The following is a 226,299-nucleotide window of genomic DNA, read 5'->3' as shown; positions in this document are numbered from 1 at the left end:
GTCCGCGCGCAGGCCCGCCCCGTCATCCACGCCGCCCAGCCGCCCAGAACGCAGGTGACGAACAGGAACTGCCAGATCGAGCCCTCTTCATGCAGAATGCCTTGCATCGATATGATCCCCAATCAGTGATGACCGCCTTCGAGATAGGCGGCGCGCACTTCCGGATTTGCGAGAAGCTCCTTGCCGGTGCCGCTCATGGTGACGTTGCCGTTGACCATGACATAGCCTCGGTTGGCGAGCTTCAGGGCGCCGAAGGCGTTCTGCTCGACCAGGAACACGGTGAGGCCCTGCGTGCGGTTCAACTCGCGGATGGCATCGAAGATCTGCTTCACGATCAGCGGGGCCAGGCCGAGCGACGGTTCGTCCAGCAACAGCAGCTTCGGACGCGCCATCAGCGCGCGCCCGATCGACAGCATCTGCTGCTCGCCGCCCGAAAGCGTGCCGCCGCGCTGGGCGATGCGCTCCTTGAGGCGCGGAAACAGAGTGAACACCTTTTCGACGTCCTCGTTGTAATATTTGAGGTTGTCGAGGCTGGCTCCCATCTGCAGGTTTTCCATCACCGTCATGCGCGGGAAGATGCGACGCCCCTCCGGCGATTGCGCGATGCGCAGCCGCGCGATCTCATGCGTGGGCAGGCCGGTGATCTCGGTGCCCGCAAAGGTTATGGACCCCGAGCGCGCCCTCGGCGCCCCGAAGATGGTCATCATCAGCGTCGATTTGCCGGCGCCGTTCGCCCCGATCAGGGCGACGATCTCACCTTCGTTGACATTGACGTTGACGCCGTTCAGCGCGCGGATATTGCCGTAATAGGTATGGACGCCCTTGATATCGAGCAGCGTGGAGCCGGCCATTACTTGTCACCTCCGCGCTTGCCTGCCGCCGGCCTGCCCGCAGCCGATGTTCGCTTGGGCGAGGACGACGCCCTGGGCGCCGCCGCCTTCTTCGGCGCTGCCGGCACCTGTCCGGCCGCCACCTTGCCGGCGCCGCCGCGGCGCGGGGATTCCGTGTCCTTGCCCTTGGCGAGCAGCTTGGCCTGCTTGATCCATTCCTCGCGCGCGATGCGGCCGTCGAAGGCGAGGTAGGTTTCAGCCGCAACCACGTCGGCCTTCTTCCATTCGGCGATCTGATCGAAATGGAAGATGCCGTGCTCGTTGAGCTTTTTCTCGTTCACCGGCCCGATGCCCTTGATGCGGGTGAGATCGTCGGAACGGCCGCCGCGCGGCGCCGGGAGGCGATTGGAAATGCCCGCCGGCTTCTTCGCCGGCGCCTGCGTTACAGGCGAAGCCTTCGGCGCCGGTTTCGATGCCGAAACTGAAGAAGCCGTTGCGGCCGGCTTGGCGGCTTCCTTGGCGAGGGATGACTTGGAAGGGGCCGGCTTGGCTGACTTGGTTGCGGAAGGCTTGGCAGCCGAAGAAGCCGCCGCCTTCCTGGCCGGCGCTTTTTTGGGAGAAGCCTCAGCAGGCGCCTGCACGGGGGCAGCCGGAGCGGCGGGTGCGCTGCGCTTGGCACGCGCATCGACCTGCGCCGCCTTCGACGCGCCCCTCTCGACCGTGACCCCCTCGTCGTCGCGATGGGTGACCGTATTCTCCAGGGGCCCGGCCAGCATGGAGGCGCTGTCCTCAGGACCATGCTCCCGGTCCGGACCGACGTCGAGCTGCTCGATGACCTCTTCGTCGCCGACCGCCGTCAGCACTTCCGTGACTTCCTCGTCGTCGACGCCGAGATAGGCGGCAATGACACGCGGGTCGGTGCGCACGGCTTCGGGGGTGCCGTCGGAGATCTTGCGGCCGTATTCCAGCACCACGATATGGTCGGAAATCTGCATGACCACCGACATGTCGTGCTCGATCAGCAGGATCGAGGTGTTGGTGTTGTTCCTGATGTCCATCAGGAGCGTGTTGAGCGCCAGCGACTCCTTCGGATTGAGACCGGCGGCGGGCTCGTCCAGGCAGAGCAATTCGGGGCCCGTGCACATGGCGCGGGCGATCTCCAGCCGGCGCTGCGCGCCATAGGGAAGGTCGCCGGCGGGGTCGTCGGCGCGCTCGACAAGATCGGCCTTCTCCAGCCAGTGCTTGGCGAGATCGATGGATTCGGCGGACGCCTTGCGATAGCCGCCGATGCCCAGCAGGCCCAGGATGGTGTAGCCGGACGCCTTCATCAGCTTGTTGTGCTGGGCGACCAGAAGGTTCTCCAGCACCGTCATGCCGGAAAACAGCCGGATGTTCTGGAAGGTGCGCGCCACCTTGGCTTTTGCCGTGATCTGGAAATCCGGCATGCGTTCAAGCAGGAACTCGCTCCCTTCCTTGCCGGTGAAACGGATCATGCCTTCGGTCGGCTTGTAGAAACCGGTGATGCAGTTGAACACCGTGGTCTTGCCGGCTCCGTTGGGGCCGATCAGCGCGGTGATCTCGCCGCGCCGGGCCTCGAAGGACAGATCGCCGATGGCCACCAGACCGCCGAATTTCATCGACAGGTGCTCGACCTGAAGCAATGCGTTGTTCATGGAGGAATTCGCGTCCATCAGCCGTGCCCTTCCTTGGTGAAGGAGCCTGCGACGGCTTTTCGTTCTTTCAGGAAGGCTGTCGGTTCACGGCTGCTGACGAAGCCGCGCGGTTTCCACACCATGACGATGACCATGGCCATGCCGAACAGCAGCATGCGGTAGAGTTCCGGGGTGAAGTCGGGCCCGAACACGACCTTCAGGAAATCCAGTTCGCGCAGGATCTCGGTGCCGCCGATCATGACCACCGCCGCGATCGCGATGCCGCCCAGCGAACCCATGCCGCCGAGCACGACGATGGCCAGGATGATGGCCGATTCCAGGAACACGAAGGATTCCGGCGAGACGAAGCCCTGGCGGGCGGCGAAGAACGAGCCGGCGAAACCGCCGAACATGGCGCCCGTGGCGAAAGCCGTCAGCTTGGTCGTGGTGGTGTTGATGCCGAGCGAGCGGCAGGCGATCTCGTCCTCGCGCAGCGCCTCCCACGCCCGCCCGACAGGCATGCGGCGCAGCCTGATGGTCACGAAGGCCGTGAGCAGGCACAACAGCACCGCCAGGTAATAGAGGAAGATCTTGTAGTAGGCGCCCGACTGGGCGATGCCGAGCACCTTGGAGATGTAGTTCGGGTCCGACACGTTGAACGAGATCAGCCCGAAGAGGCTCACCTTGGGGATGCCCGAGACGCCGGCCGAACCGTTGGTGACCTCGCGCCAGTTGATGAGCACGAGCCGGATGATCTCGCCGAAGGCCAGCGTGACGATCGCCAGATAGTCGCCGCGCAGGCGCAGCACCGGGAAGCCCAGCATGACGCCCCAGAAGGCCGCCATGAGCCCGGCCGCGGGAAGCAATATCCAGAAGGACAGTCCGAAATGCGTGCCGAGCAACGCATAGGCATAGGCGCCCACGGCATAGAAGGCGACATAGCCGAGGTCGAGCAGCCCGGCGAGGCCGACGACGATGTTGAGCCCCCAGGCCAGCATCACGTAGATCAGGATCTGGATGCCGAAATTGTCGACCCATTTCAGCGACCCCTGGAAGCCGAACAGGGACACCATGACGACGGGATAAAGGAACAGGATCGCGATGCCGATCTTGTTGGCGTTGCGGCGGATGAGGCCGGGCTCGGCCACGGCAACCGGAGCGGCGGCCTTCGCGGCCCGCGAACGCTCCACCGCCGGCTGCACGAAACCGACATAGGCGAAACGGCCCGCCATGGTGATCGCCACCACGATGGCGAGCAGGCCCCAGCGCTGCGCCAGGACCAGTTCGTTGTGGATGTTCTGGTCGGTCTTGAGGCCGATGAACAGCACGAACAGGCCGAACGAAATCACGCCGGCATAGAGGGCCTCGCGAAACGCGCGAGCGAGCGGGCTCGCCGCGACCGCGGTGCCTTGTGCGGATACGGTGACGGCCATGATGTCAGACCTTTTCGACTTCGGGCCGGCCGAGGATGCCGGATGGCAGGAAGATCAGCACGATGGCCAGGATGGAGAAGGCGGCGACATCCTTGTAGTCGATCGAGAAATAGGCCGACCACATCGATTCGATGAAGCCGATCATCAGCCCGCCGAGCACGGCGCCGGGGATGGAGCCGATGCCGCCGAGCACCGCGGCCGTGAAGGCCTTCACGCCGGGCACGAAGCCGTCGGAGAACACGACGACGCCGTAATACATGAGGAACAGCGTGCCGGCGACGGCAGCGAGCGCGGCGCCCATGATGAAGGTGATGGAGATGGTGCGGTCCACGTCGATGCCGAGCAGCGCCGCCATCTTGCGGTCCTGCTCGCACGCCCGTTGCGCGCGGCCGAGCGAGGTCTTGTTGACGAGATACCAGAACATGGTGAGTAGCACGACCGTGACCAGCACGATGACGATCTGCTTCAGCGAGACGCTGATGCCGTAGACGCTGTAGACTTGGCTGACCATGGGCGGGATCGGCTTGTTGCGCGGGCCCTGGGTGACCTGCACGAAATTGGAGAGCGCGATGGACATGCCGATGGCCGTGATGAGCGGCGCCAGCCGGAAGGAGCCGCGCAGCGGCCGGTAAGCCACCTTCTCGATCACCCAATTGTAGAGGCCGGTGAGCAGCATGGCCACGATCATCATGATGAGCAGCGCCACCACCACCGGCACCGAATAGAACAGCGCGCCGAGGATCAGGAAGACGATCAGGGCGGTGAAGGCGCCGACCATGAAGATGTCGCCATGGGCGAAATTGATCATGCCGATGATGCCGTAGACCATCGTGTAGCCGATCGCGATCAGGCCGTAGATCGATCCCAGCGTCAGCCCGTTGATCATCTGCTGAACGAAATATTGCATATCTGCAAGGCTCCCCAGAAGCGTCGCCCGGGGACGCGCTCCTTCTTCGTATTTTTCCTAGTCCTACGGCTTCAAGCCCGGATTGCAATGCGCATTTTGTATGAGGCGGTGCGTTTTCCGCATCGGCCCATTGCCTTCCGTACCCCCGAACCCGGCCCATGGATCATGGCGGACCCTATCATTGGCACAACGCAATGTCTTTGACGATTGCGGCCGATATTGCCCCGGCCTTCGAATAATCCATCGTCAAAAGAATTTGATACGACGGATCGTTGCGCATTTCTGTGCGTGCAAACCTTGCCTGCCCGGCTGCTTCGCGCCCTTCCCCTTTCGCCTACTTGACGACGAATCCGTGCGCGAACGGATCGCGGTCGTCGATGAAGATGGTGTTCAGTCCGGTCATGCGCGCCCAGCCGCCGATCGAAGGCACGATGGCCGGCTTGCCTGCCAGCGTCGTCTCCTTCTCGACGCGTCCCTTGAACAGAGAGCCGATGATCGATTCATGCACGAAGCTGTCTCCGGCCTTCAGCCTTCCCTTGGCATGAAGCTGCGCCATGCGCGCGGACGTGCCGGTGCCGCAGGGGCTGCGGTCGATCGCCTTGTCGCCGTAGAAGACGGCGTTGCGCGCGTCCGCTTCCGGGTTCGTCGAGGCACCGGTCCACAGCATATGCGACAGCCGGTTGATCGCCGGATTCTCCGGATGCACGAAGGAGTATTTCTCATTGAGCCGCCGGCGCACCACCGGGCTCCAGGCGATCAGTTCGCCGGCCGAATAATCGGCCATGTCGCGGTAGTTCTCCTGCGGCTCGACGATGGCGTAGAAATTGCCGCCATAGGCGACGTCCACCTTGATCTCGCCGAGGACCGGGCACTCCACCGTCAGCCCTTCCGCATGGAGGAAGGACGGCACGTTGGTGATGCGGACGTCCTCGACATACTCGCCGACCTGGCGATATTCCGCGACCACCAGCCCCGCCGGCGTGTCGAGCCGCAGCATGCCGGGCGTCTTCGGCTTCACCAGCCCTTGTTCGATCGCCATGGTGACCGTGCCGATGGTGCCGTGACCGCACATGGGCAGGCAGCCGGAAGTCTCGATGAACAGGATCGCGACGTCGCAGTCGGGCCGGGTCGGCGGATACAGGATCGAGCCGGACATCATGTCGTGCCCGCGGGGCTCGAACATCAGGCCGGTGCGGATCCAGTCATATTCGGCCAGGAAATGCGCGCGCCGCTCCATCATGGTTGCGCCTTCGAGCTGCGGGCCGCCGCCGGCCACCAGCCGCACCGGATTGCCGCAGGTATGGCCGTCGATGCAGAAAAAGGATTTCTTGGCCATGGCGTCCTCCTAGAAACGCTGCGGGCTGAACGGAGAAAGATCGATCCTCGGAGCCTGCCCCAGAACCAGATCCCGGATCAAGCAGCCGGTGGCCGCCGCCTGCGTCAGGCCGAGATGGCCGTGGCCGAAGGCATAGAAGACATGGTCGCTGCCGCGCGCCCGGCCGATGGCCGGCACCGAATCCGGCAATGACGGACGGAAACCCATCCACTCGCGCCCGTCCTCCGTTTTGAGGCCCGGCAGGAATTGTTCCGCTTTCGTCAGCATCGCTTTGGAGCGGGCGTAGTTGGGCGGCCGGTCCAGTCCGGCCAGTTCCACCGCACCGCCGACGCGCAGCCCGGTCGACAGCGGCGTGACGACGAAGCCATGGGCCGAGAAGATGAGCTGCCGTTTCACGTCGAAGGCGGAGACGGGCAAGGTGGTGTTGTAGCCGCGCTCGGTTTCGAGCGGGATATGGTCGCCGAACGGGCGGGCCAGAAGATGCGACCATGCGCCGGCGGCGATCAGCAGTTTCTTCGCGCGTCGAATGCCGCCGCCGGACAGGTGCAGCGTCGCCCCGTCTCCATCCGCCTCCGCACGTGCGACGGTCACCCGCTCGAACCGGGCGCCCTTGCCCTCCGCATAGGCCCATATTGCCTTTCCCAGCAGCCTGGGATTGGCGACGGTCTTCCACTGCGGAACGAAGGTGCCCTTGACGAAGCGCGGCGACAGGCCGGGCTGCAGGGCGGCCAGTTCGTCGCTCTCGACATGGCGATAGCCGATGCCGAAGCGATCGCGCGCGGCCCAGCCCGGCAGCGACGCCCGGAATTCCGCCTCGCTTTCATAGAGTTCCAGCGAGCCGTCCTCGCGGAGCATCGTTCCGGCTCCGGAACGATGCATCAGGCCGGCCCATTCCGCTTCGGCCAGTTTCATCATCGCGGCCTGTGCCGCGAGCGCGGTTTCGTATTGGCTTGCGGCGCTGGCCCGCCAGAAACGCCAGAGCCAGGGAAGCAGCTTCGGCAGATAGGCCGGCGGAATGGCCAGCGGGCCCAGCGGGTCCGCCAGCCATTTCGGCAGGTTGCGCATCATGCCCTTCTGCGCCAGCGGAAGCACATCGGAGAAGGCGAACGCGGCGGCATTGCCGGAACTTGTCTCCTCGCAGATGCCCGTCCGGTCGAAGACCGTGACGCTCCGCCCCGCCTCGGCCAGGTAGGCGGCGGCGCAAATGCCGATGATGCCGCCGCCGACTATGGCGATATCGGGAACGGAAGCAGGCTGGCTCAACGCGGACGACCTGATCGCGCGGTTCAGAACCGGGGCAGCTCCGGCCGTTTGGCCAGCGCGTCCCTGACGACCTTCTCCACCGCGGCGCGGCGCTCGCCCGCCAGCGGCTGGCGCGGCATGCGCACACGGTCGTTCGTGCCGATGGCATGGACTTCCGCCAGCTTGATGTTCTGCACCAGATAGGTGGAGACATCGAGGTCGAGCAGCGGGCGGAACCAGCGGTAGATCGCCAGCGCCTCTTCGCGCCGTCCCTGCTTCATCAGTTGATAGATGGCGACCGTCTCGCGCGGGAAGGCGACGACCAGTCCGGCCACCCAGCCGATGGCCCCGACGGACAGCGCCTCGAAGGCAAGATTGTCCACGCCGGTGAACAGGTCGAAGCGGTTGCCGAACCGGTTGATGATCTCGGTGGAGCGACGGATGTCGTCGGACGATTCCTTGATGGCGACGAAGCGCTGATCCTTCGCCAACTCCTCCATGTCGTCGACGCTCACATCGACGCGGTAGGCGATGCGGTTGGAATAGATCATCACCGGCAGGTCGCCGGCGGCTGCCACCGCCTTCAGCGCATCCACCGTTTCCTTCGGATTGGTGTGGTAGATCGGGCTCGGCACGATCATCAGCCCGTCCGCGCCTTCCCTAGCGGCACGTTTGGCCAGCGCCGCGCCTTCGCGGGTGCCGGCCTCATTGATGGTCACCAGAACCGGCTTTTTTCCGGCCACCTTGCGGGCCGTGCGGAAGACCTCGATCTTCTCGTCATGCGACAGCATCGGCCCCTCGCCCAGCGATCCGGCAACGATGAGACCGTCGCACCCGGCCTCCATCTGCAGGCCGAAGCAGCGCTCCATCTCGGCGTGGTCGAGCCCGTCGGCTTCGGTGAACTTGGTGGTGACGGCGGGGAAAACTCCAGCCCACATGGCGGCCTCCTGATCTGATATATCAGTGATATATCTCATTGGATTTCAGTCTGTCAATCGGCTTTCGGCTTTGATATATCAAAATTCCTACGAATCGGAGACCGGCGTTTGGGCATGGAGCGGATCGACAACGCCAGCGTGGAAACGGCGGAGCCGGTCAGCGCGCGCGCCTATCACGCGCTGGAGAAGATGATCGTCATGCTCGAGCTGGCGCCGGGCAGCGTCACCACCGAGCGGGTCCTGATCGAGAAATTGTCGCTTGGCCGTACCCCGGTGCGCGAGGCCATCCAGCGCCTCGCCTGGGAAGGGCTGCTGTCGGTGCGGCCGCGTGCCGGCCTGGAAATCGCGCCGCTGCACGCAGGCGACTGGTTGCGCGTGCTCGACGCCCGTCGCGGCGTCGAGGTGGTGCTGGCCCGCTCGGCCGCCCGCTTCCTGACGCCGGAAACGGCCGCGCTGTTCCAGGCGACTGCCGTGGCCATGCACCAGGCCGTGCTGACCGGCGACATCGCCGGCTTTCTCGAGGCCGACAAGGCGCTGGACGAGGCGCTGGCCCGGGCTGCCGACAATGACTACGCCGCGCGCGTGGCCGCCCCCCTGCAGACGCACAGCCGTCGCTTCTGGTATCGTTTCCAGAGCGGAACGGGCCTGGCCGAATCCGCCGGCAATCACGTGGCGCTGATCCAGGCGATCCTGGAGCGCGACGAGGAACGCGCCGGCCAGGAAGCCGACCGGCTGATGTCGCTGCTGCGCCTGCACGCACAGGCAGCGGCGATGCGGTAATTCTTGAAACCTGTCCGTTAAACGAAAAGAGCGCGGACAAGCCGCGCCCCATCCTTGATGCCGGCCCGCGCGCCCGCAGCCGTAGGCGAGGACGCGCAGATGAAAAAACCGTCGCTCAGTTCATCGTCGGGATCACGAACTCCGACCCGTCCTTGATGCCGGCCCGCGCGCCCGCAGCCGAAGGCGAGGACGCGCAGATGAAAAAACGGTCGCTCAGTTCATCGTCGGGATCACGAACTCCGCCCCGTCCTTGATGCCGGCCCGCGCGCCCGCAGCCGAAGGCGAGGACGCGCAGATGAAAAAACCGTCGCTCAGTTCATCGTCGGGACCACGAACTCCGCTCCGTCCTTGATACCGGCCCGCGCGCCCGCAGCCGAAGGCGAGGACGCACAGGTGAAAAGACCGTCCGGTCAGTTCATCGTCGGGATCACGAACTCCGCCCGTCCTTGATGCCGGCCCGCGCGCCCGCAGCCGAAGGCGAGGACGCGCAGGTGAAAAGACCGTCCGGTCAGTTCATCGTTGGGATCACGAACTCCGCCCCGTCCTTGATGCCGGACGGCCAGCGCGAGGTGACGGTCTTCGTCTTGGTGTAGAAGCGGAACGCGTCCCCTCCGTGCTGGTTGAGGTCGCCGAAGCCCGAAGCCTTCCAGCCGCCGAAGGTGTAATAGGCGATCGGCACCGGGATCGGCACGTTGATGCCGACCATGCCGACCTGCACGCGGCTGGCGAAATCGCGCGCGGCGTCGCCGTCGCGGGTGAAGATGGCGACGCCGTTGCCATATTCATGGTCGTTGGGCAGCGCCAGCGCTTCCTCGTAGTTCTTCGCACGCACCACCGACAGCACCGGGCCGAAGATCTCTTCCTTGTAGATGCGCATGTCGGCCGTGACGTTGTCGAACAGGCAGCCGCCCATATAGAAGCCGTCCTCATAGCCCTGCATCTTGAAGCCGCGGCCGTCGACGGCAAGCGTGGCGCCTTCCTTGACGCCGAGATCGACATAGCCCTTCACGCGTTCCAGCGCTTCCTTCGTCACCAGCGGGCCGAAATCGGCCGAGGCGTCGGTGGATGGTCCGACCTTCAGGCTTTCCACGCGCGGGATCAGCTTTTCCATCAGGCGGTCGGCCGTCTCGTGCCCGACCGGAACGGCGACCGAGATCGCCATGCAGCGCTCGCCGGCCGACCCGTAGCCGGCGCCGATCAGGGCATCGACGGTCTGGTCCATGTCGGCGTCGGGCATGATGATCATGTGGTTCTTGGCGCCGCCGAAGCACTGCACCCGCTTTCCGGCGGCACAGCCGCGCGCATAGATGTACTGCGCGATCGGCGTCGAGCCGACGAAGCCCACCGCCTTGATGTCCTGGTCGTCGAGGATGGCGTCCACCACTTCCTTGTCGCCGTTGACGACGTTGAGCACGCCCGCCGGCAGGCCGGCCTCGATGAACAGCTCGGCGATGCGCAGCGGCACGCCCGGATCGCGCTCGGACGGCTTGAGGATGAAGGCGTTGCCGGCGGCGAGCGCCGGGCCGATCTTCCACAGCGGGATCATGGCGGGGAAGTTGAACGGGGTGATGCCGGCCACCACGCCGAGCGGCTGGCGCATGGAATAGGTGTCGATGCCGCTGCCGGCATTGTCGGTGAACTCGCCCTTCATCATGTGCGGGGCGCCGATCGACACTTCCACCACTTCCAGGCCGCGCTGGATGTCGCCGCGCGCGTCGCCGATGGTCTTGCCGTGCTCTCGCGCCAGTATGTCCGCCAGCTCTTCATAGTCGCGCTGCACCAATTCCAGGAACTTCATTAGCACGCGCACGCGCCGCTGCGGGTTCATGGCCGCCCAGGCCGGCTGTGCCGCCTTTGCATTCTCGACCGCCGCCCGCAATTCCTGCGTGGAAGCCAGCGCCACGGTGCCGCGAACCGTGCCGTCCATCGGCTGCATCACGTTCTGCTTGCGCCCGCTGGTTCCGGCGACGCGCTTGCCGCCGATGAAATGGCCATATTCGATCATGGTGTGCTCCCTTCAGATCCGATGCGGCATTGTCCGCCTTTGCCGGTTGGAAGGCAACGCGAGCACGAACGCAGCCGTTGTGCAAAAATTGACCAGCCAGTATCCTGAGCGCATGATTTATCGCAAATGTGGACCGTAGCGAGGACTGCATGAACTGGGACGACGTGCGCATCTTTCTCGCCGTGGCGCGGGCCGGCCAGATCCTCGGCGCGGCCAGGCGGCTGGAACTGAACCACGCCACGGTTTCACGCCGCGTTGCCGCGCTCGAGGACGCGCTCAGGACAAAACTGTTCCGGCGGCTCACCACCGGCAGCGAACTGACGCCGGCCGGCGAACGTTTCCTCGAAATCGCAGAGCGGATGGAGGCCGACATGATCGCCGCCCGTGCGGCGGTGTCGGGCGAAGGCGACGACATATCCGGCACGGTGCGCATCGGCGCACCGGACGGCTTCGGCGTCGCCTTCCTGGCCAAGCGGCTCGGCGAACTGACCGCTCAGCACCGGGAACTGGATATCCAGCTCGTGCCGGTGCCCCGCTCGTTCTCTCTGTCGCGCCGGGAGGCCGACATTGCCATCACCGTGGAGCGGCCGACCGAGGGACGGCTGGTGGCCGGCAAGCTGGTGGACTACACGCTCGGTCTTTTCGCCTCGCGCGCCTATGTCGACAGGCATGGCCTGCCGACCACGCCGGCCGGGCTGTCCGCGCACACGCTGATCGGCTACGTGCCGGACCTCATCGTCAGCCCGTCGCTCGACTATGCCACGGAATTCAGCCCGCTATGGCACTCCAGCTTCGCCATTTCTTCGGCCCTCGGGCAGGCCGAGGCGGTGCGGGCGGGTGCCGGCATCGGCATCCTGCACACCTTCGTCGCGCGCGCCATGCCCGATCTGGTGCCGGTCGAAATCGTGACGCCGATCCGCCGCGCCTATTGGCTTGTCTATCACGAATCGGTGCGCCCGCTGCGCCGCATCCAGACCGTGACGAGCTTCATCACCCGGGCCGTGGAGCGCGAGCGGGCGCTGTTCAGCTAGTTCTTGTAGCGGTCCGGGCTGAGGTCGCGCGGGTCGATGTCCGGCTTGCGGCCCGAAACGATGTCGGCCAGCACCCGCGCCGAGCCGCATGCCATGGTCCAGCCCAGCGTGCCGTGGCCGGTGTTGAAGTAGAGATTGGCGAATTTCGAATTGCCCACCAGCGGCGGGCCGTCCGGCATCATCGGCCTGAGCCCGCACCAGAAGCTGGCCGCACCGATATCGCCCGCGCCGGGGAACAGATCGCCGACCGAATATTCCAGCGTCTCGCGGCGCGAATCGCGCAGCGTCAGGTCATAGCCCGAGATTTCCGCCGTGCCGCCGACGCGGATGCGGTCGCCCAGCCGCGTGATGGCGACCTTGTAGCTCTCGTCCATGACCGTCGATTCCGGCGCCCGGCTTGCGTCCACGATCGGCACGGTGATCGAGTAGCCCTTGACCGGATAGAGCGGGATCGGCTGGCCGATCCGCCTCATCCAGACCGGCGAATAGCTGCCCATGGCCATGACATAGGCATCGGCCGTCCTGGTGCCGGCGCTGGTCTCGCAGCCCGCGATGCGCCCGCCCTCGACGCGGATGGCCTTCAGCGTCGTGCCATATTCGAATTTCACCCCGCGCGCCGCGCACATTTCGGCCAGCCGCTCGGTGAACATCTTGCAATCGCCGGTCTCGTCGCCCGGCAGCCTCAGGCCGCCGACGAACTTCTCCCGCACGGCGGCCAGGCCCGGTTCCACGCCGATGCAGCCGGCCGGGTCGAGGACCTCGTAGGGCACGCCATACTGTTTCAGCACCTCGATGTCGCCGCCGACGCCGTCGAGCTGCTTCTGCTTGCGGAAGAGCTGGAGCGTGCCCTGCATGCGCTCGTCATAGGTGATGCCGGTGGAGGCGCGCAGAGCCTTCAGCACATCGCGGCTGTATTCGGCGATCGGCACCATGCGCGCCTTGTTCACCGCGTAGCGGGCCGAGGTGCAGTTGGCCAGCATCTTGAACATCCAGCCCCACATATGCGGATCGAGCACCGGCAGGATCTTCAGCGGGCCGTGCTTCATCAGCAGCCACTTGATCGCCTTCACCGGCACACCCGGCCCCGCCCAGGGCGAGGAATAACCGGGCGACACCTCGCCGGCATTGCCGAAGCTGGTTTCCAGCGCCGGGCCCGGCTGGCGGTCGATCACCGTCACTTCGTGGCCGGCTTCGGTCAGGAACCAGGCGCTGGTGACGCCGATCACGCCGCTGCCCAGAATGAGAATTTTCATGATCTGCTCCCTCGGCGCCCGTCAGGCGCACCCCAATCTGGCGGACGGTTCGTCGTCCGCGATATTCGTGAAATTCAAGCCGTCATCCCAGATAGCGGCGGTGGAACCTGCAGCCGAGGCTGGTCAGCACTTCGTAGCCGATCGTGCCGGTGAGCATCGCCACGTCGTCCACGGTCTGCGACGGCCCGATCACCTCGACCAGGTCGCCCTCCTTCAACCGGCTTTCGGGCAATGCCGAAACGTCGATGATGATGGAATCCATCGACACCCGGCCGATGAAGGGCAGGCGAACGCCGTCCAGGAATGCGGCGGCCGCACCGCGCCGGTGCCATCCGTCGGCATAGCCAAGCGAAATGGTGGCGGCCCGCAGCCTGCCGGCCACGCGGAACGTGTGGCCGTAGCCGACGCTCGCGCCCTCCTCGAGCGTGCGTGTCTGGATCACTTTCGCTTCCAGCCGCACCACCGGCAGCATGGGGTTTTCGAGGCCGGGCGTCGGATTGATGCCGTAGAGCGCCGCGCCCGGCCGCGCCAGATCGTAGCGATAGGGCTCGCCGAGAAAGATGCCGGAGGAATTGTCGAGCGCGGCCGGAACCGCCGGCAAACTGGCGCGCAACGCCTCGAAGGCCAGGCGCTGGGCTTCGTTGGCCTGGTGCCCGGGCTCGTCGGCGCAGGCGAGATGGCTCATCACCAGCCTGAGGTCGATGCCGTCGAACGCCTGCGGATCGGCCGCGACCGCCTCGACCTCCGAGGGAGCCATGCCGAGACGCGACATGCCGCTGTCGACCTGCACCGCAGCCGGCAGCTTCATGGCGAGGTTCCGCGCCATGGAGCGCCAGGCGGCCAGTTGTCCGATGCTGTTGAGCACCGGCGTCAGCTCGGCCGCGGCGGCCTCCGGTTCGGCACCGGGCGGCAGGCCGTTGAGGATGTAGATGGCCGGGCTTTTCCCGAGCGCGGCGCGCAACGACACGCCCTCGCAGACATGGGCGACGAAGAACGTGTCGCAGCCCTCGGCCATCAGCGCCTGCGCGACCCTGGCCGCTCCCAGTCCGTAGCCGTCGGCCTTGACCACGCCGGCCACCCGCGCGCTGCCGAAGCGGGCCTGCAGGCGCCGGTAGTTCTCGCGTATGGCGCCGAGATCGATGGTCAGAACGGCGCCGGCCGCGGCAAGGCTCGGCTCGACCATTTCGCTCGGCACTTCAAAATTGCGGCCCATGACGCCCAAATCCTACATCCTTTCGCATGTCCGCGTCAAAACGACGTAACCATGCTTGTAGCATGTGTTTCACGCATGTTCCTTCGAAAGATTGGCTCTGGATTCGCGGATCGTGCCGTTACAGCCGTCCCAGCCGTGCAAAATCGCACGGAAGCACCGCCGCCCGGAAACGGCTGTTCCGGCATGACTGGTCACAGTCCCGAAAGACGCGATGGAGTCAGGGAGCGAGGTGCCTGAAGGCCGCGATCACCTGGTCGTAGACCTTGCGCTTGAACGGCACGATCAGGCCGGGCAGGTCTTGCATGGGCCGCCACGCCCATTGGTCGAATTCGGCCGTGTGGCCGCCGGGCGGCGGGTTGACGCGGATTTCGCGCTCTTCGCCGCGGAAGCGGAAGGCGAACCATTTCTGCGTCTGGCCGCGATATTTGCCTTTGAGCGCGATCCCGACCAGTTCTGGCGGCAGATCGTAGTTGATCCAACCCGGCGCCTCGGCGAGCAGGTCGAGGCTTTCCATGCCCGTCTCCTCGAACAACTCGCGCCGTGCCGCCGCCAAAGGCTCTTCTTCCTTGTCGATCCCGCCCTGCGGCATCTGCCACAGCATTGTCGTTCGGGAGAATTCGCTATCCGGCTCCGCGATGCGGCGGCCGACCCAGGCCAGCCCTGCGGCGTTGAGCACCATCACGCCGACGCAGGGGCGATAGGGCAGGCTTTCGGGATCGATGGGCTTTCCGGTCCTGGACATGGTCTTCACCGCTTTTCGGGGTCGTTCGCTACTGCCGAGACCGGCACGATCTCTATGCCGCGCCTTTTGGCTTCGGCGACCCAGGCGGCGACGGTGTCCACCGTCACGCCGAAGGCCGAGCCGATGCCGAGCGCGGACCCCTTGGCGCGCGCCGTGGCCTCCAGTTCGTCCAGCCTCTTCAATATGGCGCCGCGATCCTGCACGGCGTCGATGGCCGTATCGCCGGTCGCAAGCGGCACGCCGTCCTTCAGCGCCAGGTCCGGCGCCACGGACCGGGCGGACGAGCCGTCGTCGAGATAGCCGACGCCGCGCCGCCCAAGCTCCGCCATGACCGGCTCGAAGGCCGCGGAATCGGCGGAGAACCGCGCGCCCATATAGTTCATCACCATGGTGTAGTTGGTGGTGCGCGACAGCGCCCAGCGCAGGTTCTTCAGGTTCTCGTCCGGCGTGGCAGCCACGGTCAGCGTGTTGCGTCCCGGATTGACCTTGGGATAGTCGAACGGCTCCAGCGGCAATTGCATGACGATCTCATGGCCGCGCCGCCGCGCTTCCTGCATCCAGCGGCCGATCGAATTGCCCTGCGAGGCGAAGCCCAGCGTCACCTCCGCCGGCAGCCTGGCTATGGCCTCCTGCGTGCCGGTCTGGGAAACGGCCAGCCCGCCGATGACGATGGCCACGCGCGCGCCGCGTGCGCCCGACCAGGGCCGCGCGTAGACGTCGAACGGGCGCCGCCCGTCTGCGGCGCGGATCGGCAGCGGGCCGGTCTCGCTCTCCTCGATCAGCGCCTTGTCCGGCAGGTGCGCGACGGACAGGTTCTGGCCGATGGCGGAAGGGTCCTGGATGACGATGCCGGCCTGCCCGCCGGTCTCCACCGGTTGCACATGGATGATCTGGGGACCCTCCGCCCTCGCCGCAGGCTTGCGGACCGGGTCGGCCGGCTGGACGGGCGCCGCCGCCGGGGGGGCTGCTGGCTCGACAGGTTTGGCCGCCATGGCAACGACCTCCGGCGCGACCTTGCGGAACGGCTTGTCGCGCAGGGCGATGACGCCCGACACGGCGACGACGGCAAAAGCCGCCAGCGTGCCGGCGATCGCACGGGCGCCGATGCGCCGGCGCGAGGCGGGGCGAGGCATCCCCCTGCCCTGACCGAGCGGACGGTCGATCTCCCTGACGGCGTCAGCCAAGCCGCATCCCCTGATGCATCCCCCGAATCAAACTGCCGGAACCTCGACGGTTCCGGCAGCATGGCATTGCGCAGACTCGGCGGCCAGTCCCATTCGCCAGTCCCATTCGAACGGCCAGCCGACGCGCGTGAAGCGCGGCGCCGACAGCCCATGCCGTCGGCGCTCTGCTCCTTACTGGTTGTTCATCACCGCTTTTTCGGGATTGGGCGGGAAGGACGGATCGGTCTTCTGGCCGCGCAGCAGCTCCTCGGCGTAGATGAGCTGGAGGTCGTTCTTCGGATCCGGCGGCACGTAGGCGGCGGAACCCGAACCCTTGTCGTTCTCGTCCACGCCCTTGATATGGCCCTTCAGGTCGGATTCGCCGCGCGTGACGTCGCGACCCTGCAGGTCCGGCGGAAGCGGCTGGTCGACCTTGATGTCGGGAGTGATGCCGGTTCCCTGGATCGACTTGCCGGAAGGCGTGTAATAGAGCGCCGTCGTCAGCCGGAGCGCGCCGTTCTCGCCGAGCGGGATGATGGTCTGCACCGAGCCCTTGCCGAAGGACTGCGTGCCCACCACGGTGGCGCGCTTCATATCCTGCAGCGCGCCCGCGACGATCTCGGAGGCGCTGGCCGAGCCGCCGTTGATCAGCACCACCAGCGGCTTGCCGTCGATGTCGTCCTTGTTCTTCGGCTTGGCATCGAAGCGGGTCACGTCCTTCGGATCGCGGCCGCGCGTCGAGACGATCTCGCCGTGCTTGAGGAACGAGTCGGACACGCTGACCGCCTGGTCGAGCAGGCCGCCCGGATTCAGCCGCAGGTCGAGGACATAGCCCTTGAGCTTGTCGTTCGGCACCTGCTTCTTGATCTGCTGGATCGCGTTCTCCAGGTCGTCATAGGTCTTTTCGGTGAAGGAGGTGATCTTCATGTAGCCGATGTCGTTCTCGACGCGGAACTTCACCGCCTTGACCTTGATGATGTCGCGCACCACCGACAGCTCGATCGGCTTGTCGGCGCCCTGGCGCAGGATGGTCAGCTTGATCGGCGTGTTGACCGGTCCGCGCATCTTGTCGACCGCATCGTTCAGGGTCATGCCGCGCACTTCGGTGCCGTCGATCTTGGTGATGTAGTCGCCCGCCAGCACGCCCGCCTTGGCCGCCGGCGTGTCGTCGATTGGCGTGATGACCTTCACCAGGTCGTTCTCCATCGTGACTTCGATGCCGAGGCCGCCGAACTCGCCCTTGGTCTGGACGCGCATGTCCTGCGCCTCTTCGGCGTTCATATAGGACGAATGCGGATCGAGCGAGGTGAGCATGCCGTTGATGGCGTTCTCCACCAGCGCCTTGTCGTCGGGTGGCGTCACATATTGCGCCCTCACCCGCTCGAAGATGTCGCCGAAGATCGCCAACTGCTTGTATGTATCGGAACTCGCCGCATTTGCCGCCAACCCGGGCGCGCCATAGACAAGGCTCATGGCCGAAGCGCCCATCAACGCGCCGGCAAGCAAGAGCGAGAATTTCCGCATATTTTACGTCCTTCCAGAAGATCGGTCCGCCCACCACGGGGCCGGATCGACGGGTTTTCCATCCTTGCGGAACTCCACATAGAGCTCCGGCTGGGTATTCATGTCCGGCGCCGCCGCGGTGCTCGCCACCCTTGCTTCGCCCATTGCGCCTATCGGTTCCCCGGCAAGTACGGCCTGGCCGGACGCGACGCTCAATTTGCTCATCCCCGCCAATACGACATGATAGCCGTCGCCGGCATTCAGGATCAAGAGTTGACCATACGAGCGGAACGGCCCCGCATACAGCACATTCCCGTCCGCCGGCGCGGTAACGATGGCGCCCGATTGTGTCGCAAGCATGTCGCCCTGCATCAAGCCGCCGTTACCGTCGCCGGCGCCGAAACGGCGCCGGAACTTGCCCGTGACCGGCAAGGCGACCTGCCCTTGCAGCGACCGGAACGGCGGCGACGCCAGCAACTGGTTGGCTTCCGGGACGGGCGCGGCCGGCGCCTCGGTATCGGCCCTTGCCTCGGTGGCCGCCTTTTCCGCTGCCTTCTGTTTCCTGTCCGCCTCGGCGTCGAGCGAGGCAATCAGGTCCTTGAGGCTGGAAGCCCGCGCGGCAAGCTCCTGCGACTTCTTCTGCTCGTCCGCCAGCGCCGTCTCGGTTTCGGCCTGGAGCTTGCGCTTGGCCTCGAGCAGCAGCGTGAGCCGCTGCTTTTCCGCCGTCTGCTCGGTCATCGCCACCAACAGCCGCGCCCGCTCCGCCTCGATCGAAGCCTTCACGCGCGTCAGTTCCTTGAGATCGGCCATGAGCTTTTCGGTTTCCTGGCGCATCTCGGGCACCACGGCACCCAGCAGAATGGCGCTGCGCACGGACGACAGCGCATCTTCCGGCTTGACCAGGATGGCGGGCGGCGGATTGAGACCCATGCGCTCCAGCGCGCCCAGCACCTCGGCGAGCACGTCGCTGCGGCGCGCAAGCGAAGCCCGCACCGTCTTTTCCTGGCCCTTGAAACCGTCGAGGCGCCCGCCGATGTCCTCGATGTCCTCGCCGAGCTTCTGCTCGGTCTTGGCGGACTGGATCAGCGCCGCGGTGATAGCGGCATGGTCCTTCTTCACCGTCGCCACATCGGCCGCGAGCTTGGCCAGCCGCTCGGACGACAGGCTGATTTCCCGGGAGACGCGTTCGTATTCGGCGCGGCTGTCATCCGTGCCGGAAGCCGGCGCATCCTGCGCATGCACCATGCCGGCCACGGAAAACAGGCAAGCCGCGACTGCGGCGACAACGCCGCCGCAACGCATTCCCGCCCTCGTCCTTCGCCTGTCCTGCATGGAACCGATCCTAGCCGCAGCTTCGTTAACGAACCATCAACCATATTGGAAGACGGCCCGGCGGACGCGGCTCAGGCGCGATGATAGGGATGGCCGGCAAGGATGGTCGCGGCGCGGTAGAGCTGCTCGCCCAGCATGATCCTGACGAGCTGATGCGGCCATGTCATGGCTCCCAGCGACAGCACCAGGTCGGCCTGGTCGCGCAGGGACTGGTCGTGCCCGTCGGCGCCGCCGATCGCGATGATCATCGCCCGGCGGCCCTCGTCGCGGAACAGACCGAGGCGACCGGCGAAATCTTCCGAGCCGAGGTCGCGCCCGCGTTCGTCGAGGAGCACCAGCGCGCTGCCGATCTGCCGCTGCGCCTGCAAGGCCCGGCCTTCCTCGCGCCGCCGTTCGGTGGCGGTCTGCGCGCGGCTTTCCACGGTTTCGACGACGCCGGTGAATTCGAGCCCGATGGCCGGACCGCTTCTGGCGAAGCGCTCGAAATAACGCTCAGCCAATTCCCTTTCGGGGCCGGCTTTCATCCGGCCCACGGCATGTACCGTGACTTTCATTCCCTGCCTCGACTAGCCGGCTCGCGGCCGGGACATGATCCCGAAAACTGGAAACCGGCTTTCCGACGAGAATATGTCCTGCCTGCTGCTTCGGCCGCATCTGCCACGCAAGGCGGATCCGCCTTGCTGCAAATGCTTTAATGGAGGGTCTCCTCCTCGAGATCCGGCGCCTGCCACATCTTTTCCAGATTGTAGAAGTCGCGAACCTCGGGCCGGAACACATGGACGATAATGTCGCCTGAATCGACCAGCACCCAGTCGGCGCTCGACAGCCCCTCGACGCGCGCATTGCCGAAGCCGGCATCCTTGAGCGCCGTGAGGAGATGGTCGGCTACCGCCGAGACATGCCGGTGGGAACGGCCCGAAGCGATGACCATGTGATCGCCGAGAGTCGATTTTCCCTGGATGTCGATGGAGACGATGTTTTCGGCCTTGGAGTCTTCCAGACTGGCAAGGACTGTTTCGAGGGCGCGGGACGACGCGTCGCTGACGCTTATCCCGGCCGGCGAAGGCACGAGATCGGCCTTCTTCCGCAGTGCTGTTCTCAGTGTCTTTCCTTTCGCAGCAAGAACAACCAGCCGCCCAACCAACTCGAGCGACAGTACTTAGATAGGCAGAGTCGCATTGCAGTTTCAAGACATGCTCTGGACAGCATCGACATGCTTGCATCCTGGATGGAAAGGTCGGAACATGCCGGCCGGCCGGGGATTATCGCTGCTCGACGAACGGACCCTGCCCATGAACCTTGATCCGCAGAACGCTTTCCTCTCCGCCCAGACGGGTCTCGCGCAACTCAGCACCCTGATCGTTTCCTATTCCTTCTCCGCCGTCGGCGCGGTCATCCTGCTCATCGCCGGATATCTGTTCGCCGGCCTCGCCGAGCGGTCGGTCAATGCCGGCCTCGGCCGTCTCCACGGCTTCGACCAGACGCTGAGGCAGTTTTTCTCCAAGATCACGCGCTATGCCATCCTGATCCTGGTGGTCATCATGGTGCTCGGCCAGTTCGGGGTGCAGACGGCCTCCATCATCGCCGCGATCGGCGCCATCGGCCTGGCGATCGGCCTTGCCCTGCAAGGCACGCTGCAGAACATCGCCGCCGGCATCATGCTGCTGGCGCTGCGGCCTTTCCGCATCGGCGAATATGTCGAAGTCGGAACCGTGGCCGGCACCGTCGAGGAAATCGGCCTGTTCGCCACCCGGCTGCACACCGTCGACGGCATCTATGTGCTCGCACCGAACTCGACCCTTTGGAACCAGCCGGTTCGCAATTTCAACCGCAACAAGACGCGCCGCAACGACATCACGGTCGAGATCGGCCGCGACGACGACATCGACCGCGCGCAGACCGAACTGCTGCGGCTGGCCGCACAGGACAAGCGCGTGAAGAAGGAGCCGAAGCCGACCGCCTTCATCGGCGCGCTGGCGGGGAGCGTCGTCGGCGTGACGCTGCGCTACTGGACGTCCGACACCGACTTCCTTTCGTCCAAACTCGACCTTACCAAACAAGCCAAGGAAGCCCTCGACGCCAAGAGCATCTCCGCTCCCTAGACTCGGCCTGCACCGGGCGAGCGGCACCTCAATCAAGCTGCACTGCAAGGGTGATGCCGATTTCTGGTCGAACGACCTGAACAGGCCTCGCACCAGCGACTGACAGCAGCGGACGCCCGCGATGCCCTGCATCGTACGTATTTCGACAACTTATCGGTGAATACAGATGATGGCGGAGAAGGAGGGATTCGAACCCCCGATACCCTTGCGAGTATGCCGCATTTCGAGTGCGGTGCATTCAACCACTCTGCCACTTCTCCGCAAATGTGGTTGGCCGTTGCCGGCGCGGCGCACTAGATAACGGCTGCGCGGGCCGGAGACAAGGCCAAATCTGCCGCAGATCTGTCGCTTTGGAGCCGCATATTGCCGGCCGCCGTCCTTCTCCCAGCCTCATGGGCACGGAAAGCGGCGCCGGTCGGTTTAGGACAGACCCAAAACCTTGACTCCCGCGCGCCCTTCGGCTAGGGACGGCGCGCAATCGGCGTGGGGCGAAACTCCGCGCCGCTTGTTTTTTGAACCCGCAGACTGACAAAAAGACGGCCGGACCGCTTTTTTCCGGAAGAAATTCCGCGGAAACGTGACGGACTAGGCCGACCGAACAGCGAAAGGCTAAAAATGTTCGCAGTCATCAAAACGGGCGGCAAGCAGTATCGCGTGGCCGCCAACGACGTGCTGAAGATCGAGAAGGTTTCCGGCGAGGTCGGCGACATCGTGGAGATCGGCCATGTGCTGGCCCATGGCGAAGGCGAAAACGTCACCATCGGCGCCCCCTTCGTGGACGGCGCGCTGGTCACGGCGGAAGTGGTCGCCCAGGGCAAGGCCAAGACCGTCATCGCCTTCAAGAAGCGCCGCCGCCAGAATTCGCGCCGCAAGATCGGCCATCGTCAGCTTCTGACCACGGTGCGCATCTCCGAGATCCTGACCGGTGGCGCGAAGCCGTCGAAGAAGGCCGCCGCCAAGGCGGAAGCCCCGAAGGCTGAAGCCAAAGCCGAGACGGCCGCCGCGCCGCTGTTCAAGGCGCCGAAGGGCAAGGGCGACGACCTCACCGTCATCAAGGGCATCGGCCCGGTCGCCGCCAAGGACCTGAACGAGCAGGGCATCACCACCTTCGCGCAGATCGCCGGGCTCACCGACGCCGAGATCGAGAAGATCGACGCGGCCATGCCGTTCAGCGCCGACCAGATCAAGGACTGGCGCGAGCAGGCCAAGGAACTGGCGAAGTAAGCAGCGCCGTCGGGACTTGAAACGGAACGCGAACGCGTTCATAGAGATTGCAGGCGCCCGGAGCGGCGCAAAGGAGCAGTAACATGGCACACAAGAAAGCTGGCGGTTCGTCGCGCAACGGTCGCGATTCGGAATCCAAGCGCCTTGGCGTGAAGAAGTTCGGCGGCGAGGCCGTGCTGGCCGGCAACATCATCATCCGTCAACGCGGCACCAAGTGGCATCCCGGCACCAATGTCGGCATGGGCAAGGACCATACCCTTTTCGCCCTCGAGGAAGGTGCCGTGTCGTTTGCGAAGAAAGCCAACGGCCGAACCTACGTGTCGGTAAACCCGATGCCGAAAGCCGCGGAGTAGCCGGTTCCGCACCAAGAACACCGGCGCCCCATCTCGGGAACCGGTGTCTGGCCCAGGCCAGAAAAGGATCAGGGGAGATGGGTCGCCATCTCCCCTTTCTTTTTTCCATTTGCCTGGAGGACATCGACATGGTTGCCGAAGCAGAAGACACCGAAGACGAAAGTTTCGCGATAGACTGCACCGAGATCGTCACCGAGCGGCTGACGCTGCGCGCCCCGCGGGAGGACGACATCCCGGGCCTGGTCGAGCTCGCCGACAACCACCACGTGGCGCAGATGCTGGCGCGCATGCCGCATCCCTATGGCGAGGCCGAAGCCCGCACTTTTCTCGCCATGGCCCGCGCACAGCGGGCCGGCGCAATCTATGCGCTCACCCTGACGGCGACCGGCGCCTTTGTCGGCTGTGCCGGGCTGAACGCTACCGATCGTGGGCTGGAACTCGGCTACTGGATCGGTGAGCCGCACTGGAAGAAGGGCTACGCCACGGAAGCCGCGCACGCGCTGGTCGATCTCGCCTTCGCGCGCACCGGCATCCAGGTGCTGCATGCGTCGTGCCGGGTTATCAACCCGGCCTCGCGCAGGGTCATCCACAAATGCGGCTTCCAGTACGCCGGCCAGGGCATGCTGCACTCGCTGGTTGCAGGGCAGGTGCCGGTCGAGCGCTACCGGCTTGACCGGCGCACATGGACGAGCCTGAGGTCGTGGGCGCGTTTCTGAGACGAAGAACCGGTCGCCGCTCAGGCAATCTCGATCCAGACAGGCAGGTGGTCCGAGCCGACCGCCTGCCTGTCGACCCACAGGCGTTTCAGTCGGCCCGCCAGCGAGGCGCTGGCGAAGACATAGTCGATGCGCTTGAAGCGGCTGGCGTCCTGCGGTCGCTTGGGATCGACCCAGGTGACGAGGTCGCCGCCGGAAAGGCCGAGCTGGACGGCGGCATCGACGGCGCGGTCGGACCGTATCGCCAGGCCGAACTCGTGGTCGGGAATTCCGGCCATCTCGACATATTCGGGCGAGCCGGCCAGCATGTTGAAGTCGCCCATGACGATGTAATCCTCGGGATAGGGCGGCTCCGGCATGCCGACCTCGGCGAGGCCGGAGAGCCCGCCGCCCTCGACGGCGTAATTGAGGACGCGCTCGCGCAGGAAACGGATCTGCTCGATGCGCCCCAGCGGACTGCGATGGTCGAGATGGGTAGAATAGACGCGCAGGAAGCCGTGCGGTCCCTCGACCAGGGCCTCCAGCGCCCCGCGCTGGAAATTGAGCACGTCGTAGCTGCGGTTTCGCGGCAGAAGCAGGTTGCGCGACATGTGGATCGGCGTCCTGGACAGCACCATGTTGCCGAACTGGAAGGTGACGGTGTGGGCGCGCCCGTCTTTCAGGTGCGAGCCGATATTGGCTTCGAAATTGGAACCGTAGACGGCGAAATAATCGGGCAGCGCCTCTTCCAGCTCGGCGACCATGTCCCGCCCGCCATTGTTGGGGTTGTTGCGCGACACCTCCTGCAACGCGATGACATCCGCGCCGCGCACGGCGTCCGCGATGCGGCCTGCATCGTAGCGCCCGTCCAGCCCGACGCCGTATTGGATGTTGTAGGTGACCAGCCGCATCGCGACATCTCCATGGCTCGGCCCGAAAATGGGCCTTGTCCGCTCTCGCGCTTGCCCGCACCATAGGATAGGGAAGACGCGTTCGTGAAACCCAATAGCAGCCGGAACGGCACAGGCGCATGAAATTCCTCGATCAGGCCAAGGTCTATATCCGCTCCGGAGACGGTGGCGCGGGCTCCGTCTCGTTCCGGCGAGAGAAGTTCATCGAGTTCGGCGGCCCGGACGGCGGCGACGGCGGTCGTGGCGGCGACGTCTGGGTGGAGGCGGTCGACGGGCTGAACACGCTGATCGACTACCGCTACCAGCAGCATTTCAAGGCCAAGACCGGCGTGCACGGCATGGGCCGCAACCGCACCGGCGCCAAGGGCGCCGACGTGACGCTGAAGGTGCCGGTGGGCACGCAGGTCTACGCCGAGGACAACGAGACGCTGATCTGCGACCTCACCGAGGTCGGCCAGCGCTTCCTGCTGGCCAAGGGCGGCAATGGCGGCTTCGGCAACCAGCATTTCAAGACCTCGACCAACCAGGCGCCGCGCCGCGCCAATCCCGGCCTGCCGGGCGAGGAGATGACGGTCTGGCTCAGGCTGAAGCTGATCGCCGATGCCGGGCTGGTCGGGCTGCCCAATGCCGGCAAATCCACCTTCCTGGCGGCGGTGACGGCGGCGAAGCCGAAGATCGCCGACTATCCGTTCACCACGCTGCATCCGGGCCTCGGCGTGGCGCGCATCGACGGGCGCGAATTCGTCATCGCCGACATTCCGGGCCTGATCGAAGGCGCGCATGAGGGCATTGGCATCGGCGACCGCTTCCTCGGCCATGTCGAACGCACGCGCGTGCTTCTGCACCTCGTCTCCGCGCTGGAGGAAAGCCCCGCCAAGGCTTACCGGACAGTACGCGGCGAGTTGGAAGCCTATGCCCACGGCCTGGCCGAAAAGCCGGAAATCGTCGCGCTCAGCCAGATCGACACGCTGGACGCCGACGAGCGCAAGAAAAAGGCGGCAGCCTTGAAAAAGGCCTGCGGCCGCGCGCCTTTCCTGCTGTCGGCCGTAACCGGCGAAGGCGTCGAGGCCGTGCTGCGCGCCCTTATCGCAGTTGTGGAAGAGGCACGGCAGGCCGTGCCGGCACCCACCGAAACGCGGTGGGGAAGCTGAACCATGTCTGCCCTTTCGCTGAAGAAATACCGCCGCATCGCGGTGAAGATCGGCTCTGCGCTGCTGGTGGACCGCACCGCCGGCCTGAAGCGCGAATGGCTGCAATCCATGGCCGACGATATCGGACGGCTCGCCCATGACGGCGCCGAAGTCCTGGTCGTGTCGTCCGGCGCCATCGCGCTCGGCCGCACCATTCTCGGCCTCGGCAGGAAGGCGCTGAAGCTGGAGGAAAGCCAGGCGGCTGCGGCCGTGGGCCAGATCGCGCTCGCCGGCGCCTGGTCCGAGGCGCTCGGCCGGCACGAGCTGAAATCCGGGCAGATCCTGCTCACCCTCGGCGATACCGAGGAGCGCCGCCGCTACCTCAACGCCCGCGCCACCATCTCGACCCTGCTCAAGATGCAGGCCGTTCCCGTCATCAACGAGAACGACACGGTCGCCACCACGGAAATCCGTTACGGCGACAACGACCGGCTGGCCGCGCGCGTCGCCACCATGATGGGCGCCGACCTGCTGGTGCTGCTTTCGGATATCGACGGGCTCTACACCGCCCCGCCGGCGCGTGACCCGAACGCCGAGTTCATCCCGATGGTCGATCGCATCACGCCCGAGATCGAAGCCATGGCCGGAGCCGCGGCCTCGGAGCTTTCGCGCGGGGGCATGCGCACCAAGCTCGATGCCGGCAAGATCGCGACCGCCGCCGGCACGGCCATGATCATCACCGCCGGCACGCGGCTTTCGCCGTTGGGCGCCATCGAGCGCGGTGAGCGCTTCACCCTGTTCAAGCCGAGCCCGCACCCGGTGAAAGGCTACAAGACCTGGATCGCCGGCCAGTTGGAACCGGCCGGACGCCTCACCGTGGATACCGGCGCGGTGAAGGCGCTGATGTCCGGCAAGTCGCTGTTACCGGCCGGCGTGAAAGCCGTCGCCGGCAATTTCGCGCGCGGCGACACGGTGGCGATCCTGTCGCCCGAGGGTTTCGAGATCGCTCGCGGGCTGGTTGCGTATGATGCCGCCGATGCCGTAAGGATTGCCGGCCGCAAGACGGTCGAGATCGAAACGGTGCTGGGCTACGAGGCGCGCTCGGCCATGATCCACCGAGACGATCTCGTGGTGAGCCATGCCGGGGCATTCGGAGATTGAGCCATGCTGACATCGCATGAGAAAGCCCGGGACGACACCGCCGCGCTGATGGCCGGCCTGGGTCGTCGCGCCCGCGCCGCCGCCCGTCCGCTGGCCGTCGCCACGACGGAAGCCAAGAATTCCGCGCTGAACGCCATGGCGGACGCCATCGTCGCGAGCCAGCGAGCCATCCTCGATGCCAACGCAATCGATCTCGCCAACGGCACCGAGGCCGGTCTGTCGCCGGCCATGATGGACCGGCTGAAGCTGGACCCGTCCCGCATCCGCGCCATGGCCGACGGCATACGGGCGATTGCCGGGCTGAAGGATCCCGTCGGCGACGTGATCGCCGAATGGGATCGCCCGAACGGCCTGCATATCGAGCGCGTGCGCACGCCGCTCGGTGTCGTCGGCGTCATCTACGAAAGCCGTCCGAACGTGACGGCGGATGCAGGCGCTCTTTGCCTCAAGGCCGGCAACCCGGTGATCCTGCGCGGCGGCTCGGACTCGCTGAATTCTTCGGCGGCGATCCATGCCTGCATGGTCGAAGGATTGAAGGCGGCCGGCCTGCCGCAGGACGCGCTCCAGCTCGTTCCCACGCCGGATCGCGCCGCCGTCGGCGAGATGCTGAAGGGCCTGGGCGGCAACCTCGACGTCATCGTGCCGCGCGGTGGCCGCAGTCTGGTCGAGCGCGTCCAGAACGAGGCGCGCGTGCCGGTCTTCGCCCATCTCGAAGGCATCTGCCATCTCTATATCGACCGCTCCGCGAATCTGGACATGGCCAGGAAGATCGCCGTCAACGCCAAGATGCGGCGTACCGGCATCTGCGGCGCAGCCGAGACGTTGCTGGTCGACCGCGCCGTCGCCCAGACCCATCTGGTGCCTGTGCTGGAGGCGCTGAAGGCCGCCGGCTGCGAAATTCGCGCCGACGCCGAGGCGCGGGAGGCCTTCCCCGACGCAAAGCCGGCGACCGATGCCGACTGGACGACCGAATATCTCGACGCCGTCATTTCGGTGAAGCTCGTGGACGGCGTTGCCGGCGCCATCGATCACATCGAGACGTTTTCCTCGCATCACACCGAGACGATCGTCGCCGATGACGCGGCGGCGGTCGGAAGATTCTTCAACGAGATCGACTCTGCGATCCTGCTGCACAACGCCTCCACCCAGTTCGCCGACGGCGGCGAGTTCGGCATGGGCGCGGAGATTGGCATCGCCACCGGCAAGATGCATGCGCGCGGACCGGTCGGCGTCGAGCAGCTCACCTCGTTCAAATATCGCGTGCGCGGCAACGGGCAGGTGCGGCCTTGAGCCTTCTCGAAAGCATTTGAGCGCGGCCGGCGGGTCAGAGGGGATGCCTGACACCATGCTCGCCAGGGAGCCCAGGGTCGCGCAACATTATCTGCGCATGCCGCATGCCATGAAGGGCATGCAGGTCGGCCTGTTCGGCGGTTCGTTCAACCCGCCGCATGCCGGCCACGCGCTGGTGGCCGAGATCGCGCTGCGCCGGCTGGCGCTCGACCAGCTCTGGTGGATGGTGACGCCCGGCAATCCGCTCAAGAGCACGCGGGAGCTGGCGTCCTTGGCCGAACGCATCCGGCTTTCCGAGAAGATTGCGACTAATCCGAGGATCAAGGTCACGGCCTTCGAGGCGGCCCACCACGTGCGCTATACGGCCGACGCACTGGCATTGGTCAAGGCCAGGAACCCGGGCGTCGACTTCGTCTGGATCATGGGTGCGGATTCGCTGCGCGACTTCCATCGCTGGCAGCGCTGGCGCCAGATCATGCTGACTTTCCCCATCGCCGTGATCGACAGGCCGGGCGCCACCCTGTCCTTTCTGTCCTCGGTTGCTGCCAAGACGTTCGACTATGCTCGCGTCGATGAGCGCGACGCGCCCAGCCTCGCCCATATGCGCGCGCCGGCCTGGACCTTCATCCACGGGCCGCGCTCCTCGCTGTCCTCCACCGCGATCCGCCAGGCCGGCACCTGAGCCGGCCGATTAAGCGTTACCGCGCCATGGCATGGTATTCGGGATTCGGCCGCATATCGATGGCTGCCGCCAGCCTGTTCGACATGTTGAAGAAGGCGGCCGTCGAGGCGATATCCCAGACGTCGCGGTCGGAGAAGCCGGCATCGCGCAGCGTCGTGCGATCCGCCTCGACCATCTTGTCGGGCTGCTCGGTCAGCTTGACGGCAAATTCCAGCATCGCCCGCTGCTTCCCGGACAGTTCGGCGGCACGCCAGTTCATCACCATCATCTCGCCCAGCGCGGGATCGCCCGAAAGCTGGCGCACAGCCGCGCCATGCGCGGTCAGGCAGTAATAACAATGGTTGATCGAGGACACGGCAACCGCGATCATCTCGCGTTCCAGCTTTGAAAGACCGGATTCGCCCAGCATCAGGTCGTTGTACATGTCGGTGAAGGCACGCAGCTTCTTCTCGTCGAAGGCGTAGGCCTTGAGCACGTTCGGCACCAGGCCGAGCTTTTCCTCGCATTTGGCGAAATAGGCCCTGGTGCCGTCGCTCAGTTCGGCCGGCTCCAGGTCGAGGGCGGTGATCCGTTCGGGCATGATTTTCTCCTTCGGTCGCCTGCAAAAGCTTGCGGTGCCGATCGTTCTTTTTCTTTACCGGCCGTCAAACCTTTGTCGCCAAAAACCGGTCATCTGCTACGATAGCTGCAAAACCAAACGACGGGAGGAAATTCGCGTCATGGCCAGCCTGAAATCCGCAGCCAAGCCCAGCAAGACGAGTGTCCGGAAGGGAGGTGCGGAAAAGCTGGCGGATAAAAAGCCCGTGCAACTGGCCGACTACCTGCTGGCCCGGACGCCGCAGGAAGACCTGGCGGATTACAGCGCGGCCGATCTGGCACGCGCCGCCGAACTTGCCGAAGCCGCGGTGGCCCGGCACCGGCACGGCGAGAGCGTCATCGCAGTGGAGGCCGATGCCCGCGTCTCGTCACAGGGCCGGCCGCTCGCCGTCATAACCGTCGTCAACGACAACATGCCCTTCCTGTTCGATTCCATCCTGGGCGAGGTGACCGAAAGCGCCGGCGAGCCGACGCTGGTCGCTCACCCGGTGATAACGGTCAGGCGCGACAGGACCGGCGCAGTCGCCGAAATCCTGGGCGACGGCGGCCATCCGCGCGAGGACGCCGCCCATGAACGGCTGAGCGTCGTGCAGATCCATACCGGCCGGATGCGCGAACAGCAGGCCCGGGAGCTGGCCGCGCGGCTCGCGAAGGTGCTGACACAGGTGCACGCGGCCGTTGCCGACTGGAAGCCGATGCTAGCCCGCCTCGACCAGGCGATCTCCGATTTCCGCTATGCGCCGATCCCGCTCGACAAGAAGAACGTGGCCGAAGCGATCGCCTTCCTGGAATGGCTGCGCGACGACAATTTCACGTTCCTCGGCATGCGCGAATTCAAATATGTCGGCGGCGAGAAGAGCGGCACGCTGGAGCTGGCGGACAAGCCCGGCCTCGGCATCCTGACCGACCCCGACGTGCTGGTGCTGAGGCGCGGCACCGAAGCGGTGACGACGACGCCCGAGATCCGGGCCTTTCTGCACGGCCCGGAACCTCTGATCGTCACCAAGGCCAATGCCAAATCCTCCGTCCACCGGCGTGCCTATCTCGACTATGTCGGGGTCAAGACCTACGACCAGAAGGGAAAGCTGGCGGGCGAACTGCGCATCGTCGGCCTGTTCACCTCCACCGCCTACACGCGCTCGGTCGCCAAGATTCCCTACCTGCGTTCCAAGGCCGAGGCGGTGATCGCCAAGTCGGGCTTCAGTCCCAACGACCATTCCGGCAAGGCGCTGATCAACGTCCTGGAAAGCTACCCCCGCGACGAGCTGTTCCAGGTGCCGGTTCCCATTCTCAGGAAGCATGCCGAGGCGATCCTCGGCCTGATCGAGCGGCCGCGCGTGCGTGCGCTGGTCCGCGCCGACCAGTTCGACCGTTTCGTCTCCGTGCTCGTCTTCATCCCCCGCGACCGTTACGACAGCGTGGTGCGCGAGAAGGTGGGCGCCTATCTCAAGACCGTGTTCCAGGGCCGCCTGTCCGCCTACTACCCCGCCTTCCCGGAAGGCGGCCTGGCCCGCGTCCATTTCATCATCGGCCGTTCCGGCGGCAAGACCCCCAGGATCGAGCCGGCCGCCATCGAGGCGGCGATCCGCGACATCGTACGCACCTGGGAGGATGCGCTGGCTGAGGCGGTGGAGGTTTCCGGCAGCGACCCGGCCTTGAAGCGCATCGCCGCGCGCTTTCCTGAAAGCTATCGCGACAGCTTCTCGCCGGCGGTCGCACTGGTCGATGCAGGTCGCGTGGGGGCGTTGAGCGCGGCCAGTCCCATCCTCATCGATTATTATCGCGACGCCGGCCAGACGCCCGAGCAGGCGTCGCTGAAGATCTACCATCACGGCAGCCCGGTGGCGCTGTCGCGGCGGGTGCCGGTGCTGGAAAACATGGGCTTCCGCGTCATCAGCGAGCGCACCTTCGAGATCGACGGCGAGGACGGCGGCAAGGTGTTCATCCACGACATGGAGCTGGAGAACGCCTACGGCCGCCCGGTGGACCTTTCCGACGGCGGCGCCCTGTTCAACGACGCCTTCATGGCCGTCTGGCGCGGCGACAGCGACAATGACGGCTACAACGCGCTGGCGCAGACGGCAGGCCTGTGGTCGCACGAGATTCTGATCCTGCGTGCCTATGGCCGCTATCTGCAGCAGGCCGGCATCCCGCAGAGCCAGGACTTCATCGCCGCCGTGCTCAACCGCTACCCCGAGATCGCGCGCGGTCTCTACAACCTGTTCGTCGCGCGTCTTGGGCCGGACGGGCATGGCGAAGGCGTGGCGGCGGCCCGGCATATCAAGGCCAAGGTCAAGGATGCGCTGGAAGACGTCCCCAACATCGACGACGACACCATCATCCGCCGCTACCTCAACCTGATCGAGGCGTCGCTGCGTACCAATCATTTCGTGGACGGCAAGCGGGAACGGGGCGAGTCGCTGGCGATCAAGCTGGACTCGCGCGCCATAGACGGCCTGCCCGAACCGCGTCCCTGGCGCGAGATCTTCGTCTACGGCGCGGAAGTCGAGGGCGTCCACCTGCGCTTCGGCCCGGTGGCGCGCGGCGGCCTGCGCTGGTCGGATCGGGCGCAGGACTACCGCACCGAGGTGCTGGGACTGGTCAAGGCGCAACAGGTGAAGAACGCCGTCATCGTGCCGGTCGGCGCCAAGGGCGGCTTCTACCCCAAGCGCCTGCCGACCGGCGGCAGCCGCGACGCCGTGTTCGAGGCCGGACGCGCCGCCTACATCAATTTCGTCTCCAGCCTGCTGTCGATCACCGACAATATCGGCACCGACCACATCATTCCGCCGGAAGGCGTGACGCGGCAGGACGGCGACGATCCCTATTTCGTCGTCGCCGCCGACAAGGGTACGGCCACCTTCTCCGACACCGCCAACGCGATTTCGGAAAAGCATCATTTCTGGCTGGACGACGCCTTCGCCTCGGGCGGCTCCGCCGGCTACGACCACAAGGGCATGGGCATCACCGCCAAGGGCGCGTGGGAGGCGGTGAAGCGGCATTTCCGCGAGATGAACCGCGATATCCAGGCCACGCCCTTCACCTGCGTCGGCGTCGGCGACATGTCCGGCGACGTGTTCGGCAACGGCATGCTGCTGTCCGACCAGACGCGGCTGATCGCAGCCTTCGACCATCGCGACATTTTCATCGATCCCGATCCGGACCCGGCTGCTTCCATGGCCGAGCGCAGGCGGCTGTTCGCATTGCCGCGCTCGAGCTGGCAGGATTACGACAAGACCGTGCTGTCGAAGGGCGGCATGATCATTTCGCGCAGCCAGAAATCGGTGACGCTGACGCCTGAAACGGCGGTCGCCATCGGCCTGGGCAAGACCGTGGCCACGCCGGTCGAGATCATCCGCGCCGTTCTTTCGGCCCCGGTCGACCTCTTGTGGTTCGGCGGCATCGGCACCTATCTGCGCGCTTCCGGCGAGACCAACCAGGAGGTCGGCGACCGCGCCAACGACGCGGTGCGCATCACCGCGGCGGAGGTGCGCGCGAAGGTCATCGGCGAGGGCGCCAATCTGGGCGTGACGCAGCGCGCCCGCATCGAATACGGCCTGCGCGGCGGACGCAACAACTCCGACGCCATCGACAATTCCGGCGGCGTCAACTGCTCCGACGTCGAGGTCAACATCAAGATCGCGCTGGCCTCCGCCATGCGAAAGGGCGCCTTGACGCGGCCGGCCCGCAACAAGCTGCTGGCCGACATGACCGGCGAGGTCTCCCGTCTCGTGCTCGCCAACAATTACGAGCAGACTCTCGCCCTTTCGCTGGCGCGCAAGCGCGGCCTGGCCGATATCGCCCATCAGGGCCGTTTCATGACGGCGCTGGAGCATCGCGGCCTGCTCGACCGGGCCGTGGAGACGCTGCCCTCGCCGGCCGAGCTTGCCGAACGCGAGGCGCGCGGCGAGCCGCTCACGCGCGCCGAGCTCGGCGTGCTTCTGGCCTATGCCAAGATCGTGCTCTTCTCCGACATCGTCGCTTCCGACGTGCCGGACGACGCGCATTTCGACCGCGACCTGATGGACTATTTCCCGGAGCGCATGGCGAAGAAGTTCGCCGACGACATTCACACCCACCGGCTGCGGCGCGAGATCATCGCGCGTGTGATCGCCAACGATCTGGTCAACCGCGGCGGACCTTCCTTCACGAACCGGCTGGTGGAATCCACCGGCCGAAGCGCCGCCGACGTGGTGCGCGTCTTCGCCCTCATTCGCGACGGCTTCGCGTTGCCGGCGCTCTATGCCGAGATCGACGCGCTGGACAACGCCATCGACGGACAGGTCCAGCTCGATCTCTACCAGACGGTGAGCCGGCTGATCTTCGTGACCAGCGGCTGGTATCTGAAGAACGATGCCGGCGGTGCCCCTCTCAGCCAGCGCATCGGCGAGCTTCAGGAAGCGCGCAAGGCGCTGGAATCGAGGCTGCCGTCGCTCTTGCCGGCCTATACGCGCGAGAATATCGCTCAAAAGCGCGACGTGCTGGTCACGGCCGGCGCACCGGAGAAGCTTGCCGACCGGCTGGCCTTCACCGACATCGCCTCGCTCATTCCCGATATCGCGCTGACCGCCCGTCAGGCCGGAGCGGACATCGTGGCCGCCGCGAAAGCCTTCTTCGCGGTCAGCGAGGCCTTCCGCATTCCGCGCATTGAGGAGGCCATGCAATCGATCTCGCCTTCCGACTACTACGACCAGCTTGCCCTCTCTCGCGCGGGCGACACCATAGGCGCAGCCCGGCGTGGCATCGCGGTTGCGGCGCTTACCGGTCACGGCACCGCCGCAGATCCCGTGGCGGCCTGGCTGGAAGCCGGCGGTGGGCGCACCGCCGGCATTCGCGAACGCCTGCAGGCGTTGACCGAAGGCGGCGAGCTGACCGTTTCGCGGCTTTCGGTCGCTTCCGGCCTGATGAGCGACCTGACAGGATCGTGAGCAGCTGGAGCTATCCCGACCGCAGGCAGGAACGGTTCTCGCAACCGCTCCTGCCGCTGCCCGCAAATCCCTGCTGGTTTTTCAGTCGGCGGCAGGAACCGGGCAGCTCGGATCGCCCTCCTGGCAATGCAGATAGGCCTTGAAGCTCGCAATGCGCTTTTGTGTTACGCCGTCAAGACATCCCGCCAGCGTCATGGGATACATGCTGCCTTGCGCCACGCCGCTGCTCGCGAAATTGCATTCGGCGTCACGATAGGCGACCCACGCCTTCTGGGCGGACACGAGCATTTTGGCAGTGTCCTTGTCGTCCTTCAGTCGCGCCTTGATCTGCCGATACAGGTCGTTGAGCTTGGCGTCCGATGCGCGGTAGGCCTTGTCGGCGCACTGGTTCATGGCGGATTGGTTGCTGGCATTCGCGCAGCTTTCGGCGGCAAAAGCCGCACTCGTAAGACCTCCGGCGACGATCGATGCGAAGGATATCAAAACACAAAGTCGCATGCGTTCCCTCCATTGATGGCAAATCACGCTAGTACATGTTCCGCCCAAATTGAAATCTCGAGGTGGATCAGGATGAAGGAACTGTTTCGCCTCGCAGTGCGGACTTTGCACGGTCCCGAAAATCATGCAGACATGGCGATCGCGAACCGGGCGAAACGTTTGGAAGTGCAGGTGGCCGAAATGACAGTGCAGCGCGCCACCGGACGCGGCATCTGGGGATGGATGTTCTTCGACTGGGCCGCCCAGCCCTTCTTCACGGTCGTGACCACCTTCATCTTCGGCCCCTATTTCGTCTCGCGCATGGCGAGCGATCCGGCGACCGGACAGGCCGCCTGGGGCTACGGCATCGCGGCGGCCGGCTTCGCCATCGCGATCCTGTCGCCGGTGCTCGGATCGATCGCCGACCAGACAGGTCCGCGCAAGCCGTGGATCGCCTTCTTCGCCGCGATCAAGATTTGCAGCCTGTGCCTGCTCTGGTTCGCCGCTCCCGGTTCCAGCCTGTTCGTGGCGGTGCTGCTCTTCTCGCTGGCCTCCGTGGCGGCGGAATTCTCGACCGTCTTCAACGATTCCATGATGCCGCGTCTGGTGCCCAAGGCGGAGATCGGCAGGATCTCCAATGTCGCCTGGGGGCTCGGCTATCTCGGCGGAATGATCGCTCTGATCTTCGTCGTCGCCTTGCTGGCCGGTTCGCCCGACACCGGCAAGACGATCATCGGCGCCGATCCGCTCTTCGGCCTCGACCCGAAGCTCGGCCAGGATGCCCGCGCCACCGGGCCGTTGTCGGCGCTGTGGTATTTCGTCTTCATCCTGCCGATGTTTTTCTTCACGCCCGACGCGGCCAAGGGCATTCCCGTCGGACCGGCCGTGCACAGGGGGCTGAAGGAACTGAAGGCGACGCTCGGCGAGGTGCGCCGGCGCCCGGGCATCTTCCGGTTCCTGGTCGCACGCATGACCTATCAGGACGGCGTCAACGCGCTTCTGGCGCTTGGCGGCACCTTTGCGGCCGCCATGTTCCACTGGTCGATCACCGAGATCGGTGCGTTCGGCATCATCCTCAACGTCGTCGCCATCTTCGGCTGCTGGATCGCCGCGCGCCTCGACACCGCGCTCGGCTCGAAAGTCGTGGTGACGATCGCGCTGGTGATGCTCTCGGTCGCTACCGTCGGCATTGTTTCGACCGGTCCGGGCTATACGCTGTTCGGCATCCTGCCGCTGTCGGCCACCGACACCGGCGGTCTCTTCGCCACGGCGGCGGAAAAGGCCTATATCGCCTACGGCCTGCTGATCGGCCTCGCCTTCGGTCCGGTGCAGGCCTCGTCGCGCTCCTATATGGCGCGCAGCGTGACGGCCGAGGAATCCGGCCGCTATTTCGGCATCTACGCGCTGGCCGGGCGCGCCACGAGTTTCGCCGCGCCCTTCCTCGTCGCGACGGTCACCGCCGCCACCGGCTCGGCGCGGCTGGGCATGGCGGTCATCATCCTGTTCCTGGCCGGCGGCATGTGGCTGCTGGCCGGCACTCCCTATCCGGCGGACAAGCCGGCGAGGTGAAAGCCTGCGCGCTCAGTGCCGGAAATGCCGGACGCCGGTGAACACCATGGCAATGCCGTTGGCGTCGGCGGCGGCGATCACATCCTCGTCGCGCATCGAGCCGCCGGGCTGTATCACCGCAGTCGCGCCGGCTTCCACCGCCGCCATGAGCCCGTCGGCAAACGGGAAGAAGGCGTCCGAAGCCACGACAGACCCCTTGGTCAGCGGCTCGGTGCGGCCGGCAGCCTCGGCGGCGTCCAGCGCCTTGCGCGCCGCGATGCGCGAGGAATCCACCCGGCTCATCTGCCCGGCGCCGATGCCCACCGTCGCGCCGTCCTTGGCATAGACGATGGCATTCGACTTCACATGCTTGGCCACGCGGAAGGCGAATTTCAGGTCGGCCATTTCGGCCGCGCTCGGCGCACGCTTCGTCACCACCTTGAGGTCGAGATCGTCGACCACGACATTGTCGCGCGACTGCACCAAAAGACCGCCGGCCACCGACTTCACCAGCATGCCGGCCGCGCGCGGATCGGGCAGGCCGCCGGTGACCAGCAGGCGCAAATTCTTCTTGGCCGCGATCACGGCCTGCGCCGCCTCGCTCGCTTCGGGCGCGATGATGACCTCCGTGAAGGTCTTCACGATCTCCTCGGCCGCCTCGGCATCGAGCAGACGGTTGAGCGCAACGATGCCGCCGAAGGCCGAGACCGGATCGCAGGCCAGCGCCTTGAGATAGGCGTCCTTCAGCATCGCCCCTTCGGCCACGCCGCAGGGATTGGCATGCTTGATGATGGCGACCGCCGCCGTGCGCGCCGGATCGAACTCGCCGACCAGTTCGAAAGCCGCGTCGGTGTCGTTGATGTTGTTGTAGGAGAGCTGCTTGCCCTGCGCCTGCTTCGCCGTGGCGACGCCCGGCCGGCGCTCGCCGGTGACGTAGAAGCCGGCCTGCTGGTGCGGGTTCTCGCCATAGCGCATGACGTTTTCCAGTTGGCCGCCGAAAGCCCGCCAGGTGGGATGCTCGATGGCGAGAGTATCGGCGAACCAGCCCGAGATCGCGGCGTCGTAGGCGGCGGTGCGCGCGAAGGCCTTGGCCGCCAGCTTCTTGCGAAAGTCCAAAGAGAGCGAACCGAAATTCATCTCCAGCGCGTTGAGCACCGGCGCATAGTCTTCCGGATCGGTGACGATGGCGACATAGGCGTGGTTCTTGGCCGAAGCGCGCACCATGGCAGGACCGCCGATGTCGATGTTCTCCACGACGGCCGCATAGTCGCCGCCCGCCGCGCGCACGTCCTCGAACGGGTAGAGGTTCACCACCACCAGATCGATGGGCTCGATATTGTGGGTCCGCATCGCTTCGGCATGCTCGGCATCGTCGCGTATGGCGAGCAGCCCGCCATGGACCGCCGGATGCAGCGTCTTCACCCGCCCGTCCATGATCTCGGGAAAGCCGGTAAGCTCGGAAACGTCGCGCACGGCAATGCCTGCCGCCGCGATCGCCTTGGCCGTGCCGCCGGTCGAGACCAGCTCGATACCGGCCTTGGACAGCGCCCGCGCGAAATCCACCAGGCCGGTCTTGTCGGAAACCGAGAGCAACGCGCGCCTGACGGGCAGGAGATCGGGAGCCGGGATGTTCTTGGAGGCGACAGCCATGTCGACGGCCCTTTCTCGAGCTTGCAAGCGGGAAACCGGGAGCCGGCCGGGCGTATCACATATGCGCCGGAAATCAACCGACCGGTGCCGCCTCAGCGCCCCTGATAGTAATTGGAAAGGCCGCTGCGCATGAACAGCCAGCGCACTTCCGGCACCTCCGAAGCCCTGAAGGCAAGCACGATCTGCCGGCTGCGGCGCGGCCCGCCAAGTCCGGCGAAATAGATCGATTCCTCCACGTCCGGCATCACCTCGGCGCAGGTGAAGCTCCACCGCTCCGCACCCGGTGCCGTCAGCACGAAGCGGCCGTGGTCGTCGCGGAAGAGCGCGATGTCGGGATGCAGGTGGAACCGCACCGTCACAAAGTCGCGGTCGTTGTCGCGCAGCGCCCCGCCGGCGGAATTCAGGAAACGGTCGCGACCGGTCAGCACATCGCCGTTGCCGGACAGGATCAGCTCACGCTCGTGCACGATGCCGAAGCGCTGTGCGTAGCCGTCATGGCGCGCGACGAAGCCCTGGCGGCCGGCATCGTCGATGCGCTGGCAGGAGACATGACGCGGGCCGCCGACAAGCGGCGTGCCGGAAAACTCGCCCAGCCGCAGCGAGTGGCTGATGCGGGCGCAAGACGAATCGTTCAACGTGGCCGTCGAATGCGCCGCCGTCGCCCGCGACAGCGGTCGAAATTCCGATGCGCCGTAGGTATCCACGCCGGCATTGACGACATAGTGCTGGCGTCCGCACGACATCTCGAAGGACAGGCAGCCGGCATGCGCGTCCTCGGAAACCTCGACGGGCGGCGGTGCGCCGGTATCGGCGATCACGGTCACGCCGCCCATGGTCAGCCGCTCGTAGCCCGAATGCGGCGCGTGCAGCAGCGGCGCGCCTGCGGTGTCGTCATGGTGCAGGATCGCCGCGATACGATCGTGGATGGTGGCGCCCATGCCGTTGAAACGCGCCAGCGCACCGTCCTGGTGACGGAAGAAGCGCAGTGCCGGCAGCATGCGGTCGATGGCGCCCATCAACGCCGCAGGTGGCGACTCCGCCTGGTTGGCATAGGTCTGCCGTAAAGGCAGGAGGTCCGCCAGTATTTCCAGAACGGCGAGCGGATTGCGCGAAACATGGCCGCCATCCGGCAGGATCTGGTGGTCCAGTTCCTCTGCGAGGTTGCGGGTCGCCGCCCGCAGCGCCGAAGCCGGCGCCGGCAGCGACAAGGCTGCGAAGGCAAGCGCGATGCGCGCGCGCAGGCGCTGCTTGCCGTCCGGCATCTCGCGCGTCACCGAGCGCAGGTAGCGGATCTGCACCGCCAGCGATTTCAGGAATGCGCGATAGAAGGGAAATTCCGCGCCCTGCAGCACCACCGAGGAATGCTGGAGCCAGGCGATGACGCGCTTGGCCGTAATTCCGGGTTCCCAGGCCACCCCGGAGATGCGGCTGCCATGCGCAGCGATCCAGTCGCCGACCAGCGCGCGCGCATTGGCGGCCGCCAGGTCGGTGCCGGCGGCGCGCATATGCCTCAGCCAGCGAAAGCCGTGGAGGGATTTTTGCCAGCCGCGATGGGCCACCTCGATCTGGAACGGCGACTGCCCGCCCGTCTCGACCATGTGGCCGGACAGCGGAAAGCGACCGTAGTAGATTTCAAGCGCGATCTGGGGATCGGCCAGCCTCAGGTCCGGCGGCGCGATCAGCACCCGCTCGGGCGTGCGGCCGGAATAACGCCAGCGGTAAGTCGGTCCCGCACGCAGGCGGCGACGCGCCTTGCGCCAATATTCCTTCGCGACCAAAACCCACACACGCGCCGTATTGTCGGCAACGATCGCCATGACCCTCCTGGAGAGCGAGCGCCCACGCAAGACGTTCCGCTGCCCTGCCCTCGACCGGGCTCGGATTCTTCCGAAGCCATTTCCTGTTTCCCGGTCCGGCACCGGGAGCCACATCTCTCACAAGAGTATATGATTCAAGGGCTTATGCGAAGGCGATTTTCACCGCCTGTACCTGTTTCGATCACAGCTTGCGGAATCGGGCGGCGAAGAAGCCGTCGAGGCCGGAAAGTCCGGGCACGCCCATGTCGAATCCGGCCGGCGTCGTGCGCAACGTGCCCTGCTGCGTCAGGAACCCATCGGCACCCGGAATCTCGCCTGGCCGCACCGGATCGGCGACGACGCCCGGCGTCGCGGCAAGGAAGTCGCGACAGAGGTCCTCGCCTTCCAGCGGGTCGAGCGAGCAATTGGAAAAGACGATCCGTCCGCCGGGACGTACCTGCTTGACGGCATGATCGAGCAGCCGGCGCTGGAGGGCGGCAAGCTTTTCGATATCGGCCGGCGACTTCGTCCACGGCACGTCGGGATGGCGGCGCACAGTTCCCGTCGAAGAGCACGGCGCATCGAGCAACACGGCGTCGAACGGTTCCTTCGGCTCGAAGTCGAGCAGGTCGGAAAGCACCGTGTCCGTCGCGGCCAGTTTCAGGCGGTCGAGATTCTGCTGCAACCGGGCCATCCTGTTCTTAGACGCATCGACGGCGGCAACCCGCGCTCCGGCGAGGATCAGTTGCGCCGTCTTGCCGCCGGGGGCGGCGCAGAGATCGGCCACGCGCAGGCCTGCCACATCGCCGAGCAGGCGCGCCGGCAGCGCCGCAGCCGCGTCCTGCACCCACCATTCGCCCTCGGCGAAACCGGGCAGCTCGATGACCGGCGCCGGAAGCTTTTCCACCCGCACCGTGCCGGTGGGCAGCACGATGCCACTTAACCGTTCGGCCCAAAGGCCGGGATCGCCCTTCACGGTGAAATCGACCGGCGCCTCCAGCCGGTGCGCGGCAAGGATCTGTTTCGCCGTTTCCTGCTCGTAGGCAGCGGCGAGACGCTGCGAAAACCACGCAGGCGCATCGTCCGTCGCGGCGAGCACCGGCCCGAGTTCGCTCGCCTTGGAGCGCGCCAGCGAACGCAGCACGCCGTTGACGAGACCGGCGAAGCGCGCCGTGCGCGGGTCGGACTTGGCGTGGGTGACGGCGAGATCGACGGCGGCGCTGTCGGGCACGTCGAGGAACAGCATCTGAGCCGCGGCGACATGGAGAATATGCGCCAGCACGGTGGCATTGGCCGGCAGCGGCCGTTCCAGCCTGCGCGCCAGAAGGGCGGAAATCGTCATCCGATGGCGCAGCGCCGTCGCCAGTATCGCGCGCACCAGAGCCCGGTCGCGCGCGTCCAGCGCACTGTATTGCGGATGCCCGTGCTCATTGTCGGTGAGGCCGTCGAGGGGCGTGCGCGCATCGATCACGGCCGCCAGCAAGCGTGCGGCGGCCTTGCGCGCGGCAAGGCCCGGCGCCGATGCGGCGCCGGGCCTGTTCGACTGCGAAGAAGGCGATCTGCGGGCCGGTCCGCCGGCGCGCCTCACGACCACGGGCCCTTGGGGCCGGTAGGATTCCGGCTCCAGGGATTGGAACGGGGTTCCGCTTCCGCCGACTGCTGCGGGCGCGCGGGCCGGTCCCAGGGCCCGGTGGAACGCGGGTCCTCGCGGCCAGGCGCAGCCTGCGGACGATAGTCGCCCGCGCCCCCCATGTTCGTGGCCATGGCCTGCAGGGCCGCGATGCGGTTTTCGGTGGCCGGGTGGGTGGAGAAAAGACTGTCCATGCGCTGGCCCGACAGCGGATTGATGATGAACATATGCGCCATCGCCGGATTGCGCTCGGCATCCTCGTTAGGAATGCGCTGCGTTGCGCTGGCGATCTTGCCGAGCGCGGAGGCGAGCCAAAGCGGATGACCGCAGATTTCCGCGCCACCCTTGTCGGCCTCGTATTCGCGGGTCCGGCTCACCGCCATCTGCACGATCATCGCCGCGAATGGCGCCACGATCATCGCCACCAGCACGCCGATGAAGCCGGCCGAGTTGTTGTTGTTGCGATTGCCGCCGAGAAAGAAGGCGAAATTGCCGAGCATCGAGATCGCGCCGGCCAACGTGGCCACGATGGTCATGGTCAGCGTGTCGCGATGCTTCACATGCGCCAGCTCATGCGCCATGACGCCCGCCACCTCCTCGCGCGAAAGGCGCTGCAACAGCCCTGTCGAGGCGGCGACCGCCGCGTTCTGCGGGTTGCGGCCGGTAGCGAAGGCGTTGGGCTGATCGGCTTCGATCAGATAGACCTTCGGCATCGGCAGGCCGGCGCGCTGGGCGAGGTCGCGCACGATGCCGTAATATTCAGGCGCGCTGCGCTCATCGACCTCGACGGCATGGTTCATCGCCAGCACCATCTTGTCGGCGTTCCAATAGCTGAAGAAGTTCATGCCGGCAGCCATGAGGAAGGCGATCATCATGCCGCCGCTGCCGCCCAGCAGATAGCCGACGCCCATGAACAGCGCCGTCATGGCGGCCAGAAGCATGGCGGTGCGAAGGGTATTCATCGTCTGCTCCGTTTCCGACGCGTTCCGTCAGGACATCCATTCCGCTCCGCAAAGGGTCGATCCCGCACGGAGGTTAAGCTATATGATGGGAAACCCTTACCACCGTTTCAATCCGCTGGAAGGTTCGCAGATGACCGATATTGATCCGAACGCCGAGCCCGAAACGGACGCCGAGGCGACGAAAGACCTGCCGCCGGCCGCACGGCGCGCGCTCGCCGAGGCCGAGGCGCGGCGTCGCGACTATCTGCGCCGGGAAGAGACCCTGCCGAAGGAGATCGGCGGGCGCGGCGGCAAGGAGCCCGGGCGCTATGGCGACTGGGAGGTGAAGGGACTGGCGACCGACTTCTGAGCGCCGGGCAGGTCCGGCGTCCCGCTTCGGGACGCACGGCTGTGTCTCATCAGGACGAAAACGGTGTTTCTGGCGCGGCAGATCCTGCCGCGCGTCATCTCTTTGTAAACCCTGTCCGCATTCAGCCGCCCGGGTTTTACCTTGCCTTCACCCTGTGCTGCGAAGGAAGCAAGCGAAAACAGGGGGTTGGCGATGCGCCGGTCGCCCGGCCATGCAGTTCGCCCGGTCACGGCTCCGATCCTGCAAGGCCGGCACCAGGCAAACCGGTGGCGCAAACCGCAGGGCGGAGGGCAGAATGCAGCGTTTCAGGGGCTTGGGTCGCGCGGCGAAGGGGTTCGCCGCCGACAGCCGAGGCAATTTCGCGATCGTTTTCGGGCTGGCCGCGGCGGCACTGGTGCTCGGCGTCGGCTACGCGGTCGATACCGCACAGCTCGTCAACGCCAAGTCAGCGCTGCGCGAGGCGGTGGACGCGGCGGTGACCTCGACGGCACGGGACCTCACCACAGGCACAGCCACCGAGGACGAGGCGAAGAAGATCGTCGAGGCTTTCCTGTCAGCCAACAGCACCGGAGGCGCCTTGGCATATAACGGCATCAAGCTCGACGGACTGGCGATAAACCGCACGGCCAAGACGCTGGAAGCGACCGCCCATGTCGACGTGCCGCTTTATTTCCCGCTGTTCGGCCGGGGCAATGTCGAACGCGTTTCGGAAACCAGCACCGCCCTCTATTCGAACAAGAGGATCGAAGTGGCGTTGATGCTGGATCTTACCGGTTCCATGAAGGGGCAGAAGATCAAGGATCTGAGAACGGCTGCCGGCAACGCGGTCGAAGCCATGCTCGGGAGCCAGAAGCCCGGCATCGACCGCGTGCGTGTCGCACTCGTTCCCTATGCCGAAGCCGTCAATACCGGCGGCCTCGCCGATTCGGTCTTCGTAGAAGTGAATGGCGGCCCGACACTGCCGCCTTCCATCGACGACCCGATTCCTGCGTCTGCGGGCGCGGGCAGCCGCCCGGACAGATGCAGCACCGAACGCCGGGACAAGGACGGCGAACCGGATTTTTCCGATGACGGGCCCGAGACGATACGCTGGAACAACCAGGGCAAGCGCTACCTGGCCAAAGTCAATCGCGACCGGCGCATGACCAAGTGCCCCTCGGCGGCTCTGATCCCGTTGACCGCCGACAGGCAGAAACTGCTTAACACCATCAGCACCTTCAGCGCCGACGGGGTGACGGCCGGCGGCATCGCGGCTCAATGGGGCTACTACATGCTGTCGCCCAGATGGCGCAACACGGTGCGGGCGGCAGGGCTTGGCGACGGACCGGCCGATTACGCCCCGGACAAGGTTTCGAAAGTCGCCATCCTGATGACCGACGGGGCGTTCAACACAGCCTTTGCCGGTGTCAGCGGCACTCCTCAAAACGTGCAGCAAACCAAATCGAGTGCCAACGCCCAGGCGATATGCGCCAATATGAAGGCCGGCGGTATCGAGGTCTACACCATCGGTTTCGATCTCGGCAGTAACAAGAGCAGTGAAAAGGTTGCAGCGCTGGCCGTGCTGAAGAACTGTGCCTCGCCCGACACGAACAGAACCCGGCATTTTTTCGACGCTTCCACCGGGCCGGAACTGGACGCCGCGTTCAAGGAGATCGCCGGCAACATCGAAAAGCTCGTGCTGACCAGATAGGCCCGCCCGAAAACGGAAAGGCCGCCGCTCCCTGGGGAGACGGCGGCCTCCGTGTTTCCGTCCAGCGCGCGGGCCGTGGACTGATCCGTTCGGATCGCGCCCGCGCGGCTCGTCGCTTCAGCGGAGAGACTGCTCTCCGTGAAGGCGATCCGCCGGGACCACGCTCTGGCAAACGAAATCACTCGACATCGGACCACCTCCTTTCGATTGGTTGAACACAAACCTATGATGGGGTCCCAAGCCGGCGAATACAAGATGCCGGTTTGTCGTCAAAGGAACCGCATCGCATCCCCGACTTCGACCCGGCCGGGCCGGTCGACCCGGCAGTAGACGCCGAGATTGTGCCGGTTGTGCCGCACCAGGCTGCGCAATATGCCCGCATCGCTTTCGACGTCCTGCTGCGCGATGATGGTGAAACCGCAGCGGCGGCAGGGTTCCACGATCGTCAGTTCCAGCCCGCCGATCGCCAGCCTGCGCCCGATCCATTCCGTTTCCGGAAACGATCCGTCCACCGGCGGCACGTCCACCAGCATGGTCGGCCTGAAGCGGCGCCGGTCAGGGTTGCCCTCGGGATAAAGCGCTTTCAGCCGCGCGAGCGAGGCGGTGGTCAGCAGATGCACCGCTGCCTTGTCGTAGCGCGGCGTACTCAAAGGGCCGTCATAACCGGCAGGCAATCCCGCCTCGAACGGCCGTATCGCCACCCCGAAGCCGAGATAGCCGGAAAGCGCCCGGTCGGTGGCCGGGTCCGGCGCGGGCAGCCATCCACCGCCCGGCATGGCGACCTCCAGCCGGCGATCCGCGCCGAGCCTGCCCCGGATATGCGGCGCGCCATGCCATTTCGGATTGCGGTCGGGCGAGGCGATCTCGCCGCTCGCCGCATCGACGAGCCCATAGATCCTGTCGCCGTCGGCCCCGCCGTGCCCAATCGGGAGAGACGGCACGGACTCGCCGCCCAGCGAACTGACGGGATAGCGCCAGAGTTCGATCACCCGTCCGAGATCGGCCATGCTCTCTCCGGCGCTCCGGTTTTCGGCGGGCGTCAGGCGCGCTTGTTCTGGCGGTTGGCGACGAGATCGTCCACGACCGCCGGGTCGGCCAGGGTCGAGATGTCGCCCAGCGCCCCGAATTCGTCCTCGGCGATCTTGCGCAGGATGCGGCGCATGATCTTGCCCGAGCGCGTCTTCGGCAGGCCAGGCGCGAACTGGATCTTGTCCGGTGCCGCGATGGCGCCGATTTCCTTGCGCACATGCTGGACCAGTTCCTTGCGCAGGTCCTCGGAAGGTTCGACCCCCGCCATCAGGGTCACGTAGCTGTAGATGCCCTGGCCCTTGATGTCGTGCGGGTAGCCGACGACCGCTGCCTCCGAAACCTTGTCGTGCGCGACAAGCGCCGACTCCACCTCGGCCGTGCCCATGCGGTGGCCCGACACGTTGATGACATCGTCGACGCGGCCGGTGATCCAGTAATAGCCGTCCTCGTCGCGGCGGCAGCCGTCGCCGGTGAAATATTTGCCCTTGTAGGTGGAGAAATAGGTCTGGATGAAGCGCTCGTGGTCGCCATAGACCGTGCGCATCATGCCCGGCCACGGTTCGGCGATGCACAGGTTGCCCGAACCGGGCCCTTCGACGACATTGCCGTCATTGTCCACGATCTGCGGCACCACGCCGAAGAACGGACGCGTCGCCGAGCCGGCCTTGAGGTCGGTGGCGCCCGGCAGCGGCGCGATCAGGATGCCGCCGTTTTCCGTCTGCCACCAGGTATCGACGATCGGGCATTTCTTGTCGCCGACCACGTTGAAATACCATTCCCAGGCTTCCGGATTGATCGGCTCGCCGACCGAGCCCAGCACGCGCAGGCTCTTGCGCGAAGCCTTCTTCACAAACTGGTCGCCGGCGCCCATCAGCGCGCGGATGGCGGTGGGCGCGGTGTAGAAGATGTTGACCTTGTGCTTGTCCACCACCTCCCAGAAGCGCGAGGCGTTCGGATAGTTGGGCACGCCTTCGAACATCAGCGTGGTCGCCCCGTTGGCCAGAGGCCCGTAGAGGATGTAGCTGTGGCCGGTGACCCAGCCGACATCGGCCGTGCACCAGTAGATCTCGCCGTCGTGATAGTCGAAGATGTACTGGTGCGTCATCGACACATGCACCAGATAGCCGCCGGTCGTGTGCAGCACGCCCTTCGGCTTGCCGGTCGAGCCGGAAGTGTAGAGGATGAACAGCGGATCCTCGGCTTTCATGCTTTCGGGCTTGCAATCGGGCTTCACCGACGCCGTTTCCTCGTGCAGCCAATGGTCGCGGCCCTCGGTCCAGCCGATCTTTCCGCCGGTGCGGCGCACCACCAGAACGGTCTTGACCTTGGTGCCGGCCTTTTCGGCGATATCGATCGCCCTGTCGGTGTTCTCCTTCAGCGGAATGGTGCGCCCGCCGCGCAGCCCCTCGTCGGCGGTGATGACGACATTCGACTTGCAGTCGTCGATGCGGCCGGCCAGGGAATCCGGTGAGAAGCCGCCGAACACCACGGAGTGAACCGCGCCGATGCGCGTGCAGGCGAACATCGCATAGGCGGCCTCCGGGATCATCGGCATATAGATCGTCACCCGGTCGCCCTTCTTGACGCCGTGCTTCTTCAGCACGTTGGCGTAGCGGCAGACATGCTCGTGCAGCTCGCGATAGGTGATCTTGCGGTCGTCATAAGGGTTGTCGCCTTCCCAGATTATGGCGACCTGGTCTCCGCGCTTCTTCAGATGGCGGTCGATGCAATTGTAGGAAACGTTGAGCTGGCCGTCTTCGAACCACTTGATCGAGACCTTGCCGGCGAAGGAGGCGTTCTTGACCTTGGTGTAGGGCTTGAACCAGTCCAGTCGCTTGCCGTGCTTGCCCCAGAACTTGTCCGGATTCTTCACCGAGTCCGCGTACCACTTCAGGTAGGTTTCATTGTCGATCAGCGCATTCTTCTTCCACGCCGCCTGCACGCGGTGGACATGAACGTCGGACATTTCCTGCATTCCTCCCGAAACTGGTGCCGCAGCCGCGGCAAGGGCATCGCGGCCGGGGAGGCCGCACGTTCGGCGCCATTATTAACAGTTCGGCGGCGGCGGCAATATTAGACGTTCGGTTGTCCGGCGCCCATTCGGATCGGTGACGAATAAATGACCGGTTGCCGGCGCGGCATCGCAACCGGTGCCGCTTCTGGCGCGTTTCAATGGAGGGTTAATAAAGGGCGCGCACCATCTGTCCGGGAGGACAGGCACGGACGCTTGCGAGGGCAGCCATGTACGATTTCACAGGGCACGATCATCGCCAGATGCAGTTGATGCTGGAAGGCTACGGGCTGACAACGGCACGCATTCTTTATCACTTCCCGGATCACCCCGGCTTGCTCCAGGCCTATATCTGGCAGGATTACGATCTGGCGCCGAAATTCCCGGTGCTGGCCGGCTTTCTCGAATTCTGGAGGACGAAGCTCGACGGCCCGCTCCATTCGGTCTGCTTCACCCATAATCGCCTGATCGCCCCCAACGAATGGCGAAAGGTCGACGGAGAGCTGCGGCTGCACTGATCACTCAACCATGGCGGGCAGCGGCTGGTCGTTCCTGCTGGTCCAAGCCAAACGAGCCGGTGGCAGTTCGGCTTGATTGCCAACGCGGCACCAAACGGCTATGGCCAAGTTTTCCGCCGGCCAGGAGGGCCGGCCGCTTGAGGAGTGAAACCCATGAAGACGAAGCTGCTTGCCGGCGTCGCCATCGCCGCAACCATTGCGTTTGCACCCGCCGCCTGGGCGGACATCACCATCGGCCTTGTCGCGCCGCTGACCGGCCCGGTCGCGGCCTATGGCGACCAGGTCAAGAACGGCGCCGAAGCCGCCGTCGACGTCATCAACAAGAATGGCGGCATTCTGGGCGAGAAGGTCGTTCTGAAGCTGGCCGACGATGCCGGCGACCCCAAGCAGGGCGTCTCCGCCGCGAACAACCTGGTCGGCGACGGCATTCACTATGCGGTCGGCCCGGTCACGTCCGGCGTCGCCATGGCCGTTTCGGACGTCTTCGCCGAGAACGGTGTGCTGATGGTCACGCCCACCGCGACCGCTCCGGACCTCACCAATCGCGGCCTGACCAACGTGCTGCGCACCTGCGGCCGCGACGACCAGCAGGCCGAGGTCGCCGCCAAATACGTCCTCGACCATCTGAAAGACAAGAAGGTCGCCATCATCCACGACAAGGGCACCTACGGCATGGGCCTGGCCAATGCGTTCAAGGCCGTTCTGAACAAGGGCGGCGTGAACGAAGTCCTGTATGAAGGCATAACCCCCGGCGAGAAGGACTATTCCGCGATCGTCGGCCGGCTGAAGAAGGACGGCGCCGAAGTGGTCTATTTCGGAGGCTATCACCCCGAGGGCGGCCTGCTCGCCCGTCAGCTCGCCGACGTCGGCGTGAAGGCGCAGATCATCGGCGGCGAGGGCCTGTCCAACACCGAATACTGGGCCATCGGCAACCAGGCTGCGGCCGGCACGCTGTTCACCAACGCCTCGGACGCGCTGAAGAACCCGGACTCGGCTGAAGCCGTCAAGGTGCTGAAGGACAAGGGCATTCCGGCGGAAGCTTTCACGCTCAACGCCTATGCCGCCGTGCAGGTGCTGAAGGCCGGCATCGAGAAGGCCGGCAAGGCCGACGACACGGCGGCCGTGGCCACCGCGCTCAAGGACGGTCAGCCGATCCAGACGGCCATCGGCAAGCTGACCTACGGCGAGAACGGCGACCTCTCCTCGCCGAGCTTCTCGCTGTTCAAGTGGGAAAACGGCAAGATCGTCGCGGCCGAATAAGCGCTCTCGACCGATCGAAGCAGGGGCCGGGGCAAAGCTCCGGCCTTTTTGCTAGGCAGGCTCCTCTACCGGCCGCCGAAGATCGCCGAACCGACCCTTACGCTGGTGGCGCCGAAGGCGATCGCGGTTTCGTAGTCGCCCGACATGCCCATGGACAATTTCCGCACGCCCGCCTGCCGGGCCAGCTTTTCGAGCAGGGCAAAATGCGGGCCGGGATTCTCGTCGGCCGGCGGAATGCACATCAGGCCTTCGATGTCGAGGCCGTGCACCTGCCTGCACCGCCCGACGAAGGCGACCGCGTCGCGCGGCTCGATGCCGGCCTTCTGCGGCTCGGAACCGGTGTTGACCTGCACGTAGAGCCTTGGCGCGCGGCCTTGCCTCGCGATCTCCTTCGCAAGTTCGGCGGCGATCTTTTCGCGGTCCACCGTCTCGATCACGTCGAACAACGCCACGGCCTCCTTCGCCTTGTTCGACTGCAACGGGCCGATCAGGTGCAGCTCGATATCCGGAAAGTCCTGCCGTAGCGCCGGCCATTTGCCTTGGGCTTCCTGCACCCGGTTCTCGCCGAAGACACGCTGGCCAGCCTCGATGACGGGGCGGATGATTTCGGCGCCGAAGGTCTTGGAGACGGCGACGAGCACAACCGCGTCGCTGTCGCGGCCGGCGTCCCGTTCGGCGGCTACGATCCTCGCCCTGACCTGCGCTAGTCCCGCCACAGCCTCGTTCATGTCCTGATCCTGCTGTTTTTACCCGGCTTCACGCCCATATGGTTGACGGGTTCCCCAAAGCATGGTGAAGACCCGGACCATGTTCCCGGCCGCCGGCTGCCGCCGACGGCTTTCCGCACGCTTTGTAAGTGAAAAACCGGCCATGGCAACCGAACGATACAATCCCCGCGCCGTAGAGCCCAAATGGCAGAAGGCCTGGGACGCCCGCAAGCTCTTCGAGACGAAGAACGACGACCCGCGCCCGAAATACTACGTGCTGGAGATGTTCCCCTACCCGTCGGGACGCATCCATATCGGCCACACCCGCAACTACACGATGGGCGACGTGGTGGCCCGCTACAAGCGCGCCAAGGGCTTCAACGTGCTGCACCCCATGGGCTGGGACGCCTTCGGCATGCCGGCCGAAAACGCCGCCATGCAGAACAAGGTCCATCCCAAGGACTGGACCTACCAGAACATCGCCACCATGCGCGAACAGCTCAAGATGATGGGCCTGTCGCTGGACTGGTCGCGCGAGTTCGCCACTTGCGACGTGGATTACTATCACCGCCAGCAGATGCTGTTCCTCGACATGTTCGAGAAGGGGCTGGTCACCCGCAAGGTCTCCAAGGTCAATTGGGACCCCGTCGACATGACGGTGCTCGCCAACGAGCAGGTCATCGACGGCCGCGGCTGGCGCTCGGGCGCCCTGGTGGAGCAGCGCGAGCTGACGCAGTGGTTCTTCAAGATCACCGACTACGCGCAGGATCTTTCCGACGCGCTGGACGGGCTGGAGGAATGGCCGGAGAAGGTCAAGCTGATGCAGCGCAACTGGATCGGCCGGTCCGAGGGCCTGCTGATCCGCTGGGCCATCGCCGAAGGCACCGCGCCGGACGGCGAAAAGGAACTCGAAGTCTATACGACGCGGCCGGACACCATCTTCGGCGCTTCCTTCATGGCCATCTCCGCCGACCATCCGCTGGCCAGGAAGGCGGCCCGGAACAATCCCGCACTCGCCGCCTTCATCGAAGACGTGCACCACATGGGCACTTCGGTGGCTGCGCTGGAGACCGCGGAGAAGAAGGGCTTCGACACCGGCATCCGCGTCGTGCACCCGTTCGACGACAGCTGGACGCTGCCGGTCTATGTCGCCAATTTCGTGCTGATGGACTACGGCACCGGCGCCGTCTTCGGCTGTCCGGGCCACGACCAGCGCGATCTCGACTTCGCCAACAAGTACGGATTGCCGGTCATTCCCGTGGTGCTGCCGGAAGGCGCGGATGCCGCCGCCTTCCAGATCACCGAGGAGGCCTATACCGACGACGGCGTGATGATCAATTCGCGCTTCCTAGACGGCATGACGCCGGAAGCGGCCTTCGACGACGTCGCGAACCGGCTCGAAAAGCGCTCCGCCGGCAATCGGCCGATGGCCGAGCGCAAGGTGAACTTCCGCCTGCGCGACTGGGGCATTTCGCGGCAGCGCTACTGGGGTTGCCCGATCCCGACGATCCATTGCGACGACTGCGGCACCGTTCCCGTGCCGCGCGCCGACCTGCCGGTGAAGCTGCCCGACGACATCGACTTCGACAGGCCCGGCAACCCGCTCGACCGCCATCCGAGCTGGCGCAACGTGAAATGCCCGCAATGCGGCAAGGATGCGCGCCGCGAAACCGACACCATGGACACCTTCGTCGATTCGTCCTGGTATTTCGCCCGCTTCACCGCGCCGTGGGAGCACGAGCCGACGGACCCCGGAGCTGCCAATGAATGGCTGCCCGTGGACCAGTATATCGGCGGCATCGAGCACGCGATCCTGCACCTGCTCTACTCGCGCTTCTTCACCCGCGCCATGCGCGAGACCGGACATCTGAACCTGGCCGAGCCGTTCAAGGGCCTGTTCACGCAGGGCATGGTGGTGCACGAGACCTACAGGGCCGAGGATGGCCGCTGGCTGGCGCCGACCGAGGTGCGGCTGGACAGCGAGGGTGCGGAGCGGCGCGCCATCGAGATCGCCACCGGCAAGCCGGCGACGATCGGCACGCTGGAGAAGATGTCGAAGTCCAAGAAGAACACGGTGAGCCCGGAAGAGATCACCGACGGCTACGGCGCCGACACCGCGCGCTGGTTCATGCTGTCCGACTCCCCGCCCGAGCGCGACGTGGAATGGACCGACGATGGCGCGGCGGGCGCGCACCGCTTCGTGCAGCGCGTCTGGCGCATCATCTCCACGGCCGCCGAAGCGCTGTCCGGCGTGAAGCCGGCGGCGAGCAGCGACGGCGCTGCCGCCACCGTCTCCAAGCCCGCGCACAAGGCCCTCAAGGCGATCGGCGAGGATATCGAGAAGCTCGCCTTCAACCGGGCGATCGCCCGCATCTACGAGCTTGCCAACGTTCTGTCCGGCCCTGTCGGCGAAATCGCCGAGGGCAGGGGCGACGACGATCTGAAAGCCGCGGCCCGCGACGCGGTCGAGATTCTCGTCCACGTCGCCGCGCCCTTCATGCCGCATCTGGCCGAGGAAGGCTGGGCCGCGCTCGGCGGCACCGATCTGGTCGCCGAGAGGCCCTGGCCGCAGTTCGACCCGAAACTGGTGGTGGACAACGAGATCACCTATCCGGTGCAGGTCAACGGCAAGAAGCGCGGGGATTTGACAATCGCCCGCGACGCAGACCAAGGTGCCGTCGAAAAGGCAGCGCTGGCGCTCGAATCCATCCAGAAGGCCCTGGAAGGACGGGCGCCACGAAAGGTGATCGTCGTGCCGCAAAGGATCGTCAATGTCGTTGCCTGAGAAAAGCGGGGCGGGAGCCAGGCGCTTCCTGCGCGCATCCGTGCTTTGCGGCCTCGTGGCCGCGGCCACCGTCGTCGCCGGATGCCAGGTTCGGCCGCTCTATTCTAACGCGCCGCTGTCGCCCAATGCGCAACTGCCGGCGCAGGCGGAACTCGCCTCGATCGCGGTCAAGCCGGTCAACACGCGCTACGCCCAGCAGGTGCGCAACAACCTGATCTTCGGCCTGAACGGCGGAGCCGAACGGACCGCCGCTCCGGCCTATTCGCTCGATTTGGGCGTGACGGAACTCGTCCAGTCCGTCGCTGTCGTGCAGGTGGCCAGCAACGAAGACCAGCCGACCGCGGGCACGGTGACGCTGACCGCGAACTATACCCTCACCGATGCCAAGACCAGCGCGGTGGTGGGAAGGGGCAAGCGGGCGATCTCGGCATCCTTCGACCGGCCGACGCAGCAGTTCGCGACGTACCGTGCGCAGATCGATGCCGAAAATCGCGCCGCGCGCGAACTGGCCGAACTGCTGCGGCTGTCGCTGGCCGAGGATCTGGCCAGGAAGCGCTGACCGGAATTTTTCCGACCGGGATCAAGACGAAGCCGGCGATCCGCCACGAACGCCGGCCTTGATTTGGCTGTCAGCCTGTATGTCAGCCGATCTTCTGCCCGGTCTTGGCCCAGTCGGCGAGGAAGGCTTCCAGACCCTTGTCGGTCAGCGGATGCTTGACCAGCGCCTTGAGCGTCGCCGGCGGGATCGTGGCGACGTCGGCGCCGATCAGGGCTGCGCGCTTGACATGGTCGACGGTGCGGATCGAAGCCGCGAGGATCTCGGTTTCGAAGCCGTAATTGTCATAGATCTGGCGGATCTCGGCGATCACTTCCATGCCGTCGAAGCCCATGTCGTCCAGGCGGCCGATGAAGGGCGAAATGAAAGTGGCGCCCGCCTTCGCCGCGAGCAGGGCCTGGTTGGCCGAGAAGCAGAGGGTGACGTTGACCATGTGGCCGTCAGACCGCAGCGCCCGGCAGGCCTTCAGCCCGTCCAGCGTCAGCGGCACCTTGATGGCGATGTTGTCGGCGATCTTGGAAAGAACCGCGGCCTCCTTCATCATCTGCGAATATTCCGTCGCGGTGACCTCGGCCGAGACGGGGCCTTCGACGATTTCGCAGATCTGCTTCGTCACCTCCAGGATGTCGCCTCCCGATTTCAGGATCAGCGAGGGATTGGTGGTGACGCCGTCGAGCAAGCCCATGTCGTTCAGCTCGCGAATTTCCTTCACATCGGCAGTATCGACGAAGAATTTCATGTCAGTCTCCTTGGGAGTTTGTTCGTGCCCACGGCAGCGGGCGCGCGTCGGGCTTTGCTCTAGACCAAAGTCGGGGCAAGGTCACGCGCCATGACGCGAGATTCGCTCCCCAACACAGCCATGCCCGTGCTCGTGCCGATGCCGGCTGAACGCCCCTACACCTATGCGGTTCCTTCAGGAATGCGTGTTGTGCCGGGCTCGATCGTGCGCGTGCCGCTGGGCCCACGCCAGGTGGCCGGCATCGTCTGGGACGGCGCCATCGAGCAGATCGAGGCGAAACGGCTGCGACCGATCGAGCAGGTGTTCGACTGCCCGCCGATCGACGAGGTCACGCGCCGTTTCGTGGACTGGGTGGCGCATTATACGCTTTCGCCGCCCGGCATGGTCGCGCGCATGCTGCTGCGCGCGCCGGAAGCCTTCGATCCAGAGCCCTGGATCGAGGCCGTTCGGCGCACCGGGTCATTGCCCGACCGCATGACCGATGCGCGCCGGCGCGTACTGGAAACGGCCGACGACGGGCTGGCCTGGACACGTTCCGGCCTCGCCCATGCGGCCGGCGTGTCTGCGACGGTGATCGACGGACTTAAGGCGCAGGGCGTGTTCGAAACGGCGATGATCCCGCCGCGCCCGGTCGTCGCTGCGCCCGACGCTTCCTATGCCTGCCCCGATCTCACGCCGGACCAGCAGGAAGCGGCGAAGATGCTGCGGGAAAGCGTGGAGGCCGGAAGCTTCGGCGTCACGCTGCTCGACGGGGTGACCGGATCGGGCAAGACGGAAGTCTATTTCGAGGCGGTCGCGGCCGCGCTCGGGCAAGGCAGGCAGGTGCTGATCCTGTTGCCGGAGATCGCGCTGACCCATGCCTTCCTGGAACGGTTCCAGGACCGCTTCGGCGCCAAGCCGGCGGAATGGCATTCCGACCTGCCGCCGCGCATGCGCGAGCGCGTCTGGCGGCAGGTGGCGGAGGGCACGGTGCGCGTCGTGGCCGGCGCCCGCTCTGCGCTTTTCCTGCCCTTCAAGGAACTCGGGCTGATCGTCGTCGACGAAGAACACGACCCCGCCTACAAGCAGGAGGATCGCGTCTTCTACAACGCCCGCGACATGGCCGTGGTGCGCGGGCACATCGGCGGCTTCCCGGTGGCGCTGGCCTCGGCCACGCCCTCGGTGGAAAGCCGCGTCAACGCCGAGCAGGGCCGATATGCCCGCGCCGTTCTGGCCGGACGTTTTGCCGAGGCGGCACTTCCCGACCTCAAGACGGTCGACCTGCGCCGGGCCCCGCCCGCGCGCGGCCATTTCCTGTCCCCCGTTCTTTTGGACCAGGTCAGGCAGACGCTGGAGAAGGACGAGCAATCGCTGCTGTTCCTCAACCGGCGCGGCTATGCGCCGCTGACCTTGTGCCGCGTCTGCGGGCATCGCTTCGGCTGCCCGGTCTGCTCGGCATGGCTGGTCGAGCACCGCTTCCGCGGCCAGCTGGTCTGCCATCATTGCGGCCATGCCGAAAAGCGCCCGGAAGCCTGCCCCGAATGCGGCACTTTCGATCATCTCGCGGCCTGCGGTCCCGGCGTCGAGCGCATCGCCGAGGAAGTGGTGCAGCATTTTCCCGAGGCGCGCACCATCGTGCTGTCATCCGACCTTCTGGGCGGCGTAAAGAGGCTGCGGCTGGAGCTTGAAGCCATCGCCAAGGGCGAGGCCGACATCGTTATCGGAACGCAGCTCGTCGCCAAGGGCCATAATTTCCCCAACATGACGCTGGTGGGCGTGGTCGATGCCGACCTCGGCCTTGCCAACGGCGACCCGCGCGCCGCCGAGCGCACTTTCCAGCTGCTCAGCCAGGTCACGGGCCGGGCCGGGCGCACGGGCAAGAAAAGCCACGGCCTGCTGCAGACCTACCAGCCCGACCATCCGGTGATGCGCGCCATCGTTTCCGGCGACACCGAAACCTTCTACCGGCGCGAGATCGCCGAGCGCGAGCGCGCCGGCCTGCCCCCCTTCGGCCGGCTGGCCGGCATCATCGTCAGCGCCGATACGCGCGCGGATGCGGAGGCGCACGCCCGCGCTTTGCGCCGCGCAACCCCCGAGGCCGCCGACATTTTCGTGCTCGGTCCGGCCGAAGCGCCGCTGGCTCTGGTCGGCGGGCGCCATCGCTTCCGTCTCCTGGTGCATGGCGAGCGACGCGCCGACATGCAGGGTTTCGTCCGGCGCATGCTGGCGGACGGGCCGAAGCTGCGCGGCTCGGTGCGCATCCAGGTCGACATAGATCCGCAAAGTTTCCTGTGAAGGGCGGCGATCGGAGCTTCGCTTTGCCTATGGTTTCGTGGCCGGACCGGTCTAGGATGCTTGGTGGCTGCCAAAGCGGTTTGGAGGGGACCTGATGGAGTTTTCGTTTCCGTGGCCGACGAGCCAGGGCGAGTGGCTGGCCTGGACCAGCGCCGTCGTGACGCTGCTGTTCGGCGTCGCGCTTTTCTTCGCGCCCGGCCTCTGCTTCAGGCTGCTCCGGCTCCAGCCGAAACCAGAAAAGCCCGCCGCCATAGCCGAAGGGCGCGGGCGCATGGCCGGCTTCTATCTCGGGGTCGGGCTGTGCTGCGTCATACTTGCCCAGCCCCTGCTCTACATGGCCCTCGGCTTCTCCTGGCTCTTCACCGCCTTCGGCCGCATCCTGTCGATGATGTCGGACCGCGCCAACACGCCCTACAATTGGGGCTTCGTCGTGCTGGAGCTGGTTCTGGCCGCGCTGCCGCTTGCTTTTTCCTTCGGCTTCGTCCCCTGAAGCGACAGATGCGACAAAGTGCTCTACGCCATTTCCGCGGGTGCATTGCGGTCTTGAAAGGCCTGTGCTAGACGGCAATCGACTTTCGGCCGGGGGAAGCGGAAGCCGCTCCCTCGTGCTTGGAAAAAACGCACCAAGGTCAAAGATTTAGCCAGAGTTTTCGCTCGCGCCAACAATCTGCGGCCTGTCAACTGAGAGAAAAGACGGTCCGTGGCCCAGACCTCCTCGCCAATTTCCGGTGTCGCTGAACGCTACGCGCACTCGCTTTTCGAGCTGGCGCGCGACTCCAACTCCATAGACAAGGTCGAGGCCGATCTGGCCAGCTTCGAAAGGATGTTCGAGGCGAGCGACGATCTGCTTCGGCTGATCAACAGCCCGGTGTTCACCGCGGAAGGCCAGGAAAAGGCCATCGGCACGATCGCCGACCGCGCCAAGATCACCGGCCTGGTCGGAAATTTCCTGCGCGTCGCCGCCCGCAACCGCCGGCTGTTCGCGGTCCCCGGCATGATCAAGGCTTATCGCCGCATCGCGGCGGAAAATCGCGGCGAGACCGCTGCCGAGGTCACCTCGGCGCATCAATTGACGTCCGCGCAGGTCAATGAACTGAAGGCGACGTTGAAGGCCGTTGCCGGCAAGGACGTTTCGCTCAACGTCACCGTCGATCCGTCGCTGCTCGGCGGACTGGTGGTGAGGATGGGCTCGCGCCAGATCGACACGTCGCTCAAAACCAAACTCAATTCGCTCAAGCTTGCACTGAAAGAGGTCGGCTGATGGACATCCGCGCTGCGGAAATCTCCGCAATCCTAAAAGACCAGATCAAGAATTTCGGCAAGGAGGCCGAGGTCTCCGAGGTCGGTCAGGTTCTTTCCGTCGGCGACGGCATCGCCCGCGTCTACGGTCTCGACAACGTCCAGGCGGGCGAGATGGTCGAGTTCCCGGGCGGCATCCGCGGCATGGCGCTGAACCTCGAAAGCGACAATGTCGGCGTGGTCATCTTCGGTAACGACCGCGACATCAAGGAAGGCGACACCGTCAAGCGCACCGGCGCCATCGTGGACGTTCCGGTCGGCCCCGGCCTGCTCGGCCGCGTCGTCGACGCCCTTGGCAACCCGATCGACGGCAAGGGCCCGATCAAGGCCGCCGAGCGCCGCCGCGTCGACGTCAAGGCGCCCGGCATCATTCCCCGCAAGTCGGTGCACGAGCCGATGTCGACCGGCCTCAAGGCCATCGACGCGCTCATCCCGGTCGGTCGCGGCCAGCGCGAACTGGTGATCGGCGACCGCCAGACCGGCAAGACCGCCATCATCCTCGACACCATCCTCAACCAGAAGGCCATCCACGACAACGGTCCGGATGCCGAGAAGCTGTTCTGCGTCTACGTCGCCGTCGGCCAGAAGCGCTCGACCGTCGCGCAGTTCGTGAAGGTTCTGGAGGAGCGCGGCGCCCTCGACTATTCGATCATCATCGCCGCGACCGCATCCGATCCGGCCCCGATGCAGTTCCTGGCGCCGTTCGCCGGCTGCACCATGGGCGAATATTTCCGCGACAACGGCCAGCATGCCCTGATCGGCTATGACGATCTCTCCAAGCAGGCCGTGGCCTATCGCCAGATGTCGCTGCTGCTGCGCCGCCCGCCGGGACGCGAAGCCTATCCGGGCGACGTCTTCTACCTGCATTCGCGCCTGCTCGAGCGCGCCGCCAAGCTCAACGACGACAACGGCAACGGCTCGCTGACTGCGCTGCCGGTCATCGAAACACAGGCCAACGACGTGTCGGCCTACATCCCGACCAACGTGATCTCGATCACCGACGGCCAGATTTTCCTGGAAACCAACCTGTTCTTCCAGGGTATCCGCCCGGCCGTGAACGTCGGCCTGTCGGTTTCGCGCGTCGGTTCCGCCGCGCAGATCAAGGCGATGAAGCAGGTTGCCGGCTCGATCAAGGGCGAACTCGCGCAGTACCGCGAAATGGCGGCCTTCGCGCAGTTCGGCTCGGACCTGGACGCCGCCACGCAGCGCCTGCTCAACCGCGGCGCACGCCTGACCGAACTGCTGAAGCAGCCGCAATTCTCGCCGCTGAAGACGGAAGAGCAGGTCGCGGTGATCTACGCCGGCGTGAACGGCTACCTCGACAAGCTCGCCGTCAGCGACGTCAGCCGCTTCGAACAGGGCCTGCTGGCGCACATGCGCTCGGCCGGGAAGGCCGTTCTCGACGCCATCCGCGACGAGAAGGCGCTGTCGGACGACCTGCGCGCCAAGCTCAAGGCCGAGATCGACGCCTACGCCAAGACCTTCGCTTGAGCGGACTGAGAACGACGGGATCGGGTTGCAGGCATGCCTTCGCTAAAAGACCTTCGTAACCGAATCGCCTCGGTCAAGGCGACGCAGAAGATCACCAAGGCGATGCAGATGGTCGCCGCGGCGAAGCTGCGCCGTGCCCAGGAGGCGGCCGAGGCTGCAAGGCCTTATTCGGAGCGCATGGGTGCGGTTCTGGCCAATATCGGCCAGGCTGTCGGCGGGGGCGGCGATGCGCCCGCGCTGATGACCGGCACCGGCAGGGATGACGTGCATCTGCTCGTCGTCTGCACCGCCGAGCGTGGCCTGTGCGGCGGCTTCAATTCGCAGATCGCCCGCCATGCCCGCGACCACATCCGCCGGCTCCTCGCCGAAGGCAAGCAGGTGAAGATCATCTGCGTCGGCAAGAAGGGGTTTGACATACTGCGTCGCGACTTCGCGGCCCAGATCATCGACCGCGTCGACCTGCGCGAGGTCAAGACGCTTGCTTTCGTCAATGCCGATGCCATCGCCAGGAAGGTGATCAACCTCTTCAACGACGGCGCGTTCGACGTCTGCACGCTGTTCTACTCGCAGTTCAAGTCGGTGATCAGCCAGGTGCCGACGGCGCAGCAGATCATACCCGCGGCGCACGGCTCCAATGGCGAATCGGCCGGCGGCGGCGCCGTCTATGAATACGAGCCGGAGCCGGGCGAGATCCTCTCCGATCTCATCCCGCGCAACATAGCCGTGCAGATCTTCCGCGCCCTGCTGGAGAACGCAGCCGGCGAGATGGGCGCCAAGATGACGGCGATGGACAATGCGACGCGCAATGCCGGCGACATGATCAACAAACTGTCGATCACCTACAACCGCCAGCGTCAGGCGCAGATCACCAAGGAACTGATCGAGATCATTTCGGGCGCCGAGGCGCTCTAGGCATGGCCTGCGAAGGCAGAAATGTCTTCGCACGGACCCATGTGAACCAAAGATACGGAAAAGGGTAAGGACGATGGCGAAAGCAGCGACCCCGAAAGCGGGGGCCCCGAAAGCGGCGGCTCCCAAAAAGACCCCTGCAAGGAGTGCCGCCGCGAAAGAGGCGGCCAAGCTGGTGGCGGAAGGAAAGCCGGGCAAGGTCGAAAACCGCGGGGCGACGGCGAGCTTCGATCTCGCCAAGGGGCCGAAGGGCAAGGTCCGCCAGGTCATCGGCGCCGTCGTCGACGTGCAGTTCGACGATCACCTGCCGCCGATCCTGAACGCGCTTGAGACGATCAACGTCGGTAACCGCCTCGTGCTCGAGGTCGCGCAGCATCTCGGCGAGAACACCGTGCGCTGCATTGCCATGGACTCGACCGAAGGTCTGGTTCGCGGCCAGAGCGTGAGCGACACCGGCGCGCCGATCTCGGTTCCGGTCGGACCGGGCATGCTCGGCCGCATCATCAACGTCATCGGCGAGCCGGTGGACGAGGCCGGTCCCGTCGACGGCATCGAGCTGCGCGCCATCCACCAGCCGGCCCCGGCCTATGTCGACCAGTCGACGGAAGCCCAGATCCTCGTCACCGGCATCAAGGTTCTCGACCTGCTGGCGCCCTATGCGCGCGGCGGCAAGATCGGCCTGTTCGGCGGCGCCGGCGTCGGCAAGACCGTGCTGATCCAGGAGCTGATCAACAACGTCGCCAAGGCGCATGGCGGCTTCTCCGTGTTCGCCGGCGTCGGCGAGCGCACCCGCGAGGGCAACGATCTCTATCATGAGTTCATCGAATCCGGCGTCAACAAGAAGGGCGGCGGCCAGGGCTCGAAGGCCGCGCTCGTCTACGGCCAGATGAACGAGCCGCCCGGGGCCCGTGCCCGCGTCGGCCTGACCGGCCTCACCGTCGCCGAATATTTCCGTGACCAGGGCCAGGACGTGCTGTTCTTCGTGGACAACATCTTCCGCTTCACCCAGGCCGGCTCGGAAGTGTCGGCGCTGCTCGGCCGCATTCCTTCGGCCGTGGGCTACCAGCCGACGCTCGCCACCGACATGGGCGCGCTGCAGGAACGCATCACCACCACCACCAAGGGTTCGATCACCTCGGTGCAGGCCATTTACGTGCCGGCCGACGACTTGACCGACCCGGCGCCGGCGACCTCCTTCGCCCACCTCGACGCGACCACGGTGCTCAACCGCGCCATCGCCGAAAAAGGCATCTACCCGGCGGTCGACCCGCTCGACTCCACTTCGCGCATGCTCGACCCGATGATCGTCGGCGAGGAGCACTACCAGGTGGCGCGCCAGGTGCAGCAGACCCTTCAGCGCTACAAGTCGCTTCAGGACATCATCGCCATCCTGGGCATGGACGAGCTGTCGGAAGAGGACAAGCTGACGGTCGCGCGCGCTCGCAAGATCGAGCGCTTCCTGTCGCAGCCCTTCTTCGTGGCCGAGGTGTTCACCGGCTCGCCGGGCAAGCTGGTTGATCTGGCCGACACCATCAAGGGCTTCAAGGGCCTCTGCAACGGCGATTACGACCACCTGCCCGAAGCCGCCTTCTATATGGTCGGCAATATCGAGGAAGCGGTCGAGAAGGCGCAGAAGCTGGCTGCGGAAGCGGCGTAAGAACGGCAATCGCCAAATCGGCAATCGGCAGTCGGAAACAAGGAGTAGGCAGCGGGGTCTGGTATCTATGGGCAGGCAAGTTTTCTCGACTGCCGACTGCCGACTGCCGACTGCCTGAAGAACATGGCTGAAGCTTTCCAATTCGAACTGGTCTCTCCCGAGCGCCTGCTGGTTTCCGGGCAGGTTGAATCCGTCGTCATTCCCGGCGCCGAAGGCGAGATGACCGTGATGGCGCAGCACGCGCCGGTCATGACCACGATCCAGCCGGGTGTCGTCACCGTGAAGTCGGCCGGCGGTCAGGAAGAGCGTTACGTGGTGTTCGGCGGCTTCGCCGACATCTTGCCCTCGGGCTGCACGCTGCTCGCCGAATCGGCTGTGGCCGTAAAGGATATCGATCGGGCGGACATCGCCCGGCGTATCCAGGAGGCGAAGGAAGACATCACCGACGCCAAGGACGAGGAATCGCGCAGCAAGGCAGAACTGTTCCTGCACCAGCTCACCACGCTGGAAGGCGCCATTCTCCCGGCCTGACACCCTCGGGTTTCCATCTCACGACGTTGCGAAAGCCGGCTTGTCCGGCTTTTTTGCTATCTGGAAGAGGCGCCGAACCGCGGCGACAAACAGAAGGACCCGCGCCTCGGGCAGGCACGGGTCCCTGTTGCCTGGGCGCTTTCGCGCCGCGGTACGCTGTACATAGCCGCAGAGCCGGACCATGCCGTGCGTTGGGTGAAGGAAGGTTTAACGTCGGCGCCGGCCCAAATCGCTCTTTCGATCTAGATCCGCTCCAGCCCGGCAAGCCTGCCCTTGGCAAACGCCAGCTCAGAGCCGGTACACTCGACGGGCATTGGCGCTCAGCAGCTGGCTTCGTTCGCGCTCGCCGGTGCCTGAAAGCAGCGCATGGGTTGCCGCTACCCATGTCGAGAGGCCGCCGCCCAGTGTGCAGACCGGCCAGTCGCTTCCCCATACCACGCGGTCCCAGCCGAAAGCTCCGATCACATGCTCGACATAGGGCCTGATGGTCTCCAGCGTCCAGCCCGCCGGATCGGCATAGGCCACGACCCCGGAAATCTTCGCCACGACGTTCGGACGCCGCGCGATCTCGGTGATCTGCTCCCGCCACGGATGCTCGCCATTGCCCCTGATGTCCGGAATGCCGCAATGATCGAGCACGAACTGGACGTCCGGCGCCTGATCGATAAGCGCCATCGCCTTCGGGTGCTGGCGCGGCAGCACGCACAGATCGAAGGGAAGGCCGGTGCCGGACAGCCGCCGGACATTCTCGCGGAACAGGGCCCCTTCGGACACATCGTCCGGCACGACGTGCAGCACACGGCGAAAACCTTTGACGAACGGATCTGCCCGGACGCGTTCCAGATAGGCGGCAAATCCCGTTTCTTCCGGGCGCGCGGAGACGATCGCGCCGCGCAGCAGGCTTCCAGGCTTTCGCGCCAACCTCTCCACATGCGCCGTCTCCGCCTCGATATCGGCAGGATCGACGTCGACCTCCATATGCAGCGCCGCCTCGATGCCAACCCGGCGCGCTTCCACGGCGTAATCTTCCTGCGGAAAATTGCGGTTGAGCGCAGGAACGCCATCGAGCCACGGGTACCGCAAGGCGGCGAGGTCGATCAGATGCAGATGCGTGTCGATGATCATGCGGTAGCTCCTTCCGGCCGTCGGTTTCGACCATAATGCCGCATTGCGCGGCAAGGACAATCTGCTTGACCTCTTGGTGAAAACAATATTTGCATATGAATGACGCAGCGATCGATCCTGCCCTGGCGGGACGGTTTGCGTAACCGGTAAGCTGCACCTCGAACCGGCAGTTAAGGCGGCACGGCGGACGCGCCGCTGCCGGCTTGCCGCGACAGCATGAAACAGAAGCTCGAAGGAATGGTAACGTGACTCAGAATCTCGACGGCAAGGTGGTGGTGATCACGGCGGCGGCGCAGGGGATCGGGCGTGCCAGCGCGCTGGCCTTCGCCGCGGCCGGCGCGACGGTGCATGCCACCGACATCGACGAGAACGCGCTTGCCGGCCTGGCGGACGTGCCCGGCATCGTCACCCGCAGGCTCGATGTCCTGGACGACGACGCGGTCAAGGCCGCCTTCGCCGCCATCGGCGATGTGGACGTGCTGTTCAACTGCGCCGGCTTCGTCCATTCCGGCACCATCCTGGAAATGAAGGACGCCGATCTCGACTTCGCCATCGATCTCAACGTGCGCGCCATGATCCGCACCATCCGCGCCGTGCTGCCGGGCATGTTGCAGCGCGGCGGCGGCGCGATCATCAACATGGCCTCGCTGGCGAGTTCCCAAAAGGGCGTGCCGAACCGCTTCGCCTACGGCCTGACCAAGGCGGCGGTGATCGGGCTGACCAAGGCGGTCGCCGCCGACTATGTCACCAGGGGCATCCGCTGCAACGCCATCTGCCCCGGCACGGTGGAAAGCCCGTCGCTCGAAAGCCGCATGCGCGCGCAGGGCGACTACGAGACGGCGCGCGCCGCCTTCATCGCGCGCCAGCCCATGGGCCGCCTCGGCACCGCCGAGGAGATCGCCGACCTCGCCGTCTATCTCGCCGGCGCCACCTATACCACCGGCCAAGCCTACAATATCGACGGCGGTTGGTCGGTCTGACCTGGCGGACGATGATAGTTTCATAAAAGGCAAATAATTTTACTGACGTGGGCGGAAACAGCGTGACTCGACGCCTCCGATCGGGTCAAACTGGGATCGACGCGAATGGCAATCAGGAGAGAGACATATCATGAAACTGCTGCGCTACGGTGAGGCAGGCGCCGAGAAGCCGGGCCTTCTCGATGCCGACGGCACGATCCGGGACCTTTCCGGACATGTGGCCGATATCGGCGGCAAGGGGCTGGAGCCGTCCTCGCTGGCGGCATTGTCCAGCATCGATCCGAAAACGCTGCCGGCGGTGTCCGGCAAGCCCCGCCTTGGCCCCTGCGTGGCCAATGTCGGCAAGTTCATCTGCATCGGCCTCAACTATTCCGACCACGCCGCCGAGACCAACTCCAAGGTGCCGCCGGAACCGATCATCTTCATGAAGGCGTCCTCGGCCATCGTCGGACCCGACGACGACGTCCTGATCCCGCGCGGCTCGGTCAAGACCGACTGGGAGGTGGAACTCGGCGTGGTGATCGGCAAGACGGCCAAATATGTCTCCGAAGCCGAGGCGCTGGACTATGTCGCCGGCTACTGCGTGGCGCATGACGTATCGGAGCGCGCCTTCCAGACGGAGCGGCATGGCCAGTGGACCAAGGGCAAGAGCTGCGACACGTTCGGCCCGATCGGCCCGTGGCTGGTCACCAGGGACGAAGTGGCCGACCCGCAGGACCTCAAGATGTGGCTGAAGGTGAACGGCCAGACCATGCAGGACGGTTCGACCAGGACGATGGTCTATGGCGTGGCCTATCTGGTTTCCTATCTCAGCCAGTTCATGAGCCTGCAACCGGGCGACATCATTTCGACCGGCACGCCGCCCGGCGTCGGCATGGGCATGAAGCCGCAGCGCTTCCTCAAGCCAGGCGATATCGTGGAACTCGGTGTCGAAGGCCTTGGCAGCCAGAAGCAGACCTTCAAGGCCGACGAATAGTCCCGCAGCGCCTGAGCGGCCGCGACACGAAAAAGCCCGGTTCGCCATCTGGTGAACCGGGCTTTTGCTTGCCTTCAGGAAATGCCGGCCTCAGGCGGCGCCGGCCACCCTCTGCTTTTCGAAGCGCTTGCGCTCGTTCGGGTCGAGATGGAGCTTGCGCAGGCGGATGGACTTCGGCGTCACTTCCACCAGCTCGTCGTCCTGGATCCAGGCCAGCGCGCGTTCCAGCGTCATGCGGATAGGCGGCGTCAGCTTCACCGCCTCGTCCTTGCCGGCGGCGCGGATGTTGGTGAGCTTCTTGCCCTTCAGCACATTGACCTCGAGGTCGTTGTCGCGGCTGTGGATGCCGATGATCATGCCCTGATAGACCTTCACGCCGGCGTCGATGACCATCGGGCCCCGGTCTTCGAGGTTGAACAGCGCATAGGCCACCGCTTCGCCCTGATCGTTGGAGATCAGGACGCCGTTGACGCGGCCGGGCAGCTCGCCCTTGTAAGGCTCATAGGCGTGGAACAGGCGGTTCATCACCGCGGTGCCGCGCGTGTCGGTCAGGAGCTCCGACTGGTAGCCGATCAGGCCGCGCGTCGGCGCATGGAAGACCAGACGCTGGCGGTTGCCGCCGGACGGGCGCAGCTCCGTCATGTCGGCCTTGCGCTCCGACATCTTCTGCACGACGACGCCGGCATGTTCCTCGTCCACGTCGATGACGACTTCCTCGATCGGTTCGAGAAGCTGGCCGTTCTCGTCCTTCTGCATGACGACGCGCGGACGCGACACGGCCAGCTCGAACCCCTCGCGGCGCATGGTCTCGATGAGGACGGCAAGCTGAAGCTCGCCGCGGCCGGAAACGTAGAAGCTGTCCTTGTCGGCGGATTCCTCGATCTTCAGCGCTACATTGCCCTCGGCCTCCTTGAGCAGGCGGTCGCGGATGACGCGGCTGGTGACCTTGTCGCCTTCCGTGCCGGCCAGCGGAGAGTCGTTGACCAGGAAGGACATGGTGACGGTGGGCGGATCGATTGGCTGGGCCGCCATCGGCGCGCTGATCGACGGGTCGCAGAAGGTGTCGGCGACGGTGCCCTTGGAAAGCCCGGCGATGGCGACGATGTCGCCGGCCTGCGCTTCCTCGATCGGCTGCCGTTCGATGCCGCGGAAGGCGAGGATCTTCGACACGCGGCCGTTCTCCAGCAGCGTGCCGTCATGGTGCAGCACTTTCACCGCCTGGTTCGGCTTCAACGTGCCGGCCTCGATGCGCCCGGTGATGATGCGGCCGAGGAACGGATTGGCCTCCAGAATGGTGCCGATCATGCGGAACGGGCCTTCGGCGACCTTCGGCGCGGGCACATGCTTGAGCACGAGATCGAACAGCGGCGCGAGGCCCTGGTCCTTCGGGCCTTCGGGGTTCTCGGCCATCCAGCCGTCGCGGCCCGAACCGTAGAGGATCGGGAAGTCGAGCTGCTCGTCGGTGGCGTCCAGCGCGGCGAAGAGGTCGAAAACCTCGTTGATGACTTCGTTGGCGCGCGCATCGGGCCGGTCGATCTTGTTGATCGCCACGATGGGCTTGAGGCCGACCTTGAGCGCCTTGCCGACGACGAACTTGGTCTGCGGCATCGGGCCTTCGGCGGCGTCGACCAGCACGATGGCGCCGTCGACCATATTGAGGATGCGCTCCACCTCGCCGCCGAAATCGGCGTGGCCGGGCGTGTCGACGATGTTGATGCGGGTATCCTTCCATTCCACCGAAGTGGCCTTGGCTAGGATGGTGATGCCGCGTTCCTTTTCGAGGTCGTTGGAGTCCATGACGCGTTCGGCCACGCGCTGGTTCTCGCGCACGGAACCGGACTGTTTCAGGAGCGCATCGACCAGCGTCGTCTTGCCATGGTCGACATGCGCGATGATCGCGATGTTGCGGAGATTCATGATCTTCTCTGGGTGCTTTCGGCAGCGATTGCGGACCGCAAGGCCCAAGCGCCGCATCGTTCGGTTGCGCGCCTCATACAGGTTTTTCCACGAATGCGAAAGGGGCGGCGCGACCAAATGCGTCGTCACCAATTGTTAAACCTTTACGCGTAGTTTTCCGTTAACCAATCACGGAGCCAATCCGGCCGATTCGGACATCATGATGCGCAAGTTTGACAGGATCGTTCCCGCCCTCGCCTGTTCGGCCCTGGCCGTTCTGCTGGCTTCGGCCGGCGCGCAGTCGGCCGCGACACGCGGAAACCAGCCGACGACCATGACCGACGCCGCGCAAATGTTCCCGGACGCCCCGGACGGGGTGGATCCCATGGTGACCGGTCCGGTGAGCGTCTCGTTCAAGCAGCAGCAGGCGGCTGCGGGCTGCGACCGGGCCGCCTGGCCTGACATTCCGGCCCAGTGCTACCCCGCGAAGTAGGATAGATCTCCCGAGTTCGACCGCCGCCAGCTGGCCGGCCTGAGGCTGCCGGCCGCTTCGTCCTGGCTGGATTCGGCCGAACGCCGGCGGGCACGGATCGATCCGCTGCCCTTGCGTCAGCCCGCGCCGCATTTACGGTTGCACCGCAGCATTTTCCCGCTAAACATTTGCCGCTTTTGTAAACCCGCCCATGGAGAGCAGATCCTTGGCCATCACGAAGATACTTGTCGCCAACCGGTCCGAAATCGCCATCCGCGTATTCCGCGCGGCCAACGAACTGGGCCTCAAAACGGTGGCGATCTGGGCCGAGGAGGACAAATATTCGCTGCACCGCTTCAAGGCAGACGAAAGCTATCAGGTCGGCCGCGGCCCATGGCTGGCGAAGGACATGGGGCCGATCGAAAGCTACCTGTCGATCGACGAGATCATGCGGGTCGCCAGGCTTTCCGGGGCGGACGCCATCCATCCCGGCTACGGCCTGCTTTCGGAAAGCCCGGAATTCGCCGACGCCTGCGCGGAAAACGGCATCATCTTCATCGGCCCGAAGCCGGAAACCATGCGTCGCCTCGGCAACAAGGTGGCCGCCCGCAACCTTGCCATCGAGGTCGGCGTGCCGGTGGTGCCGGCCACCGACCCCTTGCCGGACGACATGGAGGCCGTGAAGCGGCTGGCCGCCGACATCGGCTATCCCCTGATGCTGAAGGCCTCGTGGGGCGGCGGCGGGCGCGGCATGCGCGCCATCCGTTCCGAAGCCGACCTCGCGCGCGAGGTGACGGAGGCCAAGCGGGAGGCCAAGGCCGCCTTCGGCAAGGACGAAGTCTATCTGGAGAAGCTGGTCGAGCGCGCCCGACATGTCGAGGTGCAGGTGCTCGGCGACACGCACGGCAATGCCGTTCACCTGTTCGAGCGCGACTGCTCCATCCAGCGCCGCAACCAGAAGGTCGTCGAGCGCGCACCGGCGCCCTATCTCGACGACGCGCAGCGCCAGGAACTGTGCGGCCACGCGCTGAAGATCGCCAGGGAAACGAACTATATCGGCGCCGGCACCGTCGAGTTCCTGATGGACGCCGACAGCGGCAAGTTCTACTTCATCGAGGTCAATCCGCGCATACAGGTCGAGCACACCGTCACCGAGCAGGTGACCGGCATCGACATCGTCAAGGCGCAGATCCACATTCTCGACGGTCACGCCATCGGCACGCCGCAATCCGGCGTTCCCGCGCAGAAGGACATCCGCCTCAACGGCCACGCACTGCAGTGCCGCATCACCACCGAGGATCCGGAACAGAATTTCATCCCGGACTATGGCCGCATCACCGCCTACCGCGGCGCGACAGGCTTCGGCATTCGCCTCGACGGCGGCACGGCCTATTCCGGCGCGGTCATCACCCGCTACTACGATCCGCTGCTGGAAAAGCTGACGGCCTGGGCGCCGACGCCCGAGGAAGCGATCTCGCGCATGACGCGCGCGTTGCGCGAATTCCGCATCCGCGGCGTGGCGACGAACCTCACCTTCCTCGAGGCGATCGTCAATCACCCCGCCTTCCGCGACAATTCCTATACGACCAGGTTCATCGATTCGACGCCGGAGCTGTTCCAGCAGGTGAAGCGGCAGGACCGCGCCACCAAGCTGCTCAACTATCTGGCCGACGTGACCATCAACGGCCACCCGGAGACGCGCGGGCGCGCCCTGCCGAACCCCGACGCCGCCGCCCCCGTGATCCCCTGGTTCACCGGCAAGGTGCCGGACGGCACGCGCCAGAAGCTCGACGCGCTCGGACCGGAAAAATTCGCCGCATGGCTGCGCGAGCAGAAGCAGGTCCTGATCACCGACACCACCATGCGCGACGGCCATCAGTCGCTGCTGGCGACGCGCGTGCGCACGCATGACATCGCCAGCATCGCCGGAACCTATGCGCGCGCCCTGCCGCAGCTGCTTTCGCTGGAATGCTGGGGCGGCGCCACCTTCGACGTGGCCATGCGCTTCCTGACCGAAGACCCGTGGGAAAGATTGGCGCTGATCCGCGAAAAGGCGCCCAACATCCTCCTGCAGATGTTGCTGCGCGGCGCCAACGGCGTCGGCTACACCAACTATCCAGACAATGTCGTGCAGCATTTCGTCAAGCAGGCGGCGAGCGGCGGCGTCGACCTGTTCCGCGTGTTCGACTGCCTGAACTGGGTGGAGAACATGCGCGTCGCCATGGATGCGGTCGGCGCCGAGGGCAAGCTGATCGAGGCGGCGATGTGCTACACCGGCGACATCCTCGATCCGGCGCGCGCCAAATACGACCTGAAATACTATGTCGGCCTCGCCAAGGAGCTTGAGGCCGCCGGCGCGCACATCATCGCCGTCAAGGACATGGCAGGCCTGTTGAAGCCGGCCGCCGCACGGGTGCTGTTCAAGGCGCTGCGCGAGGCGACCGACCTGCCGATCCATTTCCACACGCACGACACCTCCGGCCTTTCTGCCGCGACGGTGCTGGCGGCAGTGGAAGCCGGTGTCGATGCCATCGACGCTGCGATGGATTCCTTCTCCGGCAACACCTCCCAGCCCTGCCTCGGCTCCATCGTCGAAGCGTTGAAGGGCACCGAGCGCGACCCTGGCCTCGACACCGGCTGGATCAGGAAGCTGTCCTTCTACTGGGAGGCCGTGCGCAACCAGTACGCCGCCTTTGAAAGCGATCTCAAGGGACCGGCTTCCGAGGTCTACCTGCACGAGATGCCGGGCGGCCAGTTCACCAATCTCAAGGAACAGGCGCGCTCGCTCGGCCTCGAAACGCGCTGGCACGAGGTGGCGCAGGCCTATCACGACGTCAACCTGATGTTCGGCGACATCGTCAAGGTGACGCCCTCCTCCAAGGTCGTCGGCGACATGGCGCTGATGATGATCAGCCAGGATCTCACCGTCGCGGACGTCGAGAACCCGGCCAAGGACATCGCCTTCCCCGATTCCGTCGTCTCCATGCTGCGCGGCGATCTCGGCCAGTCGCCGGGCGGCTGGCCGCAGGCATTGCAGAAGAAGGCGCTGAAGGGCGAAAAGCCGATCAATGTGCGGCCCGGTTCCCTGCTCAAGCCGGCGGATCTGAAGACGAGCCGCAAGGAGGTCGAGGACAAGCTCGGCCGCAAGCTCTCGGAATACGAATTCGCCTCCTGGCTGATGTATCCGAAGGTGTTTTCCGATTTTGCCGCGGCGCAGGAAACCTACGGTCCCGTCAGCGTGTTGCCGACGCCGACCTATTTCTACGGCATGAAACCCGAGGACGAGATCTTCGTCGAGATCGAGAAGGGCAAGACGCTGGTCGTCCGCTGCCTCGCGGTCGGCGACACCGACGACCGCGGCATGGCGACGGTGTTCTTCGAGCTGAACGGCCAGCCGCGCCGCGTGAAGGTGCCGGACCGTGCCCACGGCGCCGGGGCCGGAAAGGTTCGGCGCAAGGCCGAGGCCGGCAACGACATGCAACTTGGCGCACCCATGCCGGGTGTCATATCGGGCGTGGCGGTGAGCGCTGGGCAGGCTGTCAAGGCCGGCGACGTGCTCCTTTCCATCGAGGCGATGAAGATGGAGACGGCGCTGCATGCCGAACGGGACGGCACCGTCGCGGAGGTCCTGGTGCGCCCCGGCGACCAGATCGACGCCAAGGATCTCCTGATCGTCTTCGGCTGATCCTGTCGGCCCCAAAGCGCGACTGTGGCGCTGCCGCCCCGCTTGGCGGCAGCGTTGGCGATGGGGCAGATAACGCCTTGACCCATGGACGCCGGTCGGGCATCGAACCCCACGAAAAGCAGCCGCCGTTTTTTCGAGTCGGCGGCCGTGAAGCGACATGGAGACGAAGAGAATGGCCGACGAGATCACCGAAACCAGCCAGACAGTGGCCGCTGGCCAGTTGCGGGCCTTCATCGAGCGCATCGAGCGGCTCGAAGAGGAAAAGAAGACGATCTCCGACGACATCAAGGACGTTTATGCCGAAGCCAAGGGCACCGGCTTCGGGTCGCCCCTAAAACTTGTCGCCTAGCAAAAAAATCAACTAGTTACATAGGCGACACGTCATCGGATTAGACGACACGCCCTCTCCCCGGACAGGAAACGACGACATGGCAGACGAAGTCACAGACAGCAGCCAAACGGTAGCCGCAGGCCAGCTCCGCGCATTCATCGAACGCATCGAGCGGCTCGAGGAAGAGAAGAAGACGATCGCCGACGATATCAAGGAAGTTTACTCTGAGTGCAAGGGGACCGGATTCGACGTGAAAGCGGTCAGGCAGCTCGTCAGAATGCGCAAGCAGGATCAGGCTGAACGGCAGGAGGCCGAGGCGATTCTGGACCTGTACAAGGCCGCGCTCGGGATGGCATGACTTCCACGCGAGACGGTTTCAGTCAAGGCTGAACTCGGCCTAATCAGACCCCGCAAGCGATGGCGTGGCGGGGTCCTTCTTTCTTAGGCTGGACGATGTCATCCGCCGATCGCTGGGCGTCCTGGTTCGCTTCCACCGCGGACGTTAAAGTCGCGATGGCAACTGCACTGTCAGGAACCGGAGCTAGAAACCCGGATCAGTTCGCCGAGTTGGACTTACGACGAGCGATGCCTGGACCATGATCGCTCGTTGACGGCAGAAAAATCACGCCCGCCTTTTCAAGGGCGGCTCGAACCCTATCGACTGCGTCGAACGCCACGCCCTTTCCGCCCGCCTCGATGCGAACGATCGTTTGACGTCCAACCCCCGCCAGCTCAGCCAATTCTTCCTGGCTCAGCTCGAGCATCGCTCGCGCTACACGCGTCAGTCGGATTGTCTCCGCAAAGGACTCCATCCGGCAGCGGCATCAAGCCCGGCGAGCCGTTCGAGCAGCCTGAGTTCCTCAGGGTAGACTAGGTCAATGCCTGTTCGCCTGTCCTTCACGCGCTCGCCGCTGCAGACCAGCCCGAAATCGTCGAGGAGATCGTCGTCGCGGAACCTGGCCACAAGCCGACGGATCAGCTTCGTGTCGTCCGCGCTGATAGCGGATTGCGCCTGTGGAGCGTCGATCTTCCATGGCGTATACTGTCCCTCCCTGAGCGCGTCGACATCGACTTCCGGGTGCTTCCGAAGCGCGGCGACCATGATGTCCAGCTGCCGCTTCGCCTCGCGCGCTTTGTCGCCGAAGTAGGAAGAGTTCGCGTTCTTGAAGGCGACCGATGGTATGAATACCTCCCAACCGTGATCTCGTTCGCTCCAGCGTAGCTCCCCGACCTTCATGTCCGCCAACTGCCGCTCGGAGGTCGGCAGCTTTCCTCGCGGACAAATGAGCAGTTGCCTGAGGTTCTTCTGCCGCAGCCCAGTGTGGAGACCGAACCGGATGAGAAGGAATGAACGCACTGCCTCGGCTGCAGCCGAGGGATAGCGTAGCTCGTCCGGAATCGTACGAATGATCTCATCGGCGATCTTTCGGTACTCGCCGACCGGGCTTTCCGCCTCAAGGATGGGCATAATTGGCTCGAACGGGTCGCGATGCACCTTGGCCACCCGCTGGATTTCTTTCACACGACCCGTGCAATGTTTGTGACAGATATCGCAGACTTCGTTCCAGTTGGCCCGGGCCGCGGCAATCTGATCCTCAGAAATAAGACCACGAACTGGGGCGAGGTGCTCGGCGAGTTCCGGATGCTGCCGGAGCCAACCTGTTTCGACGCGGGTCAACGCCAACGCGATTCGCAACATGTCTACTTCCCAAGCGGTGTAGAAGCCGCGACGCCTCTCGCGCCACCGCAGATACCAGTCCCACACCGACGGAAACACCAGCATGGCGAAGGTGAGCGAAGTTACTGGTATTCCGAGGCCTCCGATCGCGCTCTTCGGCGGAGCCGCCAGCGCACCAAAGAGGAGACCGAAGTGCTCGACCTTCTGGGCGGCTGTCTCTTCTCCCCAGACTCCGACCCGCTGGTATCCGAAGGCGGTCAGCGTCGCGGTCTTGAAATCGAGAAGCTGGGCCATCTCTTTCCACAGCCGCGCCGGGGCGTCGATGGCGGTGTTGGTTACGCCAATGAAGTCGTCTTCATCGATATCAATGACTTCTTCATGAGACTGGACGATTTCTCGGAAGCTCGATCCATCCAAAATTCCGGGGAAACGAACGGCATAGCGGTTTCGGAGCGCCAGAGCTTGAAAACGGCGGTAATCCGTCCCGCCGGATATAATGACACGCTGGACCCATTCCAGAATTTCCTCGCGTTCCTTGGGAGAGCGGCGGTCGAAGTCATCGGGCAAGTGCCAGGCGAAGCGACGGCGCTGCGAAGGCGTTATGTCAGTCGATCGATGTCCGGTAGCAGCCCGCGCAGGGTGGGCCAGCTTCGCCTTGAAGTAGCCTTCCGGCAGGCGGTACCTTCTCTCTATGCGGCCAAGAATCTCGAAACTGGAAACGGAGCGAGGAGCTTTCGTCCCTTGGAGCCAAGTGAGCAAAGTCCTGCGGTCGAAGCTCTCGTCAGTCTGAGAAACCGCTCGATACAGATGCCAGCATGTGTCCCCATGACGCTCCATATGGAGCTTCAGCGCATCCGTGAAGCTTTCCGGTTCTTCCCAAATGGTCCAGAGAGGCTCCGGAAATTCAATAATAGGCTTTGGTTTCATACCCCGCTTGCGTCGCGGCACAGCGTCCGCAGGTTCGGCAGCAGACGCCTCCTGCTTGGCCGCGTGCGCTGGATGGATCTCAGGTGCCGTTGACAACCTTGATTTGCCAGATACTGAACGATGCCGTCCTGCGTTCAGCCTCGTCTTATGGTTACGCTCCCGCCAGCGGCTTTGCTTGCGTTTCGCGGCCTGAGGTCCAACGAAGCGGGTTATTGCATCGATAGCAGGTGCAAGAACTCCATTCACACGCTCCAAGGTCTCAACGGGAATGCCGCATTCTTGTCCGATTTCCGACCAGTCCGGCCGACTACCGCACTTCGGAGGTGACTGGCAGTCGGCGATCAGTGAATGAAGATATACCCGAAGTCGTTCAAGTTCTCGCGGGGGAAGCGTCTCGGCTACCCGCTGGCGGAGAAACTGATCGATCATGCGGGGAAACGATGCCCGCCTGGCACTCTTGGTCATTGTTATCTCGTTTGGAAACAACGACCCTGTGCCGCTGCCGGCCAGCATCCCTAGCCGGCAATGACCTTGGCGTCACCGGCTAAAATGGAGGGCGGAGGTGCCTGTGGAAAAGCTATCACTGAAAGGTCGCTCTCAAAGCCCTAGCCTGCGGCCAGGGTCCGGGCGCATTGCATAAACGGTACCCGCTAGACGATCAGCGCCCTACCACCTAGTCGCTGTCGGGGACGGCTACAGCGCTGTTGAGGGCGCGCCGCCCCCGACAGCTTCACACCCGGCTCTGGCTGTGCGATGTCTAAGCGACAGGATCGTGTGGGGGCGAAAAGGCTTCGACACCAAGGCCATTCGCACGCTGGTGCGCTTGCGCAAGAAAGACCAGGCCGAGCGCGAGGAAGAGGAATCGATCCTGGATCTGTACAAAGCTGCTCTCGGCATGGTGTGACTTGATCCAAGCCGTCGGTCGCGAGCGAGTTCGCTGACCACTTGTTTGGCCCCGCAAGGCTTTTGCCTGCGGGGCTTTAATTTTCCACGCGTCCCGCCTGTGTGATATCCGGCTGAAGAAAACCCCGCGGTTCTGATGACTGTCCGGCGGCGGGCACCCGCGGATAGCCTTTTGTCCCTTGCGGCTGGAGGTCAAAGAGGGATCGGGCGCCCCTCAGGCAAAACCCGATCCCAAGAGTTCTATTTCCTGTTGCCGGCGATGAAATCCGCCATCAGCGAAACCATCTCGAACATCACCACCATGGCGTTCATAGCGGTAATGTTGTTGGGGCTGTCCTTGGTCGGCATGAGGCAGACGACGTCGCCGCCGACGATGTTGAGCCCGCGCAGGCCCTGCAGCATGCGCACGGCATCGCCGATGCGGATGCCGGGATAGCCCGGCTCCAGGTTCGACACGCCGGGCGCATCGGCCGGATCGAGCGAATCCAGATCGAAGGTGATGTAGACCGGCGCATCGCCGATGCGCTCGCGCAAAGCGTCGATCACGCCCTTCGTGCCGATCTCTTCATATTCGTCCATGCCGATGATGCGATAGCCGAGGTCCTCGCTGGTGTTGCGTGAACCGGGTGTCCCGACATTCGGGCGAATGCCGACCTGCGTCGAGCGGTGCGGATCGACATGGCCTTCCTCGACCAGATAGCTCGCCCAATGGGCGGCGGAACGGCGATTGCCCAGCCAATGCGGCAGGTGGTTATAGCTGTCGGTGTGGGAATCGAAATGCACCAGCGCCACCTTCTCGCCCTTGGTCAGGCGGGAATGCTTGCCGGCCACCGCCTTCACCAGCGGGCCGGTGACGGCATGGTCGCCGCCCATCGAGACAAGGCGCGTGCCCGCCTGATCGAAGCGCTTGGCGAAGGCCTCGATATGCTCCACGCAAATGTCGTTGACCATCGCCTCCGGCAACGGCACATCGCCCGCATCGTTGATGCGGCAGACATCCCATGGGACCAGGTTGAAACGGCCATGGCCGCGGCGATACTGCGCCGAGACGTTGCGCACGGCGCGCGGTCCGAGGTGCTGGTCGCGCTCGGTCGAGCCGTTGCCCGAGGAGTGCGGCACGCCGATCAGCGCGATGTCGCTTTCAACCGGGTTTTCCTTCCAGGGGCTGCGGAAGAAGGTCGGGATGCCCCACCAGTACCAGCGCTCCACCTCTTTCTTGGCGGCTTCCACATCGAATTCGGACATCGTCTTGTGCTCCTTCTTCCTCGTATTTCGGTGGCCCGTGCGGGCATGGGAATTCCGTTCGCCCGTTCAGATGAATGAGCGGCGATAGGTGTCGATGGGTGCGCCGGCTGCTTCAGGGAGCCGCAGGCATGAGAACCGCCTCGCGGGACGCTGCCGCGCCAGTGTTCGGCTGGCAGGTCAGGAAAGCTGCATCCTGCCGGATTTCGAGCACTGTCGGCACAGTGCGGTTACCGGCATCGGCCAATTCGGCGGCAAGCTGCTCGAAGCTGTTGATACGCTCGGCATGGCAGCCGAAACCGCGTGAGATGATGATGAAATCGGGCCAGCAGCCTGATCGTCATTTCTGCGCAAGTCGGCATAGCTTGGTTCCGGACTGCTCGACGGCTCGCGCCTCAGTGCATGATCTGCGAGAGGAAGTTGCGCGCCCGCTCGGTCTTCGGCGCGTCGAAGAATTCGTCCGGCGGCGCGATCTCCACCACCTGCCCTGCGTCCATGAAGATGATGCGGTCGGCGACCTTGCGGGCGAAGCCCATCTCGTGGGTCACGCACAGCATGGTCATGCCGCCGCGCGCAAGTTCGACCATCACGTCCAGCACCTCGCCGACCATTTCCGGGTCGAGCGCCGAGGTCGGCTCGTCGAACAGCATCACCTCGGGCTCCATGCACAGGGCGCGCGCGATTGCCACGCGCTGCTGCTGGCCGCCTGAAAGCTGGCTCGGCATCTTGTGCGCCTGCTCGGCGATGCGCACACGTCCCAGCAGGCGGATAGCCGTCTCCTCAGCTTCCGCACGCGACTTGCCACGAACTTTCATTGGCGCAAGCAGGCAGTTTTCCAGCACGGTGAGATGCGGGAACAGGTTGAAGCTCTGAAACACCATGCCGACCTCGCAACGGATGGCGCCCACGTTCCTGTTCTTGCCGTCGAGCTCGACATTGTTGACGTGGATGGTACCCACGTCATGCGGCGACAGGTGGTTGATGCAGCGGATGAGAGTCGACTTGCCCGAGCCGGAAGGCCCGCAGATGACGATCTTCTCGCCCTTGGCGATCGACAGGTCGATGTTCTGGAGAACCCGGAAGTCGCCGTAGTTCTTGCTGACATTGGCAAGCCGAATGATCTTGCTCATGGAGGCTATCCCTATCCTGGAACCGGCTCAGGCGCGGCGCATCAGCGCCATCGCCTTTTGGACGACGCCCGGATCGCCGGCGGCCTCGGCCTTGGAGCGATCCCAGCTGTATTTGCGCTCGAGCTTGCCCTGCAGGAACACCAGTGCGTAGACCATGATCAGATAGTAGATCAGCGCGGCGGCGTAGTATTCCGAGAACTGGAAGGTGGTGGACACCGCCCGCGAGGCCGTACTCATCAATTCCTGCAGCGAGATCACCGACGCCAGCGACGTGATCTTCAGCAGCGTGATGAATTCGTTGACCGTGGGCGGAATGGCGACGCGCATCGCCTGCGGCAACGTGATGTAGCGGAAGATCTGGAAGCGGCTGAGGCCGAGCGCCTCGCCGGCCGCTTGCTGCCCCGGATCGACGGCCTTCAGCGCAGCGCGATTGATCTCCACCTGGTAGGCGGCCTCGTTGAGGCTGAGCGCGATCCAGGCCGCCAGGAAAGGCGTGAACCACGGCTCCCGGAAGATCGGGAAGAATTGCGGCAGCGCGTTCCAGACGAAGAGAAGCTGCAGCAGCGTCGGTGCGCCGCGCAGCATGCCCACCAGCCCCTTCAGCACGCCCGGCACGAACCCGCCGCCGCGATCGATGATCACCGCCACCGGGACCGAGATCAGGATGCCCACGCCGTGGGCCAGCAAGGACAGGGCTATGGTGATGCAGGCGCCCCGGAAGAACGCCTCGGACGTCAGGGCGGCCCAGAAGGCGGGAAAATCGAAACTCATGACGGCTGATCCACACGCTCGCAAGGGTCAGGAAACCGCAAGACCCGAAGCGCATCCGGGCCTCATGCATGCCAGGCGACCGACGCGGACCAAACCACGCCGGCCTGCCATGCTTCATTCGCCGGCGGCGATGGCTCCGGGCGACAGATGCCATTTCTCGGTGATCGACTTCAGTGCGCCATTCCCGGCAAGGGCCGAGAGCGCGGTGGCGACCGCCTGCTTGTCCCCGCCGTTGCGGCGCAGATAGACGCCGAAGGTGTCATGCCCTGGGAACGCATAGACGATCTTGAGCTGGCCGGGATGCTGAAGCTCGCGATAGGCAAGCTCGGTGTCCTGCGAGACGGCCGCCGCCGCCCTGCCCACCAGCACCTGCTGGATGACGTCGGTCTGCTTGGGATAGGTCTGGATGCTGATCTCGTCCTTACCTTCCGCCTTCAGCTTGGCGCTGACCTTCTCCAGTTCCTCGACATAGTGCGTGCCGGCCTGGACGGCGACCACCTTGCCGCTGAGATCAGCGGGATCGGCGATCGCCAGATCGCTCTTGGCCGAAGTGAAGACGACCAGCGCGGTTCCCAGATAGGGCGCGGCATCATAGGTCTTGGTACGCTCCGGGGTGACCAGGATGCCGCTGATGACGGCATCGCAGCGCTGCGCTTCGAGGCCCGGCAGCAAGCCCGTGAAATCCGAGACCACGACGCGCGGCTTCAGACCCCAGTGCTCGGCCAGGGCTTCCGCCAGATCGATGTCGTAGCCGACCGGCTTCTGCTCGCCGGCAGCCTCGAAAAATTCCATTGGCGGGAAGGTGGCGTCCGTGCAGACGACCAATTCGCCTTTGTCGGCGAAACTCGGCTTGGGCGCATCGGCATGAGCCGAAGCGGAAACCGCAATGAAGCCTGCGACTGCCGCAAGCGCGACGCGAGAACGTTGATTCCTGAAAGCCATTGGCTCCTCCCCTTGTTGAGACTCGCCCGTTCGCGGGCGTTCTTGTCATCGACAGGGCAGAGCGTTCCCACTAATTTCGCTATAAGTCAACAAAATTCAGTTACAACGAACTTCCTTTAGGCTAACTGTTCGTCACCGGCACTTCCAGTGCCGGCAGAGACTCACGTAAGGTAGCTGCATGGCAAACATTCCCACCGAGGCCCCGAAGGCAAAGAACGGCGGTAAACAATCGCCCCGGATTGGCCATCTGCTGCGCGATAGGCGCCGGCAACTCGATCTGACACTCGATGCAGTGGCCGAAGCGACCTTGCTGACCAAAGGCTTCTTGAGCGACATAGAGCGCGACAAGACCTCTCCGTCGGTCGCGTCACTGGTTAAGCTGTGCGACGTGCTCGGCATGCCCGTCGGAGACCTGTTCTCTTCATCGCAGTCGGCGGTGGTGCGCGCGGACGAACGTCCGCCGATCAAATTCGGCGGCACCGGCGTTTCCGACCATCTGCTGACCCCCACCACCAGCCTGCGCCTGCAGGCCATCTGGTCCGAGATCGAGCCCAACGGCACCGGCGGCGAACAGCTCTATTCGCTGCGGTCGGAGGAAGAGTTCATCATCGTGCTGTCGGGCGAATTGGCGCTGCAACTGGAGAACGAAACCTTCATCCTTCAGCAAGGCGATGCGATGACCTTCGATCCGCGCCGTCTGCACACCTTCTACAACCCCTCCGACAGTGAGCCCACAACGGCGATTTTCGTGATGACGCCAAAACCGCGCTAGCGGCCAGGCAGGCATGAGGCCGCCCATGCGGCCCATGTCCGTGCATTGTTCAGGTTTTTGGACGCTCCAGCCAGTCGAGCAGGCGATAGAACTCACCCACCGCCGGCAGGAACCAGGGGTGGCCGCTGTAGCCCGGCATTGTCGTGAAGCGGGTGCGGGCAAAGGCAGTGTCGCCACCCTGGCCAAGAATGCGGCGACCGATCTGGTCGCCAAAATAGCTCATCAGTGCCACGCCCTGCCCGCAGCAGCCGAGCGCGAAATGGATGCCCTCGTACTGCCCGACATGCGGCAGCTTCTGGAAGGTGAAGGCGACATTTCCGGTCCAGCTATACTCCACCCGCGCCTCGACGAGCGAGGGAAAAACGGTCGACATGGCGGCATGCAGGCGGGCCGCGCTTTCATCGGTGCTGATCGGCCGGAAACTGGTACGGCCGCCGAAAATCATGCGGGTGCCGTCCGGCGACAGGCGGTAGTAAAAGAGGTTGCGCTTGGTATCCTGGATCATGCGCACGGCCGGGATCAGCGCGCGCAGCCTGGCAGGGTCCATCTGCTCGGTGGCGATGATGTAGCTGCCGATCGGGATGACCCGGCGCCGGAACCACGGCATGGCCGGATCGGTATAGGCATTCGTCGCAATGATAACCTGGCCGGCGCGCACGCTGCCGCGATCGGTTGACAGAACGTAGGCCGCGCCTTGCCGCTCGGTGCGCCGCACGCGGCAGCGGCTGCGGAATTCCACCCCGGCGGCCCGGCAAGCGGCCACGAGCCCGGCATGATATTTGGCCGGATGCAAGCCGCCGGCCATGACCGCGGTGCGACCGCCATAATAGATGTCGGAGGCAAGTTCGCCGTGCTGCTCGGCCCGAGGCACCATCCGGGTTTCGACGCCAAGGTCTGCCAGTTCCTCGGCCTCGCGCGCCAGTGCTTCGTAGTGCTTGGGCGCATAGGCGGCAAAATACATGCCCATGCGCTGGTAGTCGCACTCGATCCGCTTTTCCGAGATCGACTGCTCGAGAAACAGGACAGAATCCTGCGCCTCCTGGAAAAGTGCATTGGCGGTGTCGCGGTCATAGGCGTCACACAGTTCCTTGTGCGACAGCTTCAGCGTGCCGGAAACCATGCCGCCGTTGCGCGTGCTGGCGCCGAAGCCGAGATCCTGCGCGTCGATCACCAGCACAGACATGCCGCTCGAGGTCAGCCTGTGCGCAGCCGAAAGACCTGTATAGCCCGAACCGATGACGGCAACATCATAGCTGCCATGGACGCTGCCGCCGTCCTCCGGCAAACTTGGTGAACGCGCCTGCCACCAGTAGGGGTCACGGCCGATATTTTGAAACTGTTGCCGCCGCAAACACGCCCCCGACATATAGCGAATTTTGTTCGCTTATAGGTTACTTCTCTGGCGTTGCAAGCTGAATTGGGGCGCAATGAAAATCGTTCCCAGCGAGACGCTGGGGCCGAACGGGGCGTGTCGCCGGGGAACAGATCCCCAACGCCCCGCACCCGTCAGATGCACGGCATTTCGGCAGCGGCGCGGCCTAGAACGCTACCGAAACAGCAGCGTGGCGTCGCGATGATCTTCCGGCTCCCCACGCTCCGCCGGCTCTTATTGCTTGGCGGCGTCTTCCAGATAGGCGATCACATTCGCGATGTCGGCGTCGCCCTTGAGCCCGGCGAAGCCCATCTTGTTGCCGGGCACCTTGTCCTTGGGCGATTTCAGATAGGCCGAGAGATTGGCCTCGTCCCAGACCAGGCCGGCCTCGCCCGCCTTCTTCATGGCAGGGGAATATTTGCCCGCGAAGCTCGGCAGCGTGCCGGCCTTGCGCCCCACGACGCCGTGCAGCGAAGGGCCGACCTTGTCCTTGTCGGTCGCCGCTTCATGGCAGACCATGCATTTGACGAAGACCTTTTTCCCGGCTGCCGCGTCGCCCGCCGCCAGGGCAGGGGCTGCCGCGATCGGTGAAACTGCAAGAAGGGCCGTTGCGGCCAATGCCGTCAGTCTCATGACTTCTCTCCTCTTCCGGGCCGGCGCGGGGCCCGGCGGGCGGATATTACCGCCGCTGCGGGGCGCGCGCCATATGGATCGAAACGGTCGAACGGGGCGACAAGGCCCGAGATCAGGCGTATGATCCGTCGTCCTGAGGGTCGCCGTATCATGCGCGCCAGGCAGGCGGCGACCGAAACCGGATCCGATCTCGGAGGAATGGTGATGGCAAGCTTCCATGTCTATGCAGCGGGGATCGGCGGCAGCGTCGAGCATCCCGCCATACGCCGGATTGGGGTGGCGGAGGTGTTCGAGGCGCTTCGCCTCGGCTTCGAGGATTTCTGGGCCAAACCCTCGCACTACGTGTTCCTGTGTCTGATCTACCCGCTGGTCGGCGTCTTCCTGTTCGCCTGGACGTCCGGCGGCAACGCCTTCCAGCTCGTCTTCCCGCTGATGAGCGGCTTCGCGCTGCTCGGGCCGATCGCCGGCATCGGCCTCTACGAGATCAGCCGCCGCCGCGAACAGGGCCTCGACAGCTCGTGGTGGCACGCCCTGGACGTCAGGAGATCCCCCGCCATCCCGGCGATCGTCGCGCTCGGCATCATGCTGATGGCGTTGTTCGTCGCCTGGCTGCTCTGCGCGCAGGCGCTCTACACGCATTTCTACGGCAACGCCGCGCCGGCCTCCTTCTCCGGCTTCATCTCCGACGTGCTCACCACCCGCCGCGGCTGGGAACTGATGATCTACGGCAACCTCGTCGGCTTCGTGTTCGCGCTGGTGGTGCTGGGCACCACGGTCATCGCCTTCCCGCTGCTGCTGGACCGCGACGTCGGCGCCTACGCCGCCGTCGAAACCTCGGTGCGGGCGCTCCTCACCAACCCGGTGCCGATCCTGCTGTGGGGGCTGATCGTGGCTGTCTGCCTGGCAATCGGCTCGCTGCCGATATTCGCCGGCCTGGCGGTGGTGCTGCCCGTGCTCGGCCATGCCACCTGGCATCTCTACCGCGAGCTGGTGGTGCCGCCCGACGCGGCGCGGCTGCGGCGGTAACGCGCCGCGCAATGACGGGGGCGCCCGCCTAGGAGCGCCTCCGTCCTGCCGGCGCCGTCAGGCCGGGTGGCTGATGCGGACCATGCGGGCGCCCTGCAGCAGGTCGAGGAAATCGCCGCCGCTGACATGCACCAGCGTCTTGTGGTCGCCGCCTTCGAAATAGACGTCGCCCGGCGCGCCGAAGCTGTCGTCGAGGACGACCGGCACGCCGTAGGCCGCGCCGACCGGCGGCACCGCGCCGACGTCGCAATCGCTGAAGAGCTGGCCGACCTCGTCTTCCGAGGCGAGGCCGAGCCGCCTGTCGATCACCTCCTGCAACGTGCCGAGCTCCACCCGGTGGTTGCTGGGCACCACGGCCAGGGCATAGCCCGTCTCGTGATGGAGCAGCACCGATTTGGCGAGCCGCCGGCCCGGAACGTGCGCGGCCTGCGCCGTCTGGCTGCTGGTCGAGGTGCGGTGATGGGCAACGGTCTCGTAGCGGATGCCCTTGCCGGCGAGATAGTCCTGAAGTTTCCTTGCAATCGTCATCGTGGGCGTCCTTCTGCTGGAAGTGGCCGGGAAGCGGCCGACGCGTCTGAGAACGACACCGCCATTGTCCTCCCATTCCGCGACCTGTCAATGACGGAGATGGTCCGCAATGCGATGCGGAACGCCCCGCCGCCCCGGCAACGCGCCGCGAAACCGTGGACGTCCTACCGGCCCGCTCCGAACGACAGCACGCGGGTCAGCTCCGTATAGTCGGACTCGATCACCATGATCGCCACGAAGACCATGATGAGCAGGGGCGGCACCAGGATCGCATAGGCGAGCGCCAGGCGCTCCCACGCCATGTGCATGAACACGGCGACGATGAGCCCGGCCTTGAGCAGCATGAGCGTGACGATCAGCGCCCATCTGAGATGGCCCTGCAGGCCGAAATAGTCGACGGCGTAGGAGCAGGCGCTGAGCACGAACAGCCAGCCCCAGACGACGAGATAGAGCCTGATCGGGTGCTGCTGGCCTTCCGCATGCGCCTTCGCCGGGGCGGCCGTTCCGTGCAGCGCGGTGTCCTGAATCTCGGCCTCGGTCATCGCTTGCCTCACCAAAGATAGAAGAACGCGAAGATGAAAACCCACACCAGGTCGACGAAGTGCCAGTAGAGCCCCAGGATCTCGACGTTCTCGTAGCGGCCGCGCCGGCTGGTGAAGAACCCTCTGGCGCCGGTGTCGAAGTCGCCGCGCCACACCTTGCGCGCGGTGATCAGCAGAAAGATCACGCCGAAGGTGACATGGGTGCCGTGAAAACCGGTGATCATGAAGAAAGACGAGCCGAACTGCGCGGCGCCCCACGGATTTCCCCAGGGCCGCACGCCTTCCAGGATGAGCTTGGTCCATTCGAAGCCCTGCATGCAGACGAAGGTGGCGCCGAGCGCGGCCGTCGCCAGCATCAGCGCGGCGGTCTTCCTGCGCTCCTGTCGGTAGCCGAAGTTCACCGCCATGGCCATGGTGCCGCTCGAGGAGATCAGCACGAAGGTCATGATGGCGATCAGGAGCAGGGGAACGCTGACGCCGCCGATATGCAGGCCGAACACCTCGCTCGGGTTCGGCCAGGGCACCGTCGTCGACATGCGCGCGGTCATGTAGGACAGGAGGAAGCAGCCGAAGATGAAGGTGTCCGAGAGCAGGAAGATCCACATCATGGCCTTCCCCCAGGAGACGTTCTTGAACGCCCGCTGGTCGGAAGCCCAGTCGGCGGCCACGCCGCGCAGGCCCGTCGGACCCGGCGCGGCGCGATGGCCATGCTCCAGTGCGGTGTCGGTCATCCTTCCTCTCCTAGCCCAGCAGCCCGCGGCAAAAATCGATGAAGTTGCCCGCCCAGCCCATCAGCACGCTGAACAGCGCCAGCCAGACGACGAACAGCACGTGCCAGTACATGGCGCAGAGTTCGGCCGGCAGCATCAGTCCGGCCGTGCGCGTCGCCCGCCAGGCCCGCACATTGGTCGCCGCCAGCGCGGCCAGGCCGCCCGCGATATGCAGCCCGTGCATGGCGGTCAGCAGGTAGAAGAAGCTGACCGACGGATTTTCGGCGACGAAATAGCCTTGCGCGGCGAGATCGCGCCAGGCCAGCAACTGGCCGCCGAGAAAGGCCAGCGACGCCGCCGCGGCGGCGAAAAGGGCAAGCCGCAGATCGTCGAGCCGCCCGGTGTGCGCGGCGGAAACGGCGCATTGCAGGGCAACGCTCGCCAGCCCCAGCATCGCGGTGTTCAGCCACAGCAGCTTCGGCATCGGCGCGGGCTGCCAGTCGGCATAGACCATGCGCATGAAATAGGCGCTGATGAGCAGCGCAAACAGCGCCCCCACCACGGCGAGGAAGACGCCGAGGCCGATCTTGGCCGGATGCGTGGCCGGGGCCTCCGTCTGCGGATAGGCGGTGACCGGCCCCGCCTCCAGCCAGGGTTTGGACATCAGCCGCTGGCGCGACAGCCACCAGCCGGCGATTGCCGTGACGATGGCGAGGAAGACCAGGATCGCGCTCATGCCGGCCCGCCCTGCGTCAGCGGATTGGGATCGTTCTGGGCGATGAAGTCCTCGGGCGCGCCCGGCACGCTGTAGTCGTAGGCCCAGCGGTACACCACCGGCAGTTCCCTGCCGAAATTGCCGTGCGGCGGCGGCGTGCCCGCCGTCTGCCATTCGAGCGTGGTCGCCCGCCACGGATTGTCGCCGGCCTCCCGGCCGTGACGCAGGCTCCGGAACAGGTTGAACAGGAACACCATCTGGGCGCAGCCCACCACCAGCGCCGCGACGGTGATGAACTCGTTGAGCACATGCACCGAAGGCGGCACGAAGGCGGTGTCGCCGAGTTCGGGATAGCGGCGCGGCACGCCGACCAGCCCGACATAGTGCATGGGGAAGAAGATCATGTAGGCCCCGAGGAAGGTCACCCAGAAATGGATGCGGCCGAGGGTCTCGTCGAGCATGCGGCCGGTGATCTTGGGATACCAGTGATAGATCGCGCCGAAGACCACCAGGATGGGCGCCACGCCCATCACCATGTGGAAATGCGCGACCACGAACATGGTGTCCGACAGGGGCACGTCGACCACCACGTTGCCGAGGAACAGGCCCGTCAGCCCGCCATTGACGAAGGTGACGATGAAGGCCAGCGCGAACAGCATCGGCGTGGTCAGGTGGATGTCGCCGCGCCACAGCGTCAGCACCCAGTTGTAGACCTTGATGGCGGTGGGAATGGCGATGATCAGCGTGGTGGTGGCGAAGAAGAAGCCGAAATAGGGATGCATGCCCGACACGTACATGTGGTGCGCCCACACGACGAAGGACAGCGCGCCGATGGCCACGATCGCCCATACCATCATGCGGTAGCCGAAAATGTTCTTGCGGGCGTGCGTGGAAATAAGGTCGGAGACGATGCCGAAGGCCGGCAGCGCCACGATGTAGACTTCCGGGTGGCCGAAGAACCAGAACAGGTGCTGGAACATGATCGGGCTGCCGCCGTCGTGCGGAAGCGGGTTGTTGCCCATCTCCACCACTGCCGGCATGAAGAAGCTCGCGCCGATCAGGCGGTCGAACAGCATCATCACGCAGGCGACGAACAGGGCCGGGAAGGCGAGCAGCGCCATCACCGTGGCGGTGAAGATGCCCCAGACGGTCAGCGGCAGGCGCATCAGGGTCATGCCGCGCGTGCGCCCCGGAGCACCGTCACCACATAGTTGAGGCCGCCCATGGTGAAGCCGACGATGAACAGGATGAGCGAGACCAGCATCAGGACGATGCCCCAGTCCTGGCCGCCGGGCGTGCCGGAGGTGATCGCCTGCGGCGGATAGAGCGTCCAGCCCGCCCCGGTCGGCCCGCCCGGCGCGAAGAAGCCAGCGACCAGCACCAGCACCGCGAGCAGGTAGATCCAGTAGCTCAGCATGTTGACATAGGGAAACACCATGTCGCGCGCGCCCACCATCAGCGGGATCAGGTAGTTGCCGAAGCCGCCGAGGAACAGCGCGGTGAGCAGGTAGATCACCATGATCATGCCGTGCATGGTCATGAACTGGTAATAGGTGTCGGGCGAAATGAAGGAGAAGGTGTCGGGGAAACCGAGCTTCAGCCGCATCAGCCAGGACAGCACCAGCGCCACCAGCCCGATGGCGGTCGCCGTGCCGCCATACTGGATGGCGATGACCTTGGCGTCCTGCGAGAAGACGTATCTCGTCCACCAGCTATGCGGATGATAGAGTTCCACCTCGGCCACTTCGGCGGGGTGGATGAGGTCTGCTCCGTGAGGCGTGACGTCGACCATCGCTGCACCTGTGCGCTTTCCTTCCTTCCCGGCAGGCGGCGCTCCGGCCGTCGGGCCGCTTGCCTGGCTAGGGCGCCATCGCCGTCTTCGGTTCGGCCAGGGCACCCACCTTCGCCGGCGCCGACAATTGCGCGAAGGTCGACTGCTGCTGCAGCCACGCCGTGTAGTCCTGCTGGTTGTCCACCTTCACCACGCCGCGCATGAAGGCGTGGCCGATGCCGCAAAGCTCGGCGCACAGCACCTCGAAAGTGCCGGTCCGGGTCGGGGTGAACCAGAAATAGGTGACCGTGCCCGGCAGCATGTCCATCTTGGCGCGGAACTCCGGAACGTAGAAGTCATGGATCACGTCGATCGAGCGCAGCAGCACCCGCACCGGCTTGCCGACCGGCAGATGCAGGTCCGTGGCCACGACCACGACGTCGTCGCGGCCGTTCGGGTCATGCGGGTCGATGCCGAGCGGATTGTCGGGGCCGATGAACCTGGCGTTCGACGTGCCGAGCCTGCCGTCCTTGCCCGGCAGGCGGAAACTCCATTGCCATTGCTGGGCCACGACCTCCACCTCGGTCGCGTCCTTGGGAACGGTGACGAACTGGCTCCACACGATCAGCCCCGGCGCCAGCAGCGCCGCGACCCCGACCGCGGTGACGCCCGTCAGCCAGGATTCGAGCTTCCGGCTTTCGGGCTCGTAGGCCGCGCTCGCCCCGTCCCGGTGCCGGAACCGGTAGACGCAATAGGCCATGAACAGCACGACGGCGGAAAAGACGGTGCCGGTGATCCAGAAGGTGATGACGAGGGTGTGGTCGATATAGTTCCAGTTGGAGGCGATCGGCGTCGACCACCACGGGCTCAGCACATGGAACAGCACCGAGCCGACGACGATCAGAACCAGAACGAGTGCGACGGCCATCGTCCGTCCCTCCGGCGTCCCCGAAGACACGGCCTCGCGGGAAAGCCGCCGCGATTATAATCCAATTCGACGCGAGGGACCACTCACGCGCGAAACCGGCTGGACGAAGCGCGCGGCCTCGGCTTCTTCGACGGCATAAGGACGGGTTGCAGCCTCCCGATGGCCGGCGCACCGGGGCCGAAAACGCCCTCTCACGTCCTCTCCGCCGCTGCAACGGTCACGCGCCAGCGCCCTAGTCGCCGCCTTTCGCGCAAAACGGCTCCAAGATCCGGTCAGGCTGCGTATGCCGAGCCGTTGAGCCCCGCCCTGCCGGCGGATTTCGGCTTGGCCTTGGCGCGGCCGCCCTTGCGAACATAGGAGCGCTCCTTCTTCGCGTCGGTGTTGCCGGCGGCGGGGGCGGTCTTGGGGTCGATCTCTGCGCCCGAACCGGCCGCCGCCCGAATGCGGGCCGCATGTTCGGCTTCCAGCCGTTCGCTCGAGGCGGCAAGCTGGGATTCCAGCACGCGCAGCGCGGCGACGGCGTCCGCGAGCTTCTGCTTCAGCACCTCGATCTCGGTCGCGTCGGCGATCTGCTTTCGGGACGCCGCTTCCAGCCGCGTCTTCTGCGCCTCGGACTCGCTCCTCATGCGATGCACGGTGGACACGTGCCGGCCCTTGATCTCGTCGACGTCGGCCTCCAGCGCCATTATGCGATCCTGCGCCTCCTCGAGCTTGGCCTCCGTGGCCTCTGCATGCTTCTGGACCCGACGGCACTCCTTCTCGCCGTCCTCCGCCTTCAGGCGCAGCTCCGAAAGTTCCGCCGCCTCCGCCCGGCGTATGGAGGCGGCCTCCTCGAGCTTGCGTTCCGCCTCCGCATGCCGCTGTTCAAGCTCGGCAAGGCTGATCTGCTGGCTGACGTGCTTCTGGCGCAACAGCTCGTTTTCCCTTGTCGCCCGCTCGGCGAGGGCGGACTTGGAAGCCAGTTCGTTGAGCAGCGACGCCCGCTCGTTCTCGGCTTCCGCAAGGGCTTCCCGGATCTCGTTCGCTTCGAGCTGCGCGGCGCTCAGCGCTATCTTCAGCGTGTCGCCGTCCTGAACCAGAAGCGACAGGCGCCGTCTGTTCGCCTCGTCCTGCGCCTCCAGCCGCTCCTGATGCCCCTTGGCCTGCTCGAGCTGTTGCGCCTGCCTGCGGTTTTCGGCCACCATGGCCGCGAGCGACGACTCCAGGTCGTTGGCGCGGGTGATGCCGGCCCGGACGCTGCCGAGGAAGCGGAGGGCGGACTGCTGGGCGGCAACGACCGACGCCACCGCCTCTCCGATCGCCTCCAGGCTGCCGCCCGCTTCGCGCATGGCGTCCTCGACGGTCGACAAGGCGGCCAGCTCCGCCTGGGTATGCGACCGCTGCTTGACGTAGGGCTGCAGCTGTCCGGGGTCATAACCGGCCATGTCCGGCTCGGCCAGCAGGCCCGGACCATCCTCCCCGGGGGAACCGGCCGCGCCACGCTCGGCGCCATGCTCGACGTCCTCTTCGAGCACGGCAGAGAGTTCGTCCTCCAGTGCCTGGCCCAGATCCAGTCCCAGTACCTCGTTCTTTTCAGCGACGGCGGTGACTTTCTTGTCTTTCAGGATGCCGAACATGCAACTCCTCCCGTTCTGCCGCGGTTTTTTCATGTGTGCGGATGTCAAGATCTATATCCAAGATATCCACAAGCTGCATCGATCATTTGGAGTACCGTTATCTACACACGGCCCTGGGCCCGTCTCGGCGGACCTATTCTATGCCGGCAATCCGGCATCGTCGCTCGCCAGCCACGGCGGCGTTCCCCCGGATGAGCGGGCGAGGCAGGCCAGTCGGGGCCCGCCGGTCGTTCGCTCACAAGGTGACCTGGGTGCCGATCTCGACCACGCGGCCGGTCGGGATCTGGAAATATTCGGTGGCGTCGGCGGCCGTGCTGGCAAGCGCGATGAACAGCTTGTTCTGCCACAGGGGCATGCCGGAGGCGGGCGAGGTCTTGATCGAGCGCCGCGAAACGAAGAACGAGGTCGACATGATGTCGAACTTCCATCCCTGCTTGCGACAGAGCGTCAGGGCCTTCGGTACGTTCGGCTGCTCCATGTAGCCGAATTTCAGCGTCACCCGCATGAAATGATCGTTGATCTGCTCCAGCCTGACCCGGCGGCTCTCGGGAATAACGGGTTCGGGCGCCGTGGCCACGGTCAAGATGACGTTCTGCTCATGCAATACCTTGTAGTGCTTCAGGCTGTGCATCAGCGCGGTCGGCGCGCTTGTCCGGTCGCTGGTGAGGAATACGGCGGTGCCCGGCACGAGATGCGGCGGCTTGTCCGCCATCTGCTTGGCCAGGAAATCGATCGGAATCTCGCTCTTGCGGGTCTTCTCGAAAAGGAAGCGGGTTCCGCGCACCCAGGTGATCATGACGAGGAGAACCACGCCTGCGATCAGCAGCGATACCCAGCCGCCTTCCCGCACCTTCATGATGTTGGCGAGAAAGAAGCCGACATCGACCACGCCGAAGGCGACCGCCAGGCCGAGCGCCGGCAGAATCGTCCACCTCCAGATCCGGCGCATGGCGACATAAAGCAGTATGGTCGTGACGACCATGTTGCCGGTGACTGAGATGCCGTAGGCCGACGCGAGGGCGCTGGACTGGCGGAAATCGACGACCAGCAGCATGACCGCGAGCGCAAGCAGCAGGTTGACGCGCGGTATGTAGATCTGCCCCGACTGCGTCTCGGACGTGTGGCGCACCTCGAAGCGCGGCAGGATGTTGAGCTGGACCGCCTGTCGCGTCAGCGAATAGGCGCCGGAAATGACCGCCTGGCTGGCGATGACGGTCGCTGCCGTGGCCAGCACCACGACCGGCACCAGCGCCCAGCCCTGGTTCATCTCGAAGAACGGATTTCCGATTGTCCCGCCCTGAGAAAGCACAAAGGCGCCCTGGCCGAAATAGTTCAGCAGCAGGCACGGGAATACGATCGTCAGCCACGCCAGCACGATCGGCCTGCGGCCGAAATGGCCAAGGTCGGCGTAAAGCGCCTCGGCGCCCGTCACGGCCAGGAAAACGGCGCCGGTCGTCGCGATGGCGGTGCCGGGCGAATGGGTCAGGAAATAGACGCCATGGAGCGGGTTGATGGCCGTAACGACGCTTGAATCCTGCACGAGGCGCAACAGTCCCGAACATCCGATCACGAGAAACCACAGCGCGGTCACGGGCCCGAATACGGACGCAACGCTGCCCGTTCCCAGGCGCTGGACCGCGAACAGGACCGCAAGAATGGCCAATGTCAGCGGCACGATGACCGGGTCGAATGTCGGCGTCACCACGCTCAGGCCTTCGACCGCGGAAAGCACCGAGACCGCCGGCGTGATGACGGCGTCGCCGAGGAACAGGGCAGCGCCGCAGATGCCGATCAGAAGGATCGCGTCCGAGCGCTTCGCGAGACTGCGTCGCGCAAGCGCCATGAGCGACAGCGTGCCGCCCTCTCCCCGATTGTCGGCGCGGAGCACGAACACGATGTATTTGACGGTGACGATCACCGTCAGCGCCCAGACGATCAGCGACAACACGCCGAGGACGTCTTCGCGCCCGGCCTGATTCCCGCCGGTGGCCGCATGCAAGGCCTCGCGAAAGGCATAGATCGGGCTGGTTCCGATGTCGCCGTAGACGACCCCGAGGGCGCCGAGCATCAACAGCCTGATACCAGGCCGCCGCGACGGTTCCTGCGTCACGGGGGAGGCAGCGCGGCTGCTCGCATCGGCACTCGACATGGACGGCACCCATCCGGACTGTGGCGGATTGGCATGGTTCCATTGCCGTAGAAAAGCAATGGCTTTTCTGCGGACAATGCCGATACGCCGCCGATTTTCGGCAAACGAGCATCGTCGGCTCACTCTATCCTTATTATTTGCTCATGGACATGTTCGGATTCGTTTTTCACGCCACGCGCAACTCCCAAACCGGCCGCAGCGGTGGTAGTTTCGCGGCTGCGTCATAGAAGAGGCCTGTCAGCGGACGGAGCGGCTATGCGGCTACTCATCATTGAGGACGATCGGAAGACCGCCGACTACATCGTCCGCGGCCTGACCGAGGCCGGGCATCTTTGCGACTGCCTTGCCGACGGCCGCGACGGGCTGTTCGCCGCGACGCGCGACAGCTACGACGTGATCGTCGCCGACCGCATGATCCCGGGACTGGATGGCCTCTCGATGGTCAAGGCCGCACGCGCGGCCGGCGTGAAGGCGCCGGTCCTTTTCCTCACCTCGGTCGGCGGTATCGACGACCGGGTGGAGGGGCTGGAGGCCGGCGGCGACGACTATCTGGTCAAGCCCTTCGCGTTTTCCGAACTGCTCGCCCGCATCAACGCGCTCGGCCGCAGACCGCCCGCGCAGGAGCAGAAAGGCACGCTGCGCGTCGCCGACCTCGAAATGGACCTGATCCGGCGCCGGGTGACGCGGCAGGGCTGCACGATCGAGCTTCAGCCGCGTGAATTCAGGCTGCTCGAAGTGCTGATGGAGGGCGAGGGGCGGGTCATCACCCGCACGATGCTGCTGGAACAGGTCTGGGATTTCAATTTCGACCCCAAGACCAGCGTCGTCGAAACGCATATCAGCCGGCTGCGGACGAAGATCGACAAGCCCTTCGAAACGCCGCTGCTCCATACCGTGCGCAACATCGGCTACAGCCTGCATGCGCCAGCTTGACCTGTGGCGCAGCACGCCCTTCCGGCTGGCCTTGAGCTTCGCTCTGGTCGTCGTGCTCGCCTTCGTCCTGTCCGGCCTGATCGTCTACCAGTTGATGCGCGCCGATTTGTCGGACCGCCTCAACGCCTCTGCCCGCGAAACGTTTTCGGTGATCTCGGCCACCTATGCCGGCGGCGATCTGGAAGATCTCGTCGCCACCGTCGACAGCCACGCACGCCTCGCGTCGGGCAGGGAGCAACTGTTCTCGCTGACCGACGCGAACGGCGCGCATCTGGCGGGAAACCTGACGATGGGCGGCCTGCCGGACGGCTTTTCCGTCATCGACGGGCGGACGCCCGGCGTGCCGGCGGGGACGAGCTACAGGGCCTATTCCGGCAAGGTCGGCGCCAACAGGCTGACGGTGGCGCTCAGCACGTCCCAGACCGAGGCGCTGGAAGACATCATGTTCAACGGCTTCGGCTGGGCGACCGTCATCGTCGCCTGCCTCGCGGTGACGGGCGGCGCGCTGCTGGCCGCCCGCGTACAGCGCCGGCTGGACGCGATCGCGCGGACGATGAGCGACGTCTCGCAGGGCCAGCTCGGCGCGCGCATTCCCCTGATCGGCAACGGCGACGACATCGACGGCGTTTCGGCACAGGTCAATGCCGCGCTCGGGAGATTGGCGGCGTTGGTGGAGGGCATGCGGCAGGTTTCGAGCGACATCGCGCATGACCTGAAGACCCCGCTGAGCCGCCTTCAGATGACCCTCGAGGCGGCCGGCGAAAGGGCTGCCTCAGGCGATGACATATCACGCGAGATCGCCGAGGCCCGCGCCGAAAGCCGGCAGATCAACCAGACCTTCGAGGCCTTGCTGCGCATCGCCCAGATCGAAGCGGGCGCGCGCAAGTCACGTTTCGCCGACCTCGATCTGGACCCGCTGATCGACACGATCGCAGAGGTCTACGCCGATGTCGCGGAGGATGCCGGGATGTCGCTCTCGGCGCGCAAGACGTTGCAGGGTCCCGGCGGGCTGGTCCATGGCGACCGCGAATTGCTGACGCAGATGTTCGCCAACCTGGTGGAGAATGCCCTTCGCCACTGCCCCCCCGGCACCGCGATCGAAGTGTCGGTGAGACGGGACGGCGATCGGGTCGTCGCGACCGTCGCCGACAACGGACCCGGCATTCCCGAAGCCGAGCACGACAAGGTTTTCCGCAGGCTCTATCGGCTCGACAAGACCCGCACCACGCCCGGCAGCGGGCTTGGCCTCAGTCTCGTGCGCGCCGTCACCGACCTGCACGGCGCGACGATCCGGCTGGAGGACAGAAAACCGGGGCTCGCGGTCGTCGTCGCGTTCCCGTGCCTGAAGACAGGCGGCGCATGACGCGCCGCGCCCGGCGTCGCGGCGCGAACTTACCGATCCGTATGCTTCCGGCGAATTGCCCGTAAACTGGCGATTCTACCATTGCGGCCCTCTTCACAGGGAAGGATCGCGGCAATGGAATGCTTTCTCGCCCATACGCCCCGCATGGCACTCGCGACCGTCTTGCTTTGGTGCGCCTGCCTCGGCCCGGCCTTGACATTCGCCGGCAGTTCGCCGGCCTGTGCCGCCGAGAAGGCCGTGCCGGCGGAAAAGAATCCTCCCGGCGACATACCGGATACGCAGGTCTTCATCGACTATACCTCCCCGCAGGGCTTCACGATGAAGGTTCCGGAGGGCTGGGGTCGTTCCGACCGGGCCGACGGCGCGAGCTTCGTCGACAAGCTGGACGGCGTGGTCATCTCGGTCTCGAAGGCGGCTTCGGCGCCGACCGTGGAAAGCGTCAAGGCAAACGAGCTGGCGAATCTCAAGACCGCCGAACGGGCGGTGACGGTGACATCCGTCAAGGCGGTCAAGCTGCCCGCCGGCCAGGCGATCCGCATCGTCTACACGTCGAACTCGGAGCCGAACGCGGTGACCAGCAAACAGGTTCGGCTCGAGAACGAGCGTTACCTCTATTTCAAGGACGGAAAGCTGGCCACGCTCGAACTCTATGCCCCGAAGGGCGCGGACAATGTCGACCAGTGGCAATTGATGTCGAAGTCGTTCCGCTGGAACTGAGGCGGGCCTTGCATGTCCCTGCTTGTCGCGCACGAGCTCTATCGGTTTTTCCACACGGGCGAGGACGAGACGTTCGCCCTGCGCGGGGTCAGCCTGTGCCTGTCGCCGGGCGAGTTCGTCGCCTTGATGGGGCCTTCCGGCAGCGGCAAGTCGACGCTGCTGTCATGCCTGACGGGGTTGGACGAGCCGGATGGCGGCCATGTCCTGGTGGACGGCAAGCGGCTGACGCGGCGATCCGAGGCAACGCGGGCCCGCATGCGCGCGACCAGCTTCGGCATCCTTCTCCAGTCCGGCAACCTGTTCCCGCATCTGAACGTGGAGCAAAACATCCGCCTCCAGATGAGCCTGACCGACAAAATCGACGCCGCGCGTCTCGGCCAGCTTGTCGAACTGGTCGGGCTGCGGCATCGCGCGCATGCTTTCGCCACGCAGCTCTCGGGCGGCGAAACGGCGCGCGCCGGCCTTGCGGTCGCCCTTGCCGCCAACCCGCCGATCCTCATCGCCGACGAACCCACCGCCGAGGTCGACGCCGACACGGAACTGAGGCTGATCGATCATTTCGAAACCAGACGCCGCGCCGGCCTGACGACATTGCTCGCCACCCACAGCCCGGCCTTGGCGCGAAAAGCCGGCAGGATCATCCGGCTGCACGACGGAAGGGTGGAGAATGACTGACATACTGGCGGCCTGCAGGAACATCGGCCGGGACTTCCCATGCGGCAAGGGCGGCAAGGAGCACGTTGCCGTGCTGCGCGACGTCGACTGCGAGATTCGCCGAGGCGCGCGCATTGCCCTCGTCGGCCCCTCCGGCTCGGGCAAGACGACCCTGCTGCATATTCTGGGCGGGCTGGATCGTCCCACGCGCGGAGACATCGAATGGCCCGCCTTCGGCTCCGTCGAGCAGCTTCGCCCGCGCCGGATCGGCCTGGTGTTTCAGTCGCCCAGCCTGTTCCCGGCCCTGACCGCCGCGCAAAACGTCGATCTGCCGGCGATCCTGGCCGGGGCCGATACCCCGCCCGGCTACAGCCGCGACCTGCTGGCCCGCTTTGGTCTCGGCGAGCTTGCCGACAAGCTCCCCGAAGAGTTGTCCGGCGGCCAGGCGCAAAGGGTCGCCATGGTGCGCGCCCTGGCTCTCCGGCCGGGCCTCGTCCTGGCCGACGAGCCGACCGGACAGCTGGACGGCATCACGGCGCAGTTCTTCCTGGATACCGTGCTGGAACATCTGGAAGGAACCGGCACGGCGCTGGTCGTGGCCACGCATGACGAAGCCGTTGCCGCCCGGATGGCGACGCGCTGGACGATGGATCATGGCCGGCTGACCAGCGGTGGAATGAAGGCGGCGGCATGATGCTCGTTCTATGGATTCGCGGCGTCCTTACCCGGCGGTCCGCCCGCATCGCGGGTTCGGCTGCGGGCATCGCGCTCACCGTGGCGCTCCTTGCCATGCTGGCGCTGTTCCTGATCGGCGCGGGCGCCTCCATGACTTCGCGCGCCGTCTCGGCCGTGCCCATCGACTGGCAGGTCCAGGTCGCGCAGGGCGCGGATCAGGGAACGGTGCGAAAGACGCTGGATCAGACGAGCCTCATCCGGACAGTGCATCAGGCCCGCTACGCAGACGTCGCCGGATTCGAGGCGAGCACTGGCGGCACGGTCCAGACGACCGGACCGGGGCAGGTGATCGCCTTCGACGAAGGCTATCTGGGCGATTTCCCACTCGAAGCCCGCTTCCTTTCCGGCGATCGCAAGGGCGTCCTCATCGCGCAACAGACCGCTGCCAACCTGCATGTCGCGCCGGGAGACGACGTCACGATCAAGCGGACAGGCCAGCCGCCGCTGACCGTCAAGGTTGCCGGCGTGATCGATCTCCCGGACGCGGATTCGCTGTTCCAGGCCGTCGGCGTGCCGCCGCAGGCCGCGCCGCAGGCACCGCCGGACAACGTGCTCGTGCTGCCGCAGGCCGACTGGGGCCAGGCCTTCGATCTCCAGAGCAAAGCGCGTCCCGACACCGCGCGCGTGCAGTTCCACGTTCGGCTCGCCCGCGACGCCCTGCCGCCGGACCCGGTGTCGGCCCTCGCCTTCGTCACCGGGGCTGCCAGGAACCTGGAGGCGCGCGTGGCGGGACAGGCGATGGTGGCGGACAATCTGGGCTCCCGCCTTGGCGCGGTGCGCGAGGATGCCCGCTACGCCTCCGTGCTGTTCCTGTTCCTTGGGCTGCCGGGCGTCGGCCTGGCGCTGGTTCTCACCTTCGCCGTGACGTCGTCGGGCGGCGCGCGCCGCCGCGTCGAGCAGGCGCTGCTGCGCGTGCGCGGCGCTGCCCCCCGCACGATCCTGACCCTGTCCGCCGCCGAGGCCGCCGTCGCCGCCGCCGCCGGCACGGCGCTGGGAATCGCGGCGGCGTTGTGGTTGGGACCTTTGGCGCCGGGACTGGTGATGATCCCGGGCCTGACTGCCCCGGTTCTGGTTTTCGTGGCCGTCGCCGGGCTCGGCGCCGGCTTTGCCGCCTATCTCTACCCGGCCTGGCGCGACATGCGCCGCAGCACGGTCAGCGCGGCGCGGCGCACGGTCGTCGCTGCCGGTCCGCCGCTTTGGCAGCGGCTGTGGCTGGACGTGGCGCTGCTTGCGGCGGCGGGCCTGTTCTTCTGGCAGTCGGCAAGCAGCGGATACCAGATCGTGCTGGCCCCGGAAGGCGTCGCGGCGACGGCCGTGGACTACAAGGCGTTCATCGCGCCGGCGCTGCTGTGGCTTGGCCTGGCATTGCTGGGGCTGCGGCTGTCGAACGGCGTCATCGCGCGCAACGGCCGGCTTCTTCGGTCCCTTGTAAGGCCGGCCTGCGGCGCGCTCGCGCCGATCGTGGCCGCGGCATTGTCCAGGCAGGCCCGGCGGCTCACCGCCGGCATCGCCATGACCGCCCTGGCGATCTCGTTCGCCGTTTCGACCGCGATCTTCAACGCCACCTACAACGCGCAGGCGCGCGTCGACGCGGAACTCACCAACGGAGCCGACGTCACCGTGTTCGGAATGCCGGAGAGGCCCGCCGGCGCGCATCTGGCGGCGCTGCGTGCCTTGCCGGATACGGCCGCGGCGGAACCGATGCAGCATCGCTTCGCCTATGTCGGCGCGGACCTCCAGGACCTCTACGGCATCGATCCGCAGCGCATCGGGCGCGCGACCAGCCTTTCGGATGCCTATTTCAGCGGCGGCGACGCCGCGGCCACGCTTGCCGCTCTGGCCGCGACGCCGGACGGCGTGCTGGTTTCGGAAGAGACGGTCCAGGATTTTCAGCTCCAGCAGGGCGACACGATCAACCTGCGGCTGATGGACGTCCGGGACCATCGCTATCACCCGGTCCCGTTCAGGTTCATCGGGGTCGCGCGCGAGTTTCCCACCGCTCCGAAGGATTCGTTCCTCGTCGCCAACGCCGGCTATATCGCCCAGAAGACGGGCTCGGCGGCGTCGGAATATATCCTGATGCGGGCCAAGGGCGACCCGGCGAAGCTGGCCCGACAGGCCTCGTCCGTCCTCACCTTCGATCCCTCGCTGAAGGTGAAGGACCTTGGCCAGGCCGCCCAGCTGATCGGTTCGAGCCTGACGGCCGTCGATCTTGCCGGCCTGACCGCGATAGAGCTGGTGTCCGCCGTGGTGATGGCCGCTGCGGCAGGCGGCCTGATGCTGGCGCTGGGGATCATCGAGCGCCGCAGGAACTTCGCCATTCTGAGCGCCATCGGCGCCACCCGCCGGCAACTGTCGGCCTTTCTGTGGAGCGAAGGGCTCCTGGTCATCGCGGGCGGCGTCGCTTTCGGGATGCTGTCCGGGGTTGCGATGGCCTGGATGCTTGTGAAGCTGCTGACCGGCGTGTTCGACCCGCCGCCCGAAGCGCTGGCGATACCATGGCTCTATCTTGGCATTGTCCTGCTTCTGATGGTGGCGGCGGTCGTCGCGGCAATCCTGTCGGCAAGGCCCCCGCGCGGGCATGACGCGGAATATTTGCGGGATTTCTGACCCTTCGGCTGAACGTCGGCCGCATCGCCAACCTTACCCATTTGTATGGTTTCCGAAATGCGCCCGCAAACAGGCCGCTCCAAGCTGGCGCCTGCCTCTCCGCGCGAGAGGCGTCCGACGGGCTGGGAAGCCGGGCGTTGCCGGCCACCAGCATCCCCGCGGGCGACCATTCAACCGAACGGGAGATCCGAGCCATGAAGAGACCGATCATCGCAGTCGCACTGATCCTGGCCGCCTCGACGACGGCTGTCCTCGCCAAGGAAATGACCGGCACCGTCAGAGCGATCGACAAGAGCCACGATTCGATCACGCTTTCGGACGGAAAGACCTTCACCCTGCCGGAGGGGATCGAGGCCGAAACCCTGAAGGTCGGCGAAAAGGTCAAGGTCGTCTATACGAGCAAGGCCGGCAAAATGGTCGCTTCAAGCATTCGCGCAGCCAAGTAGGCGCCGGCACCCGCCCGCGGGCAATCGATCCACCGGATCGATTGCCCGCCGAACACTCTTCGCCTGTACGGCCCCGATCGACGAAGGCTGGCGACGCTCCGCGCCTGCGGCGACCGCAATCTTCGGCGCCTCAGGCCAGGGATTCCTTGACGTCTCCGAGTTCCGGGCTCGGGACATCCTGCGGGCTGGCCTTCGGTGCGCCGCAAATAAGCAAGCCCGACACGAAGCAGGGGACGGCCCCGAAATAGAAGGCCGCGAGCTGCCACGTCGCCCCCGAGTTCAACAGGTAGGTTGCGCCCAGTCCGGCCAGAATGGCGCCGATCGGGCCCATCGCGGCAACCAGCGCGCCCCCGGTGGCCCGGATGGTCGTCGGAAAGCTCTCTCCGATGAAAAAGAGCAGCGCAGCGTAGGGACCGATGAGGAAGAACAGACCCAGGCTGTAGAGAGCCATCACCGGACCGAGGCTGTGCGGGGCGTAGAGCATGGCGGTGAACAATAGTCCGGATATGGTCCAACCCAGCGCAATCGCGTTTCGCCGGCCGATGCGGTCACCGAGGAAGCCAAAGGCGAGATACCCGATATAGCCGACAAGGTTGGAGAGGATCAGGACGACCAGCGAATTCTCGAACGAAACGTGATGAACGTCGGTGATCACGGTTGTCCCGAGCACGCTGAACACCTGGATGCCGAACCAGTTGAGCAGGAAAGCGGCTCCGAGAACCAGCGTCGTCCGCCGCGTCGGGCCCTGCAGCGTTCCGCGCAGCCCGTGCAGATCCCGGTTTTGAGCCGTGGCCTGGGCGTGCTTGAGCCGATGCGCCACGAATTGCGGGCTTTCCTTCAGCTTACGCGCGAAGACCACGATGACCAGCGAAGGGAGCGCTGCAAAAATGAAGCATCCTTGCCAGCCTATATGCGGCAGCAGGATTGCCGTCAAAGCGGCAGCCAGCAGGGCGCCGATCGGCCAGCCTCCCTGAACGAGGCTGTACAGGAACCCCCGGCGGCGCGCCACGCTGGCGGGCGCGGAAGCGTAAAGTTCGCTGAGATAGGTGGCGTTCACCGTCTGCTCGGCGTAGCCGAAGCCGCCGAGCGAGCGGATGAGCACCAGCACCAGGCTGCCCAGGCCGCCGCCGACCGCGGTGAGGGCCGAGCAGACGGCGGCGCCGGAGACGGTCAGGATTATTCCGTTTCGGCGGCCCATGCGGTCCACCGCAGGCCCGACCAGCAGGGCGATCACCGCCGTGCCAACGGCGATCCAGGTTGCGAGTTCCGCCTGAAACGCGGTGCTCCAGCCTTCATGCCGGCCGATTTCCGGGAGCAGCGTCCCGAACAGGATGAAGTCGTAGACCGCGAAGATCCACGCGAAAAGGGTCACCCAGGTCGCGTAGCGCACATCCTTCGCGCTCATGCCGGCGGTGCTTTCGGTCGTCTCGATCATGTTCTCCTCCCATTGTTGTCATGGATCAGGGCGCGTTCCGGAACGCCCGGGACCCGGTCACGGTGTTCCAAGGGGTTTTGCGAGTGCCGCCCGCCGCCTGGCCGTCGCCTCGACATCGACCGTTTCACGATCGACATCGACGACGACGCCGTAGACCTCGCGCGCGTGGTCGGGCGAATAGAAGCCGTCCAGCACGTCCTCCAGCACCTTCTGGGCAGGCCGTTTCAGCGGCGACCCGTAGCCGCCGCCGTTCGGGCTGTAATAGGCCATGGTGTCGTTGGCCTTGACCGCGAGCCCCGAGAATTTGGAATGCATCTCGCGGATGTCGCCGGGCGCGTCGGAATTGTAGACGAGGCAGCGGCCGACGGCGCCGTCGGTGCCGCCGAAGATGCCCCAGGGAGCATCCTTGTGGCGCTCCGATTCATGCGTAATGAAGCCGTCGCCCAGCACGCGCTGGGCCTTGACGACGCCGAGGCCGCCCCTGAACTCGCCGGCGCCCGGAGGCACATCGTCACGCAGCTCGTAGCGGTCGCAGATCATGGGGATGTGCATGGCCAGGTCTTCGAGCGGGTTGTTGCGCGTGTTGGCCATCAGATTGTCGATGCTGTCGGGACCGTCCGAACGCGGCCGGCCGCCATAGGCGCCCTCGTTGACCTCCAGGAACACCCAGTAGTCGCCGCTCGGCCGCACGCCGGAATAGGCGGCAAAGGAGATCGAGGCCGAGCTGCCGGCGATGACCGTATCCGGCATGACCGGCGCCAGCGCGCGGATGATGAGGTCGATCATGCGGTTGCATTGGGTGAAGCGCGCCTCGGCCGAGGCCGGCGGCCTGGGATTGAAGATCGAGCCCAGCGGCGCGATCACGTTGATCGGCCGGAACGAACCCTCGTTCGAGGGAACGCGCACATCCGAAGTGTAGGCATCGAGCAGCAGCTTGCGGAAGGCGGCGTAGGCGGCCACCTTGGTCGAACCCTCGAACGGCACGTTGTAGGCGGTGGGCGTCTGGTCGGCCGAGCCGGTCAGGTCCACGTCCAGCTCGTCTCCCCGCACCCGCACGGTGACCTTGACCTTGAGCCGCCGGTCGCGGTTGCGGCCGTCGTCGTCGAGCCAGCCTTCGGCGGCATATTCGCCGTCCGGGATCGCCGCGATGCGCTGGCGCATCATGCGCTCGGCATAGTCCATGAGCTGGTTCGCGGCCTGGAACACGGTTTCCTCGCCGAACTTCTCGATAAGTTCCACGAAGCGTTTCGCGCCGAGCCGGGCGGACGCGACCTGCGCCTCGATGTCGCTGACGAGTTGCTGGGCCGCGCGGCTGTTGTTGCGGATGAAATTCCACATCGCCTTGTTGGGCTCGCCCTTGCGGTAGAGCTTCGTGCCCGCGAACAGCATGCCCTCGGCGAACACGTCGGGCACGTCGATGATGAGGCCGGGCGTCGCCGCGCCGATATCGACATGATGCGCCGTGTTGCCGGCGAAGCCGACGAGCCGCCCCTGGAAGAACACCGGCACGACGATGGCGAGATCGGGCGTGTGGCTCGACCCGTGATAGGGGTGGTTGTGGACGACGACGTCGCCCTCGTACCACTCGCCGTCCTCCAGCGTTTCCCGGATGCCGCGCAGATAGCCGGGGATCGAGCCGATATGCATCGGCGTCGATTCGGACTCGCACAGCGTGTTGAAGTCCACGTCGAAGAGGCCCGCGCCGAGATCCTCCGACTCCCTGATGATGGAGGAGAAGGACATGCGGTAGAGCACGTGCGCCATCTCCTCGGCGATGGTCTCGAACGAGCCGCGGATCACCTGAAGCGTGATCGGATCGATCTCGGCGGGTACTTCCTTCACCGCCACGGCCTTTGCCATGCTGTTCATCTGAATTCCTCCCTGATCAGGCGATGCCGGCGGCGCAAACGCGCATGTTGCCGTAGTCGAGCACTTCGGCGACGTAGCCGGGCGGCACGAGCGTGGTGGAATCGTGCTGCACGACGATGGCCGGGCCCGGCACCCTGTCGCCCGCCAGGAGCTTCGACTTGTCGTAGCGCGGCGTCTCCAGCGTGCGCCCGTCGTCGAAGGTTGTCGGCCGCACGAATTTCAGCGCCCGGTCGATGCTCGAGCCGTCGGTCGGCTTCAGCTTCGGCACGCTCAGCCGGTCGATGGCGGCCTTGCCGATGGCGCGCAGCGTGATCAGCTCCACCTCCGCGTCGCGATAGCTGTAGCCGTAGTCGAGCTGGTGCTGGTCGTGGAAGCTGGCGACGACCGACGCTTTGTTGGCCTGGGTCAGCGGCCCGTCCGGCATGGTGGCGCGCAACTCGAAGCCCTGGCCGTGATAGCGGCACTCGGCCACCACCTCGACCTGCTGGCGCTCGCGCGGAATGCCGTCGTCGTCCAGCTCGGCGACGACCCGCTCGCGCAGCGACGCGGCGGTGCGGTTGATGCGGTCGAGCTGGCCGTCGCTCGCCGCGTTCAGCTCCACGATCACCGCCTCGGTGTGCTCGTATTGCAGGTCGGTCTTGAGCAGCCCGACGGCGGCGGTGATGCCCGGCGCCACCGGCACGATCACGTCCCTGGCATGCACCGCTTCGGCGAGCGCCACCCCGTGCAACGGTCCCGCCCCGCCGAAGGGCAGGATGGAGAACTGGCGCGGATCGATGCCGCGCGCCACCGAGTTGGAGCGGATGGCGAGCGCCATGTTGGAGTTGATGATCTTGAGGATGCCGAGCGCGGCCTCCTTGACCGACAGGCCGAGCGGCTGGGCGATCTTCTCCTCGATGGCCCTGTGCGACAGCGTCGGGTCGAGCTTGAGGTCGCCGCCGAGGACGAGGTCGGGGTCGAGACGGCCGAGCACGATCTGCGCGTCGGTGACGGTCGGCTCCGTGCCGCCGCGCGCGTAGCAGGCCGGGCCGGGCTCCGAACCGGCCGAGCGCGGGCCGACGTTGAACGCGCCGGCCTCGTCGATATAGGCGACCGAGCCGCCGCCCGCGCCGATGGTCACGAGATCGATCATCGGGGTCAGCACCGGGTGGCCGGACACATAGGTGTCGCGCGGGTTCATGATCTTCACGGTGCCGCCGGGAATGGTGCTGATGTCGGCCGAGGTGCCGCCGATATCCACGGTGATGATGTTCTTCTCGCCCGCCATCTCGCCTTCGCAAGCGCCGCCGATGACGCCGCCGGCAGGGCCGGACATCAGGATGCGGACAGGACGCGCCACGCAGGACGCGACCGTCGACACGCCGCCGTTGGACTGCATGATGCGAAGCTTGGACGACACGCCCGCCTCGCGCAGCCTGGATTCCAGGTCGCGCAGGTAAAAAGCGGTCTTGGGTCCGACATAGCTGTTCATCGCGGCCGTCGAGAAGCGCTCATATTCGCGCATCACATTGGCCACCTCGCTCGACAGCGTCACATAGGCGTCGGGCATCTCCTCGAGGATGATCTCCTTGGCGCGGCGCTCATGCGCGTCGTTGAGGAAGGCGAACATGAAGCCGACAACGATCGAATTGATGCCGCGCTTCTGGAACAGCCGAATGGCGGCGCGCACCTCGTCTTCGTCCAGCGCCGTTTCGACATCGCCATGCGGGGGCATAATGCGCTCCGAGATGGCGATGCGGTTGCGCCGCTTGACCAGCGGCTGGCTCTGCCACGGCACGGTGAAGTGCAGCGAGAAATTGTAGGGGCGCTTGTGCCGGCCGATATGCAGGATGTCGCGGAAGCCGCGCGTCGTCAGCATGCCGGTCTCGGCGCCGTTGTGCTCGATGGTGATGTTGGTCGCGGTGGTCGTGCCGTGCACGATGAGATCGACGTCCGCGGTGCCGATGCCGGCCAGACCGCAAATCTCCCTCACCCCGTCGACCACGCCGATGGACTGGTTCTTCAGGGTGGTGGGGACCTTGTGATAGAACACGCCTTTGACGCATTCCAGAACAAGGTCGGTATTCGTTCCTCCGACGTCTACGCCGATGCGAGCCATGATGTTCCTCCCTTGATGCGGATGCGCGCGCCGGCGAGCGGCGCGCGCTTTGCTTGTCTCACTCGGCCGCCGCGCGCGTGGCGTTGACGGTGTTGAGATATTTCACGCACTCGTCGACGCTGTGGACGTCGGCGAACTTCGCGTCGATGTCGTAGAGGTTCCAGGCGACGGCGCCGGGCACGCGGTCGCCGATGCACTCGCGCACGGCGATGGTGCGGAAGCCGTCGGCAAGGCCGTCGCAGATGGTGGTGCGCACACAGGCCGTGGCGGTCACGCCCGTCACCAGGATGGTATCGACGCCGGCGGCGCGCAGCAGGCCGGCCAGGCCGGTGCCGTGGAAGGAGCTCGCCCGCTTCTTGAGCAGCGTGTATTCGCCTTCGACCGGAGCAATGCGCGAGTCGATCGCCCAGAGGTCCCTGTCCTTGAGATTGACGACGTCGACCGGGATCTTGCAGTGCCACAGGCCCATGTCGGTGAAGGTGGCGTTGCGGTCGGTGATCTCATAGGCGGTGGTGACATGGACGACCGGATGGCCGTTGTCGCGGCAGGCCTTGAGCAGGCGCTGCATGCCCGGGATGATCTCGTTGTCCATCGCCTCCTGGTCGCAGGTGAAGGGATTGCCCGGGCGGGTCCATGCATTGGCGAGGTCGACGCTGACCAGCGCCGGGCGGCTGCCGAAGCCGACGCGGCGCTGGAAGCCGCGCTCCTGGTAGATCTTGGTCGAAGCGTCGAACGCCTGCTTCAGCATGCGGTCGAGTTCCTTGTTGTCGATTTCGCTCATTGCGTGTCCTCTCAGCTGCGCGGGCCTGGCCGCTTTGATCCCGTTGCGATGACCGTCACCAGCCTCGGTTCCGGTTATCTGGCCGCGAGAATGCCGTTGCGGAAAGCGGCGCGGAATTGGTCTTTTGCCAATTACTATTGCGCCCTATGCATCAATCGATAGAGTTGCCGGACCGCTGGAAAACCGCATGCCCATCGAAGCCGAAGCCGGACTGGAGCTCACGCAATCCTTCCTCGTCGTTGCCGAGGAACTGAATTTCCGCCGCAGCGCCGAGCGACTGAACATCGACCAGTCGGCGCTGACCCGGCGCATCCAGAAGCTCGAGCATCTGCTCGGCTTTTCATTGTTCGAGCGCAGCACCCGGGAAGTGTCGCTGACGCCCGCCGGCCGCAGTTTCTACGAGGAAAACGCCCGGCTGATGCACAATTACAGCCGATCGGTAAGAGCCGCCCGGCTGGTCGCCGAGGGCAAGACCGGCATGCTGCGCGTGGCCTACATGGCCTTTGCCGCCACCGAGCTCATGCCCAATGCGGTGCTGCGCTTCCGCACCGCCTACCCGCATGTCGACGTCAATCTGCGCTACATCCGAACGCAGGGCCAGAAGCTGGCGCTCGCCCATGACGAGGTCGACATCGGCTACATGATCGGGCCGTTCGACCACAGCGATTTCCACAGCCTGCTTTTGACGTCCGACCCGCTTTACGTCGTGACGCCGAAGAACCACGCGCTCCTGCACAGGCACGAGATCAGGCCGGCGGATCTGGCCGGCTGCGACCTGATCCTCGGCGACATGATCGAGTGGGAAGCCTATCGCTGGCGCCTCAACGAGATGTTTTCCGCCGAGGGCGTGCCGCTGAACATCAGGCTTGAAGCGTCCAACACGCTGGCGCTGCTGGGGCTGGTGGCCGCGGGCCTCGGCGTGACGATCTATCCGGAAAGCCTGATCGGCTTTCTCGGCCGCAACGTCGAGGTGCGCCCGATCATGCACCCCGCCTTCCGCATCCAGACGGTGCTGGTGTGGAAGCGCGTGAACCGCGCCAGATCCGTGCGCCACTTCGTCGACATTGCCAAGAACCTGGCGCCGCGCCTGTAGAATTGCAGCGGCGCAGCAATCGCCGCCCGGTCTCGTGGATGGTTTCCGGCGCGACCTGGCACGCGGCCGCCACCATCCACCTTGGCAAAACGGGCGACGCTTTCGGCTATACCGTTCTTCGGCTTAGCGTTTTGCGAATGGCAATCGTTCCGGGCCGCTGTCTAGATGCACCCATCGACCTTCACCTATCGGGAGCGGAAATTGGACATGCAGGTTCGGCGAGAGCACGACAGTCTCGGAGACGTTTACGTGCCGGCAGAAGCCTTATGGGGCGCCCAGACCGAGCGGGCCCGCGGCAATTTCCGCATATCCGGGATCACGCTCGACCGCTTCCCGCATCTGATCGCCGCGCTGGCCATGACCAAGCAGGCGGCCGCGCGCGCCAATGCGCGACTGGGCCTCTTGCCGCGCGAGAAAAGCGAGGCCATCGAGGCAGCCTGTGCCGAGATCATCTCGGGAGGTCATCGCAACGCTTTCCCGCTCGACGCGATCCAAGGCGGCGCCGGCACGTCCGTCAATATGAACGCCAACGAGGTGATCGCGAACATTGCCAACGAGCGTCTTGGCGGCCAAAGGGGCGGCAACGAGCCGATTCACCCCAACGACGACGTCAACCGCTCCCAATCCACCAACGACGTCTATCCGACCGCGGTGCGCCTATCGCTTATCCTGGCCCATGCCGACCTCGAGCAGGCGTTGCAAGCACTGGCCGCCTCTTTCGAAGACCGGGCGGAAACCTTCTCCGGGATCGCCAAGCTGGGCCGCACCCAGCTTCAGGACGCCGTGCCGATGACGCTTGGACAGGAGTTCTCCGCCTTCGCCACGGTGCTGCGCGAGGACGTTTCGCGGCTTCGCGAAATGCTGCCCCTGCTGGCCGAAGTCAATCTCGGCGGCACGGCGATCGGCACAGGGCTGAACGCGCCCGCCGGCTATTCCGAGATCGCGCTGGCGGAACTTTCTTCCATCTGCGGTCATAGGCTGGCGCGGGCCGCCAACCTCATCGAGGCGAGCTGGGACATGGGGGCATTCGTGCTGTTTTCAGCCATGCTGAAGCGGCTCGCCACCAAGCTCTCCAAGATCGCCAACGACCTGCGCCTGCTGTCCAGCGGCCCGCGCGGCGGTCTTGGCGAGATCAGGCTCCCGGCCGTGCAGCCGGGTTCGTCGATCATGCCCGCCAAGGTCAATCCGGTGATTCCGGAGGTGGTCAATCAGGTCTGCTTCCAGGTCATCGGCAACGACATTGCCGTCACCATGGCCTCGGAGTCAGGGCAGCTCCAGCTCAACGCCATGGAGCCGCTGATCGCCTTCAACCTGCATTCCTCCATCCGGATGCTGACCAATGCGATGCGCGCGCTCGACGAGCAGTGCGTGCGCGATATCGAAGCCAGCCCGGCGCGCTGCCGCGCACATCTGGAGGCGAGCGTCGGCAACGTTACCGCGCTGGTCCCGCTCATCGGCTATCACCGCAGCGCCGAACTGGCCAAGGACGCTCTGCGTCTCGACCGCAAGCTCGCCGATCTTGCCGTGGAGCGCGGCTTGATCACCGACAGCCAGGCGGCCGAAATGCTCGACCCGCTGAAGCTGGCGTTTCCCGGCTGAGACGCCGCTGGACCGGTGCGAAATCTTATCGGAATGGATTCGGCGGCGAACCCGAACGCCGCCTCGCCACCAACCACAAAGACAACTCGTCATCGTCAGGTGATCGGCGATTTGTCGCTGATCGAGCCCTGCCGATTGTCCGACCGTCATTTCAGGACGTTGGTCCACACCTTGTCCATCAGTTTCTGCGCTTGAGCATCGCAGGCGTGTGAAAACACGATCTTCGCCCCCTCCGGCGCCTTGATCTCGGGCGCGGTCCGCAGTTCCTCGGTCATGAAGGCCTCCGAGCCCTTGATGACGTTGGAATAGCCGGTGAAGTTGGACTGGATGGCCATGTTCTCGGGGTTCATCATGAAGTCGATGAACTTTTTGGCGTTTTCGACATTCGAAGCGGTTGCCGGGATCATCATCGTATCCATCCACCCGATCACGCCCTCCTTCGGATAGGCGTAGCTGATCACTTTGTTGGCCTTGGCGGCCTCGACGCGGCCCTTGAGGGCGTAGCCGTTCCATTGGGTGGTGATCACCGAATCGCCGTTGATCAGGCGGTCGTTCAGCCCTTCGGAGCTGTATGTATTGACGGCCGGTTTCTGGCCCAGAAGCAGGTCCTGCACCTTTTGCATCTGGGACGGATCGGAGTTGCACTGGTCCTGCCCCAGATAGAGATGGGCGAGGTTGACCACCTCCTCCGGCGTCTTGAACACGCTGATGCGGCCGCTGAGAGCCGAATCCGGCTTGAAGAATTCGCCGAGCGATTCCAACTTCTTGCCGTAGAGATCCTCACGATAGGCGATCGAGGTGGTACCCCAGTGGAACGGCACGGTGTACTTGTGCTCCGGGTCCCATTCGGAAGTTTTCCAGCGATCCTCGACATTGGCGAAATTGGGCAGCGAGGCCGGATCGTATTCCTGCACCAGCTTTTCGCGGATGAGGATGGGTACGAAATTGTGCGAGGGGATGATGATATCGTATCCCGAAGCGCCCGCCTTCAATTTGGCCAGCAGGGTCTCGTTCGAATCATAGGTGTCGACGGTCACCTTGATGCCGGTTTCGGCCTCGAACTTCTTCACCGCCTCGGGCGAGGTGTAATCCGTCCAATTGTAGATGAAGAGCTTTTCCTCGGCTCTCGCCGCCGCCACGCTCAGCGCCAACGCGGCGATCAAGGAAGATGCTGTCGATAGTTTCATAATCGGTCCCTCCCATTGGACAAAGCGGAACAATCCGAAGCGCGCTAGGTGTCGCCCTTGTTGCGCGTCACCAGCCAGTAGAGCGTGACGAGAAGCAGAGAGACCGCCAGCAGAAGCGATGACACGGCGTTGACTTCAGGCGTCACGCCCTGGCGGATCATGCTATAGATGTACACGGGCAAGGTGGTCGCGCCGGCGCCGGCTACCATCATGGTGATGATGAAGTCGTCGAGCGATATGACGAAGCTCAGCATCGCGCCGGCAAGGACGCCGGGCATGAGGATCGGCAGCGTCACATGGCGGAACGTGTCCCAGTCCGAGCCGTACAGGTCCGCGGACGCCTGCTCGAGCGTAGTATCCATGCCCTCCAGCCGCGCCCTTATGGGCATGAAGGCGAAGGGAATGCAGAAGGTGATATGGGCGATCACGACGTTGGCCAGGCCCAGCGACAACCCCGCTCCGGCGAATACGATCAGCACCGCGACGGCGGTGACGATCTCCGGCACCATCAGGGGCAGCGAGATCAGCGCGATGCTCACGCCGCGCCCCCTGAACTTGCCGCCGCGGACCAGCACGAGCGCCGCCAGAGTCGCGATCGCCGTGGCGACCGCGGTCGCAACCGCCGCCACCGTCAACGAATTCATCGCCGCGTGTCTGATATTGGCGTTCGCGAAGACCTTGGCGTACCATTCGAGGCTGAATCCCGACCACACCATGACCAGCGAACTCGCGTTGAAGGAATAGAGCACCAGTATGGCGATGGGCAGATACAGGAACGCCATGAAGCCGTAAGCCCAGGGCGTCAGCCAGGGTACGTCGCCCACCCGGCGCGACTTCTTGCCTTGCGGGTTTTCAGCCATGGACGCCGACTCCTTGCTGCGATCCCGAGCACCGGGCGGCCTGCGCATACCAGACGAGGCATAGCATCACGAAGGTCAGCAGGATCATCGCCACCGCCGCGCCGAACGGCCAATTGCGCGCCGTCGCGAACTGGAACTGCACCAGGCTGCCCAGCATGAGCTTCTTGCCGCCGCCCAGAAGGTCCGGCTGGATGAAGGCGCCGATGCTGGGAATGAAGACCAGGATCGATCCGGCGACGATGCCCGGTTTGGTGAGCGGAATGACGACGCGCCGGAAAGTCTCGTAGGTGCTGGAATAAAGGTCGGCCGATGCCTCCACGAGGCGGAAGTCGAGCTTCTCCAGGCTGGCATAGATCGGCAGAACCATGATCGGCACGAAGGCATAGGTCAGACCGACGGCGATGGCGAAGTCGGAATACATGAGGCCGAACGTCTGGTCCGGCCCCAACACGCCGAGCCAGCGGAACGGCAGTTCGATCGTACCGTTGCGGCCGAGGATGATAATCCAGGCGAAGGTGCGCACCAGCTGGTTGGTCCAGAACGGAATGGTGATGAGGTAGATCCACAGGTTCCGCTGGGCTGGCGGGCACCGCACGATGAAATAGGCGATGGGAAAGCCCGCGATCAGGCACAGGCCCGTCGTGATCGCCGCCAGCAATAGCGAGCGCACGACGATGACGAGATAGCTCGGATTGAAGATGACATTGTCCATCAGATCCCGGTCGAACAGGAACTGGAAGTAGGCGTCCGAAGAAAACCGCCAGTAGACGCCGCCGAAGGGATTGGCCTCCAGCAGCGAATAGAGCGCCATGACGATGACGGGCACCAGCATGAACAGCGTGACGACGATGAGTGCGGGACCGAGCCCGAGCGCGCGCCGGACGGCTGGATTTTCCGGCAGGTCCATCATTGTGCGAGAATCCGAAGCGCCCCGGAACCGAAGCCGACCGAGACGGCATCGCCGACCTTGTAGGCGAAATCGCCATTGTCCTGGTTGCGCGCCTCGACCATGACAGGCGAATCTTCGCCGATATCGACATGATAGAAGGTCGATTGCCCGAGATAGTCGACCGTCTGGACCTTGCCGGGCGTACCGAAACCGCCGACGCTGGACAGCCGCACCTTTTCCGGGCGCAGGAACAATGTCGACCTGCCGCCGGGCTTGTGGCCGGCGAGATTGTCCGCTTCCAACATGAGGCCGCGTGCCGTGCGGCAGGTTGCGACGCCCCGCTCCACCTCCTCGATCTCGACATCGATGAAATTCGCGTCGCCGATGAAAGATGCCACGAAGCGGTTGACTGGATATTCGTAGATCTGGGTCGGGGTGCCGACCTGCTGCACCTGGCCTTCCGACATGACCGCGATGCGGTCGCTCATGGACAGCGCCTCTTCCTGGTCGTGCGTGACGAACACGAAGGTGATGCCGGTCGCCTTCTGCAGATGCTTCAGTTCGGTCCGCATGGCCTGCCGCAGCTTCAGGTCGAGGGCCGACAGCGGCTCGTCCAGCAAGAGCACCTTCGGATGGGGCGCGAGTGCGCGCGCCAGCGCGACACGCTGCTGCTGGCCGCCCGAAAGCTGGCCGGGACGGCGGTCGACGAACCTATCCATCTTCACCAGTTCCAGGGTGCACGCCACGGTGCGCTTGATCTCGTCGGCCGGGCGCTTGAGGCGGTGCAGCCCGTAGGCGACGTTTTCGGCGACCGTCATATGCGGAAACAGCGCATAATGCTGGAACACGGTGTTGACCGAGCGCTTGTTGGCTGGAAGGCCCGCAATATTCTGGCCGAACAGAGCCACCTTGCCCTCGGTGACCGCCTCGAAGCCGGCCAGGATGCGCAGCAGCGTCGTCTTTCCGCATCCCGAAGGGCCGAGCAGCGTGAAGAACTCGTTGTCGCGGATGGTCATCGACACGTTCTTCAGCGCGACGAACCTGTTCTCCCCTTGCCCGTATGCCTTCGTGACGCCGGCGATGTCGATGGCCGCCGCCGCGCGCTCCGCTTCGGCAAAACCAGCCGCGCTAACCAAAGTCATATGACCGCTCCTCCCGATATGCCGCCGGCCGGCCTGCTAAAGCAGGCCTTCCTTTGTAAGCTCGTCCATCGTGGCGACGATGGCCCTGTGCAGGATGTCACCGATCTCCCCGATCTGCGCTTCGTCGAGGATCAGCGGCGGCGACATGATGTTGAGATGGCCGAGCGGTCTCACGATCAGGCCCCGCCTCTGGCAATTCTGGGCGATGCGCTTTCCGACATTCGCCTCGGAGGGGAGCAGTTTCTTGGTCGCCTTGTCGGCGACGTTCTCGATGCACATCATGAAGTGGCTGCCGCGCACCTCTCCGACGAGATCCAGTTCTTCAAGCATCTTCAAGGTTCTCTCGAAGACGGGTCCGGTCTCGCGGACGCGCTCGCAGATCTTCTCGCGCTCCAGAATCTCGATGTTCTTCAGCCCTGCCGCGCAGGCCGCCGGATGGCAGCTGTAGGTGAAGCCGTGATAGAAGGCGCCGTCCGGACCCGAGATGACCTCGAATATCTCGTCAGAGACGATGGTCGCCGACAATGGCTGATAGCCTGACGAGATGCCCTTGGCGGCACAGACGATGTCGGGCTGGATGCCGAACTTGTCATAGGAGGCGAACATGTGGCCCAGCCGGCCGAAGGCCGTGACGACCTCGTCCGAGATGTAGAAGAGGCCATATTTGCGGCACAGTTCCCAGGTCCGCTTGTGATAGCCTTCCGGCGGCACGATGACGCCGCCGGCGCCCAGGATCGGCTCGGCGATGAACGCGGCGATGTTGTCGGGGCCTAGCTTGAGGATCGCGTCTTCCATCTCCTGGGCAAGGAAATCGAGAAAACCCTCCTCGCTCACGTCGTCCGGGCGGCGATAGCTGTGCGGCGCTGACAGGTAGTGGACCAGATCGGTCGCGCCGTCCCAGCCATGCTGGTAGACCGGACCCGTCAGGGCGATCGTGAGATGCGTGCTGCCGTGATAGGCGTTCTGCCGCGAAAGTATCTTCTTGCGATGCGGCTTGCCGATCCGGTTGAAGTGATGATGAATCATGCGGACCGCGGAATCGTTGGCCATCGATCCGCCCGTGCCGAAGAAGACATGGTTGAGCGGACCCGGCGCCAGCTCGGCGATCTTGGCGGCCAGCGCCGACGCGGGCTTGTTGGTGAGATTGTTGAAGGCCGAATAAAACGGCAGCTCGCGCAGTTGCTCGGCGATGGCGTCGATGATCTCGGTGCGGCCGTAGCCGACATTGACGCACCACAGGCCCCCGATGCCGTCATAGAAGCGGTTGCCCTCGGCATCGATAACATGCACGCCCTCGGCGCCCGCCATGACCGTGCAGCCCTCCTCCTTGTTCACCGCAAGGCTGCTGAAGGGATGGATGAGATGCCTGCGGTCCAGTTCCCAGGCCTCGTGACCGGACTGATGATAGTTGATGTTCAAGGGGGTCTCCGCGGTCTGTGATCCGTTTGAATGCGTTGGCTGCCTGAGCAGCCCTACGAAGCGGGCTCAGGGCGCCGGCTGCCGGTACCAGCCCAGCCCGGCATCCGGCAGCCATCTGGTCTTCTGCTTGACCTCGAGGAAGGCTTCCATGCCCCACCGGCCCAGTTCGCGGCCGAAGCCGCTTTTCTTCATGCCGCCCCACGGCGCCTGCATGACCACCATCTGGTTGCAGTTCTGCCAGGTGATGCCCGCGTCGAGCTGATCGACGACGCGTTCGGCGCGCGCGGTGTCTTGCGACAACACCGTGGCCGCCAGGCCGTACTGGCTGTCATTGGCCAGGGCGATAGCCTCCTGCTCGTCGCTGAAGGTTTTGACGCTGAGTACCGGGCCGAATATCTCGTCGCGCCAGATCGACATGTCCGGCTCGACATCGGTGAAGACCGTCGGCTCTATGAAATAGCCGCGATCGAGCCCCGCAGGCCTGCGCCCGCCGGTCAGCAGCTTCGCGCCTTCTTCGAAGCCGGCTGCGATGAACCCGGTTACCTTGGCATAGTGTTCGGCGCTGGAAAGCGGTCCCATCTGGACCCCCTCGGCACTGCCGTCGCCCACGACGATCGCCTCCGCGCCTTTCTTCAGCTTTTCGAGGAAGGCCGGCGCGATGCTTTCATGCAGCAGCAGGCGCGAGGTGGAGGTGCAGACCTGTCCTTGGTTGACGAACGCGCCGAACATCACCCACTCGACGGCCCTGTCGATATTCACGTCGTCGAATACGATGACGGGCGACTTGCCGCCCAATTCGAGGCCGACGCGCTTGAGCGTAGCCGATGCCAGCGACATGATGCGCCGGCCCGTCGCCGTGCTGCCGGTGAAGCTGACCTTGTCGACGCCGGGATGCTCGACAAGGGCTTCGCCCGCCTCGCGCCCATAGCCGGTGACGACATTGAGGACGCCGGGCGGAAAACCCGACTTTTCGGCAAGTTCGGCCAGCGCGAGCGCGGTCAGGGAGGTAATCTCGGACGGCTTGACGATGCAGGCGCAGCCAGCGGCGATTGCCGCGGCAACCTTCCAGGTGAACTGCTCGATGGGGAAATTCCAGGGCGTGATCAGGGCCACGACCCCGAGCGGCTGATAGGTGACCGTGCTCGTCAGATAATCGACCGGCAGCTTGATGTCCGTGCCGCGCCAGCCCTCGAATTGCTCGGCAAGGTCGGCATACATCTCGAAGATCTGCGCCGCCGTATCGACGTCGAAGAGCGCTTCGGCCAGCGGCTTGCCGTTGTCCTGCGTTTCCAGCGCCGCGAGCCCTTCGCGATCTGCCCGGATATTGCCCGCGAAAGCCCGCAGGAGACCGGCGCGCACCGCCGGATCGGATTTTTTCCAGCCGCCGTCGAACGCGGCCCGGGCGGCCCTGACGGCGGCGTCGACGTCCTCGCGACCGGCGGCGGGCATATTGTCGAATTCGCCTTCATCGGCGGGATTGATGCACGGGATCACGCGCCCGCTGGCTGCACCGACCCATTGGTTGCCGATAAACATCTTTGTGCTCAAATCTCGCTCCCATTGCCACGCACGGACAAATGCCCGGCGCCGCCGCGTCGCGCGCAGCGGCCGCAGAGGCTTTGGCGAACCAGACGCTCGGGAAATCCGAACCCGCTTCAGGTTGGGTCGCCTAGACCCTCCCCGGCATTTAAACTAACGTTTCGACCGGCTTGAATCCCACGATTGGGGTAATGGCCAGCAATGGAAGGCGCCCGGCGCGGGCGACCATGCAAGGGTGACGAAATGGCTATGGATGAAGCGGGCGCCGTCGCCATGTTCGGACAGATAGCCGAGTCGCTCGGCACGCCGAGATTTCACCGTGGCGTCCTTGACATCGTTCGCAAATTCTTTCCCAGCGACTTCGCCCAGGTATACCAGATCGATCGCAACGGACGGGCTGTCTGCATCGATCCATGCGATACGCCCGAAAATGCATGCAGGTCCTACGAGCAGCAATTCAGCTTGGATTGCCCTCTTTCCAGATATTGGCAGAGCACCGGCCGCCTGGGCGTCGTGGCGATGCACGAGGTGCGTTCTCGCTACGAAAATTATGGCAATTATTTCAGCGACTTCTACCATCCCATGGGATTGGTCGACGAGATCGGCGTGCTTTTGCCGTCTCCGGGGCGGCGCACGGTTGCCTTGTTCATGGAGCGAACCAGAAGCTTCAACGCGGACACGGCGGAGGCCGTGCGCCGTTTTTATTCGGGCATCACCCGGCTTCATCGCGCCAACAACCAGCTGATCTTCCGCAATGCCGTCATACGCAAGGCGCGCGGCGTGCAGCCCAACGCCGTCGCGATCCTCGACCGCGCGGGAGACACTGTATTCGCCAACCGGGAATGGCGCCAGGCGTGCCAGTCGGACAGCCTGCTCGAAAGCACCACCAAGACGGTGATGGATCAGGAAAGCGCCAGTCTGGAAATCGACTGCGGCACGGTGTCCATGTCGCGGTTGGACGAGTCCTTCGCGATCTCCCCGGGCGGCCGGCTATGCGTTCTGGACCAGAATCCGACGCCAATCGGAAGCACGCTGGACGCCTACAAGAGCACCTTCCTCAAGGGACAGGTGAGCAGGAGGGAGCACGAGATCATCTGTGCGATGCTCGACGGCTATCCCACCAAGGCGATAGCCGAGCGGGTGGGCTGTGCGCTGGAAACGGTGAAGGCCCACAAGAAACGCATCTATCACCGCCTCGACATCACGACCGAGCGCGAGATTTTCCTGATGTTCCTGGAGCATCTGCAAGGACGCGGGATGACGACGGAGGCGACCCACTAGATCCCGCTTTGAAAAGCTGCGGACTTTTCGAACAGGATCATGCTTGAAGAGCAAAAGCTTGGGAGCGAGATGGAAGTCATCTCGCTTGCCAGCCATTCAGGGAAAGCGCGAGGCGGGTTTCCTCCACAAACGCGCGACGTGCCGCGACAGATGTTACGGGCCTGCCGGCGAAGTCAGCGAAGTCCGGCAGCCTTGGCCAGGTCGGCCAGAATCGACTTCTGTAACCGCACGAATTCCGGTCCGGGCTGCTGCTGCACGATCAGTGGCAAGGCCGGGTCGGCAACCGCCATGCGATGGCCGGCAAGCGCCTCGATCAGGGCGTGGCCGCAGAACGGCACATGGGCTTCGGAATAATTCACCTTCAGCGCCGCGGCCAGGCCCGACACGTCCATGAGGCTCTTCAGCCTGCGCTTGCTGTCGGGCGACTCGGCATAGGCGCTGCCGTTCGGCGGCTGAACCCAGCCTCCGATCGGAAAGATCAGCGCGTGCGGCCTGCCTGAATGCCAAAGGCATTTTTCGTCGTGAAAGAATGAAGTTACGCGGCTTTCCAACTTTGCACCTCAAAACCCCCGGCATCGAGACATTGACACGCGCTCCAGCGGGACCGATGCCACTTCACCTCGATGTCGGAGTTGTCCAGAACGGATTTAGAACCGGGCTGGGGGACCGGGCAATTCACACCAAAGGGTTAAAGGCCGGGCTCCCACGTTTTCCGGTGCGGTCAGGGCGCCCCAAGACGATACTTTGCGGCCGGATCGATCCGGCCCGCATCACCTGTCGATGCGCGTCGACAGCACGATCGAAGACAGGGTGCGCTCCACTCCGTCCATCACACCAATCTGGTCTAGCAGACTGTCGAGATCGCTGATCGACGGCGATTCCACGATGACGATCATGTCGAAGCTGCCGCTTACCGAATGCAGGGTGCGCACCTGCGCCAATGATCTCAGGTCGCGCACGACACGGTCGGCCAGCTTCGGCGTAACCGTCAACAGCACATGCGCGCGTACCAGCCCCTGCTCATAGTCCGACGACAGGCGAACGCCGTAGCCGGCAATAATGCCCTGGCGTTCCAGCCGCTCGATGCGGCTTTGCACCGTTGTGCGTGAGACGCCGAGCCGGCGCGCAAGTTCCGATGTAGGCGCACGGGCGTTTTCACGCAGGAGGACAATCAGGTCCTGATCGGCTTTGCTAAGCATTTCGACGATATACATCGGCGTTTTGCTGAATTCCATACGTCGATCTGGCCAATCGCATGCTTCCATTCGTCCGCCAAAGTGCAATGCTTCCCGCATTGGATCGCAGGCAAAAAAAGGGGGAACTGCCATGAAGGACATCATCGTCGTCGGCGCGGGCAAGATCGGATCGACCATCGCGACCATGCTCGCCGAAACGGGGGACTATCGCGTCACCGTCGTCGATCGTTCCGCCGCGCAGCTTGCCGGACTCGAACTCCCCGGCTCGATTGCAACATGCGAACTGGACATTGCCGAGCCGGGCGTGCTCGAAGCGGTGCTCGCCAACAAATTCGCCGTGCTGAGCGCCGCGCCCTTCCACCTCACCACCCGCATCGCGGAAGCCGCCGCCGTTGCCGGCGTGCATTATCTCGACCTGACCGAGGATGTCGCCTCCACGCGCCGCGTGAAGGAGCTGGCGCGCGACGGAAAAGCCGCGTTCATCCCGCAATGCGGGCTGGCCCCGGGCTATATCTCCATCGTCGCTGCCGATCTCGCCAGCCGCTTCGACACGCTGGAAAGCGTGCGCATGCGCGTCGGCGCGCTGCCGCAATATCCCTCCAATGCGCTGAACTACAATCTCACCTGGAGCACGGACGGCGTCATCAACGAATATTGCGAGCCATGCGAGGCGATCGTGGAGGGAGAACTGGTCGAGGTGCCGCCGCTGGAGGAGCGCGAGGAATTCTCGCTCGACGGCGTGACCTATGAGGCCTTCAACACCTCCGGCGGCCTCGGCACGCTGGCGGAGACGCTGAAGGGCAGGGTGCGCACGCTGAACTACCGCACCATCCGCTATCCCGGCCATGCCGCGATCATGAAGGCGCTGCTCAACGATCTCGGTCTGCGCCACCGGCGCGACGTGCTGAAGGACATCTTCGAAAGCGCCCTGCCCGCCACCATGCAGGACGTGGTGATCGTGTTCGTCACTGTTTCTGGGCGCAAGAATGGCCGGCTGATGCAGGAGACCTACGCCAACAAGATCTACAGCCAGCGCGTCGGCGATGTCCTGCGCAGCGCCATCCAGATCACCACGGCTTCGGGAATCTGCGCCGTTCTGGACATGCTGGCCGATGGCAGCCTGCCGGCCAGGGGCTTCGTTCGCCAGGAGGAAATTCCGCTCGGGGTTTTCCTGGCAAACCGGTTTGGCCGCGCCTATGCGCAGCATGAGGTGGTGAGCCGTCTGGCGAGTTGAGCCGATAACGTCACGGCCGTCGTCCCGGTCGCTGCCGAGCGACCGGGGAACACGGCAAGAACCGGGATGACGGCCAGGGCGTCTCAAACATGCAGGGCGTGGCCGAGCGTCTTCAGCGCGGCCTCGGCGAAGGCTTCGCTCTGCGTCGGATGCGCGTGGATGGTGCCGGCGATGTCCTCCAGCCGCGCCCCCATCTCGATCGCCAGGGAAAAGGCGGCCGACAGTTCGGAAACGCCTTGCCCGACTGCCTGGACGCCCAGTACCAGATGGTTGTCGGCGCGGGCCACGACGCGGACAAACCCGTCCTCGCCCTGCAAGGTCATGGAACGCCCGTTGGCGCTGAACGGAAACAGACCAACCTTGATCTCGCCGCCAAGTTCTTTCGCCTCCTCCGGCGAAAGTCCGACGGTGACCAGTTCCGGATCGGTGAAGCAGACGGCGGGAATGGAACGCTTGTCCCAGCTCCGCCTGTGGCCGGCGACGATCTCGGCCACCATCTCGCCCTGCGCCATAGCGCGATGCGCCAGCATCGGCTCGCCGGTGACGTCGCCGATGGCGTAGATGCCGCGCATCGAGGTGCGGCATTGCTCGTCGATGCGGATGAACCTGCCGGCCATGTCCAGGTCGATCTGGTCGAGACCCCAGCCTTCGACAAGCGGCTTGCGCCCGACCGTGACGAGTATCTTGTCTGCGCCGATCTTGCGGTCCTTGCCTGCGCTTTCCACCAGAAGCGCGTCGCCCTTGCTCGACACCCCCTTGGCCTTGGCGTCGGTCAGCACCTCGATGCCAAGCGCGGCCAGCCGCTTGAGCACGGGCCGGGTCAACTCGGCGTCATATTGCGCCAGAACGCGCGGCAAGGCCTCCACCACCGTGACCTTCGAACCGAGCTTGGCGAAGGCGGTGCCTAGCTCCAGTCCGATATAGCCGCCCCCGACCACGGCCAACCGCTGCGGAACCTCCCTCAGCGCCAACGCCTCGGTGGACGAGATCACCAGCCCGCCGAACGGCAGGAAAGGCAGTTCCTGCGGCGTCGAGCCCGTCGCGATCACCACCGCCTCCGCCCTGATGACCTGTTCGCCGGTTTCCGTTTCCACGACCACCGTCTTACCGTCGCGGAATTTTGCCCAGCCATGGACATATTTGACCTTGGCCTTTTTCAACAGGCCGGCCACGCCGCTGTTGAGCCGGCTGACGATATTGTCTTTCCAGGCAATCGTCGTGGCGAAATCAAGTTCCGGCTTGGCCGCCGAAATGCCCAGCGCGTCCTTGCCCGAAGCCCGGTGCAAGGCCTTCTCATATTCCTCCGCGGCGTGGATGAGGGCCTTGGAAGGGATGCAGCCGACATTGAGGCAGGTTCCCCCCGGTTTGGTGGCTTCGACGATCACGGTATCGATGCCGAGTTGGCCGGCGCGGATGGCGCAGACATAGCCGCCGGGACCGGCGCCGATGACGAGCAGCTTGCAGGAAATTTCCTTCATCGTCGCGTCTCACATATCCACGAAGATTATGGCCGGCGTCTCCAGCAAGGCCTTGATGCGCTGGATGAAGACGGCGGCGTCCCAGCCGTCGATGACGCGATGATCGAAGGAGGAGGAAAGGTTCATCATCTTGCGCGGCACGAACTGCGTGCCGTCCCATACCGGCCGGATCATCATCTTGTTGACCCCGACAATGGCCACTTCCGGATGATTGATGACCGGCGTCGTCACCACGCCGCCGAGCGCGCCCAGCGAAGTTATTGTGATGGTCGAACCCGACAATTCGTCCCGCGTCGCGGTGCCTGCCTTGGCAGCCTCTGCCAGGCGGCCGATCTCCGCCGCGCAATCCCACAGGTCGCGCGCTTCGGCATGTTTCAGCACCGGCACCACCAATCCGTTCGGTGTCTGTGCGGCGATACCGACATTCACCCCGCCATGCTGGTGGATGACGCCGGCCTCGTCGTCGAACAATGCATTGAGCTGCGGCTGCTCGGCAATGGCCTTGACCATGGCCCGAACCAGGAAAGGCAGAAGCGTCAGCTTCACCCTGTCCCCGCGCTTTTCCTTGTTGAGCGCGGCCCGCAGGTCCTCGAGCGCGGTGACGTCCACTTCCTCGACATAGGTGATATGCGGGATGCGCGATTTTGCCAGCCGCATCTTCTCGGCGATTTTCCGGCGCAGGCCGACGACCTTGATCTCCTCGACGGAATCATCGGCGACGAGCCCGCCGGCAGGCCGGGCAGCCGGCGCGCCATGCCTGATGAAGGCGTCCAGATCCTCGTGACCGATACGGCCTGCCGGCCCGCTGCCCGGCACCTGCCTCAGGTCGACGCCCGCCTCCTTTGCCCGCAAACGCACCGCCGGAGAGGCAAGCGGCTTCTCGCCTTCCGATCGCGGCGCGCCCGTTCGGAGTGACGACGCGACGTTCCTTATGTCGCCACCTGCCGGGGCGAGCTTTTTCGGCAACTCCGCGACTTCGACGGGTGCGGCCTTCGCCGCCGTGGACATTTGCGGAGCAGGTTTCGCAGCTTCCGGCTCCATGGCTTTCGCCTCGACCTTGGGAGGCGCGGCATCTGCCGGCTTGGCATTGCCTTCGCCGGCCACTTCCAGCCGCACGACCGGCGAGCCGATGGCGACGGTATCGCCCACTTCCGCGCCCAGCCACAGCACCTTGCCGTCCACCGGCGAAGGGATTTCGACCGTGGCCTTGTCGGTCATGACGGCGGCCAGCACCATATCTTCGCGCACCGGATCGCCGACTTTGACGTGCCATTCGACCAGTTCGGCCTCGGCGACGCCCTCGCCGACATCCGGAAGCTTGATGACGTATTCACCCATCTCAGGCCTCCCGGCTCAGGCTTCCATCGTCTCGACCAGCGCCCGCCCGACACGGACCGGGCCGGGGAAATAGTCCCATTCCTGCGCATGCGGATAAGGCGTGTCCCATCCGGTCACGCGCTTCACCGGCGCTTCCAGATGATAGAAGCAGTTCTCCTGCACCAGCGCCGACAATTCCGCGCCGAAGCCCGATGTCAGCGTCGCCTCATGCACGACGACACAGCGTCCGGTCTTCTTCACCGAAGCGGTGATCGCATCCACGTCGAGCGGGAGCAGCGTACGCAGATCGATGATCTCGGCATCGATGCCGGTTTCCTCCGCCGCCGCCTCCGCGACATAGACCATGGTGCCATAGGCCAGGACGGTGACGGCGGAGCCTTGACGCCGAATGGCCGCCTTGCCGAGCGGCGTAGCAAAATGGCCGTCCGGCACCTCGCCGAGCTCGTGTTTCGACCAGGGGGTCACCGGGCGCTCGTGATGACCGTCGAACGGTCCGTTATAGAGCCGTTTGGGCTCGAGGAAGATCACCGGGTCAGGATCCTCGATCGACGCGATCAGCAGGCCCTTGGCGTCGTGCGGGTTCGACGGCACGACGACCTTCAACCCGGAAACATGTGTGAACAGCGCTTCGGGGCTCTGGCTGTGCGTCTGACCGCCGAAAATGCCGCCGCCCGTGGGCATGCGCACCACGATCGGACAGGTGAAGTCCCCGTTGGACCGATAGCGCAGGCGCGCGGCTTCCGACACGATCTGGTCATAAGCCGGGTAAACATAGTCGGCAAACTGAACCTCGACGCACGGTTTCAGACCATATGCGGCCATGCCGATGGCCGTACCGACGATGCCGCTTTCATTGATCGGCGCGTCGAAGCAGCGGTTCTTGCCGTATTTGGCCTGGAGGCCGGCGGTGACGCGGAATACTCCGCCGAAGAACCCGACGTCCTCGCCATAGACGACGACACGTTCGTCCCTTCCCATGGCGACATCCATGGCGTCGCGGATCGCCTCGATCATGGTCTTCCTGGACATGATCAGACTCCCGCCTGCTGGCGCTGCCGCCGCAGATGCGGCGGCATTTCCTCGTAGACGCCCTCGAACATGTCGCGCATCGAAGGCTTGTTGCCGCTGTGCAAGGTGCCGTGGGCCTCGGCTTCCCTCTGCGCGGCAATCACTGTGTCGAGGATTTCCGCTTCCGTCTGGGCATGGCGTTCGTCGGACCATGCGCCGCGCCGGATGAGGTGGTTCTTCAGCCGGACAATCGGGTCGCCGAGCGGCCAGGCGTCCGATTCGGCCTTCGGCCGATAGGCGGAAGGATCGTCCGACGACGAATGGGCTCCGGCGCGGTAGGTGACATATTCCACCAGCGTCGGCCCGAGATTGCGGCGCGCGCGCTCCGTCGCCCATTTCGCCACGGCGTAAACCGCAAGATAGTCGTTGCCGTCGACACGCAGCGAAGGAATGCCGAAACCGAGGCCGCGCGCCGCGAACGTGCCGGAACCGCCGCGCGCGATGCCCTGGAAGGTCGAGATCGCCCACTGGTTGTTGACGACATTGAGCACGACGGGCGCCTTGTAAGTGGAGGCGAACACCAGCGCCGAATGGAAGTCCGATTCGGCCGTGGAACCGTCGCCGATCCAGCCGGCCGCGATGCGTGTGTCGCCGCTGATGGCCGAAGCCATGGCCCAGCCAACCGCCTGCACATATTGCGTGGCCAGATTGCCGGAAATGGAGAAGAATCCATGCTCCTTGGACGAATACATGATCGGCAACTGGCGGCCCTTCAGGGGGTCGGCTTCGTTGGAATAGATCTGGTTCATCATGGTGACCATCGGATAGCCGCCCGCGATGAGCAGGCCTGCCTGCCGATAGGTCGGGAAATTCATGTCTCCGGGCTCCAGCGCCTTGCGGAAGGCGCAGCTCACCGCCTCCTCGCCGAGGTGCTGCATGTAGAAAGAAGTCTTGCCTTGCCGCTGCGCCATCTGCATGCGCGCGTCGAAAGTGCGCAGCGTCATCATGTTGCGCAGGCCTTCCAGCAATTGCTCGTCGGTCAGCAGGCCTGCCCAGGGCCCGACCGCCTCGCCGGCGCGATTGAGAACGCGGATGATCGAGAAGGCCAGATCGCGGATCTCGCGGGGATCGACGTCGATCTCGGGGCGCGGCACCGAGCCCGCCTTGGGAATGGGAACGTTGGAGAAATCCGGCGCGCCGCCCGGGCGCACCTCCGGCTCCGGCACATGGAACCGCAACATTCCGGAATCGGCCATAAGCTTCGCCCTCCAATGTCGCCCGGGGAACGTTCGCGATGTTCGCACAGAATCGCCGCCAAGACAGCGGCAAATCTCCCTCCCGCGAACCCTGCCGGACAGACCGAATCTGGCAGCAAATGCGCGTAATATCCCGTCTTTTCGGCCGAACGGACGGCAACAAACGATATGGTGCGGGCCTTGCGCGTTGAAGATAGCTGCAAGACTACCGCCTCCGCGCCGGTCCATGCTAGGCAGGTATGCGATGCAGAAGAAAGCCTCCGAAGTCGATTCCTGGCTGGCCCGCCCCGATTCCCGCGTGGCGGTGGTGCTGATCTACGGCCCGGACCGCGGGCTCGTCGCCGAGCGCGGCCGAGCCTTCGCGCAACGTACCGGCCTGCCGCTCGACGATCCCTTTTCAGTGGTGAAGATCGATGCAGGCGAAACCGAACGGGATGAAGGGCGCCTCATCGACGAAGCCCGCACCGTGCCGATGTTCTCGGACCGCCGGCTGCTATGGGTCCGCAATGCGGGGATCCAGAAGAGCCTCGCGGACGACGTCAAGGCGCTGCTGGCCGATCCGCCGCGCGACGCCATAGTGCTGATCGAAGCCGGGGAACTCAGGAAGGGCGCTGCGCTGCGGACCATGGTCGAGGCCGCCCCCTCCGGCATGGCCCTGCCCTGTTATGCGGACGAGGCGCGCGACATCGACGCCGTGATCGACGACGAACTCGGCAAGGCCGGCATGACAATGACGCTGGAGGCCCGGCAGGCACTACGTCGCAATCTCGGCGGCGACCGGCTCGCCTCACGCGGCGAGATCGAAAAGCTCGTCCTTTACGCGCACGGCCAGGGGGAAATCGCGCTGGATGATGTCAGGGCGCTTGCCGGTGACGTGTCCGGCCAGTCCTTCGACGACGCGATCGATGCCATGATCGAGGGGCGCACCGACGATTTTGATGCCGCCTTCACCCGCCAGTGCCAGGCCGGCGGCCACCCTTTCCTCGCATTGTCTGCCGCCATGCGCCAGTTTCAGACGCTGCAACAGATGCGTGGCGCCATGGAAACAGCGGGAAAGAACGCAGCATCGGTCGTGGCCGCACACAAGCCGCCGGTCTTCTTCGCGCGCCGCAGGTTGATCGAAAAGGCCTTGGAGCGCTGGTCCGGCGACGCGCTTGGCCGTGCCCTCGTCAGATTGCAGGCGGCCGTGTTGCAGACAAGAAGGCGGCCGGACCTTGCCGTCCCATTGGCACGGCAGGCGTTGCTCGGCATCGCGGTCGAAAGCGCGCGTCTGGGAAGATAGGCGCCGGGATTCGGCTCGCCCGGCATTCTCTTAGCCGGCTATTTAGAAGACTGCGGAATTCTGCAGCCGGCTGCCATCGCGGCTAACATATCATACAAAATAGCTGCAGCAGTTACCTGAGCCTGACTTCCGGCAAAATCACTCACGCTTGAGACGGCGGCACAAATCGTCAAGCTGCTCCAGCGTGCGATAGGCCACCCGCACCTCACCGCCCCGGTCCTTATGCGAGATGGTCACCTTCATTCCGGTGGCATCGCAAAGCAGCTTTTCCAGCGCCAGCATGTCGGGGTCCTTCTGCGCCGCCGTGTTGGGTTTGTGCTCCCGCTGTTGCGCCGCCGGCATCTGCGCCAGGGCTTCCGCCTGGCGCACGGAAAATCCTTCCTCCACGATCCGCTTTGCCAGGCCGGCCGGATCTTCGGCGGTGACCAGCGTGCGGGCATGGCCCGCCGACAGCACGCCTTCTACCAGCATGTCGCGAATGACTTCAGGCAGTTTCAGCAGGCGCAGCGTATTGGCCACATGGCTGCGGCTTTTGCCGATGACCTGGCCGAGATCGGCCTGGCTGTAGCCATGTTCGTCGATAAGCTGCTGGTAGCCCATCGCCTCCTCGACCGGATTGAGGTCGGCGCGCTGCACGTTCTCGATGATCGCCAGTTCCAGAGCCGTGCGGTCGTTGACTTCACGTACGATGACAGGGATTTCGACCAGACCTGCGCGCTGCGCCGCGCGCCAACGCCGCTCGCCGGCGATGATCTCGAACCGGCCTTCCTGCGCTGGAGAAGGCCTGACCACGACCGGCTGTACCACCCCGTGCTCGCGGATCGACTGGGCCAGATCGGTCAGGTCAGCGTCGCCGAAGTGCCGCCGAGGATTGCGCGGATTGGGCGAGACGAATTCGATGGGCACCTTGCCGTCTGCCGCGACATGCGCCTTTTCCGCTTGCGGCGCAGGTCGATCCATCTCGCCGATCAGCGCTGCGAGACCTCTGCCTAGCCGTCTTCTTGAAGGATCGTCGTTCATGGTAAATCCAGGTCGTTTCGCTATCGGATCGATCAGGCGGCGCGCAGCTGGCGCTCGCGGCGGATCACTTCGGACGCAAGCTGCAGATAGGCCTGACTGCCCGTGCATTTGAGGTCGTAAAGAATCGCCGGCTTTCCGTAAGACGGCGCTTCCGACACCCGCACATTGCGCGGAATGACGGTCTCGTAGACCTTGTCGCCCATATGCGCCCGCACATCCTGCACCACCTGATTGGCCAGGTTGTTGCGCCCGTCGAACATGGTCAGCACGATGCCCTGTATCGTCAGCTGCGGATTGATCGAGCCTCGCACCTGCTCGACCGTCTCGAGCAATTGTGAAAGACCTTCCAGCGCAAAGAACTCACATTGCAGCGGGACCAGCACCGAATCCGCTGCGGCCATGGAGTTCAGCGTCAGCAGGTTCAAAGAAGGCGGGCAATCAATGAGGACATAGCTGAAATTGGACGTCTCGTTGAGAGCGTTTCTCAACCGCAAAACGCGATCCGGCGCCGCAGCGATCTCCATTTCGATGCCCAGCAGATCAAGTGTCGAAGGCACGATCGACAGGCCCGGAACGGCTGTCGGCATGGCGGCTGCCTCAACCTCCAGCCCATCGGCCAACACGTCGTAAGACGAGACGCCGCGTTCACGCCGATCGATCCCGAGGCCCGTACTGGCATTGCCTTGGGGATCGAGATCGACGATCAGCACCCGCTCTCCGATCGCTGCCAACGCAGTGGCAAGATTGATGGTGGTGGTGGTCTTGCCCACCCCTCCTTTCTGGTTCGCGACCGTAATGATTCTCGCTCCGCTCTTGATCATGGTTTCCGCTGATATCCCTTGCGATGACCAGGCATTGGCTCAATCACGCCTGCGCAACCCGCTGATTTCGAGAACGACTCCACTCGGGTCGACCAGGCTCTTGTGTTGTACCAGATCGAATTGCCAGCGGTGAGCGCTTTCTTCGATCTCGCGCTCGTAATCCCGCCCTTTGTGGAACAGTCCGCGTGCGCCGGCCATCAACCAGGGCGACGAGAGATCCAGAAGCATATCGAGAGAGGCCAGCGCCCGAGCCGTGACAACGTCAGGCCGTTCGATCAGCGAATACGTATCCTCGATCCGGCGCGCAAAGACGCGGGCAGGAAGACCAAACTGCCCCACCGTTGCCTGCAGGAAGCCGGCTTTTTTTCGATTGCTCTCCACCAGATCGATGGACCCGCTTCGATCCGCAAGCAGGAAAGCCAGGACGAGGCCGGGAAATCCGCCGCCCGAACCGAGATCGATCCATCGCCTCGCCTCGGGCTCGATCCCGGCCAGCTGCGCGCTGTCCAGAATATGCCGACCCCAACTGTCTGCAACAGTCGAGTCTGCAACAAGATTGATGCTTCGGTTCCATTTGCGGAAATGCGCCTCGAAAGCCGAAAGCCGGGAGAATGTTTCACGTGAAACTGGTCCGGCTGCCTGGCAAAGTTCCTCGAACCGAGCGTCACTCACGCTGCGCCTCTGCGCTGCTTGGGTTCCATATTGCGTACAGTTGCAACGATTATCGCCAGCGCAGCCGGCGTCATACCTTCCATGCGTTGCGCCTCCGCGATACTGCGAGGTCGCCGCTCACGCATCTTCTGCTTCAGCTCGTTCGACAGGCCGGAAACCGAATCGAAATCCAGCTGCTCCGGAATGGATCGACGCTCCTCCCATCGCAGCTGCTCGACATCCGCTTTCTGGCGTTCCAGGTAAACAGCATATTTGGCCTCTGTCTCCAGGGCTTCGGCGGTTCTCGCATCAATTGCCCCGAATTGTGCGTCGATACGCGTCAGCCAGGCGACGTCCACGCCTGGATAGGACAGCAGTTCATAAGCCGAGCGGCGGACGCCGTCCCGATTGATATCGAGGCCGTGTTTCGCCGCCTCGTTCGGCGTGACCAGAGCGCGTCGAGCCAGATCCCGAGCTTGATCGACCTTCGCCCGAATTGCATTGAAGCGAGCGTCTCGTTCGGCAGAAACCACACCTAACGCTATACCCTTGGGCGTCAATCGCTCGTCGGCATTGTCGGCGCGCAGCGACAACCGGAATTCTGCGCGAGATGTAAACATCCGATATGGCTCGCTGATGCCGCGATGCGTCAAATCGTCGATCATCACGCCGATGTAGGCCTCGGTGCGGCTGAACGTCACCTGCTCCTGACCAGACGCGCGGCGCGCTGCGTTCAACCCGGCGACCAACCCCTGTGCCGCCGCTTCCTCGTAACCCGTCGTTCCGTTGATCTGCCCGGCGAGGAAGAGACCTTTCAAGCGCCGCGTCTCCAATGTCGGATAAAGCTCGCGCGGATCGATATGGTCATACTCTATCGCATAACCGGGCTGCAACATGGAGGCACGCTCAAGCCCTTGAATTGTCTTCAATATATCAAGCTGGACATCCTTCGGCAGGGAGGTCGAGATTCCGTTCGGGTAGACGGTGTGATCGTCGAGGCCTTCCGGTTCCAGAAATATCTGATGCCCTTCCCGCTCGCCGAATTTGACGATCTTGTCCTCTATGGACGGGCAATAGCGCGGCCCCACGCCCTCTATGGACCCGGAATACATTGCAGAGCGTCCGAGGTTTGCGCGGATCAACGCATGCGTGGCCGGTGTGGTGCGTGTGATCCCGCATCGGATCTGGGGATTCTCGATCCGATCGGTCATCAGTGAAAACGGCACCGGAACGTCGTCGGCTGCCTGATGATCCAGCGAAGCCCAGTCGATCGTTCGCCCATCCAGCCGCGGCGGCGTTCCGGTCTTGAGCCGCCCAAGCTGAAAACCGATGGCGTTCATGGCCTGCGAAAGACGCTGCGATGCAGGTTCGTTCATCCGCCCGGCAGGAATCTTGTCCTGGCCGATATGGATCAGGCCTCTCAGGAATGTCCCCGTCGTCAGCACCAGTGCGCCACAGCGGATCGTTTCTCCGGAAGCCAGTTCCAATCCCGTCAGGCGACCATCCTTGACATTCAGCCCGGTAACTTCACCTTCGATGACCTCCAAATTCTCCTGGTTGCGGATCTCCGCTTGCATCGCCAGCCGATAGAGCTTCCGGTCAGCCTGGGTTCTGGGGCCTCTTACCGCAGGTCCCTTGCGGCGATTGAGCAAACGGAACTGGATTCCAGCCGCGTCGGCGACCCGACCCATCAGGCCGTCCATCGCATCAATCTCGCGCACCAGATGGCCCTTGCCGAGCCCTCCAATTGCCGGGTTGCACGACATAACACCGATCGTATCGAAGCGAAGTGTCACCAGGGCCGTACGCGCACCGGCGCGAGCTGACGCCGAAGCGGCTTCACACCCGGCATGCCCTCCGCCGACGACGACGACGTCGTAGATATTGTTCATGTTCATCCTCAGCGTGTCGCTCCTGGCATGTTCCCTGCTGGCTCCGCTGTCAAGCAGCCTAAAAATGTTTCACGTGAAACGATCAGCCCATCCGTTTCACGTGAATCATCCGGTGCGGTCTCTCCGGTTTCACGTGAGTCACTTGCCGATGCAAAACTGGGAGAAAATAACATCCAGCAGGTCCTCGACGTCCACCGCACCGATAATGCGTCCGAGCTGCTCCGACACAAGCCGCAGGTCCTCGGCCCGAAGCTCCGTCTCTGTCTTGTCCGACGCCAAAGCTCGATTGAGCAAGGCGTGGCTCTCGTTCAGCAGCTCCACATGGCGCAGGCGCGACGGCAGAATATCCCCCGCCCTTTCTGCCATAGCGGAAGCCTTCGAGCCGATCTCCTTCAGCAACTCAGGCAAGCCCTCGCCTGTCTGAGATGATATCAGGAAATCATAGCCTTGCGGATGGCTGGCGCCGGCCAGATCCAGTTTGGTACCGATCTTCAGACATTGCACGTCAGGAGGAGCCGACGAGGCCGCCGACTTCGCCGACATATCTTCCAGCAAAAGAACCAGGTCGGCCTGTTTGGCGCGATTACGCGCACGCTCAATACCGATCGATTCGACTTTGCCGGCTGCATCCCGCAAACCGGCGGTGTCGGTTATGTTCACCTTCAAGCCTTCGAGATCGAGCGATAGCTCGAGCAGATCCCGCGTGGTGCCCGGCTCATCGCTGACGATAGCCGCGTCCCGCCTCGCCAGCGCATTGAACAGGCTCGACTTGCCTGCGTTCGGCGCCCCGAGAATCACCACATCGAAGCCGTCCCGGATAATTTCCGCGGCATGAAAGCCGTTCAGATGGCGTTCGATCTCGCGAGATAATTGCGCCATGTCCTGCCACGCCAGATCGGCGACAGAGCCCGGCACATCGTCCTCGTCGGCGAAATCAATATCCGCTTCGAGCATCGCCCGGGCTCGGATCAGGCGCCGGCGCCAAAGCTCATAGAGTTCGGACTGGGCGCCGTCAGCGTTCCTTGCAGCAAAACGGCGTTGTGCCTCGGTTTCGGCATTGATCAGGTCTGCGAGCGCCTCCGTTTTCACCAGGTCGAGCTTGCCGTTCAGGAATGCGCGGCGCGTGAACTCTCCGGCATCCGCGTTACGGACGCCGTCAAACTCTGTCAGCCTTCGCAAGAGGGCACTCACCACCGCCCGACCGCCATGGACATGGAATTCAGCGACGTCTTCACCGGTAAAACTGTCCGGGGCCGGAAAAAATATCACCAAGCCGCGGTCGAGGATCGATCCGTCAGCGAGTTTCAACGACCGAAGCACCGCTCGTCGCGGTAGCCCGGGTTTTCCGGAAATCGTTTCGATCACGAATCGAGTTTTTGGACCACTTGCGCGGACGACAGCCACGCCGGCCGGCAGCCGGCCGCTGGACAAAGCCACGATAGTTTCCCGGAAATCCATTTGCCCGCTCGCAGAAAGCGCCCTAGCCTTTATCTCAATTCCAGTAGGATCAATGCCGTGACTGTTTCAACCAAGGGCATGCCTGCCGATGCGAACCTGCTCGGCAACGAAGCCAGCCCATACCTGCAGCAACATGCCGCGAACCCGGTTCATTGGCGCCCGTGGTCTCCGGCGGCGCTCCAGGAAGCGGAGGCGCTTGACCGGCCCATTTTGTTGTCCGTCGGTTACGCCGCCTGTCACTGGTGCCACGTCATGGCCCATGAAAGCTTCGAGAACCCTGATATCGCGGCCGTCATGAACCGTCTGTTCGTGAATATCAAGGTCGATCGCGAAGAGCGGCCAGACATCGACCAGATCTATATGGCGGCGCTGGCGGCTATGGGCGAACAGGGCGGCTGGCCGCTCACCATGTTCCTGACGCCGGAAGGAAAGCCGTTCTGGGGCGGGACCTATTTTCCGCCGCAGGCGCGCTACGGGCGACCGGGTTTCGTCCAGGTTCTGGAGGCGGTGGACAAGGCGTGGCGCGAAAAGAAGGAAAGTCTTAACCATAGCGCCGGAGGGCTCAGCGCCCATGTCGAAGCTCGACTGGCCGGTTGCCGGCCCAAGGCTACCCTCGACAGATCGATGCTCACCGCCCTTGCCGAAGGCATCGAGGGCATGATCGACAAGGATCAGGGAGGGTTGCGCGGAGCGCCCAAGTTTCCCAATGCGCCATTCATGCAGACGCTTTGGCTGTCCTGGTTGAGGGATCGAAACATCGCCCATCGCGATTCGGTGTTGCATAGCCTGGAGCGGATGCTCGCCGGCGGCATTTATGACCATATCGGAGGCGGTCTGAGCCGCTATTCCACCGACGCGGAATGGACCATCCCGCACTTTGAAAAGATGCTGTACGACAACGCGCAGCTCCTGCGCTTGTGCAACTGGGCCTTCTCCGAGACGGATAACGAGTTGTTCCGGATCCGAATCGAAGAAACCGCCGCCTGGATGCTGCGCGAAATGCGTCTCGATAGCGGAGGCTTTGCGGCCAGTCTGGACGCAGACAGCGAAGGCGAGGAGGGGCTGTTCTATACATGGACCGAGCAGGAGGTGGAGGACGCGCTGGGCGAGGATGCGGCCGTCTTCCATCGCTATTTTTCGCTCGACCGCCCCGCAGCTTGGGAAGGCAAGCCCGTCATCCGCCAGTCGACCGCCCAACAGGCGGCGGAAATGGCGGAGCAGGCCGAGGCGAAGGAACTCAAGGCAAAACTGCTTGCTGCGCGCGCCATCCGCGTGCGGCCGGGCCGTGATACGAAGATATTGTCGGATTGGAACGGGCTGGCCATTGCAGCATTGGCCGAATGCGGCCGGACTTTCGATCGCCGCGACTGGATCGAAGCAGCCGAGACAGCGTTCCGCCTTTTAGACTCAGCGGGCATGGAGGGTCGTCTGGCCCACTCCATGCTGGGCGACAAGAAACTCTTTCCCGCCTTGTCCAGCGACTATGCCGCCCTAGCCAATGCTGCCATTTCGCTCCATGAGGCAACCGGCAGGGACGATTATGTCGCCAAAGCCCGCCACTTTCTCAAACAGTTGGAACATTGGCACCTCGATCAGGCAGGAGAAAGTCACTACCTCACGGCGTCGGACGCGACAGATGTTCCCATTCGCATCCGTGGCGACGTCGACGAGGCGATCCCGTCCGCGACCGCCCAGATCGTCGAAGCCTTCTCGCGGTTCGCGATCCTCACCGGCGAAAACGATCAACGGGCATTGCAGGTTGCGGAACATGCTGCAGGCCGTGCCCAGCACCAGCCATACGGCCAGGCAGGCATCGTCAATGCCTGCGCCATCGCTCTTGAAGCGATGAAGCTCGTCATGATCGATGATGTCACCAAACCAAGTCTCATTCCGGTAGCGAATCGAAATCCTGATCCGCGCAGGGTCGACATCATCATGCCGCTCGGGACAGAAAAAGGACCCGCTCTACCGGGAGGTGCGATGCCTCGCTTCGACCGGCCGGGCGCTTATCTGTGCACCGGGCAAATCTGTCTCCCGGTGATCACCGACGCCGCCGAACTGGAAAACAGACTGCGTCAAAAACAATGAGGCGCATCCTGCGCCTCATCCAGGTATTAGGCCTGGCTTCCCGAATCTCACGACAAGATTGAAAACCGGTCAGGTATTCATCGAATCGAAGAAGTCGGCATTGGTCTTGGTCTGCTTCAGCTTGTCGATCAGGAATTCGATCGCGTCGGTCGTACCCATCGGCGCAAGGATGCGGCGAAGAACGAAGATCTTCTGCAGGTCGGCGCGCGGAACCAGTAGGTCTTCCTTGCGGGTTCCGGACTTGAGGATATCCATGGCCGGATAGATGCGCTTGTCGGCGACCTTCCGGTCGAGCTGGATCTCGCAGTTGCCGGTGCCCTTGAACTCCTCGAAGATCACCTCGTCCATGCGGCTGCCGGTATCTATCAGCGCGGTTGCGATGATCGTCAGGGAGCCACCTTCCTCGATGTTGCGAGCCGCGCCGAAGAAACGCTTCGGGCGCTGCAAGGCGTTGGCGTCGACGCCGCCGGTCAGCACCTTGCCGGAGGACGGGACGACCGTGTTGTAGGCACGGCCGAGACGGGTGATCGAATCGAGCAGGATAACGACGTCGCGGCCATGCTCAACCAGGCGCTTGGCCTTCTCGATCACCATTTCGGCGACCTGCACGTGGCGCGCGGCCGGCTCGTCGAAGGTCGAGGAGATCACCTCGCCCTTCACGGAGCGCTGCATGTCGGTCACCTCTTCCGGACGCTCGTCGATCAGAAGCACGATCAGATAGCATTCGGGATGATTGGCGGTGATCGAGTGAGCGATGTTCTGCATAAGAACCGTTTTACCGGTTCGCGGCTGCGCGTTGATCAAAGCGCGCTGCCCTTTGCCGATCGGCGCCACCAGGTCTATCACGCGTGGCGAGATGTCCTTGCTGGTGGGATTGTCGATCTCCATCTTCAACCGCTCGGTCGGATAGAGCGGCGTCAAATTATCGAAATGGATCTTGTGCCGGATCTTCTCCGGATCATCGAAATTGATGGTGTTGACCTTGAGCAGGGCGAAATAGCGCTCGCCTTCCTTGGGGCTGCGGATCGGTCCTTCCACCGTATCGCCGGTCTTCAGGGAGAAGCGGCGAATCTGCGAGGGCGAAATATAGATGTCGTCCGGCCCCGGCAGGTAATTCGCATTGGCCGAGCGCAGGAAGCCGAAACCGTCCTGCAACACTTCCACCACGCCGTCGCCGATAATCTCCACGTCCTGCGCGGCAAGCTTCTTCAGGATGGCGAACATCAACTCCTGCTTGCGCATGACGCTGGCGTTCTCGACCTCGAGCGACTCGGCGAAGGCGATCAGGTCGGTCGGCTTCTTGTTCTTGAATTCCTGGAGCTTCATTTCCTGCATGGATAGACTCTGAGATCCGCGTGGGGAGAAGGGTATCGGCGGTATGCGACGAATGCCGGGCGCGGCCGGATTATATTCTTGTGACGGCGGCGCATGACGGGAAGGAAGACCCGTCTTTTATCTTCGCTCCCGACAAAGAGCAAGCAGCCTTTTGCCGTTTCCTAAGTCCTCAGAACGGCTTCACGATCACCAGCACGACGATAACGATCATCAATAATGTGGGAACCTCGTTGACGATTCGCCAGTGCCTTGCAGGCTTTTCGTTACGATCCTCGGCAAATTTTCTCACCGCGGCGGAGAGGTAGCCATGCATGCCGGACATCAGCAGCACCAAAGCGATCTTGGCGTGCAGCCAGCCGCCCTGAAAGGCGAAACCCTTCCAGGCCAGCCATAGACCGAATGCCCAGGTCACGATCATCGCCGGATTGATGATGCCGCGCAAAAGCCGCCGCTCCATCACCTTGAAGGTCTCCGATTGCACGGAGCCTTTCTCTGCATCCACGTGGTAGACGAACAGGCGCGGCAGATAGAGCATCCCCGCCATCCAGGAGATGACCGCAATCACATGGATGGACTTCGCCCATAAATAGAAGCCGTCCGTGGCCAGCCCGAACAGCAACGCCATCAGCGCCAGCAGAACCACGACCGCCACGACGGCCCGCATCAGAGCCGTCTTTCCACTGCCCTGGGTTTGTGTGGCGCTCATCCGTGTCCTCCGCTTCTTACCAGCTTCACCATGGCCTCGACGTGCGGGACCGACGTTTCCGGCGTGATGCCATGGCCGAGATTGAAGACGAGCGGTCCTTGTCCAAGCGTGTCGAGAATGGACTTCACGCCGTCCGACAATGCCTTGCCGCCGGCCACCAGCCGGAGCGGGTCGAGATTGCCCTGCACGGCACCGCCGCGCTGCAGTTCGCGCGCCGCGCTCAGCGGCACCGTCCAGTCCAGGCCCAGACCCTGCACGCCGGTCCTTTCGCGATAGCGCTCGTAGTTGAATCCCGCGCCCTTGGGAAAGCCGATCACCGGCACGTTCGGATAGGCTGCCTTCACCTGCCTCACGATTTCGGCGACGGGTTGAATACAGAATGCTTCGAAGCAGGCTTCGTCCAGCACGCCGGACCAGGAATCGAAAATCTGCACGGCATCCGCGCCGGCCTCGATCTGCCTGACCAGATAGGCGGCGGACTGATCGGCCAGTATCTTGAGCAGACGGGCGAAGGCCGCCGGCTCGCGATAGGCGAACAGCCTGGCCGGCGCCTGGTCGGGCGTGCCATGCCCCGCGATCATATAGGTCGCCACCGTCCAGGGCGCGCCGCAAAAACCGATCAGGGTCGTCTCATCCGGCAGCTTTTTGCGCAATGTGCGGACCGTCTCATAGACCGGAGCCAGATTCACGTGAAACGCGTCGGTGCCGAGATCGTTGATTTCAGCCGCGGTGATGGGAGTGAGCACCGGCCCGCGTCCCTCCTCGAAAGCGAGGGCGCGACCCAGCGCATGCGGCACGACGAGGATGTCGGAGAACAGGATCGAGGCATCGAAGCCGAAGCGCTCGATCGGCTGCAGGGTGACCTCGACCGCGTATTCGGGATTGTAGCACAGGTCGAGAAACGTTCCGGCGCGTTTACGCGTTTCCCGGTATTCCGGCAGGTAGCGGCCGGCTTGCCGCATCATCCATAGCGGCGGCGGGAAAACCGTCTCGCCACGCAGCACATCCAGAACGATCCGTTTCCCGGCCATGGCCTCGCCTTTGAAGTCCGATCTCTTAAATCAAATAGGAATTTAGAAAGAGTCTTCTATTTCTATGACTCTGTTTGAATCGGGAATGCCGATCTGTCCATCTTCGGGCGAGCGAAAGCCAGTCGCCATAGTGTCGCGTTTATTGCTCTCCCGGCTGGACGAATTTGGGGACGGTTCCAGGACTGCGAATGATTTCAGCCGCTTGGTTGTCTCCATTCCTGTCCTGACCTGTGGATGAAAGCGGATGATCCTCCGTTGCTCCCGATCTTGTCCCCAGTGGCTGGAAAACTTCTACAGCACCCTCAATTGTGGACAACCCGGCATCTGATACAGTCGCTTCCCGCCGGGCTGCGAAATTGTCCCGGCTTGTCCACACCGGCCCACAGGCGACGAAGAATCCCGTGAACAAACCTCAAAGCTTCTTCCACCTGCATCTCATTTCCGATGCGACCGGCGAAACCCTGCTGGCCGCGGGGCGCGCGGCTTCCGCGCAATACAAGGATGCGCGGGCGATCGAGCATATCTACCCGCTGATTCGCACCGAGAAGCAGCTCATGAAGGTGTTCGAGGACATCGAGGAGGAGCCGGGCATCGTCCTGTACACCGTGGTGGACCAGACGTTGGCGCGCCGCATCGATGAAAGCTGCGCTGCCATGAGCCTGCCTTGCGTGTCGGTGCTGGAGCCGGTGCTGACCGTGTTCCAATCCTATCTGGGCGCGCCGGCCGGCCGAAGGGTAGGGGCCCAGCACGTGCTCGACGCCGAGTATTTCCGCCGCATCGACGCGCTTAACTTCACCATGGAGCATGATGACGGGCAGCTCCCCACGGACATGGACGAAGCCGATATCGTGCTGATCGGCATTTCCCGCACCTCGAAGACGCCGACCAGCATTTACCTGGCCAACCGCGGCATCAAGACGGCGAACATCCCGATCGTGCTGGGCGTGCCCATGCCCGAAAGCCTGATCGTCGCGGAAAAGCCTCTGATCGTCGGGCTGGTCGCGACGGCCGAGCGCATTTCGCAGGTGCGCCAGAACCGCATACTCGGCAACACGACGGGCTACGATTCAGCCGACTATGTCGACCGTGCCGCCATTTCCGAGGAACTGGCTTATGCGCGCCAGATCTGCACGCGTCACAATTGGCCGATGATCGATGTCAGCCGCCGTTCGATCGAGGAGACGGCCGCGGCCATCGTTGCCCTGCGCAACCGGACGCGATAGAGCATGGCCATCGCGGCAGTTCGGCGGCAAAAAGGGTGGCAATTCGCCAGACGGGCAGGGGGTCCTTGAGGGAAATCATACGGAGCGCAACCGAAACGCGGAATAACTGGTTTTGTGTTGGTCGCCCCGCGACAGTCGAACCCTGACAGGAGTATAGCCAGCCATGACCGAAAAGCTCATTCTTGCTTCGGCTAGCCCTTTCCGCAAAGCCTTGCTGGTCAATGCCGGTCTCGATATCGAGGCGGTTCCGGCCGAGGTGGACGAGCGCGCGCTGGAGGCGCCGCTGAAAGATACCGGCACCTCGCCGGAGGATGTCGCCCAGATCCTGGCGGAAGCCAAGGCCGTGGATGTCAGCGAACGCCGGCCGGGAGCGTTGGTGCTGGGTTGCGACCAGACCTTGTCTCTGGGCGACGAACTGTTCCACAAGCCGGCCGACATGGAAGCCGCGCGTCGCCATCTGCTGGCCTTGGCGGGCCGGACGCATCAGTTGAACAGCGGGGTCGTTCTGGCGCGCGACGGCGTCGTCCTGTGGCGTCATGTCGGCATCGCCAATCTCACCATGCGCAAGCTCGATCCGGCTTTTATCGGCCGCTACATGGCGCGCGCGGGCGCCAAGGCGCTGCAGAGCGTCGGCGGATACCAGATCGAAGGCGTGGGCATACAGCTTTTCGAGCGGATCGAAGGCGATTACTTCACCATTGTCGGCGTGCCGCTGCTGCCGGTCCTCGCGGAATTGCGCAAGCTTGGAGCTATAGATGGCTGAAACTGCCAGGAGGGCTTTCGTCGTCGGCCATCCGATCGCCCATTCGCGTTCGCCTAAAATCCACGGCTACTGGCTGGCTCAGCTTGGTATCGCCGGCAGCTACGAGGCAGTGGACGTCGCACCCGCCGACTTCGCGGTCTTCGTGAAGGACTTGGCGCGCAACGGCTTTGCCGGCGGCAATGTCACCATTCCGCACAAGCAAGCGGCGTTTGCTCTGGCAGAACTGCGCGACAAGGCGGCGGAAGCCATCGGTGCGGTCAATACGCTTTGGTTCGAGGGCGGCAGGCTGGTCGGCGGCAATACCGACGCCCATGGCTTTGCCGCCAATCTGGATCAGCATGCGCCCGGCTGGGCTGCGAATGGCCCGGCCCTGGTTCTGGGCGCCGGTGGTGCCGCGCGGGCCGTGATCCATGCCTGCCAGCAGCGTGGCATCAGTGAGATTCGGGTGGTGAATCGCACGCTGGAACGCGCCGAGGAACTGGCGCACCGGTTCGGTCCCGGCATTTCGGCCCACCCGCTGGCGGCAGCGCCGGAGTTCTTGCCGGAATGCGGCCTCCTCATCAACACCACGTCGCTCGGCATGCATGGCAATTCGGAAATCCCGGTCGATCCTTCGGTCATGCCCGATCATGCCGTCGTCACGGATATCGTCTATGTGCCGCTGGAAACGCCGCTGCTCGCCGCGGCCAGGGCACGCGGACTGAAGACCGTGGATGGGCTCGGCATGCTGCTGCATCAGGCGGTGCCGGGTTTCCAGCGCTGGTTCGGCCGCCGCCCCCAGGTCACCCCGGAATTGCGGGCCATCATCGTGGCCGATCTGGGTGGGGGCACGTGATCGTCCTGGGCCTCACCGGCTCGATCGGCATGGGCAAGTCGGCGACAGCACGCATGTTCGCCGAGGCCGGCGTGCCGGTGCACGATTCCGACGAGGCGGTGCACCGTCTCTATGCCGGCAAGGCCGCTCCTCTCGTGGAAGCCGCTTTTCCGGGAACCACGGTCGACGGCATGGTCGATCGGGCGAAACTTGGCCAGCGCGTTCTTGGCGACCCGGCGGCATTGAAGAGGCTGGAACAGATCATCCACCCGCTCGTCCGCGCCGATGCCGATGATTTCCTTGAAAGGCATCGCGCTTCAGGCGCTCCGCTGGCGGTGCTCGACATCCCGCTTCTGTTCGAGACCGGCGGCCGCGACCGGGTGGACAAAGTGGTGGTCGTCAGCGCCGCGGCCGACATCCAGCGCCAGCGCGTATTGGCAAGGCCCGGCATGACGGCCGAGAAATTCGAGCAGATACTGTCCCGTCAGGTGCCGGACGCGGAAAAGCGGAGGCAGGCGGATTTCGTCATCGACACCGGCCACAGCTTCGAGCAGACGCGCGCGGCGGTCGCAGTCGTCATGCAAGAGGCGCTGAACAGCGCCCGGACCGGGGACAATCGCGACAATCCAGCCCGCTGAGCTTGCATGGTGTTCCGGGGAAAGCCATTTTGGCCGAACGGAGCGAATCGATGCGCGAGATCATATTCGACACGGAAACCACAGGTCTGGATGCCCGCGAGGACCGGATCATCGAGCTCGGCTGCATCGAGCTGGTCAATCGCTTCGCGACCGGGCGGACGTTCCATCACTATATCAATCCGCAGGGTCGCGCGATCAATGTCGAGGCGCAGGCCGTCCATGGCATCGGTGCGGACGATCTCGTCGGCAAACCCGTATTCGGCGATCTCGCGGAAGAATTTCTGACTTTCATCGACGGAGCCAAGCTGGTCGCCCATAATGCCGGTTTCGACATAGGCTTCATCAACGCCGAATTCGCCCGCCTTGGCCATCCGCCGGTTAGCCCCGAGCGCGTCGTGGACACGCTCGCATTGGCGCGGCGCAAGCACCCGATGGGCCCGAATTCGCTGGATGCGCTTTGCCGCCGCTACGGCATCGACAACGGCCGCCGGACCAAGCATGGCGCCTTGCTCGATTCCGAGCTTCTGGCCGAAGTCTACATCGAACTGATCGGCGGCAAACAGGCTGCGCTGATCCTCGACAGCATCGCGCTGCCGGCGGCGGATGGCGAAAATATTGCCGTGGCGGAGATCGTCGTCTCGGCACGGCCTTCGCCCTTGCCGGCGCGGCTGACGGAAGTCGAGCGTGCGGCACATGCGAAGATGGTCGAATCGCTTGGCGAGAAGGCGCTTTGGGCGCGCCTCGACCAAAGCTGAACGAACGGACGATCGTCCGGGGCTTAAAAGCCTCAATTGTCGTCTTCGACCACGCGCAGCCTGAGCTGGCCGGTCTTGGAATCCGCCGTGCGCTTGCTTGCCGCCGCGTGCGTGGCCGTTTCGGCCTCTGCCTCGCCGGCATGCTCGCCGAATTCCAGCGCCTCGATCTTCTGGCCGCGCCTGGTCACCTTGGAGGAGGAGACGAGTATGTCGTCAATGTCCTTCGAGGCCTGCCCGAAATGCGCCTGCAACTTGCGCACCCGCTCGTCGAGACGTCCGACATCTTCCATCAGCCGCACCACCTCGCCCTGGATCAGGTGTGCCTGCTCTCGCATGCGCGCGTCCTTGAGGATGGCCTGAACCACCTGGATCGACAGCATCAGCAGAGATGGCGAGACGATGACGACGCGGGCCCGATGGGCACGCTGCACCAGCGCCTCGAAATTCTCGTGGATTTCGGCAAAGACCGATTCCGACGGCACGAACATGAAGGCCGTGTCCTGCGTCTCGCCCTGGATCAGGTATTTTTCGGAAATGTCGCGGATATGGACCTCGACATCGCGGCGGAACGATTGTGACGCCACCTTCTGCAGGTCCGGGCTCTCGGCGGCGCGGATGGCGTTCCAGGCTTCCAGCGGGAATTTGGCGTCGATGACCAGGTCAGGCGCGCCGTTGGGCATCTTGACGATGCAATCCGGCCGGCTGCCGTTCGATAGCGTTGCCTGGAACGCATAGGCGCCGTGCGGCAGCCCATCGGCGACGATCGCCTCCATGCGCGATTGGCCGAATGCGCCGCGCGTCTGCTTGTTGGAGAGGATCGCCTGCAATTGCACCACCTGCCCCGCCAGCGACTGGATGTTCCCCTGCGCGGTATCGATGACGGCGAGGCGTTCCTGCAGCTTGGCCAAGCTTTCGTGCGTCGAGCGCGCCTGTTCGGTCATCGACTGGCCGATGCGGCCGGTCATGGCGTCGAGGCGCTGCCCGAGCGATTGCGTCAACTCGGCCTGCCTTGCGCCGAACACCTCGGCCAGCGCGCCCATCGAGCCCTTCATCTCGGCCTGGGCCTGCAGGATGCCGGCCATGCGGGCCTCGGCCTCGCGGGTGCGTTCGACGGCCTCCGTTGCCGCCAGTGCGCGCGCCTGCGCCGAGCGCCACAACGCATAGGCAAGCCCGCCGAGAAGAACCAGAAGGACCACACCGCAGGCAGCCAGCGATTGCCCGAGCGTGAAGACGCTGGCGCCGAGACGGAGTACGGGTTCGGACAGGGGGCTGGCGGAATCGTTCATGGCGACACCATAGACGATTCGCCGCGACAGCATAGATCAAAACGTGAACATGTGGATATCGCACCGGTTGACGCTTTTCCGGCAAAGTCTTAGGTGAGGCGGCATGTCCATCAAGCCGCTCATCATCCTGCCCGATCCGGTCCTGCGCCAGGTGTCAAAGCCGGTGGAACGCGTCGACGACGCGCTGCGCAAGCTTGCCGACGACATGCTGGAAACCATGTATGACGCGCCGGGAATAGGTCTTGCCGCCATCCAGATCGGCGAGCCGATCCGGCTGCTGGTGATCGACCTCGCCAAGGAAGGCGAGGAGCCGGCGCCGCATGTCTTCGTCAATCCCGAGATCCTCGAAAGCTCCGGACAGCGCTCGACCTATGAGGAGGGTTGCCTGTCGATCCCGGACTACTACGCAGAGGTGGAGCGCCCGGCCTCGGTGCGGGCCAGATATCTGGACCGCAGCGGCAAGGAACAGGAGATCAAGGCCGAAGGACTGATGGCGACCTGTCTCCAGCACGAGATCGACCATCTCAACGGCGTTCTGTTCATCGACCATATCTCCAAACTCAAGCGCGACATGGTGATGCGCAAGTTCCGCAAGCTGGCAAAGGACCGTCCGGCGCCGAGCCGGCTGGTGGGCTAAGGCCGGCACATTTGCCACTGGCCCGCGGATTCTGGGTGAAATTCGCGAATCCGTTTGAAGCGGAAGACCGCGCGCCTTACAAAACCGGACCGAAAAACCGAGCCACGGACCAAAATGCCGCTTCGCGTCGTCTTCATGGGTACGCCGGAATTCTCCGTGCCGACCCTGCGCGCGCTGGCCGAGGCCGGGCACGAGATCGTCGCCGTCTACACTCAGCCGCCGCGCGCCGGCGGCCGGCGCGGGCTGGAACTGACGCCTTCGCCGGTGCAGCGCGAGGCCGAACGCCTCGGGGTGGAAGTTCGCACGCCTTTGACGCTCAAGGATGATTCGGATCGGCAGGCGTTCCGCTCGCTGGATGCGGACGTAGCGGTTGTCGTGGCCTATGGGCTCATTCTGCCGAAGCCGGTCCTCGACGCTCCCCGTCTCGGCTGCCTCAACGGCCACGCCTCGCTTTTGCCGCGCTGGCGCGGTGCCGCACCCATCCAGCGCGCGATTATGGCCGGCGATGCCGAGACCGGCATGATGGTGATGAGAATGGAGGAAGGCCTGGACACCGGACCGGTGGCGCTGGTTGAAAAGCTGGCCATCGAAGCCGATATGACCGCCGGCGACCTGCACGACCGTCTGATGGCATCATGCGCCGAACTGATGACCGAAGCCCTTTCACGGCTGGAAAGCGGAAGTCTGGCTTATACGCCGCAAGCGGCCGAGGGGGTGACTTATGCCGCCAAGATCGACAAATCGGAGGCGCGCGTGGACTGGACCCGCCCGGCCGGCGAGGTCCACAACCTGATACGCGGCCTTTCGCCCTTTCCGGGTGCATGGTGCGAGGCGCCCCTTGGCGGACGCCTGGAAAGATTGAAGCTGTTGCGTTCGACCCTCTGCGAGGGCGCGGGCGTGCCGGGAGGAATCCTCGACGATCGGCTGACCGTCGCCTGCGGAAGGGGCGCGGTCAGGCTGGTCGAAGTGCAACGGGCGGGCGCCAGGCCCGCCGCCGCACAGGATTTCCTGCGCGGAGCCAAGATCGAAAAAGGAATGAAACTGTCATGAGCATGATGTCGATCCGCGCGGCCACGCCGCGCGACCGTGAGGCGATCCGCCTCGTCGAGGAACACGCCTTCGGCCAGCACACCGAGGCCGGGCTGGTCGATGCTCTGGTTTCGCAGGGCGATGCGGTGGTCGAATTGGTCGCGGTGGAAGACGGACAGGTGGTGGGTCACATCCTGTTCTCCCGCCTGTACGTCGAACGCAACGGCCAGGAGTTTCCGGCAGTGGCGCTGGCGCCGCTCGCGGTCGAGCCCAATTTCCATGGCACCGGCATCGGCGGCGCGCTGGTGCGCGAGGCGCATATCCGCCTGAGGGATGCCGGCGAGAAGCTTTCAGTGGTTCTGGGCGACCCGGCATATTACGGTCGCTTCGGCTACAGCCGCGAACGCGCGGCCGGTTTCGACAGCGACTACCAGTGCGAGGCGCTGCAGGCGCTTGCCTGGGGCGAAGCTCCCGCCAGCGGCCGCCTGGTCTATGCGTCCGCCTTCTCGACCGAACTTGCTGCCTGATCCGGCGCGAACGGAGCATGCCGCGCTTTCGCCTCGACATCGAATATGACGGCGGGCCCTATGCCGGGTGGCAGCGGCAGGCCGACCGTCCTTCGGTGCAGGAGGCGATCGAGCAGGCGATCGGGAAATTCTGCGGCGAGCGCGTGACGCTGCATGGCGCCGGCCGCACCGATGCCGGCGTCCACGCAACCGCGCAGACGGCGCATGTGGATCTTTCGAAGGAATGGCTTTCCGATACGGTGCGCGATGCCGTCAACGCGCATCTGCAGCAGGCCGGCGAGCGCATCGCCATCCTGAAGGCGTCTCGCGCGGCCGATGATTTCGAGGCGCGGTTCTCGGCGCTGGCGCGCCACTACCTCTACCGCATCGCCAACCGCCGCGCGCCGGCGGCGCTGGACAAGGGCCAGGTCTGGTGGGTGCCGAAGAAGCTGGACGCCGAAGCCATGCACGAGGCGGCCAAGGCGTTGCTGGGCAGGCACGATTTCACCACTTTCCGCTCCGCGCAGTGCCAGGCCAACAGTCCGCTCAGAACACTCGACCGTCTCGATGTCACGCGCAGCGGCGACACCATCGAAATCCGCGCTTCGGCGCGCTCCTTCCTGCACAATCAGGTGCGCTCGATGGTCGGCTCGCTGAAACGGGTGGGCGAGGGGGCGTGGACCGCGGCTGACCTGAAGGCGGCATTGGAAGCCAGGGACCGCGCGGCATGCGGGCAGGTGGCGCCGCCGGACGGGCTTTTCCTGGTCGGCGTCGACTATCCGCCGGCCTGAGGCGTCACTCGGGAACGGTCACCCCGAGCATGGACTGCAGGAAGAGCAGCACAGCCAGCGACACCACGAACATGCCCACGAACACGGCGGTGCCGACCGCGGCGCCCCGGCCGATGGCGGCATTGGTCATGCGCCAGGTCAACACCATAGACACCAGGAACAGGAGCAGCGAAACAACCGCTGCCACCTGACTGCCTGCCGATACGAAAAGCCGGACCAGCGCCGCCGGCAGCATCAGCCAGGCGATGATCGCCGAGGTCCAGTTCGAAGCCACGACATAATGGACGAAACGGCCGCCTATGCCGATGCGGGACGCCACCAGTGCGAGCACGATCAGCGGCAGCACCCACGAGCCGAGATCGACGGCCGCCAGCCGAAGCACGAGGCCGAAACGCCCGGCCACGGCGTCGGCGTCGCCGATCTCGTCGGCGATGCCGACCCAGCCGACCACCAGCGCCGGCGCGGCCACCGCCATGGCGAAGAAGGAATTCCAGAAACCGTCGGCCGACAGGTCGAGCAGCCTGAAGCCGTCGGCCTTGCCGAACATCAGCCGCCAGGCGCCCGCCAGCGAGGCTTGCGTTTCTTCCGCCGAAAGCATGGGTCTAACCGAACCAGTCCTCGATGAAGCGAAGATAGATTTGGGTCAGAGTCTCAAGGTCGGCCAGTGCCACGCGCTCATCCACCATATGCATGGTCTGGCCCACCAGGCCGAATTCGACCACCGGGCAGTAATCCTTGATGAAGCGCGCGTCAGACGTGCCGCCGGAGGTCGAAAGTGCCGGCCGGCGCCCCGTCACCGCCTCGACCGATCCGCTCAGCGTCTCGATCAGCTTTTCGTCGCGGGTCAGGAACACGTGGCTCGGCCTGTCGCGCCATGTCAGCTCGAAATCGACCGGCTCGCGGCGGCCCTGCCGGTACTTCTTCCGGCGCGCAGCCGTGTCCAGCCGGTTGTGGATCTCCGCCTGCAGGGTTTCCGCCGTCCAGCTGTCGTTGAAGCGGATGTTGAAGGCGGCGGTCGCCTTGGCCGGAATGACATTGGTGGCGGGATTGCCGACATCGACGGAAGTGACCTCCAGATTGGTCGGCTGGAAGTCCTTCGTGCCCTTGTCGAACACCGGATGGAGCAGCGCGTCGATCAGGGCCATCAGCCCGCGCACCGGATTGTCGGCCAGATGCGGGTAGGCGGCATGGCCTTGCCTGCCGTTGACCGTCACCAGCCCCGAGATCGAGCCGCGGCGGCCGATCTTGATCATGTCGCCCAGCCTGTCGGGGTTGGTCGGCTCCCCTACGATGGAAGCGTCCCATTTCTCGCCGCGCTCCGCCGCCCATTCGAGCAGCTTGCCGGTGCCGTTGATCGCCGGTCCTTCCTCGTCGCCGGTGATCAGCAGCGAGACCGATCCCTTCGGACCGCCCTTCTGCGCAATATGGCGCGCCAGCGCGGCGATGAAGCAGGCGATGCCGCCCTTCATGTCGACGGCGCCGCGGCCATACATTTCGCCGCTCGCGATCGCCGCCGAGAAGGGCGGATGGGTCCATGCCGTCTCGTCGCCCACCGGCACGACATCGGTGTGACCCGCAAACATCAGGTGTGGCCCGTTGCCTGAGCGGCGCGCGTAGAGATTTTCAATGTCCGGCGTGCCGTCCTCCGAAAAGACGGGGCGTTCCACCGCGAAGCCGAGCGGTTTCAGCATCGCCTCCAAGGCCGACAAAGCACCGCCTTCCGCCGGTGTCACGGACGGGCAGCGGATCAGGGTGGCAAGGTTCTCGGCAGGGTCGATGGGCAGTTTCATGGGCAAAGCGATAGTCGAAAGCGCTACGCCTGTCACGCGGCGCGCCGCGGGCAGACGACCAGTGCCAGGTTGGCGATTTATCCCGGTGCGTTGGTGCGCGCGCCGTAGCGGTTCGGGCCCGGATCGCCCGGGAACAGGCACAGCGCCAGGAAAGCGATGATCGAGATCACCGGCACGAACAGGACGAGCGCCATCATCCCCGGCCGGCCGAGATCGTGCAGCCGCTTGATCGCCAGCGCGATGTTGGACCACAGCGAGGCGACGAAGGCCAGGAAGAACACCATGGCCCATGTCTCGCTTTCCGGCGTGCCTTCCGGCACCAGCGTGAAGCGGTAGAGGGGGAAGGCCTGCACGATGGCGACCAGCAGCCCGCCCAAGAAATAGGCGGCGCGGCTGAGCCGCCCCGACGACCTGAAGAAAAGCCAGACCAGTTGCGACGGTTGCTGTTGGCTCAAGGCCTTTCCATCCCTATGCCGGATGCCCGGGATCTCAGTCCCTGAGCAGTTCGTTGATCGAGGTCTTGGAGCGGGTCTTTTCGTCCACGCGCTTCACGATCACGGCGCAATAGAGCGACGGGCCGGGCTCGCCGTTCGGCAGCGGCTTGCCCGGCATGGAACCGGCCACGACGACCGAATTCGCCGGCACTTCGCCGTAGAAAACCTCGCCCGTGGCGCGATCGATGATCTTGGTCGACTGGCCGATGAAGACACCCATGCCCAGCACCGAACCTTCGCGCACGATGCAGCCCTCGACCACCTCGGAGCGTGCGCCGATGAAGCAATTGTCCTCGATGATGGTGGGGCCGGCCTGCATCGGCTCCAGCACGCCGCCGATGCCGACGCCGCCCGACAGGTGGACGTTCTTGCCGATCTGGGCGCAGGAGCCCACCGATGCCCAGGTGTCCACCATGGTGCCCGAATCGACATAGGCGCCGACATTGACGAAGGACGGCATCAGCACCGCGCCTGGCGCGACATAGGCGGAACGGCGCACGACGGCCGACGGAACCGCGCGGAAGCCGGCCTTCTCGAAATCCACCGCGCCCCAGCCCTCGAACTTCGAGGGCACCTTGTCCCACCAGACCGCCTGCCCGGGGCCGCCCTTGATGATCTCCATCGGATTGAGCCGGAAGGACAGCAGCACCGCCTTCTTCAGCCATTGGTTGACGTGCCATGCCCCGTCGGATTTCCGCTCGGCGACGCGGGCCTCGCCCTTGTCGAGCAGATCAAGGGCGGACTGCACCGCGTCCCTCACCTCTCCGCGTGTTGCGGTGGAAACGCTCTCGCGCTCCTCGAACGCCTTCTCGATCGTCTTCTCGAGGCTCGTGAGATCGGGCTTCGGCATGTCTGCTCCATTACCATACTGTTAAGGTGCGGCTTTTAACCTGTTTGAAGGCCGCGCGGACCCTATTTGAAGCCATGGTGGGGGTCAATCGCGGTTGCGCACGGGACGGCGCGAAACAGGCATTGGGGATTTCTGCATGAAACCGATGGAATCGGCGGGTTGGACGCCGCTGCCGCACTCCGACGAGGATCTGGAGCGCGTAAAAAGCACGCCGGACACGCCACAGACGAGAGCCGCCTCCTATCGCCTTGCCTGGGACGACGAGGAATTCATGACGCGGCGCGAATTGCGGCCCATGCGGTTGCAGTTGGAACTGCTGAAGCCCGAGATGATCCTTGCCGAGCGTGGCGTCCGCTCCACTGTGGTGCTGTTCGGAGGCGCGCGGCTGCCCGAACCCGGCGGCGAGGCTTGGGCGGCCAAGAACGAGACGCAGAAGCGCAACCTGGAGGCCAACAGCAGATATTACGAGGAGGCGCGCCAATTCGCCCGGCTCTGCTCGCAGCATTCGGCCACGACCTACTATCGCGAATTCGTGGTTGTGACCGGCGGCGGCCCGGGCGTCATGGAAGCCGGCAACCGCGGCGCCGACGATGTTGGCGCGCCCTCCATCGGCCTCAACATCGTGCTGCCGCACGAGCAGGCGCCGAACGCCTACATCACCCCGGAACTGTGCTTCAACTTCCACTACTTCGCCATCCGCAAGATGCATTTCGTCATGCGCGCCAAGGCCGTGGCGGTGTTTCCCGGCGGCTTCGGCACCATGGACGAGTTCTTCGAGACGCTGACGCTGATCCAGACCGGGCGCATGGAGCGCGTTCCGGTGATCCTGTTCGGGAAATCCTTCTGGGAGCGTGCGATCGATCTCGATTTCCTCGCCGAGCAGGGCACGATCAGCCCCGGCGATCAGGACATCATCGACTTCGTCGACACCGCCCAGGAGGCATGGGACATCATCAACCGGTTCTACAAGCTCGGCAAATAGGGCCGCGGGGCGGTTTTCGCGGCCCGGCGCCTATTCCCGGCCCTTGACGATCGTCGTCAGGAAACCGGCGAGGTCGTCGGTCACGAAATCGACGTCGTCGTCATTGTCGGGATCGCGCTCCCATATTTCGGAGAAGGTCGGCTCGAAATTGCGGGGCACCACCAGGACGGTGGTCATGCCGAGCGCCTTCGGCACCGCGAGGTTGCGGGCGAGATCCTCGAACATCACCGTGCTCTGCCCGGTGACGGCATGCAGCGCGGCAAACTTCTCATAGGTCTGGCGCGCGGGTTTCGGCGTCAGGCCGGCTGCGACGATGTCGAAAATGTCGTCGAAATGGTCGAGGATGCCGAGCTGCCGCGCGGCGCGTTCGGCATGGCCGCGATCGCCGTTGGTGAAGATGAATTTGCGCCCCGGCAGCTGGCGGATCGCCGCGCCCAGAACCGGGTCGGGCACCAGCCAGGAATAGTCGATGTCGTGCACCTTCTCCAGGAAATCGTCCGGATCGATGCCGTGCCGCTGCATCAGCCCGTTCAGCGTCGTCCCATATTGCTGGTACAGCTCCTTCTGCAGCTTGCGCGCGTCCTCGCGCGGCAGCGACAGGAGATTCGACACGTAGGCCGTCATCTTCACGTCGATCTGGGAAAACAGGTTCGAATGGTGCGGATACAGCGTGTTGTCGAGGTCGAACACCCAGTCGGTGACGTGGGAAAAGCGGACGGGATCGGGAAGCTCGGTCATTTCCGTCTTATGCCACGAAAAGGCGGCGGCTGAAGAGATATTATCCGTGTCCGAAAAGAAACCGCGCCTTCATTCCAATTTTTAACCAGCGGGGCAATAGGTCCTTCAGCGTGGCGTGCCATGAGGCCGGTGCAAAAGGGGGATCCGCATGAACAGCATATTGGTGCGCTCGGGCGTCGTTGCCCTGGCTTCCGTTGTGGCGTCTCTCGTGCTGGCGGTCAGCATCGTGCCCGCGCTGGGCGGCACGGTCGACGGCAACGCCTGGATGATGTGCGTGCTCTGTCCGTTGCTGATCGCCTGGCCCGCCAGCGCCTACACCTTCTGGCAGAGCGACCGGCTGAAAAGCGCGCATCGCGAACTTGCCCGCACCCACGCCCAGCTTGCCGCCGCACACCGCCGCCTTGCCGAAAAGGCGAGCCGCGACGACATGACCGGCATGCTCAATCGCGAAACCTTCTTCGCCAGGCTCGACCGTTCGCGCCGCCGGAGCGACCGCGGCACGCTGCTCATCATCGACGCCGATAATTTCAAGGCGATCAACGACAATTACGGCCACCTGACCGGCGACGAGGCGCTGCTGCTGATCGCAGAAGCCATCCGCAGCGGCGTGCGCTCCGGCGACGTGCTTGGCCGTATCGGCGGCGAGGAATTCGGCGCTTTTCTCACGGGCGCCGGCGAGCAGGAGGCACGCCAGGTCGCCGAGCGCGTGCGGCGCGAGGTCGAAAGCATAAGCTTCCAGCCGAAGGAAGGACAAATGCTGCCGTTGACCGTCTCGATCGGCGGCACGGTCTGTGCGTCCGAAGCGACCGTGCCGGAACTGGTGCGCGCCGCAGACCGCCTCCTCTACGAGGCCAAGCATCGCGGCCGCAATCGCGTCATCATCGGCAAGGCGCCGGTGTCGCGCGCCGCCTGATCGTTTTACGCTCGAAACGGGGCGGATCAGCCCGTGACGAGACCCTTCAACCGGTATAGGGCCTCGAGCGCCTCGCGCGGCGTCATCTCGTCGGGATTGAGATCGGCGAGCGCCTCGCCCACCGCGTCGGTCTTCGCCGGCTTGGGCGGCTCGCGCCTCGCGACGGCCGAAAACAGCGGCAGGTCGTCCACCAGCCGGTCGGTCTTGCCCGACGTCTCACCGGCCTCGAGCTGGTGCAGCACGTCTTTGGCCCGCTGCACCACCGCTTCGGGCAGGCCCGCGAGACGGGCCACCTGAACGCCATAGCTGCGGTCAGCGGCACCCTTGCCGACCTCGTGCAGGAACACGACGTCGCCTTCCCATTCCTTGACCCGCATGGTGACGTTGTGAAGGCGCGGAAGTTTCTCGGCCAGCGCCGTCATCTCGTGGAAATGCGTGGCGAAAATCGCGCGGCAACGGTTCTTTTCATGCAGATACTCCACCGCCGCCCAGGCGATGGACAGGCCGTCGAAGGTCGCCGTGCCACGTCCGATCTCGTCGAGGATCACCAGCGCGCGCTCGCCCGCCTGGTTGAGGATCGCCGCCGTCTCCACCATCTCGACCATGAAGGTGGAGCGGCCGCGCGCCAGGTCGTCCGAGGCGCCGACGCGGGAGAACAGTCGATCGACCACGCCGATATGGGCGCTCGCCGCCGGCACATAGGAACCGGCCTGCGCCAGCACGGCGATCAGCGCGTTCTGGCGCAGGAAGGTGGATTTGCCGCCCATGTTCGGGCCGGTCAGCAGCCAGATGGCGCCGTATCTGCCGTCGCCTTCCGGCGACAGGGCACAATCATTGGCAACGAAGGGGCCTTCGCCGGTCCGGCGCAGCGCCTGTTCGACAACCGGATGGCGGCCGCCGGTCACCTCGAAGGCGAGGCTGGAATCGACCTGCGGCCGGCACCAGTTCTCGCTCTCCGACAACAGCGCCAGCGCCGCCGAGACGTCGAGCACGGCAAGCGCGTCCGCGCCGGCGCGGATCTTCTCCGCTTCGCCCACGGCTTCCGCGACCAGCGCCTCGAAGGCCGCCAGCTCGATGGCGAGCGCCCGGTCGGCCGCATTGGCGATCTTCGTCTCCAGCCCGGCGAGTTCGGTCGTGGTGAAGCGCATGGCGTTGGCCATGGTCTGGCGGTGGATGAAGCGCGACTTGGCCTCGTCCGTGCCGGTCAGGGCTGCCTGATGGTTGGCGGTGACCTCGATATAGTAGCCCAGCACATTGTTATGACGGATCTTCAGGGAACGGATGCCGGTTTCCTCGGCAAGGTCTCGTTCCATGGCGGCGATGACCTTGCGCGTGCCGTCCCGCAGCGCGCGCATCTCGTCCAGTTCGGCGTCGTAGCCGGCGCGCAGAAAGCCGCCGTCGCGCTTCAAGAGCGGCAGGTCGTCATCCAGCGCGCGCGCCAGATGCCCGGCCAGCGACAGGGGCAGGGCGGCTATGGCTTCCGCCGCGTCGTGCAGTTCCTGCGGCAGCAACCTGTCGGCGAGGATCTCGGCGATTTCGCCGGACGCCTGGAAGCCGGCGCGCAAGGCCCCGAGGTCGCGCGGACCGCCGCGGTTGAGCGCCAGGCGCGACAGGGCGCGCGGCATGTCTGCCACGCCCTTCAACGCCAGCCGCACGGCCTGGCAGAGCCGTGGCTCGCCGCGGAAGAAGGAGACCGAATCCAGCCGCGCCGTTATCCTTTCCGGGTCGGTCAGCGGCGCCGTCAGCCTGTCGGCGAGCAGGCGGGCTCCGGCGCCCGTCACGGTGCGGTCGACGGCCTTGACCAATGAGCCTTCGCGATTGCCCGACAAGGTGCGCAGTATTTCCAGGTTGGTGCGCGTGGCCGGATCAATGAACAGCGTCGAGCCGTTTTCTTCGCGCTCGGGATAGGCCAGCCGGGGCCTTTCGGCCTTCTGCGTCTTCTCGACATAGGCGACCACGCCCGAGATCGCCGACAGTTCGGCGCGCGAGAAGGTGCCGAAGCTGTCCGGCGTCGCCACCTCGAAGAAGCGGGCGATACGGCCGGCTGCCGAAGCCGAATCGAACAGATTTGCGGGTTGAGGATTGGCTACGCGGCCGAGCACGTCGAAAAGCGGCTTCAGTTCCGGATCGTGGAACACCGGCTCGGCCATGATGAGCTCGCGCGGATCGACGCGGAATATGTCTGCCAGCAGGCGGTCGGCAGCGCTCTCCGTCACGCGGAAGGTGCCGGTCGAAAGCTCGATCCAGGCGAGCGCATAGGACTGGTCGCTTCCGCCCTTGATGCGCCCCAGCGCCATCAGGAAGCTGGATTCCGACGGTGCCAGCAGCTTGTCCTCGGTGATGGTGCCGGGCGTGACGAGACGGATCACGTCGCGTCTGACCACCGACTTGGAGCCGCGTTTCTTCGCCTCCGCCGGATCCTCCGTCTGCTCGCACACCGCGACCCGGAATCCCAGCGCGATCAGCTTCTGGAGATAGTCGTCCGCGGCATGGACCGGCACGCCGCACATGGGAATGTCGGCGCCCTGGTGCTTGCCGCGCCTGGTCAGCACGATGCCCAGCGCCGCGCTCGCCTTCTCCGCGTCCTCGAAGAACAGTTCGTAGAAGTCGCCCATGCGGTAGAACAGCAGCGAATCCGGGTTCGCTGCCTTGATCTCGATATATTGTTCCATCATCGGCGTCGCGCCTGCGCCCGGCGTCAAGGGCGCGGCGATGGTGACGGCGTCTGTGCGGATCGGGGTTTCGTCGTTCAAGAAACTGTTTCCAAAATTCCCGAAAGCCATCTGCTTGGCGCTTTACCGCGGCAAAGTGTAGCCTTAATCCGGAACACTCCACAAAGAAACGCTGCCTGGGGATCACGCAGGAGATCGCGGCGGCACAGGCGAGGACATTTCACCGCATGGCAAAGACGAACGAGCCCTCCGGACCCTCCGTCAGCGCTCAGGAGGCGCTGGAGTTCCACGCCATGGGCCGTCCCGGCAAGCTGGAAATCGTCGCCACCAAGCCGATGGCCACCCAGCGCGACCTCAGTCTCGCCTATTCGCCCGGGGTCGCCGTGCCGGTCAAGGCGATCGCCGAGGACCCCAGCCGCGCCTTCGATTACACCAGCCGCGGCAACATGGTGGCCGTCATCTCCAACGGCACGGCCATTCTCGGCCTCGGCAATCTCGGCGCGCTCGCCTCCAAGCCGGTGATGGAGGGCAAGGCGGTTCTGTTCAAGCGCTTCGCCGACGTCGATTCCATCGACCTCGAAGTGGCGACCGAGGACGCCGACGAGTTCATCAATTGCGTGCGCTATCTCGGCCCTTCCTTCGGCGGCATCAATCTGGAGGACATCAAGGCGCCCGAATGCTTCATCATCGAGCAGAAGCTGCGCGAACTGATGGACATCCCCGTCTTCCACGACGACCAGCACGGCACCGCCATCATCTCGGCCGCCGGCCTGATCAATGCGCTGAAGGTCACCGGCCGCGGCATGAAAACCGCGAAGCTCGTCTGCAACGGCGCGGGTTCGGCCGGCATCGCCTGCATCGAATTGATCAAGGCGATGGGCTTCTCGCCCGAAAACATCATCCTGTGCGACACCAAGGGCGTCGTCTACCAGGGCCGCACCGAAGGCATGAACCAGTGGAAGTCGGCCCATGCGGTGAAGACCGACGCGCGCACGCTGGCCGACGCGATGGACGGCGCAGACATCGTTTTCGGCCTCTCCGCCAAGGGTGCGCTGACGCCGGCGATGATCCGGTCGATGGCCAAGAACCCGATCATCTTCGCCATGGCCAATCCCGACCCGGAGATCACGCCGGAGGAGGTTGCCGAAATCCGCACCGATGCCATCATGGCCACCGGCCGCTCGGACTATCCGAACCAGGTCAACAACGTTCTCGGCTTCCCATACATCTTCCGCGGCGCGCTGGACGTGCGCGCCACCACCATCAACGACGAGATGAAGATCGCGGCCGCCCACGCGCTGGCCGAGCTTGCCAGGCAGGACGTGCCGGATGACGTCGCGGCCGCCTATCAGGGCAACCGGCCGAAATTCGGTCCCAACTACATCATTCCGGTACCGTTCGATCCGCGCCTGATCTCGGCCGTGCCGGTGGCCGTGGCCAGGGCCGCCATGGAAACCGGCGTGGCGCGCCGGCCGATCATCGACCTCGACCGCTATGCGCAGGAGCTTTCGGCGCGCCGCGACCCGATCGCCTCGACGCTGCAACGCATCTACGACCGCGTCCGGCGTCAGCCGAAGCGCATCGTCTTCGCCGAGGGCGAAGAGGAGCAGGTCATGCGCGCGGCGGTGGCCTATGTGAACCAGAAGCTCGGCACCGCCATCCTGCTCGGCCGCGACGACATCATCAAGGATAACGCACGCAATGCCGGCATCGACCTCGACCGGCCGGGGCTGGAGATCATCAATGCGCGGCTGTCGCGCCGCAACGCGATCTATACCGACTATCTCTACGAGCGCCTGCAGCGGAAGGGCTTCCTGCTGCGCGATTGCCAGCGCCTCATCAACAACGACCGCAACCATTTCGCCGCCTGCATGGTGGCGCTGGGCGATGCCGACGGCGTCGTCACCGGCGTGACGCGCAATTACTCGACGGCGCTCGAGGATGTGCGCCGCATCATCGACGCCAAGCCGGGACATGCGGTGATCGGCGTTTCCATCGTGCTGGCGCGGGGCCGCACGGTGATCGTGGCCGATACCGCCGTGCACGACATGCCGAACGCCGAGCAAATCGCCGACATCGCCGAGGAGACGGCCAATTTCGCCCGCCGCATGGGCTACGAGCCGCGCGTGGCGATGCTGGCCTACTCCACCTTCGGCCATCCGCATGGCGAGCGCTCGGAGCGGATACAGGAAGCGGTGAAAATTTTGGACAAACGCCGTGTCGATTTCGAATATGACGGCGAAATGGCTGCGGACGTGGCGCTCAATCCGCGCGGCATGCAGCTTTATCCGTTCTGCCGCCTGACCGGCCCGGCCAATGTGCTGATCATGCCGGCCTTCCACTCGGCTTCGATATCCACCAAGCTGTTGCAGGAACTGGGCGGCTCCACCGTGATCGGTCCGCTCTTGGTCGGCCTCAACAAGCCGGTGCAGATCGTGCCCCTGAACGCCAAGGACAGCGACATCGTCAACATGGCCGCCATCGCGGCCTACAATGCGGGGCAATGAGCGGCCGCCCGGCCGCCGAAATCGCAATCTGTAAGTGAAATGGCTCACATTCCGCAGCCGCCCCGTCTCCTAGACCTGAATGGAACGGATTGGGAGCGACAGGAGCGGAATGTGCGCATGAAGGTCGGGCCGGCGAAGCGGGAAGGCAATCCCCGCGTGATTTTCGACCAGGAACTGGAAAGCGGGGAGATGCAGGCCCTGTCGCCCACCAGGGTGGTGATCTCGATCACGGCCGACTCGCTCTACAGGAAGTCGGGCAACGGCGACAATTCCAGCTATCGCTATGACATCATCCTGTCGGCGGAGGAAATCGTCGCCTTGACGAACAGGATGGCAGGGCAGGTCGAAACGTAGACGGCGATCGGAACCTCTCCGCCGCTCCTTGCGGAACGGCGGAAAAGGCCGGCGCCCGGGCCCTGCCGTCAGGCGGCCCTTTGTCCCTCCATCGGCCGGATATTCTGGTTCATGCGGAACAGGTTCAGCGGATCGTAGCGCTGTTTCAGTTCGGATAGCCGGCGATAGTTGCCGGCATAGGCCGCCTCGACCCGCTCCTCCTCGTCGCCCGGCATGAAGTTGACATAGGCCGTGCCGATCGCATGCGGCCTGGCGGCCTCATAGACCGAACGTGCCCACTCCTTGCAGGGCTTGTCCATGTTCGTTTCCCGCCAGCGGGCATGCACGTTCATGACGAAATGCGAGCTGCGCTGCGGGAAGGCGGTGGCGTTGACCGCCACGCGACCGGCGGCGCCGCCGACATGGCCGATGAAGATCTCGCATTCCGGGCCGGGCAGTTCGCGGATCGCGCCAAGCAGGACCTCGATGGTCGCGTCCGACAGGCTCGTGAAATCATGGCTCTTCCAGTAGTTGCGCGCGCCCGGCGCCAGCAGCGGGTCGAACGCCTGCTGCCATGCGGTGAAGGGGTGCGGGCTCACCACGTCGACGATCGGCTTGCCGATGCCGCGCAGGCGGGCCGTGGCCTTTTCTCCCTCCTGCAGGTCGCCGCAATAGCACATGGCCAGCACCAGCACCGACTTGCCGTGCCATTCCGGCGGCAGGAACGGCAATGGCGGCGCCTTGCGCATGACCACCCAGCAGGTCAGTTCGTCGGGCGCCTGGTCGATCGCTTCCCGGTATTGCCGCAGCACCGACACAGCGTCGGCGAACGGGTGTACCACCAGGCCGGACAGGACCTGCGGGCCCATCCGGTGAAGCCTGAACTCGAAGGCCGTGACAACGCCGAAATTGCCGCCGCCGCCACGCAGCGCCCAGAACAGCTCCGGATTTTCCGTCGCGCTGGCACGCACGATCTCGCCGTTAGCGGTCACGATGTCGGCCGCGAGCAGATTGTCGAGCGTCAGGCCGAACTTGCGTGTCGTCCAGCCGAAGCCGCCGCCCAATGTCAGCCCGGCGATGCCGGTGGTGGAGTTGATGCCGGTGGGCAGAACCAGCGCGAAGGCCTGCGTTTCCTTGTCCACGTCGGCCAGGGTGGCGCCGGGTTCCACCCAGGCCCGCTTGCCCGCGACATCGACCCGCACGGATTTCATCTGCGACAGGTCGATCATGAGCCCGCCGTCGCAGACCGCGTTTCCGGCGATGTTGTGGCCGCCGCCGCGCACGGCGACGAGCAGCCGGTTGTCGCGGGCGAAGCGCACCGCTTCCCGCACATCGGCCGCGCCCGCGCAGCGGATGATAAGGCCGGGACGCCGGTCGATCATGGCGTTCCAGACCGAGCGCGCCTGGTCATAGGCTTCGTCGCTCTGCCGCAGCACCGTGCCGCGCAGCCGCGCCGAAAGCGCCGCCAGCGCTTCGGGATCGATCCTGGCCTTTCCTGATTCGAGGGTCGTGAGGGCGAGGTCGTTCATGGGTTCCTCCCGGGTTCTCAACCCCCCTTCACCGGGATTCTGCGCTTGTATTAGCGTTGCCGCAACTATTCATCCCACCGCAAAGCTAAGCAATTCGATGGCAACCCGTGATTGCGGTCTGGACTGTCGGTGCCCCGGATTTTGTTACCGGTGCCGCTTGCGGCGCAGCCAAAGATAGCCCCCGATCGCCAAGACTGCGGGCAGGCCTGCGCCGATGACGGGTGCGGGGGCGGAATAGGATTGCTTGCTGCCTCCGGGTCCCCAACCGAGGCCTGGCGTCGGCCCTCTGTCGGGCGGCTTGTCGGCGAGCGCAGGCGCGGCTGCAAGCATGCAGGCGCCAGCCGCCAGTAAAATGATCTTCGCTTGTGACATGGAGTGCTCCTACGGCTGGCCGTATAGTATGGAGCCGCGGCGCAAAGGTGGAAGTGCCACAAAGTGGTAGGCCGGCCTCAGCCGATCGGATAGCGGTTCGCGGATCCTGGGCGGACATCACCCCTCGGAGCATATGGCCGGAGCGCCGGCGCCGGTCGCGGCGCACTCCGGGGTCGATCCGGCCGCGAGTCTAGGCGGAGCGCCTACAGCAGTCCGGCCTGCTCGGCCTCGTATTTCAGGTTCTGGCGCGGGCGCGGCCCGATCTGCTGGATGACCAGTCCGGCGGCGAGCGATCCGAGATCGCCGCAGTCCTTCAGGGGCCGGCCCTGCGTGTAGCCGTGCAGGAAGCCGGCCGCATAGAGGTCGCCGGCGCCGGTGGTGTCGACCAGCTCGCGGATCGGCGTCGCTTCGATCGTCACCGTCTCGCCGCCGCGCACGATGACCGAGCCCTTTTCCGAGCGGGTCACGGCGGCCAGCTTGCAGTCGCGCCGGATCTGCTCCAGCGCCTCGTCGAAGGACGGCGTCTGGTAGAGCGACTTGATCTCGTGGCTGTTGGCGAAGACGATATCGACAGTGCCGGACCGCATCAGGTCGAGGAACTCGTCGCGATAGCGGTCCACGCAGAAGGAATCCGACAGCGTCATCGACACTTCGCGGCCGGCTTCGTGAGCCAGCGCGGCGGTCTGGCGGATCGCCTCCTTGGCGCGGGGCGGGTCCCACAGATAGCCTTCGAAATAGGTGACCTTGGCGCCGCGCGCCTTTTCCGGCTCGACGTCTTCCGGCCCCAGCTCGACGCAGGCGCCGAGATAGGTGTTCATGGAGCGCTCGCCGTCGGGCGTGACGAAGATCATCGAGCGCGCGGTGGGCGGCTCTCCCGTCAGCGGGCGTGTGTTGAAGGCAACGCCCTGGGCGCGGATGTCATGGGCGTAGATTTCGCCGAGATGATCCTTCGAGACCTTGCCGAAATAGGCCGCACGGCCGCCGAAGGAGGCGATCCCGGCCGCCGTGTTGCCGGCGCTGCCGCCCGAGGCCTCGATGGCCGGTCCCATGCGGGAATAGAGCAGCTCGGCGCGGCGCGCGTCGATCAGGTTCATGGCACCCTTGATGATGCCGTTCGTCTCCAGGAAAGCCTCGTCGCATTGGGCTATGATGTCGACAATCGCGTTGCCGATGCACAGGACGTCATAGTCGGCCATGCGCCGCTTTCTCCACACTAGAGCATTTCAACCCCGAGAACATGCGGGCGGACCGCCGTTCAGCCGCGGGCGGGTGTAAAGCATGGCGGATGGTTTGCAAACCCCGTTTCGGACGACGCTTCAGCGCAGCAGGAAGCCTCGGCCAAGCTCGTCGTCCGGTTCCAGCATGAATTCGGCCTTGCCGCTGTAATAGGCGCGACCGCCGACCCGGGCTATCACCGCCGGATGCGGCCCGGCCGTCGTTTCGCGTGCGACCGCGCCGGTGAAGCGCGAGCCGGCGATGCTTTCGAACAGCCGGGTCTCGCCGACGGCGAGTTGCCCTTTTGCGTGCATGGCCGCCAGCCGGGCGGTGACGCCGGAGCCGGTCGGCGAGCGATCCACCTCGGCATCGGCGAAGACACAGACGTTCTTCGTCGCAATGCCGCCCGCTCCGTCGCCGCCATCGGTCAGGATCGTGCCGTAGAGGAAAGCCAGATCGTCATGGTCGGGATGGGCGAGCGGAAATTCCGCCTTGAGCTTATCGGTCAGCGCCGTCGCGGCATCCACGAAGTCGCGGACGCGGTTCCTGCCGAACTCGAGATCGAACTGCCCGCAGTCGGCCAGCGCGTAGAAGGCGCCGCCATAGGCGACGTCGAAGCGAATGTCGCCAAAGCCTTCCAAAACCGTCGACCGGTCGGCGGCGAAGAGGAAAGCTGGCACGCTCTCGAACGAGACGGCGCCGGCCTTGCCGTCCCTGACTTCGACCGAAGCGACGACCAGCCCGCACGGTGCCTCGATGTTGACGGTTGTCACCGGCTCCTGCGCCGCGACCATGCCGGTATCGACTGCATAGCGGCCAAGCGCGACGATCGCATGGCCGCACATGGTGGAATAGCCTTCATTGTGCATGAACAGCACGGCGAGGTCGGCTTCCGGCAGGCTCGGCTCGACCAGCAGCGCGCCATACATGTCGTAATGGCCGCGCGGCTCGAACATCAGCAGCCGTCGCAGATGGTCGAGCTTGTCTCGCACATAGACGCGCTTCTGAAGGATCGTGGTGCCCTTCGGAAGCTCGGGATAGCCACTGGTGACGATGCGCAGCGGCTCGCCGCCGGTGTGCATGTCCGTGACGGTCAGCGTGCCGTCGTTCATTCGGCGGCCCCGAACATCTTCTGCAGCCGCGGGAAGGCCATGGCCTCACGGGCAAAGCCGAAGGTGCCTTGCTGCAGCATCTCCTGCGAAGCCTTTTCGAGCATGCCGAACGCATAGTTGGTGAGCTTGGAGCCGAGCGAAATGCGCTTGGCGCCCGCGTCGGCGAGCGCTGCGAGGGTGAAATCCGGCGTCGCCAGCACGTTGACCGGCTTCGATACCGACGAGCAGATCGTGCGCACCATCTCGATATCCGTGATGCCGGGCGCATAGAGCACATCGGCGCCCGCCTTCTCGAAAGCCTGCAGGCGCCTGATGGTGTCGTCCAGGTCGGGACGGCCGCGCAGGAAGTTCTCGGCGCGCGCGGTGAAGACGAAATCGTGCTTCAGCGCGCGGGCGGCTTCGACCGCCGCGGCGACGCGCTCGACCGCATGGGAGAATTCATAGATCGGCTTGCCATCGTCACCGGAGAAATCCTCGATCGAACAGCCTGCCAGTCCCGCCGCATCGGCGGCAAAAATGGTTTCGGCAGCACGCTCGGGACTGTCGCCCTTGCCTTTCTCGAGATCCGCCGAAACAGGAAGGTCGGTCGCGGCCACAAGTTCGCGGCAGTGATGGATCATCTCCTCGAAGCCCACGCCGCCGTCGGCCAGGCCGCGCGAGAAGGCGTAGCCCGCGCTGGTCGTCGCCAGCGCCTTGAAGCCGAAGGAAGCGAGCAGCTTTGCCGTGCCGACATCCCACGGATTGGGGATGACGAACGTGTTTGCGTGCAGCTCGCGGAAAATCCTGCCTTTGTCGATCATGGTATCACCCTATGCGGATAGACGCTTGCACGCGAGACTATCGCGCCCATGATCGGCCGGCAAACGTCGTGATGGCCGCAGGTCAGGCGATCGGGATCATTCCTGCCAGTTTGCGCATGTCGTCGAACAGGATGCCGCCCGCCGCCGTCAGGCCTTCACGGTCGCTATGCGGGTCGCCGTGATAGGAAAAGACGCGCATACCCGCGGCGATGCCGGCCTGCGTGCCGGCGACGCTGTCCTCGATGACGATGCAATCCGCAGGCAAAACGCCCATTTCGCGCGCCGCATGCAGGAAGAGATCGGGCGCCGGCTTGCTTTTCTCCACCATCGTGGCGCTGAAAAGCACACCCTTGAAATGCACCAGAAGTCCGGTGCTGCCCAACGTCATGTGCATCTTGTCCAGCCGGGCTGAGGAGGCGACGCAATGGGCGATGCCGGCCCGCTTCACGCTTGCGATGAAGCTTTCGACATGGGGTATGGTTTCGACGCCGCCGGCAAAGAGCGTGGGCAGTTCCCGATACCAGCGCTCGACGAAGTCGTCGCCGACGTCGATACCCTTGTCCTTAAGTTCGGCCTGCACGGAAACGAGGCTGCGGCCGCTGAATTGCTTGCGGCATTCCTCATATCCGATCGGATGGCCTGCCCGCGTGATCCAGGCCGACAAGCGGCGGTTGGCGAGGCCTTCTGTGTCTACCAGGACGCCGTCGCAGTCGAAGATCACCAGCTTCGGTGCCGCCATCAGGCCGTTCCCGTCGAGCCGAACCCGCCATTCCCGCGCGCGGTGCCGCCGGCCAGGCTGCGCTCCTCTGTTTTCACCTGCACCACCGGGGCAAAGACGATCTGGGCGATGCGCATACCGCGCTCGACATAGAAGTCCTCGTCGCCGAGATTGACCAGAAGCACCCCCACTTCGCCGCGATAGTCGCTGTCGACGGTTCCCGGCGTGTTCAGGCAGGTGATGCCGTGCTTGAGCGCGAGCCCGGAGCGGGGCCTGATCTGGCCCTCCAGCCCCTCGGCGATTTCCAGCACCAGGCCGGTGGGTACCAGCGCGCGGCGGCCGGGCAGGATGAGCAGCGGCCGGTCTTCGGGCACGGCGGCGCGCAGGTCCATGCCGGCAGCGCCGGCGGTTTCATAGGCGGGCAGGGGCAGGCCCTCGCTGTGCGGCAGGCGAACAAAGCCCACGGCGGGGCCGATGACGGATGACGGAACGGATTTGGACATGGTGCGATCCTATCGGTCGGGCGTGCCGGACGGTCAACCGCGCAGGACGCCTTTCAAACGTTTTCTCTTAACCTGAACCGGCGCGATAGGCATCACGGGCTCGGTGGAAATATGGCGACGTACCGCGTTTACCCTTTGTTACCCATGACGGGCGAATATCGGCCGGTCGCGGCGACAGTGTGGAGGCAGGCGATCATGTGCCGATGGGCGGCCTATCTCGGCGAACCGGTCTTTCTCGAGGAGATCGTCACCGCGCCCTGCCATTGCTGATCGCCCAGAGCCACCACGCGCAGGAGGCCAAGTCGCCGACCAACGGCGACGGTTTCGGCCTTGCCTGGTATGGCGAGCGCGGTGAACCCGGCCTTTATCGCGACATATTGCCGGCATGGTCCGATCCCAACCTGAAAAGCCTGTGCCGGCAGATTCGCTCCGGCCTGTTCCTGGCCCATGTGCGCGCCGCGACCGGGGGCGCCACCAGCCGCGGCAACTGCCATCCCTTCACCCATGGCCGCTGGAGCTTCATGCACAACGGCCAGATCGACGGTTTCGACAGGATCAGGCGCAGCCTCGAAGCCGGTCTGTCGGACGAGCTCTACGATCGGCGGGAAGGCACCACCGATTCAGAGCTGTTCTTCCTGCTGATGCTTCAGGAAGGGCTCGATTCCGATCCCTGCAAAGCGGCGGGGCGCGCGGTCGCCCGCGTCGCGGCGGCATCCCGGCTCGCCGGCATGGAACCGGCCTTCAAGCTCACGGCCGCCTTCGCCGACGGCAGGACGCTCTATGCCGTGCGCTACGCCAGCCAGGGCCATGCGCCGACGCTCTACACCTCCGCGTTCCGCGATCTCGGCCGCTGCCTCGTTTCGGAGCCGTTCGACCGCGAATGCGGGCAGTGGGACGCCGTTCCGCCCTCCAGCTTCGTCACCATCACGACGACCGGCGTTGCGGTGCGCCCGTTCGAACTGGAACCGGCGAAACTGGCGCTGGCGAGCTAGGCCTATTCCAATCGACAAGCGGTCGAAGCGCTGCTAGAAGCCGCGCAATCAACGGAAATCCTGACATGGCCGAGACAATCGAGCAGGCGGTGGCCCGCCGCCGCACTTTCGCGATCATCGCCCACCCGGACGCCGGCAAGACCACGCTGACCGAAAAGCTGCTGCTGTTCGGCGGCGCCATCCAGCTCGCCGGCGAGGTGAAGGCGAAGAAGGACCGCATCCAGACCCGCTCGGACTGGATGAAGATCGAGCGCGAGCGCGGCATCTCGGTCGTCACCTCGGTGATGACCTTCGAATATGGCGACAACGTCTTCAACCTGCTCGACACGCCGGGCCACGAGGACTTCGCCGACGACACCTATCGCACCCTGTCGGCGGTCGACAGCGCGGTCATGGTCATCGACGCCGCCAAGGGCATCGAGCCGCGTACGCTGAAGCTGTTCGAGGTCTGCCGCTTGCGCGACATCCCGATCGTCACCTTCGTCAACAAGATGGACCGCGAGGCCCGCGACACCTTCGAGATCCTGGACGAGATCGAGCAGAAGCTGGCGCTCGACACGGCGCCGATCACCTGGCCGATCGGCCAGGGCAAGACCTTTGCCGGCACCTATCATCTGGCCCAGAACGCGGTGCGCCGCGGCGACGACGAGAAGGAACGCACGCCGGTGCATGGCCCGGATTCGAACCGCGCCGCCGGCCTGCTGCCCGAAAACGACCGTCCCGCCTTCATCGAGGAACTGGAGCTGGCGCGTGAGGCCTGCCGCCCCTTCGACCTCGAAGCCTTCCGCCAGGGCCATCTGACGCCGGTCTATTTCGGCTCGGCGCTGCGCAATTTCGGCGTACGCGACCTGATCGAGGCGCTGGGCGCCTATGGCCCGGCGCCGCGCGCGCAGGAGGCCGATACCCGCAAGGTCGAGGCGACGGAGGAGAAGATGACCTCCTTTGTCTTCAAGATCCAGGCCAATATGGACCCCAACCACCGCGACCGCATCGCCTTCGTGCGCGTCTGTTCAGGCACGCTCCAGCGAGGCATGAAGGCCAAGCTGGTGCGCACCGGCAAGCCGATGTCGCTGTCTGCGCCGCAGTTCTTCTTCGCCCGCTCGCGCATCACCGCCGACGAGGCCTATGCCGGCGACGTGGTCGGCATTCCCAATCACGGCACGCTGCGCATCGGCGACACGCTGACCGAGGGCGAGGACATACTGTTCCGCGGCGTGCCCAATTTCGCGCCCGAAATCCTGCGCCGCGTGCGTCTCGGCGACGCCATGAAGGCCAAGAAGCTGAAGGAAGCCTTGCAGCAGATGGCCGAGGAAGGGGTGGTGCAGCTCTTCCAGCCCGAGGACGGCTCGCCGGCCATCGTCGGCGTGGTCGGCGCGCTGCAGATCGACGTGCTGAAGGAACGCCTCAACATCGAATATTCCCTGCCCGTCGATTTCGAAGTATCACGGTTTTCGGTCTGCCGCTGGATCGATGCCGGCGACAAGGCCGACTTGCAGCGCTTCGTCGAGGCGCATCGCGGCGACATCGCTCGCGACCTCGACGACGATCCGGTGTTCCTCGCCCAGCACGAATTCTCGCTGAACTACGAGGCCGAGCGCTGGAAGGCGATCCGCTTCACGGCGGTGAAGGACTATCAGGTGCGCGACAAGGCGGCCTGACGTTCCAGCGCGGCGCGCACCTGCTCGCTTAGGCTGCGGATGTCTTCCTCGCCCAGCCGGCCGATGTTTTCGGCGAGCAGATTGGCCAGTTCCGTGGCGGCCGGGGACAGGCCCGAGGTGTCCAGTTTCACGCGCGGGTGAGAGCTTGCGGCGAGCCGCTGAAGCTCCTCGGCATCGTCCCAGATGATGTTGAAATGGCCGATGATCTTCTGGATCAGCGACCAGGTCGGCACGCCGCGCCGGCCATGTTCCAGCGCCGAAAGATAGGCGGCGCTGACGCCGATGGCCGCCGCCATGTCCTTCTGGCTCATGCCGCGCTCCAGCCGCAGCGCGCGGATGCGTTCGCCCAAAGGGGTCATGTCAGGGGAGCCATGGCTGTGCCCTCATGCCCTGGTCCTCCGCAGGCGCACATAGAGCGCCCCGGAGCCGCCATGCTTGCGCGCGGCATGGTCGTGGCTGGAAACCAGCGGCCGGAAGGCCGGTGTCGTCAGCCAGGCCGGCACTGCGCGGCGCAGCACGCCGTCGCCGCCGGAGGACGAGCCCTTGCCGGTGATGACCAGCACGTAGCGGACGCCGCCCGCATGCGCCCGGTGCAGGAAGGAATAGAGCAGCGAATAGGCCTCGTCCTGCGTCATGCCGTGCAGGTCGACGCGGCCCTCGATCGGCAGGCGGCCCTTGGACAGCTTGTCCAGCGTCGGCTCGTCCATGGGATGGATCGGATGCCGCGGCTTCGGCGTTTCGGCGGATGGCGCGACCGGTGTCCGCGCGGGCTGGGCAGGCGGCGCCTTCATCTCCGCCACGGGATCGGACATCTCGATGACGGCCTTGCCCTTCAGCGGCCGGGCCGTGCGGGCGACGAGATTCCAGAGGACGCGATCCTCCTCGCTGAGCCTGTTTTCGCCGCGCCGTGTCACCGGTCGGCCCTCCATGCGGGCAGGCGACGCGGCAGCAGCGCATAGAAATCGGCCGCATGGCGCACGACCCCGGCGATCTCGCCGGCCGCGTCGCCGGAGCCTGCGAACAGGTCGCCGCGCGCCGGGCCGGTGATGGCCGACCCCGTATCCTGCGCGATCATCAGTCGCCGGAAGCCCTGGGCATCGCCGAATGCCGCCAGTTCCGGCGCGTGGATGTAGAACGGCGTTCCGAATGTGTGCAGCAGCCGGTCCACCGCCACGGAGCGGCCTGGCGTCAGCGGCACCTTGGCGGCCGCGATGGGGCCGAGGTCGGGATCATCCACCGCCGCCTCGCGAAAGAAGATGTAGGAGCGGTTTTTCCAGAAGATCTCGTCGACCCGGTCGGGATGCGCGGCGAACCAGGCCCGGATCGACTGCATCGTCACCTTCTCGAACGGGATTTCGCCCAGATCGACCAGCGTCCTGCCGGGTCCGGTGAAGTTCTGGCCCGACTTGGCCGCGTAGGTGACGCGGATCATACGCCCGTCCGTCATCGCCAGCCGCGCCGCGCCCTGCACATGGATGAAGAAGGCGTCCACCTTGCTGGCCAGCCAGGCGATCTCCAGTCCCTGTCCGTCCAGCGCGCCGCGCTCGATCTCGCCGCGGTCGAAATATTCGACCGGCCCGGCAGGCGTTTTTCGCGCGAAGGCCAGGTAGGGGTCCATGCCGGCGGGCCGGTTGGCGTCGTCGATGTCGATCAGGTCGGCGGGGCGGGCCAGCAGCGGCACCTTGAATTCCGCTGTCCGGGTCGGCGAGGCTGCGGCGACGGGCTCATAGAAACCGGTGACCAGCCCTTCGGCGCCGTTCCCGGCCGCCACATGCGCCGGCACGAAAAACCGCTCGAAGAAGGCGCGCGCCTCGGCCCGGTCCACGGGTGGAACATCACGTGCCGCCGCATAGGCTTCAGCAAAGCTGGAAAAGTCCACACCGAGGCTGCCCGTGCGATAAGGCTTCACTGGCGCATGGAAGGCCGAGCGGCGGAACGCCGCGAAGGCGGCGAGATGGTCGTCTTCTTGCCATCCGGGCAGGTCGGCGAAGGCGACTTCCTTGAAGAAAGGCGAAAGCGGCACGAAAGCCCCCGTCAGGTTGCGGCCGCGTTGCTCAGTCTTCGGCTTCGGTGGCGACCAGCTTCCAGTTCGGGTCGCGCGAGCGGGTGTCGCGGGCGAAGGTCCACACGTCCTTGACCTCGGCGACGGTTTCGGGATCGCCGTCCACCACCTCCCCGGCCTTGTTGCGCGTGGCGGAGATCAGCTCGCTGACCACGCGCAGCGTGACATGCGCTTCCGAGCCCTTCATCTCGGCCGAGACGATGTCGGCCTTGTCGATGCCGACGAAAGAAGACTGGACCTTTTCCGACTTGGCTTCGCGGTCCGAGATCGCGGCGACGAAGCCGTCATAGACCTCGCGCGACAGCAGGTTCTTCAGCGTCTTGCGGTCGCCGTCGGCATAGGCCATCACGATCATCTCATAGGCCATCTTGGCGCCGTCGACGAAGCCCTTGGGATCGAAGCTCTGGTCGGCGTCCTTGATGGCGCGCAAGCCCTTGTTCAGGTCGGTGCCGGGCTTGGCGACCGCGTCGATGGCGGTATAATTGTCGGCCGGCGCCTCGCCCGGCTGGCGCTTGCGCGGCAGGGCGACGACGTTTTCCGGCGCCTGCACGGCGTCCTTCTGACGACCAGCCGTATAGGGATCGAACGGCGGACGCTCGTTTCCGGTGCGGCGGCCCAGCACGTTGCGCAGCTGGAAGAAGATCACCACCGCCGCGATCAGGAAGAAAATCGTGCCGAAGTCGAAAAATGCCATATCCTGCGCCAATCAATCCCTTGTCAGGCCGCGCCCCATCGGCCACGCCGTTGGCGCCCGATCATCAAAGCATATAGAACGCGTGGCGCAATCATTCAAATCAAAGGCGAGTCTGCCTATCTGACAGGAATGGCGGCTGGTAACGGGCGTTGAAACGACAAGGCTAGAACGGACGGCCAATTGCGATTTCCCTTTCTTCCTCTTTTCCTGATCGTTCTCCCTTTGGCCGAAATCGCGGGATTCGTGCTGGTCGGGCGCCAGATCGGTGCGCTCGCCACCGTCGGCCTGGTGCTGGCGTCCAGCATCTGCGGCGGCCTGCTGCTGCGCCACGAAGGTTTTGGCGTTTTACGACGGGCGCAGAGCGAACTCGACGCCGGTCGCGATCCCAGCCGCCAACTGGCGCATGGCGTCATGATCCTCCTGGCCGCGCTGCTGCTCATCATCCCGGGATTCATCACCGACATCGTGGCGCTCCTGCTGTTGCTGCCCCCGGTGCAGGATTTTGCCTGGCGCTTCGTGAAGAGCCGGGTCACGGTCATGACGGATTTCCGCGCCTCCGGCTTCCCGCGCAAGGAGCGCGGCCCGACCATCGATCTCGGCGAGGAGGATTTCTCGCGCCGCGACGGTCCGCGCCGGGCTGATCCGAATTCGCCGTGGCGGCGGCTGGACAAGGAGTGAGCGCCGCAAAACCTTGTCTTGACCATCCGGGCATGATAGCCAACGGCCGATTTCAATCCGGGGCCGCGCGTCCCGCAGCAGGGAACAAGGCTGATGGCCGACAACACCAACGAAGCGCCCGACGGCGCAACCAATGGCAATGGCGCGCAGCCGACACTCAACGTGCTTGCGCAATATGTGAAGGACCTGTCCTTCGAGAGCCCCGGCGCGCCCAATTCGCTGCGCGGCCGCGACAAGGCCCCCGGCATCGCCATAAACGTCAACGTCAACGCCAACCCGCTGTCGGAAAGCCAGTTCGACGTCAACCTGACCCTCAACGCCAAGGCTTCGTTCGACAAGGACGTGCTGTTCAACGTCGAGCTGGTCTATGGCGGCGTGTTCAACATCACGGGCTTCCCGCAGGAGCACATGCTGCCGCTGCTCTTCATCGAGTGCCCGCGCCTGCTGTTCCCCTTCGCCCGCCAGATTATCGCCGAAGCCACGCGCAACGGCGGCTTCCCGCCGCTGATGCTCGATCCGATCGACTTCGCGCAGATGTTCCAGCAGAAGCTCGCGCAGGACCAGGCCGCCACCAAGGCGAGCTGAGCGAAGCCGGCTTCGCCGCCTTTGCCTGAACCGGGCCGGGCCCGGCGGGGCTGATGGGGAATCGGACTGGAGCAGGCAGGACGCGTGTCTGCTCCCGGGTGCCTGGATCGCTTTGCCGTTTCACGAAAACGCCGAAACGATCCGCCGCTTGTTTTCATGCAATTCCGGGCGAAAAAGCGTCCCGCCACTGCTGGAATTGCTCTAGCTCTGCTTCTCGACCGTTTCCATGTCGTCGAATTCAGGCAGCCAATGCAGCGCGGAGCGGTGCCAGATCTGCTTGCGCGGCACCAGTTCCTGCCGCTGCCGTGCGGTCCCGGCCCGGATGCCATAAACCTTCGGCCCGTCGCCGACGGATGTCGCGTAGAGATGTGAGCCGCATTCCGCGCAGAATGCCTGCGCGCGCTTGGCGCCGCTGTCGCCGGTTTTGATGTAGACCTTGGGCGAACCCTTGGTGATCTCGTATTTGTCCTCCGGCGCGGGCACCGTCACCCGGAAGGCCGTGCCGGTGAGCTGCTGGCAATCGGTGCAATGGCAGATCGAGGTCAGTTCCGGGTCGACTTCCGCCCGGTAGGTGATGGCGCCACAATGGCAGCCGCCGTCTATGCGCATCGTCGTTCCTCCAGTCGTGTCAGCCTTCGAACCCCTATGCCGCAGGGTCGGCGACCATAGTCGTCCGTTCAAGGCGATTTTGCACCGGACTTGAGAAATCCGCCGGTCAAAATCTTGCGATTTCCCCTATCCGGCCTGCTCCGCGGCCGCGATCGCCTGCCTGCGCCTTTCCCAGGTACCGGCCGCCTGCGGCTTGATGAACAGGCCGGTGATCTGCGGGAGCTCTCTTTTGAGCCGCGCCTCGACCCGCTCCACGCAAGCCTCGATTTCCTGCGCGGTGCGTTCGTCCTCGAATTCGATGCTGAGTCCGGCGACGATCTCCTCGGGACCTATATGCACGCTGAGAATGCCGTTGGCGCGCTGCACCGCGGGATCTTCGGCGGCGATGGCCAGTACCCTTCGCTGCACCTCCGGCGCGGCCGGCTCGCCGAGCAGCAGCCCCTTGCTCTCGCGCGCCAGGAAGACGGCGGTCGCGCCGAGTATGGCCGAGATGCCGATGGAGGCGACGCCGTCCAGTTCCGGCATCTCCAGCAGATCGGCGGCCAGGATGCCTGCGAAGGCCACCAGAAGGCCGAGCATGGCGGCGCTGTCCTCGAACAGCACCGTGTAGACGCTCGGGTCCTTGCTCGTGCGCACCGCCTGGAACCAGCCTTGTCGGCCCTTGGTCCTGCGAAATTCGCGCAGCGCGACCGTCCACGAGGCGCCTTCGAACAACAGGGAAAGTCCCAGCACGATATAGTTCACCTTGGGGTCGGAGATCGGTTCCGGCGCGAGAATGTGCGTCACGCCCTCGTAGAACGACACGCCGGCGCCGAGCGCGAACACCAGCAGCGCGACGATGAAGCTCCAGAAGTAGAGTTCACGGCCATGGCCGAGCGGATGCATGCGGTCGGGCGGACGGGCGGCACGGTGCATGCCGTAGAGCAGCAGGCCGCCATTGCCGGTATCGACCAGCGAATGCACGCCCTCCGAAAGCATGGCGGAGCTTCCGGTGAAAGCGGCGGCGACGAATTTGGTCAGCGCGATGGCAAGATTGCCGGCCAACGCCGCATAGATGACCTTCTTTGATTCGCCGCGCGCCGCCATTGTCTCGTCCCTGAAGCTCTCCGCCCTCCAACATAGAGCGGAGCCTGCCGGCGCACAGTCCGGCCGTATTGCGCTCTTGCCGTCGGGCGATTCTGTTGCTTCACTTCCATCCGTCGTCATCGGAGAAAGACATAATGGCAAAAGGCCAGATGAAGGCGGCCAAGGAGCCGCGCAAGCCGAAGAAGGATGCCAAGAAACCGGCTGCGCCGGCCATCAAGGCGCAGCCGGTAAAGGCGATGAAGATCAAGGAGAAATAGTTCCCGAGCAGCCGCCGGCGGGCTGGAACGGATGCCCGCCCGCCGGTGCCTTTTGGCACTGCGGCCGGCTATTGACCGCTCGGTCCTGAATTCCTATCGATTGGCGTCGAGGACGACCTCGCAGCGAATGCAACCGGCCGGGACGACCCAGCCAACCCTGGAGCGCCCCATGGCTTGGGTCATATTGTTCTTTGCCGGCTTGTTCGAGGTCGGTTGGGCCATCGGCCTGAAATACACCGACGGCTTCACCAAGCCGGTCCCCACCGTCCTGACGGTCCTGTCGATCATCGTCAGCATGGCTCTGCTCGGCCTTGCGCTGAAGTCGCTGCCGGTAGGCACCGCCTATGCCGTATGGACGGGCATCGGCTCGGTCGGCACCGCTATACTCGGTATCGTGCTGCTGGGCGAGCCGGCAGCCGTTGCGCGCATCGTCTGCATCGGCCTGATCGTTTGCGGCATCATCGGGCTGAAACTCGCGGCCTGATTCACAACTCGTCCCGAGCGATGGTTGGCGCCGCCGCCGAGACGATTGCGCCCGGCTGCAAACGTTCCGGCATCCAGACACGCCAAAAAAGGCCATCCGTCGCCGGGTGGCCTTTCCGCTTTTCCTGAAACTGTCCGCCTAGCGGGCGGTGAAGCCCGGAGGAGTACGGCCCACGCGTGCCTTGCGGGCCGCATAGCGGGCGTCGCGCTTTGCCTTGCGGGCTGCGTCGTCGGCCAGAACACGCGCGATGCGCTCGTTCTCTTCCGCTTCGCGCGCCTGCGCTTCTGCGGCCGCCTTGGCCTCGGCCTCGCGGCGGGCCGCTTCCTCGGTCGCCTCACGCGCGGCCCGTTCGGCCGCCTCGCGCGCCAGCCTTTCCTGCTTCAGACGCTGCTTTTCCGCTTCGCGCTTGGCGCGCGCTTCCAGGATGGCCTTGCGCTCGGCCTGACGTGCCAGCACTGCCGGGTCGTCCGCCGCTGGCCTTGTCTTGAAGCGCTCCAGCAGCGCCCGCTTAGCTTCGTTCGCGGCATTACGCCGTTCGAAGATGTCCTTTTCCCTGTAGATAGCCAAATCTGTTTCCCTGAAGTCAATTTGCGACGTTTACATACGCGTCAGTGTCCAGAGTTCAAGCGCCAAAACGATATGTCAGCCATGAAAATCTGGCATGTGGCAGTTGAAAGACACGTGATCCGACCCCTCAAGGCCGGCTCCCCGCCCTGCGGGGCATGGCATCGGTTCTAGCCAGAACATTTGGAACTTCAACCGCCGTCGCGACGTTGTCACGCCAACCCGCGCCACGGCGGTGCGGCAGGCGAGGGGATTGCGATGAAGTCCGGATTGACTTCCCCGGAGGATGCAGATGCAGCCGTCCGCACGGGTGTGATCGCTGAATCGCGCCACATGCGCTGGCTGCTCACCGGCATCTTCCTGATCATGGCGGTGTATGCCTTGTATTTCGGCAAAGACTTCTTCATGCCGGTGATCCTGGCCTTCCTGCTGGCGCTGACGTTGACGCCCATCGTCCGCTTTCTGCGCAAGCGCGGCGTGCCCGACGCGTTGTCGGCCACGCTCCTGGTGCTGCTGTCGCTCTCGCTGGTCGGCAGCGCCGGCTATTTCCTCAGCGGACCCGTCATCGATCTGGTCAACAACGCGCCTTCCATCGGCCAGCAATTGACCGAGCGTCTTGCGCCGTTGCGTCGCCCCTATGAACGGCTGATGCATATCTCCCAGCAGCTCGGCGCCATGACCGAGCCGACCCAGGAACCGGGTGTTCAGAAGGTGGTGGTGGCGCAGCCGGGCATCGTGTCGCAGGCCGCCGGCAACCTGCTGTCCGCCGGCACCTCCATCACCATCGTGGCGGTGCTGTCGCTGTTCCTGCTGGCGTCCGGCACGCTCTTTTACGAGAAGATCATCCAGTCCTTTGGCACGATGAGCGAAAAGAAGCGGGCGCTGCGTGTCGTCTACGATGTGGAGCGCGAGATCTCGCGCTACCTGTTCACGGTCGCCGCCATAAATGCCGGGCTCGGCGCGGTGATCGCGCTCGGCCTGTGGGTGCTCGGCATGCCCAATCCGCTGGTCTGGGGCGTGCTCGCGGCGCTGCTCAACTTCCTGCCCTATATCGGCGCGCTGACGACGATCGTGCTGGTGGCGGTGATCGCGCTGATCAGTTTCGACACGATCTCCTATGCGCTGCTGGCGCCGGCCTTCGTGCTCCTGTGCGACATCGCCGAAGGCCAGTTCGTCACGCCGATGATCGTCGGGCGCCGGCTGGAGATCAACGCCGTGGCCATCTTCATCGCCATCGCCTTCTGGTCATGGCTGTGGGGCTTTGTTGGGGCGCTGATGGCGGTGCCGCTGCTGGTGGTCGTCAAGGTGTTCTGTGACCATTTCGACGGCTTGGCGCATGTCGGCAACTTTTTGTCCGCCCAGCAATCCGCGGACGAGGAGAACGGGGAAGAGGAGGAGGATGCGGGGCCGTCCGGCAAGGCCGCTGCCTGACGCTGGACCAATCCGTCCCGGTTTGTGTGCGCGGCGGGCGCTGCCTATATGCGGCGGACCGCTTCAAGCAACAGGTGAAACGCTCATATGGCCGCCCTTTCCGTTCTCGACCTGTCGCCGATCGTCGAAGGCGGCAGCGCCTCGCAATCATTGGCCAACTCGCTCGATCTCGCCCGCCATGCCGAGCGGCTCGGCTATAAGCGCTATTGGCTGGCCGAACACCACAACATGCCGGGCATCGCCAGTGCCGCCACTTCCGTGGTCATTGCCCATGTCGCGGCCGGCACGAAGACCATCCGGGTCGGCGCGGGCGGCATCATGCTGCCGAACCATGCGCCGCTGGTCATCGCCGAGCAGTTCGGCACGCTGGCGGCCTTGCATCCCGGCCGCATCGATCTCGGGCTCGGCCGCGCTCCGGGCACGGACATGCTGACGGCGCGTGCCCTGCGCCGCAACATGGATGCCAGCGTCGACACCTTCCCGCAGGACGTGGTCGAACTGATCTCCTATTTCGAGCCGCCTGTGGAAGGCCAGCGCGTCCATGCGATTCCGGGAGAAGGCGAAAACGTGCCGGTGTGGATTCTCGGTTCCAGCCTTTACGGCGCGCAACTCGCGGCCATGCTGGGTCTTCCCTACGCCTTCGCCTCGCATTTCGCGCCCGCCGAACTCGATCACGCGCTGGAAATGTACCGCACGCGCTTCCAGCCTTCGAAACATCTGGACAGGCCCCATATCCTGCTGGGCCTGAATGTCGTGGCCGCGCCCACCGACGCCGAGGCGAAATATCTCTTCACCTCGCTGCAGCAGGCCTTCGTCAACCTGCGCAGCGGCCGGCCCGGCCGGCTGCCTCCGCCGGTCGAGAACTACGACCGCGATCTCGACCCTGCCGCACGCGCCATGCTGGCGCAGGCGCTGTCCTGCGCGGTGGTCGGCTCGCCGGAAACGGTCCGGCGCGGCATCGAGGCGTTCCTGGCCCGCACCGGCGCCGACGAATTGATGGTGACCGCGCAGGTGTTCGACCATGCGGCGCGTGTGCGCTCCTTCGAGATTCTGGCCGAGGTCGGCAGACAGGTGTCGAAGGAAAAGGCTGCGTAACGGCTACTGCAGCTCTTTCACCAACGGCGCCTCCGGGAAGCAGGTGGCGGCGCGGCCGGCCTTGGCCTGCCACTCGCCGATCGAGCGGCGTGTCTTGAAGCCGGGCAGGCCGTCGGCCGAGCCGACATCGTAGCCCTTTTTCTCCAGCGTGCGCTGCATGGCGGCAATGTCGGAGCGCATCAGCCCGCCGACATTGCCCCAGCCCGCCGAAAAGGCGCGGTCGCCATGGGCGATGCGGTCGGCGCTGTGGCCGATGAACAGCGCATAGAGGTCGCTGGTGTTGTATTCCTTGAGCACGTAGAAATTCGGCGTGACGATGAAGGCGGGGCCTTGGCGGCCCGCCGGCATCAGCAGGAAGCCCTCCTGCCGTGCCTCGTCGGCCGGGAACGGCTTGCCGCCGATACGGGCAACGCCGAGCTTCGCCCATTCGAAAATCTTCCTGCCGCGGTCCGGCCCTTCCAGGGAGCAGGAAACGCTCGCCGGCACCGTCACCTCAAAACCCCAGTCACGCCCCTTCACCCAGCCGTAATGGTCGAGGAAGTTGGCGATGGAAGCCAGCGTGTCCGGCACCGAGTTCCAGATGTCGGCGCGGCCGTCGCCATCGCCGTCCACCGCATGCTTGAGGAAAGAGGTCGGCATGAATTGCGGCTGGCCGAGCGCACCTGCCCAGGAGGATTTCATCGCGCCGACCGGCGCAAGGCCGCGCTGCACGATCTCCAAAGCCGCCAGAAGTTCGGTGCGGAACATGTCCTTGCGCCGTGCCATGAACGCCTTGGTGCCCAGCACTTCGAAAGCGTCGTAAGGCATCTTGGCCCGGCCGTAGCCGGTCTCGCGGCCCCAGATCGACAGCAGGATGTCGCCGGGCACGCCGTAGCGCTTTTCGAGCGACGAAAGCGTCGCGGCGTATTGCGCGGCGCGGGCGCGGCCCCCTGAGGTCACGGCGAGCACGGTCTTCTCGGCGAAATAAGCGCCAGGCGAGCCGAACTCGGCCTGATGCTGCTTTTCCGGCGTCGTCGGCTTCTGGCCGGGCATGATCAGATCGGGCAGCTTAAGGTTCGGCCTTACGCCGTCGAAAGCGGCATCGAAGGTCTTTTGCGCGATGCCCTTGGCCTTGGCTTCCGGCCACAGGTCGCTCTTCAGCCAGGCGCGGAACTGGTCGTCGATCTGTGCGGCTTTGGCGGGAAGGCCAAGACACGCAGCCACGAAAGCAACGAGGAAAGCCACCACTATGTTCGAAAAGATGTTTCGCGGCGCTGCACCCCTCCCTGGCCTGCCGGCCATCTCCCCCTCAAGGGGGGGGATTGGATGTCGCGCAGGCTTTCGCCACTCGCCAACGCTGCGGGCATGACGGGAAGGCAGAAACCGCTGATCTCCCCCCTTGAGGGGGAGATGGCCGGCAGGCCAGAGGGGGGTGGCTTTCTCAGAGCTCGCGGCCATGGGTGCTTTGGAGATATCCTCAAAATGCCGTGCGCGACTTCAGCGCTGCCGCCAGCGTGCCTTCGTCGAGATAGTCGAGCTCGCCGCCCACCGGCACGCCGTGCGCCAGCCGCGTCACCTTCACCTCGAAGCCGGAAAGCTGGTCTGTCAGGTAGTGGGCGGTGGTCTGGCCCTCCACAGTAGCATTGACGGCAAGGATCACCTCCTTGACCTCGCCGGCGGCCACCCGATCGACCAGCGAACGGATGTTGAGCTGGTCCGGTCCGATGCCGTCGAGCGGCGACAGCGTACCGCCGAGCACGTGATAGCGCACGTTCATCGCCGCTGCCCGTTCCAGCGCCCACAGGTCCGAAACGTCTTCCACCACGATCAGCGTGGCGGGGTCGCGGCGCGGATCGGTGCAGATCATGCACGGGTCCGCGGTGTCGACATTGCCGCAGGTGGAGCAGACGCGCACCTTCTCCACCGCCTCGCCCATTGCGGCGGCCAGCGGCGCGAGAAGCTGCTCCTTCTTCTTGATGAGATGCAGCGCGGCCCGACGCGCCGAACGCGGCCCGAGCCCCGGCACCTTGGCCAGGAGCTGGATCAGGCGTTCGATCTCGGGACCGGCGATTCGCTTGGACATTCAAGCGGTATAGAGCGGAACGCGGGCGGAAAACAGGCCGTCGTCCGCTCGCGAAAAAGGCCGCCGCAACTCATGCGTTGGCTGGCGGCCTTCCGGAATCCCGTTTTTGAGCGGCCGTCAGAGCGGCCGGTTCTCGCTCATGATCAGCGCGCCGATAGCGTCGGTGTTCTCCGGCGTCGATTGGTAGCCCAGGCTCGACTGCTGCGTGTCGGATACGACCGAGGCCGTCATGACCTGCGCAGGCTCTGCCTTCTCCGGCAGGGTGCCGAAACGCGACGGATCGGGCTGCGGCTGGATCCGGGCGTTCTTGACCGTGGTGATGGTGAGCGGTTCGGCCGAGGCGACCGCAATCGCCTGCAGCTCCCTCGGGGTTCCGGTCAGCCGCGCCGGCGCCGTCGGATCGGCGGCCACGACCTTGAATTCCGAATCCGGCGGCAGCGGTTCCCAGTTGCGGCCGCGCTTCTCGTAGAAGGCATTGCCGCCGGCGACCGCCACGTAATGCATGTTGTTGTAGGGGAACTTCAGGCCGGCGGTGTGGAAGAACATGGCGTTCTTCAGGCGCGGATGACGCTTGCCGTCCAGCACGGATTGTGCCGCGGTGACGACGTCCGGAAGGGCTCCCGACTCCATGCGCCGCGTCATCACGCCCGGCGCAAACTGTCCGCGTTCGCCGACCACGTCGCAAATGGTGTTGCCATGCTTGCCGGAGCGCAGCCGGTTCATCACCACCGTGCCGACGGCGACCATTCCGTCAGGACTGGAGCGATTGGATTCGAAGAACATCGCCCGCTCCAGACATTCCCGGTCCTTCGCCGTATAGCGGTAGGGCTGCATCCGCGTTCCGCTGGGCGTGATGGTTTCGGTGAAGCTGGCGGTGGGAGCGTGAGTGGTCTGGCTGCAGGCGGCCAGCAAGACGGGAGAAACGACTGCGCCACACACAAATAGCGCCCTGCATCGCTTGGCGATCAACAAACCCTGCCTCATTTTGCTACCGCCACGTCCCCGATGCGGCCAGAATGAGATTCTTTTAGGCAAAAGGAAGGCTAAAAAGTTAACGCGGGGAGCACGATATCATACCGGATGAAACATTCGGTGAGGGCGAGGCGCCAAGGAAGGAAAGCGTAAGGAATCGTTAACGGTTGAGTACCGTCATCATCCGCAGTGCGCTTGCCTTCGGAAAGTAGACTTGTGTTTGTCTTTGGCAGGTTCGGATATACCTGTTGTTACTGCTCAGAAGGGCAGTTTCATGCCGGGCGGCAGAGGCATTCCCGCTGTCAGCGCTTTTGTTTTTTCCTGCATCGCCTGCTCGACCTTGGCCTTGGCGTCATTGTGCGCGGCAAGGATCAGATCCTCGAGGATTTCGACCTCGTCTTCCTTGAACAGCGAAGGGTCGATCTTCAGCGTCTTCATTTCGAACTTGCCGGTCAGCGTCACCGAAACCAGCCCGCCGCCGGCCTGGCCCGAGGCCTCCATCGCGGCGATCTCCTCCTGCATGGCCTGGAACTTGGCCTGCATTTCCTTCGCCTTGCCCATCAGGCCGAGAAGATCCTTCATCCTCGAATTCCTTGTTCTTGATCAGTTGTCGTCGTCATCCGCCGGCGGTTCGGCGGCCATGTCCGTGTCTTCGCCATCGGCCCCGTCGGGTATGCGCACGTCGATGATCTTGGCGCCGGGAAAGCGGGCGAGGATCGCCGCGACGGTCGGGTCGGCCCTGGCGTCGAGGATGGCGTTCTCGCGCTTGGCCGATTCGAGCTCGGAAAGCGTCGCGCCGCCTTCCTCCTTGGACAGCGACACCATCCAGTGCCGCCCCGTCCAGGCCTTGAGCTTCACCGACAGGTCGTTCAGCAGGGTCTTCGGCGCATCGGCCGTCAGCGCCACGTCGATCCGGCCCGGTTCGAAGCGCACCGGGCGCACGCAGCGTTTCACGAGTACCTTGAAGGCGAGGTCGCGATTCTGGTCGGCCAGCGCGACGATATCGGCCAGCGACTTCACCTGGACCGCGGGCGCTTCCGGTTCCGGGGCGGGCGGTGCGATGAAGGCGGCCTGTTCCGGCACGGGCTCCACCAGCCGCATGGCCGGGGCGCCGCCGCTATTGCCGGACGGAATGCGCGCCGGCGCCACCGCGCTTGCACCTTGTCCGCCGCCCCCGGACGGCGCGGCGGCGCCGTTGCCGCGCGGCGCCGCTGGTATGGCTGCGCCGTCGTCCAGGCGTTTCAGCGCTTCGTCCAGCGTCGGCAGGTCGGCGGCGTGGGCGAGCCGGATCAGCACCATCTCGGCGGCGCTGACGGGCCGGTTGGAAGACTGCACTTCGGGTATGCCCTTGAGCAGCATCTGCCAGCTGCGCGCCAGCACCTTCACCGAAAGCTTCTCGGCGAAGGCGGCGCCGCGCTCGCGCTCGTCCTGCGACAGCGTGGCGTCGTCGGCCGCGCCCGGCACGAAGCGCAAGCGCGTGACGAGGTGGTTGAATTCGGCAAGATCGGTCAGCACGGCGGCCGGATCGGCTCCCGTGTCGTATTGCGCGCGCAGTTCGGCCAGCGCCGCCGCCACGTCGCCCTTCATGACGTGCTCGAACAGGTCGACGATGCGGGCGCGGTCGGCAAGGCCCAGCATGGCGCGCACGGTTTCCGCATCGACCCGGCCGCCGCCATGGGCGATCGCCTGGTCGAGGATGGAGAGCGAATCGCGCGCCGAGCCTTCCGCTGCCCGGGCAATCATCGCCAGCGCCTCGTCGTCCACCGCGATGCCTTCCTTGGCCGAGATGGAGGCCAGGTGCCTGACCAGCGCGCCGGCATCGATGCGGCGCAGGTCGAAGCGCTGGCAGCGCGACAGCACCGTGATCGGCACCTTGCGGATTTCGGTGGTGGCGAAGATGAATTTGACGTGCGGCGGCGGCTCTTCCAGCGTCTTCAGCAGGCCGTTGAAGGCCTGCGTGGAGAGCATGTGCACCTCGTCGATGATGTAGACCTTGTAGCGGGCCGAAACCGGCGCATAGCGCACGCGGTCGATGATGTCGCGTATGTCGTCGATGCCGGTATGGGAGGCGGCGTCCATCTCGATCACGTCGACATGGCGCCCTTCCATGATCGCCTGGCAATGCTCACCGGGCTGGGAAAGGTCGACGGAAGGCTGGTTGGTCGTGTCGGTCTTGTAGTTCAGCGCGCGGGCCAGAATGCGGGCCGTCGTGGTCTTGCCCACGCCGCGCACGCCGGTCAGCATCCACGCCTGTGCGATGCGGCCGGTGGCGAACGCATTGGTCAGCGTGCGCACCATCGGCTCCTGGCCGATCAGTTCGGAAAAATTGGAGGGCCGGTATTTGCGTGCCAGAACCCGATAGGCGCCTGAAACGCCTGCGGATTCGGAATTGTCCGTCCCAAGATTTCCGGCTTCGCTCATCGGCCTCGACAAATCCTGACGACCGGCCCCTGCGTGCGGCCGCTGGTGGCGGGCCGCGTGCGCGGCCTGTTTCTCCCTCGCGGACTTTCGCGCGCGCGGCACCTCGCCGTCAATGCGTCAGGGCCGCGAAAGAGGGAAGGCGGGAGGCTGGAACAATGACCCGTTCCTTGCTCGTTAGGGCTGCTTCCTTCCGGACCTGACCCGGTTGGCGAGTGGATCGTCCACCACCAACCTCCCAAGGTCCATATCGGCAATCCGGGGAGGAAATGCAAGAGCGCAGGCCTGCTTGATGCCCAATAGGGCCATCGACGCCCTTGCGGCGGCGCCATCATCGTTCTAGCTTTCCGGAAAATTGAGGGAACACGCCGATGCTGCCGGGCCTGAAGGCAGGTTTCACGCTGGACGCCCGGTTGGAGGCGGACAGCGAGCATTTGATGTGGCTCGGCCTGTGCGAGTTGCGGTTGATGAACGACCGGCGTTGGCCATGGCTCGTTCTGGTGCCGCAGCGTCCCGGCATCGAGGAACTGCACGACCTCACGCCGCTCGATCAGGCCATGCTGACCTTTGAAGCCAATATGGTCGCCCAGGCGCTGAAGCGAACCACGGGTTGCGCCAAGATCAACACAGGCGCCCTGGGAAATATCGTGCGGCAATTGCATGTACATGTCGTCGCCCGCTCCGAAGGCGATCCCGGCTGGCCGGGTCCCGTCTGGGGCCACGGGCTGCGGGAGCCCTATCGGCGGGGCGAGGCGCGCAAATTTGCTGAAACGCTGCGCACGGCGCTATAACGACCCGCCGTCACCACCGCAGATTCCGCACCATGTCCTTTCCGCTTTTCGACGCGCCGTTGCGCGAGCCCAGCCAGTTCGTCGGCTTCGCCGGCAATGCGATCGACAGCCGCTCGGAGAAGCGGCCCGACGATTGCGTGCAGCTGGCTCTTGCCGACGCAAGGGCGCGGCTGCTGCTGGTACGTGACGGCCGGCTCTATCTCAAGCTGCGCGATGGTGTCTTCGATCCATGGCATGGTCTTGCGGAGGCGGAGGCGCTGGGCGCCGAACCGGCCAGGGCCGTTCTTCTCGGCTTCGACCGGGCGGGGCCGGTGCTGGCCGCGACGGCGGGGCTCGAGCCGGAGGCGCTGCCGGACGGATCGAAGGCGATCGACCATCGCTCGATCTATACGCAGGGCCTGCTCGATGCCGCCGCGCTCGGCGCACTGGCCCAGGCTGCCGCGCTGCTTTCCTGGAACGCCAGCCATCGCTTCTGCAGCCGCTGCGGGGCCGAGAGCGAGATGCGTGCCGGCGGTTTCCGGCGCCATTGCCCCGCCTGCGGCGCCGACCATTTTCCGCGTACCGACCCGGTGGCGATCATGTTGACCGTGACGCGCGACAAATGCCTGCTCGGCCGCAGCCCGCATTTCGCGCCGGGCATGTATTCGGCGCTGGCCGGCTTCATCGAACCGGGCGAGACCATCGAGAACGCCGTGCGTCGCGAAACCTTCGAAGAGGCGGGCATCCGGCTCGGCCGCGTGGTCTATCATGCCAGCCAGCCCTGGCCGTTCCCCTATTCGCTGATGATCGGCTGTTTCGGCGAACCGCTCGGCGAGGAAATCCAGCCCGACCTGTCCGAACTGGAGGACTGCCGCTGGTTTCGGCGCGACGAGGTGCGGCTGATGCTGGCGCGCACGCATCCGGACGGCCTCGTCACGCCGCCCGCCGGCGCCATTGCCCACCACCTGATCCGGGCCTGGGTGGAGAGCGGCGATCAGGGCTGACGCTGGGATTGTCTCCGGACTCAGCCTCTCGGCTCGTTTTCCCTGCGGCCGGCCCACCAGGCTTGAATCTCGCCGACGATGCCTTTGCGGAACACCAGCACGCAGACCATGAAGATGACGCCGGTGGCGATCGTCACCGGGAAGCCCGAGGTCGCCAGCGTGTTCTGCAGACCCACCACCAGACCCGCGCCGACGATCGGGCCGACCATGGTGCCGATGCCGCCCAGCAGCGTCATCAGGATCACTTCGCCCGACATCTGCCATGTCACGTCCGTCAGGGTGGCAAACTGGAAGACAACGGCCTTGAGCGCCCCGGCGAGCCCGGCGAGCGCCGCCGACATGACGAAGGCGGCGAGCTTGTAGCCGGCCACCGAATAGCCGAGCGAGATGGCGCGGTTCTCGTTCTCGCGGATCGAGCGCAGGATCATGCCGAAGGGCGAGTTGACGATGCGCCAGATGGCGAAAACGCCTGCCAGGAACACGACCAGCACGAAATAATAGATGTTGAGCGGCCGGCTGAGGTCGAGAAAGCCCAACAGGATGCCGCGCGGCACGCCCTGTATGCCGTCCTCGCCCTGGGTGAACGGCGCCTGCACGCAGAAGAAGAAGAACATCTGCGCCAGCGCCAGCGTGATCATGGCGAAATAGATGCCCTGCCGGCGGATGGCGAAGAAACCCATGACCAGGCCGAGCGCGGCCGCGCCCACGACGCCTAGCAGGATACCGGCTTCCGGCGGCCAGCCCCACACCTTGACCGCGTGGGCGCAGAAATAGGCGGCGCCACCGAAGAAGGTGGCGTGGCCGAAGGAAAGCAGGCCGGTATAGCCGAGCAGCAGGTTGAAGGCGCAGGCGAACAGGGCGAAGCACAGCATCTTCATCAAAAGGATCGGATAGACGAAGAACGGCGCGACCAGCAGCGCCAGCACGCCGATCGCGATCAGCGCGATCTCCAGCCGCGAGGCGTTTCCGGTCCGTGTCTGTCGCAGCGCGGTCTCGGCCATCTCAGGCGTCCCTTCCGAACAAGCCTGCCGGCCGCAGCAACAGCACGATGGCCATGATGACGAAGATCACGATGTTGGAAGCTTCGGGATAGAACACCTTGGTCAGCCCTTCGGCCAATCCCAGCACATAGCCGGTGACGATGGCGCCGAGGATCGAGCCCATGCCGCCCACCACGACCACGGCGAAGACGACGATGATGATGTCTGAACCCATCAGCGGACTGACCTGGTAGACCGGCGCGGCCAGGATGCCGGTCAGGCCGGCCAGCGCCGCGCCGAGCCCGTAGGTGAGGGTGAGCAGCAGCGGCACGTTGACGCCGAAGGCCTGCACGAGGCGCGGGTTCTCGGTCGCCGCGCGCAGGTAGGAACCGAGCCGCGTCTTCTCGATGAGCAGCCATGTGCCGAGGCACACGGCAAGCGATGCGACCACCACCCAGCCGCGGTAGTTGGGCAGGAACATGAAGCCGAGATTGGTGCCGCCCGCCAGCAGCGGCGGCACCGAATAGGGGTTTCCCGACACGCCGTAATAATAGCGGAAGATGCCCTCGACGGTCAGGGCGAGGCCGAAGGTGAACAGCAGGCCATAGAGGGGGTCTATGCCGTAGAGCCGCGACAGCGCCAGCCGCTCGACCGCCATGCCGAACAGCCCGACCGCCAGCGGCACCAGGACCAGCGCCGGCCAATAGCCGATCCCGAACTTGACCAGAAGCAGATAGCCGACGAAGGCGCCGAGCATGTAGAGCGCGCCATGGGCGAAATTGATGATGCGCAGCAGGCCGAAGATGACGGCCAGCCCCAGGCTCAGCATGGCGTAGAAGGAGCCGTTGATGAGGCCGACCAGCAATTGCCCGAGGAAAGCCTGGATGGGGATTCCGAAGATCGTGGTCATGAAGCCTCAGACTCCCAGCACCTGGTGCAGTTCGTCCATGTGGGCGGAAAGCTCCGCGACCGGAAAGCCGCCCACCACCTTGCCGTGCTCCATCAGGTAGAAGCGGTCGGCGACCCGGCTGGCGAAACGGAAATTCTGTTCCACCAGCAGGATGGTCATGCCGCGCGCCTTGAGCGTCAACAGAAGTTCGCCGATGCGCTGCACGATGACGGGCGCCAGCCCCTCCGTGGGTTCGTCCAGCAAAAGCATGGTGACCCCGGTGCGCAGCATGCGTGCGATCGCCAGCATCTGCTGCTCGCCCCCGGAAAGCTTGGTGCCGGGGCTGTTGCGCCGCTCCTTGAGGTTCGGGAAGAGCTCGAAGATCTCCTCGACGCTCATGCCGCCCCTGGCCACGACCGGCGGCAGGAGAAGGTTCTCGTCCACGGTCAGCGTGGCGAAGATGCCGCGCTCCTCCGGCACGAAGCCGATCCCGGCATGGGCGGTGCGGTGCAGCGGCAGCCGCATCAGGTCCTGCCCGTCGAAGGCGATCTTGCCGGTGCGCTTGCGGATCAGCCCCATGACCGCGCGCAGCGTCGTGGTCTTGCCGACGCCGTTGCGGCCGAGCAGCGTCACCGTTTCGCCGCGACGGACGTCGAGGTCGACGCCGTGCAGCGCATGGCTTTCGCCGTACCAGGCATTGAGGCCGCGCAGGCTGAGCAGGGGCGAGGCGTCGGCCATCAGCCTTCCTCCATGCCCATATAGGCCACCTTCACGCGCTCGTCGGACGCGACGGTCGGATAGTCGCCGGCCGCCAGCACTTCGCCGCGTTGCAGCACCGTGATCCAGTCGCACAGATCGGCCACCACCGACAGATTGTGCTCCACCATCAGCACGGCGCGGTCACTGGCCACCGAGCGGATGATCTCGGAGACCGTCCCGACATCCTCATGTCCCATCCCGGCCATCGGTTCGTCGAGAAGCAGCACCTTCGGATCGAGCGCCAGCGTGGTGGCGATCTCCAGCACGCGCTTGCGGCCATAGGACAGGTCGCCGGCGAGGCGGTGACGGGCGTTCGCGAGACCTACGGCCTCCAGCAGTTCTTCCGCGCGCGGCGTCAGCCGGTCGAGCGCGGACAGCGGCCGCCAGAACTGCACGGCCAGGCCGCCGGGCCTTTGCAGGGCGACACGCACGTTCTCCAGCACGGTGAGATGGGGGAAGGTAGCCGAAATCTGGAACGACCGCACCAGGCCCATGCGCGCCACCCGTGCCGGCGGGGTGCGGGTGATGTCCTGGCCGAGCAGCTCGATCCTGCCGCTGCTCGGCTCCAGGAACTTGGTCAGCAGGTTGAAGACGGTGGTCTTGCCGGCTCCATTGGGGCCGATCAGCGCGTGGATGCGGCCGTGATGGACGTCGAGATCGACATTGTTGACGGCGACGAAGCCGCCGAAATCGCGCCGCAGGCCGCGGGCGGAAAGCACCACCCGCGGCTTAGGTACATCCATGCCGGGCGCTTCGGCCACAGCGGTTGCGCCTTTCACTTGGAGACGAGCGGGCAGCCGCTTTCCTCGGCTTTCAGGAACGCCTGGTCGCCGGGGATCGTCGCCAGATACGTGTAGTAGTCCCAGTCCTTCTTGCTCTCCTCAGGCTTCTTGACCTGGTAGAGATACATGTCGTGCACCATCGAGCCGTCGGCCTGCACCTTGCCGTTGCCGGTGAAGACGTCGTTGACCGGCATTTCGTGGAGCTGCTTGGCCACGGCTTCGGTCTCGTCCGTGCCGGCCTTGTCGATCGCCTTCAGATATTGCAGCACGGCCGAGTAGGTTCCGGCCTGGATCATGTTGGGCATGCGGTTGGTGCGCTTGAAGAAACGTTCGGCGAATTCGCGGCTCTTGTCGTCGCGATCCCAGTAATAGCCTTCCGTCAGCACCACCCCTTGGGCCGCCTGCAGGCCGAGACCATGCACTTCGGCCAGCGTGAACAGCAGCGCCGCCAGGCGCTGCCCGCCCGCGACGATGCCGAATTCCGCCGCCTGCTTGATCGAGTTCGAGGTGTCGAGGCCGGCATTGGCGAGGCCGATGATCTTGGCGCCGGAAGACTGTGCCTGCAGCAGGAAGGAGGAATAGTCGGTCGCGCCGAGCGGATAGCGCACCTCGCCCAGGACCTTGCCGCCATGGGCTTTCACATATTTGGCGGTCTGCTCCTCGAGCGAATAGCCGAAGGCGTAGTCCACGGTGATGAAGTACCAGCTGTCGCCGCCTTGCTCGACCAGCGCGCCGCCGGTGCCGACCGCCTGAGAATGGGTATCGTATGCCCAGTGGAAGCCGTAGGGCGAGCATTGCTTGCCGGTGAGGTCTGTCGCCGCCGCGCCGGTGACGATGTCGATCTTCTTCTTTTCCTTGGAGATGCCCTGCACCGCCAGCGCCACAGAGGAGGTGGTGAGTTCCATGATCGCGTCCACCTGCTCGGTGTCGTACCATTGGCGCGCGATGTTGGAGGCGATGTCGGGCTTGTTCTGGTGGTCGGCGTCGATTACCTCGATCGGCGCGCCCTGCACCTTGCCGCCGAAATCCTCGACCGCCATCTTGGCGGCCTCGACCGACCACTTGCCGCCGAAATCGGCATAGACGCCCGATTGGTCGTTCAAAATGCCGATCTTGACCTTGCCGTCCGAAATCTCGGCGGCGGAAGCGGGTAATGCCATCGCCGCCAGAAGCACGGCCGGGGCAAGATAGGACCTCATCATTCGCGAAAACCTCCCTTGTGCATCGCCTGCCTCTGGCGGAAGCGCCCGTGTCTTCACGTTGGCGCTTCCGGTGTCGGGCATGACGCTGGCCATGCCTGGGCAGGGTCCGGTGGCGAACCGTAACACGAGCCGACAATGCGGGAACAGCTACTTTGGTTGCAGACGGCACGGGCGTTGCAGGCTCGCCCCGGCGGCGAATGCGCCGCAAATACTCGGTTGCCGTTGGCAGAAACGCAGCGCGGGAAGCAAGGCTGGGTCCACGGCCGAGCGTCACGCGACCGTCGGGACGTGATCGAAACGACTGCTATGGGCTAGGAAGTTGGTGGAGCCAATCGGAATCGAACCGACGACCTCTTGAATGCCATTCAAGCGCTCTCCCAACTGAGCTATGGCCCCACTTCCGGCCTGCGGCCGGTGCCGTTTCCGGCTTCCGTCGGCGGGCTTGGGGTCCCGCCGTCAAGTGCAGGCGGCTTCTAGCGCCGCCTTCGATCATTGGCAAGCCTTAATGGGGGCTTTTTTGCCGAAACACGAAAAGCATGTTTCGGCTGCCCCCTGAGGCGTCAGTTTTCGTCGTCGTCGTCGCCTACGCCGATCATGTCGGAGACGTCGTCGTCGCCTTCTTCCTCGTCCTCGAGGAAGGTGTCGTCGTCATCGTCGCCGAGGTCGACATCGTCTTCGTCATCGCCCAGGTCGGGAAGGTCGTCGCCCTTGGATTCTTCTTCGGCGTCCTCGAGAGACACCAGCTCGGCGCCCTCTTCCTCGCCGTCCTGTTCCTTGTCCTCGACCTCTTCGTCCTCTTCGATCGAACTGATCTTGCTGTCCTCGAAATAGGAGCGCGGATAGCTCTTGCCCGTATAGGGAGAGACGACGGGGTCCTTGTTCAGGTCGTAGAATTTACGGCCCGTCTCAGGGTCGATTCGTTTTGTGCCAAGTTCGGGTTTCGCCACGGCAAGCCTCGTACGGAAAAGTCTGGTCCCCTTAATCGCAGTTTTCCGCGCTGTCAAAGCCAAATGCCGGGGTGCGGCGGGCCTTTTTCCGGACTTTTTCGGGGATGACGGCCGCCTTTCGCCATGTTAGGTACATCCCCGCAAAAACGACCACCCGGCTTTGAGCCAGCGCTCGGCCAGACAAACCCAGGACATCAGAAAATGGCGCACGACGCCAAGCCAAACCCTGCGACCGCGCGGCGGTCGCCGCCGCTTTCCGGCATTGCCCGCGTGCCGGGCGACAAGTCGATCTCCCATCGCTCCTTCATGTTCGGCGGGCTTGCCTCCGGCGAAACGCGCATCACCGGCCTGCTCGAAGGCGAGGACGTGATGCGCACCGGCGAGGCCATGAAGGCCATGGGCGCGCATATCGAGAAGCGCGGCGACGAATGGGTCATCCGCGGAACCGGCAATGGCGCGCTGCTGCAGCCGCAGGCGCCGCTCGATTTCGGCAATGCCGGCACCGGCTCGCGCCTCACCATGGGACTGGTCGGCACCTACGACATGGAAACGACCTTCGTTGGCGACGCTTCGCTCTCCGGCCGGCCCATGGGCCGCGTGCTCGATCCGCTGCGCCAGATGGGCGTCCAGGTGCTGAAGTCGGCGCCGGGCGACCGCATGCCCTTGACCCTGCGCGGGCCGAAACATGCCGCACCGATCACTTACCGCGTGCCGATGGCCTCCGCGCAGGTGAAGTCCGCCGTGCTTCTGGCCGGCCTCAATACCCCGGGCGTCACCACGGTGATCGAGCCGGTGATGACGCGCGACCATACCGAGAAGATGCTGAAGGGCTTCGGCGCCAATGTCGAGGTGGAGACGGACGAGCGCGGCGTGCGCCACATCTTCATCGAAGGGCAAGGCAAGCTTGCCGGGCAGACGATCGCCGTGCCGGGCGATCCGTCCTCGGCCGCTTTCCCGCTCGTCGCGGCGCTGATCGTGCCGGGTTCGGACATCACCATCCGGAACGTGCTGATGAACCCGACCCGCACCGGGCTGATCACCACGCTGCTGGAGATGGGCGCGAGGATCGACGTCCTCGATCCTCGCAATGCCGGCGGCGAGGACGTGGCCGACCTGCGCGTGCGCCACTCCGAACTGAAGGGCGTGACGGTGCCGCCGGAGCGCGCGCCGTCCATGATCGACGAATATCCGGTGCTGGCGGTCGCGGCCTCCTTCGCTGAAGGCGAGACGCTGATGCAGGGGCTGGAGGAACTGCGCGTCAAGGAATCGGACCGGCTTGCCGCCGTCGCCGCGGGACTGAAGCTGAACGGCGTCGACTGCACCGAGGGTGAGGCGACGCTGGCCGTGCGCGGCGTGCCCGGCGGCAAGGGGCTTGGCGGCCCGGCCGGCGGCAAGGACGCGGTCAGGACCCATCTCGACCATCGCATCGCCATGAGCTTCCTGGTCATGGGGCTTGCTTCGGAGCGGCCGGTGACGGTGGACGACCGCACCATGATCGCCACCAGCTTTCCCGAATTCATGGGCCTGATGCGGGACCTGGGCGCCGGCATCGACACCGAAGCCGCAGGCCGCTGACAGCTAGCGCTCCCCGTCCGTACCGTAGCGGCGGGGAGCATCGGCAGGGGTGCACCACGGGAAGCTGTCGCAGCCCTTCAGCTTCCTGTTGCCAGGCCGCGCCGTGTCTGGTTTCCTTGCCGCATGGCACTTCGCAGCGAAGCATTCCAGCAGTTCATCGACGCGGCCCTTGCCGCGTTCGGGCGCCATGCGCGGGATCCCGAATCGCGCCGCACGATCCGGCAGATCTCGGCGGCGCTGGAGACGCCAGGTGTCGAACGCTCGGGCCCCGGACGTCGGTTGCCCACCTGCTCGCATCTTGAAGGCGCTCTGGCCGCGGCATCGGCGCACGAGGCGCTGCGCCCGCTGGTCGAGCGGTTCAAGGCACTGGAACCGCGCCTGCAATGGTCCAACCGCTCGGAAGTCGACGCGTCGGCCAGCAGGAACTTCGCCAGCAGCCATGCCAACGCGATGATCGTCGGCCCGGGCGGCCTCGAAGCGCGCAAGGACATCTGGCTCGGCGTCTCGTTGTTGGCGCCCAACGTCCGCTATCCGGACCACGACCATGCGCCGGAAGAGGTCTATCTGGTGCTGTCGGAAGGAGAGTTCTGGCACGGCAAGGACCCCTGGTTCTCGCCGGGCATTGGCGGGTCTTTCTACAACGAGCCCGGAATCCGGCACGCCATGCGTTCAGGCGACAAGCCTCTGTTCGCGTTCTGGGCGCTGCAATCAGCCTGAACGTCCGCGCGCGCAAGCGACGAGCGGTGCAAAAAGCCCGCACCATCCAGCGATGATGCGGGCCGAATCAGCCTGAGGTGGTGGAAGTTATGCTTCTTCCACGCTGGGATTCAGACACGGCCCGCAACGGCGCGCAATAAATCGAACGCGCTATGGCCATATCCTCGTCCCAGCGGATGCTCAAAAGCCTTGAGTTTGGGCTGAGAACGGAAAAGCCCCGCATTGTCGGCCAATGCGGGGCTTTCGCTTGAAACTGGTGCCCAGAAGAGGACTCGAACCTCCACGCCTCGCGGCACACGGACCTGAACCGTGCGCGTCTACCAATTCCGCCATCTGGGCTGGTGCGCGCTCATGTAAGCGGGTGGGCGGACCGTGTCAACGCGCTTTTTTCAAATGCGCTCCACGGTTTGCCGGCCAACGCTGCGGCGCGGGTGATCCGTGGCTGTCAGCCGGCCAGAACCTCCTTGGTGGCCACGGTCGAATCGGCGTTGAGAGTGTAGACGATCGGCACGCCCGTCGCCAATTCGAGCTTGACGATCTCCGGTCCCGAAATGCCTTCCAGCCCCATGATCAGGGCACGCAACGAATTGCCGTGGGCCGCCACCAGCACCGTTTCGCCGCGCAGCACATGCGGCTGCATGTCATGCAGGTAGTATGGCCACACGCGCGCGCCGGTGTCCTTCAGGCTTTCTCCCCCCGGCGGCGGCGTATCATAGGAGCGGCGCCAGACATGCACCTGCTCCTCGCCCCATTTGGCGCGGGCGTCGTCCTTGTTGAGGCCGTTGAGGTCGCCATAGTCGCGCTCGTTCAGCGCCTGGTTGCGGATCGTCGTTAGGTCGCTCTGTCCGGTGGCATCCAGGATGAACTGGCAGGTGCGTTGCGCCCGTTTCAGCGCCGAGGTGAAGGCGATGTCGAATTTGAGCCCGCGCTCGGCCAGCCTGCGGCCGGCTGCCTTGGCTTCCGCCACGCCCTGTTCGGTAAGGTCCACGTCGCGCCAGCCGGTGAACAGGTTCTTCATGTTCCATTCGCTCTGTCCGTGGCGCACGAGCACGAGAGTTCGCGACAATCTTTTCTCCTTCAGTTTTTCGGGCGGCTCAGGCGAAACCGAGCACGTCTCGCATCGAATAGAGGCCGGGCTTCCTGCCCCGTGCCCAAAGGGCCGCCTTCACCGCGCCGCGCGCGAAGATGGCGCGGTCTTCGGCGTGGTGCGAGAGCGCGATGCGTTCGCCCGGACCGGAAAGGAAGACCGTGTGTTCGCCCACCACCGAGCCGCCCCGCAGGGTGGCGAAGCCGATCGAACCGCTGCGCCGCGCGCCGGTATGGCCGTCGCGGGTGCGCACGCTGTTCTCCGCCAGCGCGATTTCGCGCCCGGCGGCGGCGGCCTCGCCCAGAAGCAAGGCCGTACCGGACGGCGCATCGACCTTGTGCCTGTGGTGCATTTCCAGGATTTCGATGTCGAAGTCCTCCGGGTCGAGCGCCCGGGCGGCCTGCTCCACCAGAACGGCCAGCAGGTTCACGCCGAGGCTCATATTGCCGGATTTCACGATCGTCGCATGACGCGCGGCGGCGGCGATCTTTTCATTGTCCTGCGGCGAGCAGCCGGTGGTTCCAATGACGTGGACGATGCGCGCCTGCGCGGCGTAGCCGGCGAACTCCACCGTCGCAGCCGGCGCGGTGAAGTCGAGCACGCCCTCGGCATGGGCGAATGCCTGCAGCGGATCGTCCGATATGGCCACGCCGATGCGGCTGATGCCGGCCAGTTCGCCGACGTCCTTGCCCACATGCGGCGAGCCGGCCCGCTCGATGGCCCCGGCGACGCGCGCGCCGGGAATGGTCGCGACCGCGCGGATCAGCGCCTGGCCCATGCGTCCGGCTGCGCCCACCACCACCAGTCCCATATCGGTCGCGGCATCGCTCATGCGGTCCTCCCGGCTGTCTTTTCGTGTTCTGGCTCCGTCGCCGCAACGGCTTCGGATCCGCTGTCGTCTACGAGCCCGAGGCCCCTGACGTCCTGCATGCGATGGAACCGGGCATAGACCCCATGCGGGTTCGCCATCAGCTCGGCATGGGTGCCTTCCTCGACGAGCCGGCCTTCGTCCAGCACGACGATGTGGTCGGCGTTGATGACCGTGGACAGGCGGTGCGCGATGACGATGGTCGTGCGCCCCTGCATCACTTCGGTCAGCGCTTCCTGCACCTTGGATTCCGATTCGGTATCCAGCGCCGAAGTCGCCTCGTCCAGCAGCAGGATCGGAGCCTGCCGCACCATGGCCCGCGCGATCGAGATGCGCTGGCGCTGGCCGCCCGACAGCGTGACGCCGTTTTCGCCGATCGGCGATTCATAGCCTTGCGGCTGGCGGCGGATGAACTCGTCGGCCTGCGCCAGCCGCGCGGCCAGCTCGATCTCGTTGTCGGTCGCCGAAGGCTTGCCGTAGCGGATATTGTCGCGGATCGTGCCCTCGAACAGATAGGGATGCTGCGAGACATAGGCGATCGAACGGCGCAGCGAACGTTTCGTCACCTTCGATATGTCCTGGCCGTCCACCTCGATCACGCCGGAATCCAGGTCGTAGAGCCGTTGCAGCAGTGCCACCAGCGTGGTCTTGCCCGCCCCGGAAGCGCCGACGATGGCCGTCGTCTTGCCGGCGGCGGCGGTGAAGCTCAGCCTGCGCAGCACCGGCGCATCGGGCGCGTAGCCGAAGGAAACATTGGTGAAGCGCACCTCGCCCTGCTTGACGACCGCCTCGATGGCGCCGGCGGCGTCGCCTTGCGGCTGCATGTCGAGCAGTTCGTAGATCATGCGCGCGTTGACCAGCGCGCGCTCGACATTGACCTGCGTGCGCGCCAGCCGCCGCGCCGGATCGTAGGCGAGCAGCAATGCGGTGATGAAGGCCATGACGTCGCCGGGGGGATGGTTGTCGATGGCCGCCCGGTAGGTGGCATAACCGATGACGCCGGCCACCGCGAAGCCGGCGAGCATTTCCGACACCGGCGTCAGACGTTCGGAGACCCGCGCGATCTTGTTGTAGCGCGCCTCCGCCCGGTCCACGAGCTCGCCGATCTTGCGGGACAACTGCTCCTCCATGGTGAAGGCCTTCACCACGGTGATGCCCTGCACGGCTTCCTGCATGGCGCCGATCAGGTGGGAATTGATCTCGACCGACTCGCGCGTCACGCGCCGCAGGCGCCGCATGATGTAGTTCACCGCCCAGACCAGCGGCGGGCCCACGAGGAGCACGCTGGCGGCCAGGAAGGGCTGCTGCCACACCATCACGCCGATCAGGCCGATCAGCGACACCAGATCGCCGACGATGGACTTCATGGTCATGCCGAGCAGGTCGCGGATGCCGGCGACGTTTTCGTTGATGCGGGCGGCAAGCCGCCCGGAGCGGTTGGCGTTGTAGAAATTGACGCCGAGCCGCATCAGATGCTGGAACACGCGCTTCTGGTAACGCGCCACGACGCTGTTGCCGATCCGCGACAGCGTGACCGCCTGCCCATAGGTGGCGAGGCCCCGCACGATGAAAATGGCGATGATGGCGCCGCAGATCAGCGGCGCGCGCTCATAGCGTTGCTCCACGAAGATATCGTCCACCAGCGGCTTCATGATCCATGCCGCAAGGCCGGTCGTGGCCGCGACCGCGATCAGGCAAATGGCAGCCAGAACATAGAGGCCGATATAGTCGCGCCCGTTTTCCGCCAGGATGCGCCTTATGACGGCGATGATCTCGCTGGGTGCCGGCCGCTTTTTTGGTTCGTTGGAAGTCAAGTACCAGGTCCGCTTCGTGCATCGCGCACGGGCGCGCGTGGCGCCCGGCTTCGTCATATAGGCATAGGCGGCGCTTGCCTATGGCCAAAGAGCGACGCCCGGACAGATTCGTCCGGTCGTTGAAAGGCTAAGCCTGCCAGCGACGGCCGTCGGTGGACACGCCGAACAGCCATGGCGCGCGCGCATATGCTGCCAGGCCCGAAAGTGCGGCCAGCGGGTGCGTGATGACGTAGACCGGCATGGAGCGCAGCAGTTCGCTGTGCGGGGCCTTGTCCTCGAAGGCGGCGCGGAACCCTCCTTCCTTCAGGGCCGGCACGATCTTCTGCGCGATGCCGCCGGTGAGGAACACGCCGCCGCGGCTCATGAACACCAGCGCGAGGTCGCCGGCCGTGCGGCCGAGGCAGGTGACGAACAGCGCCAGCGCCTCTTCCGCCACCGGATCGGATTTGGCGAGTGCGGCGGCCGTCACCTCGGCGGGCTTGGTGAAGGGCGCGGCCTTTCCGTCGGCCTTCGCGACGGCGCGATAGGCGTTGACCAGTCCGCGCCCGCACAGGATCTGCTCGCCGGAAACGCGGCCTTCTATGGTCTCGATGTGCGGAAAGACCTGATAGTCGCGTGCCGTGCGCGGGCCGATATCCATGTGGCCGCCCTCGCCGGGCACCGGAATCCAATGGTCCAGCGCGTGGATCAGCCCGGCGACGCCGAGCCCCGTGCCGGGGCCAAGCACCACGCGGCCGGCATGCGGCTCGGGCGCGCCGCCGCCGATCTTTTCCATATGCTCCTCGCCCAGCGCCACGACGGCCAGCGCCTGTGCTTCGAAATCGTTGAGCACCACCACGTCGCTGAGGCCGAGGCTGTCGAACATGACCCGGGGGCGGACCACCCAGGGGCAATTAGTAAGCCGGATCTCGTCGCCGTCGACAGGTCCCGCGACGGCGAGAACGGCCGAGTTCGGGCGCATCGCGGCGCGGTCGAGCACGGCGGCGCGGATGGCGTCGTCGATCGTGGCGAAATCCGCGGTCTGGACGATCTGCGGCTCACCGGCCTCGGAATGCGGATCGGGCACGACGGAGAAGCGCGCATTGGTGCCGCCGATATCGCCGATCAGGATCGGGAATCGCAGCGCCCCGTCGTTCTCGCCTGGCATTCGCATTCCTCGTCTGACCTGATCGGCTGAACCTATAGCCAAACGGCAATGTCCACGAAAGTGGTGCCGGAACGCGTCGGCGTCAATTCCCGGGTCGCGGGCGCGGCAATGGTATGCCGATCGCCGGCGTCGGCGCAAAGGCGCTCGCGGTCGCGGGCAGTCCAGCTTCGCCGATCACCGCCTTCGGCCGGGGCGCGTCGTCGGCGGGAGCGGCCGCCACGGCGACGTCGGAACTGCCGCCGTGATAGGTCGCCGCCGCGACGGACACCGGCGACGGCGCGGTCAGCACGGCCCGGCATTCCTTCGGCAGGCTCGCCATGGTCATCAGGTCGCGCGCCTTGGGGGCGTCCGGGTTCTTGCTCGGGCGCCACGGCTCGTCGGTGAACCACCAGGCCAGCGGCTTGCCGCAGCCGTCGCCGGGAGGAACCGCCGCCTGGCGCTTGCAGTCGGGCGAACCCGGCTGGCAGCCGATGCGGATGTGGAAATGCTCGTCATGGCCCCAGAACGGCCGGATCTTGGCCAGCCACGAACGGTCGCCGGTGACGGTGTCGCACAGCTCCTTCTTGATGCCGGGATGCACCAGGATGCGCTCGATCTGCGGATAGGTCGCGGCCAGCTTGAGCAGCCGCGTGTGCGCAGGCGTCCAGCGCCTGCCGTCCACGGCCAGCGAGTGCGGCTTCAGCATCGACACGAACGGCACCTTTTCCCGTTCGGCCAGGGAGGTGGGCTGGCGTGGCATCGGCTGGTACCAGATGTCGGCGTCGAGCCCGATCTGGTGGGAGGCGTGGCCGGTCTGCATCGGGCCGCCGCGCGGCTGCGAGATGTCGCCGATCATGAGGCCCGGCCATCCCTGATTCGCGGCATCGCGGGAAAACCGTTCGAGCAGGGAGATGAGTGCCGGATGGCCCCAGTTGCGGTTGCGCGAGGGGCGCATCACTTCCCAGGTCGGCCCGGTCAGCGGAAGGGCGACGCCGCCGGTGAAGCAGCCCTTGGAATAGAAGCCGATCGATTGCGGGGCGGTCGCGGCCGGCAGCCGCTCCGAGCCGAACAGGTTCTTGGCCAGTTCCTCGGCGGCGGCGTGCTGCGGCGTTGCCGCCAGCATGCCGGCCGCAGCCAGTGCGGCTAGCGCACGCGCGGCGGCGGAGAAAAAGGACCGTTTCAGCATCTTCATCGAATTCACACCTCTGCCGAGACACTGCCCCGCCATGCTTACCCGTTCGTTAACGCCGTGTCCGTATCCCGGCCATCCGGGTCACGACCGCTTGATCGGGCTGCGCGCCTCGCCCTCGGCCCAATCGCCTTCGGCCCACATATGGCCGAGGGCCGCGCGGTAGTCCGGGAAGCGCAGGGCATAGCCCGCCGCCTTCAGCGCCGCGTTGGAAACGCGCTTGTTCTCGCCATAGAAGGACCGCGCCATGGGCGAAAGTTGGGCGGTCGCGAAATCCGTTTCCGGTGGCGGCTCGATGCCCATCAGCGAAGCGGCATAGGCGACCACGTCCTGCGGCGGGGAGGGCATGTCGTCCGTGACGTTGTAGATGCCGCCGCGCTTGCGTTCTGCGAGGTGCCGCAGCGCCCCGGCGATGTCGTCGCGGTGGATGCGGTTGAACACCTGCCCGGGCTTGACCAGCCGGCGCGCCGTGCCGTTGGCCAGGTTGACGAAGGCGTTGCGGCCCGGCCCGTAGATGCCGGAAAGCCGCAATATGGCCAAAGGCCGCCCGGCCTCATGCGCGAGCGCCTGCCATTCCCGCTCCGCGTCGAGCCGAAGGGCCGAGCGCCGCGAGACCGGCCGGCATTCGCTTGCCTCGTCCACCCAGTTGCCGCCTTGATCGCCATAGACTCCGACGGTGGAGAGGTAGCCGATCCATTCCAGTCTCGGCATCCTGTCGCGGATCGTCTCTTTCGCCACGTTCAGCACCGGATCGCCGGCATCGTCCGGAGCGATCGAGACGACGAGATGTGTGGTTTCGGCCAGCGCGGCTTCGATCTCTGGCGTCGATGCCCCGCCGAAGAGGAGCGGGCGGATCGCGTCGGCGCGCAGGGAATCGAATTTCTTCGCGGTGCGCGTGGTGCCGGCGAATGCGCCGAAATCCGTGTTCGTCCGCGCGAATGCCTTGGCCGAATAGCCGGCGCCGAAGATGAAGGTCTTTGTCCCGCTCATTTTATCTTTCTCGTTCGGCCTTTGCCATGCGCCATTCCTCGCGCACCTGTTCGTCGTCTTCGCTTTCGAGCCCGGCTTGCGCCCGGGCGCGAAAATCCGCGTCGGAACTCAACCGCGCCAGCGCCCATACTGCCGCGCCGCGCACCAGCGCGGAAGGATCGGCAAGCAGATTGATCACCTGCGGGACAAGGGCAGGATCGCCGGAATTGCCGGCGGCGACCAGCACGTTGCGGATGAAGCGGTCGCGGCCGATGCGCTTCACCGGCGACCCCGAGAAGAAGGTGCGGAAAGCCGCATCGTCGAGTTCCAGAAGATCGGCAAGCTTCGGCGCGCGCAGATCGGCGCGCGCGGCGAGCTTGATTTCGGACGCGGCGCTGGCGAATTTGTTCCACGGGCAGGCGGCGAGGCAGTCGTCGCAGCCATAGATGCGATTGCCGATCGCGGCACGGAATTCATGCGGGATCGGCCCCTTGTTCTCGATGGTGAGGTAGGAGATGCAGCGTCGCGCATCCAGCCGATAAGGCGCTGGGAAGGCCTTGGTCGGGCAGGCGTCCAGACAGGCGCGGCAGGAGCCGCAGCGGTCGATCTCGGGCGCGTCCGGCTCGAGTTCGGCCGTGGTGAAGATGGTGCCGAGGAACAGCCAGGAGCCGTGGTCGCGGCTGACCAGATTGGTGTGCTTGCCTTGCCAGCCCAGCCCCGCCGCCTGCGCCAGCGGCTTTTCCATCACTGGGGCGGTATCGACGAAAACCTTGACGTCGCCGCCGGCGCGCGACACGATCTTGCCGGCGATCTCCTTCAGCCGCCCCTTCATCACCTCGTGATAGTCACGGTTGCGGGCATAGACGGAAACGGCGCCACGGTCGCGCCGCGCAAGCACGGTGCGCGGGTCCTCGTCGGGCCCGTAATTCATCGCCAGCACGATGATGGAGCGCACCTCCGGCCAGAGCGTCGAAGGAGCGCTGCGCCGCTCCAGCGTTTCCGCGATCCAGCCCATGGAGCCGTGGAAGCCGGCGGCGACGAACTCGGAAAGCCTTGCCGGCGCGAGCGGGATGGCGTCCGGCCGCGTGACGGCGACCGCGGTGAAGCCGGCGGCCTCGGCCTCGCGGTCGATCAGCGCGCGCAGCTTGCTTTGATCAGAAATCGAGGTCCGCATAGTGCGACACCGGCGAAATGCCGCGGACGCGGTCGCTCAGCAGCGACCGGAACGAGGGCCGCGACTTGACCCGCGTGTACCATTCGCGCGCGACCGGATATTCGCTCCAGTTGATCTCGCCGAGATAGTCGAGCACCGAAAGCGAGGCGGCCGCGGCCAGATCGGCGTAGGTGAGGCGGGTGCCGGCCAACCAGTGGCGCGTGCCTGCCAGCCAGTTGGTGTATTTCATGTGCTGGCGGATATTGGCGCGGGCGGCGCGTATGGCGGTCGAATCGGGCGAGCCGCCGCCGGCCTCGGCCGGCATATGCGGCTTCAGCACGCGTTCGCGCACCAGATGGCGGGTGACCTCGCTCTCGGCCTTGACCAGGTACCAGTCCATGAGCCGCCGGATCTCGGCGCGCTCCATCGGGCCTTCGACGAACAGCCGGCGCTCACGCTTCAAGACCCCGCGCGTCTCGTCCAGATATTCGGCGATCACCGTCGCGCCGATGATGGGAACGTCGCCTTCCGCCAGGAGGATCGGCAGGTTGCCGGCCGGGTTCAGCGCCAGGAATTCCTTGCGCCGCGTCCACGGCTTCTCCTCGATCAGCGCCAGCTCCTCGCCATATTCGCCGAAGGCGAGGCGCACGAAGCGGCAGGAAGTGAACATCGGGTGATGGAAAAGCGTCAGCATTGTCCCGCTATGACAAAAGCGTCTGGCGAATCGCCGGACGCGCCGATAAACCTTGGCGGCCCTGACGGGCCGTCGGCTGCTGCGAGCTATAGGGTCACTTGCTCGCCGTGACAAGCAAGCGCTGGAGGCTGCATGGATACCTGGACCATCATCGAAGCCCTGTTGCTCGGCCTGCTCGAGGGATTGACGGAGTTCATCCCCGTCTCGTCCACGGGACATATCCTGCTCGCCGGACATTTTCTCGGTTTCGAATCGACCGGCAAGGTGTTCGAGGTGCTGATCCAGTTCGGCGCCATCCTCGCCATCCTCACCGTCTATGCCGGCAAGATATTCGCCTTTCTGCGCCGGCCCGATGCCGTCAAGCTGCTGGGCGAGACCATCGTGGGCGTGATCGCCAGCCTCATCTGGTTGGCAGGCTGCGTCTATGAGCTGATCGTGTCGGCGTTCAAGCGCCGTCGTCCCAACTTGTTCCTGGCGCCGGACCTGCCCAAGGACCGCTCGGTGCGCCTGATGGTGGGGGTGGTCCTCGCCTTCCTGCCGGCGGCGGTCATCGGCGTGATCGCCCACGACTTCATCAAGGCCGTGCTGTTCGAGACACCGAAGCTGATCTGCATCATGCTGATCCTCGGCGGCATCGTGCTTTTGTGGGTCGACCGCATGGACCTGAAGCCGCGCTATCACGACGCGTCGGAGCTGCCGCTGTCCACCTGCCTCAAGATCGGCCTGTTCCAGTGCCTCGCGATGATCCCCGGAACCTCGCGCTCCGGCTCCACCATCGTCGGCTCGATGCTGCTCGGCGTGGACAAGCGCGCGGCGGCCGAGTTCTCCTTTTTCCTTGCCGTTCCGACCATGCTGGGCGCCTTCACGCTCGACCTCATCAAGAACCGGCATATCCTGTCGGGCGCCGATTTCCCGATCATCGCCATCGGTTTCGTCGCCGCCTTCCTGACCGCGGTGGTGGTCGTGCGCAGCCTGCTCGGCTACGTCTCGCGTCACGGCTACGGCCTGTTCGGCTGGTGGCGGCTGATCGTCGGCGTGCTGGGCCTGGCCGCCCTGTTCGTCTGGGGCTGATGCCAGTCCGGCCGTGATTCAGCGGCTTTGCAGGTGGGGGGCGGCGACCGTCAGGCTGCCGGCTTGCGCTGGAACTGGCCCGCCGCGCGGAAGCGCCAGAGATAGCTGGGCAGGATGACGCTCAGCAATTGCGGCTGGATACCGAGACCGGCGAAGGTCCGGCCCTCGCGCTCGGCAGTTTCCGAAACGATGTTGTGCTGCCTGAGCTGCGCCAACTGGTCGCGCGTCAGCAGCGGGTTCGGCAACAGGCCGAGGATGGAGGCCTGAAGGCTGGCGAGCCACCACGGCACCGGCAGCAGCAGGCGCTTGCGATCGATCACGGCGAGCAGTTCCTCCATGCATTCCTTGAAGGTCAGCACTTCGGGTCCGCCCAGTTCATAGATGCGGCCGCGCTCGATGGTGCCGTCCACGGAGCTTGCGATGGCTTCAGCGACGTCGCCGACATAGACGGGCTGGAACTTGGTTCCGCCGCCGCCGATCAGCGGCAGAGCCGGCGAATAGCGCGCCATGTTGGCGAAGCGGTTGAAGAATTCGTCTTCGGGACCAAAATTGATCGACGGCCGGAAGATCACGGCGTCCTTCACCGTTTCCAGCACGGCCTTCTCGCCGCGCGCCTTGCTGCGGGCATAGGCGGATGCCGAATTGAGGTCGGCGCCCAGCGCAGAGACGTGGGTGAGGCCGGCGCCGACGGCGCGCGCGGCCTCGGCAATGGCGCGGGCGCCGAATTCGTGCACGGCGCTGAAACGCTGGCGCCCGCCCTCATGCAGGATGCCGACGAGGTTGATGACGTGGTCGGCGTCCTGCACGGCATTGTCCACCGACCAGCGCACGCGCACATTGGCCTGGATGGGCTGGACCTGACCGACATTGCCGAGCGGCTGGAGATAGCCGGCGAGGTCCGGCCGGCGGCAGGCCGCACGCACGCGGTAGCCGCGCCTGGCCAACGCCCGCACCACATGCCGCCCGACAAAGCCTGAGCCGCCGAAGACAACGACGAGCTTGGGGGTTTGCAGGATTTCGGTCATGGCTGGCTCCGGCACTCTGTCCAGACTTGGCTGGGAACTTGGCTGAAGCCGTTTCATAGTCGGTTTCGAGCCAAAGGCAAAGGGTTCCACAGCCGCGGCACCAGCCGGACGGGCAAGGCTCAGAAAGCCTTGCCGATCTGCGCATCGACCGAATGCCTGTTGCCGCCGCGGATGACGAAGAAGAACAGCATCGCCGACCATAGCAGCGACTTCTCCGCGCCGGAAAAGCCCTGGCCCATGGTGACCCAGTGGAACCACACCGTGACCAGTAGCACGAACAGGCCCGCAAAGGCCGCAGGCCGTGTCAGGAAGCCCAGCGCGACGAAGATGCCTCCGAAGAACTCGGCGCAGGCCAGCAGCAGGGACCAGAAGGCGCCCGGATAGAAGCCGAGGCCTTCCACCATCTCGGCGGCCCCGAACGGGTTCATGATCTTGGAAGACCCATGGATGGCCAGGAAGCCGCCGGCGACCGCCCGCAGCAATGTCTCGGCGCCGTCTCGCAAGGCTGAATACAGGCCGCCAAGAGCAGGAACGATAAGGCGTTGACGGGATTGTTCGCTCGATACCGACATCGGCACTCCTTTGGTTCGATGATTGGAGACGTCGATATCGGCAGGCCAAAAGCAAATGACAAAAAGTTGATATTATTAGTCATATTATTTTTACAATGAGATCTGAAGCCGCGCGGCAGGCCAGACAGATTGCGTACCCTTGTTCTGTGCATGCATCTTCGCCGGCCGGAAGCTAGGATGGAACATGGATGGCATTCCGGCACTCGAACCGTCGGCGAGGACAAGGCATGGGCAGCGCGCTTCCGGAAATGTGGCTGGTCCGGCACGGACAGACCGAGTGGAGTGTCACCGGACGGCACACCGGGCGCACCGACGTCCCGCTGGCGCAGGCCGGCGAGGAGGCCGCGCGGCGGCTTGCCGGGGAACTGGACGGCCTGTCAGTCGCCGCCGTGTGGTCGAGCCCGTCGCGCCGGGCGCAGGACACCTGCCGGCTCGCCGGATTCGGCGACAGGGCCGTGGTCGACCTCGACCTCGCCGAATGGGACTATGGCGCCTATGAAGGGCTGACCACCGCACAGATTTTGGCCGAACGTCCCGGCTGGCAATTGTTCCGCGACGGCTGCCCGAACGGCGAGAGCGCTGCCGATGTCGGCGCGCGGGCGGACCGCGTCGTCGGCCGATTGCGTCAGGCAGGGGGCAATGTCCTGTTGTTCTCCAGCGCGCACTTCCTGCGCGTGCTGGCGGCGCGTTGGGTCGGCCTGCCGCCTGAAAGCGGCTCGTTGTTCATTCTCGACACGGCAAGCATCAGCATCCTCGGCTACGAGCACGATCCCGGCGAACCGGTCGTGCGCCGCTGGAACGCCACGGCTTGAGGTCAAATCCAAGCGGGGCCGGGGGGTGTAAGGGCGGAGCCGGCAGGTCTAGGAACGCCGCTGAGCGAATTCCGATATCCGCCGCACCACGTCGGTCGAAACCTTCAGGCCCTTGGCCTCGGCCCGCCTCATTGATTTCGCCTTACCCATGCCGGGGATGTAGACGCCATATTGGCCGCCGAGCCGGTCCATCTGCTCGCGCATGCGTTGCTCGAACCGCTCGTCGAGCAGTTTCGGCTGGATCGCCAGCACGAACAGTCCGCTGCCGGGATTTTCGCGTCCCGACATGAAGGAAGGTGCGTCCAGCGACCAGTTGGCACCTGTCAATCCGGCCGCGAGCACCTCGACCATCAGTGCGATATTGGCGCCGCGCTCGCCGCCGAAGGCGAGCAGCGCGCCCTTCATCGCCGCCGCCGGATCGGTCGTGGGTTTTCCGCCGGCATCGACCGCCCAGCCTTCCGGTATCTCCTCGCCCTTGTCCGCTGCCTTGCGGATGTTGACGAAGGCGGTGGCGCTGGACGCCTGGTCGATGACCAGCGGCGGCCCGTCGGCCACAGGCGCGGCGAAGGAAAGCGGATTGGTGCAGTAGACCGGCTTGGTCGAGCCCGAGCCGGCCAGCAGCGCCGGGCCGTTGGTGGCCGCCAGCGCCACCAGCCCGCGCGCGGCCAGACGGCCGGTGAAATAGCCCAGCGCGCCGCAGGTATAGGCGTTCTTCTGGGAAAAGATCGCGACCCCGAACAGTTGCGCGGCCTTGGCGAACTCCTCAATCGCCCGGTCGAAACCGGTATGGGCGGCGCCCTTCTTGGCGTCCGACAGGAATACGGCCAGGGCAGGGCGGTTGATCACGGGCTCGGCCGCGCCGTCCAGCCGCCCGGCGTCCATCGCCTCAAGATAATCGACGAAATGCGAAAGCCCGACCGAAGAAGCTCCCTCGGCCTCCGCCACCACGGCCGCGGCAGCCAAAGCTTCGGCCGTTTCCTCGCTGGCGCCGGCGCCAAGGGCCGCCACCCGGCACAGCACCCGGGCTTGTTCGAGGCTCAGATCCATGTTCCGACCTTCCTGTCGCTCGCCCCCAAGGCGGCTTCGTCATCCCAGCCGGTTCGGTATGCGCGCTTCGAGCCGGCGGAAGAGGAAGACGATGACGCCGGTTATGGCCATATAGACCAGCGCCAGAAGCAGCAAGGGCTCGTAGGTGACGAAGGTTTCCTGACGCACGCGCGAGGCCACCGCATAGACGTCGATCATGGTGATGGTCGCCACCAGCGGCGTGGCCTTGAGCTGCAGCACGGTTTCGCCGGCCAGCGTCGGCAACGCCCGCTGCAACGCCTGTTTCAGCCAGATGCGGCGGAACGCGGTCCAGCGGCTCATGCCGAAGGCGCGGGCCGCCTCGAGCTGGCCGCGCGGTACGCCGGCGAAAGCGCCGCGCATCACCTCGCCCTCGTAGCCGGCATAGGAAAGCGTCAGCGACAGCACCCCATAGGGCCATGCCTGCCTGAGATAAGGCCACAGGAAGGATTCGCGGACCCACGGGAATTGCGGAAACAGCGAACCGAGGCCGTAATAGAGCAGCCAGAGTTGCAGCAGCAGCGGCGTGCCGCGGATGACGGTGCAGAAACTGCGTGCCGGTATCGCCAGCCAGCTTGGCCCGGCGGCCTGCGCGAGCCCGAGCGGAATGGCCAGCGAAATGCCGAGCGCCGATGTCACCAGCAGCAGCCAGACGGTGCGCCAGATGCCTTCGAGCGCCAGCGGCATGTAGGTCGGCAGCCAGTCCCATCGCATCAGGAAGATCGCGGCCAGCACTATGACGGCCGCCGCGATCATCAGCACGATCCGGTGCGGCTGGAGCCAGAGCGAAGCGCGGGCGGCGCTGCGGATGGCGGCGGCCTCCTGCGTCATCGGCCGGCCTCCGCGACCGGCGGCATGCCGCGCCGCGCCCAGCGCTCGATCCGTCCTATGATGGTGTTGGAGAACAGCGTCAGCGCCAGGTAGAGAATGCCGGCGGCGAAGAAGAAGGTGAAATAGGCTTTCGTCGCGCCGGCCGCGAGCCGCGTCGTCTGGGTCAGCTCGTTGAAGCCGACGACGGCAAGAAGCGCCGTGTCCTTAGTGGCGATCAGCCACAGATTGGCAAGGCCCGGAATGGCGAAGGGCAGCATGGCTGGCAGGGTGATGCGCCGCAGCATCAGGCCGGGCGACATGCCGTAGGCGCGCCCCGCCTCGATCTGCCCCTGCGGGATGGCGAGGATCGCCCCGCGCAGCACCTCGGTCGAATAGGCGCCCTGCACCACGCCGAGCACGCCGATGCCGGCAACCAGTCCGTTGATGTCCACCGGCGGGTGGCCGAACAGGTCGAGCAGCCGGTTCACCAGGTCCGTGCCGGCGAAATAGAGCATCAGGATCAGCACCAGTTCCGGCACGGCGCGCACGATGGTGGTGTAGAGGCCGAACAGGTCGCGCACCATCGGGCTGCCATAGAGCTTGCCCCAGGCGCCGCAGATGCCGATGAGAAGGCCGAGGCCGAAGGCGCCGACGGCGATCTCGACCGAGGCGAGCAGTCCGCGTAGAAGGTTCGCGCCCCAGCCCGGCGGTTCAAGCGAAAGCAGTTCGATGGTGCCGGCGGCCGCGGCGGTGATGAATGCGTGGGTCAGGGTTGCCCCCGGTGGTCAGGTGTCTAAGGGCGCGGGGCTGCATGGCCCCGCGCTGCGGTCCGTATCGGCGTCAGTTGGACTGCTGCTCGTCGCCGTAGACGTCGAAATCGAAATATTTCTTGGTGATCTCGGCATATTTGCCGTCCGTGCGGATTTCCTTGATCGCCGCGTTGATCTTGTTCGCCAATTCGGTGTCGCCCTTGCGCACGCCGGCGCCGACGCCCGGTCCGAGCACTTCGACGTCAGGCGCGACATAGCCCTTGAGATCGCAGCAGGCCTTGCCCTGGTCGGATTTCAGAAAGGCGTCGAGCGCGATGGAATCGGCTTGGGTGGCGTCGATGCGCCCTGCGGCGAGATCCTGGTTGGCCTCGTCCTGCGTCTGGTATTCCTTGATCTCGGAAGCCGTGCTGCCGAAATGCTTCTTGGCGTAGACCGCGTGCACGGTGGACACCTGCACGCCGAGCACCTTGCCCTTCAGCCCCTCGGGCGTGGCGTCGAACTTCTGGTCCTTGGCTCCGACGATGGCGGTCGGCGTGTTGTAGTACTTGTCGGAGAAGTCGATCTCCTTCTTGCGCTCGTCGGTGATCGACATGGAATTCATGATCGCGTCGATCTTCTTGGTCTTCAGCGCGGGAATGAGGCCGTCCCACGGGATCGGCGTCAGCACGCAGTCGAGCTTGGCCGCGTCGCAGATGGCGTTGACGATCTCGACCTCCCAGCCGCCCCATTTGCCGGAGGAATCCTGGGTGTAGAAAGGCGGATAGGCTTCCGGCGAAAAGCCGACCTTGATGGTCTCGGCGCCGGCTGCATAGGCACCCGAAAGCGCGATCGCCGCAGCCGTGACGGCGGCCTTGAGGAAAGTCTTCATGCTCGGTTCTCCCATTCTGGTTTGATCTTCTCCCGGCGCCGGCTTTTCCCGGTCTCCGAATCGTCTTTCACCCCACATTGCGCAGGAACTGCTTCAGCCTTTCCGATTTCGGCGCGCCGAAGATCGCGTCGGGCGGGCCCTCCTCCTCGACCAGCCCGTTGCTGAGATAGATGACGTGGGTGGCGACCTCGCGCGCGAACTTCATCTCATGCGTCACCAGCACCATGGTCCGGCCCTCGCGCGCCAGGTCGCCGATCACCTTCAGCACCTCGCCGACCAGTTCGGGGTCGAGCGCCGAGGTCGGTTCGTCGAACAGCATGACGCGCGGCTGGATGGCGAGCGCGCGCGCGATCGCGCCGCGCTGCTGCTGGCCGCCGGACAGGAAGGCGGGGTAGACGTCGCGCTTTTCCGCCAGCCCCACGCGCGCCAGCAACTTCTCGGCCGAGGCGACGGCTTCGTCGCGCTTGACGCCCAGCACGTGGACGGGAACCTCGATGACGTTTTCCAGAAGCGTCATGTGGCTCCACAGGTTGAAGTTCTGGAACACCATGCCGAGCCGCGAACGGATGCGCTCGATCTGCTTGCGGTCGGCCGGCACGCTGTCGCCGTGGCCGATTGTCTTCAACCGGATCTGCTCGCCATTGACGCGGATGATGCCGCTGGTGGGGTTCTCGAGACAGTTGATGCAGCGCAGCAGGGTCGACTTGCCCGATCCCGATCCGCCGATGATGGCGACCACCTCGCCGTCCCGCGCCGACAGCGAAACGCCCTTCAGGACGTGCAGTTCGCCGAACTTCTTGTGCAGGTTCTCGACATGGATCGCTTCGGCCGCCTGTGTGCCCGTTCCGTTTCGGGGCTGCCCGTCCGCGGCGGCTGGCGCTTCCCGGCCGCTCATTCCGGCCCGGCTCCGCGACGTGTGTCCGTCCGCCGTTCTGCGGCTCGTCGAATGGTTGCCCGGCTGCTCATCATGCGTTGCGCGACCCTGCCCTTGTTCAAGCATGGACCCGACGGGGCAGGCCCGTCAATCCCGGCCATTACGGCACTTGCGACGCTGTTATGCAAGTGTATAAATAGCCTGGAATGAAAATTTATCTGTTTTTTTCAGAACGGAAAAACCGGCGGATGCGCGTCTGTTTCGGCGGGCGGCCGCGTCGGGCGGCGCGTCCATGAGCGGGACGGCGCGCCGCAAATTCCGTCGCGAGGGAGAGGAGCGGCGGCGCCAGGACCTGATCGAGGCGACGCTGGATTGCGTCGCCGAGCACGGATTGGAGGGCGCCACCGTGCGCGCCATCGCCTTGCGCGCCGGTGTGACGGCAGGACTGATCCGGCACTACTTCCCCGGCAAGGAGGAATTGCTGCAGGCCGCCTATGCGACGATCGTGGGGCGCATGACCGAGCAGGCCAAGGCGGCGCTTTCACTTGCCGACACGGACCCGCGCCAGCGCCTCGTGGCCTTCGTGAAGGCCAATCTCGGCCCGCCGGTTGTGGACGAGCGCGTGTTTGCGCTGTGGGCCGCCTTCACGGGCCGCGCGAATTCCGATCCGGCTCTGGCGGCGGCCCACCGCGAAGGCTATCTCGGCTTCCGCGACGAGGTCGAGGCTCTGGTGGCCGAGGTGCTCGCGGCCGAGGGCCGCGCCGCGACGAAAGCCGAGTTGCGGGCGCACGCCATCGCCGTCAACGGCGTCATCGACGGGTTGTGGATCGAGGGCTGCCTGGCGCAGGAGATGTTCGAGCCGGGCGAACTGGCCGGGATCGGCATCGCCGCGGTCGGGACGTTGCTGGGATTCGAAATAGGCATGGAGGCAGGCAGATGACGACGGTTGGAGAGGCGTTGATCTCGCTTCTGGAGGCGCACGGCGTGGACACCGTGTTCGGCATACCGGGCGTGCACACGGTCGAGCTTTATCGGGGGCTGGCGCGTTCCCGCATTCGCCACGTCACCCCGCGCCATGAACAGGGCGCCGGCTTCATGGCCGACGGCTATGCGCGCGCCGGCGGCAAGCCGGGCGTCGCGTTCGTCATCACCGGGCCGGGCCTCACCAACACCATCACCGCCATGGGGCAGGCGCGCGCCGATTCCGTTCCCATGCTGGTGATTTCGGGCGTCAATGCCACGCCGACGCTCGGCAAGGGCCTCGGCTTCCTGCACGAACTGCCCGACCAGCGCGGCATGATGGAGAAGGTGGCGCTCGCCTCGACCCGCATCACCCAGGCCGCCGAACTGCCCGGCGCGCTGGCGCATGCCTTCGCGCTGTTTTCCTCTTCCCGTCCGGGACCGGTGCACATCGAGATCCCGACAGACGTGATGGTGCAGCCTGCGGACGGACTTCAAGCCGGGCTTTCGAACGCCGTGCCGCCCCTGCCCGACGCCGGCGCGATAGCGGAGGCGGCGAAAATGCTTGCGACGGCGAAACGCCCTCTCATCCTCGCGGGCGGCGGTGCCAAACATGCCGCGGCGGCTTTGAAGCATCTCGCCGAGCGTCTCGGCGCGCCGGTGGTGCAGACCGCCAACGCGCGCGGCCTCATGCACGGCCATCCCCTCGCGGTGCCGGCCAGCCCAAGCCTCAAGGCCGTGCGTGCGCTGATGGCGGATGCCGATGTCGTTCTGGCGGCCGGCACCGAATTCGGGCCCACCGACTACGACATGTATGGCGACGGCGGCTTCGTCCTGCCCGACAATCTTGTCCGCATCGACATCGACCCGGCACAGCTTCGCCGGCACCCTGCCAGGCTCTGCATCGAGGCGGATTGCGGGGCGGCGCTGGAGGCATTGGCCGCGCGGCTTCCTGAAACCGTCAAACAATCCCCCGAGGGAGAAGCACGCGCAGGCGCGGCGCGCGAAGCCGCTTTGTCCGGCCTCGACAAAACCCTGCGCGGACAGATCGAAGTCGTCGAAACCATAAGGGACGCGCTGCCGGGTTCCATCGTCGTCGGAGACTCCACCCAGCCGGTCTATGCCGCCAATCTCTATTACGATCACGACCGGCCGGGCGGCTGGTTTAACGCGGCCACCGGCTTCGGCGCGCTGGGCTATGGCCCGCCTGCGGCCATCGGTGCCGCCCTGGCCGTTCCCGACGCGCCCGTGGTGTGCCTGTCCGGCGACGGCGGCTTCCAGTTCACGCTGCCCGAGATCGGTGCCGCGCTCGATGCCGGCGCGCCGGTCATCTTCGTGGTCTGGAACAATCGCGGCTACCGCGAGATCGAAACCTCGATGCGCGAGGTGGGCGTCGAACCCGTCGGCGTGTCTCCGGAACCGCCGGATTTCTGCAAGCTGGCTCAAGCTTACGGCATCGAGGCCGAGCGGTTGTCGGGAGCCGCCGGTCTGGCGGCTGCATTGACGCGGGCGCGGACGAAAGGAAAACCCGTCCTGATCGAGATTTCTGTTGAGTGAGCGCACAAAAGGCGCGACCTTAACGTGGGGGCAACCGAAAGGGACAGGAGTGGTCGGGCATGGCGACTGCGCTTAAGGACAGGCATGTCGTCGTCACCGGCGGCACGGGCGCACTGGGAACGGCGGTGGTGGCGCGATTGCTGGAAGAGGGAGCGATCTGCCATGTGCCCAACAGCCATGCCGCGGCGCCGAAGCATTTTCCCTACTCCGAAGACGAACGGGTAAAGCTGAAGAACAATGTCTATCTCGCCGATTCGGAGGCCGTCGGTGCCTTTTACGGCGAGGTGCCCGAACTGTGGGCATCCATCCATCTGGCCGGCGGTTTCACCATGGCGCCGGTGGAAAAGACTGAATCGGCGTCCTTCGCCGAGATGATGGACACCAATGCGCGCACCGCCTTCCTGTGCTGCCGGGCTGCCGTGCGCTCCATGCTGGTGTCGGAGACGGCGGGGCGCATCGTCAACGTGTCGGCCCGGCCCGGCCTCGACCCGCGCCGCGGCGGCGGCATGGTGGCTTATGCGGCAAGCAAGGCGGCTGTGGCCGCGATGACGGTGGCGCTTGCGGAAGAGCTGAAGGGCAAGGGCATTTTGGTCAACGCCATCGCCCCCTCGACGCTCGATACGGCCGCCAATCGCGAAGCCATGCCGGATGCCGATTTCGGCAAGTGGGTCAGCCTGGAAGCGGCCGCGGAGGCGATCGTGTATCTTGCCTCGCCCGCCAATGTCGCCATCAGCGGCACCCTGGTCCCGCTCTACGGCCGGGCCTGAGGCAATTCCAGAAAAAACGCGAAGCGCTTTTCCGTCGGGATCTGCGTGAAACAAAATGATGGATCGTTTCGGCGTTTCCACAAAACAGTGAAACGGTCTCGTCAAGTCAGGACTGTTTAAACGAAAAGACCCGCCGGATGACTCCGGCGGGTCTTTTTTCGCGGGCCGCGTCGCGCCGCAGGAGGCGGCGCGCGAAGCTTCAAAACGGCTTAGTTGCCGCCCTGCTTCTTGAGCGCGGCGCCCAGGATGTCGCCGAGCGAAGCGCCGGAATCGGTCGAGCCGTACTGGGCCACCGCTTCCTTCTCCTCGGCGATTTCCAGCGCCTTGATGGAGACCTGCAGCTTGCGGGTCTTCTTGTCGAAGGCGATGACGCGCGCATCGACCTTCTGGCCGACGGTGAAGCGCTCGGGGCGCTGCTCGTCGCGGTCGCGCGACAGGTCGGAGCGCTTGATGAACGACTCCAGCCCGCTTTCGACCAGACGCACCTCGATGCCGCCATCCTTGATGCCGATCACTTCGCAGGTCACCACGGCGTTCTTGCGCAGTTCGCCGGAAGCGGCGGCGTCGCCGGCCGCGTCACGCTCGAGCTGCTTGATGCCGAGCGAGATGCGCTCCTTGTCGATATCGACGTCGAGCACTTGCGCCTTGACCATGTCGCCGCGGTTGTACTCTTCGATCACCTGTTCGCCCGGACGGGTCCAGTCGAGGTCGGAGAGGTGCACCATGCCGTCCACGTCGCCGTCCAGGCCGATGAACAGGCCGAACTCGGTCTTGTTCTTGACCTCGCCCTCGACCTGGCTGCCGACCGGATGGTTGCGGGCGAAGGCTTCCCACGGGTTCTCCAGCGTCTGCTTGAGGCCCAGCGAGATGCGGCGCTTGGCCGGATCGACCTCGAGCACCACCACGTCGACTTCCTGGGTCGTCGACAGGATCTTGCCCGGGTGCACGTTCTTCTTCGTCCACGACATTTCCGAAACGTGGATCAGGCCCTCGATGCCCGGCTCCAGCTCGACGAACGCGCCGTAGTCGGTGATGTTGGTGACCGTGCCGCGGATCTTCTTGCCGATCGGGAACTTGGTGCCGATGTCGGACCACGGATCGCTCTCGAGCTGCTTCATGCCGAGCGAGATGCGGTGCGTCTCCTGGTTGATGCGGATGATCTGCACCTTGACGGTCTGGCCGATCGACAGGATCTCGGTCGGATGGTTGACGCGGCGCCACGCCATGTCGGTGACGTGCAGCAGGCCATCGATGCCGCCGAGGTCGACGAACGCACCGTAGTCGGTGATGTTCTTGACCACGCCCTCGACCACTTGGCCCTCTTCGAGGTTCTGCACGATTTCCGAACGCTGTTCGGCGCGCGACTCTTCAAGCACGGTGCGGCGCGAGACGACGATGTTGCCGCGGCGGCGATCCATCTTGAGGATCTCGAAGGGCTGCGGGTTGTGCATGAGCGGGGTGACGTCGCGGATCGGGCGGATGTCGACCTGCGAACGCGGCAGGAAGGCCACGGCGCCGTCCAGATCGACGGTGAAGCCGCCCTTGACCTGGTTGAAGATGACGCCTTCGACGCGCTCGCCCTTGTTGAACTTCTCCTCGAGGCGCACCCAGCTTTCCTCGCGGCGCGCCTTGTCGCGCGACAACATGGCTTCGCCGAGCGCGTTCTCGATGCGCTCGACATAGACCTCGACGGTGTCGCCGACCTTCAGGCCGCCTTCCTTGCCCTTGGCGCCGAATTCCTTCAGCGGCACGCGGCCTTCGACCTTGAGACCGACGTCGATAATGGCCATGTCCTTCTCGATGGCGGTGACGAGACCGCGCACGACCTGGCCTTCGCCCGAATGACCGTCCGAGAAGGATTCTTCGAGCATGCTCGCGAAATCATCGCGAGAGGGATTAGCTACAGACATATGTTCTCCTGAAATGCCTCCTTGGGAGGCGGCGCCGTGGGTTAGCGTTGCGTTGGCCTGCCGGCGTTCCGGGCCTTGGGCCCTGGCCGCTCGATGCGGCAAATCCGGCGCTAAGAATGCTGGCAGGCTGGTTCCTGCCTGATATGGATATTGCGCGCCTTCATCTCAATGAAAGCCGCGAAACCCGATCAGGCCTTGCTTCCCTTGGCCAGCGCGTCGTCCACGAGCGCGCGAGCCGCCAGAAACGCGGTTTCTATATCCATTTCGGACGTGTCGAGCAAGTGCGCGTCGGCGGCCGGCTTCAACGGCGAGTCCGCGCGGCCCATGTCGCGCTCGTCACGGCGCACGATATCGGCGAGAATCGTGGCGAAATCGCCGGCGCCGTCATTGGCTTCGATCTCCGCCAGCCGTCGCCGGGCCCGTACTTCAGCGCTCGCCGTCACATAGAGCTTTATCGTGGCGCCGGGGCAGACGACCGTGCCGATGTCGCGTCCGTCCAGCACGGCGCCGGACGGCTGCGCGGCAAAGGCGCGCTGCTTGTCCACGAGGATCTTGCGCACCTCGGGCAGTACCGCGACCTTCGAGGCGGCCTCTCCGACCGCATGTGCCGACAATATCGCCTTGTCGAGGCTGCCGAGATCGACCAGCCGCGCCGCCTCCACCGCATGCGGCGCGTCGCCGAGCGGCCAGCCTTTCGCGATCAGCATATGCGCCACCGCCCGATAGGTCAGTCCGGTATCGAGATGCGGCAGATGATAATAGTCCGCCAGCCGCCTGGCCAGCGTGCCCTTGCCGGCGCCTGCGGGGCCGTCGATTGCAATGACGGGCGGACGGGACATGGAGGGTCTCCGCTGTTGGCATGATCGGTCGCAAAGCCTGTACAGCCGGAAAGCGTGCCGGGCAAACGAAAGGCTGGGCTAAACGAAAAGGATGCATCGGCAGTGATGATGCAAGCGCCGCTACCGCTCGCTTTCATGGCGCCGAGATAGCTCTTTGTGAGTCTATCGCAACATGCGCCAGGATCGTCCGAAATCTTCGGAAATCGGCTGCGAAATCGAGCTGTGAACTACTTCACTATTGACTCCTGAATCCTGTCGGATCGATTCAGGTTCTATGAAGATATTCCTCTGATATCTGACAAAGTGTGTCACTGTGATTCGAAAATTGTCCGTTTCGAACGGAACCCTAGGCGGATCGGCAAATTTGCGGCCGCATTTGCCGGCTTAACGGCTCCCATCGTTCAACGGAGCCAAGCAATCCCGCATGAAGTTCACCAAAAGCGTCGCGCTGGCCGCGGCAACATTCGCAACCGTGGCCACCGGCCTTGTTCTCGGTACTTCCTCCCCAGCTTCAGCTACCCCCGGCCAATGCGGCCGCGCTTCCTGGTACGCCCTCCATTCCCGCACCGCCTCGGGCGAGCGCATGAATCCTTCCGCCCTTACCGCCGCCCACCGCTCGCTGCCTTTCGGCACCCGGCTCAGGGTCACCAACAAACATAACGGCAAGAGCGTCGTCGTTCGCATCAATGATCGCGGACCGTTCGTACGCGGCCGCATGCTCGATCTTTCCCGCGGCGCCGCCAGCCGTCTCGGCTTCGTCGGTGCTGGCCAGGCGTCTGTCTGCGTGGCCCAACTCTGAATTTCCGTCCGTCAAGACACGCGAAATCGGCGCCATAGGCGCCTTTTTCATGTCCGCTCGATCGCTTCGCGGCGCGGTATGGCGTTCGCATGCGCACCGGTAGCCGGCTCGGCAAGCAGTCTCGGCCGATCCTGCCGGATTCCCAATGCCTTGGCCCAAAGTATGAGCCTAATTCACGCTGCGTGACGTATTGCGGCGCAACAAAATCTTGTTAACTTCGTTGGGAGACATTGAAGGCTCGGCGCCGCTTCGTCGTACCTTTCCGGTCGCAGGCAGCAGCGAGGACACCAATGTTCTACCAGTTCTATGAAATGAACCATGCCGCGCTTCAACCCGCGCGCGCCTATGCCGACGCGGTGCGTCTGCTCTACAGCAACCCGCTGAACCCGCTCTCGCACACCGCATGGGGGCGTTCGGTGGCCGCCATGGCGGAATTGTTCGAGCGTACCACCCGCCGCTACGGCAAGCCGGAATTCGGATTGCACGAAACCGTGGTGGACTGGAAGCCGGTGCCCGTGCAGGAGCGGATCGTCTGGTCGCGCCCGTTCTGTAACCTGATCCATTTCGAGCGCGCCCTGCCGAAGGGCCGCAAGCCTGATCCGCGCCTGCTGCTCGTGGCGCCGATGTCGGGCCACTACGCGACGCTGCTGCGCGGCACCGTCGAGGCGATGCTGCCGCATGCCGAGGTCTATATCACCGACTGGGTCGATGCCCGCACGGTGCCGCTGTCGGAAGGGCGCTTCGACCTCGACGACTACATCGACTACGTCGTCGACATGCTGCACGCGCTGGGTCCGGACACGCATGTCGTCGCGGTCTGCCAGCCTTCGGTGCCGGTGCTGGCGGCCGTGTCCCTGATGGAGGCGCGCGGCGACCCGCTTGCCCCGGCCACCATGACGCTGATGGGCGGTCCGATCGACACGCGCCGCAATCCCACCGCCGTCAACCTGCTGGCCGAGCAGAAGGACCTGTCCTGGTTCCGCGACAACGCCATCATGCAGGCGCCTTGGCCGGCGCCGGGCTTCGGCCGCGAGGTCTATCCGGGCTTCCTGCAGCTTTCGGGCTTCATGAGCATGAATCTCGACCGGCACATCATCGCCCACAAGGACTTCTTCATGCATCTGGTGAAGAACGACGGCGACGGCGCCGAGAAGCACCGCGAGTTCTATGACGAATATCTGGCCGTCATGGACCTGACCGCGGAGTTCTACCTGCAGACGGTGGACACGGTCTTCATCCGCCACGCCCTGCCGCTGGGCGAGATGACGCATCGCGGCGTCCCGGTCGATCCGGCGGCGATCCGCAATACTGCGCTCTTCACCGTCGAAGGCGAGAACGACGACATTTCCGGCCTGGGCCAGACACAGGCGGCGCATGGGCTGTGCGTCAACATTCCGGCCGATCGCAAGGCGCATTACATGCAGCCGGCGGTGGGGCACTACGGCGTCTTCAACGGTTCGCGCTTCCGGGCCGAGATCGTGCCGCGCATCGTCGATTTCATCACCAGCTATGGCCGCAACGGCAAGGCGGCAACCGCGCCGAAGAAGGCAGGCCAGGACGGCAGCGCGGCCGCCTGATCGGGCAGCATCCCGCGACGAAAACCGAGCCCTAAAGCCGAGGCGGTTCGGCAGCCTCGCGCTATTCGCTCTCGCCTTCCAGCGCGGGCACCGCGACGCCCGCCAGTTCGGCCGCCAGCAGGCGGGCCGCGCCGGCGCGCGCGATCCTCAGCATCAGCGCCTTGCGCGTGGCGGCGGCCATGCGGTGCTCGGGCGCCTCGCGCATGATCTCCGCGCCATAGCCGTCGGACAGGATGAAGCCGCATTCCTGCGGAAATATCTCGGCCGGGACATCGGGGTGGGTGGCGAAGAAGAAGCGGTCCGAGTGCAGCCTGTAGTCCGGCCATTTGCGATCGACGCGGAAATCCTCGATCGAGGATTTTATCTCTATGATCCAGATGTCGCCCTGCCGGGTCAGCGCCACGAGATCGGCGCGGCGGCCGGTGGCCAGCGACAGCTCGGGCAGCACATGCGCGCCCATTTCCATCAGCAGGCGCTGCACGCCGCGCCGCACCAGCATGGCGCGCTCGGACTGGCGACCGTCGATCAGCGGGTTGTATGAGACAGGCGAAACGATGGGCATGGCCCACAATGGCAGATTCTGTTCACGGTTTGAACCTGTTTTCGGCTGGCGATTGTATATTTGACAAACCAGACTGATGGGTGAGAGGCTAACCCTCTGACAACGGGAGGGTTCTATGGGGTGGTTTCATTTGTCGACAAAGGCAGCGAAGACGACGACGCGAAGTTTCGGGATGCTGCAATAGACCCGTTCGAGGACGCAGCGCTGCCATATTATGCACGCTGGACGAGGCAGGACGTGGTTGCCGTGGTCTGCCTGCTAAACCACATTCGAGCGCTACTGATCTTTATCGCTGTTGCGCTTGCGACCGTCGCTTTTCGTTGATCCTGCAATTCGTCTCAGTTTCGCGTCAAAGGCTTCTTCGGAGTCGTCCGCTTCAAGTTCGCGGGCGGCTTCCTTGAATTTGTCGATCTGCTTCTTGGGCTTTCTTTCGGGCAACGCCTAACCCTTCGTCTGTTTCATTTTTTCCAAACGTCCGATCTTAAAGGCAAGGTAGTCTCGGATAAATTCGTACCGTTCCAATGATGGCTCGCCACGATACTGGATCTTGATCTCTTCGCCTCCATCATCAATCAGAATCTCTTCGCTCCAATCGCTAGGCAATGTCGGAAGTGTGCGCGTCGGTGGTGTTGCACCAGATGCGACAACTGGTGGCGGGCTAACCACGAGCGGAGCGGGTTGAACGGTAACTTGTTCCATTTGAACAGCCGCAGTCTCACCCTCCACAAAGACCCATTCTACGCCGTCTAACTCTTGAATCTCTTCGACACGCTTCGGCTCCTTGAACACGAATGCGCCGTCAACTTCGATCAAGACGTAGTCGCCGACCTTCGCGCGGGATGATGGAGGGGTGTCGTCCTCGGCGGAGGCTCCAGCATCGTCACCTTTATCAGAATCAGAGAGCCCTGCATAGGCAATAGTGCTGTCATAGACACTCAGAAACAGCTTCGCGGCTCCTTCCGTGAAGCCATCTTTTAAGACAAGACGATCGAGGCAAACGGCGTCAGGAGGGCGGTCGGCGCCCCATTCAGCAAAATACTTTGCAATGATTTTTGGTTTCAAAGCGACCCGCTTAAGCACCTCTGCCTTAACGCTGTCCTGCTGCGCGCGGAGATAGGTTCGTCCATCGTCGGTGATGGCCGCCGTCAAATCCTTGGAGGAACCACTGTATTCCACCAGACCAAACGCTTTAAGCGCCGCAAGCGTCTGTTGCGCTTGACTTGTCCACCCCTTCATTCCCCACGCGCCGCCGGTATGCTTTGCGGGAGCAGGATGGCGGCCGAAGGTCGCCTCAAATTCCTGGAGGCGCTTGGTTGCCTGCTGGAGCGGGATAAATGGGAACGATGGGCTGCGTTCGCGTTTCGGTTTGGATTGGACCACCACTGTATCGCTCACGATTAATCTCCAATAAGAAAATCGATCCTTATTGGTCCATTATCATGATAGGGATTGACGACGCAAGCGCGTAGAGTATTATCCGCCTCCAGAAAGGAGGCGCGCGATGCGAATCAGGAGGGTTTCCCCAGCCGCCGTCACGGTCCACGGACGCGGCGCGGGATAAATGAAGAGGCTCCGCAACCGGCCGGGTTGCAGAGCCTCAAAGTGGGCCACTATGTAGGAATAGGGCGGCGGTGATCCTATCACCGCCGCTTTCGTTTGTGAATCCCTTTCCAAAGAGGAAGTTGAAGTTGGACCGGCTTCCGATAATGCTCGTGCTTAGAATTAATCAGGCCTACGGTACGTCAGCCGCTTGCCCTTAGCCCCCTTCAACGCGAGGAAGGCGCGGGCGCCGTCATCAACGCCGCGCGCAACGCGGTTCGTGTAGCGGAAATCGAACTCCGCAAGATAGCGGTGCAGGTGATGTTCGGCGCAATGCTGATACACGCCCTTCATGCCGCGCTTGAAGATCGAATAGTAGCCTTCGACGGTGTTGGTATGGATACGCTTTTCGCCTTCGTAACGGACATATTCATCCTTGGAGTGCGTGACGAAATCGTGCGAAGCGAACTCTCACCGAGGCGGCGATAGATGCCGCTCTCGTCGGTCATCAGTGCGCTTTCCTTCGCAATGTTGGCGCGAACGATCGGAACAACGGTGCCAATGCGGGCGGTGTCGATATGGAAGGAGCGGGCAACGCCGCCACGCTCGACCAGCGTAAGAACGGTGTTCTTGTGAGCCGCGCCGCCGGTCTTGACCGGGGTGTCTTTCAAGCGACCGATGTAGGTTTCATCCGCTTCCACGGTTTTGCCGTTGCCGCCCATAGGCGTGAAACCGTCAGGGCGCATGGCCTCACGGATGCGGTGGGCCAGGAACCAAGCCGTCTTGTAGGTGCATTCCAGAACGCGATGGAGCTGATGTGCCGAAATGCCCTTCTTGCTGGAGCACATCAGGTGGATCGCCTGTAGCCACTTATGCAGCGGCAGGTGGGTTTCCTCAAAGATCGTGCCCATGCGCACGGTGAACTGCTTGCGGCACGCCGAGCACTTGTAGAGGCCGTGGCGCTCAATGCCGTGCGGGTTCTTCTTCGAAGGCTTCGTGCGGACGCCCTTCAAGGCATAATGCTTGTCCATCGAGCCGCGGTGGAAGCAAACCGGCCCCTGCGGCCACAACATTTCCTCGACATGCTGGAAAGCGGCGGCTTCGTCGTGGAAATAAGGGCGGGACAAAACGGACATAGCGATAACTCCTTGTATTTGTTATCGCTCATCCGTTGGGTTTGTCAAATATATAATCGCCTTTCAGCTGAAATCGGCGGCGTCGGGATCAACCGCGGACCCTGAGCAGGTGGTTGTCCCAGACATAGTCCGGCTCGGCCACCGGCGGCGCATCCGGCCGCGCGATGGCACCCGCTCCGCTGGTGGCCATGAAGCCCGTACGGTCCGGCGCGATGCCGCAGACCTCGGTCATGTCGGAGGCGGAAATCACCTTGCCGCTGGCGGTATCGAACACGACATAGCTGTTGCCCGCCGGCGACGACACGGCCATCGTGCCGGCCTCGCGGTTGGCAGCCATGGCGCCGATATAGTTGCGCAGGCTGTTCAGCGCCGTTTCGGGCATGTCGAGCAGTTCGAGGTCCTTGCCGCGCGCGGCGCGTCCGACCAGGGGCGGCCTGTCGGTTGTGGCCCCCTCGTACTGGCAGCTGAACCAGATGGTGCCGCCCGAATCCACGTCCATATGCCGGATCGAAAGCTGGTGCAGCTTGGCCGGCAGCCCGTGCTTCTCGAGGAGATCGCCGCTGATGCGGTCGATCAGCACGTAGGAGGGCCGCATGGTGGCGAGGTTGAGCTTGGCCTTGCCGAAATCCGGATGGGTTTCGATGCCGCCATTGGCGATGGCGAGCGTCGTGCCGTCGCCGGCAAGCAGCAATTCATGGGGGCCGACGCCATGGGTCGGGAACTCGCCCACCTTCGTGAATCCGTCACGGGCATCGTAGACGCCGACCATTCCGGCGGCGTTGTCGAAGTCGTTCTCGGTGGCGTAGAGCAGGGCGCCGTCCGGGGAGAACACGCCGTGGCCGTAGAAATGGCGGCCCTCCGGACAGGCGAAGGTTACCGGCCTTTCGCGGCGTGTATGGTCGAAAGCGACGGCGATGGTGCCGGGCTTGCGCGGAAACACCACCGCACGCCGCGAGGCGGGATCGAAGGTCACGCCATGGCCGCGATCCGGCAGGTCGACGGCATAGAGGATCCTGCCTTCCTCCGAAAGCACGGCCGCGCCGTAGCCTCCGCCGTGGCGCACATAGGCCGTGGCGAAGACGGCGCCGGTGTCGAGCGCCGCTGCCCAGGCGCCCGGCGTCATGGCCGCTGCGAAGCCCGCGCCGGCTGCCTTGAGAAAATTGCGGCGATCGATGAGCGGCGTCTTCAGCATCGTCATCCCCCGTTTCAGTCGCCGTCCAGCGACGAGAACCCGGCGGTCAGGCCGAAAGCGGCCGTCATGCGCGTGCCGAACAGGTTGGACAGGCTGCTGGTGATAAGCAGGAAATGCTCCAGCCGCTCGCGCCGCTTCGGATCGTCCAGCACCGCGTCGATGGGCCCTGACGCGGCCTTGGCGGCGGCCACTCCGTTGGCGAGCTGGATGTGGATCGATTGCGCGATCCAGCGCGAATCTTGCGGAAGCGCCTCTTCGAGCCTGGAGACCTGGAGCAGGTCGTCCATGGCGGCGAGATTGGCGGCAAGCGAATCTGCGGTCTTGCCGGAGCGCCAGTAGACCGCCAGCCGCGGCTTGTCCGTCTCGGCGTCGCGGCCGAGGAACCCTTTCAGGCGCACGTCGCGGATCTGGTCCAGCCCGTCGATGAACATGCCGACAAGCTCCGTCGCTGCTTCGCTGCCGTCACGGTAGACGGCATTGCCGGGACCGGGCTTCTCCCATGTGGCTGCAAAACCGTCGGGCTTGTTCCATTCCTGGCTCACATTGGCAGATATCTGCTCGATATTGCCGGCGACGGCACGGCCATAGACGCAGCGATAGGGATCGTCCGCCACTTCAAGCGTGTCGGCGCCGGTGCCATAGAGCACGAATTCCAATGCGCCCAGTCCCTGCATGGCGACGCTCTTTCCGGCAATGCCGGCCGGATCGGCAATTGCGGGGTCCTTCGCGGCAAGCGCCGCCTGCACCTGCCTCAAGCCTATGCCCTTGCGGTCGGGCCAATACAGCATCCGCTCCAGCCGGTTCTTCTCGGTGATGGGGCCGAAACGGATGATTTCCGCCGTGGACCATGCGTCCACCAATCCGGAGAACTGGTTGCGCGCGGCATCCAGATGCTCCTTCGACGGCACGTCGCACAGGGTTTTCATCGCGCCCGCAGTGGCGGCGGCGTGATCGCGGAGGTTTTCATAGGCCGGGCGCACGAAACCGTCGACCGCGCGGCCGATTACGTCGGACGCCTTCACGTCGGCCGAAGCCGGCGGGCTGCCGGCCGCTAATGAGAGGGGCAGGGCAAGCATGAGCAAAAGGCGCTTGGGCATCATAGCGACTCCAGGAATCTGATGAGTGCGGCACGGTCAGCGGCTCGTGCCGCCGCGAAGCGGTCGCGCGCTTTTTGCGCCTCGCCGCCGTGCCACAGGATTGCTTCAGTGAGGTTGCGGGCGCGGCCGTCATGCAGGAAAAAACCGTAGCCGCTTACGGTCTTCGTCAGGCCGATGCCCCACAAGGGCGGGGTGCGCCATTCGCTTCCCGTCGCGTCGCCCACCGCCTGGCCGTCGGCCAGCCCCTCGCCCATATCGTGCAGAAGAAAATCGGAATAAGGCCATATGAGCTGGAACGACTGCGCCTTGTTGGGCGCGTCACGGCGCGTGACGAATTTCGGCGTATGGCAGCCGGTGCAGCCGAGCCGGTAGAAAACCGCCTTGCCGGCCAGCACGTCGGGCTTATCGACGTCGCGCCGCACCGGAACGGCAAGGTTCTGCGAGTAGAAGGTGATGAGGTCCATCACCGGCGGCGGCGCTTCCGTGTCGCCGAGGCGCTTCTGGACGCCTGTCGGCATCGCCAGGCATGCCTTCTGCGCCCCGGTGCAGTCGCCCCAATGCCGGGGCGCCTCCGGCGACGAGATGCCGATGTCGTTTGCGAGGGCATCCGCGGATTGCTGACGGATCGACGCCTGCTCGGCCTTCCAGCCGAACCGTCCCAGCGTCATCTGGCCGGTCGCAGGGTCGCGCACGATGTTGGGCTTGCCGGAAATGCCGTCGCCGTCGCGGTCTCCGGGATCGGCTTGGGCGAGGATGTCTGCCGGGGAAATCTGTTCGATCAGGCCGAGGCCGATCATCGGGTTCGCAACGCGCGGCGACAGCGTCGTGCGGGGATCGAGCGCGCCGTAGCCGAGGTCTTCGACCGAATAGGTCGGCTTGCGCAGCGACACCACCGTGCCGTCGCCCAGCGTGACCGGCCTTTCCTCATAGGTGATCTTCATCCGGCCTTCGCCGGCGATGCCGGGAACGGCAAGGTCCTGCAGCTGCGCGCCGTAGACCGGATCGGGAAAGTTCAGCACCTTGCGCGCTGCCCGTTCGGCCTTCTCTTCCTGCGTCGATGCCGTGCGCGCCAGCCGCAGGAACATGGACGTGGCATCCACGCCGCCTTCGGGCGGATGGCCTCGACCGTCCTTGACATGGCAGCTCTGGCACGACCGCGCATTGAACAGGGGACCCAACCCGTCGGACGCTTGCGTGGAAGAGGGCGACGACACCCAGTTCTTGCGGAACAGGCCGTTTCCGAGCCGGAAGGTCGCTTCTTCCTCAAAGGTGATATTGGCGGAAGGCTGCGAGAAGGACTCCGCGTTGACGGGCTTTCGCGTCGTGCCGGCGCCGCCCTGCATGGCCTCGAACGTTTCGGCTTTGCTGAAATCGCTCGCCGGCCTGGTGACCGACCGGACGCGGGCGAGATCGCTCGGCGTCAGGTCGCCGCGAACGGTCGCCAGCCCCGGCGTATCGAGATTGCCGGCGTAGCCCGGTAAGATCGAAAGATGCAGGGTTGCTGCGGCCGCCAGCCAGAGCCCGGTCGGCACCCATATGCAAATGCCGGATCCGGAAACGTCCGCGATCCGTCTCCCAAAGCCGTTTACCGCGGATGTCAGACCCTCGATGCAATGGTCATGCGCGCGGCGCAGCGAGGTCAGGAAGCGCCGCATGTCCACATGCCTTCGCTCAGTCGGCGTCGTTGGCCGGCGCGGCGTTGAGCTGTCCGTACTTTTCCTCGCCGATGGAGGCGAGCAGGTCGAGCTGCGTCTCTAGGAAATCGATATGGCCTTCCTCGTCGGCGAGCAGTTCCTCGAACAGCTTCATGGTGACGTAGTCGCCCAGTTCGTTGCAGATCTCGCGTGAGCGCTTGTAAGACGTGCGTGCGTCATATTCGCCGGCCAGATCCGATTCCAGCACTTCCTTGACGTTCTGGCCGATGCGCAGCGGCGCCACCGACTGGAGGTTCGGGTGGCCTTCGAGGAAGATGATGCGCGCGACGAGCTTGTCCGCATGCTGCATCTCTTCGATCGATTCCTCGCGTTCCTTCTTCGCCAGCTTCTGGTATCCCCAGTCTTCCAGGAGGCGGTAGTGGACCCAGTACTGGTTCACCGCGCCGAGCTCGAGGAAGAGGGCTTCGTTAAGCCGCTCGATGACTTGTGCTTCGCCTTTCATTCAGCTTCCTCCCAAATTGGTCGCGCAGGGCCCTGACGCGATCGAGGTGCGAAACGACATCCGTTGCACCCGTCTCGCTGCGGGCATGGTATTCCTCGGTCACCCGAATGATCGTTTCGACCACATTTGGGAAACAGCCGCAACAGCGGCCGCGCTTCATCATCGCATGATAGACCTTGGCCGGCACGATGAGCTGCCAGGGATCCTGGTCGAGCAAACCGACGATGGTCTGTTCGATCTCCCGCTCGGTGATGATGTTGCAATGGCAGATCAGCATGGCTTGCTCTGGATGGCTGGCGATGTTTCCTAAGGGAGATGCTGGCGTTCCGGCCCTGTGTTGCCGCCCGGCTGGCCGGCCGCGCTCCTTGTCCCTACTTGAAGACCTTGTCCGGCGAATCGAGGCTGTCGGACCCCTCGAAGGCGATGGCGTCGAGCTTCAGTGCCGAAACCACGCGCTGGATCGACTTGGTCTGGTCGATCAGCGCGTCGATCGCCGCCTGTACGGTCGCATTGCCTTCCTTGTTGTCTTCCCCGATCTGCTGGTCATAGGCTTCTCCGGCATCGGCGCGCGCCTTGATGGCTTCCATGCTGGCGACCGTGGCGTCGAGCTTGGCCGACAGTTCCTTGTCCAGCGCCGGATCGGCCTCCTTCACCATGTCGGACAGCGACGGCCCCGATATTTCCGTTCCGTCCAGCCGCTTGTAATTGGCATGATAGGCGGCGCGGATGCCGATGGCGTCGCCCAGATGCGACATGTGCGTATTGTCGGAGAAGCAATCCTGCTCCTCTTCCGGATCGTGCAGCAGCAGGCCGAGCTTCATGCGCTCTCCGGCCAGTTCGCCATAGGAAAGAGAGCCCATGCCGGTCAGGATGGCGGAAAGGCCGGCATTCGGCTGGCCGTCCTCGAGATGCTTGCGGGCCGCGCCGCCCTCCTTCCAGCTATCGACCATTTCCTGCAGGTCCGACACCAGAAGGTCCGCCGCGGACTTCAGATATTCGGCGCGGCGGTCGCAATTGCCATGGGTGCAGTTGGCCGTATCGTAGTCGGTGTAGGGGCGCTCGCCTGCGCCCGGCCCCGTGCCGTGGAGATCCTGCCCCCAAAGCAGGAACTCGATGGCGTGATAGCCGGTCGCCACATTGGCCTGTACGCCGTCGGCCTCCTGCAAGGTGCCCGAAAGGAATTCCGGCGTCAGCTTCGAGGCATCGACCTCCTTGCCGTTTATCTTGATCGCCTTGTTGGCGATGACATTCGCCGTATAGAGGGCGTTCTCCTCGGATTCGGTGCCGTAGCTCGCATCGACATAGTCGATGAGACCTTCGTCCAGCGGCCACGAGTTCACCCGGCCTTCCCAGGCATCGACGACCGGATTGCCGAACCGGTAGGCCTCGGTCTGCGGGTAGACGACACGAGCGGCCTTCCAGGCCTGCCGGGCGGCCTTGAGGGTATCCTCGGAAGGTTTCGCGATCAGCGAGTCGACGGCCGCGTCAAGCGCCTTGGCAGTGGTCAGCGCGTCCTCGAACTTGGTAAGGCCGATGTCGGCATAGGTCTTGATGACCGCCTTGGGATCGACATCCGCCTTGGCGGGAAACACGAAGGCCGCGGCCGTCAGGGCTGCGGTGGCGCCCACCGCCGTCAGCTTGCTTCCCAGCCGAACCGTTACTTTGGTCTTCATCAGGTAATTTCTCCCGGCAAGGTCAGTGGAGGCCGTGGGGCGCGGCGAGGCGAAAACGGAATTTTGGACGCAAGCGCTCGATGCGGGCCTGACAAGGCAGGCGCAGAGTCGCAGGGCGGATCGGGTCGCCGGCAAGAAACATCGAGTGCCTCCAATCGAAAGGGTTCAAGGCCCAGACATCAAAGGAATGCGTCATGTGACGCGTTTGCTCATAAAGCTGCGGAGCTGCCGAAAGTCAACCGAAATCGTCAAGAAAAGCCAATTGAAACAATAGTTTAGAATAATTCTAAACTAGGAAAATCAAGTTTCGCTCGTGCCGGCGTCGTCGCGAAACCTGGTCTTGTGACGTTGCGCGCATTGACAGCCTGCCCGTCCGGGTGCGACCGCTTGCGCATCCCTTGCGGCGCAAGCAGGCGATCGCCGGTTTTCGCCACCGATTAATCTGCAGCCGGAAGCCGTGGCGAACGGCATTGAACAGCGTCCCATGAAGAACGGTGTGGTCCCATGAAGAATGGTGTGGTCATTGTCGGAGCGGGTCACGCGGGCGTGCAGGCGGCCGCCAGCCTGCGCGAGGAGGGCTACGACGGACCGGTCGTCCTTGTCGGCGACGAGGCGGAACTGCCCTACCACAAGCCGCCGCTGTCCAAGACCTTCATCAAGGATGCCGAGGCCAAACCGCAACCCTTGCGCGGCGAAGCCTTCTACTCCGGCCACGAGATCGACTTCCGGCCGGGCACCGAGGTGCGTGGCATCGACATTCCAGGCCGGCGCCTCGAACTGGCCGCTGGCGGCACCCTGTCCTTCGACCGGCTGATCCTCGCGACAGGGTCGCGCCCGCGCACCTTGCCGTTGCCGGGCGCCGATCTCGCCGGCGTGGTTTCGCTGCGCTCGGTGGCCGATGCGCGCCTGATCCGCGAACTGAGCGGCAAGGCCGAGGACGCGGTCATCATCGGCGGCGGGTTCATAGGGCTCGAAATCGCGGCCACGCTGCGCGCCGCCGGTCGCAACGTAACCGTGATCGAAGCAGCCGATCGGGTGCTGGGTCGCGCCGTCGCGCCCGTCATCGCCGCGCACGTGCATCGCCGGCTGGAAGAGATCGGCGTGCGCGTGCTGACCGGCACGACCGTTTCCCGGCTGGAAGGCGAGGGCGGCCATGTGGCCGGGGCGGTGCTGCCTTCGGGCGAGAGGATACCGGCTCGGCTCGTCGTCATCGGCATCGGGGTGGTGCCCAATGTCGAGTTGGCCGCGGCGGCGGGGCTCGCCGTCGGCAACGGCATCAGGGTCGACGCCCAGATGCGGACTTCCGTCCCGGAGGTGCTGGCGGTCGGTGACGCGGTGAACTATCGCCACTGGTTCACGGGCGGCGACGTCCGCCTGGAATCGGTGCAGAACGCGACCGATCAGGCCCGGCTCGCCGCGCGCACCATTCTCGGCCACGAGGAAGCCTATTCCGCCGTGCCCTGGTTCTGGTCCGACATCGGCGACATGAAGCTGCAGATGGTGGGGCTGGCGCTGGGTGGCGATCGCCACGTCGTCGCGGGCGACGCGGCCGACAACAAATTCTCCGTCTATCATTTTGCCGGGGACAGGCTGATCGCCATCGAATCCGTCAACCGCCCGGCCGATCACATGCTGGGCCGCAAGATGCTGGGCGCCGGCTTCTCGCCTGCGGATTCACTGGTCACGGCCGGGCCAGACGCGCTCAAGGCGGCTCTTGCCGCGTTCCAGCAGGGCACGGCCGCCGCCGCTGGTTAGCGGAACCGCCGCCAGCCGGACGGGCTGTTGCCACGAAGCGAAAAAAAACGGCGGATTTCTCCGCCGCCTTTGCATTTTTACGCTAGAGCATTTCATGTTTTGACGGAAGCGTATCCGGCGTTCTTGAAGTAGTTGGCGCATTCGCCTGGTTCGATGGTTGAGACGAGGTTGCCGACGTGTCGCCACGTCTCTTCGATGGTTCGCT

205 protein-coding genes, 3 tRNA genes, 1 other RNA gene and 6 pseudogenes (1 of these 215 only partly in view) are annotated in these 226,299 nt (G+C 65.0%); 81 read left to right on the top strand and 134 right to left on the bottom strand.

Annotated elements, in window-relative coordinates:
• The 8 genes from QU595_RS22520 to QU595_RS22485 form a co-directional block, all read right to left on the bottom strand.
• On the bottom strand, positions 1-107 hold the beginning of the coding sequence (locus tag QU595_RS22520) for a DUF6867 family protein (RefSeq protein ID WP_315926120.1). Its footprint begins 241 nt before the window's first position; the window shows 107 of its 348 coding nt (coding positions 1-107); its start codon is at positions 105-107; the stop codon falls past the left edge of the window.
• A 15-nt stretch (positions 108-122) separates the two neighbouring features.
• A complete protein-coding gene (locus tag QU595_RS22515; RefSeq protein WP_315926118.1) occupies positions 123-851 on the bottom strand; it encodes an ABC transporter ATP-binding protein in 729 nt (242 codons plus the stop codon).
• Complete coding sequence (locus QU595_RS22510; RefSeq protein ID WP_315926116.1) at positions 851-2,521, bottom strand: ATP-binding cassette domain-containing protein; 1,671 nt, start codon at positions 2,519-2,521, stop codon at positions 851-853. Before QU595_RS22510 ends, QU595_RS22515 begins: the two co-directional genes overlap by 1 nt.
• Entirely contained in the window at positions 2,521-3,915 is a 1,395-nt protein-coding gene (gene livM, locus QU595_RS22505; RefSeq protein WP_315926114.1) for a high-affinity branched-chain amino acid ABC transporter permease LivM, read from the bottom strand. The genes QU595_RS22510 and livM overlap by 1 nt, the downstream gene beginning before the upstream one ends.
• Positions 3,916-3,919: 4 nt before the next feature.
• The gene (locus QU595_RS22500) at positions 3,920-4,822 is read right to left on the bottom strand and encodes an ABC transporter permease subunit (RefSeq protein ID WP_315926112.1); all 903 of its coding nucleotides are present in this window, start codon (positions 4,820-4,822) and stop codon (positions 3,920-3,922) included.
• Positions 4,823-5,156: 334 nt separating this feature from the next.
• Positions 5,157-6,158: a 4-hydroxyproline epimerase gene (locus QU595_RS22495; protein WP_315926110.1), complete on the bottom strand. Its 1,002-nt coding sequence runs from the start codon at positions 6,156-6,158 to the stop codon at positions 5,157-5,159.
• 9 nt (positions 6,159-6,167) lie between these two features.
• Positions 6,168-7,421 (bottom strand): NAD(P)/FAD-dependent oxidoreductase, encoded by a 1,254-nt coding sequence (locus QU595_RS22490; RefSeq protein ID WP_315926108.1) that lies wholly within the window; start codon positions 7,419-7,421, stop codon positions 6,168-6,170.
• Positions 7,422-7,444: 23 nt separating this feature from the next.
• Positions 7,445-8,338: a dihydrodipicolinate synthase family protein gene (locus QU595_RS22485; protein ID WP_315926106.1), complete on the bottom strand. Its 894-nt coding sequence runs from the start codon at positions 8,336-8,338 to the stop codon at positions 7,445-7,447.
• Positions 8,339-8,452: 114 nt separating this feature from the next.
• Between QU595_RS22485 and QU595_RS22480 the strand changes: the two genes are divergently transcribed.
• Entirely contained in the window at positions 8,453-9,118 is a 666-nt protein-coding gene (locus tag QU595_RS22480; RefSeq protein ID WP_315926104.1) for a GntR family transcriptional regulator, read from the top strand.
• A gap of 508 nt (positions 9,119-9,626) precedes the next feature.
• Here QU595_RS22480 and QU595_RS22475 read toward each other — a convergent pair.
• Positions 9,627-11,123 carry a CoA-acylating methylmalonate-semialdehyde dehydrogenase gene (locus tag QU595_RS22475; RefSeq protein WP_315926102.1) on the bottom strand — a complete coding sequence of 499 codons (1,497 nt, stop codon included), beginning with the start codon at positions 11,121-11,123 and terminating at the stop codon, positions 9,627-9,629.
• Between the two features lie 149 nt (positions 11,124-11,272).
• On the opposite strand from QU595_RS22475, the gene QU595_RS22470 reads away from it, so the two are divergent.
• The gene (locus QU595_RS22470) at positions 11,273-12,154 is read left to right on the top strand and encodes a LysR family transcriptional regulator (RefSeq protein WP_315926100.1); all 882 of its coding nucleotides are present in this window, start codon (positions 11,273-11,275) and stop codon (positions 12,152-12,154) included.
• Here QU595_RS22470 and QU595_RS22465 read toward each other — a convergent pair.
• The 8 genes from QU595_RS22465 to rsfS all read right to left on the bottom strand — a co-directional run bounded on the left by QU595_RS22465 (position 12,151) and on the right by rsfS (position 20,429).
• Complete coding sequence (locus tag QU595_RS22465; RefSeq protein ID WP_315926098.1) at positions 12,151-13,407, bottom strand: D-amino acid dehydrogenase; 1,257 nt, start codon at positions 13,405-13,407, stop codon at positions 12,151-12,153. The two genes, QU595_RS22470 and QU595_RS22465, sit on opposite strands and share 4 nt — an antisense overlap.
• An 82-nt stretch (positions 13,408-13,489) precedes the next feature.
• A complete protein-coding gene (gene alr, locus QU595_RS22460; protein WP_315926096.1) occupies positions 13,490-14,620 on the bottom strand; it encodes an alanine racemase in 1,131 nt (376 codons plus the stop codon).
• 217 nt (positions 14,621-14,837) lie between these two features.
• Entirely contained in the window at positions 14,838-15,362 is a 525-nt protein-coding gene (locus QU595_RS22455) for an RNA pyrophosphohydrolase (RefSeq protein WP_315926094.1), read from the bottom strand.
• 5 nt (positions 15,363-15,367) lie between these two features.
• Positions 15,368-16,546: a divergent polysaccharide deacetylase family protein gene (locus QU595_RS22450; protein ID WP_315926092.1), complete on the bottom strand. Its 1,179-nt coding sequence runs from the start codon at positions 16,544-16,546 to the stop codon at positions 15,368-15,370.
• A gap of 171 nt (positions 16,547-16,717) precedes the next feature.
• Positions 16,718-18,049 carry a S41 family peptidase gene (locus QU595_RS22445; RefSeq protein ID WP_315926090.1) on the bottom strand — a complete coding sequence of 444 codons (1,332 nt, stop codon included), beginning with the start codon at positions 18,047-18,049 and terminating at the stop codon, positions 16,718-16,720.
• A 3-nt stretch (positions 18,050-18,052) separates the two neighbouring features.
• Entirely contained in the window at positions 18,053-19,360 is a 1,308-nt protein-coding gene (locus tag QU595_RS22440) for a murein hydrolase activator EnvC family protein (RefSeq protein WP_410000554.1), read from the bottom strand.
• Between the two features lie 71 nt (positions 19,361-19,431).
• Positions 19,432-19,914 carry a 23S rRNA (pseudouridine(1915)-N(3))-methyltransferase RlmH gene (rlmH, locus tag QU595_RS22435; RefSeq protein WP_315926088.1) on the bottom strand — a complete coding sequence of 161 codons (483 nt, stop codon included), beginning with the start codon at positions 19,912-19,914 and terminating at the stop codon, positions 19,432-19,434.
• 137 nt (positions 19,915-20,051) lie between these two features.
• Complete coding sequence (rsfS, locus tag QU595_RS22430; RefSeq protein WP_315926086.1) at positions 20,052-20,429, bottom strand: ribosome silencing factor; 378 nt, start codon at positions 20,427-20,429, stop codon at positions 20,052-20,054.
• A gap of 223 nt (positions 20,430-20,652) precedes the next feature.
• Here rsfS and QU595_RS22425 point away from each other — a divergent pair, with 223 nt between their 5' ends.
• Positions 20,653-21,462, top strand: coding sequence for a mechanosensitive ion channel family protein (locus QU595_RS22425; protein WP_315926084.1), 810 nt, complete (start codon positions 20,653-20,655; stop codon positions 21,460-21,462).
• Positions 21,463-21,632: 170 nt separating this feature from the next.
• Here QU595_RS22425 and QU595_RS22420 read toward each other — a convergent pair.
• Positions 21,633-21,722: transfer RNA gene (locus QU595_RS22420), tRNA-Ser, on the bottom strand.
• 355 nt (positions 21,723-22,077) lie between these two features.
• Between QU595_RS22420 and rplU the strand changes: the two genes are divergently transcribed.
• The 3 genes from rplU to QU595_RS22405 all read left to right on the top strand — a co-directional run bounded on the left by rplU (position 22,078) and on the right by QU595_RS22405 (position 23,755).
• Positions 22,078-22,686 (top strand): 50S ribosomal protein L21, encoded by a 609-nt coding sequence (gene rplU, locus QU595_RS22415; protein ID WP_315926082.1) that lies wholly within the window; start codon positions 22,078-22,080, stop codon positions 22,684-22,686.
• Between the two features lie 83 nt (positions 22,687-22,769).
• Positions 22,770-23,039, top strand: a complete 270-nt coding sequence (gene rpmA, locus QU595_RS22410) for a 50S ribosomal protein L27 (RefSeq protein ID WP_315926081.1) — start codon at positions 22,770-22,772, stop codon at positions 23,037-23,039.
• Positions 23,040-23,167: 128 nt separating this feature from the next.
• Complete coding sequence (locus QU595_RS22405) at positions 23,168-23,755, top strand: GNAT family protein (protein ID WP_315926079.1); 588 nt, start codon at positions 23,168-23,170, stop codon at positions 23,753-23,755.
• 20 nt (positions 23,756-23,775) lie between these two features.
• Here QU595_RS22405 and QU595_RS22400 read toward each other — a convergent pair whose 3' ends face one another.
• The gene (locus QU595_RS22400) at positions 23,776-24,645 is read right to left on the bottom strand and encodes an endonuclease/exonuclease/phosphatase family protein (RefSeq protein WP_315926077.1); all 870 of its coding nucleotides are present in this window, start codon (positions 24,643-24,645) and stop codon (positions 23,776-23,778) included.
• Positions 24,646-24,764: 119 nt separating this feature from the next.
• Here QU595_RS22400 and obgE point away from each other — a divergent pair, with 119 nt between their 5' ends.
• The 4 genes from obgE to QU595_RS22380 all read left to right on the top strand — a co-directional run bounded on the left by obgE (position 24,765) and on the right by QU595_RS22380 (position 28,908).
• Positions 24,765-25,796, top strand: a complete 1,032-nt coding sequence (gene obgE / locus QU595_RS22395; RefSeq protein WP_315926075.1) for a GTPase ObgE — start codon at positions 24,765-24,767, stop codon at positions 25,794-25,796.
• 3 nt (positions 25,797-25,799) lie between these two features.
• Positions 25,800-26,936, top strand: coding sequence for a glutamate 5-kinase (proB, locus tag QU595_RS22390; protein WP_315926073.1), 1,137 nt, complete (start codon positions 25,800-25,802; stop codon positions 26,934-26,936).
• Positions 26,937-26,939: 3 nt separating this feature from the next.
• Positions 26,940-28,226, top strand: a complete 1,287-nt coding sequence (locus QU595_RS22385) for a glutamate-5-semialdehyde dehydrogenase (RefSeq protein WP_315926071.1) — start codon at positions 26,940-26,942, stop codon at positions 28,224-28,226.
• A 97-nt stretch (positions 28,227-28,323) separates the two neighbouring features.
• On the top strand, positions 28,324-28,908 hold the full coding sequence (locus QU595_RS22380) for a nicotinate-nucleotide adenylyltransferase (RefSeq protein ID WP_315926481.1): 585 nt from the start codon (positions 28,324-28,326) through the stop codon (positions 28,906-28,908).
• 16 nt (positions 28,909-28,924) lie between these two features.
• Here QU595_RS22380 and QU595_RS22375 read toward each other — a convergent pair whose 3' ends face one another.
• On the bottom strand, positions 28,925-29,488 hold the full coding sequence (locus QU595_RS22375) for a peroxidase-related enzyme (protein ID WP_315926069.1): 564 nt from the start codon (positions 29,486-29,488) through the stop codon (positions 28,925-28,927).
• A gap of 139 nt (positions 29,489-29,627) precedes the next feature.
• Between QU595_RS22375 and QU595_RS22370 the strand changes: the two genes are divergently transcribed.
• Complete coding sequence (locus QU595_RS22370) at positions 29,628-34,433, top strand: NAD-glutamate dehydrogenase (protein ID WP_315926067.1); 4,806 nt, start codon at positions 29,628-29,630, stop codon at positions 34,431-34,433.
• An 81-nt stretch (positions 34,434-34,514) separates the two neighbouring features.
• Here QU595_RS22370 and QU595_RS22365 read toward each other — a convergent pair whose 3' ends face one another.
• Positions 34,515-34,931 carry a lysozyme inhibitor LprI family protein gene (locus QU595_RS22365; RefSeq protein WP_315926065.1) on the bottom strand — a complete coding sequence of 139 codons (417 nt, stop codon included), beginning with the start codon at positions 34,929-34,931 and terminating at the stop codon, positions 34,515-34,517.
• A 171-nt stretch (positions 34,932-35,102) separates the two neighbouring features.
• On the opposite strand from QU595_RS22365, the gene QU595_RS22360 reads away from it, so the two are divergent.
• Positions 35,103-36,479, top strand: coding sequence for an MFS transporter (locus tag QU595_RS22360; RefSeq protein ID WP_315926062.1), 1,377 nt, complete (start codon positions 35,103-35,105; stop codon positions 36,477-36,479).
• A 12-nt stretch (positions 36,480-36,491) separates the two neighbouring features.
• On the opposite strand, the gene purH is transcribed toward QU595_RS22360, so the two are convergent.
• The 4 genes from purH to htpX form a co-directional block, all read right to left on the bottom strand.
• Positions 36,492-38,108: a bifunctional phosphoribosylaminoimidazolecarboxamide formyltransferase/IMP cyclohydrolase gene (gene purH, locus QU595_RS22355; protein WP_315926060.1), complete on the bottom strand. Its 1,617-nt coding sequence runs from the start codon at positions 38,106-38,108 to the stop codon at positions 36,492-36,494.
• Between the two features lie 92 nt (positions 38,109-38,200).
• Positions 38,201-39,925 carry a heparinase II/III family protein gene (locus QU595_RS22350; RefSeq protein ID WP_315926059.1) on the bottom strand — a complete coding sequence of 575 codons (1,725 nt, stop codon included), beginning with the start codon at positions 39,923-39,925 and terminating at the stop codon, positions 38,201-38,203.
• 181 nt (positions 39,926-40,106) lie between these two features.
• The gene (locus QU595_RS22345) at positions 40,107-41,492 is read right to left on the bottom strand and encodes an RsmB/NOP family class I SAM-dependent RNA methyltransferase (RefSeq protein ID WP_315926057.1); all 1,386 of its coding nucleotides are present in this window, start codon (positions 41,490-41,492) and stop codon (positions 40,107-40,109) included.
• Complete coding sequence (gene htpX / locus QU595_RS22340) at positions 41,489-42,496, bottom strand: zinc metalloprotease HtpX (RefSeq protein ID WP_315926055.1); 1,008 nt, start codon at positions 42,494-42,496, stop codon at positions 41,489-41,491. Before htpX ends, QU595_RS22345 begins: the two co-directional genes overlap by 4 nt.
• Before the next feature lie 130 nt (positions 42,497-42,626).
• On the opposite strand from htpX, the gene QU595_RS22335 reads away from it, so the two are divergent.
• Both QU595_RS22335 and QU595_RS22330 read left to right on the top strand, forming a co-directional pair.
• A complete protein-coding gene (locus QU595_RS22335; protein ID WP_315926053.1) occupies positions 42,627-42,845 on the top strand; it encodes a DUF1674 domain-containing protein in 219 nt (72 codons plus the stop codon).
• Between the two features lie 295 nt (positions 42,846-43,140).
• Positions 43,141-44,535: a TadE/TadG family type IV pilus assembly protein gene (locus QU595_RS22330; RefSeq protein WP_315926052.1), complete on the top strand. Its 1,395-nt coding sequence runs from the start codon at positions 43,141-43,143 to the stop codon at positions 44,533-44,535.
• A 269-nt stretch (positions 44,536-44,804) separates the two neighbouring features.
• On the opposite strand, the gene QU595_RS22325 is transcribed toward QU595_RS22330, so the two are convergent.
• Positions 44,805-45,542, bottom strand: coding sequence for an MOSC domain-containing protein (locus QU595_RS22325; protein ID WP_315926050.1), 738 nt, complete (start codon positions 45,540-45,542; stop codon positions 44,805-44,807).
• A gap of 32 nt (positions 45,543-45,574) precedes the next feature.
• Complete coding sequence (gene acs, locus QU595_RS22320; protein WP_315926048.1) at positions 45,575-47,530, bottom strand: acetate--CoA ligase; 1,956 nt, start codon at positions 47,528-47,530, stop codon at positions 45,575-45,577.
• Positions 47,531-47,805: 275 nt separating this feature from the next.
• Here acs and QU595_RS22315 point away from each other — a divergent pair, with 275 nt between their 5' ends.
• Positions 47,806-48,093 carry an aspartate-semialdehyde dehydrogenase gene (locus tag QU595_RS22315; protein WP_315926046.1) on the top strand — a complete coding sequence of 96 codons (288 nt, stop codon included), beginning with the start codon at positions 47,806-47,808 and terminating at the stop codon, positions 48,091-48,093.
• Positions 48,094-48,246: 153 nt separating this feature from the next.
• The gene (locus tag QU595_RS22310; protein ID WP_315926044.1) at positions 48,247-49,353 is read left to right on the top strand and encodes a branched-chain amino acid ABC transporter substrate-binding protein; all 1,107 of its coding nucleotides are present in this window, start codon (positions 48,247-48,249) and stop codon (positions 49,351-49,353) included.
• Positions 49,354-49,418: 65 nt separating this feature from the next.
• On the opposite strand, the gene QU595_RS22305 is transcribed toward QU595_RS22310, so the two are convergent.
• Positions 49,419-50,081 carry a YggS family pyridoxal phosphate-dependent enzyme gene (locus tag QU595_RS22305; RefSeq protein WP_315926042.1) on the bottom strand — a complete coding sequence of 221 codons (663 nt, stop codon included), beginning with the start codon at positions 50,079-50,081 and terminating at the stop codon, positions 49,419-49,421.
• Positions 50,082-50,223: 142 nt separating this feature from the next.
• Between QU595_RS22305 and leuS the strand changes: the two genes are divergently transcribed.
• Both leuS and lptE read left to right on the top strand, forming a co-directional pair.
• A complete protein-coding gene (gene leuS / locus QU595_RS22300; RefSeq protein ID WP_315926040.1) occupies positions 50,224-52,845 on the top strand; it encodes a leucine--tRNA ligase in 2,622 nt (873 codons plus the stop codon).
• On the top strand, positions 52,832-53,404 hold the full coding sequence (gene lptE, locus QU595_RS22295; protein WP_315926038.1) for an LPS assembly lipoprotein LptE: 573 nt from the start codon (positions 52,832-52,834) through the stop codon (positions 53,402-53,404). Before leuS ends, lptE begins: the two co-directional genes overlap by 14 nt.
• A gap of 82 nt (positions 53,405-53,486) precedes the next feature.
• On the opposite strand, the gene fsa is transcribed toward lptE, so the two are convergent.
• Complete coding sequence (gene fsa, locus QU595_RS22290) at positions 53,487-54,140, bottom strand: fructose-6-phosphate aldolase (RefSeq protein ID WP_315926036.1); 654 nt, start codon at positions 54,138-54,140, stop codon at positions 53,487-53,489.
• A 90-nt stretch (positions 54,141-54,230) separates the two neighbouring features.
• On the opposite strand from fsa, the gene QU595_RS22285 reads away from it, so the two are divergent.
• From QU595_RS22285 to QU595_RS22255, 7 genes are all read left to right on the top strand, one after another.
• Positions 54,231-56,414 (top strand): primosomal protein N', encoded by a 2,184-nt coding sequence (locus QU595_RS22285; RefSeq protein WP_315926034.1) that lies wholly within the window; start codon positions 54,231-54,233, stop codon positions 56,412-56,414.
• Between the two features lie 94 nt (positions 56,415-56,508).
• Positions 56,509-56,904 (top strand): DUF4345 family protein, encoded by a 396-nt coding sequence (locus tag QU595_RS22280; protein ID WP_315926032.1) that lies wholly within the window; start codon positions 56,509-56,511, stop codon positions 56,902-56,904.
• Between the two features lie 210 nt (positions 56,905-57,114).
• Positions 57,115-57,675 carry a F0F1 ATP synthase subunit delta gene (locus QU595_RS22275; protein ID WP_315926030.1) on the top strand — a complete coding sequence of 187 codons (561 nt, stop codon included), beginning with the start codon at positions 57,115-57,117 and terminating at the stop codon, positions 57,673-57,675.
• Positions 57,675-59,204: a F0F1 ATP synthase subunit alpha gene (atpA, locus tag QU595_RS22270; RefSeq protein ID WP_315926028.1), complete on the top strand. Its 1,530-nt coding sequence runs from the start codon at positions 57,675-57,677 to the stop codon at positions 59,202-59,204. Before QU595_RS22275 ends, atpA begins: the two co-directional genes overlap by 1 nt.
• A gap of 33 nt (positions 59,205-59,237) precedes the next feature.
• Positions 59,238-60,116: a F0F1 ATP synthase subunit gamma gene (locus tag QU595_RS22265; RefSeq protein ID WP_315926026.1), complete on the top strand. Its 879-nt coding sequence runs from the start codon at positions 59,238-59,240 to the stop codon at positions 60,114-60,116.
• Between the two features lie 73 nt (positions 60,117-60,189).
• Entirely contained in the window at positions 60,190-61,770 is a 1,581-nt protein-coding gene (gene atpD / locus QU595_RS22260) for a F0F1 ATP synthase subunit beta (protein WP_315926024.1), read from the top strand.
• 123 nt (positions 61,771-61,893) lie between these two features.
• Positions 61,894-62,301 (top strand): F0F1 ATP synthase subunit epsilon, encoded by a 408-nt coding sequence (locus QU595_RS22255; RefSeq protein ID WP_315926022.1) that lies wholly within the window; start codon positions 61,894-61,896, stop codon positions 62,299-62,301.
• A gap of 288 nt (positions 62,302-62,589) precedes the next feature.
• On the opposite strand, the gene QU595_RS22250 is transcribed toward QU595_RS22255, so the two are convergent.
• On the bottom strand, positions 62,590-63,426 hold the full coding sequence (locus QU595_RS22250; RefSeq protein ID WP_315926020.1) for an amidohydrolase: 837 nt from the start codon (positions 63,424-63,426) through the stop codon (positions 62,590-62,592).
• 245 nt (positions 63,427-63,671) lie between these two features.
• On the opposite strand from QU595_RS22250, the gene QU595_RS22245 reads away from it, so the two are divergent.
• Positions 63,672-64,406: an SDR family oxidoreductase gene (locus QU595_RS22245; protein ID WP_315926018.1), complete on the top strand. Its 735-nt coding sequence runs from the start codon at positions 63,672-63,674 to the stop codon at positions 64,404-64,406.
• A 130-nt stretch (positions 64,407-64,536) separates the two neighbouring features.
• Positions 64,537-65,382 carry a fumarylacetoacetate hydrolase family protein gene (locus tag QU595_RS22240; protein WP_315926016.1) on the top strand — a complete coding sequence of 282 codons (846 nt, stop codon included), beginning with the start codon at positions 64,537-64,539 and terminating at the stop codon, positions 65,380-65,382.
• A 90-nt stretch (positions 65,383-65,472) separates the two neighbouring features.
• Here the strand turns inward: QU595_RS22240 and typA are convergent, their stop codons facing one another.
• Positions 65,473-67,299 carry a translational GTPase TypA gene (typA, locus tag QU595_RS22235; RefSeq protein WP_315926014.1) on the bottom strand — a complete coding sequence of 609 codons (1,827 nt, stop codon included), beginning with the start codon at positions 67,297-67,299 and terminating at the stop codon, positions 65,473-65,475.
• 199 nt (positions 67,300-67,498) lie between these two features.
• Between typA and QU595_RS22230 the strand changes: the two genes are divergently transcribed.
• The 4 genes and pseudogenes from QU595_RS22230 (at position 67,499) to QU595_RS22215 (ending at position 72,124) form a co-directional block, all read left to right on the top strand.
• Positions 67,499-67,771 carry a hypothetical protein gene (locus tag QU595_RS22230; RefSeq protein ID WP_315926012.1) on the top strand — a complete coding sequence of 91 codons (273 nt, stop codon included), beginning with the start codon at positions 67,499-67,501 and terminating at the stop codon, positions 67,769-67,771.
• Positions 67,772-67,976: 205 nt separating this feature from the next.
• Positions 67,977-71,435: a pyruvate carboxylase gene (gene pyc / locus QU595_RS22225; RefSeq protein WP_315926010.1), complete on the top strand. Its 3,459-nt coding sequence runs from the start codon at positions 67,977-67,979 to the stop codon at positions 71,433-71,435.
• Between the two features lie 172 nt (positions 71,436-71,607).
• Positions 71,608-71,763, top strand: a pseudogene (locus tag QU595_RS22220) (GapR family DNA-binding domain-containing protein); the annotation flags it as partial.
• 100 nt (positions 71,764-71,863) lie between these two features.
• Positions 71,864-72,124 (top strand): DUF2312 domain-containing protein, encoded by a 261-nt coding sequence (locus tag QU595_RS22215; RefSeq protein ID WP_315926008.1) that lies wholly within the window; start codon positions 71,864-71,866, stop codon positions 72,122-72,124.
• A gap of 196 nt (positions 72,125-72,320) precedes the next feature.
• Here QU595_RS22215 and QU595_RS22210 read toward each other — a convergent pair whose 3' ends face one another.
• Positions 72,321-72,530, bottom strand: coding sequence for a helix-turn-helix domain-containing protein (locus tag QU595_RS22210; RefSeq protein WP_315926006.1), 210 nt, complete (start codon positions 72,528-72,530; stop codon positions 72,321-72,323).
• A 17-nt stretch (positions 72,531-72,547) separates the two neighbouring features.
• Complete coding sequence (locus tag QU595_RS22205) at positions 72,548-74,836, bottom strand: hypothetical protein (RefSeq protein WP_315926004.1); 2,289 nt, start codon at positions 74,834-74,836, stop codon at positions 72,548-72,550.
• A gap of 322 nt (positions 74,837-75,158) precedes the next feature.
• Between QU595_RS22205 and QU595_RS22200 the strand changes: the two are divergent.
• A pseudogene (locus QU595_RS22200) lies at positions 75,159-75,275 on the top strand (GapR family DNA-binding domain-containing protein); the annotation flags it as partial.
• A 239-nt stretch (positions 75,276-75,514) separates the two neighbouring features.
• Here the strand turns inward: QU595_RS22200 and QU595_RS22195 are convergent.
• On the bottom strand, positions 75,515-76,519 hold the full coding sequence (locus tag QU595_RS22195; protein WP_315926002.1) for an arginase family protein: 1,005 nt from the start codon (positions 76,517-76,519) through the stop codon (positions 75,515-75,517).
• Between the two features lie 88 nt (positions 76,520-76,607).
• On the opposite strand from QU595_RS22195, the gene QU595_RS22190 reads away from it, so the two are divergent.
• Complete coding sequence (locus QU595_RS22190; protein ID WP_315926000.1) at positions 76,608-76,823, top strand: hypothetical protein; 216 nt, start codon at positions 76,608-76,610, stop codon at positions 76,821-76,823.
• Positions 76,824-76,911: 88 nt separating this feature from the next.
• Here QU595_RS22190 and QU595_RS22185 read toward each other — a convergent pair whose 3' ends face one another.
• From QU595_RS22185 to QU595_RS22175, 3 genes are all read right to left on the bottom strand, one after another.
• Positions 76,912-77,646, bottom strand: coding sequence for an amino acid ABC transporter ATP-binding protein (locus QU595_RS22185; protein ID WP_315925998.1), 735 nt, complete (start codon positions 77,644-77,646; stop codon positions 76,912-76,914).
• A gap of 27 nt (positions 77,647-77,673) precedes the next feature.
• Entirely contained in the window at positions 77,674-78,417 is a 744-nt protein-coding gene (locus tag QU595_RS22180) for an amino acid ABC transporter permease (protein ID WP_315925996.1), read from the bottom strand.
• A 114-nt stretch (positions 78,418-78,531) separates the two neighbouring features.
• On the bottom strand, positions 78,532-79,359 hold the full coding sequence (locus tag QU595_RS22175) for an ABC transporter substrate-binding protein (protein ID WP_315925994.1): 828 nt from the start codon (positions 79,357-79,359) through the stop codon (positions 78,532-78,534).
• A 178-nt stretch (positions 79,360-79,537) separates the two neighbouring features.
• On the opposite strand from QU595_RS22175, the gene QU595_RS22170 reads away from it, so the two are divergent.
• Positions 79,538-80,131, top strand: a complete 594-nt coding sequence (locus QU595_RS22170) for an XRE family transcriptional regulator (protein WP_315925992.1) — start codon at positions 79,538-79,540, stop codon at positions 80,129-80,131.
• 49 nt (positions 80,132-80,180) lie between these two features.
• Here QU595_RS22170 and QU595_RS22165 read toward each other — a convergent pair whose 3' ends face one another.
• Both QU595_RS22165 and QU595_RS22160 read right to left on the bottom strand, forming a co-directional pair.
• A complete protein-coding gene (locus tag QU595_RS22165) occupies positions 80,181-81,416 on the bottom strand; it encodes an FAD-dependent oxidoreductase (protein ID WP_315925990.1) in 1,236 nt (411 codons plus the stop codon).
• A gap of 321 nt (positions 81,417-81,737) precedes the next feature.
• Positions 81,738-82,136 carry a cytochrome c family protein gene (locus QU595_RS22160; protein WP_315925988.1) on the bottom strand — a complete coding sequence of 133 codons (399 nt, stop codon included), beginning with the start codon at positions 82,134-82,136 and terminating at the stop codon, positions 81,738-81,740.
• Positions 82,137-82,340: 204 nt separating this feature from the next.
• Here QU595_RS22160 and QU595_RS22155 point away from each other — a divergent pair, with 204 nt between their 5' ends.
• Positions 82,341-83,162, top strand: a complete 822-nt coding sequence (locus QU595_RS22155) for a DUF2189 domain-containing protein (protein WP_315926479.1) — start codon at positions 82,341-82,343, stop codon at positions 83,160-83,162.
• Between the two features lie 57 nt (positions 83,163-83,219).
• Here the strand turns inward: QU595_RS22155 and QU595_RS22150 are convergent, their stop codons facing one another.
• The 8 genes and pseudogenes from QU595_RS22150 to QU595_RS22115 form a co-directional block, all read right to left on the bottom strand.
• Entirely contained in the window at positions 83,220-83,690 is a 471-nt protein-coding gene (locus QU595_RS22150) for an aminoacyl-tRNA deacylase (RefSeq protein ID WP_315925986.1), read from the bottom strand.
• Positions 83,691-83,854: 164 nt separating this feature from the next.
• Positions 83,855-84,232 carry a cytochrome C oxidase subunit IV family protein gene (locus QU595_RS22145; protein WP_315925984.1) on the bottom strand — a complete coding sequence of 126 codons (378 nt, stop codon included), beginning with the start codon at positions 84,230-84,232 and terminating at the stop codon, positions 83,855-83,857.
• 8 nt (positions 84,233-84,240) lie between these two features.
• Complete coding sequence (locus QU595_RS22140) at positions 84,241-84,963, bottom strand: heme-copper oxidase subunit III family protein (protein ID WP_315925982.1); 723 nt, start codon at positions 84,961-84,963, stop codon at positions 84,241-84,243.
• A 10-nt stretch (positions 84,964-84,973) separates the two neighbouring features.
• Positions 84,974-85,678: a cytochrome c oxidase subunit 3 gene (locus QU595_RS22135; RefSeq protein WP_315925980.1), complete on the bottom strand. Its 705-nt coding sequence runs from the start codon at positions 85,676-85,678 to the stop codon at positions 84,974-84,976.
• A pseudogene (gene ctaD / locus QU595_RS22130) lies at positions 85,675-87,449 on the bottom strand (cytochrome c oxidase subunit I). Before ctaD ends, QU595_RS22135 begins: the two are co-directional and overlap by 4 nt.
• A gap of 67 nt (positions 87,450-87,516) precedes the next feature.
• Complete coding sequence (locus QU595_RS22125; protein WP_315925978.1) at positions 87,517-88,356, bottom strand: cytochrome c oxidase subunit II; 840 nt, start codon at positions 88,354-88,356, stop codon at positions 87,517-87,519.
• 272 nt (positions 88,357-88,628) lie between these two features.
• Complete coding sequence (locus QU595_RS22120) at positions 88,629-89,972, bottom strand: hypothetical protein (protein WP_315925976.1); 1,344 nt, start codon at positions 89,970-89,972, stop codon at positions 88,629-88,631.
• Between the two features lie 235 nt (positions 89,973-90,207).
• Positions 90,208-92,121, bottom strand: a complete 1,914-nt coding sequence (locus QU595_RS22115; RefSeq protein ID WP_410000553.1) for a potassium transporter Kup — start codon at positions 92,119-92,121, stop codon at positions 90,208-90,210.
• A 255-nt stretch (positions 92,122-92,376) separates the two neighbouring features.
• Between QU595_RS22115 and QU595_RS22110 the strand changes: the two genes are divergently transcribed.
• From QU595_RS22110 to QU595_RS22080, 7 genes are all read left to right on the top strand, one after another.
• Entirely contained in the window at positions 92,377-93,054 is a 678-nt protein-coding gene (locus QU595_RS22110; RefSeq protein ID WP_315925974.1) for a winged helix-turn-helix domain-containing protein, read from the top strand.
• The gene (locus QU595_RS22105) at positions 93,041-94,417 is read left to right on the top strand and encodes an ATP-binding protein (RefSeq protein WP_315925972.1); all 1,377 of its coding nucleotides are present in this window, start codon (positions 93,041-93,043) and stop codon (positions 94,415-94,417) included. Before QU595_RS22110 ends, QU595_RS22105 begins: the two co-directional genes overlap by 14 nt.
• A gap of 114 nt (positions 94,418-94,531) precedes the next feature.
• Positions 94,532-95,134: a hypothetical protein gene (locus QU595_RS22100; protein ID WP_315925971.1), complete on the top strand. Its 603-nt coding sequence runs from the start codon at positions 94,532-94,534 to the stop codon at positions 95,132-95,134.
• 12 nt (positions 95,135-95,146) lie between these two features.
• A complete protein-coding gene (locus tag QU595_RS22095; protein ID WP_315925969.1) occupies positions 95,147-95,809 on the top strand; it encodes an ABC transporter ATP-binding protein in 663 nt (220 codons plus the stop codon).
• A complete protein-coding gene (locus QU595_RS22090; RefSeq protein ID WP_315925967.1) occupies positions 95,802-96,482 on the top strand; it encodes an ABC transporter ATP-binding protein in 681 nt (226 codons plus the stop codon). The genes QU595_RS22095 and QU595_RS22090 overlap by 8 nt, the downstream gene beginning before the upstream one ends.
• Positions 96,479-99,133, top strand: coding sequence for an ABC transporter permease (locus QU595_RS22085; protein ID WP_315925965.1), 2,655 nt, complete (start codon positions 96,479-96,481; stop codon positions 99,131-99,133). Before QU595_RS22090 ends, QU595_RS22085 begins: the two co-directional genes overlap by 4 nt.
• A 194-nt stretch (positions 99,134-99,327) precedes the next feature.
• Positions 99,328-99,579 carry a DUF1344 domain-containing protein gene (locus QU595_RS22080; RefSeq protein WP_315925963.1) on the top strand — a complete coding sequence of 84 codons (252 nt, stop codon included), beginning with the start codon at positions 99,328-99,330 and terminating at the stop codon, positions 99,577-99,579.
• A gap of 130 nt (positions 99,580-99,709) precedes the next feature.
• On the opposite strand, the gene QU595_RS22075 is transcribed toward QU595_RS22080, so the two are convergent.
• From QU595_RS22075 to QU595_RS22060, 4 genes are read right to left on the bottom strand one after another with little or no spacing between them, the layout of a single operon-like run.
• Positions 99,710-101,014: an MFS transporter gene (locus QU595_RS22075; protein WP_315925961.1), complete on the bottom strand. Its 1,305-nt coding sequence runs from the start codon at positions 101,012-101,014 to the stop codon at positions 99,710-99,712.
• Between the two features lie 57 nt (positions 101,015-101,071).
• The gene (locus QU595_RS22070) at positions 101,072-102,883 is read right to left on the bottom strand and encodes a hydantoinase B/oxoprolinase family protein (protein WP_315925959.1); all 1,812 of its coding nucleotides are present in this window, start codon (positions 102,881-102,883) and stop codon (positions 101,072-101,074) included.
• Between the two features lie 16 nt (positions 102,884-102,899).
• A complete protein-coding gene (locus tag QU595_RS22065) occupies positions 102,900-104,981 on the bottom strand; it encodes a hydantoinase/oxoprolinase family protein (RefSeq protein ID WP_315925957.1) in 2,082 nt (693 codons plus the stop codon).
• Between the two features lie 58 nt (positions 104,982-105,039).
• Entirely contained in the window at positions 105,040-105,762 is a 723-nt protein-coding gene (locus QU595_RS22060) for an isochorismatase family protein (RefSeq protein WP_315925955.1), read from the bottom strand.
• A 187-nt stretch (positions 105,763-105,949) separates the two neighbouring features.
• Between QU595_RS22060 and QU595_RS22055 the strand changes: the two genes are divergently transcribed.
• Both QU595_RS22055 and QU595_RS22050 read left to right on the top strand, forming a co-directional pair.
• The gene (locus QU595_RS22055) at positions 105,950-106,855 is read left to right on the top strand and encodes a LysR family transcriptional regulator (protein ID WP_315925953.1); all 906 of its coding nucleotides are present in this window, start codon (positions 105,950-105,952) and stop codon (positions 106,853-106,855) included.
• Between the two features lie 207 nt (positions 106,856-107,062).
• A complete protein-coding gene (locus QU595_RS22050) occupies positions 107,063-108,454 on the top strand; it encodes an aspartate ammonia-lyase (RefSeq protein WP_315925951.1) in 1,392 nt (463 codons plus the stop codon).
• Positions 108,455-108,600: 146 nt separating this feature from the next.
• Here the strand turns inward: QU595_RS22050 and QU595_RS22045 are convergent, their stop codons facing one another.
• The 6 genes from QU595_RS22045 to QU595_RS22020 all read right to left on the bottom strand — a co-directional run bounded on the left by QU595_RS22045 (position 108,601) and on the right by QU595_RS22020 (position 115,499).
• A complete protein-coding gene (locus tag QU595_RS22045) occupies positions 108,601-109,641 on the bottom strand; it encodes an extracellular solute-binding protein (RefSeq protein ID WP_315925949.1) in 1,041 nt (346 codons plus the stop codon).
• Between the two features lie 44 nt (positions 109,642-109,685).
• Positions 109,686-110,501, bottom strand: a complete 816-nt coding sequence (locus QU595_RS22040) for an ABC transporter permease (RefSeq protein ID WP_315925947.1) — start codon at positions 110,499-110,501, stop codon at positions 109,686-109,688.
• A complete protein-coding gene (locus tag QU595_RS22035; RefSeq protein ID WP_315925945.1) occupies positions 110,494-111,411 on the bottom strand; it encodes an ABC transporter permease in 918 nt (305 codons plus the stop codon). The genes QU595_RS22040 and QU595_RS22035 overlap by 8 nt, the downstream gene beginning before the upstream one ends.
• The gene (locus tag QU595_RS22030) at positions 111,408-112,532 is read right to left on the bottom strand and encodes an ABC transporter ATP-binding protein (RefSeq protein WP_315925943.1); all 1,125 of its coding nucleotides are present in this window, start codon (positions 112,530-112,532) and stop codon (positions 111,408-111,410) included. The genes QU595_RS22035 and QU595_RS22030 overlap by 4 nt, the downstream gene beginning before the upstream one ends.
• A gap of 36 nt (positions 112,533-112,568) precedes the next feature.
• Positions 112,569-113,951, bottom strand: coding sequence for an aminotransferase (locus tag QU595_RS22025; RefSeq protein ID WP_315925941.1), 1,383 nt, complete (start codon positions 113,949-113,951; stop codon positions 112,569-112,571).
• Between the two features lie 66 nt (positions 113,952-114,017).
• Positions 114,018-115,499, bottom strand: a complete 1,482-nt coding sequence (locus QU595_RS22020; RefSeq protein ID WP_315925939.1) for an aldehyde dehydrogenase family protein — start codon at positions 115,497-115,499, stop codon at positions 114,018-114,020.
• Positions 115,500-115,733: 234 nt separating this feature from the next.
• Between QU595_RS22020 and QU595_RS22015 the strand changes: the two genes are divergently transcribed.
• Positions 115,734-116,771, top strand: coding sequence for a helix-turn-helix transcriptional regulator (locus tag QU595_RS22015; RefSeq protein ID WP_315925937.1), 1,038 nt, complete (start codon positions 115,734-115,736; stop codon positions 116,769-116,771).
• A 173-nt stretch (positions 116,772-116,944) separates the two neighbouring features.
• Here QU595_RS22015 and QU595_RS22010 read toward each other — a convergent pair whose 3' ends face one another.
• Positions 116,945-117,322 carry a hypothetical protein gene (locus QU595_RS22010; protein WP_315925935.1) on the bottom strand — a complete coding sequence of 126 codons (378 nt, stop codon included), beginning with the start codon at positions 117,320-117,322 and terminating at the stop codon, positions 116,945-116,947.
• A gap of 219 nt (positions 117,323-117,541) precedes the next feature.
• On the bottom strand, positions 117,542-117,970 hold the full coding sequence (locus QU595_RS22005) for an Lrp/AsnC family transcriptional regulator (protein ID WP_315926475.1): 429 nt from the start codon (positions 117,968-117,970) through the stop codon (positions 117,542-117,544).
• 127 nt (positions 117,971-118,097) lie between these two features.
• On the opposite strand from QU595_RS22005, the gene QU595_RS22000 reads away from it, so the two are divergent.
• Positions 118,098-119,201: a saccharopine dehydrogenase family protein gene (locus tag QU595_RS22000; protein ID WP_315925933.1), complete on the top strand. Its 1,104-nt coding sequence runs from the start codon at positions 118,098-118,100 to the stop codon at positions 119,199-119,201.
• Between the two features lie 83 nt (positions 119,202-119,284).
• Here QU595_RS22000 and lpdA read toward each other — a convergent pair whose 3' ends face one another.
• The 4 genes from lpdA to QU595_RS21980 are packed head-to-tail and all read right to left on the bottom strand — an operon-like array spanning position 119,285 to position 124,281.
• Positions 119,285-120,679 (bottom strand): dihydrolipoyl dehydrogenase, encoded by a 1,395-nt coding sequence (gene lpdA, locus QU595_RS21995; protein WP_315925931.1) that lies wholly within the window; start codon positions 120,677-120,679, stop codon positions 119,285-119,287.
• A 9-nt stretch (positions 120,680-120,688) separates the two neighbouring features.
• Positions 120,689-122,017 carry a dihydrolipoamide acetyltransferase family protein gene (locus QU595_RS21990; RefSeq protein ID WP_315925929.1) on the bottom strand — a complete coding sequence of 443 codons (1,329 nt, stop codon included), beginning with the start codon at positions 122,015-122,017 and terminating at the stop codon, positions 120,689-120,691.
• 15 nt (positions 122,018-122,032) lie between these two features.
• On the bottom strand, positions 122,033-123,046 hold the full coding sequence (locus QU595_RS21985) for an alpha-ketoacid dehydrogenase subunit beta (protein WP_315925926.1): 1,014 nt from the start codon (positions 123,044-123,046) through the stop codon (positions 122,033-122,035).
• Positions 123,047-123,048: 2 nt separating this feature from the next.
• Positions 123,049-124,281, bottom strand: coding sequence for a 3-methyl-2-oxobutanoate dehydrogenase (2-methylpropanoyl-transferring) subunit alpha (locus tag QU595_RS21980; RefSeq protein ID WP_315925924.1), 1,233 nt, complete (start codon positions 124,279-124,281; stop codon positions 123,049-123,051).
• 244 nt (positions 124,282-124,525) lie between these two features.
• Here QU595_RS21980 and holA point away from each other — a divergent pair, with 244 nt between their 5' ends.
• A complete protein-coding gene (gene holA, locus QU595_RS21975) occupies positions 124,526-125,563 on the top strand; it encodes a DNA polymerase III subunit delta (RefSeq protein ID WP_315925922.1) in 1,038 nt (345 codons plus the stop codon).
• A gap of 138 nt (positions 125,564-125,701) precedes the next feature.
• Here holA and QU595_RS21970 read toward each other — a convergent pair whose 3' ends face one another.
• The 5 genes from QU595_RS21970 to mnmE form a co-directional block, all read right to left on the bottom strand.
• Positions 125,702-126,583: a ParB/RepB/Spo0J family partition protein gene (locus QU595_RS21970; protein WP_315925921.1), complete on the bottom strand. Its 882-nt coding sequence runs from the start codon at positions 126,581-126,583 to the stop codon at positions 125,702-125,704.
• 32 nt (positions 126,584-126,615) lie between these two features.
• On the bottom strand, positions 126,616-127,404 hold the full coding sequence (locus tag QU595_RS21965; protein ID WP_315925919.1) for a ParA family protein: 789 nt from the start codon (positions 127,402-127,404) through the stop codon (positions 126,616-126,618).
• Between the two features lie 39 nt (positions 127,405-127,443).
• Positions 127,444-128,076, bottom strand: a complete 633-nt coding sequence (gene rsmG / locus QU595_RS21960) for a 16S rRNA (guanine(527)-N(7))-methyltransferase RsmG (protein WP_315925917.1) — start codon at positions 128,074-128,076, stop codon at positions 127,444-127,446.
• Complete coding sequence (gene mnmG, locus QU595_RS21955) at positions 128,073-129,947, bottom strand: tRNA uridine-5-carboxymethylaminomethyl(34) synthesis enzyme MnmG (protein WP_315925915.1); 1,875 nt, start codon at positions 129,945-129,947, stop codon at positions 128,073-128,075. The genes rsmG and mnmG overlap by 4 nt, the downstream gene beginning before the upstream one ends.
• Positions 129,948-130,085: 138 nt before the next feature.
• A complete protein-coding gene (gene mnmE, locus QU595_RS21950) occupies positions 130,086-131,405 on the bottom strand; it encodes a tRNA uridine-5-carboxymethylaminomethyl(34) synthesis GTPase MnmE (RefSeq protein WP_315925913.1) in 1,320 nt (439 codons plus the stop codon).
• Positions 131,406-131,483: 78 nt separating this feature from the next.
• Here mnmE and QU595_RS21945 point away from each other — a divergent pair, with 78 nt between their 5' ends.
• Entirely contained in the window at positions 131,484-133,493 is a 2,010-nt protein-coding gene (locus QU595_RS21945) for a thioredoxin domain-containing protein (RefSeq protein WP_315926473.1), read from the top strand.
• A 69-nt stretch (positions 133,494-133,562) separates the two neighbouring features.
• Here QU595_RS21945 and rho read toward each other — a convergent pair whose 3' ends face one another.
• The 3 genes from rho to hemE all read right to left on the bottom strand — a co-directional run bounded on the left by rho (position 133,563) and on the right by hemE (position 136,565).
• Positions 133,563-134,828 carry a transcription termination factor Rho gene (rho, locus tag QU595_RS21940; protein WP_315925911.1) on the bottom strand — a complete coding sequence of 422 codons (1,266 nt, stop codon included), beginning with the start codon at positions 134,826-134,828 and terminating at the stop codon, positions 133,563-133,565.
• Positions 134,829-134,997: 169 nt separating this feature from the next.
• Entirely contained in the window at positions 134,998-135,534 is a 537-nt protein-coding gene (hemJ, locus tag QU595_RS21935; RefSeq protein ID WP_315925909.1) for a protoporphyrinogen oxidase HemJ, read from the bottom strand.
• A complete protein-coding gene (gene hemE, locus QU595_RS21930; protein WP_315925907.1) occupies positions 135,531-136,565 on the bottom strand; it encodes a uroporphyrinogen decarboxylase in 1,035 nt (344 codons plus the stop codon). The genes hemJ and hemE overlap by 4 nt, the downstream gene beginning before the upstream one ends.
• 401 nt (positions 136,566-136,966) lie before the next feature.
• Between hemE and QU595_RS21925 the strand changes: the two genes are divergently transcribed.
• The 5 genes from QU595_RS21925 (at position 136,967) to dnaQ (ending at position 140,758) form a co-directional block, all read left to right on the top strand.
• Positions 136,967-137,788: a pyruvate, water dikinase regulatory protein gene (locus QU595_RS21925; protein WP_315925905.1), complete on the top strand. Its 822-nt coding sequence runs from the start codon at positions 136,967-136,969 to the stop codon at positions 137,786-137,788.
• A gap of 163 nt (positions 137,789-137,951) precedes the next feature.
• The gene (locus QU595_RS21920) at positions 137,952-138,551 is read left to right on the top strand and encodes a Maf-like protein (RefSeq protein ID WP_315925903.1); all 600 of its coding nucleotides are present in this window, start codon (positions 137,952-137,954) and stop codon (positions 138,549-138,551) included.
• A complete protein-coding gene (locus tag QU595_RS21915) occupies positions 138,544-139,386 on the top strand; it encodes a shikimate dehydrogenase (RefSeq protein WP_315925901.1) in 843 nt (280 codons plus the stop codon). The genes QU595_RS21920 and QU595_RS21915 overlap by 8 nt, the downstream gene beginning before the upstream one ends.
• The gene (gene coaE / locus QU595_RS21910) at positions 139,383-140,003 is read left to right on the top strand and encodes a dephospho-CoA kinase (RefSeq protein ID WP_315925899.1); all 621 of its coding nucleotides are present in this window, start codon (positions 139,383-139,385) and stop codon (positions 140,001-140,003) included. Before QU595_RS21915 ends, coaE begins: the two co-directional genes overlap by 4 nt.
• A 50-nt stretch (positions 140,004-140,053) precedes the next feature.
• Entirely contained in the window at positions 140,054-140,758 is a 705-nt protein-coding gene (gene dnaQ, locus QU595_RS21905; protein ID WP_315925896.1) for a DNA polymerase III subunit epsilon, read from the top strand.
• A gap of 32 nt (positions 140,759-140,790) precedes the next feature.
• Here the strand turns inward: dnaQ and QU595_RS21900 are convergent, their stop codons facing one another.
• Positions 140,791-142,044 (bottom strand): DNA recombination protein RmuC, encoded by a 1,254-nt coding sequence (locus tag QU595_RS21900; protein ID WP_315925894.1) that lies wholly within the window; start codon positions 142,042-142,044, stop codon positions 140,791-140,793.
• Between the two features lie 103 nt (positions 142,045-142,147).
• Here QU595_RS21900 and def point away from each other — a divergent pair, with 103 nt between their 5' ends.
• The 4 genes from def (at position 142,148) to truA (ending at position 145,007) form a co-directional block, all read left to right on the top strand.
• The gene (gene def / locus QU595_RS21895) at positions 142,148-142,681 is read left to right on the top strand and encodes a peptide deformylase (protein WP_315925892.1); all 534 of its coding nucleotides are present in this window, start codon (positions 142,148-142,150) and stop codon (positions 142,679-142,681) included.
• 114 nt (positions 142,682-142,795) lie between these two features.
• Positions 142,796-143,731, top strand: coding sequence for a methionyl-tRNA formyltransferase (gene fmt, locus QU595_RS21890; protein ID WP_315925891.1), 936 nt, complete (start codon positions 142,796-142,798; stop codon positions 143,729-143,731).
• Positions 143,728-144,237, top strand: a complete 510-nt coding sequence (locus QU595_RS21885; protein WP_315925889.1) for an N-acetyltransferase — start codon at positions 143,728-143,730, stop codon at positions 144,235-144,237. The genes fmt and QU595_RS21885 overlap by 4 nt, the downstream gene beginning before the upstream one ends.
• Positions 144,238-144,254: 17 nt before the next feature.
• Positions 144,255-145,007 (top strand): tRNA pseudouridine(38-40) synthase TruA, encoded by a 753-nt coding sequence (truA, locus tag QU595_RS21880; RefSeq protein ID WP_315925887.1) that lies wholly within the window; start codon positions 144,255-144,257, stop codon positions 145,005-145,007.
• 4 nt (positions 145,008-145,011) lie between these two features.
• Here the strand turns inward: truA and QU595_RS21875 are convergent, their stop codons facing one another.
• The 4 genes from QU595_RS21875 to dapD form a co-directional block, all read right to left on the bottom strand.
• A complete protein-coding gene (locus QU595_RS21875; protein WP_315925885.1) occupies positions 145,012-145,605 on the bottom strand; it encodes a transporter in 594 nt (197 codons plus the stop codon).
• Positions 145,606-145,609: 4 nt separating this feature from the next.
• Positions 145,610-146,797: a succinyl-diaminopimelate desuccinylase gene (gene dapE, locus QU595_RS21870; RefSeq protein WP_315925883.1), complete on the bottom strand. Its 1,188-nt coding sequence runs from the start codon at positions 146,795-146,797 to the stop codon at positions 145,610-145,612.
• Positions 146,798-146,874: 77 nt separating this feature from the next.
• Positions 146,875-147,252 (bottom strand): DUF805 domain-containing protein, encoded by a 378-nt coding sequence (locus tag QU595_RS21865; RefSeq protein ID WP_315925881.1) that lies wholly within the window; start codon positions 147,250-147,252, stop codon positions 146,875-146,877.
• 34 nt (positions 147,253-147,286) lie between these two features.
• A complete protein-coding gene (gene dapD / locus QU595_RS21860; RefSeq protein WP_315925879.1) occupies positions 147,287-148,141 on the bottom strand; it encodes a 2,3,4,5-tetrahydropyridine-2,6-dicarboxylate N-succinyltransferase in 855 nt (284 codons plus the stop codon).
• Positions 148,142-148,277: 136 nt separating this feature from the next.
• On the opposite strand from dapD, the gene QU595_RS21855 reads away from it, so the two are divergent.
• Positions 148,278-149,123: an LOG family protein gene (locus tag QU595_RS21855; protein ID WP_315925877.1), complete on the top strand. Its 846-nt coding sequence runs from the start codon at positions 148,278-148,280 to the stop codon at positions 149,121-149,123.
• 30 nt (positions 149,124-149,153) lie between these two features.
• On the opposite strand, the gene QU595_RS21850 is transcribed toward QU595_RS21855, so the two are convergent.
• Positions 149,154-149,861: a pyrimidine 5'-nucleotidase gene (locus QU595_RS21850; RefSeq protein ID WP_315925875.1), complete on the bottom strand. Its 708-nt coding sequence runs from the start codon at positions 149,859-149,861 to the stop codon at positions 149,154-149,156.
• 148 nt (positions 149,862-150,009) lie between these two features.
• On the opposite strand from QU595_RS21850, the gene QU595_RS21845 reads away from it, so the two are divergent.
• Positions 150,010-150,774: a GGDEF domain-containing protein gene (locus QU595_RS21845; RefSeq protein ID WP_315925874.1), complete on the top strand. Its 765-nt coding sequence runs from the start codon at positions 150,010-150,012 to the stop codon at positions 150,772-150,774.
• A gap of 26 nt (positions 150,775-150,800) precedes the next feature.
• On the opposite strand, the gene mutS is transcribed toward QU595_RS21845, so the two are convergent.
• A complete protein-coding gene (gene mutS / locus QU595_RS21840; protein WP_315926471.1) occupies positions 150,801-153,449 on the bottom strand; it encodes a DNA mismatch repair protein MutS in 2,649 nt (882 codons plus the stop codon).
• Between the two features lie 224 nt (positions 153,450-153,673).
• Between mutS and QU595_RS21835 the strand changes: the two genes are divergently transcribed.
• Positions 153,674-155,953 (top strand): NADP-dependent malic enzyme, encoded by a 2,280-nt coding sequence (locus tag QU595_RS21835; protein ID WP_315925872.1) that lies wholly within the window; start codon positions 153,674-153,676, stop codon positions 155,951-155,953.
• Positions 155,954-156,070: 117 nt separating this feature from the next.
• Positions 156,071-156,307 (top strand): hypothetical protein, encoded by a 237-nt coding sequence (locus tag QU595_RS21830; protein WP_315925870.1) that lies wholly within the window; start codon positions 156,071-156,073, stop codon positions 156,305-156,307.
• A gap of 68 nt (positions 156,308-156,375) precedes the next feature.
• Here the strand turns inward: QU595_RS21830 and QU595_RS21825 are convergent, their stop codons facing one another.
• The 7 genes from QU595_RS21825 to dut all read right to left on the bottom strand — a co-directional run bounded on the left by QU595_RS21825 (position 156,376) and on the right by dut (position 162,535).
• Positions 156,376-157,815, bottom strand: a complete 1,440-nt coding sequence (locus tag QU595_RS21825; protein WP_315925868.1) for an FAD-binding oxidoreductase — start codon at positions 157,813-157,815, stop codon at positions 156,376-156,378.
• A gap of 144 nt (positions 157,816-157,959) precedes the next feature.
• Positions 157,960-158,187, bottom strand: coding sequence for a hypothetical protein (locus QU595_RS21820; RefSeq protein WP_315925866.1), 228 nt, complete (start codon positions 158,185-158,187; stop codon positions 157,960-157,962).
• 203 nt (positions 158,188-158,390) lie between these two features.
• Positions 158,391-159,383, bottom strand: a complete 993-nt coding sequence (locus QU595_RS21815; RefSeq protein ID WP_315925864.1) for an adenosine kinase — start codon at positions 159,381-159,383, stop codon at positions 158,391-158,393.
• Between the two features lie 120 nt (positions 159,384-159,503).
• A complete protein-coding gene (locus QU595_RS21810; RefSeq protein WP_315925862.1) occupies positions 159,504-160,514 on the bottom strand; it encodes a proline racemase family protein in 1,011 nt (336 codons plus the stop codon).
• Positions 160,511-161,311, bottom strand: a complete 801-nt coding sequence (locus QU595_RS21805; RefSeq protein WP_315926469.1) for an isocitrate lyase/phosphoenolpyruvate mutase family protein — start codon at positions 161,309-161,311, stop codon at positions 160,511-160,513. The genes QU595_RS21810 and QU595_RS21805 overlap by 4 nt, the downstream gene beginning before the upstream one ends.
• Positions 161,312-161,396: 85 nt before the next feature.
• A complete protein-coding gene (locus QU595_RS21800) occupies positions 161,397-162,053 on the bottom strand; it encodes an HAD family phosphatase (protein WP_315925860.1) in 657 nt (218 codons plus the stop codon).
• Entirely contained in the window at positions 162,053-162,535 is a 483-nt protein-coding gene (gene dut, locus QU595_RS21795; RefSeq protein WP_315925858.1) for a dUTP diphosphatase, read from the bottom strand. The genes QU595_RS21800 and dut overlap by 1 nt, the downstream gene beginning before the upstream one ends.
• Before the next feature lie 195 nt (positions 162,536-162,730).
• Between dut and QU595_RS21790 the strand changes: the two are divergent.
• Positions 162,731-163,527: pseudogene (locus QU595_RS21790) on the top strand (class II glutamine amidotransferase).
• Between the two features lie 65 nt (positions 163,528-163,592).
• On the top strand, positions 163,593-165,185 hold the full coding sequence (locus QU595_RS21785) for a peptide chain release factor 3 (protein ID WP_315925856.1): 1,593 nt from the start codon (positions 163,593-163,595) through the stop codon (positions 165,183-165,185).
• Here QU595_RS21785 and QU595_RS21780 read toward each other — a convergent pair.
• The 4 genes from QU595_RS21780 to QU595_RS21765 are packed head-to-tail and all read right to left on the bottom strand — an operon-like array spanning position 165,161 to position 167,941.
• Positions 165,161-165,544, bottom strand: coding sequence for a helix-turn-helix transcriptional regulator (locus QU595_RS21780; RefSeq protein WP_315925854.1), 384 nt, complete (start codon positions 165,542-165,544; stop codon positions 165,161-165,163). The two genes, QU595_RS21785 and QU595_RS21780, sit on opposite strands and share 25 nt — an antisense overlap.
• A 24-nt stretch (positions 165,545-165,568) precedes the next feature.
• Positions 165,569-166,114: a Smr/MutS family protein gene (locus QU595_RS21775; RefSeq protein ID WP_315925851.1), complete on the bottom strand. Its 546-nt coding sequence runs from the start codon at positions 166,112-166,114 to the stop codon at positions 165,569-165,571.
• Positions 166,096-167,208, bottom strand: a complete 1,113-nt coding sequence (locus QU595_RS21770) for a murein transglycosylase A (protein ID WP_315925849.1) — start codon at positions 167,206-167,208, stop codon at positions 166,096-166,098. Before QU595_RS21770 ends, QU595_RS21775 begins: the two co-directional genes overlap by 19 nt.
• Positions 167,209-167,239: 31 nt before the next feature.
• Complete coding sequence (locus QU595_RS21765) at positions 167,240-167,941, bottom strand: Tim44/TimA family putative adaptor protein (protein WP_315925847.1); 702 nt, start codon at positions 167,939-167,941, stop codon at positions 167,240-167,242.
• Between the two features lie 180 nt (positions 167,942-168,121).
• On the opposite strand from QU595_RS21765, the gene QU595_RS21760 reads away from it, so the two are divergent.
• Together QU595_RS21760 and secB are read left to right on the top strand one after the other, a co-directional pair.
• Positions 168,122-168,619, top strand: coding sequence for an FxsA family protein (locus QU595_RS21760; RefSeq protein ID WP_315925845.1), 498 nt, complete (start codon positions 168,122-168,124; stop codon positions 168,617-168,619).
• A 93-nt stretch (positions 168,620-168,712) separates the two neighbouring features.
• Complete coding sequence (gene secB, locus QU595_RS21755) at positions 168,713-169,204, top strand: protein-export chaperone SecB (RefSeq protein ID WP_315925843.1); 492 nt, start codon at positions 168,713-168,715, stop codon at positions 169,202-169,204.
• Between the two features lie 201 nt (positions 169,205-169,405).
• On the opposite strand, the gene QU595_RS21750 is transcribed toward secB, so the two are convergent.
• Together QU595_RS21750 and QU595_RS21745 are read right to left on the bottom strand one after the other, a co-directional pair.
• Complete coding sequence (locus QU595_RS21750; RefSeq protein WP_315925841.1) at positions 169,406-169,813, bottom strand: GFA family protein; 408 nt, start codon at positions 169,811-169,813, stop codon at positions 169,406-169,408.
• 126 nt (positions 169,814-169,939) lie between these two features.
• Entirely contained in the window at positions 169,940-170,899 is a 960-nt protein-coding gene (locus QU595_RS21745) for a cation diffusion facilitator family transporter (RefSeq protein ID WP_315925839.1), read from the bottom strand.
• 134 nt (positions 170,900-171,033) lie between these two features.
• Here QU595_RS21745 and QU595_RS21740 point away from each other — a divergent pair, with 134 nt between their 5' ends.
• Together QU595_RS21740 and sugE are read left to right on the top strand one after the other, a co-directional pair.
• Positions 171,034-171,156 carry a hypothetical protein gene (locus QU595_RS21740; protein ID WP_315925837.1) on the top strand — a complete coding sequence of 41 codons (123 nt, stop codon included), beginning with the start codon at positions 171,034-171,036 and terminating at the stop codon, positions 171,154-171,156.
• A gap of 169 nt (positions 171,157-171,325) precedes the next feature.
• Positions 171,326-171,640, top strand: a complete 315-nt coding sequence (gene sugE, locus QU595_RS21735) for a quaternary ammonium compound efflux SMR transporter SugE (protein WP_315925835.1) — start codon at positions 171,326-171,328, stop codon at positions 171,638-171,640.
• A 138-nt stretch (positions 171,641-171,778) separates the two neighbouring features.
• Here the strand turns inward: sugE and QU595_RS21730 are convergent, their stop codons facing one another.
• Complete coding sequence (locus QU595_RS21730) at positions 171,779-172,207, bottom strand: DUF6481 family protein (RefSeq protein WP_315925833.1); 429 nt, start codon at positions 172,205-172,207, stop codon at positions 171,779-171,781.
• Positions 172,208-172,462: 255 nt separating this feature from the next.
• On the opposite strand from QU595_RS21730, the gene QU595_RS21725 reads away from it, so the two are divergent.
• Both QU595_RS21725 and QU595_RS21720 read left to right on the top strand, forming a co-directional pair.
• Entirely contained in the window at positions 172,463-173,635 is a 1,173-nt protein-coding gene (locus tag QU595_RS21725) for an AI-2E family transporter (RefSeq protein WP_315925831.1), read from the top strand.
• Between the two features lie 87 nt (positions 173,636-173,722).
• A complete protein-coding gene (locus QU595_RS21720; RefSeq protein WP_315925829.1) occupies positions 173,723-174,730 on the top strand; it encodes an LLM class flavin-dependent oxidoreductase in 1,008 nt (335 codons plus the stop codon).
• Positions 174,731-174,733: 3 nt separating this feature from the next.
• On the opposite strand, the gene QU595_RS21715 is transcribed toward QU595_RS21720, so the two are convergent.
• The 6 genes from QU595_RS21715 to ffs form a co-directional block, all read right to left on the bottom strand.
• A complete protein-coding gene (locus QU595_RS21715; protein WP_410000552.1) occupies positions 174,734-176,011 on the bottom strand; it encodes a lytic murein transglycosylase in 1,278 nt (425 codons plus the stop codon).
• Positions 176,012-176,186: 175 nt separating this feature from the next.
• Positions 176,187-176,792, bottom strand: coding sequence for a recombination mediator RecR (recR, locus tag QU595_RS21710; protein ID WP_315925825.1), 606 nt, complete (start codon positions 176,790-176,792; stop codon positions 176,187-176,189).
• 117 nt (positions 176,793-176,909) lie between these two features.
• Positions 176,910-177,776 (bottom strand): cell wall hydrolase, encoded by an 867-nt coding sequence (locus QU595_RS21705; RefSeq protein ID WP_410000551.1) that lies wholly within the window; start codon positions 177,774-177,776, stop codon positions 176,910-176,912.
• 246 nt (positions 177,777-178,022) lie between these two features.
• Positions 178,023-178,346, bottom strand: coding sequence for a YbaB/EbfC family nucleoid-associated protein (locus tag QU595_RS21700; RefSeq protein WP_315925821.1), 324 nt, complete (start codon positions 178,344-178,346; stop codon positions 178,023-178,025).
• Between the two features lie 21 nt (positions 178,347-178,367).
• The gene (locus QU595_RS21695) at positions 178,368-180,185 is read right to left on the bottom strand and encodes a DNA polymerase III subunit gamma/tau (RefSeq protein WP_315925819.1); all 1,818 of its coding nucleotides are present in this window, start codon (positions 180,183-180,185) and stop codon (positions 178,368-178,370) included.
• 139 nt (positions 180,186-180,324) lie between these two features.
• Positions 180,325-180,421: signal recognition particle sRNA small type (gene ffs / locus QU595_RS21690), an RNA gene on the bottom strand.
• A gap of 132 nt (positions 180,422-180,553) precedes the next feature.
• On the opposite strand from ffs, the gene QU595_RS21685 reads away from it, so the two are divergent.
• Both QU595_RS21685 and nudC read left to right on the top strand, forming a co-directional pair.
• The gene (locus tag QU595_RS21685; protein WP_315925817.1) at positions 180,554-180,973 is read left to right on the top strand and encodes an HIT family protein; all 420 of its coding nucleotides are present in this window, start codon (positions 180,554-180,556) and stop codon (positions 180,971-180,973) included.
• A 32-nt stretch (positions 180,974-181,005) separates the two neighbouring features.
• Positions 181,006-181,956, top strand: a complete 951-nt coding sequence (gene nudC / locus QU595_RS21680; RefSeq protein WP_315925815.1) for an NAD(+) diphosphatase — start codon at positions 181,006-181,008, stop codon at positions 181,954-181,956.
• 20 nt (positions 181,957-181,976) lie between these two features.
• Here nudC and QU595_RS21675 read toward each other — a convergent pair whose 3' ends face one another.
• The 7 genes from QU595_RS21675 to QU595_RS21645 all read right to left on the bottom strand — a co-directional run bounded on the left by QU595_RS21675 (position 181,977) and on the right by QU595_RS21645 (position 187,515).
• A complete protein-coding gene (locus tag QU595_RS21675; RefSeq protein ID WP_315925813.1) occupies positions 181,977-182,957 on the bottom strand; it encodes a branched-chain amino acid ABC transporter permease in 981 nt (326 codons plus the stop codon).
• A gap of 1 nt (position 182,958) precedes the next feature.
• Positions 182,959-183,846: a branched-chain amino acid ABC transporter permease gene (locus QU595_RS21670; RefSeq protein WP_315925811.1), complete on the bottom strand. Its 888-nt coding sequence runs from the start codon at positions 183,844-183,846 to the stop codon at positions 182,959-182,961.
• 6 nt (positions 183,847-183,852) lie between these two features.
• Positions 183,853-184,563, bottom strand: coding sequence for an ABC transporter ATP-binding protein (locus tag QU595_RS21665; RefSeq protein WP_315925809.1), 711 nt, complete (start codon positions 184,561-184,563; stop codon positions 183,853-183,855).
• On the bottom strand, positions 184,563-185,327 hold the full coding sequence (locus tag QU595_RS21660; RefSeq protein WP_315925807.1) for an ABC transporter ATP-binding protein: 765 nt from the start codon (positions 185,325-185,327) through the stop codon (positions 184,563-184,565). The genes QU595_RS21665 and QU595_RS21660 overlap by 1 nt, the downstream gene beginning before the upstream one ends.
• 32 nt (positions 185,328-185,359) lie before the next feature.
• Positions 185,360-186,568 carry an ABC transporter substrate-binding protein gene (locus QU595_RS21655; protein WP_315925805.1) on the bottom strand — a complete coding sequence of 403 codons (1,209 nt, stop codon included), beginning with the start codon at positions 186,566-186,568 and terminating at the stop codon, positions 185,360-185,362.
• Positions 186,569-186,888: 320 nt separating this feature from the next.
• Positions 186,889-186,964: transfer RNA gene (locus tag QU595_RS21650), tRNA-Ala, on the bottom strand.
• 164 nt (positions 186,965-187,128) lie between these two features.
• Positions 187,129-187,515, bottom strand: a complete 387-nt coding sequence (locus QU595_RS21645) for a TIGR02300 family protein (RefSeq protein WP_315925803.1) — start codon at positions 187,513-187,515, stop codon at positions 187,129-187,131.
• Positions 187,516-187,716: 201 nt separating this feature from the next.
• Here QU595_RS21645 and aroA point away from each other — a divergent pair, with 201 nt between their 5' ends.
• Together aroA and QU595_RS21635 are read left to right on the top strand one after the other, a co-directional pair.
• Positions 187,717-189,090 carry a 3-phosphoshikimate 1-carboxyvinyltransferase gene (gene aroA, locus QU595_RS21640; protein WP_315925800.1) on the top strand — a complete coding sequence of 458 codons (1,374 nt, stop codon included), beginning with the start codon at positions 187,717-187,719 and terminating at the stop codon, positions 189,088-189,090.
• Positions 189,091-189,213: 123 nt separating this feature from the next.
• Complete coding sequence (locus QU595_RS21635; RefSeq protein ID WP_315925798.1) at positions 189,214-189,807, top strand: dimethylsulfonioproprionate lyase family protein; 594 nt, start codon at positions 189,214-189,216, stop codon at positions 189,805-189,807.
• Positions 189,808-190,061: 254 nt separating this feature from the next.
• Here the strand turns inward: QU595_RS21635 and QU595_RS21630 are convergent.
• The 9 genes from QU595_RS21630 to QU595_RS21590 all read right to left on the bottom strand — a co-directional run bounded on the left by QU595_RS21630 (position 190,062) and on the right by QU595_RS21590 (position 198,707).
• Positions 190,062-190,146, bottom strand: a tRNA-Leu gene (locus tag QU595_RS21630).
• A 106-nt stretch (positions 190,147-190,252) separates the two neighbouring features.
• Positions 190,253-190,873 carry a 2,3-bisphosphoglycerate-dependent phosphoglycerate mutase gene (locus tag QU595_RS21625; protein WP_315925796.1) on the bottom strand — a complete coding sequence of 207 codons (621 nt, stop codon included), beginning with the start codon at positions 190,871-190,873 and terminating at the stop codon, positions 190,253-190,255.
• A 28-nt stretch (positions 190,874-190,901) separates the two neighbouring features.
• Positions 190,902-191,726 (bottom strand): 4-hydroxy-tetrahydrodipicolinate reductase, encoded by an 825-nt coding sequence (gene dapB / locus QU595_RS21620; RefSeq protein ID WP_315925794.1) that lies wholly within the window; start codon positions 191,724-191,726, stop codon positions 190,902-190,904.
• A complete protein-coding gene (locus QU595_RS21615) occupies positions 191,723-193,633 on the bottom strand; it encodes an ABC transporter ATP-binding protein (protein WP_410000550.1) in 1,911 nt (636 codons plus the stop codon). The genes dapB and QU595_RS21615 overlap by 4 nt, the downstream gene beginning before the upstream one ends.
• Before the next feature lie 70 nt (positions 193,634-193,703).
• On the bottom strand, positions 193,704-194,723 hold the full coding sequence (locus QU595_RS21610; protein WP_315925790.1) for a glucokinase: 1,020 nt from the start codon (positions 194,721-194,723) through the stop codon (positions 193,704-193,706).
• Between the two features lie 82 nt (positions 194,724-194,805).
• A complete protein-coding gene (gene mepA, locus QU595_RS21605) occupies positions 194,806-195,930 on the bottom strand; it encodes a penicillin-insensitive murein endopeptidase (protein ID WP_410000549.1) in 1,125 nt (374 codons plus the stop codon).
• A gap of 45 nt (positions 195,931-195,975) precedes the next feature.
• Complete coding sequence (locus tag QU595_RS21600; RefSeq protein ID WP_315925786.1) at positions 195,976-196,881, bottom strand: SDR family oxidoreductase; 906 nt, start codon at positions 196,879-196,881, stop codon at positions 195,976-195,978.
• 1 nt (position 196,882) lies between these two features.
• Positions 196,883-198,034, bottom strand: coding sequence for a tRNA epoxyqueuosine(34) reductase QueG (gene queG / locus QU595_RS21595; protein ID WP_315925784.1), 1,152 nt, complete (start codon positions 198,032-198,034; stop codon positions 196,883-196,885).
• Positions 198,015-198,707 carry a glutathione S-transferase family protein gene (locus tag QU595_RS21590; protein WP_315925782.1) on the bottom strand — a complete coding sequence of 231 codons (693 nt, stop codon included), beginning with the start codon at positions 198,705-198,707 and terminating at the stop codon, positions 198,015-198,017. Before QU595_RS21590 ends, queG begins: the two co-directional genes overlap by 20 nt.
• 132 nt (positions 198,708-198,839) lie before the next feature.
• Between QU595_RS21590 and QU595_RS21585 the strand changes: the two genes are divergently transcribed.
• Entirely contained in the window at positions 198,840-199,778 is a 939-nt protein-coding gene (locus tag QU595_RS21585) for an undecaprenyl-diphosphate phosphatase (protein WP_315925780.1), read from the top strand.
• 50 nt (positions 199,779-199,828) lie between these two features.
• Here QU595_RS21585 and QU595_RS21580 read toward each other — a convergent pair whose 3' ends face one another.
• Positions 199,829-200,803 (bottom strand): complex I NDUFA9 subunit family protein, encoded by a 975-nt coding sequence (locus tag QU595_RS21580; protein ID WP_315925778.1) that lies wholly within the window; start codon positions 200,801-200,803, stop codon positions 199,829-199,831.
• Between the two features lie 119 nt (positions 200,804-200,922).
• Positions 200,923-201,375 carry a DoxX family protein gene (locus QU595_RS21575; protein ID WP_315925776.1) on the bottom strand — a complete coding sequence of 151 codons (453 nt, stop codon included), beginning with the start codon at positions 201,373-201,375 and terminating at the stop codon, positions 200,923-200,925.
• Between the two features lie 227 nt (positions 201,376-201,602).
• Here QU595_RS21575 and QU595_RS21570 point away from each other — a divergent pair, with 227 nt between their 5' ends.
• Complete coding sequence (locus QU595_RS21570) at positions 201,603-202,187, top strand: histidine phosphatase family protein (RefSeq protein WP_315925774.1); 585 nt, start codon at positions 201,603-201,605, stop codon at positions 202,185-202,187.
• Positions 202,188-202,235: 48 nt separating this feature from the next.
• Here the strand turns inward: QU595_RS21570 and QU595_RS21565 are convergent, their stop codons facing one another.
• The 5 genes from QU595_RS21565 to QU595_RS21545 all read right to left on the bottom strand — a co-directional run bounded on the left by QU595_RS21565 (position 202,236) and on the right by QU595_RS21545 (position 206,595).
• Positions 202,236-203,234, bottom strand: coding sequence for an Ldh family oxidoreductase (locus QU595_RS21565; RefSeq protein ID WP_315925772.1), 999 nt, complete (start codon positions 203,232-203,234; stop codon positions 202,236-202,238).
• A gap of 39 nt (positions 203,235-203,273) precedes the next feature.
• The gene (locus QU595_RS21560; RefSeq protein ID WP_315925770.1) at positions 203,274-204,083 is read right to left on the bottom strand and encodes an ABC transporter permease subunit; all 810 of its coding nucleotides are present in this window, start codon (positions 204,081-204,083) and stop codon (positions 203,274-203,276) included.
• On the bottom strand, positions 204,080-204,817 hold the full coding sequence (locus QU595_RS21555) for an ABC transporter permease (protein WP_410000556.1): 738 nt from the start codon (positions 204,815-204,817) through the stop codon (positions 204,080-204,082). The genes QU595_RS21560 and QU595_RS21555 overlap by 4 nt, the downstream gene beginning before the upstream one ends.
• Positions 204,818-204,902: 85 nt before the next feature.
• Complete coding sequence (locus QU595_RS21550; RefSeq protein ID WP_315925768.1) at positions 204,903-205,700, bottom strand: transporter substrate-binding domain-containing protein; 798 nt, start codon at positions 205,698-205,700, stop codon at positions 204,903-204,905.
• Positions 205,701-205,767: 67 nt separating this feature from the next.
• Positions 205,768-206,595, bottom strand: coding sequence for an ABC transporter ATP-binding protein (locus QU595_RS21545; protein WP_315925766.1), 828 nt, complete (start codon positions 206,593-206,595; stop codon positions 205,768-205,770).
• A 271-nt stretch (positions 206,596-206,866) separates the two neighbouring features.
• Between QU595_RS21545 and QU595_RS21540 the strand changes: the two genes are divergently transcribed.
• From QU595_RS21540 to QU595_RS21530, 3 genes are read left to right on the top strand one after another with little or no spacing between them, the layout of a single operon-like run.
• Entirely contained in the window at positions 206,867-207,514 is a 648-nt protein-coding gene (locus tag QU595_RS21540; RefSeq protein ID WP_315925764.1) for a TetR family transcriptional regulator C-terminal domain-containing protein, read from the top strand.
• Positions 207,511-209,091 (top strand): 5-guanidino-2-oxopentanoate decarboxylase, encoded by a 1,581-nt coding sequence (locus tag QU595_RS21535; protein WP_315925762.1) that lies wholly within the window; start codon positions 207,511-207,513, stop codon positions 209,089-209,091. The genes QU595_RS21540 and QU595_RS21535 overlap by 4 nt, the downstream gene beginning before the upstream one ends.
• A gap of 59 nt (positions 209,092-209,150) precedes the next feature.
• The gene (locus QU595_RS21530; RefSeq protein WP_315925760.1) at positions 209,151-209,858 is read left to right on the top strand and encodes an SDR family NAD(P)-dependent oxidoreductase; all 708 of its coding nucleotides are present in this window, start codon (positions 209,151-209,153) and stop codon (positions 209,856-209,858) included.
• A gap of 209 nt (positions 209,859-210,067) precedes the next feature.
• Here QU595_RS21530 and rpsA read toward each other — a convergent pair whose 3' ends face one another.
• Positions 210,068-211,768 (bottom strand): 30S ribosomal protein S1, encoded by a 1,701-nt coding sequence (rpsA, locus tag QU595_RS21525; protein WP_315925758.1) that lies wholly within the window; start codon positions 211,766-211,768, stop codon positions 210,068-210,070.
• 188 nt (positions 211,769-211,956) lie between these two features.
• On the bottom strand, positions 211,957-212,607 hold the full coding sequence (gene cmk, locus QU595_RS21520) for a (d)CMP kinase (protein ID WP_315925756.1): 651 nt from the start codon (positions 212,605-212,607) through the stop codon (positions 211,957-211,959).
• Positions 212,608-213,031: 424 nt separating this feature from the next.
• Between cmk and QU595_RS21515 the strand changes: the two genes are divergently transcribed.
• Positions 213,032-213,406 carry a septal ring lytic transglycosylase RlpA family protein gene (locus QU595_RS21515; protein WP_315925754.1) on the top strand — a complete coding sequence of 125 codons (375 nt, stop codon included), beginning with the start codon at positions 213,032-213,034 and terminating at the stop codon, positions 213,404-213,406.
• Positions 213,407-213,696: 290 nt separating this feature from the next.
• Positions 213,697-214,983 (top strand): polyhydroxyalkanoate depolymerase, encoded by a 1,287-nt coding sequence (locus QU595_RS21510; protein WP_315925752.1) that lies wholly within the window; start codon positions 213,697-213,699, stop codon positions 214,981-214,983.
• Between the two features lie 61 nt (positions 214,984-215,044).
• Here the strand turns inward: QU595_RS21510 and QU595_RS21505 are convergent, their stop codons facing one another.
• From QU595_RS21505 to QU595_RS21460, 10 genes and pseudogenes are all read right to left on the bottom strand, one after another.
• The gene (locus QU595_RS21505) at positions 215,045-215,545 is read right to left on the bottom strand and encodes an MmcB family DNA repair protein (protein ID WP_315926465.1); all 501 of its coding nucleotides are present in this window, start codon (positions 215,543-215,545) and stop codon (positions 215,045-215,047) included.
• A gap of 276 nt (positions 215,546-215,821) precedes the next feature.
• The gene (locus QU595_RS21500) at positions 215,822-215,983 is read right to left on the bottom strand and encodes a hypothetical protein (RefSeq protein ID WP_315925750.1); all 162 of its coding nucleotides are present in this window, start codon (positions 215,981-215,983) and stop codon (positions 215,822-215,824) included.
• A gap of 3 nt (positions 215,984-215,986) precedes the next feature.
• On the bottom strand, positions 215,987-216,940 hold the full coding sequence (locus tag QU595_RS21495) for a hypothetical protein (protein ID WP_315925748.1): 954 nt from the start codon (positions 216,938-216,940) through the stop codon (positions 215,987-215,989).
• Positions 216,941-217,267: 327 nt separating this feature from the next.
• Positions 217,268-218,220, bottom strand: a pseudogene (locus QU595_RS21490) (IS1595 family transposase).
• Between the two features lie 88 nt (positions 218,221-218,308).
• A complete protein-coding gene (locus QU595_RS21485; protein WP_315926463.1) occupies positions 218,309-219,409 on the bottom strand; it encodes a DUF1513 domain-containing protein in 1,101 nt (366 codons plus the stop codon).
• Positions 219,410-219,426: 17 nt separating this feature from the next.
• The gene (locus QU595_RS21480) at positions 219,427-220,509 is read right to left on the bottom strand and encodes an imelysin family protein (protein ID WP_315925746.1); all 1,083 of its coding nucleotides are present in this window, start codon (positions 220,507-220,509) and stop codon (positions 219,427-219,429) included.
• Positions 220,509-222,164: a di-heme oxidoredictase family protein gene (locus QU595_RS21475; RefSeq protein WP_315925744.1), complete on the bottom strand. Its 1,656-nt coding sequence runs from the start codon at positions 222,162-222,164 to the stop codon at positions 220,509-220,511. Before QU595_RS21475 ends, QU595_RS21480 begins: the two co-directional genes overlap by 1 nt.
• A gap of 16 nt (positions 222,165-222,180) precedes the next feature.
• Positions 222,181-222,666, bottom strand: a complete 486-nt coding sequence (gene bfr / locus QU595_RS21470; protein WP_315925741.1) for a bacterioferritin — start codon at positions 222,664-222,666, stop codon at positions 222,181-222,183.
• Complete coding sequence (locus QU595_RS21465) at positions 222,632-222,943, bottom strand: (2Fe-2S)-binding protein (protein WP_315925739.1); 312 nt, start codon at positions 222,941-222,943, stop codon at positions 222,632-222,634. The genes bfr and QU595_RS21465 overlap by 35 nt, the downstream gene beginning before the upstream one ends.
• A gap of 94 nt (positions 222,944-223,037) precedes the next feature.
• Positions 223,038-224,339, bottom strand: a complete 1,302-nt coding sequence (locus tag QU595_RS21460; protein WP_315925738.1) for an imelysin family protein — start codon at positions 224,337-224,339, stop codon at positions 223,038-223,040.
• Between the two features lie 504 nt (positions 224,340-224,843).
• Here QU595_RS21460 and QU595_RS21455 point away from each other — a divergent pair.
• Positions 224,844-226,094, top strand: a complete 1,251-nt coding sequence (locus QU595_RS21455; protein ID WP_315925736.1) for an NAD(P)/FAD-dependent oxidoreductase — start codon at positions 224,844-224,846, stop codon at positions 226,092-226,094.
• A gap of 92 nt (positions 226,095-226,186) precedes the next feature.
• Here QU595_RS21455 and QU595_RS21450 read toward each other — a convergent pair.
• Positions 226,187-226,299, bottom strand: a pseudogene (locus QU595_RS21450) (IS630 family transposase); the annotation flags it as partial.

It is taken from the genome of Mesorhizobium sp. SP-1A, from assembly GCF_032460275.1.
Classification (GTDB): Bacteria; Pseudomonadota; Alphaproteobacteria; order Rhizobiales; family Rhizobiaceae; genus Mesorhizobium.
The sequence above is the reverse complement of the archived record's forward strand: the minus strand, read 5'-3'. Positions and strand labels throughout refer to the sequence as shown.

What these genes read in the sequence shown, in the direction of transcription:
- QU595_RS22515 (WP_315926118.1), bottom strand. Translation starts at nt 851, where the DNA reads ATGGCCGGCTCCACGCTGCTCGATATCAAGGGCGTCCATACCTATTAC.
- QU595_RS22510 (WP_315926116.1), bottom strand. Translation starts at nt 2,521, where the DNA reads ATGGACGCGAATTCCTCCATGAACAACGCATTGCTTCAGGTCGAGCAC.
- livM (WP_315926114.1), bottom strand. Translation starts at nt 3,915, where the DNA reads ATGGCCGTCACCGTATCCGCACAAGGCACCGCGGTCGCGGCGAGCCCG.
- QU595_RS22500 (WP_315926112.1), bottom strand. Translation starts at nt 4,822, where the DNA reads ATGCAATATTTCGTTCAGCAGATGATCAACGGGCTGACGCTGGGATCG.
- QU595_RS22495 (WP_315926110.1), bottom strand. Translation starts at nt 6,158, where the DNA reads ATGGCCAAGAAATCCTTTTTCTGCATCGACGGCCATACCTGCGGCAAT.
- QU595_RS22485 (WP_315926106.1), bottom strand. Translation starts at nt 8,338, where the DNA reads ATGTGGGCTGGAGTTTTCCCCGCCGTCACCACCAAGTTCACCGAAGCC.
- QU595_RS22480 (WP_315926104.1), top strand. Translation starts at nt 8,453, where the DNA reads ATGGAGCGGATCGACAACGCCAGCGTGGAAACGGCGGAGCCGGTCAGC.
- QU595_RS22475 (WP_315926102.1), bottom strand. Translation starts at nt 11,123, where the DNA reads ATGATCGAATATGGCCATTTCATCGGCGGCAAGCGCGTCGCCGGAACC.
- QU595_RS22470 (WP_315926100.1), top strand. Translation starts at nt 11,273, where the DNA reads ATGAACTGGGACGACGTGCGCATCTTTCTCGCCGTGGCGCGGGCCGGC.
- QU595_RS22465 (WP_315926098.1), bottom strand. Translation starts at nt 13,407, where the DNA reads ATGAAAATTCTCATTCTGGGCAGCGGCGTGATCGGCGTCACCAGCGCC.
- alr (WP_315926096.1), bottom strand. Translation starts at nt 14,620, where the DNA reads ATGGGCCGCAATTTTGAAGTGCCGAGCGAAATGGTCGAGCCGAGCCTT.
- QU595_RS22455 (WP_315926094.1), bottom strand. Translation starts at nt 15,362, where the DNA reads ATGTCCAGGACCGGAAAGCCCATCGATCCCGAAAGCCTGCCCTATCGC.
- QU595_RS22445 (WP_315926090.1), bottom strand. Translation starts at nt 18,049, where the DNA reads ATGCGGAAATTCTCGCTCTTGCTTGCCGGCGCGTTGATGGGCGCTTCG.
- QU595_RS22440 (WP_410000554.1), bottom strand. Translation starts at nt 19,360, where the DNA reads ATGCAGGACAGGCGAAGGACGAGGGCGGGAATGCGTTGCGGCGGCGTT.
- rlmH (WP_315926088.1), bottom strand. Translation starts at nt 19,914, where the DNA reads ATGAAAGTCACGGTACATGCCGTGGGCCGGATGAAAGCCGGCCCCGAA.
- QU595_RS22425 (WP_315926084.1), top strand. Translation starts at nt 20,653, where the DNA reads ATGAACCTTGATCCGCAGAACGCTTTCCTCTCCGCCCAGACGGGTCTC.
- rplU (WP_315926082.1), top strand. Translation starts at nt 22,078, where the DNA reads ATGTTCGCAGTCATCAAAACGGGCGGCAAGCAGTATCGCGTGGCCGCC.
- rpmA (WP_315926081.1), top strand. Translation starts at nt 22,770, where the DNA reads ATGGCACACAAGAAAGCTGGCGGTTCGTCGCGCAACGGTCGCGATTCG.
- QU595_RS22405 (WP_315926079.1), top strand. Translation starts at nt 23,168, where the DNA reads ATGGTTGCCGAAGCAGAAGACACCGAAGACGAAAGTTTCGCGATAGAC.
- QU595_RS22400 (WP_315926077.1), bottom strand. Translation starts at nt 24,645, where the DNA reads ATGCGGCTGGTCACCTACAACATCCAATACGGCGTCGGGCTGGACGGG.
- obgE (WP_315926075.1), top strand. Translation starts at nt 24,765, where the DNA reads ATGAAATTCCTCGATCAGGCCAAGGTCTATATCCGCTCCGGAGACGGT.
- proB (WP_315926073.1), top strand. Translation starts at nt 25,800, where the DNA reads ATGTCTGCCCTTTCGCTGAAGAAATACCGCCGCATCGCGGTGAAGATC.
- QU595_RS22385 (WP_315926071.1), top strand. Translation starts at nt 26,940, where the DNA reads ATGCTGACATCGCATGAGAAAGCCCGGGACGACACCGCCGCGCTGATG.
- QU595_RS22380 (WP_315926481.1), top strand. Translation starts at nt 28,324, where the DNA reads ATGCCGCATGCCATGAAGGGCATGCAGGTCGGCCTGTTCGGCGGTTCG.
- QU595_RS22375 (WP_315926069.1), bottom strand. Translation starts at nt 29,488, where the DNA reads ATGCCCGAACGGATCACCGCCCTCGACCTGGAGCCGGCCGAACTGAGC.
- QU595_RS22370 (WP_315926067.1), top strand. Translation starts at nt 29,628, where the DNA reads ATGGCCAGCCTGAAATCCGCAGCCAAGCCCAGCAAGACGAGTGTCCGG.
- QU595_RS22365 (WP_315926065.1), bottom strand. Translation starts at nt 34,931, where the DNA reads ATGCGACTTTGTGTTTTGATATCCTTCGCATCGATCGTCGCCGGAGGT.
- purH (WP_315926060.1), bottom strand. Translation starts at nt 38,108, where the DNA reads ATGGCTGTCGCCTCCAAGAACATCCCGGCTCCCGATCTCCTGCCCGTC.
- QU595_RS22350 (WP_315926059.1), bottom strand. Translation starts at nt 39,925, where the DNA reads ATGGCGATCGTTGCCGACAATACGGCGCGTGTGTGGGTTTTGGTCGCG.
- htpX (WP_315926055.1), bottom strand. Translation starts at nt 42,496, where the DNA reads ATGAATACCCTTCGCACCGCCATGCTTCTGGCCGCCATGACGGCGCTG.
- QU595_RS22335 (WP_315926053.1), top strand. Translation starts at nt 42,627, where the DNA reads ATGACCGATATTGATCCGAACGCCGAGCCCGAAACGGACGCCGAGGCG.
- QU595_RS22330 (WP_315926052.1), top strand. Translation starts at nt 43,141, where the DNA reads ATGCAGCGTTTCAGGGGCTTGGGTCGCGCGGCGAAGGGGTTCGCCGCC.
- QU595_RS22325 (WP_315926050.1), bottom strand. Translation starts at nt 45,542, where the DNA reads ATGGCCGATCTCGGACGGGTGATCGAACTCTGGCGCTATCCCGTCAGT.
- acs (WP_315926048.1), bottom strand. Translation starts at nt 47,530, where the DNA reads ATGTCCGACGTTCATGTCCACCGCGTGCAGGCGGCGTGGAAGAAGAAT.
- QU595_RS22315 (WP_315926046.1), top strand. Translation starts at nt 47,806, where the DNA reads ATGTACGATTTCACAGGGCACGATCATCGCCAGATGCAGTTGATGCTG.
- QU595_RS22310 (WP_315926044.1), top strand. Translation starts at nt 48,247, where the DNA reads ATGAAGACGAAGCTGCTTGCCGGCGTCGCCATCGCCGCAACCATTGCG.
- QU595_RS22305 (WP_315926042.1), bottom strand. Translation starts at nt 50,081, where the DNA reads ATGAACGAGGCTGTGGCGGGACTAGCGCAGGTCAGGGCGAGGATCGTA.
- leuS (WP_315926040.1), top strand. Translation starts at nt 50,224, where the DNA reads ATGGCAACCGAACGATACAATCCCCGCGCCGTAGAGCCCAAATGGCAG.
- lptE (WP_315926038.1), top strand. Translation starts at nt 52,832, where the DNA reads ATGTCGTTGCCTGAGAAAAGCGGGGCGGGAGCCAGGCGCTTCCTGCGC.
- fsa (WP_315926036.1), bottom strand. Translation starts at nt 54,140, where the DNA reads ATGAAATTCTTCGTCGATACTGCCGATGTGAAGGAAATTCGCGAGCTG.
- QU595_RS22285 (WP_315926034.1), top strand. Translation starts at nt 54,231, where the DNA reads ATGACGCGAGATTCGCTCCCCAACACAGCCATGCCCGTGCTCGTGCCG.
- QU595_RS22280 (WP_315926032.1), top strand. Translation starts at nt 56,509, where the DNA reads ATGGAGTTTTCGTTTCCGTGGCCGACGAGCCAGGGCGAGTGGCTGGCC.
- atpA (WP_315926028.1), top strand. Translation starts at nt 57,675, where the DNA reads ATGGACATCCGCGCTGCGGAAATCTCCGCAATCCTAAAAGACCAGATC.
- QU595_RS22265 (WP_315926026.1), top strand. Translation starts at nt 59,238, where the DNA reads ATGCCTTCGCTAAAAGACCTTCGTAACCGAATCGCCTCGGTCAAGGCG.
- atpD (WP_315926024.1), top strand. Translation starts at nt 60,190, where the DNA reads ATGGCGAAAGCAGCGACCCCGAAAGCGGGGGCCCCGAAAGCGGCGGCT.
- QU595_RS22255 (WP_315926022.1), top strand. Translation starts at nt 61,894, where the DNA reads ATGGCTGAAGCTTTCCAATTCGAACTGGTCTCTCCCGAGCGCCTGCTG.
- QU595_RS22250 (WP_315926020.1), bottom strand. Translation starts at nt 63,426, where the DNA reads ATGATCATCGACACGCATCTGCATCTGATCGACCTCGCCGCCTTGCGG.
- QU595_RS22240 (WP_315926016.1), top strand. Translation starts at nt 64,537, where the DNA reads ATGAAACTGCTGCGCTACGGTGAGGCAGGCGCCGAGAAGCCGGGCCTT.
- typA (WP_315926014.1), bottom strand. Translation starts at nt 67,299, where the DNA reads ATGAATCTCCGCAACATCGCGATCATCGCGCATGTCGACCATGGCAAG.
- QU595_RS22230 (WP_315926012.1), top strand. Translation starts at nt 67,499, where the DNA reads ATGATGCGCAAGTTTGACAGGATCGTTCCCGCCCTCGCCTGTTCGGCC.
- QU595_RS22215 (WP_315926008.1), top strand. Translation starts at nt 71,864, where the DNA reads ATGGCAGACGAAGTCACAGACAGCAGCCAAACGGTAGCCGCAGGCCAG.
- QU595_RS22210 (WP_315926006.1), bottom strand. Translation starts at nt 72,530, where the DNA reads ATGCTCGAGCTGAGCCAGGAAGAATTGGCTGAGCTGGCGGGGGTTGGA.
- QU595_RS22205 (WP_315926004.1), bottom strand. Translation starts at nt 74,836, where the DNA reads ATGACCAAGAGTGCCAGGCGGGCATCGTTTCCCCGCATGATCGATCAG.
- QU595_RS22195 (WP_315926002.1), bottom strand. Translation starts at nt 76,519, where the DNA reads ATGTCCGAATTCGATGTGGAAGCCGCCAAGAAAGAGGTGGAGCGCTGG.
- QU595_RS22185 (WP_315925998.1), bottom strand. Translation starts at nt 77,646, where the DNA reads ATGAGCAAGATCATTCGGCTTGCCAATGTCAGCAAGAACTACGGCGAC.
- QU595_RS22180 (WP_315925996.1), bottom strand. Translation starts at nt 78,417, where the DNA reads ATGAGTTTCGATTTTCCCGCCTTCTGGGCCGCCCTGACGTCCGAGGCG.
- QU595_RS22175 (WP_315925994.1), bottom strand. Translation starts at nt 79,359, where the DNA reads ATGGCTTTCAGGAATCAACGTTCTCGCGTCGCGCTTGCGGCAGTCGCA.
- QU595_RS22170 (WP_315925992.1), top strand. Translation starts at nt 79,538, where the DNA reads ATGGCAAACATTCCCACCGAGGCCCCGAAGGCAAAGAACGGCGGTAAA.
- QU595_RS22160 (WP_315925988.1), bottom strand. Translation starts at nt 82,136, where the DNA reads ATGAGACTGACGGCATTGGCCGCAACGGCCCTTCTTGCAGTTTCACCG.
- QU595_RS22155 (WP_315926479.1), top strand. Translation starts at nt 82,341, where the DNA reads ATGGCAAGCTTCCATGTCTATGCAGCGGGGATCGGCGGCAGCGTCGAG.
- QU595_RS22150 (WP_315925986.1), bottom strand. Translation starts at nt 83,690, where the DNA reads ATGACGATTGCAAGGAAACTTCAGGACTATCTCGCCGGCAAGGGCATC.
- QU595_RS22145 (WP_315925984.1), bottom strand. Translation starts at nt 84,232, where the DNA reads ATGACCGAGGCCGAGATTCAGGACACCGCGCTGCACGGAACGGCCGCC.
- QU595_RS22140 (WP_315925982.1), bottom strand. Translation starts at nt 84,963, where the DNA reads ATGACCGACACCGCACTGGAGCATGGCCATCGCGCCGCGCCGGGTCCG.
- QU595_RS22135 (WP_315925980.1), bottom strand. Translation starts at nt 85,678, where the DNA reads ATGAGCGCGATCCTGGTCTTCCTCGCCATCGTCACGGCAATCGCCGGC.
- QU595_RS22125 (WP_315925978.1), bottom strand. Translation starts at nt 88,356, where the DNA reads ATGGCCGTCGCACTCGTTCTGGTTCTGATCGTCGTCGGCTCGGTGCTG.
- QU595_RS22120 (WP_315925976.1), bottom strand. Translation starts at nt 89,972, where the DNA reads ATGTTCGGCATCCTGAAAGACAAGAAAGTCACCGCCGTCGCTGAAAAG.
- QU595_RS22115 (WP_410000553.1), bottom strand. Translation starts at nt 92,121, where the DNA reads ATGTCGAGTGCCGATGCGAGCAGCCGCGCTGCCTCCCCCGTGACGCAG.
- QU595_RS22110 (WP_315925974.1), top strand. Translation starts at nt 92,377, where the DNA reads ATGCGGCTACTCATCATTGAGGACGATCGGAAGACCGCCGACTACATC.
- QU595_RS22105 (WP_315925972.1), top strand. Translation starts at nt 93,041, where the DNA reads ATGCGCCAGCTTGACCTGTGGCGCAGCACGCCCTTCCGGCTGGCCTTG.
- QU595_RS22100 (WP_315925971.1), top strand. Translation starts at nt 94,532, where the DNA reads ATGGAATGCTTTCTCGCCCATACGCCCCGCATGGCACTCGCGACCGTC.
- QU595_RS22095 (WP_315925969.1), top strand. Translation starts at nt 95,147, where the DNA reads ATGTCCCTGCTTGTCGCGCACGAGCTCTATCGGTTTTTCCACACGGGC.
- QU595_RS22090 (WP_315925967.1), top strand. Translation starts at nt 95,802, where the DNA reads ATGACTGACATACTGGCGGCCTGCAGGAACATCGGCCGGGACTTCCCA.
- QU595_RS22085 (WP_315925965.1), top strand. Translation starts at nt 96,479, where the DNA reads ATGATGCTCGTTCTATGGATTCGCGGCGTCCTTACCCGGCGGTCCGCC.
- QU595_RS22080 (WP_315925963.1), top strand. Translation starts at nt 99,328, where the DNA reads ATGAAGAGACCGATCATCGCAGTCGCACTGATCCTGGCCGCCTCGACG.
- QU595_RS22075 (WP_315925961.1), bottom strand. Translation starts at nt 101,014, where the DNA reads ATGATCGAGACGACCGAAAGCACCGCCGGCATGAGCGCGAAGGATGTG.
- QU595_RS22070 (WP_315925959.1), bottom strand. Translation starts at nt 102,883, where the DNA reads ATGAACAGCATGGCAAAGGCCGTGGCGGTGAAGGAAGTACCCGCCGAG.
- QU595_RS22065 (WP_315925957.1), bottom strand. Translation starts at nt 104,981, where the DNA reads ATGGCTCGCATCGGCGTAGACGTCGGAGGAACGAATACCGACCTTGTT.
- QU595_RS22060 (WP_315925955.1), bottom strand. Translation starts at nt 105,762, where the DNA reads ATGAGCGAAATCGACAACAAGGAACTCGACCGCATGCTGAAGCAGGCG.
- QU595_RS22055 (WP_315925953.1), top strand. Translation starts at nt 105,950, where the DNA reads ATGCCCATCGAAGCCGAAGCCGGACTGGAGCTCACGCAATCCTTCCTC.
- QU595_RS22050 (WP_315925951.1), top strand. Translation starts at nt 107,063, where the DNA reads ATGCAGGTTCGGCGAGAGCACGACAGTCTCGGAGACGTTTACGTGCCG.
- QU595_RS22045 (WP_315925949.1), bottom strand. Translation starts at nt 109,641, where the DNA reads ATGAAACTATCGACAGCATCTTCCTTGATCGCCGCGTTGGCGCTGAGC.
- QU595_RS22040 (WP_315925947.1), bottom strand. Translation starts at nt 110,501, where the DNA reads ATGGCTGAAAACCCGCAAGGCAAGAAGTCGCGCCGGGTGGGCGACGTA.
- QU595_RS22035 (WP_315925945.1), bottom strand. Translation starts at nt 111,411, where the DNA reads ATGATGGACCTGCCGGAAAATCCAGCCGTCCGGCGCGCGCTCGGGCTC.
- QU595_RS22030 (WP_315925943.1), bottom strand. Translation starts at nt 112,532, where the DNA reads ATGACTTTGGTTAGCGCGGCTGGTTTTGCCGAAGCGGAGCGCGCGGCG.
- QU595_RS22015 (WP_315925937.1), top strand. Translation starts at nt 115,734, where the DNA reads ATGGCTATGGATGAAGCGGGCGCCGTCGCCATGTTCGGACAGATAGCC.
- QU595_RS22005 (WP_315926475.1), bottom strand. Translation starts at nt 117,970, where the DNA reads ATGCTTAGCAAAGCCGATCAGGACCTGATTGTCCTCCTGCGTGAAAAC.
- QU595_RS22000 (WP_315925933.1), top strand. Translation starts at nt 118,098, where the DNA reads ATGAAGGACATCATCGTCGTCGGCGCGGGCAAGATCGGATCGACCATC.
- lpdA (WP_315925931.1), bottom strand. Translation starts at nt 120,679, where the DNA reads ATGAAGGAAATTTCCTGCAAGCTGCTCGTCATCGGCGCCGGTCCCGGC.
- QU595_RS21990 (WP_315925929.1), bottom strand. Translation starts at nt 122,017, where the DNA reads ATGGGTGAATACGTCATCAAGCTTCCGGATGTCGGCGAGGGCGTCGCC.
- QU595_RS21985 (WP_315925926.1), bottom strand. Translation starts at nt 123,046, where the DNA reads ATGTCCAGGAAGACCATGATCGAGGCGATCCGCGACGCCATGGATGTC.
- QU595_RS21980 (WP_315925924.1), bottom strand. Translation starts at nt 124,281, where the DNA reads ATGGCCGATTCCGGAATGTTGCGGTTCCATGTGCCGGAGCCGGAGGTG.
- holA (WP_315925922.1), top strand. Translation starts at nt 124,526, where the DNA reads ATGCAGAAGAAAGCCTCCGAAGTCGATTCCTGGCTGGCCCGCCCCGAT.
- QU595_RS21970 (WP_315925921.1), bottom strand. Translation starts at nt 126,583, where the DNA reads ATGAACGACGATCCTTCAAGAAGACGGCTAGGCAGAGGTCTCGCAGCG.
- QU595_RS21965 (WP_315925919.1), bottom strand. Translation starts at nt 127,404, where the DNA reads ATGATCAAGAGCGGAGCGAGAATCATTACGGTCGCGAACCAGAAAGGA.
- mnmG (WP_315925915.1), bottom strand. Translation starts at nt 129,947, where the DNA reads ATGAACAATATCTACGACGTCGTCGTCGTCGGCGGAGGGCATGCCGGG.
- mnmE (WP_315925913.1), bottom strand. Translation starts at nt 131,405, where the DNA reads ATGGATTTCCGGGAAACTATCGTGGCTTTGTCCAGCGGCCGGCTGCCG.
- QU595_RS21945 (WP_315926473.1), top strand. Translation starts at nt 131,484, where the DNA reads ATGCCTGCCGATGCGAACCTGCTCGGCAACGAAGCCAGCCCATACCTG.
- rho (WP_315925911.1), bottom strand. Translation starts at nt 134,828, where the DNA reads ATGCAGGAAATGAAGCTCCAGGAATTCAAGAACAAGAAGCCGACCGAC.
- hemJ (WP_315925909.1), bottom strand. Translation starts at nt 135,534, where the DNA reads ATGAGCGCCACACAAACCCAGGGCAGTGGAAAGACGGCTCTGATGCGG.
- hemE (WP_315925907.1), bottom strand. Translation starts at nt 136,565, where the DNA reads ATGGCCGGGAAACGGATCGTTCTGGATGTGCTGCGTGGCGAGACGGTT.
- QU595_RS21920 (WP_315925903.1), top strand. Translation starts at nt 137,952, where the DNA reads ATGACCGAAAAGCTCATTCTTGCTTCGGCTAGCCCTTTCCGCAAAGCC.
- QU595_RS21915 (WP_315925901.1), top strand. Translation starts at nt 138,544, where the DNA reads ATGGCTGAAACTGCCAGGAGGGCTTTCGTCGTCGGCCATCCGATCGCC.
- dnaQ (WP_315925896.1), top strand. Translation starts at nt 140,054, where the DNA reads ATGCGCGAGATCATATTCGACACGGAAACCACAGGTCTGGATGCCCGC.
- QU595_RS21900 (WP_315925894.1), bottom strand. Translation starts at nt 142,044, where the DNA reads ATGAACGATTCCGCCAGCCCCCTGTCCGAACCCGTACTCCGTCTCGGC.
- def (WP_315925892.1), top strand. Translation starts at nt 142,148, where the DNA reads ATGTCCATCAAGCCGCTCATCATCCTGCCCGATCCGGTCCTGCGCCAG.
- fmt (WP_315925891.1), top strand. Translation starts at nt 142,796, where the DNA reads ATGCCGCTTCGCGTCGTCTTCATGGGTACGCCGGAATTCTCCGTGCCG.
- QU595_RS21885 (WP_315925889.1), top strand. Translation starts at nt 143,728, where the DNA reads ATGAGCATGATGTCGATCCGCGCGGCCACGCCGCGCGACCGTGAGGCG.
- truA (WP_315925887.1), top strand. Translation starts at nt 144,255, where the DNA reads ATGCCGCGCTTTCGCCTCGACATCGAATATGACGGCGGGCCCTATGCC.
- QU595_RS21875 (WP_315925885.1), bottom strand. Translation starts at nt 145,605, where the DNA reads ATGCTTTCGGCGGAAGAAACGCAAGCCTCGCTGGCGGGCGCCTGGCGG.
- dapE (WP_315925883.1), bottom strand. Translation starts at nt 146,797, where the DNA reads ATGAAACTGCCCATCGACCCTGCCGAGAACCTTGCCACCCTGATCCGC.
- dapD (WP_315925879.1), bottom strand. Translation starts at nt 148,141, where the DNA reads ATGCCGAAGCCCGATCTCACGAGCCTCGAGAAGACGATCGAGAAGGCG.
- QU595_RS21855 (WP_315925877.1), top strand. Translation starts at nt 148,278, where the DNA reads ATGAAACCGATGGAATCGGCGGGTTGGACGCCGCTGCCGCACTCCGAC.
- QU595_RS21850 (WP_315925875.1), bottom strand. Translation starts at nt 149,861, where the DNA reads ATGACCGAGCTTCCCGATCCCGTCCGCTTTTCCCACGTCACCGACTGG.
- QU595_RS21845 (WP_315925874.1), top strand. Translation starts at nt 150,010, where the DNA reads ATGAACAGCATATTGGTGCGCTCGGGCGTCGTTGCCCTGGCTTCCGTT.
- mutS (WP_315926471.1), bottom strand. Translation starts at nt 153,449, where the DNA reads ATGATGGAACAATATATCGAGATCAAGGCAGCGAACCCGGATTCGCTG.
- QU595_RS21835 (WP_315925872.1), top strand. Translation starts at nt 153,674, where the DNA reads ATGGCAAAGACGAACGAGCCCTCCGGACCCTCCGTCAGCGCTCAGGAG.
- QU595_RS21830 (WP_315925870.1), top strand. Translation starts at nt 156,071, where the DNA reads ATGAAGGTCGGGCCGGCGAAGCGGGAAGGCAATCCCCGCGTGATTTTC.
- QU595_RS21825 (WP_315925868.1), bottom strand. Translation starts at nt 157,815, where the DNA reads ATGAACGACCTCGCCCTCACGACCCTCGAATCAGGAAAGGCCAGGATC.
- QU595_RS21820 (WP_315925866.1), bottom strand. Translation starts at nt 158,187, where the DNA reads ATGTCACAAGCGAAGATCATTTTACTGGCGGCTGGCGCCTGCATGCTT.
- QU595_RS21815 (WP_315925864.1), bottom strand. Translation starts at nt 159,383, where the DNA reads ATGGCCGACTATGACGTCCTGTGCATCGGCAACGCGATTGTCGACATC.
- QU595_RS21810 (WP_315925862.1), bottom strand. Translation starts at nt 160,514, where the DNA reads ATGAACGACGGCACGCTGACCGTCACGGACATGCACACCGGCGGCGAG.
- QU595_RS21800 (WP_315925860.1), bottom strand. Translation starts at nt 162,053, where the DNA reads ATGGCGGCACCGAAGCTGGTGATCTTCGACTGCGACGGCGTCCTGGTA.
- dut (WP_315925858.1), bottom strand. Translation starts at nt 162,535, where the DNA reads ATGTCCAAATCCGTTCCGTCATCCGTCATCGGCCCCGCCGTGGGCTTT.
- QU595_RS21785 (WP_315925856.1), top strand. Translation starts at nt 163,593, where the DNA reads ATGGCCGAGACAATCGAGCAGGCGGTGGCCCGCCGCCGCACTTTCGCG.
- QU595_RS21780 (WP_315925854.1), bottom strand. Translation starts at nt 165,544, where the DNA reads ATGACCCCTTTGGGCGAACGCATCCGCGCGCTGCGGCTGGAGCGCGGC.
- QU595_RS21775 (WP_315925851.1), bottom strand. Translation starts at nt 166,114, where the DNA reads ATGGAGGGCCGACCGGTGACACGGCGCGGCGAAAACAGGCTCAGCGAG.
- QU595_RS21765 (WP_315925847.1), bottom strand. Translation starts at nt 167,941, where the DNA reads ATGGCATTTTTCGACTTCGGCACGATTTTCTTCCTGATCGCGGCGGTG.
- secB (WP_315925843.1), top strand. Translation starts at nt 168,713, where the DNA reads ATGGCCGACAACACCAACGAAGCGCCCGACGGCGCAACCAATGGCAAT.
- QU595_RS21750 (WP_315925841.1), bottom strand. Translation starts at nt 169,813, where the DNA reads ATGCGCATAGACGGCGGCTGCCATTGTGGCGCCATCACCTACCGGGCG.
- QU595_RS21745 (WP_315925839.1), bottom strand. Translation starts at nt 170,899, where the DNA reads ATGGCGGCGCGCGGCGAATCAAAGAAGGTCATCTATGCGGCGTTGGCC.
- QU595_RS21740 (WP_315925837.1), top strand. Translation starts at nt 171,034, where the DNA reads ATGGCAAAAGGCCAGATGAAGGCGGCCAAGGAGCCGCGCAAGCCGAAG.
- sugE (WP_315925835.1), top strand. Translation starts at nt 171,326, where the DNA reads ATGGCTTGGGTCATATTGTTCTTTGCCGGCTTGTTCGAGGTCGGTTGG.
- QU595_RS21725 (WP_315925831.1), top strand. Translation starts at nt 172,463, where the DNA reads ATGAAGTCCGGATTGACTTCCCCGGAGGATGCAGATGCAGCCGTCCGC.
- QU595_RS21720 (WP_315925829.1), top strand. Translation starts at nt 173,723, where the DNA reads ATGGCCGCCCTTTCCGTTCTCGACCTGTCGCCGATCGTCGAAGGCGGC.
- QU595_RS21715 (WP_410000552.1), bottom strand. Translation starts at nt 176,011, where the DNA reads ATGGCCGGCAGGCCAGGGAGGGGTGCAGCGCCGCGAAACATCTTTTCG.
- recR (WP_315925825.1), bottom strand. Translation starts at nt 176,792, where the DNA reads ATGTCCAAGCGAATCGCCGGTCCCGAGATCGAACGCCTGATCCAGCTC.
- QU595_RS21705 (WP_410000551.1), bottom strand. Translation starts at nt 177,776, where the DNA reads ATGAGGCAGGGTTTGTTGATCGCCAAGCGATGCAGGGCGCTATTTGTG.
- QU595_RS21700 (WP_315925821.1), bottom strand. Translation starts at nt 178,346, where the DNA reads ATGAAGGATCTTCTCGGCCTGATGGGCAAGGCGAAGGAAATGCAGGCC.
- QU595_RS21695 (WP_315925819.1), bottom strand. Translation starts at nt 180,185, where the DNA reads ATGAGCGAAGCCGGAAATCTTGGGACGGACAATTCCGAATCCGCAGGC.
- QU595_RS21685 (WP_315925817.1), top strand. Translation starts at nt 180,554, where the DNA reads ATGCTGCCGGGCCTGAAGGCAGGTTTCACGCTGGACGCCCGGTTGGAG.
- nudC (WP_315925815.1), top strand. Translation starts at nt 181,006, where the DNA reads ATGTCCTTTCCGCTTTTCGACGCGCCGTTGCGCGAGCCCAGCCAGTTC.
- QU595_RS21675 (WP_315925813.1), bottom strand. Translation starts at nt 182,957, where the DNA reads ATGGCCGAGACCGCGCTGCGACAGACACGGACCGGAAACGCCTCGCGG.
- QU595_RS21670 (WP_315925811.1), bottom strand. Translation starts at nt 183,846, where the DNA reads ATGACCACGATCTTCGGAATCCCCATCCAGGCTTTCCTCGGGCAATTG.
- QU595_RS21665 (WP_315925809.1), bottom strand. Translation starts at nt 184,563, where the DNA reads ATGGCCGACGCCTCGCCCCTGCTCAGCCTGCGCGGCCTCAATGCCTGG.
- QU595_RS21660 (WP_315925807.1), bottom strand. Translation starts at nt 185,327, where the DNA reads ATGGATGTACCTAAGCCGCGGGTGGTGCTTTCCGCCCGCGGCCTGCGG.
- QU595_RS21655 (WP_315925805.1), bottom strand. Translation starts at nt 186,568, where the DNA reads ATGATGAGGTCCTATCTTGCCCCGGCCGTGCTTCTGGCGGCGATGGCA.
- aroA (WP_315925800.1), top strand. Translation starts at nt 187,717, where the DNA reads ATGGCGCACGACGCCAAGCCAAACCCTGCGACCGCGCGGCGGTCGCCG.
- QU595_RS21635 (WP_315925798.1), top strand. Translation starts at nt 189,214, where the DNA reads ATGGCACTTCGCAGCGAAGCATTCCAGCAGTTCATCGACGCGGCCCTT.
- dapB (WP_315925794.1), bottom strand. Translation starts at nt 191,726, where the DNA reads ATGAGCGATGCCGCGACCGATATGGGACTGGTGGTGGTGGGCGCAGCC.
- QU595_RS21615 (WP_410000550.1), bottom strand. Translation starts at nt 193,633, where the DNA reads ATGACGAAGCCGGGCGCCACGCGCGCCCGTGCGCGATGCACGAAGCGG.
- QU595_RS21610 (WP_315925790.1), bottom strand. Translation starts at nt 194,723, where the DNA reads ATGCCAGGCGAGAACGACGGGGCGCTGCGATTCCCGATCCTGATCGGC.
- mepA (WP_410000549.1), bottom strand. Translation starts at nt 195,930, where the DNA reads ATGGCGGGGCAGTGTCTCGGCAGAGGTGTGAATTCGATGAAGATGCTG.
- QU595_RS21600 (WP_315925786.1), bottom strand. Translation starts at nt 196,881, where the DNA reads ATGAGCGGGACAAAGACCTTCATCTTCGGCGCCGGCTATTCGGCCAAG.
- queG (WP_315925784.1), bottom strand. Translation starts at nt 198,034, where the DNA reads ATGCGGACCTCGATTTCTGATCAAAGCAAGCTGCGCGCGCTGATCGAC.
- QU595_RS21590 (WP_315925782.1), bottom strand. Translation starts at nt 198,707, where the DNA reads ATGCTGACGCTTTTCCATCACCCGATGTTCACTTCCTGCCGCTTCGTG.
- QU595_RS21585 (WP_315925780.1), top strand. Translation starts at nt 198,840, where the DNA reads ATGGATACCTGGACCATCATCGAAGCCCTGTTGCTCGGCCTGCTCGAG.
- QU595_RS21580 (WP_315925778.1), bottom strand. Translation starts at nt 200,803, where the DNA reads ATGACCGAAATCCTGCAAACCCCCAAGCTCGTCGTTGTCTTCGGCGGC.
- QU595_RS21575 (WP_315925776.1), bottom strand. Translation starts at nt 201,375, where the DNA reads ATGTCGGTATCGAGCGAACAATCCCGTCAACGCCTTATCGTTCCTGCT.
- QU595_RS21570 (WP_315925774.1), top strand. Translation starts at nt 201,603, where the DNA reads ATGGGCAGCGCGCTTCCGGAAATGTGGCTGGTCCGGCACGGACAGACC.
- QU595_RS21565 (WP_315925772.1), bottom strand. Translation starts at nt 203,234, where the DNA reads ATGGATCTGAGCCTCGAACAAGCCCGGGTGCTGTGCCGGGTGGCGGCC.
- QU595_RS21560 (WP_315925770.1), bottom strand. Translation starts at nt 204,083, where the DNA reads ATGACGCAGGAGGCCGCCGCCATCCGCAGCGCCGCCCGCGCTTCGCTC.
- QU595_RS21550 (WP_315925768.1), bottom strand. Translation starts at nt 205,700, where the DNA reads ATGAAGACTTTCCTCAAGGCCGCCGTCACGGCTGCGGCGATCGCGCTT.
- QU595_RS21545 (WP_315925766.1), bottom strand. Translation starts at nt 206,595, where the DNA reads ATGAGCGGCCGGGAAGCGCCAGCCGCCGCGGACGGGCAGCCCCGAAAC.
- QU595_RS21540 (WP_315925764.1), top strand. Translation starts at nt 206,867, where the DNA reads ATGAGCGGGACGGCGCGCCGCAAATTCCGTCGCGAGGGAGAGGAGCGG.
- QU595_RS21535 (WP_315925762.1), top strand. Translation starts at nt 207,511, where the DNA reads ATGACGACGGTTGGAGAGGCGTTGATCTCGCTTCTGGAGGCGCACGGC.
- QU595_RS21530 (WP_315925760.1), top strand. Translation starts at nt 209,151, where the DNA reads ATGGCGACTGCGCTTAAGGACAGGCATGTCGTCGTCACCGGCGGCACG.
- rpsA (WP_315925758.1), bottom strand. Translation starts at nt 211,768, where the DNA reads ATGTCTGTAGCTAATCCCTCTCGCGATGATTTCGCGAGCATGCTCGAA.
- cmk (WP_315925756.1), bottom strand. Translation starts at nt 212,607, where the DNA reads ATGTCCCGTCCGCCCGTCATTGCAATCGACGGCCCCGCAGGCGCCGGC.
- QU595_RS21515 (WP_315925754.1), top strand. Translation starts at nt 213,032, where the DNA reads ATGAAGTTCACCAAAAGCGTCGCGCTGGCCGCGGCAACATTCGCAACC.
- QU595_RS21510 (WP_315925752.1), top strand. Translation starts at nt 213,697, where the DNA reads ATGTTCTACCAGTTCTATGAAATGAACCATGCCGCGCTTCAACCCGCG.
- QU595_RS21505 (WP_315926465.1), bottom strand. Translation starts at nt 215,545, where the DNA reads ATGCCCATCGTTTCGCCTGTCTCATACAACCCGCTGATCGACGGTCGC.
- QU595_RS21480 (WP_315925746.1), bottom strand. Translation starts at nt 220,509, where the DNA reads ATGCCCAAGCGCCTTTTGCTCATGCTTGCCCTGCCCCTCTCATTAGCG.
- QU595_RS21475 (WP_315925744.1), bottom strand. Translation starts at nt 222,164, where the DNA reads ATGCGGCGCTTCCTGACCTCGCTGCGCCGCGCGCATGACCATTGCATC.
- bfr (WP_315925741.1), bottom strand. Translation starts at nt 222,666, where the DNA reads ATGAAAGGCGAAGCACAAGTCATCGAGCGGCTTAACGAAGCCCTCTTC.
- QU595_RS21465 (WP_315925739.1), bottom strand. Translation starts at nt 222,943, where the DNA reads ATGCTGATCTGCCATTGCAACATCATCACCGAGCGGGAGATCGAACAG.
- QU595_RS21460 (WP_315925738.1), bottom strand. Translation starts at nt 224,339, where the DNA reads ATGAAGACCAAAGTAACGGTTCGGCTGGGAAGCAAGCTGACGGCGGTG.
- QU595_RS21455 (WP_315925736.1), top strand. Translation starts at nt 224,844, where the DNA reads ATGAAGAATGGTGTGGTCATTGTCGGAGCGGGTCACGCGGGCGTGCAG.